Below are 207,472 nucleotides of genomic sequence, written 5' to 3'. Positions count from 1 at the left end.
GCCATCCTCGGCATCGAGAACATCAACAGCTTCCGCGTCCAGCTGTCCCAGTGGTCCCACCAGGGCTACATCAACAAGATCGGACCAGCTCTCTACGGGCCCATGCCCGCCAGCACTTAAGCCTTTGTCAGCAGGCTCTAAGGGGCTCCGGCGACCGCACGGGCACACCCACTCAGCGGGAGTGGTCAGGGAATCGCTCATGGCCTGCCCCTCGGCCAGCCGTTGCACAGTGAACGAGGCGGTCGTGAGGAAGTGGCCACCTCCCGCACCCTCGCTGTGGATCTCGCCGCACCGACGGCAGCGGACGTGACGCGGGTCTTTCCCGCGCACCGTCCAGTTCATCGCGATGTCCAGCAGGGTTCTCAGCATGCGCCCCTCATCAGCACAGCCATGACCACCGTTCGCCGACGAGCCGCCGAGAACGCCATTCACGGCCCTGATACCAGCGGTCGCGCAGCGGGGGGCGTTGCGCCCGGAGGTGCCTGGAGAGAAAGGTGCAACTGATCACGAGCTGTTGGTGCCGCCAGTGTCCCGGCGCCTCTCGGGAACGTCAGACTCGGGGGCCTTGGCCTGCCGAGCCTTGCGCAAGAGCAGGGCGGAGGCCGCTTCGCCCAGTGGGTAGGTGTTCGGTCGTCGACCGGGGATCTCTTTCCCCTTGAGAATCTTGCGAATCTGCTGAGGCTGAAGGGGGCCCTTGGCCAGGTACGCGGCAAGCTCGGCGGCCGTGGCGACGGCTTCGTCGTCCGGCACGCTGTTGCCAGACACCGCCGGCTGCTGCGCGATATCTTCGGCGGTGTCGTCGCCGGGCCGGTCAAGCGCAGGTGCGGCGGACGGCGCTACCGCCTCCAGCAGCTCCCGACGGACCGCCAGGAGCCATTGTTCGATTCGCCTGTCGATCAACGTGTATATCTCGTTGGCCACCCGCGCCTTGACCTCGCTGTCGAGCCGATCCTGCAACTGGGCGACGAAGTTCTCAACGAACCGCTCCTGGAAGTCAGTGCCGTCGGCCCAGGTGTTGGCCCACACCTTGAACAGGTTGTCGAACCAGTGCGCAACCCAGGCGTCAAACCCCTTCTTGAGCTCGACGTCCTTCCATGCCGTGATCCGGGAGTCGAACCCAGCTGTGAACAGGACCTCGAACCTGTCCTGGAACTGACTGTCGGCCCAGGACCCCATGCGTTCGTCGAACCGTACGGCGAACAAGGCCTCGACCCTGTCCTGCAAGTGGCCGTCAGCCCATGCCTTCAGCCGTTCGTCGAACCTCTGGCTGACCTGTTCGTCGATCCACCGGTCGAATCGGGCTTGGAACCATTCCTCGAATCGTTCCTCGCTCCAGCGCCCCCACGACAGTCCCACGCAGGCTCCCCTCGCCAGGAGCAGAAATGGATCAGTTAAGTGGAAGATACGAAGCGTCGCGAATACGGGATAGGTAATGACGAGACAGGATTGGGTCTCTCTGGAGAGACCCAATCCAGCTGTTGACGTCGGCCTGATCGTCGCTTCCGGGAGCCTGTCGACGGCGTCGCCAGCGCGCCCAGAGCCGCACTCACAGCCAGTCCAAGCCCAGCATCGTGCGCGAGCCCCATGGCTGCGACAACCCTGACCAGAGAGCCGGCGAGGCGCCGGTGCTCACAAGCGAGCGTTCCGCCCCCTCGCTCCTGGCCTTCCTACGGTCCACGCCAGGCGTCCAAGCCTGGCTACGAGGGCATATCCGACGCGTTCGGATCGCCAGGGACGGTGGAAGGGCGGATGAGGAGAGGGCGGAGGGGCCGCCGATCGTGTGGGCGATGTCCGGTGGCACGGGATCGGGGCGTTCGGGCAGGGGTAGGCCGTTGACGCCCGCTCCGCAGCGCGGGGCCACGTGCAGGTCGTGGACCCGCTCCGTGACGTCGGTGATGGAGAGAAGCACCAGGACCGATCGAGGGCAGTTGGCGGCCGATGAATGAGTTCTCTAGCGGCTTGCCCCGCGAGGTCTAGCAGCTCTACTAGCGACACAACAGCCCTATGACCTGCAGCCTCGCGCTCTAGCGATCGCGTGCAACGCCCTCGGATGAGGTTCCAGGGGCGTTCGTCAATGTAAGTGGGGCGCTAGAGCTGGCTCTTGCATCTACCGAGTACCTCGGCTACGTCAGCACGGTGGGCTCTCAGCGGTTTAGCAATCAAGCTTGGACGGGACTTAGTTCATCGCCCCTAGTATCCGACATTCCCAGTGTTCCGATTAGCCTCACGGATAAATTCCACTAGAGAGTCAACATGTTTTCCAAGGACCTTTGGGAAATCTGCCTTCGGCCACACCTGGCATACTGCGCGGGCGATGCGAATTTTATCTACTGATCCGTTCCATGCTGGCATGTAATTCCTCAGAGGGTCACTCCAGCTATCCCCCGACCATAGAATTTCACGTCCATGAATCTGCCTTACCGCAGCAGACAATATACCGGGCGGCACGTAGTTCTCGATCGTATAGCCATCAGTGATCCAAGCGTGCCCCGGATAGTCCGCGTTATTGAACTCGTCGCGAACACGCTTCTTGGTATGATTGATCGGCTTCCTGGCAGACACCTTGTCACTGTCGATGAGAATTGCAATATATCGATTAAGCCGCCGCAGCGATATGAAGTCCGAAACCTCCGGATCAAGTGCGCTCAGGTGATTTAGAAGACGCCCACCATAAAACATGATGGAGTAGTGTATGCCCTCCACCAACTCCGGAGCCTTCGACTGAATCCAGTGCTGCACATAGATGCGATCACTCGGACCCTCTACCCATATTACGGCATTGGCCTGCAGGAGATCAGAGGGGCGATATCCAAGGTCAGCGCATATCGACGCGACCTCTGCCGGTGTTTTAGCTCGACTAACAGAAGTTTGTCCATCAATATCGCGCACGTGAAAGACGTGAGACTGATCATAGTCCAATATGTGCGCCGAATGCGTGGCAATGATGTACTGATTCAAGGTCTCTTCTCGGAGATATCGAACCAGTTTCCTCTGCAGAAGCGGGTGCAAGTGCACCTCAGGCTCCTCGATACACACAAGATGATCTGTTAGCACTGTAGCAGCGACAGCCAGAATGATCACCTGGTGAATACCAGTTCCCAGATGGGTTAGCGGCAGGACTCTACCACCCCTGTGAACGTTGATCGTGTTTCTTTCAAAAGGAACTTCCAGACGAGCGCTCGGGTCCTCTAGGACGGTTTGCAAGAACCGATTCACCGCTTCAAACCTGGCCCGATCCTGATGCTGAGAGGCGCTAGGATTCTGCAGCCGAGCAAGGTGGTGGATGATATCGGATCCGTTATGTGGGCCCGCGGCACCCCCACCGATCATTCTAAAGGCATCGATGGATGCTACAGGAGGGAACGTTTCCCAAGCATGAAACGCCCCCAGAACCCTTCTAGCATCTTCGCCCTCTCCCCCTCCGCTTTGGCCAGCTATTTTAGAAGAAAGCTCTCCCAGACCATGCCGAATCAGGTCGGCAGTGACTGCGGAGACTTGCTGTTTGCTCGGCGTCAACGAACTGCTTGCGCCCGCCATGTATTCGTATTGAAACCACAATAGGCCATCCTGTGTAAGCCTCAGCGCGGGATGTTCAAGCAAAAGACCCAGCGCTTTCGAAGCCATAGAATCACTAGGAATAGTCGCAGAAATTCGACTGACGATTGGATCGTCCTCCCGGACTGCAACGGCCAAGACAGCAGGAGCCAGACCCTGAGTTCCATAGGGAGCGTCTAGTTCTTCCGCGCCGGGGTGCGCGTTCTTGAGAAAACGAGTTGCCCGAAGAAGATTTGATTTTCCTGCATTATTCTGCCCTGCAAGCAAATTCACTCTGCCGAGCGGGGCCAGAAGCTGAAGATCATCATGGATGCTCCGATATCCGGAGATGCCGAATCCAGGGAACAGCTCCATCTGCGACCCCGATCTTCTCGATGGCGACTTCGGCTTCGGGCGGGAAGTTACACGAACGCGGCTACAAGATAGCGGGTCTTCCGGGCCGGATGGACCACATCTGCACCACATATCCATGGCACCTGCCGCCCATGTCGCTGTGCAGGGTCTGGCAGCCAGGCTGAGCAGTGACCGCGCCAGTCATCGTGAGACGGATGGCGAGCGGCTGACTGATCGAAGGGGCAATACTCCGATGTGCTGAAGACAACGCGGGTGGCGCACTGGCAGGGGGTCCTGAAGGAGCCCCTGCCAGTGGTGCGAGTACGCACCTCTCACCTTTCCCTAGCAGCTCATGCCGCTATGTCTAGCGACCCTGCTAGCGGAAGAGGCGCAGCGCACCCTGTCATCTAGCACTCCAGATGCCTATGCGCACGGTTCCGACATGAGGTGACAGACGTTGTACAGGCACAGGCTGAGACAGCTAGAGCTGTCGCCTGCTGTATGCCTTGATCACATCGGCCCGATTGAGCCCCTTTCGGTTACGCCCCCTGCCGGCGGCGTCACGCCCCCATGTGTCCTCCGTCCTGATGCTGTACTCCTTTAGGCGTGCAGTCAGCGCGGCAGTCTTGGCGTCCATCTCCAGACCGGCCCACTGGCCATATGCGTCCGGCCGGAATTCGGCCAGTCGATCCACAACTGTGCTGTTCCAGACTTTTTCTTCCTTGGCCGTGGTCACGGTCAGGATGTCGGCCAGCAAGTCGTAGGAGACCCGCTGAGGCGGTTGCTGGCCTATCGCTTGTCCCGACAGCGTTCCGGCCGCTTGGCGGAGCTGGTGAGCACGCTCTGCGATCAGCTCGGAGACGGGGCCATCAAGATAGGCCGACCGGACAATAGCCGGATGCTCGGCGATGCCGACCGCCCAGGAGATGCCCTTGTCGTGCAGGGTAAACATGGTGGCCTTGATCCCCGCTTGGTGCGTGCCAGTGCCAAGAATCATGTCGTTCTCCTGCCAGCCCATCACCCGCAGGCAGATCCGGATGCCTGCGTTCGCTGAGATGGCCTTGGGCAGGCTGTCCTTGTCCGGGCGTTGGGTGGCCAGGATGAGGATGATCCCGAGGGCGGGGCCGCGCTTGATGATGGCGGTGGCGTACTCGGCGGCCTCCTCGCCGTGCTCGTCGTCGGCGAACAGCTCCTGGCACTCGTCGATCGCGACCACCATCGGGTGCAGGCCGAGGTCCCGCCGCGCGGCCAGCTCCGGGGTGACCTTGAACTCGGGTGCCTGGTGGCGTGGCAGGCCATCGATGACCTCCGCGCGGCGATCCAGCTCGGCGTACACCTCGGCCAGCGAGGCGACGCATGCCGCCTTTGCGGAGTCGGTGGCGCCCTTGGCGTAGTGGTGGGCCACTCTCTCCATCGCCGACAGGTCGCCGGTGCCCTTGAGCTCGAACAGGCGTAGCTCGGCCAGCGGGTCGAGCGCGCAGGCCAGCAGCAGCACCCGCAGTGCGAATGTCTTGCCGTAGCGCGGCATGCTGCCGATGAGCACGTTGGCGAACATGAGCAGGATCGACACCGGCCGGCCGCGCTGGTCGTTGCCGTACGGGACGGGCTCGAACAGGCTGACCTGCCCCGACTTGAGCAACGGCCAGGCGGGCTGCCGGGCCTTGCGCATCTCGATGTCACCAACCCACAGCGCCAGGCGGCCGGGGTGCTCCTCCGACACCGGCTCGGGCCACACGCAGCCCAGGGCCCGGCGCAGGCCGGAGGCGAGCTTGTCCCGTTTCTCCAGCACCTCCGCCACGGTCACACCGAGCGGCAGGTCGACCTCGGCTCGCCAGCCAGGGCCATCGCGCATGATGGGAGCGGGGAAGGTGATGCCACGCCCGTTCTTGCCGAGGGCCTGGTTGATGGCCGAGATGCCGAGCGATCCGAGCGCGTCCAGCACCTGATCGCTGGTGAGCTTGCGTACGCGGGTCGGGATGACGGCCCTGTCCAGCAGTGGCTGGTCGGCGGGCGAACCGACCATGCCTAGAGCTGCCACGAGCAGGCCGAGGATCGCCCAGTGGACCCAGGTAGGCGCGGCCACCGCGACGAAGATGCTGACCAGCACAAGCGTGATCGTGCCGATGAGGAGCGTCCACAGGCGTGCCTTGACTCGGGCGTCACGCTGCCGCGACAGCGCGAGGTACTCAGCGGCCTGCTCCCGCGACACCGCCGCCCGGCGGATGGGACGGCCTTCCAGGTCGAACAGCCAGCGCGCCAGCGCTCGCAGCAGCCGCCAGGCGCCTGCCGGGGAGCGGGCCGCGAGTTTGGCGGCGTACTTGGGAGCACGCAGCGAGTGGTAGGCCATCACGTAGCCGGCGTGCTCGGCCTGCCACTTCATCACCTGCAAGGCGTCTGCCTGCGACTTCAACCACACTGGGACCAGTGGTGCCCGCTCCTCGCGCCGGGCCGCCAGCTCGGCCAGCAGGTTTGTCGGTTCAGACGGGTGTGGCTGGTCGACGGGCAGCACCGTGCCCTGAAGGACGTCGCTGTCCTCACCCGAAGCTTCCCGAGCCGCCATCTGAGCAGGTGCGGGGGCGCTGTCGGGAGTGAAGGCTGAGGTCTCCTCCTGGAGGGCGGCAACTTCGCCATCGTGCGTGTCCTCCATGACGGTCACCCCCTCACCCCCGTCCGGGCCACCAGCGCGCCGAGGATGTCGGCGTGCACGGCCAGGAGCACGGCGGCGATCGCCATCGCCTCCACGCCATACCTGGCCAAGCGGCACCAGTCCGCCAGGGGGAGCAGCACGGCGCTCCTGGCCTCCGGAGTTGCCTCGCGGGTAGTGCACAGGAGGAACAGGCACGCGAATGCCACAGGGATCAAGACGCCCTTCATCAGGCCGCCTCTTCCTCGCTCGTGTCGGTCGTCGGCGCATTGTCCAGTGGCTCGGCGTCCTCCGTATCAGGCGGCTGTGTCCCCTTCTGCTCGACAGTGTGCGCCCGCTCTCTGTCCACCTCCGCGATGATCTCCTCGGCCTCGCGCTGCTCCAGTCCCCACCGGTTCATCAGCGGGCGTCGACCAAGACGATGCCTGCCCTCCCCAAGGCTTTCGGTGTACGCCAGCCGCGCCGCCTCGAACCGGTCAGCGGGCAGCACCTGCACCTCACGTTCCACCTCCAAGACGGTCTCGACGGGCTGGCACACGTGCTCCTGCGTCGGGCTCTTGGCGGAGGGGCGTCGGGTGTTGCGGACGATCCACATGAGCAGCTCGTACGCGCCCGCGAAAGCTATCGGTGCCAGGGCGCTGACCAGGCGCGACCCGAGTCCGCCGGACCAGCCGTCCGCGACGTTCGCGGCCAGGGTCACCGCGCCGCCCAAAGTCAGGGCGACCCATGCCAGGACTGGCACGCGGATGCGGCGGCGCGAACTGTAGACCATCACAAGCGAGGCCATGACGATCACGCCGTCGGACATCGCCGGATAAAGGACTGCCATGTCGTGCCGCTCACCAAGGGCGACGGCCAAGGCGTAGAAGTGGTGGTACGAGACATAGGCCGCCGCGCCGGCGACCGCCAGCAGAACGGCCACCGCGAAGCCAAGGATGACTCGGTCTCCGAGAAGGCCCGTACCAGGGTCGGTGGATTCTTCAACGGGTGGCACGGAAGGGGAGTGAGGAACGCGCACGAGCTTGGTGAGGATGCTTCGGAAGCGCTTCGGCAACGCCTCGTCGATGGAGTGCGTTCCTTCTGGAATGGCGGGTGTGGAAGGGTTGAGGGTCATGGCTTGGCTCCTGGTTTGGTCAGGTTGCTGGGTCATAGGCCGGGGTTCGGTGTTGGAGTCACCGGTCCCCGGCCGCCTTACTGCCGCTGTCCTGCGCCAGCAGGGGCGAGCATGTCTCCGCCCGTACTCCCCCAGTCCGTAAGTGCACGGGCGTACTGGACTGCGGGCGCTCGGCGCAGGGAGAAACAAACGATGATCTTGTACTGGCGTCTGGCATGCGCTGCTGTGACGCGGGGTGAGCGGGACACATCGGTGGCAGCCGTCAGCGCGTCAGCAGAAATCAGCACAAATATTTCTGCTGATTCTGCTGACGCGTTGACAGCTGAAGGCATGCCTCTTCGCACTGGTCGGTTGTGACGGTGAGTAAGAGGCGACGAGGTCGTCATGCGAAGGCCTGAGGGTGGAGCTCGTAGATGGCAGAAGCCGGACGGCCCCGTCCGCTTGGCGCGGCGGTAGGCAGGCGGCGTAGCCAGCCGTGGGTTTCTAGCAGGCGCAGTGCCGGTTCGAGACCGCTCATGGTCTTGAAGCGGCGCAGGCCCGAAAGAACGTCGCGGGCAGTGAAGCGACTTGTGGCTGTGCGGCCTGCCCACTCCAACAAGGCTCGGGCATCGGCGACAACCGGATCGGCGCCAATAGCGTCGTAAGCGGCTTGGGCGTGCTGGGTGAAGTAGTCGATGATCTCACAGGCGACAGCGAAGGTATCGGCTGTGATGAGCCGGTCCCGGCCGTCTTTGAGGTGGGTGGCCATGTGGAGCAGGGCAGCGATGCGTACGGTGGCGCCCACGAGTTTGCCGCCCCAGTCGGTCATATGGTGCAGATCTCCGCCGGGGCGGAAACGGGGCTCCGTCTGGGCCAGTAGCCGGGTTATCTCTTCTCGCGCGTCAGGGGTGAAGGTCAGCGTGTGCCGTGGCCGCTCGTCGGCGGCGTTGTGGAGGGAGAGCACCAGCTTGCTCAAGTTGACGCTGTAGATCTCCTCGACCGCAACGGGGATAGGGGCCGGGTTCGCCTTTCGATTGCCGAGCAGGGAGTCCGGTATCGAGTACAAGATTCGTCCAAGCAGACCCTGCTCACGGAACTCCGGAGTGTCGCCGAGCCGCGCCAGAACACCAGGCTGAACGCAGACGCCCAGGGTGAGGGTGGCCGCCTCTATGCGCTCGCTGGTCCGGCCGATGCGGTCGATGCGCATCCCCTCTCCCGCGTGGCCGCACAGGAATGCCTGCAAGTCTGGGGTTTTGGAGTAGCGACCGGCCAGGATGGAGAAGATCTTGCCCTCGGCCGCCAGGACCGCGAAGCGGCCGCCTTGTGCTGCCATGAGGGAGGCGAGCTTCTCAACCGAAGCGTCATCGGTGAACAGCACTGGCTCGGCCGGCACGGTGATGCTCTCCAGGGCGAGGGCGGCGGAGGTGGCTTCGGCCAGCGCGTTGGCCTGCTGCACCGGATCGCCTACGGCAGCAGCCTTGGCAGCGGTCCTCTCCGCCTCCGCCTCGGCGATTCGCCTGGCCAGTTGGGCTTCGATGATGGCCGGCTGGGCACGTTTGACCAGCTCCGCTTCGGCGGCGCGTATGGGGGTGGTCATGTGCGCGAACACTTCGGACTTGCGGCTGCCGGGCGGCAGCGCGACGACGGTGAACACATTGGTGGGTTCGGTCCACGCGGGAGCTCTCACCCAGAGGTGTCCGGCGGAGGCAACCGACAGGACCGCGAGGGCCAGGCAGCCGGGCAGATCGGGAGGTGTCTGCGTGACCTCGGCCAGCGCGGCACAGTAGTCACTTAGCCAGTCAGGGAACGTCCACAAGGGGAAGGTGGGCAGCTCACCGGTGGCCGAGAGTGGCATGGGGTCAGCCCAGCCGCGTACATCGGGGCCAGCGATCGTGGCGCATGCAGCAGACGCCTGAGCCCGCAGATCCTCGGTCATGTCCAGGTCTTGGGCGTTCTGGCCGAGTTGCACGAGACGGTGGCCGGTCTGGATCACACTGCGCGCGAATGCCAGCTCTCGCAGGCGGCGAGCGTGGTAGCCGACATTCACTGTGGTCATCACACCTGCGACGAGTGTGTGCAAGTAGGTTGTGTCATCCAACGTACGCAGGACCTTCCCGAGAACGCTGGAGAGAGCGATCCAGTCGTACGCGGCATTACGGTCGGCCAGGCCGATGATGGTCTGCCAGATCGTGGCGTGCACGGGCCGGAAGAAGACGCTCTCGTCCACAAGCGGCCGCAACTCGGCCAGCGTGTGCGGGTGGCGCATGACAGCTCCGAGCACGGCCTGCTCAGCCTCGATGTCGTGGGGCGGTACCTGATCGAAATCAGGATCTGCCTGTGAGATGGGAACGATGCTCAGAGATGGTCGTGATCGACTGGTCACGCCGGTGTTCCTCTTCTATACGGACGGCCATCATTGGTGGCCGCTGGAATGTCCTCGTGACGAGCGATGAGGCAATGGCCTACGGCAGGGAGGGGGACCTCTGAGGGCTCGGGCTGTACGACAGCGTCGGCGAACTCGATCAGATGGACACGCCAGCCGCGGCGATGGGCCAGGTCCACCCACGACTCGACGTATGTCTGCATGTTGGCCAAGGCTCGATACAGGCCGACGCCGTGATTGCTGCCAGCGCAGATGCAGTGACACCCAGACTCGTGGGCCTGGTAGCATTTGGCGTCGCAACGGCCGACCAAGCCCTCGGAGTTATAGAAGGCGATCAGCGTGCTCATGCTGTCAGCCGCCTGCTACCGACCTCCAGGTGGTTGCCCCGGCAGCACATCGCGCCAACGGTGAACAGCTCCGGCAGAGGTGTACGGGCACGTGTGTGGAGGAACCCGTATCGTGAGCAGAGCTCACTCAAGAACTTTCGAAGCCCACTCGTGGTCACGAGATGTCCAGCCACGGGGCGTCCGAATTACTCAGTAGATGGGCGAACGGTTCAACTCCGGCCTCGGACACTTCACACCAAAGCGGGAGAAGTTGCGACTTCTCCCGCTTTGCTGCGTTGGCGCTGGTAGTGACCTGGAGAGCCGGCGCTGTCCTGGCGGCGTTGATGGCGCTGCCCGGCCCTCGCGACGGCGCCCCCGATGGAGCAGGGCGCCGACCCACCCTGGTCGCCCCCTTCCGCGAGCACCTGCGCAGGCGCCGTGGTGGCAGGCGGTCTACGGGCTGGCATGGTTCCGCAACGGCGGTGACATCGGCAACCTCGGCCGCGGCTTCGGCCTGTCACGCAGGGCGTCCTACCGATACTTGAACGAAGTCATCGATGTCCTGGCAGAACAGGAACCTGACCTCAAGAATGCCCTGGATCGCGCTCAGACCGACGACTGGCCTCACCCGATCTTGGACGGCACCCTACGGGCATCGATCGGGTCGGCGAGAAGAAGATCAGCGTGCAGGGCAAGGACGTCGACGCCTGGTATGGGTATCCGACGGGCTACGAAGGCGCTGGCACCGGTGTCCATGTCCCGGTCAAGCAGCCCGCAGACGGCCGAGAGCTGGATGTTGACACGCGTACCAGAAATGCGCTTCTCCGTTGTCTTCGCTGTCTGGGAGAACGCGGCTTCACGCTTCTTGAGCAACGCCGGCGCACCTTCGGCACGTACACCTCAGCCCAGCCGAGTAGGCGACCTCGCCGAAGCGGCGCTCGTTCTCACCCACGTCGAGCACGGAATGATCACGTGAAGGTCGCTGGGATTACCTCACTGTGCGAAATCCGCAGTTGCCGCTGGTGGAGCCGGGGGTGTTGGCCGAGCGGGCGGCGACACGGTAGCGGTGGCAGTAGGAGTCGTGGCACAGGTAGGAGCCTCCTCTGATCACGCGTCTATCCCCTGTGGAGGGGCCACGGGGACCGGACACGGGAGCGGCGGAGTAGTAAGTCGCGGAAAACCAGTCAGCGCACCATTCCCAGACGTTCCCCGACATCTCGTGGAGCCCGAATTCGTTGGCGGGATAGGAGCGCACAGGGGCGGTCGCCAGCCACCCGTCCTCGCCGGTGTTGTCATGCGGGAAGAGGCCCTGCCAGATGTTGCACATCCACCGGCCGCCAGGCGCCGGCTCGGCGCCCCACGGGAAGCGCTGCCCGTTCAGGCCGCCGCGGGCGGCGTACTCCCATTCCGCCTCTGTGGGCAACCGCCTGCCCGCCCACGCGCAGTACGCCATGGCGTCGTGCCAGGACACGTGGACGACCGGATGGTCGGGCTCGGCCTGTGACAGCGGCCCGAACGGGTGCCGCCAGTCGGCGCCGCGGACGGTCACCCACCACGGGACGGCGGGATCGAAGCCGAGCACGTCGCTCCGGGACGCGGCGAGGGCCAGGCGGAAGACGGCCGAGTTGCCTGCCCGCTCGGCGTCGGTGCGATATCCGGTCTCGCGGACGAACGCGTCGAACATGGCCACGGTGACCGCGGTGGCGTCCATGCGAAAGGGCGACAGCCGTACCTCGTGCACCGGCGTTTCCCCGTCGGCGGGATAGCCCTCGTCGAAGGGGTCACCCATGAAGAAGCTCCCGCCGGGAATCGGCACGTCGCCGTGGATGACAGGGCGGGCTGCCGGGGCGATCGGGGGCGGGGGTTGCGGCGTGTGCCCGGTTACGGGAGCGCAACAGGGCATTGACGGCTTCATGTCATCAGTATATGACTCTTCTCACATAGGTGCATTTGCACATAGGAGTCCGATGAGATTCGATTTCGTGCTGCTAGCGCTACTGGGGATGCGCCCCCTCAGCGGCTACGACCTGCGCAAATGGGTGGAGGTCGAGGGGCAGTTCGTGCGCTCACGCGTCCACCACAGCCAGATCTACCGGCTGCTGAGCCGGATGGTGGCCGACGGCTGGGTGGAGTTCGAGGTTGATCCGCGCGAGGGCAGGCCGGATGCCAAGGTGTACCGGCTCACTCCGCTGGGGCACGAGAAGCTGCTGGAGTGGGTGCGCTCGCCGTACGAGCCGACCAGCCGTTTCCAGGACGCCGACTTCCTGGCCAGGTTCGGCTTCACTGTGGCGTTCGACCGGCAGGCCGCGCTCCGGATGCTCCGGACGGAGCTGGACTACCGGCGGGCCTTGATCGCGCGCAGCCGCGACAGGAACCGGACGTTGCGTTTCGAGGATCCCCTGCCTGAGCTGGACCAGGTGCTGGCGCACGAGGTGTTCGACCGGATGCACGACTACGGCGCGGCCGCGGTGGACCGGTGGGTGGCGTGGCTGGAGGAGACGAAGACGTGGCTGGAGGGCCAATGAGAGCGATCATGGTGATGTTCGACAGCCTGAACAGGCACATGTTGCCGCCCTATGGGGGTGACTGGACGCACGCGCCGAACTTCGCGAGGCTCGCCGAGCGCGCCGCGACGTTCGACAACTGCTACGCCGGGTCGATGCCCTGCATGCCGGCACGCCGGGAGTTGCACACCGGCCGGTACAACTTCCTGCATCGAAGCTGGGGTCCGCTGGAGCCGTTCGACGACTCCATGCCGGAGTTGCTCAGGCACAACGGTGTCTACACCCATCTGGTCAGCGACCACTACCACTACTGGGAGGACGGCGGAGCCACCTACCACGGCCGCTACAGCAGTTGGGAGTTCTTCCGCGGCCAGGAGGGCGACCCGTGGAAGGGCCACGTGGCCGATGTGGAGATGCCCGAGGACCTCAAGCGCATGCGCCGCGAGGGCTACCGCCAGGACTGGATCAACCGGCAGTACATGGACACCGAGGAGCGCCACTCCCAGACGCTCACCTTCGACGCCGGCCTGGAGTTCGTCCGCACCAACCACGAGCAGGACCGCTGGTTCCTGCAGATCGAGACCTTCGACCCGCACGAGCCGTTTTTCAGCCACCAGAAGTACAAGGACCTCTACCCGCACGACTACGACGGCCCGCACTTCGACTGGCCCGACTACAAGCGGGTGACGGAAACGCCCGAGCAGGTACGGCACGCGCGCTTCGAGTACGCCGCGCTGCTGTCGATGTGCGACCGGTCCCTGGGCCGGGTGCTGGACCTCATGGACGAGCTGAACCTGTGGGACGACACCATGCTCATCGTCAACACCGACCACGGCTTCCTGCTCGGCGAGAAGGGCTGGTGGGCCAAGTGGGTCCAGCCCTGGTACAACGAGCTGGTCCGCCTGCCACTCTTCGCCTGGGATCCCCGGGTGAAGATCTCCGGTGAGCGCCGCGAGGCCCTCGTGCAGACCATCGACCTGGCGCCCACACTGCTCGACTTCTTCGGCGTGGACTGTCCCGGCGACATGCAGGGGGCGCCACTGCCGGTCGCCGACGACCGGCCCGTACGTGAGGGCGGCCTGTTCGGCGCGCACGGCGGCCACGTCAACGTCACCGACGGCCGCCATGTCTACATGCGTGCTTCGGCCGCACCGGACAACAGCCCGTTGCACGAGCACACGCTCATGCCCACGCACATGCGTGGCCGCTTCTCTCCGAGCGAGCTGGCCGAGATCGAGCTGGCCGAGCCGTTCGCCTTCACCAAGGGGGTACGCACGGTCCGCGTGCGCGGCCGTGCCTTCATCAACCCCTACAACTTCGGGACTCTCCTGTTCGATCTGAAGGCCGATCCCGAACAGCTCACGCCGATCGTCGATGACGAGGTGGAGCTGCGCATGGCTGGCCTGCTGGTCAAGCTGATGCGGGCCAACGACGCGCCGCCCAGCCAATTCGAGCGCCTGGGCCTGCCCGTCACCGGCGAGGTGACCCGCGAGCACCTGCTGGCGCGCGCCCAGCGCGAGCAGGCGCTCCGGGCGGCCGAAGCGCTGCCGGCGCTGGACGACCTGCCCCCGAGCAGGCTGTCGGTGCACATCCCGGTCAAGACGTTGCTCGCCGACCCCAAGGCGGTGGAGGTGCTCGGCAGGCACCTGCCGGGCATCGCCGACTCCGAGTTGCTCCAGCTCGTCGGCGGCCTGCCGCTGCTCGATCTGGCGGCCACGGCCGCGGGTCTGATCCCGCCCGCGGCGCTCCGTTCGATCGCCGAGGAGCTGGCCAAGCTCTGAGGCGACAGGGCCGGTGGCGGGGCGGCATCCCCGCCACCGGCTGAACGCACCTTCCCCTCCCCTCAACGAAAGAGGTGGCGCGATGTCCCAGACTATCGAGGACGCGCCCGTCATAATCCGCGGACGCTGGCGGCAACTGTCGCTGCTCGGCGGCACGATGCTCGTCGACAACGCCGAATCCAGCCTGGTCGGCGGCCTGTTCCCGGTCATCAGGCAGGCATTGGGGCTCTCACTGGGCGCTCTGGGCATCCTCACCGCGGCCGGCAAGATCGTCGGGGTGTTCACCGGCCCACTCTGGGTGTGGCTGGCCCGGCGCTGGTCGCGTAAGGGTGTGCTGGCGGTCGCGGCCGGTCTGTGGGGCGTCTGGGGCGTCGCCGCCGGCTTCTCCCAGAACTTCACCCAGCTGCTGATCTTCTTCACCATCCTGGCCGCCGGCTACGCGGGAGCTCACCCCATCGTCACCGAGGTCATCGCCGATCTGTTCGACGAGTCCTCCCGTGGCCGGGCCGTCGGCCTGCTGTACGGCGTCCTCGCCCTGACCTCCTCGATCCTCGCCCCCATCAAGGGGCAGCTGGCCAACGTCGACGACGGCTGGCGCTGGGGCCTGTGGGGCATCGGCGCCTTCAACATCCTGCTCGGCCTGGCCATCTGGATCTGGTTCCGAGACCCGGGCAGCGGCGCCTCCGAACGACAGCTGGCCGGTCTCGAACCACCGGCGCGTACGGCTGACGCCAAGCTGACCTGGGGCCGCACGCTGTCACTGCTGCGCATCCCCAGCTTCCTGATCCTTCTCGGCTCCCGCCTGCTGTCAGGGCACCTGCTGGCCGCGACGTTCGCCGTGGTCTTCCTGGTCGACGTCTACGGCTTCACCACCGCCGTGGCCTCGGTCGTGCTCCTGCCGTACGGCATGGGCTACTTCCTCGGCAACCTCGCCGGAGGCTTCCTGTCCGACTGGGCGGTACGGCGCAGCCCCCGCCACGGCCTGGTCGCCGTCCTCCAGGCCGCACAGATCGCCTTCGCCATCGCCGCATTCCTCGGCACCCAGATCGACTACGGCTCCATCCTGCTCTTCGGCCTCTTCTTCGCGCTCATGGGCGCCGCCCAGGGCGTGAACCCCGGCATCAACCGGCCCATGATCATGGCCATCACCCTGCCCGAGCTGCGCGGCGCCGCCTTCGCCATCTACCTGAACATCTTCGAGGCCATCGCCTGGGCCCTGTTCAGCCTCGGCGCCGGTTTCCTCGGCGACGCCTTCGGCCTCAAGTCCGTCCTCCTGTGGGTGTTGGTGTTCCTCATGCTGGTCAACGGCGCCTTCCTCACCCTGCTCTACCGTCCCTACGCGCGCGATGTGGAACGTGTCCAGCGAGAGCTCGACGCGCGCCGCGACAAGGCGGTGCAGGGACAATGATCTTCAAGTCCATCTCGGTAGTCCTGCTCGTCCTGGGCCTGACCACAGCTCCGGCGCAAGCCGCGAGCACCGTCGAAGCACACTACAAAGCCCCAGGTCCATGGGCGGTCACCACCGACCAGGTCGGCACCACCTACCGGCTCTACCATCCGTCCGCCCTCGGCGCGGGCGGCTTCAAGCACCCCATCATCACCTGGGGCAACGGCACCAACACCACACCCGACGACTTCCCCGGCGTACTGAACCAGCTCGCCTCGTGGGGCTTCGCCGTCATCGCCAGCACCGACACCACGACCGGGTCCGGCACGGAGATGCTCGCCGCCGCCGAGTACCTGATCGCCGAGAATTCCAATCCCGCCAGCCCGTTTCACGGCAACCTCGACGTGAGCAGGGTGGGCGCGATCGGGTCCTCACAGGGCGCCATGGGCGCGGTCAACACCGCGACCAGCTCCGGCGGCCTGATCAGGTCGGTCGTCGCCGTCTCCCTGCCCGCCCCCTGGGCGGCCGCGACGATCGGTGAGATGCATGTCGACCAGCTGGCCTGCCCCGTATTCTTCGCCAGCGGCGCTCAGGATCTCCTGGTGTCTCCGTACCAGGCCGTCCGCGACTACTACGACGCCGTCCCTGGGCCGGCCGCCATGGCCATCCGCAAGAACGCCGGGCACACCATGATCAAGGGCGCGGGCAGCGCCCCTCTGGGATACGTGACCGCCTGGCTCATGTACACCCTCCAGGACGACCCCTACGCACGGACCGCCTTCGTCGGCGCCCCACCTGAGATCGCCACGAACACCGATTGGGAAAGGAGCGCCGAGAAGAACCTCCCCTGATCGGGTGGCCGCGGGGCAAGCGCTGAAGACCCAGAGCAGCTCAGCCGCTTCTGCGCCTACGGCCTGGACCACCGCCTTCCCGATGTCCTGCGCCGGTGGCCGGCGTACGCCCTCGACCAGCGCGGTGTCGATCCCCGATAAATCACTCCGGTCGTCAACGCCGTACGACTCGCGCGCCGCCACTTTCGCGGACGGCGTTCTGTCCTTTCCTCCTGGCTGGTACGCGACACCCGTGGGTGAGGCCCGTCCGGCGGCCTTCGTGGCCGGGGATCGCAGGGGGCTGCGCGGTGTGGACGTCGCGACCGGCGCGGATCTGTGGCATTTCCTCGTTCCCGACGGCTGCAAGGCGACCAGGACGACCGCCCGCGCCAGCGCCGCGCTGCTCGTCCTCACCTGCGGCGCGACCGCTCACGTGCTGCGACTGGACGCGCTCACCGGTGCCACGCGCTGGAGCGTGTCCTTCCCCGCCGCGCCGCCGCCGTTCGTCCATTTCGCCGGCGACGCGGTCGCGGTCCGTCAGGATCATGCGATCACGGTGCTCGGCTCCCGGGGCGAGACGGTCTCCAGGCGGACCGGCTGCTGGCCCGATTGCACGGTCGTCGGCAGAGGGGGCGAACTGTACGCCTCCTATCGCAGCGGCGACGCGAACACGCTGGTCGAGGTGGGCGGCCCCGCCTGGCCCAAACCCGCGTACACGTGGCTGCTCAACGCCGGCCCCTATCTCGTGGGCTCCAGGACGCGCGAGCCCGGAAGCCTTCGGATGATCGACGTCATCGCCCCGGACACCGGCCGGTCCCGCTCGTACACGCTTTCCGTGCCCGGTCAGATCGTGGGTGCGGCGGGCGGACGGCTGTACACCTGGACCCGGTTGCACGGGGTCGGGCAGACCGCGCGTGTCCGGTTCACCGCGTTCCGGCGCGTCCGCGCGCCGGCGGGGTCCTCGCCGCTGTCCGGCGTCGATCCGCACCGCTGGCCGGACGCCTGCGCGTTGCCGCCGGGTCCCGCCTTCACCGCCACCTCGGCGCAGAGCACGCTGGGGGACCTTTCGATGCCGCGCCCTGTGGCGTGCACGTACAAGAGGGCGGACGGGACCACGCTGTCCGCGCGGGTCGTGTGGGTGGCTCCGAGTGTCGAGGAGGCCGACGAACTCCTGCGGACGCTGGCGGGGGCCGACGCGCTGGTCGGCGTGCCCGGTATCGGGGATCGGGCGGCGGAGACGTCCGGTCTGGTCGTGTTCAGGGTCGGCACCGCCGTCGTGCGCGTCACGTCGGACCACACCGCCGTGCGTGGACGCCTCACCGAGCTCGCCGGGGCCATGGCCGCCCGTCTGCGCGTTCCCGTCGCCGCTCAGGCTGTCCCCCGTGTTCCGGCCGAAGGCAGCGGGCCGGTCACGCTCGTCCGGCTACCGGGGACGCAGGTCACGGTGGAGCGGGACGTGCTGCCCGCGTACGTGACGAAACGGGACGCCTATGTCGGCGGCGAGCGGGTGGGCGGCAAGGTGGACCTGCTCTCGCCGGACCTCGCGCACACGGCCACCGGGACGGAACAGTGGCCCGGGGCCGGCCATCGCGACCACGTGACGATCACCGATGTCGCCACCGGGGACACGCACGTCGTTCCCACGGTCGCCGCCCCCAGGGGCACGTTGCGCCTGGTCTGGTCGCCGGACGGGCGACGGTTGCTCATGACCGCCTCCAAGGACAACGACTCACTTGACGGGTTCGTCATCGTCGACATGGCGACGATGCGTGCCCGTTTCACCCCTGTCAGGCATCCCGACCGCTACACCGGCCGTTTCGTATGGGGAGACGCCCGGGGCACGAGGGTGGCCGTCCAGAACAGACCGGAGGAGGACGAGCAACCGGCCCTGGACGTCACCTTGTTCACCCTCGACGGCAAGGTCTCAAGGAAACTGCGACACGTCGGGCAGCTCTTCGGCGGCGTGAACTGGCTGTCACCGTCGGGAAACCGGTTCATGACCCACTGTCCGTCGCGCACGGACCAGACATGCGTCTGGGAAGGCGCCGGCGGAGCACTGCTCGCCCGGATCGCGATCGCCCCCAAAGACGTGATCTCCTGGTGGGACGAGGACCGGCTGCTCGGCTGGCGCGATCAGAACGCATACCAGCGGGCGGCCGTCCCCATCGACTTCCACAACGAGACGGGGCCGCAGGTCGCGGCGGCGCCCACCGGCTACTCGGTCGAGAACCTCCGGCTCTTCTTCAACCGCCCCTGATCTGGCCATCGGCGGTTCTCTGTCAGGGAGCCAGATCCGAGATCGGCCGTGGGGGGCTGGTCGATCAGAGCAAGCAGCTCCGTGACGGCGAAACGTCGGTGTGGGGGTGCCGTTTCATCCGTTGTGTGCGCTTTGTGGTGACGGTCTTCGCGGGTGGGGCGATGAGTTTCGTCGGTGGGGGTGGTCAGTATGGGGGTGACGAGGACTGCTGATGAGACCGAGAGCCGCCAGGCCGGCCGTGACGACGCCAGGCCCGAATCCGATAGAGGTGTCGTGTCCAGCCCACAGCTTGAATCATCCACCGCGGGCGTGACCGCCGGATCGCGCCGTACGCCCGCCGTGATCCGGTTGCTGGTGCTGGCGACGTTCGTGGTCGTGCTCAACGAGACGATCATGATCAACGCGATCCCGCGGCTGATGGACGCCATGCACATCACCGAGCAGACCGCGCAGTGGCTCTCCACGGCCTTCATGCTGACCATGGCCGCGGTCATCCCGATCACCGGCTGGTTCCTGCAGCGGGTCACCACCCGGACGGCGTACACCACCGCCATGGGGCTGTTCCTGCTCGGCACGGCGCTGGCGGCCGTCGCGCCGGTGTTCGGGGTGCTGCTGGGGGCCCGGATCGTCCAGGCGTCCGGCACGGCCGTGATGATGCCGCTGCTGATGACCACGCTGATGCAGGTCGTGCCCGAGAAGGACCGGGGGCGGGTGATGGGCAACGTCACCCTGGCGATCTCCGTCGCCCCGGCCATGGGCCCGGCGATCTCCGGCGTGATCCTGCACTTCGGGTCGTGGCGGCTGCTGTTCGCGGTGGTGCTGCCGATCGCGGGGCTGATCACGTGGAGCGGGCTGAGGCAGCTCAGGAACACCGGCGAGCCCGAGGTCAGCACGATCGACTGGTTCAGCGTGGCGACGGCGGCGGCCGGCTTCGGGAGCCTGGTCTACGGGCTGAGCCGGTTCGAGGGCGGGGACGCGCGCGTCGCCGCCGCGATCACGGCAGCCGGGCTGGTCACCATCGGCGTCTTCGTCGTCCGGCAGCTCGTGCTGCAGAGGCGCGGCACGCCGCTGCTGGACCTGCGCACGCTGCTCCACCGCACGTACACGGTCGCGCTCGTCCTGATGTCGGTGGCGTTCATGGCGATGCTCGGCTCGATGATCCTGCTGCCTCTCTACCTGCAGAACGTACGGGCGCTCAGCCCGCTGGAGACCGGGCTCCTGGTGATGCCGGGCGGCCTGGCGATGGGCCTGCTCGGCCCGGTCGTCGGCCGGCTGTTCGACAACCACGGCGGCCGGGTGCTGGTCGTCCCCGGTGCGATCGGGATCATGCTCGCGCTGACCGGGTTCACCCAGGTCACGATGACGATGCCCTACTGGCAGCTCCTCGGCCTGCACGCGCTGCTCATGGTGAGCCTGGCGGCGACGTTCACCCCGGTCTTCACGCTCGGCCTCGGGGCGATCCCGCCGCACCTGTACTCGCACGGCAGCTCGATCCTGAGCACGCTCCAGCAGGTCGCCGCGGCGATCGGCACCGCGCTCGTGATCACCGTGATGAGCGCGCGGGCCGACACCCTGCGGGCCGAGGGCGCCACGCAGGCGCTCGCCGGTCTCGGCGGCATGCGGCTCGCGTTCGTCGTGGGCGCGGTCCTGTCGGTGGCGGTGGTGGTCACCGCGCTGCTCCTGCCCTCGCGGGCCGAGCGCGCCGTCGAGCACTAGGAGCCGGTGGCGCCCAGGTAGGTGAGGACGGCCCGCACCCGGCGGTTGGTGTCGTCGTCGGCGGCGAGGCCGAGCTTGGCGAAGATCGTGGTCGTGTACTTGCTGATGGCGCCCTCGCTGAGGAACAGCCGGGCCGCGATCGCCGTGTTGGACAGGCCCTCGGCCATCAGTTCGAGCACCGAACGCTCGCGTTCGGTGAGGGTGGCGAGGGGGTCGGCGTGCGCGGGGCGGCCGAGCAGCTTCGCCACCACCGTCGGGTCGAGCGCGGTGCCGCCGCCGGCGACGCGGGCGAGCGCGTCCATGAACTCGCCGGCGTCGAGCACGCGGTCCTTGAGCTGGTAGCCGACGCCGCCCTGGCCGTCGGCCAGGAGCTCGCGGGCGTAGAGCTGCTCCACGTGCTGGGAGAGGATCAGCACGGGCAGGCCGGGCACCTCGCGGCGGGCGGCGAGCGCGGCCTGGAGCCCCTCGTCGGAGAACGTCGGCGGCAGCCGTACGTCCACGATGGCCACGTCGGGACGGGTGCCGACCAGCGCTTCGAGCGTGGCGGGGCCGGAGTCGACGGCCGCGACCACGGTGTGCCCGTACGCCTGGACGAGACGGACGAGCCCGTCGCGGAGCAGGAAGAGATCCTCGGCTATGACAACGCGCACGGTACCGCCACTGAGACGCGGGTGGGTCCCCCGAGGGGGCTGTCGATCTCCAGAAGGCCGCCGAAGGCCGCCATCCGGCGTTTGATGCCGTCCAGCCCGGAGCCGGAGGACGCGCTCGCCCCGCCGGAGCCGTCGTCGGCGACGGCCGCGGTGAGGGTCCGCGTCTGCGGCTCGTAGGCGAGCTCGACGGTCACGTGGGTGGCTCGGGCGTGTTTGGCCACGTTCGCCAGCAGCTCGGCGACGGCGAAGTAGACCGCGGACTCCACTGGACGCTCGGGCCGCGCGGGCACGGAACTGCGTACGTCCACCTCGACGGGCGCGTCGAGCGCCAGGGCCCGTACGGCGTCGACCAGGCCGCGCTCGGTGAGCACCGGCGGGTTGATGCCGCGGACCAGCGACCGCAGCTCGGCCAGCGCCGCGACCGACGAGGCGCGGGCGTCGGCCAGGATCTCCCGGGCGGCGGCGGGGTCGGTCTCCAGGAGGTGTTCGGCGGCCTGCATGGACATGCCCATGCCGACCAGCCGCGCCTGAGCCCCGTCGTGCAGGCCGCGCTCGATGCGTTCGAGCTCGGCGGCCTGGGTCTGGGTCAGGTCGGCGCGGATGGCCTCCAGCTCCTCCACCCGGCGGCCGAGCCGCGAGTGCGGGATCGGGCCGAGGAAGCGGCGGCCTAGGGGGCCGAGGATCCGCCACGCGAACGGCGCCGCGGCCAGGCCCGCGACGATCAGGGCGAGGCCGTGGCCGAGGAAGCCCGGCGTGAGCGTCAGGTGGAGGCCACCGGCGATCCCGATCAGCGGCAGGGCCGCGACCGGCAGCACGGTCACCCCGGCGAGCAGGCACCACAACCCGTCCCAGTGCAGCTGGGGGTCGTGGAAGCGGGCGTTGATCCGGGCGCGGCGGCGGGCCTCGCGTTCGGACTTGTGGTACTCCTCGCCGTCCCACCAGTGGCCGGTGGCCATGCGGGTGACGGGCGAGGGGGCGCGGTAGGCGACCTCGACGCGCAGGTCGAGCCAGCGCGCGGCGAGCCGGCGGGCGACCTGGCTGAGGGGGCGGCTGGTCAGCGGGTGCACGCACCACAGGGCGACGGCGATCCACAGGATCACCGCCAGCGTCTCCCCCAGGAGCGCCAGGGCCACGACGAACGGGGGGCCGGTGAGGTTCGCCGACCAGGAGTAGGCCAGCTTGGAGCCGCCGTAGCCGACGGCGACGCCGACGATCGGCATCAGGCAGGTGAGCAGGACCAGGACGGCGGAGCGGCAGAGTCCGAGCACGATCTCGGCGCCCCAGCGCAGGGGTCCGGCCCTCATGGGCGACCGCACCTGCCTGCTTCCCTCAGCACGGCGCCAATTGTGCCAGGCTGCCCTGTTTCGAGATGTTCCGGTACCCCCTCGATCGTCCTGATCGGGGTCCGCGCGGCGCGGCAGGAGGGAGGTCACGTCTGTCTTCTCCGGTTCCCGGGCGGTTCCGCCCGACCTCCGAGAACGTACGATCGGGCGCCGGTCGCCCGGTATCCCGCTACGCCCCCGTACGAAGGGGGTCCAGCCCCACCGAGGCCGCAGGCGGGCCACCGGCGACGGCGACGGCGGCGCGGACGAACGCGGCCACGGCCGGCGAGCGGGAACCCTGCGGCCACCCCACGGCGAGCTCCGACGGCGACAGGTCGGCGACCTCCCGATAGGCGAGGGCCGGCCGGGGATGCCGCCGCGCCACCGAGACCGGGACGAACCAGATGGCGCTGCCCAGCTCCACCAGGTTGCAGACCTGGGCCAGGTCCAGGCCGGTGCGCGGCGGCCGGCGGCCCGGGGGCGGTTCGGCGCCGTCCCACTCGGCCAGGGTGCCGTCGGGCAGCGGCCGGCCGGCCAGGTCGGCCATGGACAGGCGGGGCCGGGCGGCCAGCGGGTCGGCGGCCGACAGCGCGACCAGGCGGGGCTCGGTCAGCAGGACCTCGGTGTCGAGGTTCCGGTCGTCGAAGGGGGTGACCAGCAGCGCGACGTCGGCCCGGCCGTCGCGCAGGGCCGGCGCCTGCTCGTTGCGCCCGCCCAGCAGCAGCTCGACCGGGAGCGCGGCCTCCTCTTCGCGGTAGGCGGCGAGGATCCGGGGCAGCAGCCCTGCGTCGTAGTCGGCCTTGAGCGCCACCCGGAGCCCCCGCTCGGGACGGGCCGCGTGCCGGGCCCGGCGGGCCGCCGCGGTGACCGTGTCGAGGGCGGTCCTGGCGTCGCGCAGGAAGACCTCGCCCGGCGGGGTGAGCGTGACCTGCCGCGTGGTGCGCTCCAGCAGGCGCACGCCCAGCCGGCGTTCCAGCTCGCGGATCGCCCGGGAGAGCGGGGGCTGCGCCATGCCCAGCCGCGCGGCGGCCCGCCCGAAGTGCAGTTCCTCGGCCACGGCCACGAAGTAGCGGAGCTCGCGGACCTCCAGGTCATTCATATCCGCAGGGTATCAATGGTGATCGGATCGGTCCTTCAGGTTCGCCGCCGTGCTCGGTTGACTGGTCGTGCCCCCCAGTACGACACCGTCGATTTCCCCTGGAGTTCTCCGTGATCGTCATCACCACGCCCACCGGCCGGATCGGCCGGCAGGTTCTCGACCTCGTCCTGGCCGCGGACGAGCCGGTCCGCGTCGTCGTACGGGACCCCGCCCGGCTTCCCGCGTCCGTGCGCGAGCGGGTGGAGGTCGTGCCGGGGTCGCACGGCGAGGCCCGCGTCGTCGAGGAGGCGTTCGCCGGCGCCGACGCCGTGTTCTGGGTCGTTCCGCCGAACCCGCGGGCCGCCGGCCTCGACGCCGCCTACCTCGGCTTCACCCGGCCGGCGTGCGAGGCGTTCGTGAGCCGCGGAGTCGGCCGGGTGGTCGGGGTCTCGGCCCTGGGCCGCGGCCTGCCCCTGAACGCCGGTCTCGTGACGGGCTCGCTGGCCATGGACGACCTGATCGCGGGCACGGGCGTGCACTACCGGGCCCTGACGCTGCCTTCGTTCATGGACAACCTGCTCGACCAGGCGGCGGTGATCAGGGACCAGGGCGTGTTCTTCTCCCCGGTGCACGGCGACCTCAAGGCCCCCGCCTGCGCCACCCGCGACATCGCGGCGGTGGCCGCCGGACTGCTGCTCGACCGCGCCTGGACGGGACGGGCCGACGTCCCCGTGCTCGGTCCGGAGGATCTGTCGGTCGAGGACATGGCGCGGATCATGTCCGAGGTGCTGGGACGGCCGGTCCAATCGCGGCGCGTGCCGATGGAGGCGTTCAGGGCCATGATGGTCGAGCAGGGCTGGTCTGAGGCGATGGCCCAGGGGATGGCCGACATGATGGAGGCCAAGAACCGGGGCCTGGACAACGCCGAGCCACGTACCTCCGACGCCACCACGCCCACCGGTTTCCGTCAGTGGTGCGAGGAGGAGCTCAGGCCGGCCGTCCTGGGCTGAGCGTCCCCTTGTAGGCGGCACCGGCGCGGCGTAGCGTGACTCATGACCGGATTTCATATCTAGTCATGAGGTGCAGCGAATGGTGGCCAGGGCGGACCGGATCCTCGACGCCGCGAACGAACTGCTGCTGCGTCACGGGTACCGGAAGGTCACCGTCGAAGACATCGCGAACCGTGCCGGGGTGGGCAAGGGCACCGTCTACCTGCACTGGCGGACCAAGAACGAGCTGTTCGAGGCGCTGCTGCTCCGAGAGTCCATCGAGGTGGTGGAGGAGTTCGCGGCGATGCTGCGGCGCGACCCCGCCCAGGTGCTGCCGCACCGCTTCTCGCGGGCGGCCTTCGTCTCCATGAGCCGCAGGCCGCTGCTCCGGGCACTGTTCACCACCGACATCGAGCTGCTGGGCAAACTGGTCAAGCACCCGCTGCGCAGCCACGAGCTCCTCGCGGCCGAACGGTTCCAGCGGGTGGCCGACCGGCACGGCCTGCTCAGGGCCGACATGCCGCATCCCCGGTACACGCTGGGCGCCGCGTCCGCGGGCTTCTACCTGATCGACGGAATCGACGCCATCGGGTCGGAGCTGAGCGTCGAGGAGCAGGCGGACGCGCTCGCCTTCACCGTGCGCCACGCCTTCGAGCCCGCCGTGGAGCCGTCCGCCGAGGTGCTGGAGGCGGCGGCGGCGGAGTACGTCGCGATTCTGGAGGAGCTGATCCCGCCCTACCGCAAGTGGATCTACGACTAAGGAGAGGCGATGTCCGACATCGTCGAACGGTACAACATCTCCAAACAGCACTTCTGGTTGCACGGGCCCCGATCGGGCCCGTCCGTCGAGTACGACGCCGCCGCCGGGATGTACAACGTCCACGGCTACCAGGAAGTGCACCACGTTCTCGGCGACCCCACCACGTTCTCCTCCGACACCATGCGACTGGTCCCCAAGGGACTGCTGCCGCAGGGGGAGGAACTGTCGCTGGAGGGGTTCATCACCCAGATCGACCCGCCGGAGCACGGCAAACTACGCAAGCTGGTCAGCAGCGCGTTCACCCGCAAGGTCGTCGCCGACCTCGAACCGCGGATCGCCGCGCTCACCCACGAACTGCTCGACGCGGCCGAGGGCCGCGACCGCCTGGAGCTGGTGACCGACCTGGCCTACCCGCTCCCCGTCATCGTCATCGCCGAGCTGCTGGGGGTGCCGAGCAGCGACCGGGCCCTGTTCAGGAAGTGGGCCGACGGACTGTTCCAGCGCGACGCCAAGGTCTCGCTCGCCGAGCCCACGGAGGAGCAGAGCGCGCAGGTGGCGACCACGCTCCAGCCGTGGCGGGAGATGACGCAGTACCTCGCCGGGCACTCGGCGGAGCGCCGGGCCCGGCCACGCGCCGACCTGCTCACCAAGCTGGTCGAGGCCGAGGTGGACGGCGAACGCCTGCCCGACGACCAGGTCGTCAACTTCGCGATGGTCCTGCTGCTCGCCGGGCACATCACCACGACGATGCTGCTCGGCAACACGGTGGTCTGCCTGGACGCCTTCCCCGACCAGCAGGACAAGGTACGGGCCGACCGCTCCACGGTGCCGGCCGTGATCGAGGAGTCGCTGCGGCTCTTCACCCCGTTCGCCGCGCTGGGCCGGTCGACCACCCGCGAGGTCGAGCTGGGCGGGGTGACGATACCGGCCGACAAGATGGTCATGCTCTGGCTCGGATCGGCCAACCGGGACCCCAGGCAGTTCCCCGACCCCGACGTCTTCGACGCCGACCGCGATCCCAACCCGCATCTCGCCTTCGGCCGCGGCATCCACTTCTGCCTGGGCGCTCCCCTGGCCCGGCTGGAGGGGCGGGTGGCGCTGAACATCCTGCTCGACCGGGTCGGCGTCCTGCGCACCGACCCCGACGACCCGGCGGTCTTCATGCCCACGCCGACCATGACGGGGGTGAACCGGCTTCCCCTCGTGCGGTGACCCTGCGGCTGCGGTCGCTCCGGCGGGAGGGACGTTACGGAGGACGTGAGGGATCTTCTGCGGGAAAGCACCCAGCCCGGGTGATCGGCGCCACAGCGCCGGGCGGCCGGTTCCCGTCCTCGGCAAGGGCGGACCCAGGACGCGGCAAAGTGCCGCGCGTTGCCGTGGGCGTCCTGCTCTGTGGGGGCCAAGGTGGCTTGTTCACCTTCGTCGCATCACAAGAGGGGACGATCCTGGCTATGGGCGGCAAGCAGCGGAACCTGGAGCTGAGCGTGCCGCAGATCGTGGGAAGCGCCTTGGCCGCGGTCACCGCCGCTGTCGCGGCCTCGTACCTCGGCACGGCGGGGACGGTGATCGGCGCGGCGATGATGAGCGTGGCCAGCACCGTCATCGCCGACGTCTACACGCACTACCTCAAGCGCACCGGCGACAAGGTGAAGCAACGGACGGTGGTCGCCTTGCGCGGCCACCCGGCCCCGCCCGGCGCGCCCGGCGGGCCCAACGCGATGGGGGCAACCGGCGCTTCGGCGGCGATCGCGACGGGGGCCGTCGGGGCGAGGGCCGTCGGGGCGAGGGCCGTCGGGGCTAAGGGGGGCAGGAGGCCGCGGTGGGCCAGGGTCTGTGGGGCGGCGGCCCTGGTGTTCACCGTCAGCATGGGCAGCATCGTGATCTACGAGCTCATCGCGGACCGCACGGTGGCCGACCAGGTGGCCGGACGGACTCCGGGCGAGGCCGGCAGGGCGCCGGGCAGGAAGGACCGCCGGGACGGGCGGCCGGTCAGCGAGCCGCGGCACGAACGTCCCGCCACCCGGCCGCCGAGCCCGACGCCGTCACCCGGGCCGTCCACGGGCCCGTCCGGGACGCCCACGCCGTCCGCGCCGGCCACGGTCACGCCTACGCCCACGCCCGGTGGTACGGGCTCGGCCGCACCGTCCCCCGCGCCCACGCCCGACGTCACCCCCTCGGACCCCGGCCCCACCACCCTCCCCTCGCCGACCGGCCCCGACCCGACCGACGCCCCCGACCAGAGCTTCCGCGACCTCCTCTTCCGCTGACCGCCGCCGACGGAGGCATGGACGTCCGGGGGTCAGGCCTTGGTGGTCAGGAAGGTGGTGTGGGCGGGGTCGGGGGTCAGGTGGTCGTCCAGGAGGCAGGCGGCCTGGGTGGCCAGCTTCTCGGGGGTGACGGGGAGCACCATGCGCACGTCCGGCTCGGTGGCGGCGACCTCCAGGCCGAGGTGGGTGAGCCAGATGGGCTGCCGGAGCGTGCCGTCCTCCTCGATCACCTCGTTGACGTGCGGCGCGTCAGGCAGTCGATCCCAAGTGGCTTCCAAGTAGGCGCTCCTAGCCTTTGTCGTGACTTGAGCGGAGGGGCAGGTGGGTCATGGGGTGGCGGGTGGAGCCGGCGACGGTCCAGGGCGGAGGGCGTCGGCCATGAGCGACCCGTACGGCACGACGCGCCCGGTCCCGCGCCACGCCGCGCCACCCCCTCGTCACGCGGCCCCCCAGCCACCGCAACCACCGCAACCGGCCAGGCAGGCCCAACAGGCCGGGCAGGCGGTCGGGGTGCCGGGCGGGGGTGGGATCTTCCGGGAGGAGGCGTTGCGGCATCGCGCGATGTCGCGGGTCGTCCGGATGCCGCTGGTGATCAGCACCCCGTCGTTCCTCGCGTTGTGGCTGGTGGTGGCCGTGCTCCTCGTCGTCGGCCTCCTGGTGACCATGGTCGCGGTCGAGGCGGTCGCCTGATGTTCCGCCGCGTCCCCGTACTGCTCCAGAACACCGACACCGAGTGCGGCGCCGCCTGCCTGGCGATGGTGCTGTGCCACCACGGGCAGCGCACCACCCTCCACCAGATCGCCGAACAGCTCCGGGTCGGCAGGGACGGCCTGAGCGCCAAGGCCATCGTGGACGGCGCCCGCGACCACGGCCTCAAGTCCCGCGCCTTCTCCCTGGCCCCCGAGGACCTGGCCCGCGTGCCGCTCCCCGCCGTCGCGCACTGGGAGTTCAACCACTTCATCGTGGTCGAACGCTGGTCCCCCGACCGCGTGGACGTCGTCGACCCCGGGTACGGCCGCCGCAGGCTGACCCCGGAGGAGTTCGGCGCCGGGTTCACCGGCGTGCTGCTGGTGTTCGAGCCGGGCGAGGGCTTCCGGCGCGGCGCGACGTCGGCGGCGGGGGCCTGGCGCAGGGAGTTCGTCCGGACCCTGTTCCGGCGGCGCAGGGGCCTGCTCGCGCAGCTCATCGCGGCCTCGTTGCTGCTGCAACTGCTCGGGCTGGCCCTGCCGATGTTCTCGCAACTCCTCCTGGACTCCATCGTGCCCAGGCGGGCGGTGGAGGTGCTGTCCCTGCTGGGCGTCTCCGTGCTGCTCGCGGGGGCGGCCCAGCTCGTGATCGGGTATCTGCGGGCGTCCCTGCTCGTCGCCGTACGGGCCCGTGCCGACCAGGAGCTCACCGAGAGCCTGGTCACCCACCTGGTGACGCTGCCGTACCGGTACTTCCAGCAGCGCGGCAGGGGCGACCTGGTGACCAGGGCGAGCAGCGTCTCGACGCTCGGCGACATCCTCACCGGGCAGGTCGTGGCGGCGCTGCTGGACGGCCCGCTGGCCGTGGGCTACCTGGTGCTGGTCTACCTCTGGGACCCGGTGTTCGGGCTCGCGCTGACCGGGGTGGCCGTGCTCCAGACGGTCCTGCTGCTGGCCACGACGAGCCGGATCGCCACGCTCACCCGGCAGGAGCTGACGGCGCTGGCGGCGTCCCAGACCAGCCTGATCCAGACGATCAACGGCATCGAGACGCTGAAGGCGTCGGGGGCCGAGAAGCGGGCCGTGGACCAGTGGTCGTCGCACTTCGCCAAGCAGCTCAACGCGGACGTGCGGGCCGGGCTGACCAGGGGGCTGCTGGAGTCGGCGCTGGCCGCGATCCGGGTGACCGCGCCGCTCGGGCTGCTGTGGCTGGGCGCCTGGCGGGTGCTCGACGGGCAGCTCACGGTGGGTGCGCTGGTCGCGCTGAACGCCATCGCGCTCGGCGCGCTGACCCCGCTCGGCTCGCTGATGACCGGGCTGCAGAGCCTCCAGCAGGCGGGCGCGCACTTCGACCGGCTGTCCGACATCCTGGCCTCGGAGCCGGAGCCGAGCAACGGCATCGAGGTGCTGCGGCTGCGCGGCTCGGTCGAGCTGCGCGGGGTGAGCTTCCGCCACGACCCGCGCGCCCCCTGGACCGTGCGCGACGTCTCGGTCTCCATCCACCCGGGCCAGAAGGTCGCCCTGGTGGGCGCGTCCGGCTCGGGCAAGAGCACGCTGGCCCGGCTGCTGCTCGCGCTGCACACCCCCGTGCTCGGCGAGATCCGTTACGACGGCGTCCCGGCCGCCGAGCTGAACCTGCGCACGCTGCGCCGCCAGTTCGGCGTGGTCACCCAGGACCCGTCCCTGTTCAGCGGCTCGATCAGGGAGAACATCGCGCTGAACGAGCCGGGCGCGTCCCTGGAGCGGGTGGTCGCCGCCGCTCGCCTGGCCGCGCTGCACGACGAGATCATGGACATGCCCATGGGGTACGAGACGATGCTCACCGACGGCGGCGGCCTGTCCGGCGGGCAGCGGCAGCGGCTCGCCCTGGCCCGCGCCGTCCTGTCGCGCCCGAAGGTCCTGCTGCTCGACGAGGCCACCAGCAACCTGGACAGCGCCACGGAGGCGACCATCGAGGCGAACCTGAGCCGGCTCGTCCAGACCAGGATCGTGATCGCCCACCGGCTGAGCACGGTCAGGGACGCCGACGTGATCCTCGTGGTCGACGCGGGCCGGGTGGTCCAGCGCGGCACCCACGACGAGCTGACGGCCGTGGGCGGCAAGTACGCCGAGCTGGTCGCCGCCCAGACGGTGCCGTCCTGAGTCTTCACGCGAGCCGCACGATCACCGTGACGGAAGCGCCCTCCAGGCCGGCCGTCGGCCCGAAGGTGAGCGTCAGCCGGTCGCCCGTCGTCGCGGCCGCCGGCGGCGGGTCGCCGCGCAGCACACCGGCGACCGGCCGCTCCCAGGTCACGGTCAGCCCGTGCAGGTCGCGCCGGGGATCCGCCACGGTGACCGTGGCCGTGCCCCCGGCGTGCTCCCTGACCAGGACGGCGCAGGGCCCGGAGGCGGACAGCGGGCCGGCGGCGCCGTCGTTCCAGAAGGCGGCGGCGGTGACGCCCAGCGCGTCCACCCGGACGGCCTGCTGCCGAGCCGTGTTGGCGAGCACACGGGCCCACCCGGGATCGGCGGCCCTGGCCATCGTGCGTTCGCGGCTCGCGCCCGGCAGGAGAAGGTAGACGTAGTCCGCCTGGTCGGGGTCGACGCCGTGGTCGAGCCAGAGCGTGACGTAGTCGCGGTTACCGCGCCGCTCCCGGAGGGTGCGCAGGCCGTCCGGGACCACGTAGCCGCCGTGGCCGTCGAGGTGCGCCCAGCCCGCCCGGAGATCCACGGTCAGCGGGGCGGCGGTCCTGCGGTTGTCCACGATCGTCTCGACCGGCACGCCGTCCGCGCCGCTGATCCCCGCGCCGAGGCAGACCACCGCGTCGTCGAGGAAGAACCACGACTTGAACGCCTCCATCGTGCTGTCGAGGCCGTTGAGGTGCTGGCCGATGACGGCGTACGCGCCGTCCGTGGCGCCGCCGACCCAGCGGCCGGGCGGGCAGGTGTCGCCCCAGGCCGGGCCCGCGCCGTCGGGCAGCCGCCGGGTCGAGACCGTCGTGCCGGGCAGCCGGTAGGGGTCGACGGTGGTCCAGAACGAGTCGGAGTACTGGTCGGCGTGGCCGTCGGCCCACCAGTAGAGCATGCCCGAGCCGGTGTGCCAGCCCCGCAGGTTCTCGCCGTTGCCGTGCTCGTAGTGGCCGATCGTGGACGAGGCCATGCTGAGCGCCGCGCACCAGCCCGGACGGCGGTGCACGGCCCGCGCGCTCATCGGGAACAGCCGGTGACCGACGGGCTCCGGCGCGGCGGGCACGGCGTCGTCGCCCAGGACGGCGGCCAGGCGGGCGTGGAAGGCCGGATCGGCCTCCGCCGGCATGGGACGGCACGTCTCGCGTACCGCCCAGCCCTTGACCATCGCCTGCCAGCGGGCCCGGTCGGCGGCCGGAGCCACCTCGCCGAGCAGCAGGATCGCGGCGGCCAGCTCGCGTCCCCTGTCGTGGTCGCCGAACGGCTTCCTGCCGACCCCTCGGCCGCGCACCAGGTCCATGCAGAACCCGTCGCGGACGAACGGCGCGAACGACCGCTCCACCATGGCGAACACGGTGGGGTCCACGACCTCCCACGGCGTGCCGCGCAGCACCGCGAACAGCGTCGCCAGCCCGGCGAGCAGCGTCACCCCGTAGGCCCCCTGGTAGGGCACGGTCGAGTGCTGGACGAACGACCCGTCCCGGTAGAAGCCGTCGCCCTCGGAGACCGTACGGAACACCGGGGCGAGCGCCGAGACCGCCAGCGCCGCCTTGCCGGGATCGGCCCTGAGCATGGCGCGCAGCAACATCACCACGCACAGGTCCACCCGGTTGGCGGCGGTGCTGGTGCCGCCGTAGTCCCCCAGGCGGCTCTCGGGCACGAAGTGGTCGACGGCGTCCCGCAGCGCGGCGCTCCGCCGCTCGCCCAGGTGTGGCCCGACCAGCACGGCGGCGTCGAGCAGCGCCTTCGGCACGCCGATCTCCCAGTGCCACCAGTTGCCCACCGGGTCGGCGCCGTCGGCGTACACGTGGCGGCGGTAGTGGTCGATCCCGGCGGCGACGGCGGCGGCCAGGCCCGCGTCGCCGGTCAGCCCGGTCCCGGGCAGCGCGTACGCGCGGGCCATGTCCAGCAGCCGCCGCGGCGTCGCGGCGAACGACGGGAACGGCTGGTCCGGCCAGAGCGACGTGCCGGTGTACGCCATGGCCGCGCGGTGACGGGCCGCCCGCCGCCCCGCCTCGGCCAGCCGCGTCCGGTACGGCTCCGCGCCCGCGTCGAACCCCGACCCCGTCGTCACCTCCCGCCACTGGCGGCGCAGCGTGACGAAGGAGTCGTCCGGCGTGTGGGCGGGCTCGGCCCGGGCCAGCGCCCCCGCCACACCGCCCACGGCGACCGCGCCCGCCTGGAGGAAATGTCGCCTGGACGGCCGCTGCACGCCTCGATTATGACCCGCCCCGCACCCCGGCCCGCGCCCCCGAACCGCCGCCCCCGAACCGCCGCCCCGAACCGCCGACCCGCACCGCGCCTCCGAACCGCCGCCCCCCGCCCCCCGGCCGGCGGCGCCCGCGCGGATCAGGCCGCCGGCGGTCAGACCTCCAGCAGCGTCTTGCCGTTCACCGCGCGGGCCTCGATCGCCGCGTGCGCCTCGGCCGCCCGCTCCAGCGGGAACGTGCGCCCCACGACCGCCTTGAGCCGCCCGGCCGCGGCCTCGGCGAGCGCCCGCTCGGTCCGCTCGTTGCCGTCCCCGCCCAGGGCCGCCAGTTGTGCCAGGCCGATCACGGTGACACCCCGGCGGGCGGCCTCCCCCGGATCGACGGTCGTGGTGCTCCCGCTGGACGCGCCGTGCACGGAGAACCGCCCGCCGCGCGCGGTCACCTCGAACGCCTGGCGGCCGAGGTCGCCGCCCACGCCGTCGAAGACCACGTCGGCCCCGCGCCCGCCGGTCGCGGCGAGGACCTCGTCGGTCCAGCCGGGGCGCGAGTAGTCGACGGTGACCTCGGCGCCGAGCCCGGCGACCACCTCGAGCTTGGCCGCGCCGCCGGCCGCCCCGATGACCCGCGCGCCGGCCTCCCGCGCGAGCTGCACGAGCAGGCTGCCGAGCCCTCCGGCGGCGGCCTCGACGAGCACCCATTCGCCGGGCTTGATCCCGGCGTTGGCGAACAGGCCCACGGCCGTGTTGCCGTCGACGAGCAGCGCCGTCGCGTCGGCCAGCCCGAGCTCGTCCGGCACCTCGACCAGGTCGGCGACCCTGGCCACGACCAGTTCGGCGTTCCCGCCGCCGAAGCCCGGCGTACGGGTCACCACCCGCCGCCCCACCAGCCCGGGATCGACGTCCTCGCCCACGGAGAGCACGAGCCCGCCGACGCCGCCACCCGGCACGTACGGGGTCTCGGGCAGCGGCGGCCCTGGCGTGAACCCCCGCCTGAGCTGCGTCTCGATGAAATTGATCTCGGCGAAGCCGACCCGCACCAGGACCTCGCCGGGCCCGGCCACCGGGTCCGGGACGGTCTGCGTCTCCAGCACCTCGGGCCCGCCGAACCTCGTCACCCGCACAACTCTCATGACCACTCCTCATCCGGAACGACTTCCGCGCCCAGACTGCTACCTCAAGACGACTTGAGGTCAACCCGTCAGGCCGGCGCCCGCCCGCTTGATGGTCCTGATGATCGGCGCGGTCTCGATGTGCCTGATGGCGGGGAGCGCGCCCAGCCTGTCGGTGAGGTAGCGGTAGAAGGCGGCGTCGTCGCGGCACACCACGTTGGCCGCGAGGTTGGTCGGGCCCGTGGTCGCCCCGGCGAAGGCGACCTCAGGATGGTCGGCCAGCGCCCGGCCGGTCGCGTCGAGGTCGGCGGGCGGCACCGACATCCACAGCTGGGCCTCGACCCGGCAGTCCAGCAGGCCGGGCAGCACGTCCATGTCGAAGAACAGGGCGCCGGACGCGCAGAGCTGCTCCATCCGCCGCCGGACCGTGGACTCCGACCAGCCGGTCGCCGACGCCAGGTCGGCGTGGCCCGTACGGCCGTCGCGCGACAGCTCGGCCAGCAGCGCGTCGTCGCCGGGGCCGAGCGTCACGTTCTCGCCGGTGTCGCGGGGGCCGTACACGCGGCCGGCCAGCAGGTGGGCGACCTGGTCGGCGGAGAGCGCGGCGAGCCCGGCCCAGCCGATCCGGCCGCCGACGAACATGTGCAGGGTCCGGTGCGCCGACACCGCGAGCACCCGGTTGGTCCTGGCCAGCTTGGTCAGCAGCAGCGGCTCGCGGTCGCGGTCGCGGTCGGCGCGCTGGATGGCGCCGCAGGAGATCTCGGTGCCGCCCGACAGCAGGTGCACCCAGAACGTGTCGGGACGCCGTCCGAGCGCCTCGGCGATCGAGGCCCCGGCGTCGGGCGTGCAGCGCAACCGGATCGACCACGACTGGTGGCCGAGCCGCTGCCGGTCCACCACGCCCACGACCCGGACCATGCCGCTGGCGCGCAGCCGACGGTACCGGCGGGCCACCCGCTGGTCGGACACCCCCAGCACCTCGGCGATCCGGCTGAACGAGGCCCGCCCGTCCACCTGCAACGCGTGCAGCAGCCCGCGGTCGACCTCGTCGAGCGTGACGTTTTCCACCACCACAAGCTACAAGGCGCGGAAATCCTGCAGAACTTCCTCTTCAGCTAGGGGTATCCCCCGCCGGAGCCCGACCCTTGCGGCCATGACCACAACACTGACCCGTACGAGCTGGCGGCCGCTCGCCGCCGCCTGTCTGGGCGCCTTCATGCTCCTGGTGGACGTGACCATCGTCATGGTGGCCCTGCCCGAGATCACCTCCGACCTGAGGATGTCCTTCACCGGCACCCAATGGCTCCTGGACGGCTACGCCCTGGCCCTGGCCGCCCTGCTGCTGGCCGCCGGCTCGGTCGCCGACCACGCCGGGCGGCGCAAGGTGTACCTGATCGCCCTCTGCGTGTTCGCCCTCGCCTCCCTGGCCTGCGGCCTGGCGCCCACCGGCGGCTTCCTGCTGGCCGCCCGCGTGCTCCAGGGGGCGGGCGGCGCCGCCATGATGGCCACGACGCTCGCCGTGATCAGCGCCACCTACCACGGCCGGGAGCGCGGCATCGCGTTCGGCGTGTGGGGCGGCGTCAACGGGGCCGCCGCGGCGCTCGCGCCCGTGCTCGGCGGGCTGCTCACCGAGCACCTGAACTGGCGGGCCATCTTCCTGGTGAACCTGCCCATCAGCCTGGCCGCCGCCTGGATGACCTGGCGCACGGTCGGCGAGTCCCGCCTGCCGGGCGGCAGCCGGCTGGACCGGGCCGGGATGGGCACGTTCACCCTGGCGGCGGGCGCGCTCACGTACGGGCTGATCGAGGCCGGGCCGAACGGCTGGACGTCGGCGCGGACGCTGGTGCCGCTCGCCGTCGCGGCGGTCGCGTTCGCCGCGTTCCTGCTGGTGGAGTCGCGTGGCGCGCATCCCATGGTGGACCTGCGGCTGTTCGCGAACCCGGCGTTCAGCGGGATCATGGCGGGGGCGGCGCTGCTCATGCCGGCCGCGTTCGCCTGCCTGGCCTTCACCTCGCTGTGGTTGCAGGAGGCCGGCGGGCTCGGGCTCGGGCCGGTTCAGGCCGGGCTCGCGCTGACGCCGATGGCCGGCACCTCGCTGGTCGTCTCGGTCGCCGCCGCCCGCCTGCTCCCCCGGCTGACGTCGCGCGTCGCCGTCGGCGGCGGGCTGCTGCTGATCGCCGCGGGCGCACTCCTCCAGGGCATGCTCGACGGGCACTCCACGTGGACGGCGCTGGCGCCCGGCCTGGTGGTGACCGGGATCGGCGTCGGGCTGGCCATCCCCGCCCTCAGCTCGGCCGCCATGGCGCACGTCCCACCGCACCGGGCCGGCATGGCGGCGGGCGCGGTCAACACCGCCAGACAGCTCGGGTACGCCCTCGGCGTCGCCGGGTTCGGCATCCTGTTCCAGGACGGCATGGCCGGGCCGGGCTCGTTCCCCGCGGCGCTGAACGCCGTCTACCTGGCCGCCGCGGTCACCGGGCTGCTGGCGGGCCTGCTGGTGCTGGCCGCCGTCAGGACCCCGCGGTCAGCGTGAGCGGGGCAGCCGCGGCCACCTGCTCGACCTCGGCCGCCCCGCCGACCCAACCCTCTACGTGCCCGCCCTGATCGGCACGACGTTGCCGGGCCCGCCGCGGCGTGGCAGCGCGAACCAGGTGGCCTTGCCGACCAGGTCGGGGTGGGTCAGGTATCGCTGGGGATGGCAGCCGTAGAAGCCGTCGGAGAGCCGGGCGACGATGCGCAGCCCCCGTCCGTGCTCGGCGGCCGGGTCGGGGACCGAGGGGGCGGGCAGGGGCGGGCCGGCGTCCACGACGACGCACATGATCTCCTTGGCGTCCACGTGCAGGAGCAGCTCGTACGGGCCGTCCCCGTACATGAACGCGTTGGTGACCAGTTCGCTCACCATGAGGACGGCGTCGTCCACGACGTCGTCGTGCAGGTCGAGCCCGGACAGCTCGTCACGGATGATCGACCGCGCGTGGCCGACGGTCCGGGCGTCCGCGCGCAACGGCCATACGTACTGCATCCGGCTCCGCCGGGCCGACCGCAGCCTGGACATGGCCTCTCCATCCTGGGAAGGGCGGCGACGAATGCTCGTTTCACTCAACACGAGACCTGCCTCCGAGTTGTCGGACATGCGGCTGTCCAAACGTGTACGCACGGAAGGGCCGTACGGGTCGAACGTTTTCCGAGAAATTCTGACTTTCTTCGCGCCCCGACATGTCTTCCCAGGTCAGCGGGTACGGACAGGGCCATGAGCAGTCCTGACGAGAGCAGCCCCAAGACCGACACCAAGCCCCGCCTCGACGCGGCCAGGCGCCCGGCCAAGGCAGGGAGGACGCCGTCGGAGCACAAGCCGGCCGGGCAGGCGGCCCTGGAACAGGCCCTGTCACAGGCGGGCAAGGACCTGGAGGACCTCACCGGCGAGGCGACCGGCGGCGCCCGCGGCTGAAGCCGCCGACGCCGGCTACGGGCGGACGATACAGGCCACGGGTGGCCGATGCCCGGCTACGGGCGGCCGATGCCGGCGCCCACCTCCTCGATGAGGTCGTCCACCCGCCTGGCCAGCTCCACGTCGAGGGCCGTCACCGCGCCCACGGAGACGGTCCTGACCACGATGGCCAGGCCGTCGGTGGTGTCCTGGAGCTGGGGCTGACGGCCGTAGGTGGCCTTGAGCCGGTCGAGCGCGCGGCGGACGGCCCGCAGGTTCTCCCGCGGCAGGGAGATCTCGCGGCGCAGCGCCGAGCGGTCGCCGCTCCACATGGGGAGGGTGGCCAGCGCCGAGGCGATCTCGGCGTCGGTGAGCATGGCGGTGTGCCCCTTGGGGCCGGTGATGCCCCCGCCGCTGTCCGGCGGGTCGAACAAGGGGCGTACCTGCTCCGGGATGTGCAGCCGGGCGATCAGCTCCGGGTCCTGCTCGGCGACGGCGGCCAGCACGGCCTGGGCCCTGAGCCTGGCCTGCTCGGGCGGACGGCGGCCGAGCAGCGCGGCCTGGCGGACGAAGCCCTCCTCGGTGCCGTCGTTGCGCGGATGGTCCATGGGGAAGTCGTCGGTCAGCTCGGGCGGCAGGGCCTCGATGAGCTCGCGCCGGTCGTCGTCGTCGAGCGTACGGGCCAGCGTGGTCAGTGTGGCCTCCGCCGCCGCTCTGGCCGGGCCCGCCCCCAGGCCCGTCATGCGGCCGATGGAGGCCAAGAGTGCGCGATATTCCATGATTCGTCCCCCGATCCGAACCTTCAGGCTCCTCGTGCCCAGGTCAGGGGTATCGACACCTCCACACGACCTGCGGGGTGAGGGGTACGTCGGTGACGCGTCCGGCCAGCTCGGGCATGGCGGCGGCGACCGCGTTGCCGATGGCGGCGGGCGGGCCGATCGTGCCCGCCTCGCCCACCCCCTTCATGCCCCCCGGGGTGAGCGGCGAGGAGGTCTCCAGCAGCACGACCTCGATGTCGGGCACCTCGCGGGTGGTCGGCAGCAGGTACTCGGCGAGCGGCTGCCCCTCCTCGGTGTGGACGATCTCCTCGGTCAGCGCCATGCCGATGCTCTGCGCGACCCCGCCGCGGATCTGGCCCTCGACCAGGGACGGGTTGACCAGCGTCCCGGCGTCGTTGACCACCCAGTAGCGCTCCACCTCGACCGCGCCGGTCTCGGGGTCCACCGCGACGGCGGCGGCGTGCGCGCCGTAGGCGAAGGTGTAGGCGGCCGGGTCGTAGCTGACCCGCTCCTCCAGGCCCGGCGTGACGCCTTCCGGCAGGTCCCAGGCCCGCCAGGCGGACGTGGCCAGCTCCCGCAGCGACATCGACGCCCGCGGGTCGCCCTTCACGCGTACGGACTCCTCGGCGATCTCCAGGTCACCGGGCGCCGCCTCCAGCCGGTGGGCGGCGATGGCCAGCAGCTTGCCGCGCAGCCGGGCGGCGGCCTGGACGAGCGCCCCGCCGCCGACCGCGAGCGAGCGGCTGGCGATCGACCCGATCGACGAGTACGGCGTCGCCGCCGTGTCCCCCAGCACCACCCGGACCCGCTCGATCGGCACCCCCACCCGGTCGGCCGCGAGCTGGGCGAGCGCGGTCTCGATGCCCTGCCCGATCGAGACCACCCCGGACGACACCACCACCGACGCGTCCGGCTCCATCCGCAGCACCGCCGTCTCGTAGCCGCCCGCCTGGATGCCCGTCGCCTTCATCTCCATCGACGGGCCCAGGCCGGTGGTCTCGACGTGGCAGGAGAAGCCGACGCCGCGCAGGCGCCCGTCGTCCACGCCGGTCACGGGGGTGACCAGGTCGCGCAGGGTGCGCAGGGCCCGTGGGTAGTCGCCGGAGTCGTACGTCTGGTACACCCGGCTCGTGCACGGCAGCTCGTCCGGCTCCAGCATGTTGCGCAGCCGCAGCTCGACCGGGTCGAGGCCGAGCCGCCGGGCCGCCTCGTCGATCAGGCGCTCCCTGGTCCAGGTGCACTCGGGCTGCCCGAAACCGCGGTAGGAGCCGGTCGGGGTGGTGTTGGTGACCACCCCGCGCACACGTACGCCGACCCGCTCGAACCGGTACGGCCCCGGCAGCAGCGTGGCGGAGACCGCGAAGGGCGAGATGCCGACGTTCGAGGGATGGGCGCCGAGGTCGCCGAGGATGTCGGCGTGCAGGGCGACGAACCGGCCGTCGCCGTCGAGCGCCAGCCTGGCCCGGTGGACGGCGGCCCGCGCGGGCAGCGTCGCCGACAGCCGGTCGCCGGGCGACTCGGTCCAGCTCACCGGACGGCCCACGCGCATCGCGGCCAGGCAGACGAGCGCCTCGTCGGGGTAGACGTGCTCCTTGCCGCCGAACCCGCCGCCGGTGTCCCGGCTGATCACGCGTACCCGATCGTGGGTGAGCCCGAACGCGTCGGCCAGGTGCTCGCGGACGTGGTGCGGGGCCTGGGAGGCGATGTGCACGGTCAGCTCGTCGTCGGCGTAGGAGGCCACGACGCCGCGCGGCTCCAGGGGGTACGGCGAGATCCGGCCCATCCTGAAGGTCATCTCGACGACGTGCTCGGCGGACTCGACGAACTCCGCGCAGTCGGCGTCGCCGAGTGGGAAGTCGGTGACCAGGTTCGTGCCCCAGTCGGGGTGGAGCAGCGGCGCGTCCGCCTCCAGGGCGCGTTCCGCGCCGACGACCGCGGGCAGCTGGTCGAGCTCCAGGTCCAGCAGGTCCGCGGCGTCGCGCGCGGCGGCGGGGGTCTCGGCCACGACGACGGCGATCGGCTGGCCGGCGTACCTGATCGTGTCGTCGAGCGCCCGGTAGGAGACGAGCCGCTGGCCGGGGGCGAGGGTGACGCAGGGCAGGATGACCCCGGGCGCGTCGGCGGGGGTGATGACGTCGAGCACGCCCTCGACCGTCCAGGCCGCCTTGGCGTCGCAGCCCAGGAGCCGTCCGTGGGCGACGGGGCTGCGCACCACCACCGCGTACGCCATGCCCGGCAGGCGTACGTTGCCGACGTACCTTCCCCTTCCGGTCAGCAGTCTGGCGTCTTCCCTGCGAGGCGTCCGCGCGCCGACATAGCCCATGGGCCGATTGTGCGCGCCGCGAGACGTCCGGTCTATACGATCGCGCGGGACGGCAGGCGGGAAACACCAGGTCAGCGAGGGTATAGATGCAGACTTTTCTTCCATATCCGGATTTCACGGCAAGTGCGGGGGTTCTGGATGCCCTGCGGCTGGGGAAGCAGCGGGTGGAGGCCCTCCAGGTGTTGCGCGCCCTGATCGTCCCCGGTTACGGCTGGCGCCACCACCCCGCCGTCAAGATGTGGGCCGGCTACGAGGAGGCCCTGGTCCGCTACGGGCTCGACGTGTGCGAACGCTGGTGCTCGACCGGACGGGCCGACACCTGCGCGGCCACGATGTCCGTCGAGCTGGGTCGCGCCTGCGGCACCCCCGTCATCCGCACGCAGCACGAGCTGGCGGCGGCCGGCGAGCTGCCGCCCTGGCTCGGCGACGACGCCTTCCATCTCAGCCACCGCTCCGCCCTCCTGCGCAAGGACCCCGCCCACTACCGCCCGCTCTTCGGCGACGACCCGGACGACCTCGACTACGTCTGGCCCACCTCAGGCCGCCCACCCGCCTGCCTCCCACCCTGACCGACCTGACCCGACCTGACACGATCTGACCCGACCTGGCCCGAGCCGGCCTCACGCGAGCGCGGCCTCACGCGAGCGCGGCCCCGCCCCGCTCGGCGTGTGCCCCCGTGAGGCGGGCTTCCAGGTGGCGTGTCGCCATGGCGGCGCCGAAGGCGACGAGCCGCACCAGATCGCCGTCCGTGCCCCCGTCCCCTTCTGTGCCCCCGTCCGTGCCCCCGTCCGTGCCCCCGTTCGTCGGCGCGGTCGTGCGCCAGGCGGCGACGTCCGGGTCGGTGATCCGGTAGGGCGCCAGGGCGGTGAGCAGGGCGAGCCTGGCTCTCGGCCGTTCCCCTGCGGGCACGCCGGTCAGCGGGCCCGACAGCCGGTCGCCGCCCATCGGCGGGTGCTCGCCGTCCCAGGCCGCGACCGCCTCGGTGACGGCCGTCCGCGCCGCCTCGCCCAGCAGCTCCCCGCCCGCCTCCGCGACGGCCATGAGGGTGGCGTACGCGGCGCCGACCGGCGTGCCGGCCGCCCAGGCGGGCTCGGCCGACGCGGGCAGGCCGTCCAGGACGTCCAGGCCCGCGCCGGGCGGCAGCTCCCGGCGTACCGCGCGGGACATCGCCCGGCCGCCCACGCTGCGCACCAGGCGCGACTTCTGCAGGTTGCCCGGCAGCAGGTTCTCGGTGAGCAGGGCCGAGGCGATCCGGTTGACGAAGTGGAAGGTCAGCGCGGTCCCGACGTACGCGGGCGCCTGGTCGGCGGGGAAGGGCGCGGGCGCGCGCCGGTCCTTGGCCCACCGCAGCAGCGCGGCGTGCCCCGGATCCGCCGGCACGCCCCCGGCCGCGATCGTCTCGGCCAGCCTGTGGTCGCCGGTGGCGTGCAGCAGCGTCGTGTGCGCGGCCACGCAGAACGGGCACCGGTTGGCCAGCGACACCCCCAGCGCCACCACCTCCCTGCCGGTCCTGGACCCCGGCCCGGCCAGCAGCGACTCCCGCAACAGCGCCCAGGTCCCGGCCAGCACGGCGGGGGCGGGCGACAGCGTCAGGAAGACGGCCATGCGGGCCATGCCGAAGTCGTCGGCGAGGCGCGCGTACACCTGGGCCACCCGGCCCGTGGCGTCCTGGGGCCGGACGGGCGTGACGTAGCGGAACTGGCCTCCGGCCATCGGCGTCGTGTTCATGCCCGCCATGGTGGGCCTGGGGAAGGGGCGGAGTCGTCCCGCCCAGGATGACTCCCGCGGCTACGGCACAGGGCGCAGGGGCGGACGGCGTACGACGGCGGGAGTAGTGCTCATTTCCGCCCGGATGAGGACGAACATCGACACATCAGGCTCTACTGTGCTGGGCATGAGCTTGCAGCACCGATGGCGTCCCGCCGCCATGGACGTGGCGCTCGCGGCGGTGGTGGCCGTGCTGCTGACGGCGACCGCGGTGACCACGCCGGGCGCGGGGCCGGTGGACTACGCCGCCGTGCTCGCCGGGGCGCTCACGCTCGTCGCCTGGCGGCGGGCGCCGGTCCCGGCGCTGCTGGTCACCACGCTGTGCATGCTGGTCTACTCCGCGCACGCGCAGCCCGGCCCACCGGCCGCCTTCCCCGTCATGGTGACGGTGTTCGCCACGGTCAGGGCCGGGCACCGGGCGCTCGCGGCGGTGGCGGGCGCGGTGTTCCTGGGCGGCACCCTGGCGGTCAACCTGGCCGCCCCCGCCGGGCAGCCGGCGCAGGAGATCGTGCAGAAGACGACGCTGCTGCTCGGCTGGTTCCTGGCGGCCGGGGTGACCGCGACCGTGACCCGGCACCGGCAGGCGTACCTGGTGCAGGTCGAGCGGCGGGCCGCCGAGGCCGAGCGGACCCGCGAGGAGGCGGCGCTGCGCCGCGCGGGCGAGGAGCGGCTGCGCATCGCCAGGGAGCTGCACGACTCGCTCACCCACACCATCTCGGTCATCAAGGTGCAGGCGGGCGTGGCCGTGCACCTCGCGCGCAAGCGCGGCGAGGAGGTGCCGGCGGCGCTGCTGGCCATCCAGGAGGCCAGCGGCGAGGCCATGCGCGAGCTGCGCGCCACCCTGGAGGTGCTGCGCGAGCCCGACGGCGAGCCCCCGGCCAGCAGCCTCGACCGGCTCCCCCACCTGGTCGAACGGGCCCGCTCGACCGGCGTCCCGGCCACGGTGACGGTCACCGGCGACCGCCGCGACCTGCCCGCCGAGGTCGACCGGGCGGCCTACAGGATCGTCCAGGAGGCGCTGACCAACGTCTCCAAGCACGCCGGGCCCGCCACCGCCGCGGTACGCGTCGACTACGGCGAGGAGGAGCTGATCGTGCAGGTGGACGACGACGGCCGCGCGAACGGCGGCCCCCGCGACCCGGGCGTGGGCCTGCTGGGCATGCGCGAGCGGGTCACGGCGCTCGGCGGGCGGCTGCGCACCGGGCCGCGTCCCGAGGGCGGGTTCACCGTACGAGCCGAGCTGCCGCTGCGGGAGGCCCGATGATCCGCGTGCTGCTGGTGGACGACCAGGCCCTCATCCGCGGCGGCTTCCGAGCCCTGCTGGAGGCCGAGGACGACATCGAGGTCGTCGCCGAGGCCGCCAACGGGGAGCAGGCCGTCGCCCTGGCTCTGGAACACCGTCCCGACGTGGCGCTCGTCGACGTGCAGATGCCCGTCATGGACGGCATCGAGGCCACCAGGCGGATCGCCGCGGACGGACGCCTGTCCGAGGTCCACGTGGTGATCCTGACGAACTACGGCCTGGACGAGTACGTCTTCCACGCCCTGCGCGCCGGCGCGAGCGGCTTCCTGGTCAAGGACACCGAGCCCGCGGACCTGCTCCAGGGCGTCAGGGTGGCCGCCCGCGGCGACGCCCTGCTCTCCCCCGCCATCACCCGCCGCCTGATCGGCGAGTACGTCGCCCGCCGCCCCGAACCCGAACCCCAGGGCCTGGACGTGCTCACCAACCGCGAACGCGAGGTGACCGCCCTGGTCGCCCGCGGCATGTCCAACGACGAGATCGCCGCCCAGATGGTGATCAGCCCGACCACCGCCAAGACGCACGTGAGCCGGGCGATGACCAAGCTCCACGCCCGCGACCGCGCCCAGCTCGTGGTCTTCGCCTACGAGTCCGGCCTGGTCACCCCGCGCGAGCGGTAGCCCGGAGGCCGGCCGGGCGGGGCTTGACCTTCGAGGAACGCGGTCCCTCCGCATACCCGTCCCGGACTGAGTACACTCGGGCACGTTCAACGGCCGAGACTTGTACGACGAGGCTCTTGGCCCGGGGCGGTGGCCCCTCGGCCCCCGTCCCTCTGGAGTCACGTGAGCAGCGGGCTTGTCGACGCTCCGCCCTCCAGCGACCCCGGCGCCCCCAGGCGGCGCCGCAGTCGCTGGCTGCGCTGGGCGATCGTGATCGCGGTCGCCGTGGTCCTCCTGATCGCCGGCGTGGCCGTCGGCGTCACCGCCAAACTCAGCGGCAACCTCAAGCGCTCGACGGTCACCAAGGAGGACCTGGGCGAGAGGCGGCCCCCCAAGGTCGCCACCTCGGCGATGAACGTCCTGATCGTGGGCTCCGACCAGCGCGACGGCAAGAACGCCAGGTACGGCCACCACATCGCGGGCGAGCGCACCGACACGATCATGCTGGCGCACGTGTCGTCCAAGCGGGACAACGCCATGGTGATCAGCTTCCCGCGCGACTCGCTGGTCCAGCTCCCCGCCTGCCGGGCCACGGGCGGCCTGCCCGGCCAGCAGCCGCACCTGGGCATGATCAACGAGTCGTTCAACTCCGGGGGCATCGCCTGCACCTGGAAGACGATCGAGACCCTCACCCGCATCCACATCGACCACTTCGTGAAGGTCGACTTCACCGGCTTCAAGAGCATGGTCAACGCCGTGGGCGGCGTCGAGGTCTGCCTGCCCTCGCCGGTGAACGACAAGAAGGCCCTGCTCCACCTGCCCGCCGGGCGGCAGACGCTCAACGGCGAGCAGGCGCTCGGTTACGTGCGCGCCCGCTACAGCCTCGGCGACGGCTCCGACATCGGGCGCATCCAGCGGCAGCAGATGTTCATCGCCTCGATGCTCAAGAAGGTGATGAGCGGCGAAACGCTCACCGACCCGTCCAAGCTGTTCGGCTTCCTCGACGCCGGCACCAAGTCGGTGACCGTCGACGACGACCTGTCGCTCCCCGTCATGAAGGACCTCGCCACCAGCCTCCAGGGCCTCGACGCCGGGCAGATCCGCTTCATCACCACCCCCTGGCACTACTCGCTGACCCAGCCGGGCCGGGTCGAGTGGGTGCAGCCGCAGGCGGGCCGGCTGTTCCAGATCGCAGCCAGGGACCAGAGCGTCCAGGGCGTCAAGGGCGGACAGGCCAAGGTGGCACGGACGAAGATCCAGATCGAGCTGCGCAACGGCACCTATCGCGGCGGCCTCGGCACGCAGGTGGCCGCCTTCCTCGAACAGCGCGGCTACCACATCAGCAAGATCGGCGACTCGGCGAAGAAGCCCCAGCCGAAGACCACGCTGCTCTACGGCCCCAACGCCGAGACGCGGGTGCCCACGCTCACCAACGACCTCCTCGCCGCCACGCCGAGGCTGGTCCCGGGCGCCCGGACCAACCACCTGGTGCTGGTGATCGGCGACGACTGGAAGGGGCTCAAGCCGCTGCGCGCCGACGACTCCGAGGCGATCAAGGGCTTCGACGCCACCCACGACACCTGCGCGGCCTGACCCCGTTCACAGGGCGTCGGCCAGCCCGCCGCCGTCGATGGCGGTGAACCCGGCGTCCTCGATGAGCGGCACCACGACCTTCTTGGCGGCGTCGTCGTCGCCCCAGTAGGGCATGTCGGCCCGCCGGCCGCCGCGCTGCCCGGCCGTGCCCAGCTCCAGCAGCTCGTTGGGGTATTTGGTGTTGAACGTGCGCACCAGCCGTACCTCCCGGCCCAGCACGTGCTGCTGGTACTGCGGGCTGGTGAGCCCGTCCGGGACGGCCACCACCGCCTCGGCGCCGTCGCGTTCGGTGATCGGGTTGCTGGGATCGATGACGATCTTGCCGGTCAGCACCGCGCCCACCTCCTCGACCACTGTGGGGAAGGCCTCCCACCACACCGCCATGACGACGACCTCGCCGAAGCGCGCCGCCTCGATCGGCGAGCCGCCGCCCGCCTGCCCCTCGGCGGCGACCGCGGCCTCCTCGGCCAGGGTCAGCCGGGCGTCGCTGAAGAGCACGTCGTGACCGGCCGCCGCGAGCAGCCGGCCGAGCGGTGCGCCGAGCCTGCCAGAACCCACGATTCCTACGCGCATGTCTCGATCTCCTTGTCGCGCCCGACCGGCACCTGCCCATCGGGCTTCCCGGCATGCCTGTCTTTGCGCCGGAGCAGGGAGACCTTTGCCGTCGGGTGATCCCTACACTCGTCGTCCATGAGCGATCCCGACGTCCATGAGCTGCGCAGGGGCAGCGCCGGGCGGGCGCACCTGCGTCCGCGGGGGCCCGAGCTGCCGCACGTGACCGACCTGGCCGGGCCGCGCGGGCTGCGGCTGCGGCACTACCGGCCGGCCGAGGAGCGGCGGCCGCTCGTGGTGTACGTGCACGGCGGCGCGTGGGTGTTCTGCGACCTGGACACGCACGACCGGATCTGCCGCCTGCTGGCTCATGGGTGCGGGGTCGAGGTGATGGCCGTGGACTACCGGCTGGCGCCGGAGCACCCGTACCCGGCGGCGGTCGAGGACGTCGTGGAGGTGCTGCGCGTGGCCCGTCCGGTCGCGGTGGCCGGGGACAGCGCGGGCGGTTACCTCGCCACGATGGCCTGCCTGGAGCTGCGGGACGCGGACGACCCGTCGCCCGCCGCCCAGATCCTGATCTGTCCCAACACCGACCTCACGCTGTCCCGGCCGAGCGTGCGGGAGAAGGGCACTGGCCACGGCCTCGACGAGAGCTTCCTCGCCTGGGCCGTCCGGCAGTGGGCGCCCGATCCGGCGCGGCGCGCCGACCCGAGACTGAGCCCGCTGCTCGTGCCCGACCTGCGCGGGATGCCCGCCACGCTCATCGTCACCGCCGAGCACGACGCCCTCAGGGACGAGGGCGAGGCATACGCCCATCGGCTGGCCGAGGCGGGCGTGCCGGTCACGTGCCGCAGGGAACCCGGCCTCGCGCACGGTTTCCAGCAGAACGCCGACCCGGTGTCGGACGCGGCCACCGGCCGCCTGCTCGCCGACGCGCGCCGCCTGCTCGAAGCTGTGACGGGCTGACCCTCCACACCACGGCGGCGTGGCCGCACACCGCGGCACGCCACCGGGCGGGCACAGAAGCACCGCCTGGAACTCGCGGCGACCGGTCAGGCACCGGAGGCCAGGCGGCCCAAGAACGTCGCGGACGCCCCCGCGAAGCCGGCGCGCGTCATTGCGCGCGCTCGGACTCCTGCTCGGACGCCGTAGACGGGTACATCTCCTCGCGCGGCGTGTCCGCGCCCAGCTCCTCGCGCAGCCGGTCGTAGTCGATGTTGTGGTTGGTGTACTTCAGCTGGCGAGCGACCTTCGTCTGCTTCGCCTTGGCTCTTCCTCGGCCCATGGCTACTCCCTAGTCCCCGCTGTCATGCTATCCAACAACGTTACGACTTGAAGAATTATGCAACTGCGCTCGATTAGTCTTGCAATATGCACGTGGAGGTCCACCAGGCCAAGGCCGACTTCTTCAGGACGCTCGGCCACCCCGCTCGCATCAGAGTGTTGGAGCTACTCCAGGAAGGTCCACTGCCCGTCAGGGACCTGCTGGCCCAGATCGACATCGAGGCGTCGAGCCTCTCACAACAGCTGGCGGTCCTGCGAAGGGCCGGGATCGTGAGCGCGATCCGCGAAGGCAGCACGGTGGTCTACACCCTGGCCACTCCCGAGCTGGCCGACCTGCTCGGAGCGGCTCGCCGCATCCTCACCGACATGCTGGCCGACCAGGGGGAGCTTCTGGCCGAGCTGCGGGCGGAGGTCACTTAGCGGCGGCCTCGGCGCGGCGCCTGACGACCTTCGGGTACCGGGCGGTGAAGACGGCGGGGACGACGAACGAGAGCACCTTGATCGCGATGACGACCGTGGTGGCGTGCGGGGCCGCGGCCAGCACGAACGTCAGCGAGACGGCGGTGAGCGTGAACGCCACCGCCCACACCGTCGTGATCACCACGTTGACGCGGTGGAACGCCGGGGTCTCCCAGATCTCCTTCGGCGCCATCGTGCGCGCGATGCCCAGCGTGAACGGCTTGCGGATGGCCATCGAACCCCAGGCGGTGCCGGCCAGCCAGACGTTGACCAGCGCGGGCCCGTACGGCGTGAGCGGCGAGTGCGGAGCCACCAGGGAGAGCACCGTGAGCAGGGCGAAGAAGACGGCGGCGCTCGTCTCGATCACGATCTCGTCCCAGGCCCGCCCGGACCGGCGGTCGATGGCCACGAGGGCGAGGGCGATCACGAGGCCGGTGATGGCGCCCCAGCGCCACTCGTCGCCGGTGGCGATGACCGCATAGACGACCCAGGGGAGGAAACCGAGCAGACCACGCATCGCGCAACTCCTTTGACATTCCTAAGTAGACATGTCGAAGGTAGAACCTCCTGTGGAGATATGTCAATATAGGAATATGAGCTTGAGACATGCCGTGCTGGGTCTGCTCGCCGAGGGGCCGGCCAGCGGCTACGACCTGCTGAAGACCTTCGACGTCTCATTGTCCAACGTCTGGCCCGCGACGCAGAGCCAGCTCTACGCCGAGCTCGGCAAGCTGGCCGACGCCGGTCTGGTGAGCGTGGCGGCCGAGGGCCCCCGGGGGCGCAAGGAGTACGCGATCACCCAGGAGGGCCGGGCCGAGCTGCGCCGCTGGATCACCGAGGTCGAGCCGGTCAGGGTCGGGCGCAGCGACATGCTGCTTCGCGTGTTCTTCCTCGGCCAGGTCGATCCCGAGCAGGCTCGCGCGTACCTGCGTCGCCAGGCCGAGGTGGTGGGCAAGCACCTGGAGCACATGGAGGCCATCAAGGGCTTCGTCGAGAGCGGCCAGGACAACCTGTCGGTCTACGGCCGGCTCGCCCTGGAGTACGGCCTGCGTCTCGGCGCCGTCCAGAAGGCGTGGGCCGAGTGGGCCGAGGGGCAGATCCGTTAGGCTCGCCCCCATGGTCTCCGAGCTGTTCGATCCGAAGATGTGGCAGGTCGTCGAGGGCTTCGACTTCACCGACATCACCTACCACCGGGCCCTCGACCAGGGCACGGTGCGGGTCGCGTTCAACCGGCCCGAAGTGCGCAACGCCTTCCGGCCGCAGACGGTCGACGAGCTCTACCGGGCGCTCGACCACGCCAGGCAGACCACCGACGTCGGCTGCGTGCTGCTCACCGGCAACGGCCCCTCGCCCAAGGACGGCGGGTGGGCCTTCTGCTCCGGCGGCGACCAGCGCATCAGGGGCAAAGACGGCTACCAGTACGCCGACGGCACCCCCGCCACCGGCCGCCTGCACATCCTGGAGGTGCAGCGCCTGATCCGCTTCATGCCCAAGATCGTGATCTGCGTGGTGCCCGGCTGGGCCGCGGGCGGCGGCCACAGCCTCCACGTCGTGGCCGATCTCACACTGGCCAGCGCCGAGCACGCCCGCTTCAAGCAGACCGACGCCGACGTGGCCAGCTTCGACGGCGGCTTCGGCTCGGCCTACCTCGCGCGGCAGGTCGGCCAGAAGTTCGCCCGCGAGATCTTCTTCCTCGGCGACACCTACAGCGCGGCCGACGCCCACCGCATGGGCATGGTCAACGCCGTCGTCCCGCACGCGGAGCTGGAGGCCACGGCGCTGGAGTGGGCGCGCAAGGTCAACGGCAAGTCGCCGACCGCCCAGCGCATGCTGAAGTTCGCCTTCAACATGATCGACGACGGGCTCGTGGGGCAGCAGGTGTTCGCGGGCGAGGCGACGCGGCTGGCGTACATGACGGACGAGGCGGCCGAGGGGCGCGACTCCTTCCTGGAGAAGCGGGCGCCCGACTGGTCGCCCTTCCCCTGGCACTTCTAGCCACGGAATCCCCCGGTGATGGGCAGACTGGGGCGATGAGGATCAAGGTGCCCGAGGCGTTGACCGAGTCACACGTGAAGATCGACGGCGAGCAGGGGCGGGCGTGGTCGGCCGGCCTGCCGGCGCTGGCCGAGCGTTACCTGGAGGAGTGGGGGCTGCGGCTGGACGAGGGGCGGCCCATGCACGGCGTGGTCTCCCTCGTGCTGCCCGTCGTACGGGAGGACGGCACCAAGGCGGCGCTCAAGCTCCAGCCCGTCACCGACGAGAACGCCACCGAGGCGCCCGGCCTGCGCACGTGGGCCGGGAAGGGGTCGGTGCTGCTGCTCGACGACGATCCCGAGACCGGCACCCTGCTGCTGGAACGCCTCGACGCCGACCGCCCGCTGTCGGCCGTGCCGGACGACACCGAGGCGCTGAAGATCCTGACCGAGCTGCTGGGCCGGTTGACCGCCTTCCCCGCCCCGCCGGGCATGCGCCGGTTGGGCGACATCGCCGCGGAGATGCTGGCCGACGTCGACCGGGCGATGGCCGTGCTGCCCCGCGAGCGGGACAGGCACTGGCTGCGGTGGTGCGCCGACGCGGTCGCCGAGCTCGTCGGCGAGCCCGGCGACCGGTTGCTGCACTGGGACCTGCACTACGACAACGTGCTGGCCGCCGAGCGGGAGCCGTGGCTGGCCATCGACCCCAAGCCGCTGGCCGGCGACCCCGGCTTCGACCTGTGGCCCGCCCTGGACAACCGGTGGGAGGCCATCGTCGCCACCGGCGACCCGATCCGGGGCGTGCTGCGGCGGTTCGACCTCATGGTGGACGGGCTGGGCCTCGACCCGGCCAGGGCGGCCGGCTGGACCCTCGGCCGCGTCCTGCAGAACGCGCTCTGGGACGTCGAGGACGGCGAGAGCGAGCTCAACGAGATCGGCCTGGTGATCGCGGAGGCCGTGCGCCACCGGCAGTGACGCGTGGTCCACGGTCACCGCCAGCAGGCGGGTACTTGTGGCCCGGCAGCGCCCCTCCGAGCGCCACGCCTCCGGCGACCACCACCAGGACCGGGTCGAGCAGGTACACCGGGTCGGTGGCTCGGAGGCTCCCGTCAGTCGGAGAGGCGGCGGAGGAAGTCGCGGACCAGGGCGGCGATCTGCCGGCCGCGGGTCTCCAGGGCGAAGTGGCCCGCGTCCAGGAGCTGGATCTCGGCCCGTTCGGCGTCGCGGGCGAAGGCGAGCGCGCCGTCGGGGCCGAAGATCTCGTCGTGCCGCCCCCACACGGCCAGCACCGGCGGCTGGTGCGTGCGCAGGTACTCCTGCCACTGCGGGTAGAGGCCCGGGTTGCGGCCGTAGTCCAGGAAGAGGGCGAGCTGGACGGCGTGGTTGCCGGGCCGGTCGAGCCGGGCCTGGTCGAGGGCCGCCTTGTCCGGGTTGACCAGGGCGGCGTCGCCGACCCCGTGCGTGTACTGCCAGTGGGTGGCCTCGGGCGTGAGCAGGCCGAGCAGCGCGGAGGTGTTCTCCGGCGAGGGGTCGGCCCACGCCTTGCGCAGCGGCTCCCAGAACGGCGTCAGGCCCTCCTCGTACGCGTTGCCGTTCTGGGTGACGATGCCGGTGACGCGTTCGGGGTGCCGTGTGGCGAGGCGGAAGCCGACCGGGGCGCCGTAGTCGTGGACGTAGAGCGCGTACCTGGTGACGCCCAGGGTGTCCAGCAGGCGGTCCACCACGTCGGCCAGGTGGTCGAAGCTGTACTCCCACTCCTCGGCCGCGGGGGCCGAGCTGTGGCCGAAGCCGGGGTAGTCGGGCGCGATCAGATGGAACTCGTCCGCCAGGTCGGCGATCAGCTCCTGGTAGGCCACCGACGAGGTCGGGAACCCGTGCAGCAGCACCAGCGTGGGCGCCGACGGGTCGCCGGCCTCCCGGTAGAACACGTCGAGGCCGTCCACCACAGCGGTGCGGTACCGAACAGTCATGTCAATCCTCCACTTAACCGACTAAATCCGTTTTGCCGGTTAAGTGATAACATGGCGAGTGTTAACCAGTCAAATCGGTTTGAGGGGTTAGAGGCAGTGAGGATACGGCCGCTTCGCGACGAGCCCATGGCGCTCGACCTGGTCGACACCGTCTGGGTGGACCACGGCGCCCTGGTGGACCAGTTCGACGACCTGGAGGGCGTGCGCGCCTGGCTCGGCGACCACGGCCTGCCGGGCGAGAACGATCCGGAACGGGTGCGCGACCGCCTGGTCCTGGCGCGGGACGCGCTGCGCGGGTCGCTCGAAGGCCGGGGGCACGACGGGCTGAACGCGGTGCTCGCCGAGGGCGCGATCAGGCCGCTGGTGGACGACGGCGGCCCGCGCGAGACCGTCGTGGTGAGCGACCCGGCCTGGGAGGCGGCCTGGACGGCGTCCGCCGACTTCGTCCGGCTCCTGCGCGAGCGTCCCGAACGGCTGCGCAAGTGCGCGAACCCGGCCTGCGTCCTGTGGTTCCTCGACGTGAGCAAGAACGGCAGCCGCCGGTGGTGCTCGATGGAGGTGTGCGGCAACCGCGCGAAGGCGGGCCGGTTCAACCAGCGTCACAAGAGCACTGGCTGAACCGGCCCGCCCGGGATCGCGGCGTGCGGACCTCAGTCCGTCACCAGGACGACCTTGCCCCGGCCGTGGCCGGTCTCGATCTCCCTGTGGGCGTCGGCGGCCTCCTCCAGCCGGTACGTCCGCCGCACCGGGAAGGCGAACCGGCCCTCGGCGTACAGGGCGGCGTACCGGCCGAGCCGTTCGGCGGTGCGCTCGCCCTGGACGACCCTGACGCCCAGCTCGGCCGCCTTGCCGTGCTCGACCAGCGTGACGATGCGCCCGCGGTCGGCGACCAGGTCGAGCGAGACCTCCAGGGCGTGACCGCCGGCGCCGTCGAGGGCCGCGTCCACGCCGCCGGGGGCGAGCGCGCGCACCCGGTCGGCGAGCCCGTCGCCGTAGGCCACCGGGATCGCGCCGAGGTCTCGCAGGTGGTCGTGATTGACCTCGCGGGCCGTGCCGATCACCGTGGCGCCGCGCGTGCGGGCGATCTGCACGGCGGCCGTGCCCACGGACCCGGCCGCGCCGTGCACGAGCAGCGTCTCGCCGGCGCCGATGCCCAGGCCGTCGAGGGCCAGCTCGGCCGTCTGGACCCCGGACGTCAGCCCGCCGGCCACCTCCCAGGGCGTCCCGGCGGGCTTGGGGGCCACGTCGGCGGCCGGGACCACGATGTACTCGGCGTAGGCGAACAGCCGCGAGAACCCCAGCACCTCGTCCCCGGCCGACACCCCGGTGACCCCGTCGCCCACCTGGTCGACCACGCCGGCGAACTCGTTGCCCGGGATGCGCGGCCATGCCACGTCCCCCAGGTACGGCGGCAGCCACCCCGCCCGTACGGCCGCGTCGAAGGGCTGCACACCGGCCGCCCGCACACGTACGCGCACCTCTCCCGGGCCCGCGTGCGGCGCGGGGACCTCCATCACCTTCAGCACCTCGGGTCCACCTGGCTCGGCGAACGCCGCCGCCCTCATCACGTCACTCATGCCGCCGAGCTTGCTACCTCAACTGCGCTTGAGGTCAAGTCGGCCAACTTTCGATATGAAGTAGGGAACTTTCCGCTTTAGTCGTGCTTTATATGTATATAGTCCGTCAGGACACACCGGGGGATGGGGCAAACCGAGGGCTGATGACCGAGTTCTTCCACGCCGCTCTGGGCTTTCCGACCGCCATTTTCACTTTCCTCCTCGTGGCCGTCGTGGCTTATTGGCTGGCCGTCATCGTCGGCCTGTTCGACCTCGACCACGACGCGCCATGGCTGGGGTTCGGGGGCGTGCCCGCCGGGATCGCGATCTCCCTGTTGGTCGCGGTCGCCTGGCTGCTGACCCTGATCGGGAGCCAGGTGCTGCCGGACGCCGCGCTGGCCGCCGCGCCCCTCGCCGCGGCGGCGGGCGCCTGGCTCGTCACGCGCGCCCTGCTCGTGCCGCTGCGCAGGGCGTTCCCGGACGGCGGACGCCACTCGCGCGGCGACCTCGTGGGCCGCCCGTGCGTCATTCGCACCGGGGCCGTCACCCCCGACTTCGGCCAGGCCGAGGTCGCCTCCGAGGACGGTTCGACCGCGGTCGTCCAGGTCCGCACGACCGGAGGGGACCGCCTGGCCCGCGGCGACAAAGCACTCATCTTCGAATACGACAAAGACGGCGAATTCTTCTGGGTCATGCCCTACGAAAGCGAGATCTGATGGACGTCATCTCCACGGGCTTCGGCGTATTTCTCGCCGTCGTCCTGGTCATCGTGATTGGCCTGCTCGTCATCATCGGCCGCCTTTTCCGCAAGGTGGAACAGGGCAAGGCGCTGATCGTGTCGAAGGTCAACAAGGTGGACGTGACGTTCACGGGCGCCATCGTGCTCCCCGTCGTCCACAAGGCCGAGACCATGGACATCTCGGTGAAGACCATCGAGATCACGCGTACCGGCCGTGAAGGGCTGATCTGCCGGGACAACATCAGGGCCGACATCAAGATCACGTTCTTCGTCCGGGTGAACAAGACCGCCGAGGACGTCATCAAGGTCGCCCAGGCCATCGGCACCGCGCGGGCCAGCGACGAGAACACGCTCCAGGAGCTGTTCAGCGCCAAGTTCTCCGAGGCGCTGAAGACGGCCGGCAAGCACCTCGACTTCGTCGACCTCTACACTAAGCGGGACGAGTTCCGCGACGAGATCATCCGGCTCATCGGCACCGACCTGAACGGCTACAGCCTCGAAGACGCCGCCATCGACTACCTGGAGCAGACCGCGCTCCTCCAGCTCGACTCCAGCAACATCCTGGACGCCCAGGGCATCAGGAAGATCACCGAGCTGACCGCGCTGGAGCACGTACGGACCAACGAGTTCCAGCGGGCCGAGGAGAAGGAGATCACCCGCCAGAACGTGGACGCCCGCGAGGCCATCCTGGAGCTCCAGCGCCGCCAGGCCGACGCCGAGCTCAAGCAGCGCCGCGAGATCGAGACCGTCAAGGCCCGCGAGGAGGCGGAGATCGCCCGCGTGCAGGCCGAGGAGCGGCTGCGCGCGCAGACGGCCGGCATCAAGACCGACGAGCAGATCGGCGTGCAGCGGGAGAACCAGGCCCGCGAGGTGGCGGTCGCCGAGAAGAACCGCGAGCGGGTGATCGCCATCGAGAGCGAGCGCATCGAGAAGGACCGCCTGCTGGAGGTCATCGCCCGGGAGCGGGAGACCGAGCTGTCGCGCATCGCCAAGGACAAGGAGGTCGAGACCGAGAAGCGGTCGATCGCCGAGGTCATCCGGGAGCGCATCGCGGTCGACAAGACGGTGGCCGAGCAGGAGGAGAGCATCAAGCGGCTGCGCGTGGTCGAGGAGGCCGAGCGCACCCGCCAGCAGGTGATCATCGCCGCCGAGGCAGAGGCCCAGGAGAACCTGGTCAAGGACATCAAGGCGGCCGAGGCCGCGGAGGCAGCGTCGAAGTTCAAGGCCCGCGAGGAGCTGGTGCTCGCCGAGGCCCGGCAGCAGGCCGCCGAGCTGGAGGCGCGGGCCAAGATCCGGCTCGCGGAGGGCGTGCAGGCCGAGTCCGCCGCGGCCGGGCTGGCGCAGGTGCAGGTCAAGGAGCGCGACGCGGACGCCATCGAGAAGGTCGGCCGCGCCGAGGCGCTGTCCCTGGGCGAGAGGCTGCGGGCCGAGGCCGAGGGCGCGCGGGCCATGGCGCTGATCGAGGGCGACCGGCTCAAGGCGCGGGCCGAGGGCGAGCAGGCCATGGCGCTGGCCGGCGCCACCGCGATCGGCGAGAAGCTGAAGGCCGAGGCCGAGGGCCTGACCCAGAAGGCCGCCGCGATGGCGGCCCTGGACGAGGCCAGCCGGGGCCACGAGGAGTACCGCCTGCGCCTGGAGGCCGACAAGGAGATCAGGCTCAAGCACATCGACGTCACCCGCCAAGTGGCCGAGTCGCAGGCCAGCGTGCTGGCGGCGGGCCTGTCCAAGGCCAACATCGACATCGTCGGCGGCGACACGATGTTCTTCGACAAGGTGGTCGGGTCGATCACCGCGGGCAAGGCGGTGGACGGCTTCGTCGGGCACTCGAACGTGGCCGGGGCGCTGGCGGCGCCGTACCTCAACGGGACGGCCAGCCTGGCGGCGGACATCGCGACCGTGGTCAGCGGGGTGCGCACCGAGGACATCAAGAACCTGACCGTCTCGGCCCTGCTCATGCGGCTCATCCAGGACGGCGGCCCGCAGTCGTCGGCGCTCGGCGAGCTGCTGGAGACCGCGCGGCGGCTGGGCGTGGCCGACTCCCCGGTGGCCGCGCTGGCGGCGGCGAAGGGCTGACGTGAGCACCACCGAGCTGGAAGCCGGGACGTACGAGGTTCTCAGGAACCGGCTCCAGGCGCAGGCCAAGGCCCTGGCGGTCGCGGCGGAGGAGATCAACGGGCAGCGGCTGCGCGTCTTCGGCGGCGCGGAGCTGCGCCTGCTCGGCACCGAGCGGATCAGGACCGAGAACAACTGCGTCCCGAGGGACATCGTCTCGCTGGGCGAGGTGATGCTGTTCGGCTACAACGTCTTCATCGGGCTCAAGCCGGAGACGACCGTGGCCGACGTGTTCGCCGTCCACCGCTTCACCAGGGACGGGGACGCGTTCACCTTCGAGACCGGCAAGCTGGAGACGCTGGAGGAGCCGGCGTTCAGGAAGGACTTCGCCGAGCTGTACCGGTACTACAAGGAGACCAGGCTCCAGCAGCTCAGACGGGTAGAGGGCAAGCTGCTGGCGGTGTTCCGGACGGGCCCGGCGGACACGCGGGTGCTCAGGTGGGCGGTCAGCAACGGCGGTGTCCCGAGATATCTGGACAACAGGGGGGAGCGGGACCACGTCTTCCCCCCGTCCCACGACTTCGAGTGGACGCCGACCACCCGCGACGACCACGTGCTCGGCCGTCATCCGCACATCTCCATCGAGGGCGAGGTCTTCGTCGAGACGATCGGCGGCGACCTCACCATCAAGGTCGAGAACAACACGGAGACCGGCGCGGGCGTCTACTCCGAGCCGGTCACCGAACGCCTCCAGTCGCTGGCCGACGCCGACGTCGAGTACGCCAGGGTCGGGCCGCTCGTCCTCATGCGGATCAGGCCGTACAAGGAGCCGGACTGGCGGCATCTGGTCTTCAACACCCGTACCAAGGCGGTGACCAGGCTCGACGGCATCGGCCAGTCCTGCCAGCGGCTGCCCGAGGACCAGGGGCTGATCTTCCCGGGCGGCTACTACCTGGCGACCGGGATCAGCAAGACCTTCGACACGGACGTGACGGACCTGGAGTTCGAGCGGGTCGTGCGCTCGCCCAACGGCGAGGACGTCCTGTACGTCTTCCACGCCCGGGGCGACGGCCGCTCGCTGCTGCTGCCGTACAACGTGATCAGGAAGGAGGTGGCCAACCCCATCGTCTGCCACGGGTACTCCCTGTTCGACGACGGCACGATGGTGGTCTTCCGCGCCCTCTCCGAGGAGCCGACCCGGGTCCACCCGATGCAGGTGTGGCAGACGCCGTACGTGTCCGACACCTACGCCGCCGGCCAGCCCGCCGGGACCGGGCCCCTGGAGCGCATCGGCAACGCCGAGCTGGTGCGCGGCATCTCCGACTGCCTGTCCGTGGCCCGCATGGTCGAGGAGATGGCGGCGTCGGAGGCCACGTTCGAGGCGCTGATCGCCGCCTGCACCCGCGCGGCCGACTCCTACCACTGGCTCGGCGAGCACGGGCTCGCCGCGCCGCTCGCCGACGTGCGCGCCACCGCCGAACAGGTGCTCGACGAGTACGAGAACGTCGAGCAGCTCACCCGCCAGGCCGCCGACACCCTGGCGGCGGCGGCCGAGGAGACCAACCACCTGGTACGCCAGGCCGCCGCCGACACCCCCGCCACCGCCGACGCCTGGGTCACCACGCTGGCCGGCCTGCGCAGACAGCAGGGCCGCCTGGTGACCCTGCGCGACGTCCGCTACCTGGACCTCGCCCGCCTGGACGAGCTGTCCGCCGCCGTGACCGCCGAGCTGGCCGCGACCGGCAGGCGCGCGGTCGCCTTCCTGGAGGGCCCGGAGGCGTTCACCGCCTACCACGCGGCGGTCGACCGGCTGGCCGCCGACGCCGCCGCGATCGCGACCGTGGCCGAGGCCGCGCCCGTCGCCGACCGGCTGGCCGAGCAGGCGGAGGGCCTGGAGGTCGTGACGGAGGTCGTCGGCTCGCTGGAGATCGCCGACGCCACGGTCCGCACGTCGATCCTGGGCCGGATCGCCGAGGTGCTGGCCGGGGTGAACCGGGCGCGGGCCGTGCTCGACTGGCGGCGGCGCGAGCTGCTGGGCTCGGAGGGCCGCGCGGCCTTCGCCGCCGAGTTCGCCCTGTTCGGCCAGGCCGTCTCGGGCGCGCTGGCGATGGCCGACACGCCGGACAAGTGCGACGAGCAGCTCGGCCGCCTGATGCTCCAGGTGGAGAACCTGGAAGCGCGCTTCGGCGAGTTCGACGACTTCGCCGCCCAGCTCGCGGGCAAGCGGGACGAGGTCTACGAGGCGTTCTCGGCCAGGAAACAGACCCAGCTCGACGGCCTGGCGCGGCGGGCCGACCGGGTCTTCGCCTCGGCCGAGCGCATCCTGGGCAGCGTGACCAGGCGGCTGACGTCCCTGGGGTCGATGGACGAGGTCAACACGTACTTCGCCACCGATCCGATGGTCGGCAGGATCCGGACGGCGGCGGCCGAGCTGCGTTCCCTGGGCGACGCCGTACGGGCCGAGGAGCTGGACGGCCGGGTCAAGGCGGCCCAGCAGGAGGCCGGTCGTGCCCTGCGGGACCGCCTGGACCTGTTCACCGACGGCGGCGAGACGCTGCGCCTCGGCCGTCACCACTTCGCCGTCAACACCCAGCCGATCGACCTGACGCTGGTCCCGCACGACGGCGACATGCACTTCGCGATCACGGGGACCGACTACCGCGCGCCCGTACCGGCGTCGTTCGCCGACACGCGGCCGTTCTGGGACCAGCTCCTGGTGTCGGAGACGCCGGAGATGTACCGGGCCGAGCATCTGGCCGCCTCCCTCCTGGAGTCCGTACGGCCCGGGGCTTCCCTGGCCGACCTGGTACGCCAGGCCGCCGAGCAGCGCTACGACGAGGGCTACGAGCGTGGCGTCCACGACCACGACGCGATCCTCGTCCTTGAGAGCCTGGTCCGCCTGCGGGAGGGCGCCGGGCTCCTGCGTTACCCGCCCGAGGCCCGCGCGGCGGCCCAGCTGTTCTGGGCCTTCGGCACGGACGAGGTTTCACGTAAAACATTGACCACCAGGGCCGCCTCCCTGGTCCGGGCCCGCGCGGTCTTCGGCCACACCCCCGCCCTGGAGGCCCTGGCCGCCGAACTCGCCACCCGGATCACCGCCTCCTCCTTCGGCCGGGACGCCGGAGAGGGCACGGCCGCGCTGGCCGGTGAGTACCTGGTCGAGGAGCTGGGCGCGACGCCGTTCGGCTTCGTGACCGGGAAGGCGGCCCGCGACCTCCTCGACGGCTTCAGGCAGACGCTCGGCCCGGCCAGGGTCCGCGAGTTCGAGGAGGAGCTGGCCGCGCTCCCCCTGCCCGAGCGGCTGCAGCTCGCCCACGCCTGGATCGGCGCGTACCGCGAGGGCCCCGAGGTGGCCGAGGCCGTCGCCGTGCACCTGTGCGAGGTGCCCCGCCACGACTCCGGCGCCGCCGTCGAGGAGACCGTCGAGGGCCTGCTCGGCGCGCACCCGCGCGTCCAGGACCGCAGGCTGCGGGTCAGGATCGACGAGCTGCTGACCAGGGCACGCGCCTTCAGGCGGGAACGGGTTCCGGCCTACCGGGCCTACCAGCGCCGCCGCAACGAGCTGATCGAGCAGGAACGCCGCCGGCTGCGCCTGGAGGAGTACCGGCCCAAGGTCATGAGCGCGTTCGTCCGCAACCGGCTGCTGGACGAGGTCTACCTGCCGCTGATCGGCGACAACCTGGCCAAGCAGCTCGGCGCGGCGGGCGCGGGCAAGCGCACCGACCAGATGGGCCTGCTGCTGCTCATCTCACCGCCCGGCTACGGCAAGACCACGCTGATGGAGTACGTCGCCAGCCGCCTCGGCCTGGTCTTCGTCAAGGTGAACGGCCCGGCGCTCGGCCACGGCGTCACCTCGCTCGACCCGGCCGAGGCGCCCGACGCCACGGCCAGGCAGGAGGTCGAGAAGATCTCCTTCGCGCTGGAGACCGGCAACAACACCCTGCTCTACCTGGACGACATCCAGCACACCTCGCCGGAGCTGCTGCAGAAGTTCATCTCGTTGTGCGACGCCCAGCGCCGCATCGAGGGCGTCTGGAACGGCCGGACCCGCACGTACGACCTGCGCGGCAAGCGGTTCGCGGTGTGCATGGCGGGCAACCCGTACACCGAGTCCGGGCAGCGCTTCCGCATCCCGGACATGCTGGCCAACCGCGCCGACGTGTGGAACCTGGGCGACGTGCTCTCCGGCAGGGACGAGCTGTTCGCGCTGAGCTACGTGGACAACGCGCTGACCTCCAACCCGGTGCTGGCCCCCCTCTCGGGCCGTGACGGGGCCGACGTCGAGCTCCTGGTCCGCCTGGCCAAGGGCGACCCGGCCGTCCGCCCGGACCAGCTCAGGCACCCGTACGGCAAGGCGGAGCTGGACCAGATGCTCGGCGTGCTGGGCAAGCTGGTGCGCGTCCAGGAGGTGGTGCTGGCCAACAACGCGGCGTACATCGCGTCGGCGTCGCAGGCGGAGGCGTCCAGGACCGAGCCGCCGTACCGGTTGCAGGGGTCGTACCGGAACATGAACAAACTGGCCGAGCGCATCGTGCCCGCCATGAACGACGACGAGCTGGAGGCGGTGATCGACGACCACTACCTGGGCGAGGCGCAGACCCTCACCCAGGACGCCGAGGCCAACCTGCTCAAGCTGGCCGAGCTGCGCGGCCGCCTGACCCCCGCCCAGGCGGCGCGCTGGGCGGAGATCAAGGCGGCCTTCCTCAGGGCCAGGGCGCTCGGCGGCGACGGCGACGACCCGATGACCAGGGCCGTGGGCGCCCTCGGCCTCCTCGCCGACCGGGTCAGCGAGGTGGGCACAGCCATCAGGGAGTCCGACCGCTGAACGAGACGGGCCCGACCGTCAGGAAGTCCGGCCGCTGAGGGCGGCTGGGCGGAGTTCCAGGTGTGCCGGTGAAGGCGGCGCGCAGGCGGCGGTCGTGGGTGACGACCACCAGCGCGCCCTCGTAGTGGGCCAGCGCGTAGCGCCGGATACGGTAGCCCGTGAACCGGATCATGTACAACCCTCATTCGGCCCGCAGCGCCGCGGTGGCCTCCCGTTGCAGGGCCGTGGACCGCCGGAGGAAGTCGACGACCAGGGCCAGCTCCTCGTCGGTGTAGCGCTCGTACAGGCCGGACAACGCGGCCACGAACGGCTGGAACAGTTCGCCGAAGCCGGCCAGCCGCTCCCAGTTGATCTCCACGATCACCCGGCGCCGGTCCTTGGTGTCGCGCACCCGGCGGACCAGCCATTTGGCCTCCAGCCGGTCGATCAGCCCGCTGACCGAGGCCGGGGCCAGGCCGGTGTGCTGGGACAGCTCCCCCGCGGTCAGCGGCCCGAGGCGTTGGAGCAGGTCGAGCGTCTTCTCCTCGGTCATGCCCAGGCCGAGCCGCTCGCCCATGGCGCTGTGGTACATGACCGCGGCGTCGGCGATGGCGCTTCAGGCGGCCGGCATCGACGCCGAGATCCACGAGGCGTACCCGCGGGTCGCCGAGAACGTCGGCTCGTTCCTCAACCTCGCCTCCAACGGCCTGGCCGCCCTGCGCGCGCTCGGCGTCCACCGCGAGGCGCTGTCGTCGGCCATCCCCACCCCGCGCATGGTCATGTGGAGCGGCACCGGCAAACGCCTCGGAGAGGTGGCCAACGGGCTGCGGCTCGACGACGGCACGGTCAGCCACACCGTGCTCCGCGCCGACCTCTACGGCTCCCTGCGCGACGAGGCCGCCCGGCGCGGGATCCCCATCACGTACGGCAAACGCCTGGTCTCCTACGACGACACCGGCGACGAGGTCGTGGCGACCTTCGAGGACGGCACCTCGGCCACCGGCGACCTGCTGATCGCCTGCGACGGCGTGCACTCACGCACCCGTTCGCTCCTCGACCCCGGCGCGCCCGGCCCGCGCTACAGCGGCCTGTACAGCTTCGGCGGCATCGTCCGGGACGCCGGGGTCGGCGGCGAGCCCGGCGTCTACAACATGATCTTCGGCAGGCGGGCCTTCTTCGGCTACACGGTGGCCGAGTCGGGCGACACGTGGTGGTTCGCGAACCTGCCCAGGCGGCTCGGCGACGTGCCCGCGGACTGGCGGCCCGTCCTGGTGGCGGCGTTCGAGGGGGACGCGAACCTCTCGGCCGACCTCGTCCGCCGCGCCCCGGCCTGCCCGGCGCTGCCGGTGTACGATCTGCCGCCGGTGCCCGTCTGGCACAAGGGCCGCGTCCTGCTCACCGGGGACGCCGCCCACGCCACCTCGCCCAGCTCCGGCCAGGGCGCCTCGCTGGCCGTCGAGGACGCGGTCGTGCTGGCCAGATGCCTGCGGGAGGCGAAGGGCCACCGCGAGGCGTTCGAGCGCTTCGAGGCCGAACGGCGGCCCAGGGTCGAGCGGGTGGTGGCCTACTCCCGGACGATCAGCACCAGCAAGGCCGCGGGCCCGGTCGCCCGGGTCTTCCGCGACCTGATGCTGCCGATGTTCCTGAAGCGGAGCGCGAGCCAGGAGTCACTGGCCTGGATGTACCGCCACCAGGTCGGCCTGTGACACTGCGGCGGCGGAGGCGGGCAGCAGCGGCAGCCGCACGTCCGGCGTCGGGATCAGGCCCCTGGCGTGCAGGACGCCCTTGATCACGGTCGGGTTGGGCTCGGCGAAGAGCGCGCGCGAGACCTGGGCCAGCCGGTGCCCGAGCGGGCGCGCGGTGGCCACGTCACCGGCCTGCCAGGCGTCCACCAGCTCGACGAAGCTCCTGGTCAGCACGTGCGCCGAGGCCAGGATGCCGCCGGAGGCGCCGAGCGCGAGCAGCGGCGAGACGAACGCGTCGTCGCCGCCGAGCACCTCGAACCCGTCGGGCAGGTCCGCGAGCAGGTCGATCGTGTCCTGGTCGATGCCGCCCACGGCGTACTTGACGCCGGCGACGTTCGGATGTGCCCCGATTCGCCGCAGGGTCTCGGCGCCCACGGCCTGTCCCGTCCGGTAGGGGATGTGGTAGATCACCAGCGGCACGGGTGACGCCTCGGCCAGCGCCTCGACGTGCGCGATCACGCCGCGCTCGCCGGGCCGCAGGAAGTACGGCACGGTCACCAGGGCCGCGTCCACCCCTTCGGGCAGCTCACGCAGCGCCGCGGCCGTCGTCCGGGTGTCGTTCCCGGTCACGCCCACGGTCAGCAGCGCCCGGCGCTCGGCGCACACGCGTACGCAGGTCTCGACCACCAGCGCCCGCTCCCCGGGGTCGAGAGCGGCCACCTCGGCCGTCGTCCCCAGCGCCACCAGCCCGGCCGCGCCCTCGTCGAGCATCTGCCGGGCCAGCTTCTCGACCGCGTCGGCGGCCACCTCACCCGACGACGTGAACGGCGTGACCAGCGGTACGTGGATTCCTCTCAGCATGTTCCGAGCCTGCCGCCCGACTACCTGTTAGGTCCAGTTCGGATTTCTTCGTCCGAGTTTAAGATGAACTTATGCTCGATCCTCGCAAGCTCCACCTGCTGCGCGAGCTGGCCAGGCGCGGCACGATCACCGCCGTGGCCGAAGCGGTCACGTTCACGCCTTCGGCGGTCTCCCAGCAGCTCAGTGCGCTGGAGCGGGAGGCGGGCGTGCCGCTGCTCGAACGCACCGGCCGCACGGTCACCCTCACCCCGGCCGGGTTGCTGCTCGTCGAGCACGCGCAGGCCGTGCTCGAACAACTCGAACGCGCCTCGGCCGCGCTCGCCGCCGCCCGGGGCGGGCCGTCGGGCCCCTTGCGGATCGGCGCGTTCCCGACGGCCACCCGCGTGCTCCTGCCGCCCGCGCTCGCCCGCCTGGCCGGCGCGTACCCGGGCCTTGAGCCGATGGTCGCCGAGATCGACCCCGCCGACGTCTCGGCGGCGCTCCGGGCGGGTGAGCTCGACGTCGCCCTCGTACACGAGTACGACTTCGTGCCCCCGGTCACCGACGCCTCCATCGAGACCGTGCCCCTGTTCACCGAGCCGATGTACCTGACCGACCGCGCCTGCGTCCCCGACGCCCGCGACGATGCGTGGATCATGAGCAAGCCGGGCACGCTCTGCCACACCATGGCGATCAGGGCCTGCCAGGCGGCCGGGTTCGAGCCGCGGGTCCGGCACCACATCGACGACTTCGACACCGTGCTCGCCTTCGCCGCCGCCGGCCAGGGCGTCGCGCTCGTGCCCCGGCTGGCGGCGCTCGCCCCGCCGGACGGCGTCTCGCTGACCCGCCTCCCCCTGAGCCGCCGTACGCGGGCCGCCTTCCGCCGCGGCTACGGCGACCATCCGGCGGTCCGCGCGGCCGTCGCCGCCTTCCACGCCGCCGCCACCACCCTCCCCCTGTGACCGGGACCGGCCCGGTCTAAGGGGCGGCCCTGCCGAGCAGCCCTTCGGCGAGGGCGGCGAAGCTGCGGGCCAGCCGCGCGCTGTCCCCGGCGCGCAGCCGGCTCGCGATCGGCTCCATGTGCAGGGCGCCGAGCAGCAGATGCGCGATCTCCTCCGCGTCCACGTCCGGCCGCCCCTCGGTGATCAGCGCGGTGACGTGCCGGTGCCAGCCGACGTAGATCGGGTTGGCCTCCCGGGGCTCGGACCTGCTCGTGGCCACCGCGTGCTCGTGCGCCGCGACCAGGTTGCCGTTGCGCGCGGCCAGCTCGGCCACCGCCCCCAGGAAGGCGACCAGCCGCTCGACGGGCGGCGCTCCGGGGCCGAGCGGCGGCGGCCCCTCGGCCACCGCCTGGTCCAGCTCGTGGGCCCGTTCGCTCATCAGCTCCCGCATCAGCCCGGTACGGCTGCCGAACCGGTGGAACACCGTCCCCTTGCCCACGCCCGCGGCCACCGCCACCCGCTCGACGGAGACCTGCTCGGGCGGGTGCAGGCGCAGCAGCTCCTCGGCCGCCCGCAGGATCGCCCGCCTGTTGCGCGCGGCGTCGGCCCGCTCTCGACGTTCCATCCGGTCATTGTTTCCCATGGACAAACTTGACCGGTGGTCCATATATTAACTGGACCAGTGGTTCAGATATTTGGGAGGAACGACCATGCTCGCCATCCAGCTCGACGCGACCGGCGGCCCCGAGGCCCTGCGTCCGGTGGACCTGCCCCGCCCCCGCCCCTCGGCGGGCCAGGTCGTCGTCCGCGCGCAGGCCATCGGCGTCAGCCAGGCCGAGACGCAGATCCGCTCGGGAGCGCTGCCGTTCCCGCTGCCGCTGCCCGCCGTGCTCGGCGGGGAGGCGGTCGGCGAGGTCGTCGAGGTGGGCGAGGGCGTGGACGGCGACCTGCTCGGCACCGTACGCGTGGGAGTGACCGGCGGCCTCGGCGCCTACGCCGAGTACGTGGCCATGCCCGCCGCCATGACCTGCCCCGTACCCGCGGGCGTGACGCCCCTGGAGGCCCTGGCCGGGGCCGCGCCCGGCGCGATCGCCCTCGCCCTGCTGCACCGGGCCCGGCTCGGCGGCGGGGAGACCGTGCTGGTCGAGGCGGGCACCAGCGCGGTCGGCGGCCACGTGGTGGCGCACGCCAAGGAGTTCGGGGCGGCCCGGGTGATCGCCACCGCCGGCTCGCCGGCCAAGCGGCGGCGGGCCCTCGACCTCGGCGCCGACCAGGCCGTGGACCACGGCGACCCGGCCTGGCCGGACGGGCTGCCGGAGATCGACGTGGTCTTCGAGGCGATCGGCGGCGCGTCGGCCCGGCGGGTGCTCGACCGGCTCGTCCCCGGCACCGGACGGATGTTGTTCTACGGCATGCTCAGCGGCGAGCCCGCCGCCGTCACGGCCGCCGACCTGATGGACCGGGGCGTGACCCTCGTCGGGTGCAGCGGCCCGGGCTGGGCGGGCCAGGTGTTCGGCACGCACTACCCCGAGATGCTCGACCGGCTCGGCTCAGGACGCAGCCGGGCCGTCATCCACGAGACCCTCCCGCTGGCCGAGGCGGCCGAGGCCCACCGCCGCCTGGAGTCGCGCGCGGTCATGGGCCGCGTCCTGCTGGTCCCGTGACCGGCTCACCGGTCCAGGACGGCGTCCAGCACGGCCGTGGCGCTGACCTGCTCCCCGTTGTAGTCGCCGGCCGTCACCGCCACCACCAGTTCCTCGCCGGGCAGCACGAGCAGCCGCTGGCCGCCGTTCCCTATGGCCTCGGTCCACGGCCGGTCACCGGTGCTGACGTACCACTGGTAGCCGTAGCGGAAGGGGCCGTCGATGACGACGCGGGGCCGCGTCACCTCGCGCACCCACTGCCCGGGGACGATGCCGAGCCCGCCGCCGAGCACCAGCCGCCCGAGCGCGGCCAGGTCGAGGGGCCGCAGCCGCAGCCCGGACGCGGCCATCGCCACCCCGTCCGCACCCTTCGCCCACTCGTACCTGGTGATCCCGAGCGGCTCGAACAGCGCCTTCGCGGCGTACTCCTCAAGCGGTTCGCCCGCGCCCCGCGCGATGAGCCCGCCGATCAGGGCCGAGGCGCCGCCGCAGTACCGCCACCGCTGCCCGGCCTCCTCGACCACAGGACGTTCCAGGACGAACCGGTACCGGTCGGGGGCGAGCTCCATCGCGACCTCGCTGTTGGCCGGGCTCGTGTACGGCAGGTCCTCGTTCCAGTCGAGCCCGAGCGTCATGGTGAACGCGTGCTCGACGGTGAGGTGAGCCCGCCCGGGATCAGCCACCAGATCCGGATATTCGGGGAACTGTTCCAGCAGTCCGGCGTCCGGCGGCGGCACCAGCCCGTCGCGCAGGGCGACGCCGTACAGCAGGGCGACCACGCTCTTGGTGACCGACCGCACGTCGTGCGGGGTGTCCCGGTCGAACACGACGTGCCGGGGCTCCTCCGTGATCCGCTGGTCGACGCCCGCGCCGTAGTGCTCGACGACGACCTCGCCGCCCCGCATGACCACGACCGCGTGCAGGTTGGGCGCCGTGCCGGCCTTCAGGACCGCCTCGACCCGCTCCGCCATTCCCATGATGTCCTCCTAAGCCCGGGGGACATCCTGTCGTACCGGCTCACACGATGTCAGGGTCAAACCTCGGGCTGAGAGCGTCCTCAGCGTCTCTCAGGCGCGGCACAGCGGCACGGGAGCAGGCTTGATCCCATGGAGCAACTCGTGAACAGCCCCGCCGTCGCCCAAGGCCTGCTCAAGGTCGAGGCCAGGATCAGGCGGCTCAGCGGTTCGTCCGCGCTGCCCGGGATCAACGCGGGCGCCGGGCGGATCGTCAGCGCCGGGGGCAAGCGGCTGCGTCCGGCGCTGACGCTGGCGACCTCGCTCGCCCTCGGCAAGACCCCCGACCGCCGGGTGATCACGGCCGCCGCGTGCGTCGAGCTCGTCCACGCCGGCTCGCTCGTGCACGACGACCTCATGGACCGGGCGACCGAGCGGCGCGGCACCCGTACGCTCAACGCCGAGCTGGGCGAGGGCAAGGCGCTGGTGATCGGCGACTTCATGCTGGCCAGGGCGGGGCTGGCGGCCATCACCGCGGTGTCCAGGCCGGTCGCCGAGGTGCTCGCGGCCACCGTGGTGGAGCTGGCCGAGGGCCAGTACCTGGAGACGAGCGAGCTGTTCAACCCGGCCAGGACCCGCGAGAGCGCGCTGCGTTCGATCACCGGCAAGACCGCCGCGCTGTTCCGGGCCGGCTGCCTGGTGGCGGCCGTCTGCGCGCGGGCCTCCGCCGAGGACCGGGCGCGCGTGGCGGCGTACGGCGAGAAGTTCGGGCTGATCTTCCAGGTGCTGGACGACCTGCTCGACCTCACCGCCTCCAGCGCCCAGCTCGGCAAGCCGGCCGGCAACGACCTGCGGCAGGGCGTCTACAGCCTGCCGCTGCTGCTGTCGGGCACCGACCTGGGCGACCTGCTCGGCCGCGACATGACCGACGAGCAGGTGGCCGAGGCGCTGCGCAGGCTGCGCGCGGGCGACCTGGTGGCCAACACGGTGGAGTTCTGCCGCGGCCTGGCCTCCGACGCGCTGGCCGCCCTTCCGGTGATCCACGACCGGGAGGTCGCCCCCCTCCTGTACGGCCTCCCGACGGCCTACATCGACCACGTCGCGAGCCTGTCGTCGCAGTTGACGGGCGTCGGTTGAGATTTGTTGGAACAATTGGTAGGAATCGCCTCCACAACCCGGTGAATCGCGCTAATACTGGAGTCACGGACTACAGGAGCGCACATGCGAAAGATCCCCCCTCGCATGATGATCCGGGACGACGGGCTTGAGTCCAGTCACTTCCTCCAGCTCGCCGCCGTGGACTTCACCGGCATCTACGCGGTCCACCTGGCCGCGAAGGAAGAACGGCTGAAGATGACCAGGCTCGCGTTGAGCCTGTTGTCGGGGCCGTTCCTGGCGGCCATCGCCCTGACCAGCGCCAAGGTGGTGGACCCGCAGAGCCTCACAGACTGGCAACGCGTGCCGTGGTACCTGTTCGCCCTGGTCACGGCGTTCGGGGTGCTCAGCGTGCTGCCGTTCCTGCGGCTGATCGAGGCGGTCGACGCGCACGCCAGGACGGCACGCGCGATCAACAACTTCCGCCTGCTCTACGCCTCCAGGCTCAAGGAGCGGCTCGGCTGGAGCCCGAACCTGCCGACCGACCCCCGCTTCCCGGAGACGTACGCGCCGCTGGCCTGGCCCGGGATCAACGTGATGACGCTGGCGCTGGCGAACTCGACGTACCTGACGGTGGGCCTCACGGGCCTCTGCGGGCAGGCGCCCGACCTGCTCCTGCTCACCTTCGGCATCCTCCTGGTCGCGCTGGTCCACTACGCCGTCTACTACGTGCGCTGCAACGTGACCAGGCGACGCCGGCTCCCGCACAACCCCTACGAGTTCCCGAATCAGGAGACCTGAATGCCCGGCCCTGCGTCATGGGCGTCATGTGGGGAGGCGTGGATGTGGATGATGCGACATGTCTGGACGGCGGGCACCCTCGCCGACGACGACCGCGGCCCCGTGATCGAGGCCCCGTCCGTGCTGTTCGAGATCGCCGAGGTGAGGGGCGACGACCCGATCATCGCACGGTACGGCGACACCGAGAGGCTGGCCCTGTACAGCAGGAAGTTCAGCGAGGACGTCATCGTGCCGCCGTTCAGGTACAGCTACGGCGCGCGGATCAGGGGGCAGCTCGCCTGGGCCGCCGACCTGCTGCGGGTCAAGCCGTACAGCAAGAGCGCGTGGATCTCGCTGACCACCCCGGGCGAGCCGTACGACGCGGTGCCGTGCCTGATCGGCGTGGCGTTCCGGATCCGGGACGGCGCGCTCGTCATGACCGCGACCTTCCGTTCCCAGAACGCCTTCACCAGCTACCTCAACTACCTGCCGCTCGCCGAGGTGCACGCGACCATGGCCCGCGGCCTGGAGCTGGACCGGGGGCCGATGCGGGTGTTCGTGGACGTGCCGCACCTGTACCTGGCCGACAGCACCCAGGTGCTGCGCGTCATGCGGCCCGCGCGGCGGTGAGCGGCGCGGCGATCTCCTCCAGGCCCTTGCGCTCGGCCTTGACCCCGAAGACCAGCTCGACCAGCCCCGCGACGATCATCACGATCGCGCCGACGGCGAACGCCAGCGCCGTGTCGCCCGGCGCGCCGCTCTCGACCAGCGAGGCGAACACGAGCGGGCCCGCGATGCCGCCGGCGGCCGTGCCGATCGCGAAGAAGAACGCGATCGCCATCGCCCTGGTCTCCATCGGGAAGATCTCGCTGACCGTCAGGTACGCCGCGCTCGCCCCCGCCGAGGCCACGAAGAGCACCGCCGACCAGCAGAGGGTCAGCGTCATCGCGGTCAGCGCGCCCTGGTTGAACAGCCAGGCGGTGCCGAGCAGCAGCACCCCGGAGCCGATGTAGGTCGCCGTGATCATCGGGACCCGGCCGACGGTGTCGAAGAGCCTGCCGAGCAGCAGCGGGCCGAGGAAGTTGCCGACCGCGATGATGGCGAAGTAGTACCCGGTGTGCGAGTCGACCTTGAAGAACGTGGTCAGGATCTGGGCGTACCCGAAGGTGATCGCGTTGTAGAGGAACGCCTGGCCGATGAAGAGCGACAGCCCGAGCACCGTGCGCTTGGGGTAGAGCGCGACCATCGTGTGCGCGATCTTGAGGAAGCCGATCGACCGGCGCTGGCGGATGGTCATCGACTCCTGCGGCTCGGGCAGGTTCCCGCCGATCCGGTGCTCGATGTCGTCCACGATCTGCTCGGCCTCGCGGTCGCGTCCGTGGATGAACAGCCATCGCGGGCTCTCCGGGACGTTCCTGCGTACCAGCAGGATGGCCAGGCCGAGCACCACGCCGAGGCCGAACGCCACCCGCCAGCCGATGTTGACCGGCAGGTCGTTCAGCAGCGGCACGGTCAGCAGCGCGCCGCCCGCCGCGCCGAGCCAGTAGCTGCCGTTGATGATGATGTCGATGCGTCCCCGGTGGTGGCTCGGGATCAGCTCGTCGATCGCGGAGTTGATGGCCGCGTACTCGCCGCCGATGCCGAACCCGGTCATGAACCGGAACAGGAAGAACCACCAGGCGTCGAAGGACAGAGCGGTCATCAGCGTGGCCGCGAGGTAGACCACGAGCGTCAGCAGGAACAGCTTCTTCCTGCCGAACCTGTCGGTCAGCCAGCCGAAGAACAGCGCCCCCGCGCAGGCCCCGGCGACATAGAGGGCCGCGGCGAGGCCGGCGACCTGCGCCTGGGTGATGTCCAGGCCGCTGCCGGGCTTGGCGAGCTGCCCGGACAGGTTGCCGACGATGGTGACCTCTAACCCGTCGAGGACCCATACGGTGCCAAGACCGATGACGATCATCCAGTGCCAGCGGGACCACGGCAGCCGGTCCAGCCGTGCGGGCACCTTGGTAGTTACCGTGCCGGTTTCCACGTCGCTCATAAGGGCATCTGGGTACCCGGTAAACGAACGGCAAACGTTCCCTACAAGGCAGGTTTTCTGGCCTCGACCAGGGTGGTGCCGAACCAGGGGCCGCCGTACCAGAGGCGCGCGCCGAGGTCGCGCCGGCGGATGTCGATCACGCCCAGCGTGCGCAGGGCGTCCTCGTAGGCGGGCGCGTGACGGAAGTCCGCGACGAGCATGCGCCCGCCGGGCCGCAGCACCCGATGGGCCTCGCGGACGGCCTGCTCGCGACCTTCGGCGGAGGGGATGTTGTGGATCGCCAGGCTCGACACGATGACGTCGAACACACCGTCCTCGAACGGCAGGGCGCGCATGTCGCCCGTGACCAGGTCGACCCGGTCGGCGACGCCTTCGGCCGCGGCGTTGGCCAGGGTGACGGCCGCGGCGTTGCCCGACTGGTCCTTCGTGCTCCACAGGTCGACGCCGGTGGCCCGTCCGGACGTGAGCCGGGCGGCGGCCGCCAGCAGCACCGCGCCGCGCCCGCAGCCGAGGTCGAGCACCCGCTCGCCGCCTTCGAGCGGCTCCAGCAGCTCGGCCCAGACGGCGAACTTGCCCCGGCGGGTGGTGTAGAGGTAGCTGGCCGCGCTGGCCAGCGTGTAGAGCCCGCCGAAGGCGAAGGCGATCCCGGCGGCGGGGATGTCCAGCATGAAGGAGACCGCCGCGAGAGCCAGCAGGACGATCGCCCCGAAGAGCAGTCCGCCGAGGGCCCACGGCGCGTCGAATCCGTAGCTACCGTGTCGAGTGCTCACTCTCACGTTATATCTCAAGATGGTCTTGACCGGGAATTGAGCAAACACTTCCCCTTCACCCTCAATTGGGCCCCAACGCAATAACTATGGTGACTTGGATGGGCTGGCATTGGGGGTTTGACCAGGCATGACAGGGAAACAACGCGAATTCGGTCTAGGAGCGAGCATCGCGCTGACGGTGGCGTCGGCCGCGCTCTGGGGGGTGGCGCACCTGGCCACCCATCGCCATCGGATGGGCATCGCCCTGATGGCGGCCTACGTCCTGATGCTCGCCGGCATCCTCACGGTGTTCACGGCGTTCAGCACGCGGCTGCTGTCCCTGGCGGTCCAGCCGGTCTGGCTCACCGTGCTCACCGCGGCGCTGGTCGTGATCGCGCTCGCCTGGACCGCGGTGATCATCCGTTCGTTCCTGCTCGTCCGTCCCGAGTCCTCCGACACCGCCGGACGCTTCCTGACCACCACGCTCGCGGCCGCCCTCTGTGCGCTCGTCCTGGCCCCCACCGCGTACGCGACCCGTCTGGCCTACCTGTCCCGCGACGTCGTCAGCAGCGTCTTCTCCAACACCACCGACAGCAGCGCCCCCGTCGTCGCCCAGGACCCGTGGAACGGCGCGAAACGCGTCAACTTCCTCCTCATCGGCGCGGACGCCGCCCCCGGCAGGCCCGGCGTGCGCACCGACAGCGTGACCGTGGCCAGCGTGGACACCGAGACCGGCGCCACCACCCTGTTCGGCCTGCCGCGCAACCTGCAGAAGGTCCAGCTCCCGCACGGCCCGGCCAGGAGCCGCTTCCCCTTCGGCTTCACCGGCGACGGCCCCAGCACCCCCGGCCTGCTCAACGAGATCTTCCAGTACGCCGAGGACCACCCGGACATGGTCCCCGGTGTCCCCAAGGGCAAGCGCGGCCCGTCGCTGCTCAAGCGCACCGTCAGCGACATCCTCGGCATCCCGGTCCCCTACTACGCCATGGTCGACATGAAGGGCTTCGCCGAGATCATCGACGCGATGGGCGGCGTCCGGGTCACCGTCAAGGACCCCATCGTGTACGGCAAGTACCGCGAGGGCCTGCTGCCCACGGGCACCCGCAAGCTGTCGGGCCAGGAGGCCCTCTGGTACGGCAGGTCCCGCACCGACAGCGACGACTACGTCCGCATGGGACGCCAGAAGTGCCTGCTCAACGCGGTCGCCAAGCAGGCCGATCCGATGACCGTGCTCAAGAGCTTCGAGAAGCTGGCGGCGGCCACCAAGCGGGCCATCTCCAGCGACGTTCCCCAGGACCTGCTACCCGCCCTGATCGAGCTGTCGGACAAGGTGAAGGACACCAGGATCAGGAGCCTGAGCTTCGTCCCGCCGCTGATCAGCACCGTCACGCCCGACTGGTACCAGATCAGGCGCAAGGTCTCCGAGGCCCTGGACGAGCGCCCCGCCAACCGGTCGGCGAGCGCGCACCACTCCGCCGCCCCGACCCAGGACCCGGAGAGCCCGGTCAACCTCGACGCCGCCTGCGGCTGAACCCTCACCCTTCCGACAGCCATCACCCGTGTACGGAGTGTGGCATGATGGTGCGCGGGCCCAACGGAAACGATTTTCATCGTCATTTCAGGGAGCGCACGTGAGAGTGGCATTCGTCGGCAAAGGCGGCAGCGGGAAGACGACGATCTCGGCGCTGTTCGCGCGGCACGTGGCGAGCCAGGGCGACCCGGTGGTCGTCATGGACGCCGACATCAACCAGCACCTCGCCCTGGTGCTCGGCCTCGACGCCCAGCCCGAGCCGCTCGGGGCCCACCTCACCGAGCTCAAAGACCTGCTGCGCGGCGACAACCCGCGCATCGCCTCGGCCGAGACCATGGTCAAGACCACCCCGCCGGGCCGCGGCTCGCGCCTGCTGAGCTTCGACGACCTCGCCGCGCTCGACTACGCCGTGACCACCCCCCACGGCCTGCGCCTGCTGGCCACGGGCCCGTTCGACGACGACGACCTCGGCGTGGCCTGCTACCACTCGAAGGTCGGCGCGGTGGAGCTGCTGCTCAACCACCTGATCGACGGCCAGGGCGAATACGTCGTGGTCGACATGACCGCCGGGTCCGACTCCTTCGCGTCGGGGCTGTTCACCCGGTTCGACCTGACCTTCCTCGTCGCCGAGCCCACCAAGCAGGGCGTGAGCGTCTACCAGCAGTACCGCGACCACGCCGCCAAGTACGACGTCGCGCTCGCCGTGGTCGGCAACAAGGTCCACGGCCCGTCCGACGTGGAGTTCCTGCGCGAGCACGTCGGCGACGACCTGCTGACCTGGATGGAGCACTCCTCGGCGGTGCGCGCCATGGAGCAGGGCCGCCACTTCACGCTCGACGACCTGGAGCCGGCCAACATCGACGCGCTCGCCGTCCTGTGCAAGACCCTCGACACGCAGGAGAAGGACTGGGCGCGCTTCGGCCGCCAGACCGCGGAGTTCCACCTGCGCAACGCCCGCGCGTGGGCCAACGCCCGCACGGGGGCCGACCTGGCCGAGCAGATCGATCCTGACTTCGTCTACGGCCCCTAAACCACACCTCCAGGCATCTGGAGCGATCCCCTTCTCCCACATAACGTCAGATTCGATCCCCTTCGAGAGGAGACAGCATGTCGCTGACCGTCCCGAACGATCTGCTGGACCAGGCCCGAGCCGGAGACGTGGACGACGCCGCGTTCGTCGCCTGCGTCCGCGACTCGCTCCCCTACGCGTGGTCGCTGATCAGTGAGCTGGTCACCGAGCGCGCGCAGAGCGGAGCCGAGTTCGCCGACAACCAGGTGCCACCGCCGTCCGAGGAGGCCCGCGGCCAGCTCCTGCGGTGTCTGGCGAGCGACGCGATGCGCGGCGCGCTCGAACGCCACTTCGGCGTACGGCTGGCCTTCCAGAACTGCCACCGGGTCGCCGTCTTCGACCCGTCGGCCACCAAGGCCCTCGACGAGTTCGTGACTCCGCGGGCCCAGATCCTCAACCAGAAACCGGAGCTGGTCGACTGCTGAACCCACGGGCGAGCCGGGCCGTCCCGGCTCGCCCGTCAGCCCTTCAGCCCCTCAGCCCCTCAGCCCCTCAGAAGGGGCAGGACCTCCGCGCCGACGCGGCGCACGTCCTCCAGGGCCCGCCGGTGGTCGCCGATTCCCTCCACGGTCAGGATGACGTGCTCGATCCCGGTGCTCTCGGCCGTGCGCAGCAACACCTCGGCGCAGTGGGCGGGCGAGCCCACCGGATGGATGCGCGTCAGCAGGTCGACGTAGGCGGTGACGTCCCGCGAGGGGCGCGGCCGGCCGTCCACCGGCACGTAACCGGCCAGCCCGGGGCCCAGCCACGCGGGCATCGACTCCTTCAGCTCCCTGACGGCCGCCTCGGTGGAGTCGGCCACGTGGGCCACCCCCGCCGCCAGGTGCCCCGCCGGGCTCCCGCCGCGTGCGACGTGCTCGGCGACCAGCAGGGCCTTCTCCCGGTCCCCGATGTGCATGCCGAGCAACATCGGCAGCCCGCGCTCGGCCGCCAGCGCCACCGTCGAGCCCGACGTGCACGCCACCACGGGCCGCAGCCGGGCCCGCGGCACCAGGGCGACCTCCCTGAACCGGAAGAACTCCCCCTCGCCCGCCACCGCCCCCTCGGACAGGGCCTCGACCAGCAGGTCGAGCGACTCGGCGAACCCCCGCTCGAACCGGTCGAGCCCGGTGCCGAACACCTCCAGATCGACCCACGGGCCGCCCCTGCCGACGCCGGGCGTGAACCGCCCGCCCGACAGGTGGTGGAGCATGGCCGCCTGCTCGGCCAGCGCCACGGGATGCTGCGAGGACAACACGCTCACCGCCGTGCCGAGCCCGATCCGGCTGGTACGCCCCGCGGCCACGGCGGCCAGCGTGACGGCCGACGGGCACACGCCGTAGGACATGAAGTGGTGCTCAGCGATCCAGGCGTCGTGGAACCCGGCCGCCTCGGCGGCCTCGATCAGTTCCACCGAGTCCCGCAGGACCCGCCCGGGATCCTGGCCGGGAAAGCCCGCCGCGATGACGAAGATCCCGATCCGCACTCCCCCGATCCTACGGCTCAGCCGAACAGCGCGGCCTGCCCTTCACCCACGAGCGGATCCCTGACCTGCTTCAGATGCCGCCATTGCGGCAGGTCGTCCAGATAGGACCAGGAAAGCCGGTGGTGCGGCGTGGGGCCGAGCCGGGCCAGGGCCTCCTGGTGCGCGGGCGAGGGATATCCGGCGTTCTCCGCGAAGCCGTACTCCTCATGCCCGATCACCCCCATGTACGCGTCCCGCCGCACCTTGGCCAGGACCGAGGCCGCCGCGACCGAGACGCTGGCCGCGTCGCCCTTGATCTCCAGGCGGACCGGCCAGGGAGCGCCGATGTAGTCGTGCTTGCCGTCGAGGATCACGGCGTCGGGACGCACCGGCAGGGCTTCGAGCGCCCGGCGGGCGGCCCTGCGCAGCGCCTCGGTCATGCCGAGCGCGTCGATCTCGGCGTGGCTCGCCTCGCCGAACCCGATGCCGGCCGCCCACGCGGTCAGCTCGCCGGCGAGCGGGCCGCGCTTGGCGGCCGAGACCTGCTTGGAGTCGGTCAGGCCGGGCGGCGGCTCGGACAGGTCGGTCACGACGGCGCAGACCGTCACCGGCCCCGCCCAGGCGCCCCTGCCCACCTCGTCCACGCCCGCGACCGTGCGGGTGCTCGGCATGGACAGCAGGAGCTGCTCGATCTCGTACGTCGGCGCCATGCGCAGACGCTACCGCTCGGCCGGCGTCACCGGCTCCAGATCGCCCGCGATGTACCGGGCGGCCACGTGGATCGCCCGCAACGTCACCGACACCGACGGCCGGTGCACGCTGGACCTGCGGGCCACCGCGTGCACGTCGCGGCCTACCGGGTTGCCGGGGAACTCCCGCACCGACAACCCCCGCACCCCGGCGGCCAGCGCGAGCGCGGGCACCGCGGCGATGCCGATGCCCTTGGCGACGAGCGAGAGGATCGTCCCCAGGCCCTCGAACTCCCAGGGCGTCGGCCGGGTGCCGCCGACGTCCACGAACAGCCGGTCGACGGCCAGGCGCGAGGGCTCGCCGTCGGGGGTGGCCATCCACGGCTCGTCGCGCAGCTCGCGCAGGTCGAGCGGCACGCCGGGGTCGGCCAGCCGGTGCCTGCGCGGCACGACGAGCACGATGGGGTCGCGGAGCAGGGGGAAGACCCGCAGGCTCTCGCTCTCGCGGACCGAGCCGTACCAGTCGTCCACGAGGGCGATGTCCACCTCGCCCGACTGGACCTCCCGCATCCCCCGTCCCGACCTGCTCTGGCCCAGGCGGAGCGTCAGCTCGGTGTGGCGGCGCAGTGAACGCGCGAGCGCCGGCGCGAATGCCACGGCCGCTGTGGGGAAGGCGGTGACGACGACGCGCCCCGAGGGGGTGCCCGCATGGGCGGAGAGGTCGGACTCGGCCTCCTCGACCATTGACAGGATGCGTTCGGCGTGCTGGACGAGCCGACGGCCCGCGTCGGTCAGCTCCGCGCTGCGCGCGGTTCTGTCGATCAGCGCGGTGCCGGTCTCCCGTTCCAGCGCCGCGAGCTGCTGGGAGACGGCCGACGGGCTGTAGCCCAGGGACTCGGCGGCGGCCGCGATGCTGCCCCGGCGAGCGAACTCGCAGATCAACGCCAAACGCCGGAATTCGAGCATCAGACTTCCTTACGCCTACCCACAAAAAGCCTCGCTTGTGCTGATGCCTTCATACAACCACGCTGGGAACGTGACAAACATGACCGTGACCTTGTCCGCCACCTTGGCGGCGAACGAAGACATCGAACGAAGACGGCGCGCCGGGGAACGCGTGCTGCACCTGGCCTTCGGCGAGGCCGGTCTGCCCGTCCACCCGGCGCTGCGCGACAAGCTGGCCGCCGCCTCCGAGCGCAACGGCTACGGGCCGGTCGCGGGGGCGTCCGGGCTCCGGGCCGCGGCAGCGGGCTACTGGACACGACGGGGGCTCCTGACGGACCCCGAGCTGGTCGTCTGCGGACCGGGCAGCAAATCGCTGCTGTACGGCCTGCTCCTGGCGATCGGCGGCGACATCGTCCTGCCCATGCCCAGCTGGGTCAGCTACGCCGCGCAGGCCGATCTGGTGGGCTCACGTCCCATCCTGGTGCCCGCACCGCCAGGAGAGGGCGGGGTCCCCGACCCGGACCTGGTCGTCACGGCGGTCCGCCGGGCGCGGGCAGAGGGCAGGACCGTCAGCTCCCTGCTGGTCACGCTGCCCGACAACCCCACCGGCCGGCTGGCGCGGCCGGAGACCATCGGCCGCCTGGTGGCCGTGGCGCGCGAGCTGGACCTGATCGTGATCTCCGACGAGATCTACCGCGATCTGGTGCACGACGACTCGGCGGTCCTCACCTCGCCGGCCGACCTAGCACCCGAGCGCACGATCATCACCACCGGGCTCAGCAAGAGCCTGGCGCTCGGCGGGTGGCGGATCGGCGTGGCCCGGCTGCCGGAGGGCGCGCACGCGCTGCGTACCCGGCTGCTGGCCGTGGCCAGCGAGATCTGGTCGGCGCCGGCCGCGCCCGTCCAGGAGGCCGCGGCCTACGCCTTCGACGAGCCCCACGAGCTGACCGACCGCGTCGCCGCCAGCCGCCGGTTGCACGGCATCGTGGCGCGGGCCGTCCACGAGCGGTTCACGGAGATCGGCGCCTCGGTGCCGCGACCTCAGGGAGGCTTCTACCTTTATCCCGATCTGAGCCACCTCAGGCTGGGCGGCTCGGCCGACATCACCAGGATCTTGCTGGACGATCACGGCATCGGCGTCCTTCCCGGACACGCCTTCGGCGACGACCCGGCGGCCGCCCGCGTCCGCGTGGCGGTGAGCCTGCTCTACGGCGACACTCCAGAAGAACGCATAACCGCCCTGACCAGCACCGATCCCCTTCAACTCCCGTGGATCGCAGCAAATCTGGACCATCTGTCCATGGGTCTGAAGGAGCTCTCACTGGTCCGTCACGGCGTCGTCGGTGAACGGCACCCGGCGCTGGTGCCGGCGCCATGTCACGGTTAGGCGAATCTTTCCCCAAGAGCTGGTTTACCATCCACCAAATCAGCCCTCTGACCTGCGGAAACACCGCCCATTCAGAAACCCGGGAAAGATGGTATCGAGAGCCTGGTTACACGCGCCCCGCGCGAGCCTCATCATGTGCTCATGCCCGCTCTTGTCACCTTGTCCGGGCGCTCCGTGCGCCTGGAACCTCTCAGCCACGCGGTGATCGACGATCTCGTCGCCGCGGCGAGTGAAGACCGCTCCACTTACGCCTTCACTCGCGTCCCGGACGGCCGGGACGAGATGGTCTCCTATGTGGAGGCCGCCATGGCTGAGCAGGCGGAGGGCCGCACGCTGCCCTTCGCCATCCGGTGGCTGAACACCGACCGCGTGGTCGGTGCCACCCGTCTCATGCACCTGGAGTATTGGCAGGGGCCCATGCCCTGGCCTCCGGGTACACGGGGTGCGGTGGGCGACATCCCGTCCGTGGCGGACATCGGTTACACCTGGCTGGGCGCCTGCGCCCAGGGCACGGGCGTCAACCGGGAGAGCAAGTTCCTCATGCTCTCGCTCGCCTTCGAGACCTGGAACGTCCACCGCATCACACTCAAGGCAGATGTCAGGAACGTTCGATCCCGGGCCGCCATCGAGGCCCTCGGTGCACACTTCGACGGGGTGCGGCGAGCGGAAAGCCGAGGCGCCGACAACACGGTCCGAGATACGGCCTTCTACTCGATCCTGAACTCCGAATGGCCGCTCGTCCGAGAACGGCTGGCCATGCGGCTCGGACTGGTAGAGGCAGCGTAGGAACATCGGCAACGGCCCCGCCCATACTTTCCGGGCGGGGCCTGTATTTTTCGGCGTCCCCATCGGCTCTACATGACACGCCCCCGTGTCGGTGTGTCATGTCCGGCCCACCATCAGCATGCGGAGGCGTGGTCAACACCGGATCAAAGGCGGATCAACGGGTCGTTCGGCGATCAGCCCAGCTCTAGGTGGTGAGTAGTGCTGGATCTATCATTTGGTCACAAATCGTCCCATTGCCCAGGAGACAGACGGCATGGCTGGTCAGAGCATTGAGGGCGGGCTGCGGTTCGCCGTGCTCGGTCCCGTCCGCGCGTGGCGCGAGGGGCAGGAACTCGACCTGGGCACCCCGCTGCAACGCTCCATCCTCGGCATGCTGCTCCTGCGGGAGGGCCGGGCGGTCACGCCCGCCGAGATGATCGACGCCGTGTGGGGCGAGGACGCGCCGCCCCGCGCCCTGGGCGCGCTGCGCACGTACGTCTCCCGCCTGCGCACGGTCCTCGAACCCGGCAGGCCCGCCCGATCCCGTCCCGAGCTCCTGACCTCCATCGGCCGGGGCTACGCGCTCCGCCTGCCGCACGACGCCCTCGACCTGACCCGTTTCGAACGCGGCATCGCCGAGGCCGAGTCCGCGCGCAAGTCCGGCCGGCTCTCCGCCGCCGCCGAGGGCATGCGATCCGCGCTCATCCTGTTCGAGGGCGAGCCGCTGGCCGGCGCCGTCGGCCCGTACGCCGAGCACCAGCGCGACCGCCTGGCCGAGCGCCGCGTCAGCGTCATCGAGACGCTCATGGACCTCGACCTGGAGCTGGGCGCCCACGCCGCGGTCGTGTCCGAGCTGATCGCGCTCACCGCCGAGCACCCGCTGCGCGAACGGCTGCGCGCCCAGCTCATGCTGGCCTACTACCGCTGCGGACGGCAGGGCGACGCCCTCAACGTGTTCACCGAGACGCGCGAGGCGCTGATCGACGAGCTGGGCATCGAACCCGGCAGCGAGCTGGCCACGCTGCACCAGCGCATCCTGGCCGCCGACCCGGCGCTCGCCCTCGCGCCTCCCCCGTCCGCCTCCGCCGAGCAGGCCGCCGACGAGCCCGAGGCCGAGGAGGAGCCGCCCGCGCTCGAACTGCCGCGTCCCGCCCAGCTCCCCGCCGCGGTGAACGACTTCACCGGGCGCAAGGAGGTGGCCGTCCGCGTCCGCACCCTGCTGTCGTCGCAGTCGTCGGCGGAGGGGGTGCCGGTGGTGGCGCTGTGCGGCATCGGCGGCGTCGGCAAGACCACGCTGGCCGTCCACGTGGCGCACGCGGCCGGCGACCTGTTCCCCGACGGCCAGCTCTACGCCGACCTGCGCGGCCACAGCGACGAGGTGACCGCTCCGGAGTCGGCGCTCGGCGGCTTCCTGCGCGCGCTCGGCATCCCGCCGGACGTCATCCCCGACGGCCTGGCCGAACGTTCGGCGCTCTACCGCTCGCTGCTGTCCGACCGGCGCATCCTCGTGCTGCTGGACAACGCCCGCGACGCCGACCAGGTCAGCCCGCTGCTGCCGGGCTCGCCGGGCTGCGCGACGATCGTCACCAGCCGGGCCAAGCTGGCCGACCTGCCCGCGGCCAGGCTGATCGACCTCGACGTCATGGAGCCGGACGAGGCGCTGTCGCTGTTCTCGTCCGTGGCCGGGCCCGAACGGGTGGCGGCCGAGCACGGCGCCGCCATGGACGTGGTCGCGGCCTGCGGCTTCCTGCCGCTGGCCGTACGGATCGTGGCCGCGCGGCTGGCCGCCCGCCCCTCCTGGACGGTCGCCTCGCTGGTGCCCAGGCTGGCCGACGAACAGCGCCGCCTCGACGAGCTGCGCGTGGGCAACCTGGCCGTCGAGGCCACGTTCGCGCTCGGTTACGGCCAGCTCGAACCCGCCCAGGCCCGCGCCTTCCGCCTGCTGTCCCTGCCCAAGGGCCCCGACATCTCGATCGGGGCCGCCGCGGCCGTGCTGGCGATGACCATGTACGAGGCCGAGGAGCTGCTGGAGTCGCTGGTCGACATGAGCCTCCTGGAGGCCACCGCGCCCGGCCGCTATCGCTTCCACGACCTGCTCAGGCTGTTCGCCAGGCGCACCCTGGACAAGACCGAGCGCCCCGAGGACAAGTCGCTGGCGCTGCGCCGGCTGCTCGGCTTCTACCTGGCCTCGTCCCGGTCCGCCCATCAGCTGGCCTACGAGGGCAGCATGATCCCCGACAACCTGGCCGTGGTCGGCAACGGGCTCACCTTCACCTCCGTGGACGAGGCCGTGGCCTGGCTGATCTCCGAGGGCGACTCGTTGTTCGCGGCCATCAACCAGGCCGCCACCACCTCGCCCACCGGCGAGCAACTCCTGCCCGCCGCCGACATGCTGGTGGCCATGGAACCGCTGCTGGAGGCCGGTACCCACACCCGCGAGTTCGACCAGGGCACCCGCGCGGCGCTCGCCGCCGCGCTGAGCCTGGACGACGAGGCGAGCGAGCTGCGCTCGCGTTACGTGCTGGGCCGGGTGCTGTTCGCGAGCAACCGGCTCTCGGAGTCCGAGACGCACTTCCGCCGCGTGTACGAGCTCTCGGAGGCCCGCCACGAGAAGATCGTCACCGGCGAGGTGCTCAACGCGCTGGCCGTCGTCGTCGGCCGGCAGCGCCGCCACACCGAGGCCCTGACCCTGTTCGACGCCGCCTCCCGCTACTACCGCGAGAACGGCGTCCCCGCCGGCGAGGCCCTGGTGCTGAGCTACTCGGCCCGCGACCATCTGGGCCTCGGCCACGCCGACGACGCCATCGCCGCGGCGGAGAAGGGCCTGGCCATCTTCACCGAGATCGGCAGCGGCGCCGGCACCGCCCGCGCCCGCTACCACCTGGGCATCGTGCTCAGCCGGGTCGGCCGGCTCGCCGAGGCGGTGCACCACCACGCCGAGTGCCTGGCCTTCTTCCGCTCCAGCAAGCAGCGGGTCTGGGAGCAGCGCGTGTGCTCCCGGCTGGCCGAGACGTTCATCGCCGCCGGGCGCTACCCCGACGCCGTACGCCACGCCGAGCAGGCCCTCGTGGTCTCGCGCGAGATCGGCCACCCGTACGGCGAGGCGCTCTCGCTCACCGTGCTCGGCCGGGCCCTACGCGGGCTCGGCAGGTCCGCGCGGAGCCTCGACTGCCTCCGGCAGGCCTACGACGTCTTCACCAGGCTCGGCGCCCCCGAGGCCGGCGACCTGAAACTCCTGCTGGACGGCTTCGCCGTCGAACGGTCCGTCGTCGAGTCCTGAGTACAGCTCGTCGTCCAGACGTGTCATCCACACATGGTTGATCAAGGCTGTCCTTCGTCAATGCCGATGGCAGCCCGGCCGGTCGTCCTGACCGCCACGCGTCGCCAGGGGGCCCGGTCATCCGGATGCTTCGCGTGACGGCTAGCCGCCTCACACAGACGACCGGCCGGACTCGACGCGGGGCCTTCGAACCCCCCAGGCCCGCGTCTCGGTCAAGAGCCTCCACCCGGGGGGTCAACGTCGGATCAACGGTGAATCAAAGCAGGAAATAGCCCTCGGCGATGAGGGGCCGGATCGCGTCGGCGTTGGGGATCTCGCCGTCGCCGACCAGCTCGGCGATCACGTTGAGCAGCGGCCCGAGCGCCAGCTCGCCGTCGCACACGCCGGCCAGCGCGGCCTCGACGGTGCCGACCTCCCTGCTGCGCCGCAGCCCCTGCGTCTGGCGCAGCACGATGCGGATCGGGTCCTCGGCGCCGGGCAGGCCGACGCGCTCGTCGAGGACCCCTTCGGCCGTACGCGGCAGCGCCGCGTCGAGGTCGGCGGCCCGGTGGGCGGCGGCGATCGAGTCGAGCACGTCGTCGACGTAGTCGCCGACCGGGAGGGCCACCTGGTGGGGCAGGTGCTCCACGCGCACGACCGGGTCGAACGTGCCCGAGTTGCGCATGGTGATCCAGCCGAAGCCGATGCCCTCGACCTTGCGCTCGTCGAACCAGGCCAGCCACCGGTCGTAGTGGTCGGTGTAGCCCTTGGTGCCCTGCTCGGCGGCGTCCTTGAGCCACAGCTCGACGTATTCGGCCGGGTCCTGGACGTCGCGCTGGACGACCCAGGCGTCGCAGCCGGTCTCGCGCAGCCAGCCGCCGACCCGGTCGTGCCAGTCCTCGCCCTCGACGTGCAGCCAGTTGGCCAGGAAGTGGGCCTGCCCGCCGGGCGCCAGGTGGCGCGGGGTGCGGCGGACGAGGTCGCGGCAGAAGTCGTCGGCGTCGCCGCCGGACTCGCGGTAGGTCAGCGTGCGCTCTGCCCCGGGGGCGATGACGAACGGCGGGTTGCTGACGACCAGGTCGAACAGCTCGTCCTCGACCGGCTCGAACATCGACCCCACGCGGGCGTCGACGCCCGACACACCGGACAGCTCCCAGCTCAGCCGGGCCAGCTCGACGGCGCGCGGGTTGAGGTCGGTCGCCACGACCCGCTCGGCCCGGCCGTCGAGATGGAGCACCTGGACGCCGCAGCCCGTGCCGAGGTCGAGCGCGCGCGGTACGGCGCGCCGGGTGACGAGCTGGGCCAGGTTGGCCGAGGCGCCGCCCGCCCCCACGACGTGGTCGGGCCGCAGCGCCGGGTCGCCGGGCCGGACCTTGCGGTCGGAGACCACGTAGCCGCCGGTCTCCCACGGCTGGAGGTGCACGGTCGCCCTGATCAGGTCGCCGTCGGCCGACACCAGGCCCGACTCCAGGACCGCGGCCGGCACGGACCTGGCCGGCACCGGCACGCCGAGCCACCAGAGCCTGATCAGTGTCGCCAGGGGGTCGCCGTCGGCGGTCGCCCGCAGGGCCGGGACGAGCTCCTCCCGCGCCAGGGCCGAGGCCGCCATGGCGCCGAGCCGGTCGCGGACGCCGTCGATCGTGTAGCCGGTTTCCAGGAGGTGATGGCGCAGTCGTTCCACGGACACCATCCTTTCACCAGCCACCGACAGTGCTCATACTGCTACTTACGTGCCCAAGCGTTCTGCAAGCCATGGACAAGTGGGTGGCGGTATCTCTAAGGGTGCAAGACGCCGCACCGAGGAGCGCGCCCCCATGCTGATCCCCTGCCTGGCCTGCGAATCGCGATTCGGGCCCGACGAGTACTTCAACGCCTGCTCCGACTACAACCGGGGCCTGGACCTGGTCTCGTGGACCTGCCCGCGCTGCGGCAACCGCGACGACCTACGGGTGCTGCCCGGCGAGCTGGGGTTCGGCTATCCCTCGCGCGGCAGGTTCGACGTGCACGATCGGCTGCGCGTGCCCGGCCTGTGCAGGCAGCGCGGCGACCTGCGGCTGGACATCTCCCTCGACCGCTCCCGCTGGCAGGTCAGGACGCGGATCCGGCAACCGGCCTGACCGGCGCGTACGCGTACGCGGGCGGCTCGCCGCGCAGCAACCGCGCGATGTCCTCCACCAGCGCCTCGGCCAGCTCCTCCAGGCTCTCCCCCGTGGCCTCGCCCAGCCTGGGCGTGAGCACCACGTTCGGCAGCCTGGTCAGCGGATGGGCCGGATCGAGCCATTCGCCCTCGAAGTGGTCGAGCCCGGCGCCGCCGACCTGGCCCTGGCGCAGCGCGTCCACCAGGGCGGTCAGGTCGTGCAGGGCTCCGCGTGAGGTGTTGAGGTAGATCGCCCCCTGGCGCATCGCGCCGAACTCGCTGTAGCCGAAGAAGCCCCTCGTGTCCGGGGTCAGCGGCACGTGCAGTGACACCACGTCGGCCTCCGCCAGCAGCGCGGGCAGGCTGTGCGTGGCCTCGGGGACGTACGGATCGCAGGTGACCACCCGCATGCCCAGCCCCTGGCAGCGCCAGCGCATGGCCCGGCCGATCCGGCCGAGGCCCACGATGCCCAGCGTGCGGCCGGTGAGCCGTCTGCCTCGGTGGCGTTGGGCGGGAGGCACCCTGCCGCGGTGCGCCCGGCCCCTGCGCACCTCACGGTCGGCCGTGACGATGTTCCTGCTGACCGCGAACAGCAGCGCGAGCGTCAGCTCGGCCACCGCCTCCGGGTCGCGGTCGGGGGCGTGCAGGACGGTGACCCCGCGCTCGGCGGCCAGGCGCAGGTCCACGCCCGTGGGGGCGCCCAGACTGGCCACGATGTCGATGTGCAGTCCGAGAACCGAGGTGCGAACCTGGTCGCCGTCGGTGATGAGCACGTTCGCGCCGGTCTCGATGACCAGGTCGGCGAGCTGCTCGTCGGTGAAGCCGACGCTGGGCCGCGGAGGAGCCTCGGCCACGTCGGCGACCTCGCCCAGACGGGCGAGCGCGCTCTGCGGCAGGTCGGGCAGTACCAGAGCCCGAGGTCTTCTCACATTTGGACAATAACACCACAGACGGTACTCAGATCATTGCTCCCCGCGCTGGCGGAGACTCTGCCAGGCCGCCTCGCCCAGGCCCTTGATCTCTTCCTCGGTCGGGGTGTGCGCCCCGGCGAACCACAGGCGGCACATCTCCTGCGCCGGCCCGAGCCACAGGACGTAGCACATGGTGGCGTGGACGGGCTGGAGCCGCCCGTTCTTCATGTGCGGCTTCCACCAGTCGGAGACCTGGCGGAAGAAGGCCCGCCTGGCCTCGGCGACCTCGGCGCCGCCCGGCTCGTGCTTGCGCGGCGGACGCTCGCTGACCAGGAGCCTGGCCCGCTCGGGGTGCTCGCCGGCCCAGCGCATGTGGAAGGCGACCACGGCCTCGATGCCGGCGCGGGCGTCGTCGTGCTCGACGAGTTCGGCGAGGAACGCCTGCTGGTAGGAGTCGAGGATCTCGGCGTAGAGGACGCCGTAGACATGTTCCTTGCTGGCGAAGTGGTGGTAGAAGCTGCCGACGCTTACACCGCTCTCCTCGCGCAGACTGGCCAGCGTGGTGGCCGAGACACCGTCCTGGCTGAAGCGGCGGAGGGCACCCTCGATGATGCGGGTGCGGCCGTCGCGTCCGTTCTTGACACTCTTCACGCTGTCAATGGTGTGCTACCAGAACCTTGTTCCGCAAATACTCCGGCCAGATCGATCATAGCGGTCACCTCGACCGTCCCGGACGCGACCCTCATCCGGGCGTCCGGCCACAGCCTGCGGACGAGCCTGAGCACCCGCCGGTTCTCGCCCAGCACGTCCATCCCCACGGTACGCGCACCCCGCACGGCGGCCCTGAGCAACAAGGTGTCGACGAGCCGCGGGCCGAGCCCGTACCCCTGCCAGCGGTCGGCCACGACGACGGCGATCTCGACGTCGGCGCAGCCGCCCCGGTAGCTCATGGCGTGCCCGACGATCTCGTCCTCGGCGGTGACCACGAGCGCGTCGCGGCGCTCGTCCAGGGTCAGCAGGGTGCGTACGAGGTGGGCGGCCGGGACGGTCACGCCGGTGAAGAACCGCAGCGTCCGCGTGTGCAGCGACAACCCCGCCAGGAAGCGTCTGATCCGTTCCTCGTCGTCCGGGCGGACCGGGCGGATCTGGGTTCCGTGCATAGACTCAGCCTGCCCGTCAGAGCTGAGTCTGTCAATTGAACTCAGATATGATGTGGAGATGAACGTGCCGTTCCGATTGGGCTTCCGGGTGGACAACTGCTCGATCGAGCGCACCCTGGACATCGTCGGCGAGAAGTGGACCTTCCTGGTGCTGCGCGAGGCGTTCAGCGGCGTGCGGCGCTTCGCCGACATGCAGGCGATCACCGGCGCCCCCCGCCAGGTGCTCAGCGCGCGCCTGGCCCGGCTGGTCGACGAGGGCCTGCTGCGCAAGGAGCCCTACCGCGAGCCCGGCCAGCGCCAGCGCGACGAATACCGGCTGACCGACAAGGGCCGCGACCTCTATCCGCTGCTCGTCGCGCTCATGCACTGGGGTGACAGATACCTGGCCGACGAGGAGGGCCCGCCGGTGCTGCTCACCCACCGCGACTGCGGCGCCCCCGTGGAGCTGCGCTTCCGCTGCGCCGAGGGCCACGAGGTGGCCGGTCCGCGCGAGGTGACGCCGGTGCCCGGCTCGGGCCCCGGGCTCCGGAGCGTCTGAGCGGGCCGGCCGCGTGAGGGAGCACCCGCCCCGGTGCCTAACCTTGAAGGCGTGTACCGGTTCCTGCTGACGCCCCGGTGGCTGGCGCTCCACGTCGTGGTGCTCCTTGTCATCCCCGCCTTCGTGTTCCTGGGCAGGTGGCAGTTCGGGCGATTCGAGGAGCGGTCCGACAACAAGGACAGGGTGACCTCCAACATCGAGGCCGCCGCCGTCCCGCTCGACCGGCTCACGGCTCCCGGCCGCCAGGTCGGCGAGGGCGACCGCTACCGCACGGTCGTCGCCTCCGGCACGTACGACGCCGCCCACGGCCTGCTCGTACGCCGCCGCCCGCAGGAGGGCCACAACGGCTTCTACGTCCTGACCCCCCTGGTCACCGGCGACGGCACCGCCGTGATCGTCAACCGCGGCTGGATCCCGGCCGCCGCCAGCGCCGACGCGACTCCCCCGGTGCCCGCCCCGCCCAGCGGACAGGTAACTGTCACCGGACGGCTACGTCAGAGCGAGACCGAAGACTCCACCGGCATCCGCGAGCGGTCCGGGCTGCCGGACGGCCAGGTGCTGCTGATCGACCCGGGCAAGATCGGGCAGAGGTGGCCGTACCGGCTGGTGGGCGGCTATGTCGAGCTCACCGGGCAGCAGCCGGAGCCCGCGTCCGCGCCCGCCCCGGTGCCCGCGCCCGACGTCGGCTCCGGCGGCGGGCTCAACCTGGCCTACGGGGTCCAGTGGTGGCTGTTCATCGGCATCGCCATCGGCGGCTGGATCATGCTGATCCGGCGCGAGGTGGCCGAACGGAGGTCCGGAAAACCCTCCGGCGAACCCGTGGCGTCCCAGGAGGCGGAAACCGCCGCCAATTAAGGTGTGAAGGGTGATCCGCCACATTGAGTTCACCAATCTCCGCAACTTTCGTGACGTAGGTGGATATGCCACCGAGGACGGGCGCACCGTCCGGTGGCAGCGGCTCTACCGGGCCGACTCCCTGGGCTGGCTGGCCGGCGACGACCTGCACGCCTTCCACGCGCTGCGCGTGCGCACCGTCATCGACCTGAGGGATCCCTCCGAGATCGAGAAGGCCGGCCGGGTGCCGGACACCGAGGGGCTGCGCTACCGGAACCTGCCGGTCGAGGGCCGCCGCTGGAACATCGCCGAGTTCAGCGAGGAGATCGGCGTCGAACGCTACCTCGCCGACCGGTACCTGGAGGTGACCGAGGACGGCGTGGAGAACCTGCGCGCCGCCGTGGAGACGGTCGCCGCCGAGGACAACGCGCCGGTCGTCATCCACTGCGCGGCGGGCAAGGACCGTACCGGTCTGCTGACCGCGCTGATCCTCTCGCTCGTCGGCGTGGCCGAGGACGACATCGTCGCCGACTACGCCCTGACCGGCCTGGCGACCGAGCACTTCGTCGCCGACTGGCGCGCGAGGCACCCGGACGCCCCGATGTGGCCGGGGTTCGGCCGGGCCCCCGCCCGGGCCATGCGCCTGTTCCTGGACGACCTGATCGAGCGGCACGGCTCCGTCGAGCGCTACGTCACCGGCGTCCTCCAGGTCGACCGGCCCACCATCGCCGAACTCCGCGAAAATCTCCTGACTGACTCGATCTCCCGCGGGTAGAAGGCGCCGGGGTCCGCAAGGGGCAGCATCCTCAAGGACCCCACGGCCCGGGATCGCCGCATCCCCCTCCAGGCGGTCCCGGGTACGAATGCATGGATACCCAACGGATACGTCGCAGCTTGTTCGACGTTATGCCGTCGTCGTACGGTTACCTGCGTGACTACGCCGCTGCTCCCCGACCCTGACCCCCGGCGGCGCGACTATGTGATCATCTCTGCCGACGATCACCTGATCGAGCCTCCTGACCTCTTCGAGGACAGGCTCCCGGAGAAATACGCCGACGTCGCCCCCAAGGTCGTGGAGACGGAAGCCGGTCACCAGGTCTGGCGCTACGGCGGGGCCACGTACCCGTGCGCGGGCATCGACGTGGGCGCCGGGCTGCCGCGCGAGCAGTGGACGCTCGACCCGGTCAGGTTCGAGCAGATGCGTCCCGGCTGCCACGACATCGAGGCCCGCGTCCAGGACATGGACGTCGCGGGCATCTGGGCCGCGCTCTGCTTCCCCGGCATGCTGGCCGGCCAGGCGGGCATGCCGTTCGCCAGGACCCGCGACCAGGAGCTCGGCCTCGCCCTGGTCAAGGCGTGGAACGACTGGCACATCGACGTCTGGGCCGGCACCTACCCCGAGCGGATCATCGGCCTGCAACTGCCCTGGCTGCCCGATCCTGACATCGCCGCCAAGGAGATCAGGGCCAACGCCGCCCGCGGCTTCAAGGCCGTGGTCTTCCCCGAGTTCCCGACCAGGCTCAGGCTGCCGTCGATCCACACCGGCCACTGGGACCCGTTCTTCGCCGCCTGCGAGGAGACCGGCACGGTCGTGGCCCTGCACACCGGCGACTCCTCCTGGTCGCCCGTGCCCTCGCCCGACACGCCCATCGAGGCGATCACCACGCTGATGCCCACCAGCGCCATGTTCGCCTGCGCCGACTGGCTCTGGTCGGGCCTGCCGCTGCGCTTCCCCGGGCTGCGCATCCTCATCGTCGAGGGCGGGGTCGGCTGGCTGCCGATGCTGGCCGAGCGCGCCGACTACGCGCTCGACCACCCGGTCGCGGGCGAGGCCGCCTGGGACGGCGGCCTCAAGCCCAGCGAGGTGCTGCGCCGCAACTTCTTCTTCGGCACGCTCGACGACCACGCGCTCTCAGGCGTGCGCCTCGCGGTCGGCCTCGACCACGTGCTGCAGGAGAGCGGCTATCCGCACTCCGACTCGACCTGGCCCGACACCCAGAAGGCCGTGGCCGGCAACCTCGGCGCGCTTCCGCCCGCCGACATCGCCAGGGTCGCCTACGGCAACGCGGCCCGCCTGTTCGGGCACCCGCTGCCCTCGCGCGCCTGGTTGCGGATGGAGGAGATCTAGCCGGATCCGCCCGGTTCTAGTCCTCCAGCCGCCCCTGGATGGTCCTGCGCTCGTGCTCGACGTAGCGACCGCTCTCGCCCAGCAGCGAGGCGATCAGCCACAGGAACACGCCGAAGTCGTCGGCCACCCCGATGAGCACCAGGAAGTCGGGGATGACGTCGATCGGCGACAGGATGTAGACCACGCCGAGCGCCATCAGGGCGAGCTTGCCCTTGCCCATGCCGTCGTAGCGGCCGCGCGTGACCGCGCCGATCATGCGCGGGATCGCCCGTACCCTGGTCATCATCCCCGGCGTGCCAGGCTTGGTCACCTCGCGGTACGTCCGCCACGCCGCCGCTGCCCGTGCTGCCTTCGCCATCATGCGGATCCTCCTACCCCCGGCTTCTCACGACATAACGCGTCGCCCGGGTGAGGGGTTCCTGACGATCACCGCATGGCGGCGTGCTCGAACGGCCTGACCTGCTCGATCCGCGCGGCCACCCGGATCAGCAGATCCTCCCGGCCGGCCGCCGCCACGAGCTGCACGCCGACCGGCAGCCCCGCCGCGTTCCTGTGCAGCGGCAGCGAGATCGCGGGCTGGCCGGTCGCGTTGATCGGCGAGGTGTAGGCCACCACCTGCGCGGTCCTGCCGAAGGCGGTGCTGAGGTCGGCCGGCGGGATCCAGCCGAGCGGGAACGGCGCCGCCCCCGACGACGGCATCAGCAGCAGGTCGTTGCCCTCGGCCCACCAGGAGGCCATGCGGCGGCGGAAGCCGTCCACCCATTGGGTGGCCAGGATGTGGTCGGCCGCGCTGTTGACGCGGGCCGCCTCGACCATGGCCGCGTTGCGCGGTTCGAGCTCCTCCAGCTCCACCGGCCTGCCGCGGGCCGCGCCCAGGCTCGCCACGTGCGCGGCAAGGTTGTTGGCGACGATGGCACCGAAATGTCGGGCGAATTCGGGTTCGGCGAGCGCCCTCGGGCCGCCGGGGGCCACGTCGTGGCCGAGGCTCTCCAGCAGCGCGGCCGCCCGGGTGACGGCTTCGGCCAGGTCGGGATCGGCGGGCACGTCCTGCCTCGGGTGGGCGGTCAGGAAGCCGACGCGCAGCCGTCCGGGGTCGGCGTGCAGTTCGGCGGTCAGCGGGCCGGGCAGCGCGGGGGCGTCGTAGGGGTCGCCCGGCTCGTAGCCGGAGACCGCGTCCAGCCCGGCCGCCGTGTCGCGGACGGTCCTGCTCACGAACCCGGGACAGGAGAAGCCGCTCCAGCCCTCGCCCGCGGACGGGCCCATGCTCAGCCGGCCGCGCGTCGGCTTGAGCCCCACCAGGCCGCACAGCGAGGCCGGGACGCGGATCGAGCCGCCGCCGTCGCTCGCCGTGGCCAGCGCGACCATGCCCGCGGCCACCGCCGCCGCCGAGCCGCCGCTCGACCCGCCCGCCGAGTACGCCGGGTCGTAGGGGTTGCGGGTGGGGCCGAACGCCGCCGGCTCGGTCGTGACCGTGCTGCCGAACTCGGGGGTGTTCGTCCGGCCCAGCACCACGAAACCGGCCCGGCGCAGGCGGACGACGCCATGGCCGTCCTGGGCGTCGTCCAGGCCGTCGCGCACCCGCGAGCCCGCGCCGTACGGCTCGCCCGCCTGCCGCCAGCCCAGGTCCTTGAGCAGGATCGGCACGCCGCGGAAGGGCGCGTCCGCCGGCAGGGCGTCGATCTCGGCCAGCGCCCGCTCGAACCGCCGGTGGACGACGGCGTTGAGCTCGCCGTCGTGGGCCTCGATGGCGGCGACGGCGGCCTCGGCCAGCTCGCGGGCCGACACCTGCCCGTCCCTGACCACCTGGGCCTGCCCTACGGCGTCGAGCCGCAGCACGTCGTCCATCAACCCTCCCGGACCGGGGCCAGGTCGCGTACGGCCTGCTCGATCGGCACCTCGCCGCCGGGGATGGGCGCGAGCACCGGCGTGTCGAGGCCGTTGGCGACGTACTGGCGGATCCTGGCCCGGCAGGTGGCGGCGTCGCCGTGCACGACGAGGGCGTCGACCACCTCGTCCGGGATGGCCTTGAGCGCGGCCTGACGGTCGCCCGCCGCCCACGCCTCGTGCATGGGACGCAGCACCTCTCCCCGGCCCAGCCAGTCGTGGAAGGCGGCGTACGCGGGGACGGTCAGGTAACTGGCCAGCATCCACCGGGCCATCTCGCGCACCTTGTCGGCGTCCTCGCTCACGCAGACGAACAGGCGGGCGATCAGCTCGGTGTCCGGGCCGATCTCGGCACGCACCTTGGGCACGTCCTCGGGGGCGAGCCAGTTGGTGATCGCGCCGTCGGCCTCCTCGGCGGCCAGGCGCAACATCCGGGGCCGCAGCGCGGCCAGCACGATCCTGGGGGCGGTCTTCGGCGCCCGTTCCAGCTTGAAGCCCTTGATCTCGAACGTCTCGTACCGTTCGGAGACCTTCTCCCCCGCCAGCGCCTTCCTCAGGAAACGCAGCGTGTCGCGGGTCCGCGCGTACGGCTTGGCGAACTCCCCGGCGTTCCACCGCTCGACGATCGCCGACGAGGACGAGCCGATGCCGAGCACGAACCGGCCGGGCGCCAGGTCGGCCAGGGTGGCCGCGGACATGGCCAGCAGCCCCGGCCCCCGCGTGGAGACCGGGACGATCGCGCTCCCGAGCCTCATCCCCGGAGCCCACTGCGTGGCCAGCGCCAGCGGGACGAACCCGTCGGTCCCGTTGACCTCGGCCGACCAGGCGTCGGTGTAGCCGAGGCCCGGCAGCTCCGCGATCAGCTCTTGCGACTTCGCCAGGGAACGGTCGTAGAAGGGGATGGTCATGCCCCAGTTCGGCGTCATTCAGGGCCTCCGGTTCGGCGACGGTGAGCCGACCATACCAAGCGGTATGTCACTACAAGGAGCCCCTAGGCCCGCAATTCGTGCACCGCCGCGATGAAGTCCTTCGCGATCCCCTGCAACCCGGGCAGATGCGACAACCCCACCAGCCGGTCCACCAGCGGCACCGTCACCTCGATCAGCCGGTACGTCCGCACGCACCCCGGCGAGGTGTCGTGCACCCAGAACAGCACCATGCCCATCGACAACAACCACAACAACTCGGGCAGCTCCGCCCGCAGCTCGGCGTTCATCCGGTCCTTCGACCCCTCGACCACCTCGCGGTAGATCCCGATGGACGCCTCCCGCGCCGGCGACGACTGGGCGCTGAACGGGCTCAGCGGGTTCGTCGGCTCGGCCGCGTGCTTGAAGAACTTCACCGCGAACTCGTGGTACGGCTCCGACACCCGCACCCACTCGCACAACACCCCGCTCAGCCGCGCGGCGAACGACCTCTCCGTGGCCAGGAACTCCCGGCAGGCCTGCTCGTGCTCGGCCTGCGCGCGGTCGTAATAGGCCTGGATCAGCGCCTCCTTGCTCTCGAAGTAGTAGTAGGCGTTGCCCACTGACACCCCTGCCTCGGCGGCGATGGCGCGCATGGTCGTCGCGTCGAAGCCCCGCTCACGAAACAGTCGCAAGGCCGTCTCGACGATGACCTCTCGGGTGCTCTCCGATCCTCTGTTTCGGGCTTCGGACACGTTCGTCACTTTACGTCTTGAAAGCGTGGTGGGTCATGGAGTGGCACGGTGATCGCCGCCACAGGGCAAAGATGACTATGAGACATGAGTTATCTCCTGGGAATGGTGGGATTGTCGTTTCAGGCGGAAGGGCTCTTTTCCGCGAAAAGGCATCGACATGTGGATACGTGGAACAGCGCGCACCTTCGTGGTGGCGCTCCTCGGCATTCAGATCACCATAATCGCGCTGGCGTCGGCTGCTTCCGCCGCCTCCCACCCATCAGGTGGAGAGCGGGCTCAGGCGCCAACACCGTTCAACCGTCCTGACGAGACCGGAGGGATCGACCTGTCCCTGTGGTTCCCGGAGGGGATCGACGGACCGTGGACGAACATCCGGCAGGCCGCCGTGGAGGCGGCCCTGGCGGAGACATACCAGGTCGAGCAGCACCAGACGCCCCCCGCGACCGCCAAGTCGCAACTGTGGAAGGAGGACTCCGAGGAGACGGAGGACGCCTGGGCCGAGGCCGAGGAGGCGTTCGTCGAGCAGACGAGCACCCAGGACCGCGCCGAGCGCTCAGAAGCCGCCACGAGGCCCGCGAGCGTCGAGGAGGCCATGGCGCCCCAGAGCCGTCCGCAGAGGGCTCAGAAGCGATCTCAGCTTGATCTGGCACGCGTGCTGCCCAGGCAGGCGGCGATGCACATGACCCACGCCCTGGCCGCCCGCTGGCTGAAGAGCTCGGGCCTGCGGACGAAGTCGTCCGGCAACTGTACGAGCCGCTACATGCACCACTGCACCTCGCTCGACTCCGTAAGGGCCGGCACGATCGCCCGGATCATCGACCTCAAGCATGACAGCGGCTGCCCGGTCATGGTGACCGGCGGCACGGAGGCGGGCCACGCGGCCGGCCAGTACAGCCACGGGAACGGCTACAAGCTCGACATCACGCACAACGCGTGCATCGACCGCTACATCACCAGGCACCACCGCAAGGCGGGCGTCCGCGGCGACGGCTCCGCGCTCTACCGCTCCGCCACCGGAACCGTCTTCGCCAACGAGAGCAGCCACTGGGACATCCTGTTCCGGTGACAGGCCCCGCCCGCCGTTCCCGCGGGCGCGACTCTCCATGAAAAGGCGAAGGACGCCGCACACTCGTACGGCGTCCCCACGGAGTCGGCCGGGCTACAGCTCGGAGGCCACCAGTTCGGCGATCTCCGCCGCGTTCAGCGCTGCGCCCTTGCGCAGGTTGTCGCCGCAGACGAACAGGTCGAGCGTGTTCGGGAAGTCGATCGCCTGGCGGACGCGGCCCACGTAGGTCGGGTCGTTGCCGACCACGTCGAGCGGCGTCGGGAAGACGCCGTTGGCCGGGTCGTCCATCAGCACCACCGTCGGCGCGGCCGACAACACGCGGTGCGCGTCCTCGACCGTGATCTCCCGCTCGAAGCGGGCGTGCACGGCCAGCGAGTGCGTGGTGACCACCGGCACGCGGACGCAGGTCGCGGAGACCTTCAGGCCGGGGATGCCGAGGATCTTGCGTGACTCGTTGCGGAGCTTGAGCTCCTCGGACGCCCAGCCGCCGTCCTTGTACGAGCCCGCCCACGGCACCACGTTGAACGCGATGGGCGCCGGGAACGGCGACTCCCCGGGCAGCTTGTCGGCCAGGACGTTGCGCACGTCGCCGGCCGTCTGGCCGATCGAACGGTCGCCGGCCAGCGCCTCGACCTCGTCGTAGAGCCGCGCCGAGCCCGCCACGCCCGCGCCCGACACCGCCTGGTAGGAGGCGACGACGAGCTCCTTGAGCACGTATTCGGCGTGCAGCGCGCCCATGGCCGCCATCATCGACAACGTGGTGCAGTTGGGGGTCGAGATGATGTTCCTGGGCCGCTGCCGCGCGTCGAGCGGGTTGACCTCGGGCACCACCAGCGGCACGTCGGGCTCCATGCGGAACGTGCCGGACTTGTCGATCGCGATCGCGCCGCGCTCGGCCGCGATCGGCACCCACACGGCCGACACCTCGTCGGGCACGTCGAAGATGGCGATGTCGATGCCGTCGAAGACCTCGGGCGCCAGCGCCTGGACCACGACGTCCTCGCCGCGCACGCTCAGCACCTTGCCCGCCGAGCGCGGGGAGGCGACGAGACGGATCTCGCCCCAGATGTCCTCCCGGGTGGACACGATGTCCCGCATCACGGTGCCCACGGCGCCGGTGGCGCCGATCAGTGCGAGATTGGGCCTGCTCATCGTCCGCTACCTCCGTACACCACGGCTTCGACCTGGTCGGCGTCGAGATCGAAGGCACGGTGGGCGGCCGCCACGGCCGCGTCGACACCGTCCTGCTCGACGATCACCGAGATGCGGATCTCCGAGGTGGAGATCATCTCGATGTTGACCCCCGCGTCCGCGAGGGCCGCGAAGAACGTCGCCGTGACGCCGGGGTGCGAGCGCATGCCCGCGCCGATCAGCGACACCTTCCCGATCTGGTCGTCGAAGAGCAGCGACTCGTAGCCGATGCGGCCCTGGATCTTCTTCAGCGCCGTCAGCGCCACCTGGCTGTCGGCCGTGGGCAGCGTGAAGGAGATGTCGGTACGGCCCGTGGCCGCGGCCGAGACGTTCTGGACGATCATGTCGATGTTGATCTCGGCGTCGGCCAGCGTTTTGAAGATCGAGGCAGCCTCGCCGACCTTGTCGGGGACCCCGACAACAGTGATCTTGGCCTCGCTCCGGTCGTGCGCGACGCCGGAGATGATCGGCTGCTCCATCTCGGTTCCTTCGGTGTAAGGGTCGGAGACGACCCACGTGCCTTCCCTGGTGCTGAACGAGCTGCGTACGTGGATCGGCAGGTCGAACCGCCGAGCGTACTCGACGCAGCGCAGATGCAGGATCTTCGCGCCGCAGGCCGCCATCTCCATCATCTCGTCGTACGAGATCCTGGGGATCTTGCGGGCCACGGGGACGATGCGCGGGTCGGCCGTGAAGATGCCGTCGACATCGGTGTAGATCTCGCAGACGTCGGCCTCCAGGGCCGCCGCGAGCGCGACGGCCGTGGTGTCGGAGCCGCCGCGGCCCAGCGTGGTGATGTCCTTGGTGTCCTGCGAGACGCCCTGGAACCCGGCCACGATCGCGATGTGCCCCTGGTCGAGCGCCTCACGGATGCGGCCCGGCGTCACGTCGATGATGCGGGCCTTGCCGTGGGTGGAGTCGGTGATCACGCCGGCCTGCGAGCCGGTGAACGAACGGGCCTCGTGACCGAGATTGGCGATCGCCATGGCCAGCAGGGCCATCGAGATGCGCTCTCCGGAGGTCAGCAGCATGTCGAGCTCGCGGCCCGGAGGCAGCGGCGACACCTGCTCGGCCAGGTCGAGCAGCTCGTCCGTCGTGTCGCCCATCGCGGAGACGATCACGACCACGTCGTTGCCGGTTTTTTTCGTCGCGACGATCCGCTGCGCGACCCGCTTGATGCAGGACGCGTCGGCGACGGACGAACCACCGTACTTTTGCACAACGAGCGCCACGAGAGTCTCCCGGTCTGGACTGTGAACTGCCAGTCTACTGGGGGCCTCTCATGAGCCTGATGGTTCATACCACTATGTGGATGATCATCACACGGTGGTGGCTTCCTCCGCCACGTCGAGCCGCGAGTGCGCGGCGAGGGCCTGCAGCGCGCGCATCGCGGCGCCCGCGTGGTTGCCCCAGGTGTTGAAGTAGGAGTACTGCCACCACCACAGCGCCTCGTGCGGACGGCCCGCGTGGAAGTGGCGCAGCCCGTGGATGAGATCGGCGGCCACCGCGGTCAGATCGTCCGACAGCCGGTACGGCGTGACCGACGTGTCCTTGTACGGGTCGAACACCTCGGCGTAGTCGTCGACCGCCTCCAGCCGCTCGGCCAGCGCCGTGCGCACGCCGTCGATGTCGGGGTCCTCGCTCATCGGCGGCTCGTAGTTGCCCGAGAGGATCACGTCGCGGTTGGCGCCGAGCTTGGCCCCGGCCAGGCTCACCTGTGCGACCTCCACCAGGAGCAACGACCAGATCGCGTCGCCGCCCTCACCGCCGGCGACCCTGGTCAGACCGTCGACGTAGTTCTGCGCGTGCGCGGCGATCTCTTCGGCGAGCACATCCCACATATCAGACATCCAGGAGCCTCCGTCCTTCGAAAGCACGGCCCAGGGTCACCTCGTCGGCGTATTCGAGGTCACCGCCCACCGGCAGGCCGCTGGCGAGTCGTGTCACTTTGATGCCCATCGGCTTGACCAGACGGGCGAGGTAGGTAGCGGTCGCCTCGCCTTCGAGATTGGGGTCGGTGGCGAGGATGAGCTCGGTGACCCGCCCGTCGGCCAGGCGCGTCATGAGCTCGCGGATGCGCAGGTCGTCGGGGCCGACACCGTCGATCGGGCTGATCGCGCCGCCGAGCACGTGGTACGTGCCGCGGTATTCGCGCGTCTTCTCGATCGCGACGACGTCCTTCGACTCCTCGACCACGCAGATGACGTGCGTGTCGCGCCGCGGGTCGCGGCAGATGCGGCACTCCTCCTCGGAGGCCACGTTGCCGCACACCCGGCAGAAGCGCACCTTGTCCTTGACTTCGAGCAGCGCGTGCGCCAGCCGCCTGACGTCGGCCGGATCGGCCGCCAGCAGGTGGAACGCGATGCGCTGCGCGCTCTTGGGACCGACGCCGGGCAGCATGCCGAGCTCGTCGATCAGGTTCTGGACGACCCCCTCGTACATGCCTAGAACCCTGGCAACTGTCCGAGTCCGCCGCCGCCCAGACCTTGGGCGAGCGGGCCGAGCTTCTCCTGCTGCAGGTCGGCGGCGGCGCGCACCGCGTCGCGGACGGCCGCGATCACCAGGTCGGCGATCGTGTCGGCGGTGTCCTGCGGGTCGGCCGCGTCGATCACGCTCGGGTCGATCTTGAGTTCGAGCAGCTCACCTGAGCCGTTGACGACGGCCGTGACCATGCCGCCGCCTGACGAGCCCTCGATCTGCGCGTCGTTGAGCTCCTGCTGGGCGCTCACAAGCTGCTGCTGCATGAGCTGAGCCTGCTCCAGCAGCTGCTGCAGGTTGACATCCCCTGGGTTCACCGTCGTGCGCTCCTCGTGGCTCCGGTTCTTGACTGCCACGAGCCTACGGTGTTTGGGCGGCGTCATGTACTGGGAGGGCTCCCCATGTTTCCCTCCAGACATTCGTCACGGACCTTTGTCATGGCCGGATCTCGGCCCCCCTCCAGTGTCCGAGACCCGGCCATCACGTCGGACGGAGCGGCCGCACCACGCCGACGCGTGTTTCGGAACGCTAGTGCGCCCAACGTTGCACACACGTTGCGTTCATTCAATCACCCTTCGCAATCCCCCTGAACGGCTTGCGCATATCGCCGCCAGGGCGGATGCTCTTCTTGACTACTTGGAGTGACCGATGAGTTACGGCCATCTCGATGCGTACTCCCGCCTTCTACGCGGAGCACACGAAGCGGCAGCTACAGGACAGAGCTCGCCTGATTCGCCCCGCACTCTGATCACGGCGTCCTGGCGGAGATCGCTCGCGGCGGGGATCGACCCGGAAGGCCGGAGTGCCCCTTTGGTCTGCGAGTCCGCCGACGTCGTCGAGATCCGTGAGGCTCATCCGCTGCAGCCGCTGCTGCCGCTGCTCGCCCAGACACTCTCCGGCCTGGCGGACGAGACCGACCACGTCATGATCGTCACAGACCGTGACGGACGCGTGCTCTGGCGGGAGGGCAAAGGCGGCATCCTGCGCGATGCCGACCAGGTGGGCCTGGCCGACGGCCACCACTGGGGCGAGTACATGGCCGGCACCAACGGCATCGGCACCGCGCTCGCCACCGGCCGGCCGGTCCACGTCTACTCCGAGGAACACCTGATGCGGGTGCTGCACGTCTGGTCGTGCAGCGCGGCGCCGATCAGCGATCCTGAGTCGGGCAGCGTCATCGGCTGCGTCGACGTCAGCGGCATCGCGCGTTCCCTGCATCCCGCGACGGTCGCCCTGGTCAGCGCGACGGCCAAGCTGGCGGAGTCGCAGCTCGCCGTACGGATGCACGAGCGCGACGAACGCCTGCGCCGCCGCTACGAGTCCCTGCGCAACCGGGGAGGCATCCTGCTGTCCCCCACGGGCCGGGTCATCTCGGGCGATCCCATGGGCCGGCTCGGCGCCCGCCTCCCCCTGTCCGGCCGGCGCATGATCCTGCGCGACGGGAGCGTCGCCTTCCTCGAACCCTTCTGCGACGGCTACCTCCTGCGCGACACCCCGTCCGCGACGCCGCCCACCCTCCGCCTGACCTGCCTCGGCGAGGGCACCCCGACGGCCGACCTCGGCGACCGCGCATGCCCGCTCTCACTGCGCCACGCAGAGATCCTCGCCCTCCTCGCCCTGCATCCCCAGGGCCTGTCGGCCGACCAGCTCTCGTTCCACCTGTACGGCGACGACGGCAACCCGGTGACGATCCGGGCCGAGATCCATCGGCTGCGCAGCCAGCTCGGTGAGGTGCTGGCGGCCAAGCCGTACCGGCTGGTGTGCCCGGTCGAGGCCGACTTCCTCGGCCTTCGCCGGCTCCTGGAGTCGGGCGACACCGCCGCCCTGGCCCGCGCCTATCCCGGCCCGCTCCTGCCGCGCTCGGAGTCGCCGGACATCCGGCGCGAACGCGAAGAACTGGAAGCCCAGGTACGCGCGTGCCTCTTGCGCCACGGCTCACCCGACGACCTGTGGACCTACGCCCAGACCCCCAACGGCCGCGACGACTACCAGGTACTCGAACGCCTGTCGGCCCTTCCGCCGACGGACCCGCGCTCGGCCGCCGCCCGCGCCCGTCTCTTCCCCTGACCGCGTCGCGGGCGGGGAGAGCCTTCTGTCAGGTGTGGTCGATCTCGCCGATGACCTGGGCGCCGAGTTCGCGTTGCAGCAGGGCCATGCCGGAGACGGCGTCCACGTCGGCGTCGGCGTCGTTCAGCGGGTCGACTTCGTCGGCGTCGGCGGCCTTGTCACGGCCCGGGATCGCGCTCGGCCACGCCGCGGCGCCGCCCGCGCGCGAGCCGGGGGCACGCGGTCCCGCCTGAGCGGCCGCCTTGGCGGCCGACCGCGCGGCGGCCAGACCCGCTCCGACCGGCGCGCCGGCGGGCTGCCTGGCCGTCACGGTCTGGGTGGGGTCGGGGCTCGGCGGGGAACCGGGGCCGAGGTCGTCGGGCGCGTCGGGCCAGGACTCGTCGGTGGTCGGGGGCGCGGACGCGGCGGCCGGAGGTTGGCCCGGGTCCGGGGATGCCTGGTCGTCCTGGGAGCCGCCGTGGGAGGCGGACCGTCCCTGGGAGGTCGCGTGGACGCCCGCCCCGCCCTGCGGGCTGGTCGTCGCCTGGCCGGCGGCGGGGGCCACCTGTGGCGCGGGGTTGCCGTGGCCGCCCGACGGCGGCTGCTGGCGTACGGGGCCGCGGGCGGTCTGGGGCGCCGGAGAGCCGCCGACCACCGCCTCGACCCGCCAGGTGCCGCCGAGCACGTCGCCGAGCGCGGTCGCCACGACGGCGTCCTTGCCGCCGCCCGTGAAGTTCTTCATCGCGCCGACCTGGCTGAACCCGAGCGTGACCAGGTTGCCTTCGACGCCCAGGACCTGGGCGTTCGTACTGACGTTGGCCCAGACCACGATGCTGCGCTGCTTGAGCGCGGCCAGCACGGCGGGCCACTGCTGCTGCATGCCGCCCGCCCCGCCCGCGACCGGGCCGGACGCCGCCGCGGGGGCCGGAGCGGCGGAGGCCGGCGCGGGCGCGCCGGAGACCGCGGCCGCCGCCGAGCCGGGACGTACGGGCTCGGGCCAGTCGTCGGCCCCTCCGCCCGCCGGCCTCTGACCGTCGGCGGACGTCGCAGGCTCCTGAGCCGCCGCCTCGCGAACGGCCGTCACGGGCGTACCGACCGCGACAACCGGAGGGGCGGCGGCGGGAACGTGCACGTCGTCGCCGCCCGAAGCCGCCGGACGCGGGATCGTCACCGCGCCCGCCCTGGAGGCCATCTGGGCGACCGTGCCGCCGCGCTCCAGGCGTTCGAGCCGGGCGAGCAGGGACGCCTCGCCCTGCGAGGCGCCCGGCAGCAGGACGCGCGCGCACATCAGTTCGAGCAGCAGCCGCGGCGAGGTGGCGCCCCGCATCTCGGTGAGCCCCGCGTTGAAGATCTCGGCCGCACGGGTGAGCTCGGCGGGCCCCATCGAGGACGCCTGTTGCACCAGCCGCTCCAGCTCGTCGGCGGGACGGTCGAGCAGCCCGCTCGACGCCGCCTCGGGCACGTTGGCCAGGATCACCAGGTCGCGGAAGCGCTCCAGCAGGTCGGAGGCGAAGCGGCGCGGGTCGTGGCCGCCCTCGATCACCCGGTTGACCGCCTGGAACACCTCGCCCCCGGCGCGCGCGGCGAACGCGTTGACGACCTCGTCGAGCAGGTCACCGTCGGTGTAGCCGAGCAGGGAGACGGCCTTGGCGTAGGTGATGCCGTCCTCCTCGGCCCCGGCGAGGAGCTGGTCGAGGATGGAGAGCGAGTCACGCGCCGAGCCGGCGCCCGCGCGTACGACCAGCGGCAGGGCGGGCGGCTCGAAGGGCACGCTCTCGGAGGTGAGGATCTCCTCCATCAGCGCCTTGAGCGTCGCCGGCGGCATCAGCCTGAACGGATAGTGGTGCGTACGCGACTTGATGGTGCCGATGACCTTTTCCGGCTCGGTCGTCGCGAAGATGAACTTCAGGTGCGGCGGAGGCTCCTCGACGAGTTTGAGCAGCGCGTTGAAACCCTCGCGGGTCACCATGTGCGCCTCGTCGATGATGTAGATCTTGTACCGTGCCGACACGGGCGCGAAGAAGGCGCGTTCGCGCAGGTCGCGGGCGTCGTCGACGCCACCGTGGGAGGCCGCGTCGATCTCGATGACGTCGAGGTGGCCGGGGCCGGTCGGGGCGAGCGCGATGCACGAGTCGCAGGTGCCGCAGGGGTCGGGCGTCGGGCCCTGCTCGCAGTTGAGAGAGCGGGCGAGAATCCGCGCGCTGGAGGTCTTGCCGCATCCACGGGGGCCGCTGAACAGGTAAGCGTGGTTGATGCGGCCCGTACGCAACGCCTGTCGCAGCGGATCTGTGACGTGTTCCTGACCCTTGACCTCGGCGAAGGTCCCGGGTCGGTACTTGCGGTAAAGCGCAAGGCTCATGCGACCATCCCGCCTGCGAGGGGGCTCTCAACGAAGAGACCCCCCGCACACCCGCCAGAGCCCGCTTATCCTTGCTGCCTTCCGGCCCTGGGGAGGTTCACAGGATGACGCCGCGCGAGGGGTCCCTGGACAGTCTAACCGGCCTCAGCAGTGCTCGCTCCACGGTTCGGGCCAAGCTCGTCCCGGAAAAAATCGCGGTCACCACAGTGCTGGAAGTCCGGTAAGCTCGTCGGCGGAGGATTCGCCTAGTGGCCGAGGGCGCACGCTTGGAAAGCGTGTAAAGGGCAACCTTTCAGGGGTTCAAATCCCCTATCCTCCGCCAGTTCGGAAGGGGTGTGCCGGGATCACGGCACACCCCTTCCGGCTTTCCCGCCCCGGTTTCCGTCGGGCGGGCCGGCACGCACGTTCGGTGAACCAGGGGCGGGCGGACGGCGTCATCAGCGTGTGAAACCCGCCCATTGGGCCGGCGTCGTCGTGGCGGCGGTCCTGCTTCTCACCGCGGTCGTCCTGGTTCCGGGTACGGTCGGCGGTCCTGCGCCGCCGGTGCCGGCTTCATGTCCACAGCGGTGGGACAGCGACGAGATCGGCCATTGGGTGCCGGTCGCCGCCGATTTCGACGGTGTCGAGGACTCGCTCGTGCCCGACACGCCGGCAAGCGCGTTGATCTGCGCCTACCCCGGGCGCAACTCGAATCCGGGCGGGGAGTCACTCGCCGGCTCACGGATCTTGACCGACCAGGCCAGGCTGATGGCCCACGACCTGGGCTATCTTCCCGTCGCCGCCGATCGCGTCGAGAGGATGTGCACGTTGACGGGCGGGCGGATGACCAACTACCTCGTCCGGTTCGCCTACCCCGACGGCCGGGCACTGTGGGTGGGCAGCGCCGAAGAGGTCAACTCCTGCGTCACCACGACCAACGGCACGGTCAACAGCAGTTCGTACGTCGGCCCCAGCATCACCGCCGCCTACCGCACCGGGACCTGGGCGCTCCTCCAACCGAAGGACCCTTGCACTCCGGCGACCGGACGACGGGGTCAGAATGAGCAGATGGTCCCCGACGGGCCGATCAAGGTGCTGGTCTGCCGGAACGACCAAGGCGGGATCCCCACACCCCGCCCGTCTCACGGGCCGGCGCACGGGGAGCGGCAGGCGCGCGAGCTGGCGGCCGAGCTGAACGCACTGGACGCCGAACCGGGCGGCAACACGTGCGGGGAGGTCGGTGACGGACAGGAGATGTTCCTCCTGCACTTCGGTTATGCGGAGGGACCGCCGGCCTGGGTACGGATCATTCCCCGTTGCCGCCCCTCGGTGAGCAACGGGATGCTGGTGGGGGATCTGGACGACGTGCTTCTCGATCGGGTGGGTCGGCTGGCGCCGCCTGGCTGAGGTACTGCCCCTGCCGACTCTGACAAGTCGCATTCCTGCGGGTTCGGTGTTCTTCTATGGTCCTGTTCATGGAGGACCTGTTCGGAAGCGCTGCGCCGTACTACGCCAGATACCGCCCGGGCTACGGCCCGGCGACGACAGAGCACCTGGCGACGACGCTCGGGGCGGACGGGCGCGTACTGGATCTCGGCTGTGGCCCCGGGACGATCGCGATCCCACTGGCCCGCCGGACGAAGGCGGTCCTCGCCGTGGACCCGGCGAGGGAGATGCTCGCGGAGGGCGGGCGGCTGGCCGAGGGGGTCGCCAACATCACCTGGCTACAGGGCGATTCGACCGTTCTGCGGGCGTTGCCGCCGTTCGACCACGTGGTGATGGGTCGGTCGTTCCATTGGATGGACCGCAGGTCCGTACTGGTGGACCTGGACGAGTTGCTACCGCCCGGCGGCGCGGTGGCCCTTGTCGGCCCGGCGCGGCAACCGGGAGAGCCGTGGCAGCCGGACGCGCAACCGTGGCAGCCGATCGAGAGGCGGGTGTGCGAGGAGTTCGGCCTCGACATCCACAGCGCCGCCAACTCCTTCCACGCCACCGGCGAGCACCACGACGACGTCCTGGCCGCCTCGCCCTTCTGCGGCCTGGAATCCCGGGTGTTCACCCGAAGCCTGACCTGGGACGTGGACGGACTGATCGGCCTCCAGCTCTCCTACTCCTACAGCTCGCCCGCCAGGCTCGGCGACCGGCTGCCCGCCTTCGTCATGGCGCTGCGACGAGCGCTCCTCGACGACAATCCCGCGGGCCGGTGGGAGCAGCGACTGGCCACCGAAGTGCTGGTCGCCAGGCGGCCCGGGCGCTGACTCGCTCTTGGACCGACAGGTCGTCAGGGCGTTGTGCAGGGCGTCGAGGCCGTCGTGGAAGATGGTGGTGAACCGGCCGACCGCCTCGCTCTCGCTCACTCCCGTCGGCGTGAAGCATCCGGGCCACTGCACCTCGCGTCCTCGCGGCCGGGGACCGGGTGGACGCGCAGCGTCGAGAGGTAGCCGGTCACGGGGAAGGGCGCTTCGATGACGGCGTAGGTGTAGTGACGCGGCCGCCCTGATGCTGACGCCGTACCACTCGCGAGTCACCACGTCCGGGGACGCCCGAACCGCATGTGGCCGCCCGGGTCCTCTACGCCGAGGAGACCTGGACGGGCCGACGCAAGGACGGCGGAGGAAAACCCTGGAACGGATGGCGAGAACGAGATTCGTCAGGATATCTTGACGGCTATGACTTTGAGCATTGCCGATCTTCCCGGCCATGAGGGGTTCGCCGCGCCCGTTCTGCCCGACGGGGAGCTGGCTTCGACGTCCAGCGCCTTCACCAGGACGTACGTCGGATACCAGGCCGCGTGTTCGTGCGGGTGGGCTGATCGGCGGCGGTATCCGGCGACGCCGGAGGGGGCCAAGGAGGCGGAGTACCGGTGGTGGAGCAGGCACACGCCTCCGCTGCTCGCCGCCGCCCCGCCCAGCTGGCTGGTGACCAAGTCGAACCTGCTGTGCGAGCAGGTCGTGAAGCTCTCGGCCGATCGTCCGCTGGCCGCGCTCACCCTGCTGTCCCAGGTGGAGAGCTGGCAGCGGACGCTGCTCGACCAGGCCGTCGCCGGAGCGCGGGAGAACGGCGCCTCCTGGGCGGACATCGGGGAGGCCATGGGGATCTCCAAGCAGGCGGCCCACGAGCGCTTCAGGACCCAGGTGCCCCAATAGGGCCCATGCGCCTCCGAAAGCCTCTGTCAGGCCGGCACGAGGGCCTTCGAACGGTCGGCGACCATGCGTACGGCGAAGATGCCGAGCACCGTGCCCATCGCGTACCGCTGCACCCGCAGCCACCCCGGACGCCGGGCGAGGAAGGCGGCGAGGCCGCCGGCCGAGACCGCGATCAGCGCGTTGACGAGCGTGCCGATCGCGATCTGCACCGAGCCGAGCGCGAGGCTCTGCAGCAGCACGTGTCCCATGGCCGGGTCGATGAACTGCGGGAGCAGCGACAGGTACAGGATCGCGATCTTGGGGTTCAGCAGGCAGGTGAACAGCCCCATGGCGAACAGCTTCCGCGGCCGCTCGGCCTCCAGTTCCCGGGGCTGGAAGACCGACGCGCCGCCCGGCCTGACCGCGTTCCAGGCCATCCAGAGCAGGTACGCGGCCCCGGCCAGCTTGAGCACCGTGTAGGCCACCGGCACGTACGCGAACACGGCCGTCAGCCCGAGGCACGTCGCCGTCAGGTACACCATGAACCCCAGCGCGACGCCGATGAGCGAGATCAGTCCGGCGCGACGCCCCTGACTGATCGAGCGGGACACCAGATAGATCATGTTCGGCCCTGGCGTCAGAACCATGCCCAGGGACACCAGCGCGATCCCGATCAACCCACCCGTCATGGCGGCAGATTAACCGACAAATACCCGAAAATCCTACTCCCGTACATTGCTCTGCGTAATCGCCCGACTGCGGGGGATGATTCAGGGTATGCAGTTCGACGATGACGCCCCACTCGACCCCTCACAGGTCGAGGACGTCCGCGCCTCCGGCCCCCAGCCCGGCCGCGGCGGCGGCGGTTGGGGCGGGATGCCGGGCGGCGGCTGCATGTTGCCCATCGGCGGACGCGGCGGCGGCTGCCTGCTGCTGGTCCTGGCGGTGGCCGGGCTGTTCCTGTTCAAGCTCGCCCCCACGCCCTTCCGCGGCGACGAAGGCGGCGAGCAGGGCGGCGGACGCTACCCGAGCGCCCCCGGCCAGCTCTCCCCCAGCGGCAACCTCGCCGAACGCTGCCGTACGGGCGCCGACGCCGACCAGTCGGAGGACTGCCGGATCGTCGGCACGGTGAACAGCATCCAGTCCTACTGGCGGCAGGCGTTCAAGGAACGTGACAAGGAGTACACACCGGCCAAGACCGTGCTCTTCTCGCGGGCCGTGAACACCGGCTGCGGCCCCGCCGACTCGGCCGTGGGCCCGTTCTACTGTCCGAGCGACCGCAAGGTCTACCTGGACCTGGCCTTCTTCGACACGCTCCAGCGCGACTTCGGCGCCGAGGGCGGCCCGTTCGCCCAGGCGTACGTCGTCGCCCACGAGTACGGCCACCACGTCCAGAACCTGCTCGGCACCATGGACAAGGTCGGCAACAACAGCAGGCCGGGCGCCACCAGCGCGTCCGTACGCCTGGAGCTGCAGGCCGACTGCTACGCCGGCGTCTGGGCGCACAACGCGGTCAAGACGGGCTTCTACCGCGAGCCGTTCACCCAGGCCGACATCAACCAGGCCCTCGACGCCGCCGCGGCGGTCGGCGACGACAGCATCCAGCGCCGCTCCCAGGGCCGCGTCACCCCCGACGCCTTCACCCACGGCACCTCGCAACAACGCGAGAAGTGGTTCGGCGTCGGCTACGACACCGGCGTGCCCGAGAGATGTGACACCTTCTCGGATGGCATCTAGGCGGCCCGTCGGGGAAGCTCTCTAGCGGGCAGCACCCAGAAGGGACGTCAGATATGGATTTCAAGGACGACGTCAACCTCGACTCGTCGCAGGTCGAGGACGTCGGCGGTCGCGGTGGCGGCGGGTTCTCGGGCGGCGGCTTCCCCGGCGGCATGGTCCTCGGGGGCGGCGGCATCGTCGGCCTGATCGCCTTAGTGCTGGTGTTCGTGCTCAACAACCTGGGCGGCGGCGGTGGCGGCGGCGGCGAGCCCGCGCAGAAGCAGCCTCCGGCCAAGCTCTCCGAGGAGTGCAAGACGGGCAAGGACGCCGACCAGTCGGAGAAGTGCCGCGTCGTGGGCGTGGTCAACAGCATCCAGGACTACTGGAAGCAGGAAATTTCGGGCTATCGGACGTCGAAGACGGTCCTGTACTCCGGCAGCCTCCGTACCGGGTGCGGCGCGGCCAGTTCCGCCGTCGGCCCGTTCTACTGTCCCGGCGACCAGCGCGTCTACCTCGACCTGAGCTTCTTCGACCAGCTCCACAGCCAGTTCGGCGCCAAGGGCGGCCCCTTCGCCCAGGCGTACGTGATCGCCCACGAATACGGCCATCACGTCCAGGACCTGCGCGGCGCCCTCCAGTCGGACACCGGCAGTTCGGTCCCCGTCGAGCTCCAGGCCGACTGCTACGCCGGCGTCTGGGCGCAGAACGCCGTCAAGACGGGCTTCTACGAAAAGCCCTTCACGCAGACGGAAATCGCCGAGGCCCTGGACGCCGCGGCCGCCGTGGGCGACGACAGAATCCAGCAACGCACGAGCGGCAGAATCGACCCCGAATCGTTTACGCACGGCTCGTCCGAGCAACGCGTCAACGCCTTCCAGCGCGGCTACCAAAACGGCCGTCCCGGCGACTGTGAACAGTCTGAGCTGGGCCGATAGTCCCAGACAACGCACGAGGTCGAATTCTCTCCTAAAATGAGGTGGGTGATCTTCAAGCTCGTCGGCGACGGACGCCCTTATCCCGAACACGGTCTGACGAACCGAGAGTGGGCGCAGATCCCTCCCAGGCAGGTCCGGCTCGACTCGTTGATCACCACGAAGGCCATGCTGGACCTGCATTCCCTGCTCGCCGCCGACTCCACTTTCTACGGCGACCTGTTCCCGCACGTGGTGCAGTGGAAGGGCGAGCTCTACCTCGAGGACGGCCTCCACCGGGCCCTGCGCGCGGCCCTGCACCAACGATCGATCCTGCACGCCAGGGTCCTGGATCTGCCCAGCTGAAACGCACCGGAAAAGGGAGCCGCCATTCGCGGCTCCCTTTTTCATGTGTCAACCTGATCGATGTGCCGTGCGTCACGCCCGCGTCTTTCAACATCATTTGGAGAATGCCGTGTCGTATCCACCGCCACATGGGCCGTGGCCGCCACCCGGATACGGCCCGCCGCACTACTCCTACCAACCGGTCCAGGAGTACTTCGAGGAGCCCGGACCGCTCGACAATCGCAACCTGATCGTGTTGCTGGCGATCGGGCTGCCGCTGCTGCTCCTCAGCGCCTGCGGCGCCCTGTTCTTCGTCCTGACCGACGACGGCCGCCCGGAGACCCGCGGCGGCCAGACGGTCCAGACGCAGGTCGTCGAGGACAGCCCGCCGGACATCCAGCTCAACCTCAACCCGCCGGCCGACGGGCCGACCCAGCAGCCCTGAGGGCAAAAGAAAAGGGCCTCCGAGGTCGTCGGAGGCCCGCTGGCGGTGGTGGTGGGATTTGAACCCACGGATGAGTTGCCCCATCACACGCTTTCGAGGCGTGCGCCCTCGGCCACTAGGCGACACCACCGCGGACGAGCTTACCGGATTCTCCGAGTAGCGAAGAACTCCTTGAGGACAACGGAGCATTCTTCGGCCAAGACACCCATGACGACCTCGGGCCGATGGTTGAGTCTCCGGTCGCGTACGACGTCCCAGAGCGAGCCCACGGCGCCGCCCTTCTCGTCCACGGCGCCGTACACGATCCGGTCGACCCGGGCGAGCACGGCCGCGCCCGCGCACATCGTGCACGGCTCCAGGGTGACCACCAGCGTGCAGCCGCCCAGCCGCCACTGCCCGCGCAGCGCGGCGGCCCGCCTGAGTGCGAGCACCTCGGCGTGCGCGGTGGGATCGGCGGCGGACTCGCGGTCGTTGCCCGCCGCGGCCAGCACCTCGCCGAGCGGGCCGAGCACGACGGCGCCGACGGGGATCTCGCCCCTGCCGCCGGCCGCGACGGCCTCGGCCAGGGCCAGGCGCATCGCTTCCTCGTGGGTCAACGCAACCGGTCGAGCTCGTCGGCGAACGACAGCCGTTCGGCGATCACCGAGAGGATGTCGGCGGGCAGCAGGCCCTCCTCCATGCTCAGCTCCAGCAGCTCCTCCGAGCTCACGCCGAGGTCGCTGAGCAGCTCGAAGTCACCGGCGGGACGGACGCCGAGCCCGTTGCCCTCCTTGTCGGGGACCACGCCGGCGAACTCGGCGAACAGCTCCCCCATGCTGTTGGAGGTGATCGCGTGCACGTCCGAGAGGAACACCCGGGGCTCGTCCTCGCCGCGGTAGCGGGCGATGGCGAACCATTCGTCCTCGACCTCAACGCAGAGCAGGGCCAGTTCGTCGCCCGTCAGGCCCAGAGTCTCGATGACGGCGTCAGCGAAATCGTCGACGATCTCCGCGTCGCGCAGGTCCACCTCTGCACCGGACCAGCCATCGGAAGTCCTGACAAAAGCCGCAGAGAAGGTGTTGGACGCCATGCCCGCACTCCAGGGGGTTCAGCCGAAGACCGATTCGATGGCACGCTCGAACGGCTCGGAGAAGCCGAGCCGCGCGGCGATGCTGGACAGCACATCTTCGGGGAGGAGATCGATGTCGCCGGAGAGGATGCCCAGCTCCATCTCGTCCAATCCGAGATCGGCGAAGATCGACAGATCTCCCGCCGGCAGCACGGTCTCCTCGTCCTGGAGGATCTCGTCGAGCTCCTCCTCGTCGGGAACCGGCACGTCGAGGTAGTGCAGCACCTGGCGGGCGAGCGGGAAGTCCCAGGAGGCGGCGATGTCGGACAGGAAGACGTCGACGCGGTCACCGAGCACGCGCAGCGCCACGAAGAACTCGTCGCCGACCGCGACCAGGGCGATCGTGCCGCTCTCGCTCGGCTGCTGCCTGAGGGCCTGGATCAGGCCCTGGAGGTCGGACGTGAGCGTGGCGGGCAGCAACTCCGCGTGCCACCGCTCGTCCTCGCGATAGATCACTATGGCGAAGTCGAGCGCATCTTCGTCTGTCATCGCCATCCCCACCCGAGCCTCTGACACGACAGGTTCGCACCAGACCCCAATCGTTCCAGAACAGGCCACGCGGCGTGTGCTTCTCCGACCAAATTGTGATCAAAACCAAAGGCCCGAGGTGCCACCACTCCGACCACCGGATACCGTTGGCCTCTATGGAAACCCTCGTCGTCGACCATCCGCTCGTGGCCCACAAGCTCACCACGCTGCGCGATGTCCGCACCGACTCGCCGACCTTCCGCAGGCTCGCGGACGAGTTGGTGACGCTGCTGGCGTACGAGGCGACGCGCGACGTACGGGTCACCGACGTGACCGTCCAGACCCCGGTCTCCCAAGCCCACGGTGTGCGCCTGGCCAAGCCCCAGCCGCTGGTCGTGCCCATCCTGCGCGCCGGGCTCGGCATGCTCGACGGCATGACGCGGCTGCTGCCCACCGCCGAGGTCGGCTTCCTCGGCATGATCCGCAACGAGTCCACCCTCCAGGCCGAGACGTACGCCACCCGCCTGCCCGACGACCTGTCCGGGCGTCAGTGCTTCGTCGTCGACCCGATGCTCGCCACCGGCGGCACACTCGCCGCGGCCGTGCAGTTCCTGTTCGACCGGGGCGCGGTCGACGTCACCGCCATCTGCCTGCTGGCCGCCCCCGAGGGCCTGGCGTACATGGACAAGGTGTTCGCGGGCTCCGGCAAGCCCATCCGCGTGGTCACCGCCGCCCTCGACGAGCGGCTCAACGAGAACGGCTACATCGTCCCCGGCCTCGGCGACGCCGGCGACCGCCTCTACGGCGTGGTCTGACCCTTCCATCGGCTCCCCTTCTCCTTACGCTGGGTCGTCACTTCGTTACATACTGTGGTTGGGTGGGTACGAAGAGACAGGAAGGGAACTTCCGCATGCGCGTGGGGGAAGCACGATGAGCGACATGCCCGGTGCCAGGGGTCCTCGTGAATGAGCGAGCGACCGGCAACAGCAGCGCCCCGTCTCATGCGACCGGCACAGGAGGGCGCATGAGCGAGCACACCGAGGCGGACCCGACCCCGTACGCGGAGGTGGAGGCCGCACTACGCGACGAGTTCGCCGGAGTGCATTCCTCCACCACCGTAACGCGCTGTGTGGAAGCAGCGCACTACGGCGCGCTGGAGGTCACTGGCTATGCGCATCCAAGCCTTGTGGAACGCATCGCCCGGAAGCACCTTCACGTCCTGGCGCTGGTCGCCAGCGAGCGTGGCTAAGCAAGATCAAAACTAACCCGCCAAGTTACCTTTACCCCCGCTACGGGGTGGGTAATGTATACGGCGGGTGGAGTGGGTTAGTGGCACGGAGGCGACAGTGCAGGTCAAAAGAGTCCTCACATACAGTGGTATCGCATTTGTGGCGTACTACCTGTTCGCACGACCAGCTGATGCCGCAGACGCGGTGAAGGGAGCGTTCGACACGGTGTTCAACGCGGCCGACTCTCTGGCCCAATTTGTGAACAACCTCGCATGAGACTGGTGACCCACGGGGACTCTGCTCCGTCGTCGGTCAACCGCTACCTCCTCCCCAATGAACAACAGGTCATCATGGTGCGGCGTCATCCCGCCGTGCTGCTGCGTCCGGTCGCCGAGGTCTTCGGCGGCCTGATCATCGCCGGGCTCCTCAGCAAGTTCTTCGGTGGCGGGGAGTCCGGCGGTACGGCGCTCGTCGTGGTGTGGTGGCTGTGGCTTCTGCTGCTCGTCCGCTTCGTATGGAAAGTCGCGGAGTGGTCGGTCGATTACTTTGTGGTGACGTCCAAGCGGATGTTGCTCACCACAGGGTTGATCACGCGCAAGGTCGCGATGATGCCGCTCGGCAAGGTCACCGACATGAGCTTCCAGCGATCTCTCCTGGGACGCATGCTCGGTTACGGCGAGTTCATCCTCGAGTCCGCTGGTCAGGACCAGGCTCTGTCAACGGTCGAGTACATTCCGTATCCGGAGACGCTCTACCTTGAGGTCTGCCAGATGCTTTTCCCCAGCAAGGACGAGAGCGACGATTAATCTCGGCGCGGCAAATTCTTCACGCGGGGATACCAGATTCGGCTACTTCATGCAATCATTGCGTGTTGTTGACCCTTCCCCGCCTTGAGAGATGAGATGCCGAGTCAGGGAACCATCGGTGACCGCGTCCGTGGACTGCGGCTGAACAGGCGGATGTCCCAGGCCCAGTTGGCCGGACCCGACCTGTCTGACAGTTATGTCTCGCTCATCGAGTCGGGCAAGCGTACGCCGACTCCTGTCGTGGCCCGCCTCCTCGCCGAGCGGCTGGGATGCACCACCGAGTTCCTCCTGCACGGCATCGAGCCCAGGCAGCGCATCGACACCGAGCTGGGTCTTCGCCATGCCGAGCTGGAGCTGCAGCACGGCGACCCCGCGGTGGCGGCCGACCGCTTCACGGAGATCGTGAAGGCGGCCGACGAGGAGAACGCCATGCTCACCGCGCACGCCCGCTTCGGCCGGGCCCGTGCGCTGGAGGTGCAGGGGCGTCTCGGCCAGGCCGTCGAGGCGTTCGAACGGCTGCGCAGGGAGGCCGCCGCGCATCCCGAGCGCCTGGCCGACCTGCCGCTCACGATCGCGCTGAGCCGCTGCTACCAGCGGGCCGGCGACCGGTTGAGGGCCCGCGACCTGGCCGCGTCCGCGCTGGAGCAGGCCGAGCGGCTGTCCATCTCGCAGGGCGAGATCGCGGTCGACCTGGCCACCGCTCTGGTCGAGGCGCGCAGCGAGCGTCAGGGCGACTCCCCCGAGCTCGAGTACGTCAAGCGGGTGCTGGACAACAGCGGCGTTCCTAAAGTTATGGACCGTTCCGAGGAGATCCACGCGCTGTGGCGGGCGAGCTCCGCCGCCGCCGCCGGGGAGGACTCCGCGCTGGCCGTGCGCCTGGCCGACGACGCCATCATGGCCGGCCGTCAGACCCGGCTGGCGCTGCAGCTCGCGCGGGCGGCCATGCACTGGTCCAGGCTGGTCACCGCGCCCCTCGACGAGGCCGAGCGGCTGGCCGCCGCCGCGTCGCGCGCCTTCGCCACCTCCCCCGGCAGTGTCCGCGAGCACGGCGAGAGCCTCGTCACGCACGCGCGGGTGCGGCTGCGGGCGGGCGACCAGGCGGGCGCCGCCGAGCTGGCCACCACGGCGCTGGGGCTGGCCCACGACGGTTCGGGCACCACGCCGGCCGAGGCCAACCTCGTGCTCGCCACCGTCGCGCTCGATCTCGACGGCAGTGCCACGACGCAGCTCCGTACCACGCACGAGATGCTCGACTCGCTCGACCGTCCGGTGTTCGGGTCCGACAGGCAGGCCGCCCGCTGCTGGCGCGAGCTGGGTGACCTCTATGGCCGGGTCGGGGCGAGAGCACAGCAGACCGCCGCATATCGTAAGGCCCTTGAAGCTGCCGGAGTTCGCTCGGCATTGGCAGGGGTGACGGTGGACGCCACGGTCGCGCACTGAACCTCCGGGAGCTCCAGATTTGGACTTTTGAGTCTGGAATAATTAGGGTCGACCAGTCATTGACTCATAGGATGATTGGTTTCCCCGGAGGAGGCGGACTGTGAGTCTGCGTACGGCGCAGCGGGCTTCGCTCGTCGACCAGGTGATCGATCAGCTCAAGGAGCAGATCACCTCAGGGTCGTGGCAGATGAACGGCAAGATCCCCACCGAGACGGTGCTCGCCGAACAACTCGGCGTGGGACGCAACACCGTTCGCGAGGCCGTGCGCGCGTTGACGCACGCCGGGCTGCTGGAGTGCCGTCAGGGGGACGGCACCTACGTCCGGGCGACCAGTGAGCTGTCGGGGGCGATGCTGCGCCGGCTGCGCCAGGCCGAGCAGCTGGAGATCCTCGAGGTGCGACGCGCGCTGGAGGTCGAGTCCGCGCGGCTGGCCGCGACCCGCCGCACCGACGAGGACATCCGCCGCATCGAGGCCGCGCTGGCCGAACGTGACCGCGCCTGGGAGCTGGACGACCCCGACTTCTTCGTCGAGGCCGACCTCGCCTTCCACATGGCGGTCGCGCACGCCACCCACAACCTCGTGCTCATCGACCTCTACGAGGACTTCTCGGCGGCTCTGCGGGCCAGCATCACGGCCGCGGGCACGTCGTTCAACAAGAGCTACATCCCGCACGACGCCATCGCCCGTGCCATCGCCGCCGGTGACGCGACCGCGGCCGAGCGGGCCGGGCACGCGTGCATGGAGCACATCCTCATCGCCCTCACCGACTCCTGACCGGCTGTCAGGCGGCGGGGCGCAGCTCGGTCGCATGGTCCTTCGCGAACTCGGTGAAGGACCGGCCCGGGCGGCCCGTCACGTCGGTGAAGGCCGTCGTCGTACGGTCGCCCCAGCCCTCGGCGTACGCCTTGAGGTATTCCTTGGTGACGGCCGCGTCCCACTCGCGCATGCCGGCGTCGAGCATCGAGCGGTAGGCGTCGTCGGGCGCCACGGGGTGGTAGGCGATCGGCGTGCCGTAGACCTCGGTCAGGGCGGCGGCCGCCTCCCCCAGCGAGATGCTGGCCGGGCCCGTGAGCGTGTAGGCGCGGCCCTTGTGGGGCGCCGGGGCGCGCAGCACCGCGGCGGCGAAGTCGCCGATGTCGCGGACGTCGATCAGCCCGATCCTGCCCTGGCCCGTGCCGCCGTAGAGGGTGTCGCCGTTGACCGAGCCCAGCAGGTTCTGCATGAAGAAGGCCGGGCGGATGACGGTCCAGTCGAGGCCCGAGGCGGCCAGCTCGGCGTCCGACAGGGCGTGCAGGCGGCCGTTGCGTGTGGGGGCGTCGTGGGCGGCCCCGATGGCCGACAGGCGCACGACGTGACGCACCCCTGCCTTCCTGGCCGCCCAGAGGGCGTTCATGCTCGCGTGGGGCGCCTGGGGGCCCATGGCGGTCAGCAGCCACAAGGTGTCCACGCCCGCGAAGGCGGCGTCGAGCGTGGCCGGCTCGTCGAGGTCGCCGACGGCCACTTCGACGCCCTCGGGGGCCTTGGCCGCGTCGCGCACCAGGACGCGCACGTCGGTCAGGTCGCCCAGCGACCTCAGCACGGCGCCGGAAACGGTGCCGGTGGCGCCGGTGATCAGGATGGTCATCGCGATGTCCCCTCTTCTGCAGAGATCAACTCGTCGATCAGGTCGAAGAACTTCCGGATGCCGGGACGGGCCGCCAGGAACTGGTCGGCGCGTCCCGGGGACACTCTGAACCTGGTGAGTTCCACCGTCGTCATGCCACGACGATATAGTAAGAATCAGTGACAGTCAAAATTAGTGACTAATTGGAGGGCCGACACGTGCGCAGGAGTCATCGCAAGCAGGACGAACCAGATCTCGGCGTCCTGGCGGGGCGGACGCTCTTCGCCCTGCAGCGCGATCTCTTCGCCAAGCTGGCCGAGCAGGGGCATCCGGGGCTGCGTCCGCGGCACGGAGCGGTGCTGGCGTACCTGGACAAGGAGGGCAGCAGGGCGACCGACCTGGCCGTGCAGTCGGGGCAGCACAAGCAGGTGATCGGCACGCTGGTGGACGAGCTGGTGGCGCTCGGCTACGTGGAACGGCAGCCCGACCCGGCGGACCGGCGGGCCAAACTGATCGTGCCGACGGACAAGGCGCTGGACCACATGACGAAGTCGGACGCCATCATCGCCGAGATGGAGGCCGCGCACGCCCGAGCCGTGGGCGAAGAGGCGTACGCGGAGTTCAAGAGGGTCTTCAAGCTGGTCGCCGAGCGGCAGACGGGCGCGGCGGGGTGACGGCTCAGGTCAGGCGCAACGACATGACCAGGTAGCGGAAGGCGGGCTGGGCGTCGCCCGTGACGTCCTGGATGAGGGCGGGCCTGGTCGGGGACTCCATGTTTATCCTGGCCAGCTCGGTCTCGATGCCGGTCAGGCCGTCGAGCAGGAACTGCGACTGGAAGGCGATCTGGATGTCGTCGCCACGAAGCTCGCACGCGACCACCTCGGCGCCGCGCCCGATGTCGCCGCCGCCCGCCTGGATCAGCACCTGGCCCTGCGAGAACGACAACCGGATCGCGGTGTTGCGCTCGGCCACCAGGGCCACCCGCTTGATCGCGTTGACGAACGGCGTCACCGCGACGTCGGCCCTGATCGACCAGTCGGAGGTCAGCCGGGCCCGGTAGTCGATGAACTGCTCGTCGAGCAGGCGCACGGTGGTGCTGCGGCCGACGCTCTCGAACCCGGCCACGCCGTCGCCCATCGCGACCGACACCTCGCCGCCGCGCAGCGACTTGGCCACCTCGACCAGCACCTTCGCCGGCACCATGGCCGAGACGGCGACGCCCGGCGCGGCCGGACGCCAGGTGAAGTCGTGGGCGGCGATGCGGTAGCGGTCGGTGGCGGCCATCGCCACGGACTCGCCCTCGATGTCGACCCGGATGCCGGTCAGCATCGGCAGCGTGTCGTCGCGGCTGGCCGCGGGCGCTACCTGGCTGACCGCGGAGGCGAACACGCCGCCGCCGACCGCGCCGATGCTCGGGGGCATCGCCGGCAGGGCCGGGAAGTCTTCGACCGGCATCGTGATCAGCCCGAACTCGGCGCTCCCGCAGGTCAGCACGGCCTCGGCGCCCTCGGTGACGAGCTCGACGTCTTCGGCCGGCAGGCTGCGGCTGATCTCGGCGAGCAGCTTGCCGGGGATGAGCACGCTCCCGGGCTCGGCCACGTCGGCGTCGACCAGGGCGCGCGCGGAGACGTCGTAGTCGAAGGCGGACAGGCTCAGCTCGTCGCCCGCCTCCAGCAGCAACCCGGAAAGTACGGGCACCACCGGGCGGCTGGGCAGGACTCTGGCGGCCCATGCCACCGCATCTGCCAGTACATCGCGGTTAACCCGGATCTTCACGAGGATCCACCCTTTCGTCGCACCGTGCCTCTATGAAAATAGCCGCTCCCACCGACAACTCCGGCTGCGCGCGGGCACGGCTGGGCGGCCTGTTAACGATGAGCCTGGTGGGGACGGAAAGGCGTCAGACGCGGCTGTTCAGGTAGGCGAGCACGGCCAGGACGCGGCGGTTGTCGTCGTCGGAGGGGGCCAGGCCGAGCTTGGCGAAGATGCCGGCCGTGTGCTTGGCGACGGCGCTCTCGCTCAGGAAGAGCCGCTGGGAGATCGCGGCGTTGGACCGGCCCTCGGCCATGGCCTCCAGCACCTCGCGCTCGCGGGGCGTGAGCGCGGCCAGCGGCTCGTTCCTGGCGTTGCTGGCCAGCAGCTTGGCGATCACCTCGGGGTCCATCGCGGTGCCGCCCTCGGCCACCCTGCGCACGGCGTCGACGAACTGCTCCGCGTTGAACACCCGGTCCTTCAGCAGGTAGCCGATGCCGCCCGAGCCGTCGGCCAGCAGTTCGCGGGCGTAGAGCTGCTCGACGTGCTGCGACAGGACGAGGACGGGCAGCCCCGGCACCTGCGCGCGGGCGGTCAGCGCGGCCTGAAGGCCCTCGTCGGTGAACGTGGGCGGCAGCCGTACGTCGACGACCGAGACGTCGGGACGCAGCTCCAGCAGGGCCTTCAGTAGCTCGGGGCCGCTCTCGACCGCGGCGACGACCGTGAAGCCGTGCGCCTGCAGCAGGTGGACCAGGCCGTCTCTGAGCAGGTAGAGGTCTTCGGCGACCAGCACCCGCTTCATCAGCAGGACCCCAGACCGCCGCCACGGCCGAGTACGAGGCTTCTGTTGTGGACGAGCCGGATGCGCATGGCCGCAATGTACATGATGGTCCCGAGAGTGACGTTGAACACGATCACGGGCCATTGCAGGGGTTCGGGCAGGTAGAGGGCGAGGAACCAGCTCCGATCGTCGGTGTGGGCCGCCTTGAAGACGGCCGTGACGAGGCCCTGGGGGAACAGCGGGCACCAGGCCGTGGCGTACAGGACGGCTATCGTGGCGGCCTTCTTGGGGGGCAGCTTGGCCTGCTGGGCCTGGTCGGGGAGCACGTGCGGGATGTCCAGGGTGACGACGGTGGGGCCGCCGGGCGGGCTGTGCAGGGCCAGCACGCCGTCGAAGGCGGCCAGGCGGCGTTCGATGCCGGTCAGGCCGCTGCCCTGGGCCGGGTCGGCGCCGCCCATGCCGTCGTCGCGGACGGTGACGCGCAGGGCCGCGCCGTTGACGCTGATGTCGATGGCCGCCGACTCGGCCCCGCTGTGCCGGGCGGCGTTGGCGAGCAGCTCGCTGATCGCGAAGTAGGTCGCCGCCTCCACCGGGGGTTCCAGGCGGTGGGGCAGCTCGACGTCCACGTGGACGCGCAGCGGGCTGTCCATGGCCAGGGCGCGTACGGCGTCGGCCAGGCCGCGCTCGGCCAGCACCGGCGGGTGGATGCCGCGGATGACGGTACGCAGCTCGGTCAGGGTCTCGGCCGAGGCGTCCCTGGTCTTGGCCAGCAGGGCCTTGGCGGCGGCCGGGTTGTCGTCGATGAGCTGCTCGACCGCGCCCAGTGTCATGCCGATGGCCACCAGCCGGGCTTGGGTGCCGTCGTGCAGGTCGCGTTCGATCCTGCGCATCTCGGCGGCCTGGGAGTCGGCGGCGAGGTTGCGTACCTGCCTGAGGTGGGTGATCTGGAAGGCCAGGCGGCTGGCGGAGGTGGCGCCGAGCAGGAGGCGGACCATGAGGGCGTACAGACGCAGGCCACGCGCCGGGAGCAGGACGAACAGCGGCAGCAGGCCGATCTTGACGATCGGGTCGAGCACCAGCCAGAGCGTGTCCCGCCAGGTCGCCGGGTCGGTGAGCAGCCACTTGAACCGGTCGTTCCAGGCCGGCATGCGCGGCGACTTGTACAGCGTCCGGTCGACGCGGTAGAGGCCGTCGGCCATGGGGACCGGCGGCGGTGGCTCGGGGAGGTAGGGCGGCTCGATCTCGACGCCGGTCCACGCGCGCAGCAGACGGCGGTGCTGCTGGGCCGCCCGCCTGACCATCCTGGCCTGCCACGGGAAGAAGAAGACCATCCCCAGCGCGAACGACAAGGTGATCATGGCGCCGGCCACCGGGATCAGCGCCACCTCGACCAGCAGCAGCGCGAACAAGACCGCGACCTGCCCGAACCTCTGAAGCATGCTCCCCAGTCTGCGCCACCATCGCCAGTGGGGACATTGCACCTAGATACACCCTTGCTCGGCATCTACCGAGATTCCGCGGAAAACCCCGGACTTCTAGCGTCGATGCCATGAAGGTGATCGAAGTGCGGAACCTGCGCAAGCAGTATCCGAACCACCTCGCGGTGGACGACGTGTCTTTCGAGGTCGCCGAGGGCGAGATCTTCGGCATCCTCGGCCCCAACGGCGCCGGCAAGACCACGACCGTGGAGTGCGTGGCGGGCATGCGCGCGGTGGACGGCGGCACCGTCCGCGTGGCGGGCCTGGACCCGCGACGCGACCGGGACGAGCTGCGCCAGGTGCTCGGCATGCAACTCCAGAGCGCCGCCCTGCCGGAGAAGATCAAGGTGTGGGAGGCCATGGACCTGTACGCCTCCTTCTATCCCGACCCCGCCGACTGGAACGAACTGCTCGAACACGTCGGACTCGCGGACAAGCGCGACGCCGCGTTCAAGAACCTGTCCGGCGGCCAGCGGCAGCGGCTGTCGGTCGCGCTGGCGCTGGTGGGCCGGCCGCGCGTGGCGGTGCTCGACGAGCTGACCACCGGCCTCGACCCGCAGGCCCGCAGGGACACCTGGGAGCTGATCGAGCAGGTACGCGACTCGGGCGTGACGATCGTGCTGGTCACGCACTTCATGGAGGAGGCCGAGCGGCTCTGCGACCGGCTCGCGCTCATCGACGCGGGCAAGGTGGTGGCCACCGACACGCCCACGGGACTGATCGCCCAGGTGGGGGCCGAGCAGCACGTACGGTTCCGCCCGTCGGGCCCGCTGGACGACGCCGTGCTGCTGGCGCTGCCCGAGGTGCGCGAGGTCGTCAGGCACGGCGGGCAGGTCTCGGTGTCCGGCACCGGCAACCTCGCCCACGTGGTCACGCTGGCCCTGGCCCAGCACCAGATCATCCCCGCCGACCTGCGCATCGAGCAGGCGACCCTGGACGACGCGTTCCTCGCGCTCACCGGAAGGAAGTTGTCATGACGAAGATCCTGCTCATGGAGGCCAAGCTGCACCTGCGCGACTGGCCGTTCATGATCTTCACCATCGGGTTGCCGGTCGGCCTGCTGCTGGTGCTGGGGCTCAGCGTGCCGGACATGACCAAGCCCGACGCCTCCGGGCTGCGGTCGGTGGACGCGCACATGCCGGCCATGATGACCCTGCTCGCGCTGTTGACGCTGGCCTGCAGCGTGCTGCCCACCGTGCTGGCCGGCTACCGGGAGCAGGGCGTGCTCAGGCGCATGTCCACCACGCCGGTGCATCCGGGACGGCTGCTGACCGTCCAGCTCCTGGTCAACCTGACCGTCGGGGCCGTGTCCACGGTCGTGCTGATCGTGGCCGGGATGGCGGCGTTCGGGGCGTCGGCGCCCAGGCAGTGGCTCGGGTTCGTGCTGGTCTTCCTGCTCGGCACGGCCGCGCTGATGGCCATCGGCCTGGTGATCGCGGCGCTGGCGCCCAACGGGAAGGCGGCCTCGGGGATCGGGTCGGCGGTGATGTTCCCGCTGATGTTCGTCGGGGGCATGTGGCTGCCGCGCGAGATGATGCCGGACGCGCTGCGCAAGGTCAGCGACTTCTCCGTGGCCGGGCCCTTCGCCCAGGCGCTCAAGGACACCTGGGCGGGGCAGAGCCCCCAGCTCCTGCACCTGGTGGTGATGGCCGCGGGGCTGGTGGTGTTCGGGGGCCTGGCCGTGCGGCTGTTCCGGTGGGAGTAGGGACGTCAGCGTCGGGCCCAGACCGGGCGGGCGCCGGTGACGTTGGTCATCAGGGAGTAGAGCGAAGAGGAGGCGGCGATGAACAGCCGGTTCCTCTTCGGGCCGCCGAACACCAGGTTCGCCGTGAACTCCGGCAGCTTGAGCCGGCCGATCAGGGTGCCGTCGGGGTCGTGGCAGAGCAGCGCCTTGCCCGCCGCGGCCCAGACGCGACCGGTGTCGTCGAGGCGCAGTCCGTCGAAGTTGTCGGCCTCGGTGCCCTCGGCGAAGACCTCGCCGCCCGACAGTGTGCCGTCCTCGCCGACCTCGAAGACGCGCAGGTGTCTGGCCCGGGTGTCGGCTACGTACAGGAGTTTCTCGTCGAGGGAGAAGGCCAGGCCGTTGGGACGGACGAAGTCGCCGGCCACCCTGCGCACCTCGCCGGTCACCGGGTCGGCGCGGTAGACGTGGCAGCCGTCGATCTCCTGCTCGGCCACGACGCCCTCGTAGTTGCTGGTGATGCCGTACGGGGGGTCGGTGAACCAGACCGAGCCGTCGGAGCGCACGACGGCGTCGTTGGGGCTGTTGAGGCGCTTGCCCCGCCAGCGGTCGGCGATGACGGTGATCGAGCCGTCGTGCTCGGTGCGGGTGACGCGGCGGTTGCCCTGCTCGCAGGAGATCAGCCGGCCCTCCCGGTCGATGGTGTTGCCGTTGGTGTAGCCGGACGGCTGCCGGAACGGGCCGACGGCGCCGGTCGTCTCGTCCCAGCGGAGCATGCGCTCGTTGGGGATGTCGCTCCAGACCAGGAAGCGGCCGGCCGGGAAGTAGACCGGGCCCTCTGCCCATCGGGTGCCCGTGTGGAGGCGTTCGATCCGGTCGTCGCCGCCGATCGCGGCGAAACGCTCGTCGAGGGCTTCGAACTCGGTGGGGATCGTGTCCATGACGCCCACCATACGGCATTCGGTCATCACGATATTTGGCCGTATAGTATTCGGTAATGGACGAGATCGACAGGACATTGGTCGGCCTGCTGCTGGAGGACGCGACGCAGTCGTACGCGGCACTCGGCAAGGCGGTGGGGCTGTCCAGCGGGGCCGCGCACGAACGCGTACGGAAGCTGCGCGAGCGCGGCGTGATCAGGCGGACGACGATCGAGGTGGACCAGGACGCCCTGGGCCGCACGGTGACCGCCTACGTCATGGTGGACGGCGCGACCTGGATGGGCGACAGCGCCGGCCCACTGGCCGCGATCCCCGCCGTTGAGGAGGCCCACGTCATCGCGGGGCCCGCGTCGCTGCTGCTCAAGGTGCGCACGTCCAGCACCAAGGAGCTCCAGGACGTCCTGCGCCAGATCTTCGAGGTGAACGGGGTGACCGGCACCCAGACGGTCGTCGTGCTGGAGACGTTCTTCGAGCGAACCCTCAAGTAAGCTTCAGGTATGATCTCCTGGAACAGCAAAGAACTGACGGTCGGACAACTCGCCGAACGCAGCGGCGTGGCCGTATCAGCGCTGCACTTCTACGAGACCAAGGGCCTCATCGCCAGCCGCCGCACCGCCGGCAACCAGCGCCGCTACCACCGCGACACCCTGCGCAGGGTCGCCTTCATCCGGCTCTCGCAACGGCTCGGCATCCCCCTCGCGACCATCAAGGACGCGCTGTCCGAGCTGCCCGACGGGCGTACCCCCAACCGGGAGGACTGGGCCAGGCTGTCGGCCGCCTGGCGCGGCGAGCTGGACGACCGAATCGAGCAGCTTCAGCGGCTGCGCGACGACCTGACCGACTGCATCGGCTGCGGCTGCCTGTCGCTCGACCGGTGCCCGGTGGCCAACCCCCGCGACCGGCTCGGCGACGAGGGACCGGGCGCCCGTCGCATGGACACCCAGCTCTCCCCGCCCACGTTCTGCTGCGTCACGCCTTCGGCTGCGCAACCGGCGGCACGATGAGCGTGGGCCGGCGGGCGTGGTGCAGCACATGGTTGGACACGCTGCCGAGCAGCACCGACCTGACCCCCGCCAGGCCCCGCGAACCGGTCACGATGAGCGCGGCGTCGACCTCGTCGGCCACGTCGACGATCGTCCTCCAGATGGACTCGTTGTCGGCGACCGCGCGGTAGGTCACCTCGGGCAGCCCGGCGGCGACAGCCAGCTCGGCGCCCTCCTTGGCGTAGTACTCGGCCTGGCCCTGCGCCTCGGTCTCGGTCTCCGGGGAGATCGCCCCCGCCGCCAGCGGGTACTTCCTGAGCTGCACGAGCAGTGGCTCCCACACGGTGACGACGATGGTCGGCTGGGCGGCCAGGTGCTTGGCGGCGAACTCGATGGCGCTGCGCGAGTCTGCCGAGCCGTCGTAGGCGATCAGGATGGTCATGGCGTTCTCCCCTTTGCTTCAGTCATCGGGTAAAGCGCCCTGATGATCGATCGCCATCCCGTCCAAGCTGTCTGGTTTGTCACACCTTGACCGTCGCTTGGGGCTAATGCTGGGCCATGTCCACGAAGCGGCTGTAGTGGCCCTGGAAGGCCACGGTCACCGTGGCGGTGGGGCCGTTTCGGTGCTTGGCCACGATCAGGTCGGCCTCACCGGCCCGGGGGGACTCCCGCTCGTACGCGTCCTCGCGGTGCAACAGGATGACCATGTCGGCGTCCTGCTCGATAGATCCCGATTCGCGAAGGTCGCTGACCGCGGGGCGTTTGTCCGTACGCTGCTCGGGCCCTCGGTTGAGCTGGGAGATGGCGATGACCGGCACCTCAAGCTCCTTGGCCAGCAGCTTGATCGCACGGGAGATCTCCGAGACCTCGTTCTGGCGGCTCTCGGTCTTCTTCGGCGAGCTCATGAGCTGGAGGTAGTCGATGACCACGAACCGCAGGTCGTTGCGTTGTTTGAGCCGCCGGCACTTGGCCCGGATCTCCATCATGGACATGTTGGGAGAGTCGTCGATGAACAGCGGCGCCTCGGCCACCTCGCTCATCCTGCGCGCGAGGCGGGTCCAGTCGTCGTCGCCCATCATGCCCGAGCGCATCGCGTGCAGGGCGACCCTGGCCTCGGCCGACAGCAGACGCATGGTGATCTCGTTGCGGGACATCTCCAGCGAGAAGATGACAGTGGTCATCCCATGCTTGATCGCCGCAGAACGTGCGAAATCCAGACCCAACGTGCTGTTGTGTGTGGGAATGCAGGCCCGGCCCGCCAGGTACATGTGATCCGCGTTGTCGACCTCGACGCAGCGCACCGGACGACTCTCGATCTTCCGCACATCGACGATGTCACGGACCAGAGTCTTGGGATGCGTGGCATCGGCCTGCCTGGCCGCCTTCCTCGGCAGCCGGAAGAGCTTGTCGGAGGTCGTGAAATTGATCATGTAGCAGGTCGAGCTCTCCTCGGACCTGCCTCTGACCGGCTTGGTACGCATGGTTGCCCTGTAGCCGAGGCTCAGCACCAGCTCGTGCACATCGGCGGCGAGTCTGCGGCTGGTGACGGCGAACTGGATCTGCCCCGCGGCGCTGACATGGCCGTCGGAGTCGAGCAGCCCGGCCAGCAGGGCTCGCCGCTGCCTCTCAGAGGCCCGCAGGTAGCTCACCGGGATGTGCTTGTCACCGAGAACGCCCAGAGTACGAAGGAGGCCCTGGACGGTGCCGTGTTCGAGGTGGCATGCCTGACACCGCCGCAGCCCGCTTGAGCGGCCGCCGCAGTCGGGACACGTGGGCGCGGCCACCGGCGCGGAGACCGAACGGGCCTTCGCCCCGCAGCTCCGTCCACAGGTGCGGACCTGCGAGGTCTTGGGGACGAACCCGGCGCCGCACACCACGCACGTACGCCGGGACGACGGCGCCGGCTCCGGAAGGGTCATCTGGTAGGAGATCGACGAGCCCTCTCGGGTGACGCGGACGCCCTCGGCCTCGATGTTCTCGATGATCTCCGGGTCGACGGTCGAGAACCGCGCACCCGCGCTGTGGCCGTCGCCCAGCCACACGCCGAGCACGTACGGGGACAGCGGGAGCTCCCGCTCCTCCAGCGCGAAAGGCGCCGCCACCGCCACCGCGTGGTTGGGCCGCCCGTCGGCCGTCGCGCAGCGAAGGGTGGCCGCGATCTCCTCCGTCGTCACGACATGCCGGTGTTCCGCGGTTGTGACGGCGTTCCTCGGTGTGGTGACCCGCGTGTACAGAGCGCTGTAGAGGTCGGCCGCCCGGTAGGCGGGGGCATGCCAGGAGTAGCTCCTCATGGGGCCGCCGACGGCGGTGGGGACCTTACCCGCAGGGCCCACCTGCCCTTGGCCGGTGTGGAGGAGGTTACGGAACTCCTCCCCCACAGCCTCAAGGGCCTCGCGACGCGTCACCAGCCTGTCCGGATGTTCGGACGCCGCGTCGCGGGCCTCTTCGACCCGCCGGACCGCCGTTGCCGTCCAGTGGAGGGACGGCAGCGTCCTGCCCGCTCTCCTGGCCGCGCGCGTGGACGTACGCCACTGGTGCTGGGCGTCCGCGACGATCACCGTGCCGTCACTGAACTCCACCTCGTAGCACGGCCTGTCGTACATCACGTCGGTCGCCGCGACCACCCGGGTCGGCTTGCCGTCGGCTCCGATCAGCTCATCGCCGACCTCGACCTCCCCCATCGTCGTCCAGCCGGTCGGCGTGGGCAGCGCGGTGTCCAGGGCCAGCGCCTTGCCGATGGCCGGGCGGGCGGCCACGACGATCATCTGGCCCGGGTGGAGGCCGTTGGTGAGCTGGTCGAGGTCCTGGAAGCCGGTCGGGACGCCGACCATCTGGCCGCCGCGGCTGCCGATGGCCTCCAGCTCGTCGAGGGCGCCCGGCATGATGTCGGCCAGCGGCGCGTAGTCTTCCGACGTGCGGCGTTCGGTGACCTTGTAGATCTCCGCCTGGGCGCGGTCGACGAGGTCGTCGACCTCCTCGTTCTGGCCGCCGTAGCCGAAGGAGACGATGCGGGTGCCGGCCTCGATGAGGCGGCGCAGGATCGCCTGCTCGCGCACGATCTTGGCGTAGTAGCCGGCGTTGGCGGCCGTGGGGACGACCGCCGTGAGCGTGTGGAGGTAGGCGGCGCCGCCCACCCGGGCCATCTCGCCGCGCTTCTGCAGCTCGTCGAAGACGGTGACGGCGTCGGCGGGCTCGCCGCGGCCGTAGAGGTCGGTGATGACCTCGTAGACCATCTGGTGGGCGGGCCGGTAGAAGTCGTCGGACCGCAGGATCTCCACGACGTCGGCGATGGCGTCCTTCGACAGCAGCATGCCGCCGAGCACCGACTGCTCCGCGTCGATGTTGTGCGGCGGGGTGCGCTCGAAACCGGGGCCTCCGCCGCCCTCTTCGTCAATGCTCACCGCGCCCCCTCGAACAACCTTGCAGGCGGTCGCACCACCCCCACTTGTAGTCGACCGGTGTGACAGTTTCGCTGGTTCGGCGCGCGAGGGCAACGCGGCCTGTGGACAACGCTGTGGGTGAGCTGTGCACTAGCGCGCCCAGGGTGTGAAAGCTCTGTGGACGAGCCTGGGGATAACTCTTTCGGATATCCACCGATCGACCCCTGACCTGGGCAAACAGTGTCCACCGGCTGTGGAGGAAAGAAAGTTGGCTCGACACGCCGTGTAATGGCCATAATAGACAAATGCCCATTACACCCCGAGACCGGGAGATTCTGCGGCTCGCGCTGCCCGCGTTCGGCGCGCTGGTCGCCGAGCCGCTCTTCCTCCTCGCCGACTACGCCATCGTCGGGCACGGCCTCGGCACCACGGCCGTGGGGGCCCTGGGCGTGGCGGGGGCGGTCCTGGCGACGCTGGTGAACCTCTGCGTCTTCCTGGCGTACGGCACGACGGCGTCCGTGGCGCGGCAGAGCGGCGCCGGCAACCACACGCGGGCCATGCGCAACGGCGTGGACGGCATCTGGCTCGCCCTGTCCATCGGCGTCGTGCTCATCGCCCTGGGCTGGCCGCTCGCGCCGGCCATGGTCGACCTGTTCGGAGCCGGTCCCGACCAGGCCGCGCTGGCCGTGACGTACCTGCGGATCAGCCTGCTCGGCGCGCCCGGCATGCTGGTCGTGCTGGCGGGCACCGGGGTGCTGCGCGGCCTGCAGGACACGGTCACGCCGCTGGTGGTGGCCGTGGGCTCGTTCGCGCTCAACGCGGCGCTGAACGCCTGGTTCGTGCTCGGGCTGCATTGGGGCATCGCCGGGTCGGCCTGGGGCACCACGCTGGCCCAGACGCTGGGAGCCGCCGTCTACCTGGTCGTGGTGGTCAGGGGCGCCCGGCGGCTCGGCACGCCGCTCACGCCCGACCTCGCGGGCGTCCGGCAGGCCGGTACGGCCGGTTTCGCCCTGCTCATCCGTACGGTGTGCCTGCGGATCGTGCTGATCGTGGGCACGGTGGTCGCCACCAGGATGGGCCAGGCCGAACTGGCCGCGTACGCCATCGCCGGCCAGGTGTGGAACCTGACGGCCTTCGCCCTCGACGCGATCGCGATCGCCGGCCAGGCCATCACCGGACGCTCGCTCGGCGCCGGGGACACGGTCGCCGCCAGGGCCGCGACCAGACGGATGATGCAGTGGGGCCTGTGGTCGGGCCTGGCGCTCGGCGTGGCGGTCCTGGCGGCCAGGCCGCTGCTGCCCGGCCTGTTCGGCGCCGACCCGGCCGTGACCGGCGAGCTCCTGGCCGTGTTGTGGCCGGTCGCGCTGTTCCAGCCGATCTGCGGGGTGGTGTTCGTGCTCGACGGCGTGCTGATCGGCGCGGGCGACCAGCGTTACCTGGCCTGGGCCGGGGTGTGGACGACGCTGGCTTACCTGCCCGCGGCGTTCCTGGCCGCCGAGTTCGGCGTGGTCGCGCTCTGGTGCGCGCTCGGGGTGTGGATGATCGCCCGGCTGATCACCCTCACGCGGCGCGCGGCCGGCACGGCATGGCTGGTGACCGGCGCGTAGCCGATCCGACCTGCCGGGTTCCCCCTCCGGACGACTGGGATACGGGCCACCGTAATCGTCTCGTGCTTGCCGTTGTCCAAGTGGTGAGACAGCATGGGCGAGTTCCCTGAGCGGGGTGTTCCGTGTCCACGATTCTGCGACGACTGCCACCGTCAGAGGCGACCGGGTTACGCACCGGCGCCCGCCACAGCCTGTCCGAGGTCTACCGCCCGGCCGACCTCGTGGTGCTCGGGCTCGGAGTGATCATCGGCGCCGGCATCTTCAGCGTCGCCGGCGAGCAGGCCCACACCACGGCCGGGCCCGGCGTGATCCTCTCGTTCATGATCGCCGGCATCGCGTGCCTGCTGGCGTGCCTGTGCTACGCCGAGCTGTCGTCCACGATGCCGACCTCGGGCAGCGCCTACACCTTCACGTACGTCATCTTCGGCGAGGTCTGGGCGTGGATCATCGGCTGGGCGCTGATCCTGGAGCTGCAGTTCGCCGCCGCGGTGGTGGCCAGGGCGTGGGCGTCCATCGCGGTCAAGGCGGTCGCCGACTTCGGCCTACGGGTGCCGCAATCCGTGGACGACGTGCTCGTCCTGGTCATCCTGGTGCTGCTCACGGGCATCGTGGCCCTCGGCGCGCGGGTCGGGCTGCGGGCTCTGTGGATCATGGTGTCGGCCAAGCTGCTGGCCATCGGGGCGGTCATCGTCGTGGGCCTGGCCCACATCGACGTGGCCAACTACGGCGACTTCTACGTCGAGCCCAAGGCCCTGCCCGTACGTCCGCAGACCGTCATGGAGCTCTTCACCGGGCACGGCATGGCCTTCGGCTGGTTCGGCATCTTCGCGGCGGCCTCGGCGATCGCGTTCGCCTACATCGGCTTCGACATCGTCGCGACCTCGGCCGAGGAGAGCGTCAACGCGCCGAAGGCCGTGCCCAAGAGCATGATCCGCAGTCTGGTGATCGCCACGGTCATCTACCTCGCGGTCGCGCTGGTCATGGTGGGCATGGTCTCGTACACGAGGATCAGCGGGAACGCGCCGCTGTCGAGCGCGTTCCGGGCCGTGGGCGTGGACTGGATGGTGCACGTCATCGACGCGGGGGCGGTGCTCGGGCTGACGACCGTGATCCTGGTGCTGATCGTGGGGCAGACACGGGTGCTGTTCTCGATGGCCCGCGACGGACTGATCCCGCGCGGGCTGGCCACGGTCAGCCGCAGGTACCACACGCCGTCGCGGGTGACGCTGGTGATCGGGGTCATCGCGATCGTGCTGGCCGAGTTCGTGCCGGTGCTCACCATGCAGGAGCTGGTGGTGATCGGGACGCTGTTCGCGTTCCTGTTCGTGGCGGCGGGGGTGATCGTGATGCGGCGGCGCATGCCGCACCTGGAGCGCGGCTTCCGCGTGCCGCTCTCGCCGCTGCTGCCCGCGCTCTCGCTGGTCGCCACGCTCTGGCTGATGCTCAACCTGCGCGTGCTCACCTGGGCGTGGTTCGTCCTGTGGATGGCCTTCGGGCTGCTGGTCTATTTGCTGTACGGCCGCCGCCACAGCCTGCTCGCCGCCCCGCGCGACGCCCCGGCCGAACCCGGCCGGGGCCGCCACCGCCGCTAGAACCGTCCGGATTCGAGCACGCTGCGCAGGAACTCCCTGGTCCGGGGCTGCTCCGGCGAGGCGAAGATCTTCTCCGGCGGGCCCTTCTCCACCAGCACCCCGCCGTCGAGGAAGCACACGGTGTCGGAGATGTCGCGGCAGAAGCTCATCTCGTGGGTCGTGAGGATCATGGTCATCCCCGACTCCTTGAGCTCCCTGACGATGCCCAGCACCTCCACCACCAGCTCGGGGTCGAGCGCCGAGGTGACCTCGTCGAGCAGCATCAGCCTGGGCTGCATGGCCAGCGCCCTGATGACCGCCACCCGCTGCTGCTGACCGCCCGAGAGCTGGTCGGGGTACGCGCCGGCCTTGGCCGCCAGCCCGAACCTGGCCAGCAGCTCACGCGCCTCCTCCTCGGCCTGCTTCCTGGGCGTCTTGAGCACCTGACGGGGCGCGAGCGTGACGTTGTCGAGCACGCTCATGTGCGGGAACAGGTTGAACGCCTGGAACACGATGCCGAGCCGCTTGCGCACGTCGTCGACATCCACGCGGGGATCGGTGATCTCCTGGCCGTCGAGGTGGATGGCGCCGTCGTCCACGGTCTCCAGCAGGTTCACGCAGCGCAGGAGGGTGGACTTGCCCGAACCGGACGCGCCGATCAGGCTGACGACCTCGTGCGGGCGCACCTCCAGGTCGATGCCGCGCAGCACGCTGTGACCGTGGAAGTTCTTCCACACCCCTTCGATGGTCAGCAGGCTCATGCGCCACGCCTCCTGCGCGTACGGGCGGCCAGGTGGTCGGTGAGCCTGGCCATCGGGATCGTGAGCAGGATGAACAGCAGCGAGGCCACCAGGTAGGGGGTGTAGTTGAACTTGCTGGAGGCGATGATCTGGGCCTGCCTGAGCGCCTCCAGCGGCCCGATGGTGGCCACCAGCGCGGTGTCCTTCTGCAGCGAGACGAAGTCGTTGAGCAGCGGCGGCACGACCCGGCGGGTGGCCTGCGGGAGCACGACGAACCGCATGGTCTTGACGTGGCTCAGGCCCAGCGAGCGGGCGGCCGCGACCTGGCTCGGGTGCACCGACTCGATGCCGGAGCGGAACACCTCGGCCACGTACGCGCCGTACGACAGCGTCAGCCCGATCACGCCCAGCGTGGCCAGGTCCGTGGGGATGCCCTGCAACCGCAGCGCCGGCAGCCCGAACCCGACGAGGTAGATGACCAGGATCGTCGGCACGCCGCGGAAGACGTCGGTGTAGAGCGTGGCCAGGGCCCTGATCGGGAAGAACGCGGGCGCGGTGATGCCCCTGGCCAGCGCCACCAGCAGCCCGACGATCAGGATCAGCGGCTCGGCGATCAGGAACATCTTGATGTTGAGCAGGAACCCGTCCAGCACGTGGGGCAGCGCCTTGACGAACCACTCGGGCGCGAAGAACGCCTCCTGGACCCGGGGCCAGCCGGGCGAGTTCGTGACCAGGACGCCGGCCAGGACGATGAAGACGATCGTCGAGGCCGTGGCGATCGAGCCCGAGCGGCGCGCCCGCGACCTGCGGACGCGCTCGCGCTCAAGCTGCCGCTGCGAGGGGACGTGCTCGCCCACGGGCTTGTCTGTCGGGCTCACGACAACTCGGGCGCGCCGGCCGCCGAGCCCAGCCACTCCTGCTCGATCTTCGCCAGATCGCCCCTCGACTTCAGGGAGTCGACGGCCTTGTCCAGGCAGGGCTTGAGCGCGCTGCCCTTCTCCGTGACCAGCCCGAACTCCTCCGGCGTGCCGCCGGTCGAGCTGAACTGACCGACGATCTTGGAGTTCTCCACCTGGGCGGACGTCACGTAGAACGCGGTGGGCACGTCGACGACGATCGCGTCCACCTGCTTGTTCTTCAGCGCGTTCACGGCGTCGACCTGGTCGTTGTACACGTTGGGCTCGGCGGACGGCTTGATGACCTCCTTGACGCCGGCCAGCGACGTGGTGCCCACCTGGACGCCGAACTTGGCGTCCTTGAGCTCGGCCACGCTCTTGGCCTCGGCGAACTTGCTGCCCTTGATCGCCACGACGGCCTGCTTGACCGTGTAGTAGCCCTTGCTGAAGTCGACCGCCTTGGCGCGGTCGGGGTTGATCGAGACCTGGTTGACGTCGAAGTCGAACTGCTTGGCCCCCGGCGCGAACGCGGAGTCGAACTTGACCGTGCTCCACTGCACCTCGGTCCGGTCGAAGCCGAGCTCACCGGCCACCGCGAACGCCACCGCGCTCTCGAACCCCTGGCCGTTGCTCGGGTCGTCGTCCTTGAACCACGGCTCGTAGGCCGGCTTGTCGGTGCCGATGGTCAGCTTGCCGCCGTTGACGAGCTTGAGCTGGTCCTTGGTGCACGTGTCGGCCGCCGCGGAGCCGGTCGCCGTGGCCGCGGGGGCCGGTTGGTCCGCCGGGGCACATGCGACGGCCCCTACCGCTAGCACACCGATCGCGAGCAGCATCGAGGAACGGGCCATGGCAGAGCCTCCAGGGGGAAACACACACAAAGAACGCAGGCATTCTACGCGGCCACCGCGGGAACCAAGTGCGCAGGTCACCACGGCAGCCGGTCACGCGTGGGCGCGCGTCACGGCGGCCCGCCGGTGAAGGGTCAGCGGCCGTTCCCCTGGAAGGCCCTCAGTCGGAGTACGGCGGGTGGCCGAACCAGGCGCAGCCGTAAGGACCGGAAGGGGGACACCGGCCACGGACGGCGGGCACGGGCACGCGAAAAGCCCCCCTCCTTGCGGAGAGGGGCCTGATCAGCGCTCGTCAGCCGGCCACGACGTCGACGTCGACGGACGCCGACACCTCGGGGTGGAGCTTGACGGTGATCTTGTGCGACCCGACGCTCTTGATCGGGTTGCGGATCTCGATGCGACGGCGGTCGAGGATCGGGCCACCGGCCGCCTTGACGGCGTCGGCGATGTCGCCCGTGGTGATCGAGCCGAACAGCCGGCCCGAGTCGCCCGCGCGGGTGGACAGCCGCACGCGCAGGGCGCCGAGCTGGCCGGCGACCTCCTTGGCGGTGCCGATGTCGCGGATCTCGCGAGCGTCGCGAGCCTTCTTGATGGTCTCGATCTGGCGCTCGGCGCCACGCGTCCAGCGCATGGCGTAGCCGCGCGGGATGAGGTAGTTACGGCCGTAGCCGTCCTTGACCTCGACGACGTCGCCAGGGGCGCCGAGGCCGGAGACCTCGTTGGTGAGGATGAGCTTCATGTCGACAGACCTCCTTAGCGCGCGGTGCTCGTGTAAGGCAGCAGAGCCACCTCACGGGCGTTCTTGATCGCGGTCGCCACGTCGCGCTGGTGCTGGGTGCAGTTGCCCGTCACCCGGCGCGCACGGATCTTGCCGCGGTCGGAGATGAACTTCCGCAGCAGCGCCGTGTCCTTGTAGTCGACGTATGAGATCTTGTCGTGGCAGAACAGGCAAACCTTCTTCTTGGGCTTGCGCAGTGCCGGCTTAGCCATCGTGGTGCTCCTCTCAGAGCCCCGCCTTTCGGGCGGGAATGGACTCGGGCTTGTGGACAGGTGTTAGAAAGGCGGTTCGTCGCTGAAGTCGTTGCCGCCGCCGAAGCCGCCGCCCTGGTTGCCGCCGCCGCCGAAGCCGCCGCCGCCGCCACCGCCACCGCCACCGCCCTGGAAGCCGCCGCCCTGGGGCGGGGCGGGCGAGGCAGAGGCCCACGGGTCGTCGGCCGGGCCGCCGCCGAAGCCGCCGCCACCGCCGCCACCCTGGCGGGTGGTGCGGTTGACCTTGGCCGTGGCGTTGCGCAGGGACGGGCCGACCTCGTCGACCTCGACCTCATAGACCGTGCGCTTCTCGCCTTCCTTGGTCTCGTAAGACCGTTGCTTGAGCCGCCCCTGCACGATGACCCGCATGCCGCGCTGGAGGCTCTCGGCGGCGTTCTCCGCCGCCTGCCGCCACACGTTGCAGGTCAGGAAGAGGCTTTCGCCATCCTTCCACTCGTTGGTCTGGCGATCCATGAACCGCGGAGTGGACGCGATGCGGAATCGAGCCACCGCTTGACCCGTCGGGGTGAAGCGCAGCTCCGGGTCGTCGACAAGGTTGCCGACGATGGTGATTACGGTGTCGCCTGCTGCCATGGCTAGCGCTCGCCTTCCTGCACGCCTTCGCTTGGGTTTTGGCTCAGAGTACGGGTGCTCTCCGACAAAAAGCCGGTGGTCGTCAACAAGAAACCCGCTCGTCGGCCCGCTCCCGGAGGGGCGGCCCGCTTCGCGGCCTTCCTGCTGCTAGTGCACGTCCGGGCGCAGGACCTTGGTGCGCAGAATGCCCTCGTTGAGGTTCATCTGCCGGTCGAGCTCCTTGACCGTCGCGGGCTCCGCGGACAGGTCGATGACGGCGTAGATGCCTTCCGACTTCTTGTCGATGTCGTAGGCGAGGCGGCGACGGCCCCAGACGTCGACCTTCTCCACGGTGCCGCCGTCGTTGCGGACCACGGTGAGGAACTGGTCGAGGGACGGCGCGACAGTGCGCTCATCGAGCGAAGGGTCCAGAATGACCATTACTTCGTAACGACGCATGCGGGACTCCAACCTCCTCTGGACTCTTGCGGTCACGACACTCTGCCGTGACAGGAGGACGCTGACGTCAGACCGCGGCGCCCCATTTCGGCGCCCCGGGTCGATGGGTCACCCATCACAACGCAGCGCTGCCCAGGTTACCAGCCACGAGTAGGTGGGAAGGCATGTAAGAAAGCAAGGGGGTGGTGGCTGTGCCACATGTGCTTCATCCCTCCGAAAGGGAGCGGTTCAGGCTCACGCTCAACACCGACGGACGCTCTCACCCGGTGGAGAACGGCCTGGCGGTCGCGACACTGGCGTGCGGTCTCGTGGCGTTCGTCGCCGCGTTCTTCCCCGCCGCCCACATGATCTCGTCCTGGATCGGCACGCTCGGTTTCGGGACCGGTCTCTACTCGCAGTACATCTCGGTGACCACGCCTCAGCGCTCGGTCAACATCGTCGGTCTCGTGGCCTCGTTCGTGGGTGCCGTGCTCGGCATCGCCCACGGCGGCTTCCTGCCGCATCCCTGACGAACCCCCGCACGGCGAACGGCCCCGGTGACGCCGGGGCCGTCGTGTATGTGCGACTCACCTGCCGATGTGCAGGTCGATGCCGAGCAGGACCAGGAACCAGAGGAACACCGCGAGCAGAGCCTCGGCGACGTCCCGGAGGAGGCCCGGGGTGATGTAGTCGTAGACCCAGGCGACGTAGAGTCCGACGATGACATAGACCAATAAGATCAGCGCCCGCAGCCGCCAGCGTGTCATATGCGTTCTCCTCGGGGGTAGGGGGTGCCCGGGCGTCTTCCCTGGGGCGGTCCCGCCAAACGGATAAGCTCCTTGACATGGTGCGTATCGGAGCTCACGTCGACCAGGACGACCCCGCCGCCCACGCCGAACGGGTCGGCGCGGAGATCGTGCAGTTCTTCCTCGGCGATCCCCAGGGCTATGCCAAGCCGGTGCTGCCGGACAAGCCGATCGAGGGCGTCGACGTCTACATCCACGCGCCCTATCTGATCAACGTCGCCACGACGAACAACCGCATCAGGATCCCCAGCCGCAAGCTGCTCGAACAACATCTGAAGGCGGCCGCGGGGCTCGGCGCCAAGGGCCTGGTCGTGCACGGCGGCCACGTCAACAAGAGCGACGACCCGCAGGTGGGCTTCGACAACTGGCGCAAGGTGTTCGAGCGCATGGAGTGCCCGATCCCCGTCCTCATCGAGAACACCGCGGGCGGCGGCAACGCCATGGCCCGCAAGCTGGAGCGCATCGCCCGCCTGTGGGACGCGCTCGACGGCTTCGACGTGGGCTTCTGCCTCGACACCTGTCACGCGCACGCGGGCGGCGAGGAACTGGTCGACCTGGTCGAGCGGGTCAGGGCGATCACCGGCCGGATCGACCTCGTCCACTGCAACGACTCGCGCGACGACTTCGACTCCGGCGCCGACCGGCACGCCAACCTGGGCCAGGGGAAGATCGACCCCGAGCTGATCCTGGCGGTCTGCCGCGCGGCCGGCGCCCCGGTCGTGGTGGAGACGCCGGGCGAGGGCCAGGCCGACGACATCGCGTTCCTGCGCAAGAACCTCTGAACCGAAAACACACAGCCTGTGGATAACTTCCCTGGATTACCGAGGCGAAGAAACGGGTAGAGACTTCAGCCCGCCCAGGCGCCCGTGAGGAAGCGGGCCGTGTTGAGATACATGAGCGGCCCGCAGATCACCGCGTACAGCACGATCACCCACGGCTTCCTGGTCGCCACCTTCGCGACCAGGACCCACAGCGGGAACCACAGCAGCAGCGAACGCGGGATCGACAGGTAGTACGCCGAGGTCATCAGCGCCGCCGCCTGCAACCCGCAGTAGACGGCCTCGCTCCACCTGCGCAGCGCCAGCAGCCACACCAGCACGCCCACCGCCAGCGCGGCCCCGGCGATCTCCATGCGGAAGGCCACCGCGAAGTCGTCGGTGCCCATGGCCGATCGCCACGTCGTGCGCCACGCCTGCCAGGGCCACTCGAAGTCGCGTCCCCAACCGGCCTCCTGCGCGTGCTTCCACGCCAGCCAGTCCCCCGAGCGCCGGTAGTGGTAGAACGAGTACGCCGCCAGCGGAAGGAACGGCACCGCCAGCCAGCCAGCCCGCCGCCACGACTCCCTGCTCCTGACGAACTCCACCACCAGCGCGACCGCCAGGAACAGCCCGGTGATCCGCACGCACGACGCGCCCGCCGCCAGCAGGACGGCCTCCGGCCAGCGCCCGAGCCGGGCGGCCAGCCACGCGGGGATCGCGAAGGTCAGGAACAGCGACTCGCTGTAGCCCGCCGACAGGAACACGGCCATCGGGAACAGCAGCAGCGCCAGCACCGCCATCCAGCCGGTCGCGCCCTCGAACTCGGCCAGCCGGGCCAGTGCGACCATGGCCACCGCCCCGGCGACCAGCGAGATCAGCAACCCGCAGGTCGCCCAGTCGGGCACCACGAGATGCACCGCCCGCAGCGCGACCGGCAGGCCGGGGAAGAACGCGGGCAGGCCGTCGTCGTGCGGTTTGCCCGGTTCTCCGTCGTACCCGTACTGGGCGATCGTGACGAACAGGCCGGCGTCCCATTGGCGCCACTTGCCGGCGTACTCGGCGAGGGTCACGCCGAGCAGCGTCGACACCACGAGCCCGGCCCGCGACCCGAGCCACAGCAGCAGCGCGTCCCGGGCGGCCGAGCGGGTGATCATCGTGTCTTCAGCACGAACCGGTCTGGAGCGTCGTCGAACACCCCGCCTGCCTGGTCGTCGATGTCGGCCTGGCGCACCACGTCCCCTTCGGGGCGCAGAATGTCACGGACGACGAACGCCATCATGATGCCGATGGTGATGACCCGTCCCCAGACCGCGGTGAAGTACGTGTCGTCCCCGATGCCCAGGTCGTTGCGGCTGAGCGGCACCTGGGCGAGCAGGTAGAGCCAGATCGCCGCGAAGTACCAGACCTCGGCGAGCTGCCACAACGCCAGCGGCTTCCACCTGGGCCTGGCCAGCACCGCGAACGGCACCAGCCACAACACGAACTGCGGCGACCACACCTTGTTCGTCATCATGAACGCGGCCAGCGCGAGGAAGCAGATCTGCGCCAGCCGGGGCCGGCGCGGCGCGGCGAGCGCGAGCACGGCGATGCCCAGGCACAGCACGGCCAGCGCCACCATGCCGAGCGTGCTGACGTCGGCCTCGCCGAGGATCCCCCAGCCCTTGCGCTGGAAGAACAGCCACGGCGATCCCCAGTCGATCCCGCGTTCCTGGGAGAAGACGTAGAACCGGCGCCAGCCGTCCCAGGCGAAGAGCATGAAGGGCACGTTGACCACGAGCCAGGCCCCCGCGGTCGAGCCCAGCGTCACCAGGAACGGCCGCCAGCGGGCGGTCCGCAGCGTGAGCAGGAACAGCGCGCCGAGGAACATCAGCGGGTAGAACTTGGTCGCGATCGCCAGCCCGAGCAGCACGCCCGCGAGCACCTGCCGCTTGCGCGCCCAGGCCAGCAGCATGCCCATCGACAACGCGCCGGCGACCAGGTCCCAGTTGATGTACGCGGCCAGGATCACGGCGGGCGAGATCGCGTACCACAACGCGTCCCACCGGCGGGTGGGCCCGGCCACCGCCGCCATCAGCAGGACGCCGACCACCAGGCAGATGCCGAGCAGGAGGACCGTGATGTCGTAGAACCTGACGGCCTGCGCGACCTGGTCGAGCTCCAGCTTCCGCGAGATCCAGGCGATGACCTGCATCACCTCGCCCAGCACCACCGGGTACTCGACCTGCTTGTCGAACGGCACGTCCGCGAAGTACGGGTTCTGGGTCGCGAGCTGCCGGTCGAAGTACAGCGGGTAGATGTCGGTGTAACAGAAATTCGTGTACGTCTGAACCTGGTCGTTCCATCCGCCGGTCCGGCACGGCAGCCGCACCACGTAGGCGAGGACGGCCCCCAGGGCGGCGATCAGCCCCAGGGGGAGGAACGGCACGGCACGCGCCGCCAGAGGGGCGCGTGCCTCGGTCGTGGTCACCACTCCTCGTGTCTGGCGTTCGTCTGAGAGGTGCCGATCGGCCGGGAGTCGGGCGCCTTGCCGCCTCCGCCGCCGCTCAGGATGCCGTGGTCGTCGGCCTCGGGGATCCCGGTGTCCTGCTGGGAGTCGTCGGTGACGTCACCGCTGTCGTCGTTGCAGGGCGCGACCAGGCAGTTCTGCTGGTTGCCGTCGTCGAAGGGGTTGTCCGAGCCGTCGTCGAACGGGTTCGTGGCGGTCGGCGTCGGCGTCGGCACCGGGCGCGGCACGATGTTCTCCGGCAGGCCGATGTCGGCCTTCTGCGGGAACTGCTCGATCTGCTTGCCCTCGTGCGCGGCGAGCATGAACCGCCGCCAGGTCGCGGTGGGCGGGCCGGCGCCCTCGAACCCGAGCGGGGCCTCCACGGCCCTGGTGTACGGGTTGTTCGGGCCGTACTTCTTGCTCGGCTTCTTCTCGTTCGGGGTGTCGGGACAGTTCGAGTGGCGAGGCTGGACGGTCTTGCCCGTCTTGGTCACGCACTTCTCGCGGTAGAACCCCACAGCAGTGGAGATCTGCGGCGTGTAACCGACGAACCAGGCTTCCTTCTCGTTGTTGTTGGTGCCGGTCTTGCCGGCCGCGGGCCGGTTGCCGAGCCCCTGGCCCGCGGCGGTGCCGCTCCTCAGCACCTCCTGCATGGCGACCGTCGCGTCGGCGGCCACGTCGGGGTCGATGACCCTGGTCGAGGTGCGCTGCTCGGGGTAGACGACTTGGCCGTTGAGCTTGACGTCCTGCACCACGTGGTACTTGGTGTACTTGCCGCCGTTGGCGAAGATCGAGTAGCCAGCGGCCTGCTCGACCGGCGTCACCAGGGCGCTGCCGATGGCGAACTGGAACTGATGTTCCTTGACGTCCTGGTCCATGCGCCCCTGGTTGAACCCGGCGCTCTCCACGAGTTCCTTCACGTCGTCGAGCTGCCTGGGCAGCTTGAACGCCATCGACACGTACGCGGTGTTGACGGACTGCGCCGTGGCCTTGACCACGTCGACGGCCTGGCCGACGTTGTGGCTGTTACGGAAACCGCCCTTCTGCTCGCCCGGGATGACCTTCGGGACGGTCTGGTTGCCCGGCACGTAGCTCTTGAGCGAGTAACCGGCCTGCAGCCAGGCCGCCAGCACGTACGGCTTGAACGCCGACGCGGCCTGCTTCTGGGCGTCGAAGGGCTCGTTGAACGGGTCGTTGAGGAAGTTCGAGCCGCCGTAGAAGGCCAGGACGCGGCCGTTCCTCGGGTCGACGGCGGCCAGGCCGGCGTGGTACTCCTTCGACATGTTCGCCGTCGTGGCCTCGACCGCCGTCTTGGCGGCCTTCATGAGGTTCTCGTCGAAGGTCGAGGTGATCTGGTAGCCGCCGCTCCTGACCATGTCAGGGGTGAGCTTGCGCTGCTTCAGCTCCTCCAGCACCTGCGTGATCATGTAGCCGCGCAGGCCCGCGTAGACCTCCTTGGGGTCGCCCTTGTAGACCTTCGGGAACTTCGCCTTCGCCGGCAGGCCGCCGTACTTCTGGGGCCACTGCTCGGCCATGTACTTGATGGTCGTGCTCCACCGTTCGCGCAGGCCGGGGTCGTCGGGGCCCCAGCTCGGGCGCTGGATGCGCGCGGCCAGGTAGGCGCCCTGCTCGGGGGTCAGGTTCTTGGCGTGCACGCTCTTGCCGAAGTACGCCTGCGAGGCGGCCTCGACACCGTAGGCGAGGCCGAAGTTCACGGTGTTGAGGTAGCGGGCGAGGATGTCCTCCTTGGACAGCTCCTGGTTGAGCTTGACCGCGACGAAGATCTCCTTGAGCTTGCGCTTGACGGAGACCTCCTGGCTGAGACCGTCGTAGTAGCCGCGGGCCATCTGCTGGGTGATGGTCGAGGCGCCCTGGAGCTGCTGGCCGGTCGCGGTCATCCACACCGAACGGGCCATGCCCGAGAGGGAGACGCCGGAGTCGTCGTAGAACGTCTTGTTCTCGATGGCGACCGTGGCGTCCTTGACGGTGTCGGCCATGTCCTTGAATTCGATGGTCTGCCGGGGCACGCCGAGCTTGGCCAGGACCTTGCCGTTGCGGTAGTAGAGCGTGCTCTGCTGCGCGACCGCCGAAGCCTGGGGGGCCTTGGGCACCGGCGTGAGGTTGTACGCGACCATGATCATGCCGAAGATGCCGGCCGCCAGCACGACCACGCTGGCCACGACGATCTTCCAACTCGGCACGAACCGGCGCCAGCCGCTGCGCCTCTTGTCCGGCGGTCCGGGCGGCCCGGGGGGCTCGTCCTGCCCGCTCGACCGGCGCGAGCGCCTGGGCGGCGCGTCGCTGACCATCGTCTCCTGGTTGCTCGTCGAACGCGTTTCCTGCCGCGCCCGGGAGCGAGCGCGCGGCGGCAGTTCCTCACGGCCCTGGGGCGCCCCGCGCTGGGGCTGCGGCCCGGAGGCGGGGTCACTGTACGGCTGCGCGGACATCGCGCCGGTCTGCTCATAGGCGGCTTCAGGACGACGCGGCGACTGCGCCGCACCCCAATCGGAATCACCGGTTTGGGGAGGAGAACCTGGGGGCACAGAACGGGATGAGCTGGAGCGACGGCGCCTTCCCGGGCGGGCCGTCCCCTCATTCATGCTGTTACTCACACGTCCTCGCATCGTCGTCGGATAAAAACGGCGTATGGGCGTGAGGTGACTCGCCGCCCTCGGTGTTCACGGTTGGCCGACGAGGTCTGGCGGTCCGTTGCCGAGGACGAACGAGACCGTCAGGTGGTTCCAGGAACAACCTTGGCAGACCTCGACGACGTACACCCGGAACTCATCGTAATCATGGGCCATTTCGACAAGCTCTGACGTGGCCTTTGCCTGACCGGCATGCCGCCCGAGCGAATCGCCGTAGACATAGGTCACGTTGGTGACGTTCTCCCTCTCGCACACCGGGCAGAGACGTTCGGTCGGCTCGCCGAACACGCGGGCCGCGCGAAGGAGGTACGGCTGTGCGTCACAGAGGTCTCCGCGCGAGGCACGGCCCACCTGCAGGGAGCGGACCGCTGCCCGCTTGGCGAGGCCGTAGTCCACCACCCTTCGCTGTGACCACATGAGCGCCAGACTACGGCGTTTTACCGAATCATCCCAACGGCTTGGCAAATCCTTTGATTGCGGCCTTATAGCGAATCGACGTATCCTCTGGATGTATCGACTCGATACATCGGCGCGAGAGGAGGCGGTTCCAGTGGCCAGCGGACAAGGCAGAGTTCTGGAGCTTGCCGTGCTCGGGTCGCTGCACGAACAGCCGCTACACGGCTATGAGCTGCGCAAACGGCTCAACGCCCTGTTGGGCATGTTCCGTGCGTTCTCCTATGGATCGCTGTACCCCTGTTTGCGATCACTACTGGCTCAGGGCCTCATCGTGGAGGAGCAGCCCGCTCCCGCCACGATCGTCGGCGGCCGGTCGAAAATCGTCTACAAGCTGACCGCCGAGGGCAAGGAACGCCTCCAGGAGCTGCTGACCCAGGCCGGCCCGTCAGCCTGGGAGGACGAGAGCTTCGGTGTGCACTTCGCCTTCTTCAGGCACACGGAGGCCGAGGTGCGCCTGCGCATCCTCGAAGGCCGCCGCAGCCGCCTGGAGGAGCGCCTCGACAGCGTGCGCACGGCGCTGGCCCGTACCAGGGAAAGGCTCGACAGCTACACGCTTGAGCTGCAGCGCCATGGGCTTGAGTCGGTCGAACGCGAGGTGCGTTGGCTGAACGAGCTGATCGCCACGGAGCGGCGGGCCTCGGAAGGGCCCGAGAGAGATACCACGTCAACTGATGAGTAAGGGAGCGAGTGCGATGGGTTCGGTTCGCGTGGCCATTGTCGGTGTCGGCAACTGCGCGTCTTCGCTGGTCCAGGGCGTCCACTACTACAAGGATGCGGACCCGGCCGCGCGAGTGCCGGGCCTGATGCACGTGAAGTTCGGTGATTACCACGTGGGCGACGTCGAGTTCGTCGCCGCCTTCGACGTGGACGCCAAGAAGGTCGGGCGCGACCTGTCCGAGGCGATCGTCGCCAGCGAGAACAACACCGTGAAGATCACGGATGTGCCGCCGACGGGGGTGACCGTGCTGCGCGGCCACACCTTCGACGGTCTGGGCGAGTTCTACCGTGAGATCATCGAGGAGTCCGACGAGGAACCCGTCGACGTGGTCAAGGTGCTCCGCGACAACCAGGTCGACGTCCTGGTGTCCTACCTGCCGGTGGGCTCGGAGGAGGCCGACCGCTTCTACGCGCAGTGCGCCATCGACGCCAAGGTGGCGTTCGTCAACGCGCTGCCGGTCTTCATCGCCTCCGACCCCGAGTGGGCCGAGAAGTTCACCGAGGCCGGGGTGCCGATCGTCGGCGACGACATCAAGTCGCAGGTAGGCGCCACGATCACGCACCGCGTGCTGGCCAAGCTGTTCGAGGACCGCGGGGTCGAGCTGCTGCGCACGTACCAGCTCAACTTCGGCGGCAACATGGACTTCATGAACATGCTGGAGCGCAGCCGGCTCCAGTCGAAGAAGATCTCCAAGACGCAGTCGGTCACCTCGCAGATCCCGCACGAGATGGGCAAGGCCGACGTGCACATCGGCCCGTCGGACCACGTGCCGTGGCTCGACGACCGCAAGTGGGCGTACGTGCGCCTGGAGGGCCGCTCGTTCGGCGACACCCCGCTGAACCTGGAGTACAAGCTGGAGGTCTGGGACTCCCCCAACTCCGCCGGCATCATCATCGACGCCGTGCGCGCCGCCAAGATCGCGCTCGACCGGGGCGTCGGCGGCCCGATCCTGTCGGCGTCGTCGTACTTCATGAAGTCGCCGCCGAAGCAGTACTCCGACGACGAGGCCCGCGAGTACGTCGAGAAGTTCATCAGGGGCGAGGTCGAGCGCTAGCCGCTGAGCCCCTCGCGGCCGCGGCTCAGCCGCGCGCGGCGGGGGGCAGTTCGTCGTCGGGGGCGGGCCGCCAGGCCATCGGGTCGGCGCCCAGCTCGCTGAGCAGCGGCACCTGCTCCCTGCACCACGGCGAGATCGCCAGCAGGCCGCTCCCCACGCCCTCGGCGAACTCCTTCCACGGCATCCAGCGCACCTCGCCCACCTCGTCGGGGTTGGGCGCCACCGGGGTGTCGACCGTGACGCGGTAGACCGGGCACAGCTCGTGCTCGACGATGCCGTTGCCCATGACGGCGCGGTAGGAGAAGCCGGGCAGCATGAGGTCGGCGCCGCCGGCGTGAAGGCCCAGCTCGTAGGAGAGCCTGCGGATGACCGCCTGGTCGAGCTTCTCGCCGGGCAGCGGATGGCCGCAGCAGCTGTTGGTCCAGACGCCGGGCCAGGTGATCTTGTGGCCGGCCCGCCTGGTGAGCAGCACGCGGCCTTCGGGGTCGAAGACGTAGCTGGAGAAGGCTAGATGGAGTGGGGTCTCCCGGCCGTGCACCGACGTCTTGGGCGCGGTGCCGAGCGCGTGCCCCTCGCGGTCGACCAGCACAACGTGTTCCTCAGTGGTCACGCTGTGAAGCGTACGAGATCCCGGCGCACGTTCGTAACCCGCCGGGCACCTGCCGTACCAACCTCCGGCGCATCCTAGTGGAGGCGCTCGGGGCTAGGCTGACGGGGTGTCATTCGTCGCCGATCTCCGCGTCGTCCTCCAAGGCCGTGACTTCCGACGGCTGTTCGGCACGCGGCTGGTCTCCCAGTTCTCCGACGGGATCTTCCAGTTCGGCGTCACGAACTTCGCGTTCTTCAGTCCCGAGAAGCAGACGACGGCCCTGGCCGTGGCCGCGGGCCTGGCCGTGCTGTTCCTGCCGTACAGCGTGCTCGGGCCGTTCGTCGGGGTGTTCATCGACCGGTGGTCGCGGCGGCAGATCCTCGTCATCGCGCCCTTCGTGCGCGGCGGGCTGCTGCTGGTCGCCGCCGGGCTGGTCGCCGCCGACGCGCCCGACCCCGTCTTCTACGCGGCCGCGCTCGGCGTGCTCGGCGTCAACCGGTTCTTCCTGGCCGCGCTCGGCGCCTCGCTGCCGCACGTGGTGCCGTCCGACCGGCTGATGGCGGCCAACGCGGTGACGCCGACGTGCGGCACCGTGGTCACGTTCGTCGGCGCGGGCGTCGGGTTCCTGCTGCGCGAGGTGTTCGGCGACAGCGACGCGGCCATCGGGCTGCTGCTGGTCGTGTCGGGCGTGATGTTCGGGCTGAGCGCCCTGGTCGCCCGCACGATGGACCGCGCGCTGCTCGGCCCCTCCTACGACCCCGGCCAGCCCCAGGCCCGCGAGGCCCTGCGCAACGTGGTCGTGGGCCTGGTCGACGGCGCCAAGCACCTGGCGAGCCACCGCGACGCCGCCGCGACCATGGGCGCGATGGCCGCCCACCGTTTCCTGTACGGCATGGCCACCGCCCTCGGCATCATCCTCTACCGCTACTACTTCACCGACGGCGATCCCGACGCCGCACTGCGCGGGATCAGCCTGGTGGTGGCCACCTCCGGCTTCGGCTACTTCCTCGCCGTGATCATCACCCCGTACGCGACCGAGCGGTTCGGGATCAGCCGCTGGGTGGTCATCGCGCTGTCCTCGGCCGGCGTGCTGGCGGGCGCGCTCGTCCTGCCGTTCCAGACGTGGGGGCTGCCGGTGGCCGGCTTCGTGCTGGGCGTCGCCGGGCAGAGCGTCAAGATCTGCGCCGACACGACCGTCCAGCGCGACGTCGAGGACGCCTATCTCGGCCGCGCCTTCTCCATCTACGACATGCTCTTCAACGGCATGTACGTGCTGGCCGCCGCGCTCTCGGCGGCGATCCTGCCGCCCAACGGCAAGTCGTACCTGGCCGTCGTGATCATCACGGTCGGCTACCCCGTGGCGGCGCTGGTCTACCGGATGGTCACGACGTCGTCGTCACGCTCCCAGGTCGTGTGACCTCGCCCAGTCGATCAGCGCCTGGGTGGCCGCCTCCTTGCCGAGCACGCCCTTGTCCAGCCTGAGGTCGAGCAGGAACTTGTACGCCCGGCCCACCACGGGCCCGGGGCCGACCCCGAGGACGGCCTGGATCTCGTTGCCGTCGAGCTCGGGCCGGATCTTGGCCAGCTCCTCCTGCTCGGCCAGCCGGGCGATGCGCTCTTCGAGCTGGTCGTAGGTGCGCGACAGCGCCGCCGCCTTGCGCTTGTTGCGCGTGGTGCAGTCGGCCCTGGTCAGCTTGTGCAGGCGGCCGAGCAGCGGGCCGGCGTCGCGGACGTAGCGGCGCACGGCGCTGTCGGTCCACTCCCCCGTGCCGTAGCCGTGGAAGCGCAGGTGGAGCTCGACCAGGTGGGAGACGTCGGCCACGACGTCCTTGGGGAACCTCAGCTCGGCCATGCGCTTCTTGGTCATCTGCGCGCCGACGACCTCGTGGTGGTGGAACGACACCCGCCCGGCGGCCTCGTGGCGCCGGGTCTTGGGCTTGCCGATGTCGTGCATGATCGCGGCCCAGCGCAGGATCCGGTCGGGCTTGCCGTCCTCCTCCTGGGCGATGGCCTGGTCGAGGACGGTCAGCGTGTGCTCGTAGACGTCTTTGTGCCGGTGGTGCTCGTCGATCTCCAGGCGCAGCTTGGGCAGCTCGGGCAGCACGTGCGCGGCCAGGCCGGTCTCCACCAGCAGGCGCAGGCCCTCGCGCGGGTCGGCGCCGCAGATCAGCTTGTCGAGCTCGTCGCGGATGCGCTCGGCCGAGACGATCTCGATGCGCTCGGCCATCGCGGTCATCGCCGCCAGGGCGGCCCGGTCGACGCCGAAGCCGAGCTGCGAGGCGAACCGCGCGGCCCTGAGCATGCGCAGCGGGTCGTCGGCGAACGAACGCTCGGGGGTGCCCGGCGTGCGCAGCAGCTTGGCGCGCAGGTCGTTCAGACCGCCGTAGGGGTCGACGAACTCGTGGCCGGGCAGGCGCACCGCCATCGCGTTGACCGCGAAGTCGCGCCGCTCCAGGTCGGCCTCCAGCGTCTCGCCGTAGGCGACCTCGGGCTTGCGCGACTTGGGGTCGTAGGACTCGCTCCGGTACGTGGTGATCTCGATCAGCCAGTTGCCCTTGCGCAGGCCGACGGTGCCGAAGTCGATGCCGATCGTCCACACGGAGTCGGCCCAGCCCCTGACGACGTCGAGCACCCTGTGGGGGTTGGCGTCGGTGGTCAGGTCGAGGTCGTTGCCGACGCGGCCCAGCAGGATGTCGCGTACGGGGCCGCCGACGAGGGCCAGCTCGTGCCCGTGGTCGGCGAACAGGCGGCCGAGCTCGTCGGCCACCGGTGCGATCTTGCGGAACAGGTCGTGCATCGCCCGCTGCTGGCTTTCGGTCATTGTTGAGTCGGACAAACCCTGTCGGTCCTTCGATTCCGGAACATATCCCCCGAGCCACATCAGGTCCGGGTTACCGTCGGTCTGGGGACCGTCGGGGGCCATGGAACAGGGCGAGACGGAGGAGGACTTCATGAAGGACGCCCTCGCGATCCACCGCTGGCTCCTCGCACACCAGGTCCATCATGAGATCGTACGCCTTCCGCGCCCCATGACTTGCGCGGAGGAACTGCCGGAGACGGTCTCCGCAGCACCCGGGCGGTGCGTCGTGGTCACCGTGTTCGACGTCGCCACCAGGATCGGCAGCGAGGTCGTCGTCGCCGTCGTCTCCACGGCGGCGGCCCCGCCCCAGCCCGGCGTCGTCGGGGGCCTGCTGGGGGCCCGCCAGGTGCGGCCCGCCCCCGCCTTCCTGGTCAACTCGGCCACCGACTACACCGGCGGGCTCGTCTGCCCGCTGCTGCTGCCGGAGACGTTGCCGGTGCTCATCGACGACCGGCTCGTCGCCGACGACGCGGTCGTCTTCACCGCCACCGGGGAACGGCACACCGCGGTCTGTCTTCGTGCGCTCGACCTGCTGAATCTTCTCACCGGCAAGACGGTCGACCTGCGTGCAGCGCGACCGCGGGGAACACGCGAGGCGGTCGCGCCGCGGCACTGAACCCGTACCATTGCGGGCGTGCGCCGTCGTACCCCAGCCCTGGCATGCGCGTGATCCGTAAGGTCGCGCTGCTCGCCGTGATGTCCGTCGCGTCGCTCGCCCCCATGGTGGCGGCGGCGCCGAGCTCTGCTGCCACGGTGGCGGTGGCGCGCGAGACGCTCTCCGTCTCCATCACGTCGATCACGCCACAGATGACGACCAGCCCGACCGACGTGATCAAGTTCACCGGCACGGTCCGCAACGACACCGGAACCGCGCTCGGCCCCCTCCGCGTACGCCTGCGCTACACGAGCGAACGCTTCTTCGACCGCGCCTCCATGGCCGCCTATCAGAGCGACCAGAACAACGTCACCCTGCCCGGCAACGTGTCCCGCACCTCGGCCATGGACATCCCGGCCCTGGCCGTGGGCGGGCAGGCCACCTGGACGTTCACGGCGACCCCGGTCCAGCTCGGCTACCGCGAGTTCGGCGTCTACCGGATCGCCGTCGACGTCTCCCAGAACGAAGTGCCGATCACGGCGCAGCGCACGTTCCTCACCTATGCCCCGCCGACCACGCCGAAGCTGCCGCGCAACAAGCTCGCCGTCGCCCTGCCCGTCATCGACCAGCCCCACCGGGGCTCCGACGAGACGTTGTTCGTCGACGACAAGCTGAGCCAGTCGCTCAGCGGCAAGGGCCGCCTGGCCGACCTGGCCCGCATCGCGCAGACGGCGCCGAAGAGCGTCACCTGGTTCGTCGAGCCGTCGCTGCTCGACGACCTGAAGGCGATGACCAAGGGCTACCACGTCAAGACCAAGGACGGCACCGAAGGCAAACCGGCCAACGACACCGCCGGCACCTGGCTGACCACCATGAGCACGGCGCTGGCCGCCTCCCCCGTCATCGCCACCCCGTACGGCGACCCCGACGTGACGGCCCTGGCCCATCAGGGGCTCGACGCGCAGCCCGGCCGGGCCATCGAGCTCGGCGGCCAGACCGCCAGGGCGCTGCTCAACCGCAACGCGCAGACCTCGATCAACTGGCCGCCCGCGGGCGTGCTCGACGCCGACGCGCTCGACCTGCTCTCGGTCAGCCCCGGCAAGGTCACCACCGTCCTGCTCAACTCGACCAACCTGCCGCCGCAGCCGCCCGTCACCCACACGCCCGACGCCGCCGCCATGCTCGACAGCGTCGCCGGCCCGGTCAAGGCGCTGGTCGCCGACGCCGAGCTGAGCCGGCTGTTCGAGCCGACCGCGCCCACGACGGTCCTGCTCAGCACGCAGCGTTTCATCGCCGAGACCGCGATGATCGCCGCCGAGACCGGGCAGGTCGAGCCGCGGTCGCTGGTCGTCGCGCCGTCGCGCCGCTGGGACCCCAACCCGATGCTGGTCACCAGCCTGCTGAAGACCGCCCGCAAGCTGCCGTGGCTGTCGATGACCACGCTCGACTCGATCAAGCCGAGCAAGACGGCGACGCCGCGGGCCGGGCTCACGTACACCGATCAGGACCGCAAGGAGGAGCTGAGCGCCAAATACCTGGCCCCCGTCAAGGAGATCGCGTCGCAGGCGCAGCTCACCGCGTCGATCACCGGGGCCAAGGCGCCCTCGGCCTTCGACGCCGCGGTGCTCAGGCTCACCTCGTCGGCCTGGCGCAACAACACCCGCGCGGGCCGGGTGGTGACCAAGCTGGTCGGCACGGCGGTCGACGGCCAGATCGACAAGATCCAGATCACCGACGCGCCGCGCACGCTCGCCGGCAGCAACGGCGTGGTGCCCATCAGCGTGAAGAACTCGCTGGACAAACCCGTCACCCTCTACATCGACGTCAAGTCCAACGACCGCGGACGGCTGCAGATCCTCCCGCCGCCACCGCCGATCGAGCCGCTGCTGATCGGCGGCAACCAGAGCGGCACGCTCCAGGTGAGCATGAACGCCACCACCAGCGGCGACGCCACCGTCACCGTGCAACTGCGCACGGTCGACAACCTGCCCTACGGCAAGCCCCAGCGACTGACCATCCGCACCACCGGCTACACCGGCATCGCCCTGGTCATCGTGGGCGCCGCGTTGACGGTGATGCTCGCCGCCGTCGTGACGCGCATCCTGCGCCGCCGGTCGGAGCGACGGCTCGCGCGAGCGGGCAGATCCCGGGAGAGTGAGACCGTATGAGCCGCATGCTGCGGGCCAGCGCCGTCATGGCGGCGGGCACGATGGTGTCCAGGGTCACGGGGTTCGCGCGCACGATGGTGCTGGCCTACGCCATCGGCACCGCGGCGCTGGGCGACTCCTACAACGCGGCCTACGCGATCCCGTACAGCATCCTCGACCTGCTGCTGCTGGGCGTGCTGAGCAGCGTCGTGGTGCCGATGATCGTCCGGGCGCAGCAGCACGACGCCGACGGCGGGCGCGCCTACGAGCAGCGCCTGCTGACGCTGGCCACGGCCGTACTGGTCGTCGTGGCCGTGCTCGCCGTGCTGGGCGCGCCGCTGCTCATCGACCTCTACACCGACTGGGACCACGGCACCCCCAAGTTCGAGACCGCGGTCACGCTGGCCCGGTTCATCCTGCCGCAGCTCGCCTTCTTCGGGATCGGCGCGGTCGCGGGCGCCATCCTCAACACGCGCGACCGCTACGGCGCCCCCATGTGGGCGCCGGTGCTCAACAACCTGGTCGTCATCTGCGTGTTCCTGGTCTACGCCGTGGTCGGCAGCGGGTCCGACATCGAGGGGGTCACCACCGGCGACCTCGCGCTGCTCGGTCTCGGCACCACGGCGGGCATCGTCGCCCAGGCGGTGGTGCTGATCATCGCGCTCAAGCGCGTGGGCCTCTCGTTCGTGCCGCGCTTCGACGTGCGCAACGCCCGGCTGGGCGAGATGGGCAGGGCCGGGATCTGGACCATCGGCTACGTCGTGGTCACCCAGCTCGGGTTCATGCTGACGACCAACCTGGCCAGCTCGGCGGGCAACGAGGTGGCCGGGCACGGCATCAGCCCGTACACGCTGGCCTTCCAGCTCTTCCAGTTGCCGTACGGGATCATCGGCGTGTCGGTGATCACGGCGATGCTGCCCCGGATGAGCCGGGCGGTGGGCGAGGGGCGGCTCGACGACGTGCGCACCGAGTTCGGGTCGAGCGTGCGGCTCATCTGCTCGCTCATGGTGCCGGTCTCGCTGCTGCTGATGGTGCTCGGGCCGGCGATCACCGTGCCGATCTACGGCCACGGCGCCAACAGCGTCGCCGACGCCGTCTACATCGGGAACGTGCTGCAGGTCTACGGCCTGGCGCTGGTGCCGTTCGCGGTGTTCCAGCTCCTGCTGCGGGTGTTCTACAGCTTCGGCGACACGCGTACGCCGGTGTTCGTGGGGGCCGGCACGACCGCGGTCAACGCGCTGCTCATGATCGTCTTCTTCATGCTGCTGCCCGCCCGCTACGCGGTGATGGGGCTGGCGCTCGCGTACGCCATCGCCTACGGGATGGGCGCGGTCCTCGCCTGGACGCTGGCCAGCCGCCGCGTGCAGGGCCTGGGCGGCTGGACCATCGGCACGGCGCTGACCAGGATGTACCTGGCGTCCCTGCCCACGGCCGTGCTGGGGCTGCTCACGGTCTGGGTGGTCACCCAGGTGTTCGGCGGCCTGGGTTTCGTCAACTCGCTGATCGTCCTGGCGGTGGGCGGCGGCCTGGGCCTGTTGCTCTATCTCGCCGTCGCCCACAGGATGCGCATAGCGGAGGTCAACTCACTCGTTGGTATGGTCGCCAGACGCGTAGGTCGGTAGTAATTGGGAAATCCGCCATATGGACGGACTTGACCACGACGGCTGACGAGTTTCCGGTTGGCAAAGAACGCGGGCGGAATCGACTCGGCACTACCATGGTGCCCTACGCGCGCGAATGGAAGCAGGAGGGGCGTGGGCGGATCCACCCGGCATAGCGTGCCTACGTGGGACACCACCACGCAGGTGAGTCGAGTCATGAGCACGCCCGATCGGCCTAGCGGAGAGAGCCTGTGAGCACGTCGGCCGTGGAACCCGGCACCCGACTGGCCGAACGCTTCCGGCTGGAGGACCGCGTCAGCGAGTCCGACGGCGCGACCCTGTGGAAGGCGATCGACGAGATCCTCGCGCGCCCGGTGGCGGTGCACACCTTCGGCCCCGACTTCCCGCGCGTGCACGAGGTCGTCACCGCCGCCCGCGCCGCCAGCCGGCTCACCGACCCGCGCCTGACCCAGGTGTTCGACGCCGGCGAGGACGACAAGCACTCCTACGTGGTCAGCGAGTGGGTCACCGGCGAGACGCTGACCGACCTGCTCGCCGCCGGCCCGCTGGAACCCGAACGCGCGGCCGGCCTGGTGGCCGAGGCCGCCGAGGCGCTGGCGCACGCCCACGAGGCCAAGCTCTACCACCTGTGCCTGCGCCCGTCCCACCTGGTGTGGACGACGGGCAACACGGTCAAGGTGCTCGGCGTGGCCGTCGACGCCGCCCTGTCCGGGCTCACCACCGACCAGCCCGCCCTCGACGACGCCGAAGGGCTGGGCAGGCTGCTGTACGCCGGCCTGACCGGTCACTGGCCCGGCGACGAGGAGGAGGGCGGCCTGCCCGCCGCCCCCATGAGCGACGGCCACTTCTGCTCGCCACGACAGGTCACCGCCGGTGTCCCGTCTTATCTGGACACGGTCACCGTCCGCGCCTGCCTGCCCGAGTCGCGCAAGGGCCAGGGCGCGCTGTCGAGCCCGTCCGAGGTCGCCGAGGCGCTGGCCGACGTGGCCAGGCCCATGCCGATCGCGATCTCCTACCCCTCGACGCCGGCGGTCGCCTCCGCCTCGCACACCGAGGGCCTCGACGTCGCCCACCGGCAGCAGCGCACCATGCCGCCCCCGCCGTCCGTGCCGCGCCGTCCCCCCAACCAGGGTGGCGGCAGCGTGCTCAACCGGGTGCTGATGACGCTGGTGGTGCTGCTGGTCATCGCCGCCGTGGGCGTCGGGGCCTGGACGATCGGCCGCAGCCTCGGCAGCCCCGCCACGCCGGAGGCGTCGGTCAGCCCGACCACCGGCAAGTCCTCCGCCTCGGCCTCGGCGCAGGCCGTCAAGCCGGACAAGGCCAAGGGCTTCGACCCGCTCGGCGACGACGGCGACGAGAAGTCGGACATCGCCGGCCTGGCCATCGACGGCAAGCCCAGCACGGCCTGGACGACCCAGAGTTACGGCAGCGCCGAGCTGGGCAACCTCAAGAAGGGCGTCGGCCTGCTGCTCGACATGGGCAAGTCCGTGCAGATCAGCGACGTGGTGGCTACGCTGGCCAAGACCGAGGGGTCGAGCGTCGAGCTGAAGGTCGGCGACTCCGCCGACCTCGGCTCGCTCAAGACCGTGGCGACCCAGAAGAGCGCCTCGGGCAAGACCACCCTGACTCCCGAGGAACCGGCAAGCGGTCGGTACGTTTTGATCTGGTTTACGCGCGTTCCGGCGGATGCAGGCCAGTTTCGTGGCACCATCTATGAAGTAGTGGTGCATTCTCCCGGATCGGCATAAATCAGGAATCTCTCTTGTGAACTCCCCACCCGAGACACCCTCACCAGCGGAGCGGCCGGCGATCACAGACGCCGAGCTGCTGACCGCGCACATCAACGGGGATCCACACGCGTTCAGCGAGATCGTCAAAAGGCATCGTGACCGCATGTGGGCGGTTGCGCTGCGTACTCTCGGTGACCCTGACGAGGCGGCTGACGCCGTTCAGGACGCGTTCGTCTCCGCATATCGCAAGGCCGCCTCGTTCCGAGGTGAGGCGGCCGTCACCACCTGGCTCCACCGCATCGTCGTCAACGCCTGCCTCGACCGGATGCGGCGCAAGTCCGTCCGGCCGGTGGCCGACGACGAACTGATAGAGGCCGCCGAGCGGGACAGCCCGCTCCCCGACCAGACCGTCGAGCGCGAGGTCTCGATGGAGGTTTCGGCGGCTCTGAAAATGTTGCCCACCGACCAGCGGGCGGCTCTCGTGCTTGTGGACATGATGGGATATTCAGTCGAAGACGCAGCTCAGGTGCTTGGGGTGCCAAGCGGCACCGTGAAGAGCAGATGCGCGAGGGGCCGCGCGAAACTTGCCCCAATTCTTTCGCATCTGCGGAACCGTTCGGACCTCAACCGCGTCTCATCCGCGAAGGGAGCAGAACTTCGTGACGGGTGATACGCACTACGATCTTGAGGTCCTGGCCGAGCTGGCAGAGGATCTCTTGGACGCCGCGACGGCACGCCGGGTCCGCGAGCATCTCGCGGTCTGCGACCCCTGCGGGGAGCTGCTGGCAGACCTGGCGGCGGTTCGTGAGGTGCTCGCGGCGACTCCTACACCGGCCATGCCGATGGGCGTCGCACTGCGCATCGACAAGGCGCTGGCCGCCGAGGCGGAGTCCCGCCGCGGGGGTGTCGACCTCGTGGAGGCACCTGACTGGGACAGGCTCATGCGGGACTCCCCGTGGGAGCAGCCGGCGGCGGAGATCCCCGAGCCGGCGCGTCTCGGCGTGGTCTCCGACGACGGCACCATCGTCCCGGCCCGGACCAGGTCGTCCAGGCGACGCAGGTGGGCCATGCCCGCCGTGGCGGCGTCGGCGGCGGCCGCGGTGGTGGTCGGCACGCTGGCGCTCTCGGGCGGGTTGCTGGCCGGCGGGAGCGGACCGGGCGGTTCGTCCGGGCCCACGGTGGCGCAGCCGGCGACGCCGTCGAAGCCCCACCAGCGGGCGAGGGCCTACGCACTGACCGACAGCAACTACAACTACAGCGACCGGGAGCTGCGCCAGCCGCTACTCGGGTACTTCGGCGCCGCTCCGGCCGCCCTCGAAGGCTCCCCGGACACCGCCAGGGTCGACCGATGCGTCGGCAAGGTGGCCGCCCGTTCGAAGCTGCAGACGTTCGCGGTCGACCAGGGCCAGTACAACGGCCAGGAGGCGCTGATCGTGGCCTCCTGGAAGGACCGGGCCGACAAGAAGCTGCGCATCGACATCGTCGATCCGTTCAACTGCAAGAACCTGCGGAAGCCCACATTGGGCCGCTGGTAATCGAAAGCCCACGTCAGAGCCCGCTTCGGCGGGCTCTTTCGTTTCGCGGGCAAGGCCGGGAATCAGCTCGGCCTAGGATCTGTTGAGCCCGAAGCAAACAGCAGACGAGGAAGGCGTGGGAGCGTTGAGCGACGTTCGTAACGTGATCATCATTGGGTCGGGCCCTGCGGGCTACACCGCGGCCGTCTACTCCGCGCGCGCCGAACTCAAGCCGCTGGTCTTCGAGGGCTCCGTGACGGCGGGCGGTGCGCTCATGAACACCACCGACGTGGAGAACTTCCCCGGGTTCCCCGACGGCATCATGGGCCCCGATCTGATGGACAACCTGCGCAAGCAGGCCGAGCGCTTCGGCGCCGAGCTGGTGGCCGACGACGTGGTCGAGGTCGACCTGGAGGCCAACCCCAAGGTCGTCAAGACCCACACCGACACCTACTACGCCAAGTCGGTGATCCTGTCCATGGGCTCCGGCTACCGCGAGCTCGGCCTGGAGAACGAGAAGCGCCTGTCCGGCCACGGCGTGTCCTGGTGCGCCACCTGCGACGGCTTCTTCTTCCGCAACAAGGACATCGTGGTCGTGGGCGGCGGCGACACCGCCATGGAGGAGGCGACGTTCCTGACCCGGTTCGGGCGCATGGTGACGGTCGTCCACCGCCGTGGCGAGCTGCGCGCCAGCAAGATCATGCAGGAGCGCGCGTTCGCCAACGAGAAGATCCGTTTCGTCTGGGACTCCGAGGTCGTCGACGTGCTCGGCGACACCAAGGTCGAGGCGGTCAAGCTGCGCAACGTCGAGACCGGCGAGGAGTGCGAGCTGGCGACCGACGCGCTGTTCCTGGCCATCGGTCACGATCCCCGTACCGAGCTGGTCAAGGGCCAGATCGAGCTCGACGAGAACGGGTACATCAAGGTCGCCTCGCCGTCGACCGCCACCAACATCGACGGCGTGTTCGCGGCCGGCGACGTCGTCGACCACACCTACCGTCAGGCCATCACCGCGGCCGGCACCGGCTGTGCCGCCTCGCTCGACTCCGAGCGCTGGCTGGCCAACAACGAGAAGTAAGGAGCGCACCGTGAAGGCAGTTACCGACGCCACGTTCGAGACCGAGGTCCTCAAGAGCGACAAGCCCGTGCTGGTCGACTTCTGGGCCGAGTGGTGCGGCCCGTGCCGTCAGGTCGCGCCCATTCTCCAGGAGATCGCGAACGAGCACGGCGACAAGCTTGAGATCGTCAAGCTGAACATCGACGAGAACCCCGAGGTTCCGCGCGAGTACGGCGTGCTCCAGATCCCCACGATGAACGTCTACAAGGGGGGCGAGGTCGTGAAGCAGATCATCGGCGCCAAGCCGAAGGCCATGCTGCTCCGCGAGCTCGAAGGCATCATCTAGTCGCCCCCATGTCGAAGCCCCCGTGGCGGTGCCCGCGGGGGCTTTCGCTTGCCCTTCTCAGGCTCTCAAGAGGCGTCAGACGGGACGAAGGGCGCGCTCCGGGCTCATGGACCCCAGAAGGCGTTCAAGGGCCACCTCGACGTCCTCGCGCCACGAGACGGCGCTCTTCAGCTCCAAACGCAACCGCGGAAATCGCAAATGCGGTCGAACCGTCTTAAAACCCACAGAAAGCAAGTATTCAGCAGGAACTACACAACTAGGCTCTTCCCACTTGAGGTCGCCGAACGCCTCAATGGCCTTCACCCCGCGCCTGGTCAGATCCTTGGCCACTCCCTGAATGAGCATCCGGCCCAGCCCGCCGCCCGAGAACTCGGGGATGATGTGGGCCGTCATCAGCAGCACCGCGTCGGCGCTCACCGGCGAGGTGGGGAAGGCCAGCGAACGCGGGGTGTAGAGCGGCGGGCTGTAGAGGACGAACCCGGCCGGAACCCCGTCGACATAGGCGATTTTCCCGCAGCTCCCCCATTCCAGCAGCGTGCCCGAGATCCAGGCCTCCTTCTCCAGCCCGGAATCGCCCGAGTGCACGGCGCGCTCGCCACTGAGGGGATCCAGCTCCCAGAACACGCACCGCCGGCAGCGGCGCGGCAGATCTTCGAGATTGTCCAGGGTTATGTTGACCAGCCGGCGCGACAACTACGGCCCCTATCGTCGACCCAGAAAAAGCGCGCGAAAACCGCGTCCGTTGGTGGCATGGTAGCTCAGTGAAGATGCAGCCAGCGGATACCACGACGGTCGAGCCCGGTCACGAAGGACATGTCCGACTGGCGTAATCTGGTATTTCGGTCCGATATGACACCTAGGAGGTGGGCCGTGACGGAAGAGCTTGATCACGGTCAGACACCCGCGACCCAAGGGTCGCGCATCGACGCCTACGTCGACCGGTATGCCGCACGAGCTACCGGGATGGTCGCCTCCGAGATCCGAGCTCTCTTCGCCGTCGCGTCGAGACCCGAGGTGGTCTCGCTCGCCGGCGGCATGCCGTACGTCACGGCGCTCCCCCTCGACATGGTCGGCGAGCTGGTCTCCGACCTGGTCACCACGCGCGGCACGGTCGCGCTGCAATACGGTTCCGGCCAGGGTGACCCGGATCTGCGCGAGCAGATCTGCGAGGTCATGCGGCTGGAGGGGATCGAGGCCGGGGCGAACGACGTCGTCGTCACCGTCGGTTCACAGCAGGCGCTCGACCTGATCACCCGGATCTTCATCGACCCGGGCGACGTCGTGCTCGCCGAAGGCCCCTCGTACGTCGGGGCCCTGGGGACGTTCTCCGCCTACCAGGCCAAAGTGGTCCACATCGCCATGGACGATCAGGGCATCGTGCCCGAATCGCTGGCGCAGACCATCTACGCGCTGGAGACCGCCGGAGCGCCCGTCAAGTTCCTCTACACGATCCCGACCTTCCAGAACCCGGCCGGTGTCACGCTCAACCTGGCCAGGCGGCAGCAGGTGCTCGACATCTGCCAGCGCGCCGGGATCCTCATCATCGAGGACAACCCGTACGGGCTGCTCGGCTTCGACGGCGAGCCCATGCGCGCCCTGCGGGCCGACAACCCCGACGGCGTGGTCTACCTGGGGTCGTTCTCCAAGACGCTCGCCCCGGGCTTCCGCGTCGGCTGGGCGCTCGCGCCGCACGCCATCCGCGACAAGCTGATCCTGGCCATGGAGTCGGCCGTGTTGTCGCACTCGGTGTTCACGCAGCTCGCCGTGGGCCAATACCTGACCACGCAGCCGTGGCGGGAGCAGATCAAGTCCTTCAAGGAGCTCTACCGCGAGCGGCGCGACTCCATGCTGGACTCCCTGGAGGCCCTGATGCCGCCCGAGGTCACCTGGACCCGTCCGGCCGGTGGCTTCTTCGTCTGGGCGACGCTGCCCGAAGGGCTCGACTCCAAGGCGATCCTGCCGCGGGCCGTGGCCGAGCGGGTGGCGTTCGTACCCGGCACCGGGTTCTTCTCCGACGGCAGCGGCGCCCGGCACATGCGGCTGTCCTACTGCTTCCCCGAGCCCGATCGCATCCGCGAGGGCGTGCGGCGCCTGTCCGGGGTGATCGAGCAGGAGATGCAGCTCCGGGACATGTTCGGCACCGGCTCCGGTCCCGACCGGGTCGGCGTTGACACGCCGGGGCCCGAACTGGCCTAGCTTTCCTCGGTACGGCCGGCGCTCCCCGAGGACGGGGACGCCGGCCGTACTCGTGTGCGGGCCTCACCTACACCATTCGCCGCCAGCCGCCGGTACGGTTGGACGCGTACGATCAGCGGAGGAGATGTGATGAGCGATCTGGGCCACGTGCTCGTGCTGGCCGGGGGCCTCTCCTATGAGCGGGAGGTGTCCCTGCGCTCGGGCCGCCGGGTCAGCGAGGTGCTGCGCGCCACGGGCATCGACGTGGAGGCCCGCGACACCGACGCCTCCCTCGTGCCCGCCATCCTCGCCGACCCGCCCGAGGCGGTGTTCGTCACCCTCCACGGCGGCGCGGGCGAGGACGGCGCCATCCGTTCCGTGCTCGAACTCCTCGACGTTCCCTACGTCGGCGCCGGTCCCGACGCCTGCCGGGTGGCCTTCGACAAGCCCACCGCCAAGGCCGTCGTACGCTCGGTCGGGCTGCGCACCCCCGAGTCCGTCACCCTCCCCCGCGAGACCTTCCACGACCTCGGCGCCACCGTCGTGCTCGGCCGCATCATCGACCGGCTCGGCCTCCCGCTGTTCGTCAAGCCCGCCCGCGGCGGCTCGGCCCTCGGGGCCTCCATCGTCCGTACGGCCGAAGACCTTCCCGCCGCCATGGTCGGCTGCTTCGCCTACGGCGACACCGCCCTCATCGAGCGGTACGTCGAGGGGGTCGAGGTGTCGGTCTCGGTCGTCGACCTCGGCGAGGGGCCCGTGGCGCTGCCCGCCGTGGAGATCGTCCCCGACGCCGGCGTCTACGACTACGCGGCTCGTTACACGGCCGGGCACACCGAGTTCTTCGCCCCCGCCCGCCTCTCCCCGGCCGCCGCCGAGGCGTGCGCCCAGATGGCCGTGACGGCGCACACGGCGTTGGGGCTGCGGGACATCTCCCGTACCGACCTGATCGTGGACGCGGCCGGCGACCCGCATTTCCTGGAGGTCAACGTGGCGCCGGGGATGACGGAGACGTCGCTGCTGCCGATGGCGGCGGAGGCGGCGGGCCGCGACCTCGGCGACCTCTGCCGCACCCTCCTCCAGAACGCCGCCGACCGCCACCGACCCTGAGCCCGGTCCTCCTCGGGGGCGACGAGCGGTGGATCGTCGGCTCCCACCGCTTCTCACGGCTGAACGGGTCAACGCTGCCGACGCATTCGCGGCCTGATCCTCCCGAGAGGTCACCAGCGAAACACGCCGTCGAGGCTCAACACCGGATCACCCCTCTCCCGGCAGCAGGCCACCACCTCTCCACCGGCGCCGTTGAACCAGCCCCCGCCCGCCCCAGCCGTGCCTGCTCAGCACACCTCCCCCGCAGACCGCCCACCCCGACTCCTTCAGCACAGCTCCCGTAGCCCCCCGACTCCTCCAGCACGCCTCCCCTGTAGACCGCTCGCCACGACTTCTTCAGCGCGCCTCCCCTACAGACCACCCCCGACTTCTTCAGCGCGCCTCCCCTGAACACCACCGCCCCAGCCCCTCCCCGCCCCCCTCTGCGCGCCACCGCGTCCGCCCTGAACCCCGCCGCTTCCCAGCGCGCTCTCCGGCCGTGCCCACCCCCGAGCGCCACGTCATCGCCTCCGCCAACTCCTCTCCCAGTGGCGCGCCTTCCAAGCCGCCGGGCCATCCGTCGCCGAAACGCTCGAACAACCGGCGTATCCGCACCGTCCCGCACCCTCGACAACGCCACGGGGAGACATCCCCCGGTCCGGGAGCCACCCCGCCCAAGGACCTTGCATAGCCTTACGGTGTGCCGATCAATCCCACCCACCCCAAGAGCTTCGCCAGCGACAACCACGCAGGCGTGCATCCCGACATCCTCCACGCCATGACCACCGCCAACCACGGAGACGCCCCCGCCTACGGCGACGACACCTGGACCTCAACCTTCGAGCGCAAGATCAAGGAAGCGTTCGGCCCCACAGCAGAAGGCTTCGCCGTACTCAACGGAGCCGGCGCCAACATGGTCGGCCTGGCCCTCATGCTCGGCCGCTACGACGCCATCCTCTGCGCCGACACCGCCCACATCGCCACCCACGAAACCGGCGCCACGGAACGCCTGCTGGGCGTGAAGCTCCGCACCATCCCCACCCCTCAGGGCAAGCTTCACCCGGACGACATCAAGGCCCACCTGAACCTCATTGGCCAGCACCACGAGCCCCAACCAACGGTCGTCTCCATCTCCCAGGTGACCGAGCTGGGCACCTGCTACTCCCCCGCCGAGATCGCCGCCCTGGCCGAGACAGCCCACGCCTCCGGCCTACGCCTCCACGTTGACGGCGCCCGCCTCGCCAACGCCGCCGCCCACCTCGACTGCTCCCTGAAAGCCATCACCACGGACGCAGGCGTAGACGTCTTCAGCTTCGGTGGCACCAAGAACGGCGCCATGGCCGCCGAAGCGGTGGTCGTCCTGGATCCGTCCTTGACCGATGCGGTGCCCTACCTCCGGCGGCAGTCACTGCAACTGGCCTCGAAGATGCGCTTCGTCTCGGCCCAGCTCTCCGCGCTCCTGACCGACGACCTCTGGCACCGCAACGCCTCGCACGCCAACCAGATGGCCCTCCGTCTGGCGAACGGCCTCGCAGACGTACCCGGCGTCACCCTCACCCACCCCGTGGAGTCCAACGCCGTCTTCGCCACGCTCCCCCACGCCGTCAGCGAATCCCTCCGCCGGCACTACCTCTTCCACTACTGGGACGAGGCGGCAGGCACCGTCCGCTGGATGACCGCCTTCGACACCACCGAAGAACACGTGGACGACTTCCTGGCCACCCTCCACAAGACAGCCACCCCCTAACCCGTCGCCCCCGTTTCACGTGAAACACCGCCTCCCCACCGCGCCGAGCCACGCAGGGTTTCACGTGAAACACCGCCTCCCAGCGACGACGAGAGAGCGTCGGCGCACGCTCTGAGGGCGTGAACCGGGACACGAAGGCCGAGGAAATCGAGACCATCCGATGCTCAGCACCATGAAGACCACCGCTGGCGGGCGTAGTCAGCGGACACGCTGGTTCAAGAAGAACGACGCCACTCAGCGATCGTGATGACGCGGCAGCAAGAGAGACGGCGAGCCGGAGAGAAGAGAAGACCGCCAGAAGAGGAGAGCCGAGGAGAGAAGGTGAGGCCGGGCGAGGAGAGGAGAGAAGGGCCACGGAGTGGTTTCACGTGAAAGAGCGAGGGGTTTCACGTGAAACACGTCAAGCCAGCCCGTGAAACACCTCGGGTCAGTGAAACGCCTCGGGTCAGTGAAACACCTCGGGTCAGTGAAACACCTCGGGTCAGTGAAACACCTCGGGTCAGTGAAACACCTCGGGTCAGTGAAACACCTCGGGTCAGTGAAACACCTCAGGTCAGTCTTCGCGCTCTCGCATCGCCCGAGCCGCCTCCGGCGCCATCGTCCCGATGATGCGCTCAAGGTCGTCGATCGTCGCGAACTCCACCACGATCCGCCCCTTGCGCCGCCCCAAGTCCACCTTGACCTTCGTCTCGAAGTGGTCGGAGAGCCGGTCCGCCAGATGCGTCAGCCCAGGAGCCGTGGGCTTGGCCACCTGCCGCTCACGCGGCGCCTTCTGAGCGGCCTTCGCGCTGCCCATCGCGACGATCTCCTCCACCGCCCTCACGGACAGAAGCTCCGCCACGATGCGCTTGGCCAACTGAACCTGCTCCTCCGCACTGTTGAGGCCGAGCAGGGCGCGGGCGTGCCCGGCGCTGATGGTGCCGGCGGCCACGCGGAGCTGGACCTCCGGAGGGAGGTTGAGAAGCCGGAGCGTGTTGGTGATGTGGGAACGAGAGCGGCCCACCTTGCTGGCCAGCTGCTCGTGCGTGGCCTGGAAGTCGTCCAGCAACTGCTGGTAGGCGGCCGCCTCTTCCAGAGCGTTCAGCTGCTCGCGCTGGAGGTTCTCGATGAGGGCGTCCCGGAGGAGGTCGGTGTCCTGCGTGTTCCGCACGATCGCGGGAACCGGGTCCAGACCGACCTGCTGGCACGCCCGCCAGCGCCGCTCCCCCATGATCAGCTCGTACTGGCCGCCGCCCACAGAGCGCACCACGATCGGCTGCAGCAGGCCGACCTCGCGGATCGAGTCGGCGAGCTCCTGGAGGCGCTCCCCGTCGAACACCTCACGCGGCTGGCGCGGGTTGGGGACGATCGCGGCCAGGGCGACCTCTTTGAAGTACGCTCCAGCGATCGGCTTCGGGCCCACCTCGACCGTGGAACCGTTCGAGGGAGCGGGCGCCGTACCCGGGCCGTCAACAATGGGTCCGGTCGGGATGAGCGCCCCGAGTCCCTTGCCCAATCCCCGCCGCTGCTGACTCACTGCGTCTCCTCATCCAGCCGGTCGAATCCAGCCGGTCGATTCCGGTCACTCCAGGAGAGGTTACCGTTGCAGGCCCAACGGGGTGCCCCCACGCCACACACAGTCCTGTGGGATTTACGCCGACACGGCCACAAATCTGCTCAACCCGCGACTTGCGACGAACGAGCCCACCCACCCGGCCGCCGGCCCCGGCCAACGACAGCAGACCGGTGATTCCACACAGGCCACCCGGAACACAGGCATGACGAGCCTCACAGCCGACACGACATCACCAGGGGCCCTCTCGCCCAGTACGCGAAAGACCCGCGACCAGCTCAGGCCACAGCAGCCTGATGGGCGATCTCGCGAGCCGCGTCCATGTACGCCATCGCCCCGCTCGACCCCGGGTCGTACGTCATGACCGACTGCCCGTAGCTGGGCGCCTCCGACAACCGGACGCTGCGCGGGATGACCGTCTTCAGCACCGTGTCCCCGAAGTGCGACCGCACCTCGTCGGCGACCTGCGAAGCCAGCCGGGTACGCCCGTCGTACATCGTCAGGACGATCGTGGAGAGCCGCAGGGTCGGGTTGAGGTGTGCCTTGATGAGGTCGACGTTCCTGAGGAGCTGCCCCAGGCCCTCCAGCGCGTAGTACTCGCACTGGATCGGGATCATGACCTCCTCCGCGGCGACCAGGGCGTTGACCGTCAGCAGGCCGAGGGACGGCGGGCAGTCGATGACGATGTAGTCGAACTCCTCCTCGTACGCCGCCAGCGCCCGCCGGAGCCGCGCCTCCCGCGCCACCAGCGAGACGAGCTCGATCTCCGCGCCGGCCAGATCGATCGTGGCGGGGGCGCAGTAGAGGTTCGGCATCTCGGGGACCTGCTTGACGATGTCCGCCATGGGCAGATCGTCGACGAGCACCTGGTAGACATCCGGTACGTCACCGCGATGCTCGGTCGCCAAAGCCGTGGAGGCGTTGCCCTGAGGGTCGAGGTCCACCACGAGGACTCGCTGGCCATGCATCGACAGGGCCGCCGCGATGTTCACCGAGGTGGTGGTCTTGCCGACGCCGCCCTTCTGGTTGGCCACCGCGACCACCCTGCACTTCGCCGGACGCGGCCAGGAGCCGTCGCCCTCACTGCTGGTGCCGCCACGCTGGGCGGCGGCGGGCTGCGCAGCGGGTGGCTGCGCGACGGGTGCCTGGGTGGCGGCCGGCTGGGTGGCAGGCGTTTCACGTGAAACCACTGAACTGAGCGCCTCTCGTACCAACGGCGAATCACCGGGGTTCAGGGGGGTCTGGGTCACGTTGGCCATCCTTTCAACCAGTGGTGTGCCGGTGCCGGGAATTTGCTGTTGCGACACGCCCATTTCGGGCCATCCAACCCCGGCTGGGCTCTCGGACCGACGGCTGTCCGGCCAGCCAAGACCGCAAGACGCGACTGGCACAGCCGTCACCTCCTTCGTCGCCGCCTGGCTTGCTCCGGCGCGCGACCCGCTACCACCCGAACCAATGTTGCAGGCGGCTCGACCTTACCGTGCCCGACGGTCACAAGCTCGGCCGTTCGGGCCCCGATGGCCCGCAATTGGGACTCCGCCTCGGCGAGCTCGCCGGCGGCCCGCTCCCCCTTCATGGCTATCAGCTCGCCGCCCTCCCGCAGAAGAGGCATGGCCCATTTCAGCAGCCGGTCGAGCGGCGCGACCGCCCGAGCGCTGGCGACGTCGAACTCCCGCTTACCCGCCAGCTCCTCAGCCCGCCCGCGCAGCACCTCGACGTTGTCCAGCTTGAGCGTCTCGACGCACTCCTCCAGGAACACCGTACGGCGAAGCAGCGGCTCCAGCAGCGTGACCTCGATGTCCTGACGGACGATGGCCAGGACGAGCCCCGGCAGCCCCGCCCCGGAGCCGATGTCCACCAGGCTCACCTCCGGCGGCACGGCCTCGGCGACGACGGCGCAGTTGAGCAGGTGACGATCCCAGATACGCGGCACCTCACGCGGCCCCAGCAGTCCCCGGACGACACCCGGGCCCGCCAGCAGCTCGGCGAACGCGTTCGCGCGGTCCCATGCCTCCCCGGCGAAGACGTCCCGCGCTATGTCCGGCGGCGCCGGAAGCTCTTCGCTCACTGGATGCTGGCCCTTTCTCGGTCTCAGATGGTGTTCGTACTCAGGTTGCCTGCTCGGCGATGGCGCCGGAGGGCGTTCGACGGTGGGTGTCTCGACGTTCTAGGGGCGCTGTCCACCCAAGGCTAGATGTGAGATCACACAGGAAGACTAGCGGGCTGGCATGTAGGTGACCGTCGAGCACGCGCCGCGCCCGCCTCTCGATCCCACCACCGACGCCAACTCCCCCATAAACGACATAAGCGCAAGGCGCCCTTAAGAGTGCTCTTCCGGACGAACATCAAGGTCAACTCACAAAAGCGCACACACTCCCGCTGACCACTCTGAACACGCACGCCAGCGCACGAAAGCCCCGTAGAACGCTCCGACCACCAGGAATCAGCGGCAATCCGCACAGGTCTGGATGCCCATCAGCAAACGCCCTAACAGGCCACGCAAGCCCACACCCCCGCACATACAGCCATAAATACGGAAACGGCCGCCCATCAGCGCACCCAAGCGCCGACAGACGGCCGAACCGGCTGACAATGCACGTTTCAGGCGGGAAGGACCACCACGTACCGCTGCGGCTCCTCACCCTCGGACTCGCTGCGCAGCCCGGCGGCCGCCACCGCGTCGTGGACGATCTTCCGCTCGAACGGCGTCATCGGGTGCAGCGCCTTGGGCTCACCCTTCTCCTTGACCTGGGTGGCGACCTCGGTGCCGAGCTTGCTCAGCTCGGCCCGGCGCCGCTCGCGGTAGCCGGCGACGTCGAGCATGAGCCGCGACCGCTCCCCGGTCTGCCGGTGGACGGCCAGCCGGGTCAGCTCCTGCAGCGCCTCCAGGACCTCGCCCGCGGGACCCACCAGCTCGTTGCCCTTGAGCCCCACGACGGAGACCATGGCTCGGTCGCCCTCGACGTCCATGTCGATGTCACCGTCGATGTCGGCGATGTCGAGAAGGCCCTCGACGTAGTCGGCAGCGATCTCGCCTTCCTGCTCAAGCGCGTTGAGATCAGGAGCCTTCTCCTGCTCGGCCTCGGTCATGGCCGGCCTCTCCTTCGTGTTCAAGACTTCTTGCTGCCGGTGCGCTTGCTGCGGGACTGGCGGCTGGGCTGCTGCCTAATGATCTTAGGCTCCGGCGGTGCGGGAGGTGCCTCCTCTTCCGGAGTGGTCTTCCGCATCTTTGCCACCAGGCCGGGCTTGGGCGTCACGGGAACAGCGTTGCCCTTGGCGTCGAACTGCGGCATCGGGTGCCGGCTGTAGAACCAGTGCTGCTGGCCCAGCGTCCACAGGTTGGTGGTGACCCAGTAGAGGATCAGGCCCAGCGGGAAGTTGAGGCTGAAGAAGGCGAACAGCGGCGAGATGTACATCAGGATCTTCTGCTGCTGCGCCATGGGGTTGTCCGGCATCTGGGCCATCGAGCGGGTCACGCTCTGCCGGACGGTGAGGAACGTGGTCAGCGAGCTGATCGCCACGAAGAAGCCGATGACGACCTTCTGGGCGATGTCAGGAGCCTCGAAGAACGTGGCCGGCAGGGGGGCGTTGATGATCAGCGCGTGCTTGGCGCTGTCGACCAGCTCCTGCGACATGCCGAACTTGGCCTGGTCGGCGGCGATGGCCCGCAGCACGGTGAACATCGAGATGAAGATCGGGAACTGCGCCACGACGGGGAGGCAGCCACCGAGGGGGTTGGCGCCCGCACCCTGGTACAGCGCCATGACCTCCTGGTTCATGCGCTGCTTGTCGTTCTTGTAGCGCTTGCGGAGCTCCTGGACCTTCGGTGCCAGCTCCTGCATCTTCCGCGACGACCGCATCTGCTTGAGGAACAGCGGGAAGATGAGGATCCGCATGCAGACAGTCAGCGTGACGATGGTCAGCGCCCAGGTCAACCCGCTGTTGGGGTCGAGGAAAGTGCTGTAGACCTGGTGGATCCAGGTGATGACTTGGGCGACGGCCGTGTACAGCCAATTGAGCCAGGACAGCTCCACCGAGCTAGCTCCCTTGCGTTTCGTGGGACCGGACCGGGCGTGGGGGCACCGGGTCTATACCTCCGGGATGGAATGGGTGGCACCGCCCGATGCGCCGGACAGTCAGCCAAGTGCCGCGCAATGCCCCATGTACGGCAATCGCCTCGAGCCCATACGCGCTGCACGACGGGTAGAACCGGCAGCGTGGACCGAGCATCGGGCTGATGAACGCCCGGTAGAACCGAATGGGGATGATCAGCGCCCGGGCGGCGAGGCCCGGCACCCCTTGCGGCTGCTCCGTCATCTGTGTCCACCCGTCGAGGACTCACGCCGCCTGAGCAAACGATCCAGCGCGGCGTCGAGCTCGGCGGCCAGTTGCTCGACGCACGCGGACGCGGCCGGTGGGTTGGCGCGTACCACCAGCAGGCTACCTCGCGGCAGCCGGTCGAGACGGTCGCGCATCAGGTGTCGGAGCCGTCGTTTGACCTTGTTCCGGGTCACCGCGCCACCAACGGCCTTGCTCACCACGAAACCAACCAGAGGTGTCTCTTCCCCAGAAAAGTTGAGATGCACCACCAGAGTGGGACGGCCGGCGCGTTTTCCGCGCCGGACCGCCGCTTCGAATTCGTCCCCGCGCCGCATGCGGGATTTACGGGACAGCACCGTATACGCCTAACGCCCGTCGGCGAGGTACACCGACGGGCCGGACTTCGGGCGCGGGTCGATCAGGCCGACAGCTTCTCGCGGCCCTTACGGCGACGGGCAGCGAGGATGGCGCGACCGGCCCGGGTGCGCATCCGCAGCCGGAAGCCGTGGGTCTTCGCGCGGCGACGGTTGTTCGGCTGGAAAGTACGCTTGCTCACGAGTGGGCTCCAGGCTTGAAGGTGCGCCCAGGGGCGCTTATACACACATGGCCGGCCTGCCGTGGGAGCGAGGGCACGCGAAATAGCCGTCGCGTGGCAAGCCGACCGTCGTACGTTACGGGCCAACGGCGTCCCAGGTCAAACCGAACGGGTTATCCACTGATCCACAGGCGACTTTTCCACCGCCGGGCCCACGTCCACAGTTTGTGCATCCGGGTGCCACTAGGCTGTGGACAACGTCTTGAACACAGCTGTGCACATGGATACTGTCGGCCCTTCTGGACCACCTGAAACACCGTGCACAGCCTGTGGATCTCCTGTGGAGGACCTGGGTACGAAGCCCTGCCGCCACGCTGTGGACGAAGGGGTCGCCGACCGCTCGGGGCGGCCACGGTCATGTGGATAAACGATCGCGGGGGGCCGCGAGAGGAAGGAGGGGAGCCGCACCATGAGTGGTGTCGACCTCGGCACGGTATGGGCGAGGGCCCTGGGCAACTTCCTCAACGAGAACGTGCCCATCCAGCAGCGCACCTGGCTGTCGATGGTCCGGCCGATCGCCCTCGCGGACGACACGATCGTGCTCGGCGTCCCCAACGACTTCCTCAAGGACCTCATCGAGGGCAAGTTGCGCCCGCTGGTGGCCCACGCGCTGTCGCAGGAACTCGGGATGACGATGCGGCTGGCCGTGATGATCGACACCACGGCCCCCGAACAGCCTTTGCCAGACACCCATCAACAGCCTGTGAATATGCCCTATCCCCAGAGTGTGGATAGCCAGCCGCGTTACACACAGGCGGTGCAACCCCAGCACTACCAGGTATCCGAGCCCCCGCAGTTCTATTCTCCACAGCCTGAGCAGCCACCGGCGTCCACCGAATATCCACAGCCTTCGTTCTCTTTTGAACAGGTGCAGCCGTACACGCCGCCTGTGGAGAAAGCGCCGGAGCCGGCGCCGAATCGCTGGGAAGCCAAGAGCAACAAGCCCAGCGAGCCGGCCAGACTCAACCAGAAGTACACATTTGAGACATTCGTCATCGGCGCCAGCAACCGGTTCGCGCACGCCGCGGCCGTGGCGGTGGCCGAATCCCCCGCGAAGGCGTACAACCCGCTCTTCATTTACGGCGACTCCGGCCTGGGGAAGACGCACCTGCTGCACGCGATCGGGCATTACGCGCAGAGCCTGTACGACGGCGCCCGGGTGAGGTACGTGAGCTCGGAGGAGTTCACCAACGACTTCATCAACAGCATCCGCGACCACAAGGCCGACGGCTTCCGCGGCCGCTACCGGGCGATCGACATCCTGCTCGTGGACGACATCCAGTTCCTGGAGGGCAAGGAGCAGACGCAGGAGGAGTTCTTCCACACCTTCAACACCCTCCACAACGCGAACAAGCAGATCGTCATCTCCAGCGACCGCGCGCCCAAGCAGCTCATCACGCTGGAGGACCGGCTGCGCAACCGGTTCGAGTGGGGTCTGATCACCGACGTCCAGCCGCCCGAGCTGGAGACCCGCATCGCGATCCTGCGGAAGAAGGCCATCCAGGAGGGCCTGGCCGCACCGCCCGAGGTGCTGGAGTACATCGCGAGCCGGATCTCCACCAACATCCGCGAGCTGGAGGGCGCCCTGATCAGGGTGACCGCGTTCGCCAGCCTCAACAGGCAGGGTGTGGACCTGCAGCTCGCCGAGGTCGTGCTGAAGGACCTGATCACCTCGGAGTCCGACACCGAGATCACGATCGCGGCCATCATGACCGAGACCGCCAACTACTTCGGCATCAGCATCGAGGACCTGTGCGGCACCTCGCGCAGCCGCGCGCTCGTCAACGCCCGGCAGATCGCCATGTACCTGGCGCGCGAGCTGACCGAGCTGTCGCTGCCGAAGATCGGCCAGCAGTTCGGCGGCCGCGACCACACCACCGTGATGCACGCCGAGCGCAAGATCCGGTCGCTCATCGCCGAGCGCAGGTCGATGTACAACCAGGTCAACGAGCTGACAATGCGTATCAAACAGAGCAAGCGTGGATCTTGATGGTCATGCACAGCCTGTGGAAAACACTGTGGACCAGCGGAAACGCAAAATCGCCGCGTCGGTACGACCACCAATGCCGGGAAAAATCCGCCCACAAGGGCTGGGGACGAATCTGGGGACATCCTGAGGAGAACCTGGGGATGACTCGTGGATAACGTGTGGACAGCCTGTGAACAGTCGATCTGGGGCTCCAGAAGGCACCCTCGTACCCCGTGGACAACCTGTGGAAACCTCGTGGATAACCGGTGGATGAACACACCATGATCTGGGGACGGCCTGTGGGCAACGATTCTTCATCCCCAGGCGGCGAAGTTACCCCCAGGCGTCACCCACACCCTCGGTGGATGAAAATACGGGTGCTGACCTGCAAGGACTTCAGTTGTCCACAGTTCCCACAGCCCCTAGTGTGATGACCTCTTATCTCTCTTACTAAGAAAATCAAAGACCCATAGAGGGGTTCTCCCCGAACCGAGGTGCGGGAGAGTGAACACTTGAATCAACGACGAACCCAGGAGGCTGATCACCGTGATGTTCCGAATCGAGCGAGACGTCCTCGCTGAGGCGGTGGCATGGACGGCACGCAGCCTCCCGGCGCGCCCGTCGGTGCCCGTACTCGCCGGCATGCGCCTGGAGGTGACGGAGGGACAGCAGCTCAAGCTGTCGGGGTTCGACTACGAGGTCTCCGCCGAGGTCACGCTCGAACTCCAGACCGGTGAGGCGGGCGTCGTCCTGGTCTCGGGCAAGCTGCTCGCCGAGATCACCCGCGCGCTTCCCGCACAGCCTGTGGACTTCGTGGTGGAAGGCGCCAAGGCCGTCGTCACGTGCGGCAGCGCGCGCTTCACCCTGCTGACCATGCCTGTGGAGGACTACCCGTCGCTCCCGGCCATGCCGCCGGCCGCCGGAAAGGTGGGCAGCGACGTGTTCGCCGCCGCCGTCGGCCAGGTCGCCGTCGCGGCGGGCAGGGACGACACGCTGCCGATGCTCACGGGCGTGCGCATGGAGATCGAGGGCGAGACCGTCACCCTCGCCGCCACCGACCGCTACCGGCTGGCCGTGCGCGAGCTCAAGTGGCAGCCGGGCCAGCCCGACTTCGCCGCCATCGCGATGATCCCCGGCAAGACGCTGGCCGACACCGCCAAGGCCCTCGGCACCACCGGCGCCGAGGTGGAGATCGCGCTCAGCTCGGCCGGCGGCACCGGCGAGGGCATGATCGGCTTCTCCAGCGCGGGCCGGCGCACGACGACGCGGCTGCTCGACCCCGAGTTCCCCAAGTACCGCTCGCTGCTGCCGACGGAGTTCTCAGCGCGCGCGGACCTGTCCACAGGCCCGTTCGTCGAGGCGGTCAAGCGCGTGGCCCTGGTCGCCGAGCGCAACACCCCCGTACGCCTGGCGTTCAGGAGCGGCGAGGTCGTGCTGGAGGCCGGCAGCGGCGACGAGGCGCAGGCCGTCGAGGCGCTGCCTGTGGATTACGAGGGCGAGGAGATGAACATCGCCTTCAACCACCAGTTCCTGCTGGAGGGGCTCGGCGCGATCGACTCCGACGTGGCGCGACTGCAGATGACGACCTCGACCAAACCCGCCATCCTCACCGGGGGCAAGCCTGTGGACGAAGGCGCAGGTACGGACTACCGTTACCTGATCATGCCCATCCGCCTGTCGGGCTGATCCCGTCATCGGGGATGATGGAAGCCTGACAAGGGGGTAGAGGAGCGTCATGCAGATCGGCATGGTGGGACTGGGCAAGATGGGCGGCAACATGGCCGAGCGGCTGCGCCGCGGCGGCCATGAGGTGGTCGGTTACGACCATGATCCCGGCGTCAGCGACGTGGGAAGTCTGAAAGACCTGGTCGGACGGCTGTCGGCGCCGCGCGCGGTCTGGGTCATGGTTCCCGCGGGCAAGCCCACCCAGCAGACGATCGACGAGCTCGGCGAGCTGCTCGACGAGGGCGACATCGTCGTCGACGGCGGTAATTCACACTATGTGGACGACCAGAAGCACGCCGCCGAGCTGCGCGAGAAGGGCATCGGCTTCGTCGACTGCGGCGTGAGCGGCGGCGTGTGGGGGCTGCAGAACGGCTATGCCCTCATGTGCGGCGGCGAGCAGGCCGACGTCGACCGCCTCATGCCGATCTTCGAGACGCTCAAGCCCGAGGGCGAGGACGGCTTCGTCCACGCCGGTGACGTCGGTGCCGGCCACTTCGCGAAGATGGTCCACAACGGCATCGAGTACGGCATGATGCAGGCGTTCGCCGAGGGTTGGGAGCTTCTGGAGGCGTCCGACGTCGTCAAGGACGTCAGGGGCTCCTTCAGCAGCTGGCGCACCGGCACCGTCATCCGTTCGTGGCTGCTCGACCTGATGGTCCGGGCGCTCGACGACGACGAGCACCTCGACGAGCTCCGCGGTTACGCACAGGACTCCGGCGAGGGCCGGTGGACGGTCCAGGCGGCCGTCGACCACGCCGTGCCGCTGCCGGTGATCACCGCCGCCCTCTACGCGCGGTTCGCCTCGCGCCAGGACGACTCCCCCGCGATGAAGGTCGTCGCCGCGCTGCGCAACCAGTTCGGCGGCCACGCGATCACCTCGACCGAGGGCAGCACCGGCAAGGGTGCCGACTCGCCCGGCGCCGACGTGACCCCGCCGCGCGAAGCCGAGTAGTCCACAGGCGACAAGGGCGGGCCCGAGGTTTTCCACAGGACGGCACGCCGGTGACGCGGGCGGCCCCCGCGGCGCACTAACCTTCGTGGGGTGCATGTCGCCCACCTCTCGCTGACCGACTTCAGGTCCTACGCGTCCGTGGAGCTCGGTCTGGAACCGGGCGTCACGGCTCTCGTCGGGCCCAACGGCCAGGGCAAGACCAACCTGGTCGAGGCCCTCGGCTACGTCGCGACGCACTCCAGCCACCGGGTGGCCAACGACGCGCCGCTGGTGCGTCAGGGGGCCGCGCGGGCCATCGTGCGCTGCGCCGTCCACAGGGACGACCGGCGGGCGCTGGTGGAGCTGGAGATCAACCCGGGCAAGGCCAACCGGGCGCGGCTCAACCGCTCCCCCGTGTCCAGGCCGCGCGACGTCATCGGCCTGCTGCGCACGGTGCTGTTCGCGCCGGAGGACCTCGCGCTGTCCAAGGGCGACCCGTCCGAGCGCCGCCGCTTCCTCGACGACCTGCTGGTGGCCAGGGCCCCCAGGTTCGCCGGGGTCCGGGCCGACTACGACCGGGTGCTGAAGCAGCGCGGCGCCCTGCTGCGTACGGCCGCGCAGGCCCGGAGAGGCAGCAGGAGCGCCCGGCGGGCCGAGAGCGACACCGCGTTCACCGCCGCGGGCGCCGGCGACGTGCTGAGCACGCTGGAGGTCTGGGACGCCCACCTCGCCAGGCACGGCGCGGAGCTGTTGCAGGCGCGGCTCGATCTGATCGAGGCGCTGCGCCCGCTGGTGGCCGGGGCCTACTCCGCGCTGGCCCCCACGAGCGCCCCCGCGACGCTGGCCTACCGCAGCACGTTGTCCACAGGTGGGGACGCCGCGGAGGACGAAGTCGCCGGTGAGCGGGGATCTCCCGATGCGCAGACGTTATCCACAGACTTGGGGAAAACCCTTGAACAGCAGCTCCGCGACCGGCTGTTGGAGGTTCGCCAGTCCGAGCTGGAACGGGGTGTCACACTCGTCGGCCCACACCGCGACGACCTGATCCTGGGCCTCGGCGACCTGCCCGCCCGCGGCTACGCCAGCCACGGCGAGTCGTGGTCGTTCGCGCTGGCGCTGCGCCTGGCCGCCTACGACCTGCTGCGGGCCGACGGCGGCGACCCGGTGCTGATCCTCGACGACGTGTTCGCCGAGCTGGACAGCCAGCGCAGGCGCAGGTTGGCTGAGATCGTCGCGCCGGCCGAACAGGTGCTGATCACCGCCGCCGTGCCCGACGACGTGCCGAAGGAGCTGTCCGGAGCCCGTTTCGACGTCGCTGAGGGGAGCGTGACCCGTGTCCGATGAGCAGCACAACGCGGCGGCCAGGGGGGCCGCCATGGCGAGGGAGAAGCTCGCGCAGGCCAAGGCCGACGCGGCCAAGCGCGGCCAGCTCCCGCGCCGCGAGCCCAGGCGCAAGGCCGGCCCGCGCAGGGAGGTCGGCGATCCCCAGCTCTTCGGCCGGGCCATCGCCGACCTGCTGGCCGACCGCGGCTGGGAGCGGTCGGCGGCCGTCGGCGCGGTGTTCGGCCGGTGGAAGGAGATCGTCGGTCCCGACCTGGCCGCCCACACCCGGCCGGAGTCGTTCGACGAGGGCGAGGTGCTCATCGCGGCCGATTCCACGGCCTGGGCGACGCAGGTCAGGCTGCTCGCGCGCACCCTCATACGCAGGCTCAACGAGGAGCTGGGTGACGGGGCCGTGACAAAGGTCAAGGTCAGGGGGCCGCAGAACGCGCCCCGGCCCACAGGGGGATTGCGGGTGACCGGAAGCAGGGGGCCCGGCGACACCTATGGTTAGGGCGCCGGGGGCGATCAGACCGCCGCAGACGCGATAAGCCCCCTTTCCGAAGGGGGGATGCTTGAGTGGGGGGCAAAACGAGCTAGGGCGCATCACAGGCGCGTGTATTGCCACCACGGGCTCCGGGAAGCGGTAGAATGAAAAAGGATTCCGGACACGTCCGCTTGCGTGTCACCCCGGCAGCAAGCCGACTCCCCCGGGTGACCGCGCATCGGGGCACTCACGACGGTGACGGGCACGGCAGGGGCAGCATCAGGTTGATGGCCTCCCCCGCCGCGTGTCCGCGGCAGGAGGATTTCGCAGTTGTCCTACGACGCTAGCTCAATCACCGTACTCGAAGGACTTGAGGCGGTTCGCAAACGCCCGGGTATGTATATCGGCTCGACCGGTGAGCGCGGCCTGCACCACCTCGTCTACGAGATCGTGGACAACGCGGTGGACGAGGCCCTGGCCGGTTTCGCCAACAGGATCGACATCACGCTGCTGGCCGACGGCGGCGTGCGCGTGATCGACAACGGCCGCGGCATCCCCACGGGCATCCACCCCGTGGAGAAGCGCTCGGCCGTCGAGGTCGTGCTGACCACGCTCCACGCGGGCGGCAAGTTCGACAGCCAGTCCTACGCGGTCTCCGGCGGCCTGCACGGCGTCGGCTCGGCCGTCGTCAACGCGCTGTCCACCGCCATGGACGTCGAGGTCAAGCAGAACGGCCACTTCTGGCGGCAGCGCTACGAGCACTCCAAGCCCACCGCGCCGCTGGCCCAGGGCGAGGAGACCGACGAGACCGGCACGACGATCACGTTCTGGCCCGATCCCGACGTCTTCGAGACCACCACCTGGAACTACGAGACGCTCTCGCGCCGGTTCCAGGAGACGGCCTTCCTCAACAAGGGCCTGACGATCACGTTCACCGACGAGCGGCCCGACCACGTCAACGGCGAGCCCCTCACGGTCGAATACCACTACGAGGGCGGCCTGGCCGACTTCGTCAAGCACCTCAACGCCAAGAAGGAGGCGGCGCACGCGTCGATCGTCTCCTTCGAGGAGGAGGGCGACGGCATCGCGGTCGACATCGCCATGCAGTGGAACAACTCCTACTCGGAGTCGGTCTACACGTTCGCCAACATGATCAACACGGCTGAGGGCGGCACCCACGAGGAAGGCTTCCGCGCGGCGCTGACGACCATCGTCAACCGCTACGCGCGCGAGCAGAAGTTCCTCAAGGAGGGCAAGGACGACAACCTCTCCGGCGAGGACGTCCGCGAGGGCCTGACGGCGATCATCTCGGTCAAGCTGTCCGACCCGCAGTTCGAGGGCCAGACCAAGACCAAGCTGGGCAACACCGAGGCCAAGTCGTTCGTGCAGAAGGCGTGCAACGACCATCTGCGCGACTGGTTCGAGCGCAACCCCGGCGAGGCCAAGGACATCATCAACAAGTCGCTGCAGGCCAGCCGCGCCCGCATAGCGGCCCGCCAGGCCCGCGACCTGACCAGGCGCAAGTCGCTGCTGGAGTCCGGCAGCGGCCTTCCCGGCAAGCTGGCCGACTGCCAGTGGAACGACCCGGAGAAGTGCGAGCTGTTCATCGTCGAGGGCGACTCGGCCGGCGGCTCCGCCAAGGGCGGCCGCGACTCGCGCTTCCAGGCGATCCTGCCCATCCGCGGCAAGATCCTCAACGTGGAGAAGGCGCGGATCGACAAGGTCCTGAAGAACAACGAGGTCCAGGCGCTCATCACCGCCCTGGGCACCGGCGTGCACGACGAGTTCGACATCGCCAAGCTGCGTTACCACAAGGTGATCCTGATGGCCGACGCCGACGTCGACGGCCAGCACATCAACACCCTGCTGCTGACGCTGCTGTTCAGGTTCATGCGGCCGCTGATCGAGGCCGGGCACGTCTACCTGTCGTGCCCGCCGCTCTACAAGATCAAGTGGGACCGGAAGGGCGATGACGCCTCCTACGCCTACTCCGACTCCGAGCGCGACGCCGTCATCAACGACGGCATCGCCCAGGGCAAGGCCGACCCGCGGCCGCGCGACAACGTCCAGCGCTTCAAGGGCCTCGGCGAGATGAACGCCGGCCAGCTCTGGGAGACCACCATGAACCCGGCGACCCGGCTGCTGCGCCTGGTCACGCTCGACGACGCGGCCCAGGCCGACGACCTGTTCAGCGTGCTCATGGGCGAGGACGTCGAGGCGCGGCGTGACTTCATCATCCGCAACGCGCGCGACGTTCGCTTCCTCGACGTTTAAGAAGGACCTGAACCTGTGACGGACGTGAACACCACTCCCCCGGCTGAGCGCATCGAGCCGGTGGACATCCAGTCGGAGATGCAGCGCAGCTACATGGACTACGCGATGTCCGTCATCGTGTCCAGGGCGCTGCCTGACGTGCGCGACGGTCTCAAGCCGGTGCACCGGCGGGTGCTCTACGCGATGTACGACGGTGGCTACCGTCCCGACCGCGGCTACTTCAAGTGCGCCCGCGTCGTCGGTGACGTGATGGGCACCTACCACCCGCACGGCGACACCTCGATCTACGACGCGCTGGTCCGCCTGGCCCAGCCGTGGTCGCTGCGCTATCCCCTGGTCGACGGGCAGGGCAACTTCGGCTCGCCGGGCAACGACCCGGCGGCCGCGATGCGGTACACCGAGTGCAAGCTCGCGCCCATCGCCATGGAGATGCTGCGCGACATCGACAAGGACACCGTCGACTTCCGTCCCAACTACGACGGCAAGTCGCAGGAGCCCGACGTCCTGCCGGCGCGGTTCCCGCAGCTGCTGGTCAACGGCTCGGGCGGCATCGCGGTCGGCATGGCGACCAACATCCCGCCGCACAACCTGCGCGAGGTCTCGGCCGCCGTCAGGTGGTACCTGGAGAACCCGGAGGCCGACGACGAGGAGCTGCTGGAAGCCTCGATCAAACTGGTCAAGGGGCCCGACTTCCCGACCAAGGCGCTGATCGTCGGACGCCGGGGCATCGAGGACGCGTACCGCACCGGGCGCGGGTCGATCACCATGCGCGCGGTGGTCGAGGTCGAGGAGGACAAGGGGCGGCAGGCGCTCGTCGTCACCGAGCTGCCGTACCAGGTCAACCCGGACAACCTGGCGCTGAAGATCGCGGAGCTCGTGCGCGAGGGCAAGCTCACGGGCATCGCCGACGTACGCGACGAGAGCTCCTCGCGGGTCGGGCAGCGCCTGGTGATCGTGCTCAAGCGCGACGCGGTCGCCAAGGTCGTCCTCAACAACCTGTACAAGCACACCCAGCTCCAGGACACCTTCGGCGCCAACATGCTGGCGCTGGTCGACGGCGTGCCGCGCACGCTGCGGCTCGACCAGTTCGTCCGCCACTACGTGGCCCACCAGGTCGAGGTCATCGTCCGCAGGACGCGCTACCTGCTGCGCAAGGCCGAGGAGCGCGCGCACATCCTGCGCGGGCTGCTGAAGGCCCTTGAGCGGCTCGACGACGTCATCGCCCTCATCCGGGCCTCGGAGTCGGCCTCGCACGCCCAGCAGGGCCTCATGGGGCTCCTGGAGATCGACGAGGTCCAGGCGCAGGCCATCCTGGACATGCAGCTGCGCAAGCTGGCCGCCCTGGAGCGGCAGGCCATCCAGGACGAGTACGACTCCCTGATGACCCAGATCGCCGAGTACAACTCGATCCTGGCCAGCGAGGCCCGCCAGCGCGAGATCATCGGCGACGAGCTGGCCGAGGTCGTCAACCGCTACGGCGACGAGCGCAAGACCGAGATCATCGCCTACGACGGCGACATGTCGATCGAAGACCTCATCGCCGAGGAGGAGATCGTCGTCACGATCACCCGCGGCGGTTACGCCAAGCGGACCCGTACCGATCTCTACCGGGCGCAGAAGCGGGGCGGCAAGGGCGTACGCGGCGCCCAGCTGCGCCAGGACGACATCGTCGACCACTTCTTCGTCACCACGACGCACCACTGGCTGCTGTTCTTCACGAACAAGGGCCGGGTGTACCGGGTCAAGGCGTACGAGCTGCCTGATGCCGGGCGTGACGCCCGTGGCATGCATCTCGCGAACCTTTTGGCCATGCAGCCCGACGAAACAGTCATGGAAGTTCTCGACCTCCGCGACTACGACGTCGCCCCCTACCTGGTGCTCGCCACGCGCAGCGGCCTGGTCAAGAAGACGCGCCTGTCCGAGTACGACTCCCCCAGATCGGGCGGTCTGATCGCGATCAACCTGCGCGAGGACGACGAGGTCATCGGCGCCCGCATGGTCTCCGAGACCGACGATCTGCTGCTCGTCTCCAAGGGCGCGCAGTCGATCAGGTTCACCGCCTCCGACGAGGCGCTACGGCCCATGGGCCGCGCGACCAGCGGTGTCATCGGCATGAGGTTCCTCGAAGGGGACGAACTTCTCGCCATGAATCGGATTGCCGACGGTCAAGACGTGCTTATCGCCACGAAGGCTGGGTACGCAAAACGGACGCCAGTGGAGCAGTATCCAGTTCAAGGACGTGGCGGTAGAGGCGTGCTGACTGCGAAAATCGTGAGTGCCCGTGGCAAGCTGGTCGGAGCCGTCATGGTCAACCCAGAGGACGAGGTCTTCGCGATCACGTCCGCCGGCGGGGTGATCCGGACGAGTGCCGGCGAGATCAAGCAGTCCGGCCGCCAGACCATGGGAGTGCGATTGATGAACCTCGCCGAAGGCGACAGCGTGGTTGCCCTCGCCCGGAACGCGGAGTCAATGGAGACTCCGGTGGAGAATGAGGAAGACGGGGGAGGAGAGTAAATCATGAGCGCCCAGGGTGGCACCGCCAGAGCCCAGGCGGCGTCGGGTAACGGACAGCAGCCGAAGAAGTCCACTGAGCCGGAGATCTTCAACTCGGTCGACGGCGAGCAGGACAAGACGCCCAGGCAGGGCGCCGCTGCTCAGCCTCGTTCCAAGGACGAGCCGCAGGCGGAGGGCAACGAGACGGTGCGCATCCGTCCGTCGCTCACCTCCGAGGCACCTCCGCCCGTCGAGAGGCCCAAGAAGAAGTCGTCGAACAACGCGGGGTCCAGGCTTCCCCGCAAGGCACACCTGGTGCTGCGCCGCATCGAGCCGTGGTCGGCCATGAAGTTCAGCTTCGTGGTCTCCCTGGTCTGCTTCGTGGTGCTCTTCGTGGCAGTCGCCGTCCTTTACGGCGTGCTGTCCGCCCTGGGGGTGTTCGACTCGCTCGTCGACCTGGTCAACCAGCTCGGCAAGGGTGAGCAGGGGCAGAGCTCGATCCCGATCGACATCGCCTCGTGGTTCGAGCCGGTGCGGATCCTCGGGTACACCGCGCTGATCGGCGCCGTGAACGTGGTGCTGATCACCGCTCTGTCCACGCTGGGCGCGGTCATCTACAACATCGCCTCCGACCTGGTCGGTGGCGTTGAGGTGACGTTCAGCGAGGCCGAATAGCAGGTTCGGGCGGGGGCTCGTGCCGTACCGGGGTGGCTGGTGCGGCACGAGCAGCCCGTCGGACACGGTAAGCTTTTCTCGTCCGAACAACCGGTTCGCCTCCAACAGGCGAATGCGATAAGGTTCGGTGTGCGCGGGGCTATAGCTCAGACGGTTAGAGCGCTTCCCTGATAAGGAAGAGGTCCCAGGTTCAAGTCCTGGTAGCCCCACATAGTTTGAAGGCCATTTCCGTCAATCGGAAGTGGCCTTTTTTGTTGTCCGGGTGACTGGCGCTTTTCGGCCGGGCGTGGGGTGTCGCCGACGACCGTACGTAGGATTGTCCGGATGGGGATGTACGTCTCAGTGCGTGGCTGGCTTGAGCTGGACTTCGCCCATAGGCCGGACGCCGAACGCGTCATCGGGGACGACCACTACTCCGGCGGCTGGGCGTGGCCGGTGAAGCCGTTCAACTGGACGCTCTACCTGTTCTACGGGGGCGACGTCAGAGAGGGCGCGCTCCACGAGATCCGGGCCCGGGTCGAACGACTGGCGGCCCTGCCACCGGTCGACGAGGACGGCGATCGGCCGCGGGGAGTGTTCGTGGTCACCGACGAGCGGGGCCGGGCCTGGTGCTGGCACGTTCGGGAAGGTGCGGTTCTCGACGTCGCGGCACCGGATATCGCATGGTTGGCGAGTTAGCGCCGGAAACAGGCTTTCGGCACAGCGGGGGTTCTGCGACTAACGGCCGATGTCCGAGAAATCGGAGATTCTCGGGGACGTCGGAGTTCGAGCGGTGGCAGAATCTCGCGGATGTCGAGGGCGGGGTCGTTGTGGCGGCAGCGGGATTTCGTGCTCCTGTGGAGCAGTCAGACCACCAGCTCGCTCGGGAACGAGATCTCCTATTTGGCATTACCCCTGGTCGCGGGGCTTTTGTTGAATGCCTCTCCGATGGAGCTCGGGCTGTTGACGGCGGCCCGGCGGTTGCCCGTGTTGTTCGCGTCGTTGCCGGCGGGATCGGCATACGGGGCACCCCTCTGGTGTTCTCCGCCGGGATGCTGGCCGGTCCGGTGGTGATGTGGTTCTCGCCGTTGCGCACGTCCCGGCGGGAGATCGAGCGGGACGTACGGACGGCGGCGGCGGGATGGCGCGGGAGCCGGATCACACGGCGAAGAGCAGGGCGGCGTTGACGAGGAGGGCGACGGCGGTCGCGAAGTGCACGCCGAAGGCGACCGCCTTGGTGCCGCCGTTGCGCAGCACGATCAGGGTGTCGCCCAGGGGGAGCAGCGCGACGATCAGCATGAACCAGGCTTCGGCCTGGGCGCCGACGAAGGCCAGCAGAGCCAGGCCGAGCAGCCCGTACGTGCCGTCGCGCAGCCCCTTGATGGTCAGGTAGGCGCGGTCCTGCCCGGCGGGGACGCCGTAGCCGGTGGCCGCGGCAACGGGGACGAACAGGAAGCGGGCGCCGATGAACACGACCAGCAGGTTGAGGGCGATGGCGAGGCCGTAGGCAAGGGTGGTGAGCATGTCCGTCTCCAGAAATCTAGCGCTGCTAGGAACGAGGATGACGCTAGCAGAACGATGGCAGAAGCGCTAGCGGTGCTAGGGTTGGGAGCATGTCAATCCAGGCGCGCCGGGAGCGCGAACGTGCGGAACGCGAGAAGCTGATCATCACGGCCGCCTGCGAGCTGGCCGAGGCCGAGGGCTGGGAGGCGGTGACGACGCGGCGGCTGGCCGAGCGCATCGAGTACAGCCAGCCGGTGCTCTACAGCCACTTCAAGGGCAAGGGTGCGATCATGGCGGCCGTCGCCGTGGAGGGCTGCGTCATCCTCGCGGAGGAGCTGCGCGCGGCCCGGATGGCGGCGCCGGACGCGGCCAGTGTCCTCGCGGGCGTCGGCGCCGCCTACACGGCCTTCGCCGAGCGGCGTCCGGCGCTCTACGACGTCATCTTCAACCAGAACGTCGACCTGCCGTTCGCCACGCAGGAGGCTCCGGCGGCCCTTCACGCGGCGTTCGGTGAGCTGGTCGAAGGGCTGCGCCCGCATGCCGGGAAGGAGGAGGACCTGTCCCTGCTCACCGAGACCTACTGGGCCGCCCTGCACGGGCTCGTCACGCTCACGAGAGGCAAGCGGCTGCCGCCCGAGCATCATGACCGCAGGCTGGAGCTGCTCCTGAAGCGGTTCGCGACCTGACGGTTTGACCTTGTCACCGGCGTCAACGTCTACCCTCGTGGCCCGCCCACCGAAGAGAACGGACCACGCCCGTGACCACGCATCGCACGACCCTTGTCGAGCTCGACCAGAGCTTCTTCGACGCCCTGGTGGCCAACGACCACGACCGCCTGAAGGACCTGCTGACGGACGACTTCGTCCTGGTGGGGGTCGAGGACGGGACGGTCGCCGACAAGGGCGTCCTGCTCGATCTGGTGGCTTCGGGGAGCCTCCGGTTCCCGAAGATCGACTCGTTCCCGGACGAGGCGATCGTGCGGGTCATCGGGGACGTGGGCATCGTCGTGGGGCGTACGGGGATGAACTTCACGAACGCCGACGGCAGCACGTTCAGCGCGGGGAGCCGGTACACGCACGTGTACACGTCCGGCCCCGACGGGAGCTGGCGGCTCGTCTCGGCGCAGGGTACGGCAATCAAGGGATGACCCGGCGGACCGGCCCGCTCGCGCCAGAGGCGCGGGTGGCCCGGCTTCACGCGGAGGCGTAGGGCCCGGCTTTATGCGGAGGTGTGAGCGGGTCAGCCGCCTTCCGGTTTCCGCCATTCCGCGGTGACCTTGAGGTGCGCCTCGCCCGTCGACTCGGCGACGACCACGCCGGCCTTGGCGGTCAGCTTCATCCCGAACTCCACCGTGACCACGTCCGGCGGCTCCGGGCACGACCGCATGCGGCGCAGGACGTCGTTGGCGAAGGCCTGGACGCGCTCAAGGCCCGCGCCCAGCGCCTCGGGCATGCGTTCGACGGCCGCCCGCGCCCGTCCGGCGGGGAGCGGTTCGTCGCCGGGCCGCTCGTTGACCTCCACGAGCACGGTGCCGCCGTCGTCGAGGGGGACCTCAAGGAAGTAGCGCACGGTCGGCCTCCTGTCCTGGGACAGGAGCAAGCATGATGGACGGGTCCGCCCGGCGGAGGCTCTTTCGCGTCCGCAGGCTCTCCGGCGCAAAGTTATCCACAGGATGGGGATAGTTGTCCACAGCGGTGGAGAAGTCTGAAATCATTGACATGATGTCTGTATTGTTTTACCTTCCCTGCTTGTGATGTCGTACGAGGAAAAGGGCGCCTGGGTCTATCTCGTGGCGACGGTGGGCACCTATGCGGCCTACGTCATCGTCATCCTGGGCCGGGCCGGCGGCGGTCCGCTCAGCGCCGTCCCCTACGTCGCGCCGATGTCGTGGGCGATCGGGATCAGCGTCGGCCTGTCGATCGCGGGCCGTATCGTGGTCGAGATCGTGAAGCCCAGCGAGAGTCACCAGAGCGACGTGCGAGACCGGGAAATCAACCGTTCCGCCCAACATGTCGGGGGCGTTGTCCTGGGGGTCTCCATGATGGTCCCCCTTGGTCTGACCATGGCGGAAGCCGACCACTTCTGGATCGCCAACGCCATCTACGCGGCACTCGTCCTGTCCGCACTGGTAGCCACCCCGTTGAGGCTCATCGCCTATCGGAGGGGCCTGTAGGGATGGGCAAGCCGACCAAGGTCACCAACTCCATCAGGGCTCTGCGGTTCGCGCACGGGGAGATGACGCAGGCCGAACTGGCCCAGCGGATCGGCGTCACGCGGCAGACCGTCATCGCCATCGAGCAGGGCCGCTATTCACCCACTCTTGAGGTGGCCTTTCAGATCGCCAGGGTGTTCCGGGTGCCTCTGGACGACGTCTTCCAGTATCCGGAGCCCGAGGGCTAGTTATCCACAGGCGCGTCGGTTTTCCACAGGCTGTCGAGGGCGGTGGCGACGGCCGCGATGGACTCGTGCGCGGAGCGGATGCGGGCGGTCTGATCGTCGTCCGTCCAGCCGAGCCGCAGGCCCTCCTCGGCCAGCGCGTCGAACGCCGTGAACGCGGCCAGCTTCTGGCGCAGGACCTTCGACCAGGCGTCGTCCTCGATCCGGTAGAAGACGTTGCGCTCCCCCGGTCTGCGGAGCTTGTGGACGAGCCGGATCGACGTCAGGAGCTGCATGGTCGTCGTCAGCGACGCGCGGCTCGCGCCGATGGCGTCGGCGATGTCGGACGCGGTCTGCGCGGGCGGCTGGCAGACCATGAGCCAGCCCAGGACGCGGCCGGTGATCGGAGCCAGGCCCCACTCCTCGGAGACGAAGTCCGCCACCCTCTCCACCCAGTCGAGCACCTGCTCCCGGCCCGGACCGTCCGGCGACTGCATGTGGGACCCTCTCCATCGACATCGCCATGTGTGAGGCGTCAAATACTAAGAGTAACGAAGGGCGGGCTGCTGACGCTGGATCCATGATCGTCGTCATGTGGCCGCTGCCGCTCCTCCCTCTGGTCCCCTGCGCACCTGCTTCACCGCCCTGCCATCCGTCTGAGCTGCTGCTCCCTGGCTCCGGCGTCGCCCGGCAGGCCGCGCTCGGCCAGCAGGCCGGCCACGCGCTCGCGGGCCTCGGCGGGGTAGTGGCCGTCGTACTTGAACTTGGCGCGCGCCTCCACCACCGCCAGCCGCAGCCCGCGCAGGCCGGGCAGGTGCCGGTGGTACGGCCCCTCGCCGGCCGCCACGACGCCGTGCGCGCCGTCGGGCTGGAAGTGGGCGAGCTGGCGGCGCAGGATCTCCGCCTTGTCCTCGGGGTCGTCCACCACCTCGGCCCGGCAGGTGAGCTGGACGGAGGCGTAATAGCTGGTGGGCACGCCGGTCTCGGGGTCGCCCTTGCGCCATCCGCCGGGGATGTAGGCGTAGTCGTCGTGCACGCTCAGCAGGACCAGCGGATCGCGCTCGATCGCCGCCCACACGGGGTTGGGTCTGGCCAGGTGGAGCAGCACCTCGGCGGCGCCGTCGAAGAGGAAGTGGGTGGGGACGACGACGGGCGGGCCGCCGTCGACGCCGTTCGCGGCGAGCTGGCCGAAGTCGCGGGTGGCCAGCCAGGCGCGCCACTCGTCGTCGTCCCGTGCCGCGTCCCAGGGGTGAATGAGCACGCGAAACCCTCCCGTCGGAGTTTGTATTAGTACATAATGGTTTTTGTGTCAGGAACATACACGATCGTTGGGGGGACGGCCAGCGAGATCGCGGCGGGCGTCGAGGCCGCCGTGTCCGCCGGGCTGCTCCTTCCCGGGACGCACCTGCCGCCCGTGCGCGAGGTGGCCGCCATGGCCGAGGTCAGCCCTAATACCGCCGCGGCCGCGTACCGGCTGCTGCGGGAGCGCGGGATCGTCGAGACGGCCGGTCGGCGCGGCACCCGGGTCAGGCCGCGGCCGGCCACCACCACCCGCGAGGAGATCCGGATCGAGGTGCCGCCGGGTGTGCGCGACCTGTCGCACGGCAATCCCGACCCGGCTCTGCTGCCGCCGCTGCACGACGCGCTCGCCGCCGCGGCCAGGGCGCACGAGCAACGCCCGGCCATGTACGGCACGGGCGACGACGACGACCTCCTCTCGCTGGCCGCCGCCCGCCTGCGTGCCGACGGCGTGCCCGCCGCGCCGCTCGCGATCACCTCGGGCACCCTCGACGCGGTGGAGCGAGTCCTGATCGCCCACCTTCGTCCCGGCGACCCGATCGGCGTCGAGGACCCGGGCTGGACGGCCCTGCTCGACCTGGTCGCCGCCCTGGGGCTGCGGCCGGTCCCGATGCGGCTGGACGACGAGGGCCCGCTGCCGGACGAGCTCGACCGGGCGTTGCGGGCGGGCGTACGAGCGGTGGTGATCACCGCCCGCGCCCAGAACCCCACCGGCGCGGCCGTCACCGCGGCACGGGCCGCGGACCTGCGTGCCCTGCTGGCCACCCGGCCAGACGTGGTGCTGATCGAGGACGACCACGGCGCGAGCCTGGTGGACCTCCCCCTCCATCCCCTGGCCGGCGTGACGACCCGCTGGCTGCTCACCCGCTCGACGGCCAAGGCGTTCGGCCCTGACCTGCGGCTGGCGCTCGTCACGGGCGACCCCGTCACGCTCGACCGGCTGCGCGGCCGGCAGCGGCTGGCCGCGGGCTGGGTCAGCCATCTGCTGCAGCGCGCGGTCGCCCACCTGTGGCGCGCACAGGCTGTGGACACCGCGGCCGTCGCCGCCGCGTACGCCGGGCGCCGGGACGGCCTGATCGAGGCGCTGGCCGCGTGTGGCGTACGGGCGCACGGCCGCAGCGGGCTCAACGTCTGGGTCCCGGTCGCCGACGAGACCACCGCGGTCACCCGGCTGCTGGCCCTCGGCTGGGCCGCCGCGCCCGGCGCCCGCAACCGCGTCCGGACGCCGCCCGCGCTGCGCCTGACGGTCTCCACGCTCACGCCCGACGAGCTGCCGCGCCTCGCCGACGACCTGGCCGCCGCCCTGCGCCCGCCCACGACCGGCCGGTACGGCTGACCGTACGCGCCCCGCGATCAGCGGTGCGGCTCCAGGGACATCGCCGGGGCCGGCTCGGCGCACCGCGTCCGGCGCAGGGAGTGGACCAGCACGCCCAGCGCGCCCACGATGAGCACGAGCAGGGCCGCCCTGGTGGCCGCGGGCCAGCCGGCGTCCAGGGAGCCGAGGAACACCGTGCCGGTGATCGTGCCGCCGAGCACGCCGCCGGTCTCCTGCACCGTCCCCAGCACCCCGGCCGCCGCGCCCGCGCGCTCCCGGCGTACGGACGCGAGGACCGAGGAGAGCAGCGGCGACATGAGCAGGCCCATCCCCGCGCCCGCCACCAGCAGCGCGCCCGCCACCAGGTACGGCGACTCCCCCGCCTGGTACAGCAGCCCGAGCCCCAGCAGCAGCGCCAACGGGCCGACCGGGCGCGGCGCCCGTGCCGAGCGCGGCGAGGCCAGGAAGAAGCCGGCGTTCAGCGCGGTGCACACCGCCCCGGCGGCCAGGGGGCCGAGGCGGAGCCCGTCCTGGAGGTGGAGGGCGAGCACGAACGACAGGCCCGCCGAGGTGCCGAACAGCAGCGCGACCGCCGCCAGCCCGGCCGCGAACCCCTTCTCGCGGAACACCGCCAGGTCCAGCAGCGGCGCACGGCCGGTCGCCGCCAGCCGCCGCTGCCGCCGGACGAACGCCGCCAGCGTGAGTGCCGCGCCGCCCAGGCACGGCCACGTCCACTGCGGCCAGCCCTCCTCCCGGCCCTGGACCAGCGGCAGCACGACGCCCACCAGTCCCGCCGCGACCAGCGCCGCCCCCGCCAGGTCCAGCCCCGTACGCGCCCCGGCCCCGGCGACGCGGGGGACCAGCCGCCCGGTCAGCGCCAGCGCCGCCAGGCCGATCGGCACGTTGACCAGGAAGCACGCCCGCCAGCCGAGCCCGAGGGGATCGGCCGCCACCAGCAGCCCGCCCACGACCTGGCCGCTCATCCCGGCCAGGCCCACCACCGTGCCGTACCAGCCGAACGCCCTGGCCCGGTCCGTGCCCGGGAACAACGCCCCGACCAGCGTGAGGACCTGCGGCGCGAGCAGCGCCGCCGCGACGCCCTGCGCCACCCGGGCGAGCACGAGCGCGGCGGTGTCCGGCGCGCCACCGCAGGCCGCCGAGGCGAGCGTGAACAGGGCCAGCCCGGCGGCGAAGAGGCGGCGCGGCCCGTAGAGGTCGCCGAGCCGTCCCGAGACGATCAGGCCCGCCGCGTACGCCAGCCCGTACCCGGCGATCACGAACTGGATCGCCGCGTCGCCCGCCCGTAGGTCGGCGCGGATCGAGGGCACGGCCACGTTCGCGACGAAGAAGTCGAGCGTGGTCATGAACACCGCGACCAGCAGCACGGGCAGGGCCGCCCAGCGAGGACGGAGGGACATCAGGGACTCCAGGGGAGGGAGGAACCGGGCGGTGGGAGAACACCGGCGGGCGCCGGACGGTTGACCTCACCCTGGAGTCAGGCGATTACGGTTTCCTGCTGATGGGCTACGGAATCAGCGTCATAATGACGCTCAATGCCGAAATTTCAGGGGTTAGGGGAGTTTGCGGCGGCGATCGCCCCCGTCATCGACGCGGCCCACGTCAACGTGCACGCCGCCGCCGGCAGAGCCCTCCTGGACCTGGGCGAACGCTCCGGCCTGACCTGCGGCCTGCTCAACGACCTGCGCTTCGTGCTTCCGCTGCGCCCGGTGACCACGGCCGCGCTCGCCGCCGTCCACCGGTACGGCGACGTGACCGAAAGCGTCGACGTCCACCTGCGCGAAGGCGCGCTCGAACGGGACGCCGACGGGGCGCTGCGGCTCACGTCCGAGGGCCGGGCGTTCGTGGACGGCCTGTACGCCGCGCACGCCGAGGCGGCCGGCCGCGTCTGGGCGGGCCATGACGTGACCGGACTCGCCGCGTCCGCGGGCGGCGTGCTCGACCGGGCCGTACGCGTGCCGGGCGGCGCCCTGGAGATGATGGCGCCGCCGTACGAGCCGGACGGCGCCCCCGCCGGGCTGCTGCTGTTCAACCGGCTCGCCGTGCTGCGCTACCACCGGGCGGACGCGCACGCCGAGTCCTGGCGCGCGGCCGGGCTGACCGCGGCCGGGATCGTCGCCCTGAGAGGCGGCCCGCTGCGGGACGCGATCGAGGCGGACACGAACCGGCGGGCCGCCGACCCGTACAGGGCCATGACGGACGGCGCCCGCCAGACCCTGTACGACGGCCTCCTCGGTCTCGTCTAGAGTGCCGCGAGCAGCCGTCCGACCTGCGTGCGGTCGTTGACGCCCAGCTTCTCGTAGGCCGCCTGCAGATGGTTGGCCGCCGTCCGGGTGGACAGCGTCAGCCGGTCGGCGATCTGCCGGTTCGTCAGCCCGGCCGCCGCCAGCTTGACGATCTCCCGCTGCCGCGGCGTGAGCCCCGGCGTGGCCAGCTCGACCAGCGCGGGCGTCGAGACCCCCGGACACCGCTTGGCCAGCGCCCACGCCCTGGTCTGCGCCCCCCTGGCCAGCGTGCCCCGGCCGGCCCGGCGATGGGCCGCCGACTCCTGGGCGAGGGCCTCGGCGGCGTACAGGATCAGGCCGAGCCGTTCGAACTCGGCGGCGACGTCCCGCAGCTCGGCGGGGTCGCCGTCGGCCCGCGCGTGCCGGGCGAACAGCCCCGCCAGCGGCCCGTCCACCCGTTCGGCGAGCGTGCCCAGCCGCCGGGCCGCCAGGGCGGGCACGCCGAGCCGCACCAGGTCGTGCAGCGCGAACATCAGCTGCCCGAACTGCTCGTGCTGCTCGGCCAGCCCGGCGGCCGACAGGCACAGGCTCACCGCCTCCTCCAGGTCACCCGCCGAGGCTGCCACCCAGACCGCGGCCTGGAGCACCGGCTGCCGGGTGAACGCCCACCGCGAGGCCGACTCCTCGGCCTCGGCCAGCACGGCCCGAGCCGCCGCCGTCTCCCCCAGCAACGCCCGCGCGTGGGCCAGCTCGGCCAGGCACCGCCCCCGGTACGGCGTGCGCGCGGGCAGCCGGGCCGCGTCCTCCCTGGCCCAGCGGGCCGCCCCGGACGCGTCGCCGCGCAGCCTGCCGACCATCGCCCGGTACGCCCCGAACCCCGACACCGACAGCTCGGCCGCCGCCGGCTCCATGCCCTCCGCGGCCGTGCGCGCCGCCGCGTCCAGCCGGCCGGAGAACACCTGGGCGGCGCAGCGCGCGTCCAGCAGGGTCGGCAGCGCGTGCGGGGCGTCGTCGTCCCAGTCGTCCATGTCCGCGAGCGCCCGCCCGGCCACGGCGAGCGCGCGTTCCGTACGGCCCGCGTAGGCGTCGGTCCACGCCTCCAGCCCGGCCGCGTGCGCCGCGCCTCGCACGGTCATCGGCGCGCCCGCGCGCGCCCGCGCCAGCGACCCGGCGGCCCCGGTCAGCCGCCCGGCGAAGAAGTCGGCGACGCCCCGGTAGATGTGCGCCTCCTGCCGCCAGGCCGGGTCGGCCAGCGCCTCGGCCGCCAGGTCGAGCACCCGGCACGCCTCGGCGTCCGCGCCCGCCCAGGCGAGGTTCATGCCCAGGCTGAAGGCGTGCTGCGCGCGCTCGCCCTCGGTGACGGCGTTCCTGGCCGCCTGCCGCAGCGCCGTCAGGGCGGCGTCCGGGTCGCCCAGCACCATCAGCACCTGGCCGAGCAGCGCGACCGCCGCCACGCCCGCGCCCGCCTCGATCGCGGCCCTGGCCAGCCGGGCGGCCAGCCGCGGCTCACGCCTGGCCCAGGCCAGTTCCGCGGCCGACAGCAACATCTCCGGCGCCGCGGCCGACCCGCTGTCCAGCCGCCAGACGGCCGCTCGCAGCTCGTCCTCGCGCCGCCGCAGGCCGCTGGCCTCCAGGGCCTCGGCCAGCGTCCGCAGCCGCCGCCTGGCCCGCAAGGTGCCGCAGTCGCCGCGGACCACCTCGCCGTACAGGGGGTGGCCGAGGCGTACCTGCTCGCGCCTGCCGTCGCCGGTGACGGTGACCAGGCCGCGGGCCTCGACCCGCTCGACCGCGCGCGGCGAGGTCAGCGCGACCAGCAGCTCGGCGCCCACCGGCTCGCCGAAGGCCACCAGCTCCAGCACCTCGCGCTCGTCCTGGTCCAGGTGGCCGATGCGGGCGCCGACCAGCTCGCGCAGCCGGGTCGTCATCGACAGCTCGCCCCGCCAGCGCCACTCGCCGCCGCTCTCGGCCAGGCAGCCGGACGTGCGTCCGGCGTGCACGACCTCGCGCAGGTAGAGCACGTTCCCGCCGGTGACGGCCGCCAGATGCCGTACGGTCCCCGCCGCCACCTCGCCGCCGAGCGCGCCCGCCAGCATCTGGCCGACCTCGTCGCGGCCGAGCGGCGGCAGCTCGATCCTGGTCAGCAGCTCGTCCTTCCACAGCGCGGCCACCGGCGCGGGCAGCGGGCCGCCCGTACGCACCGTGACCAGCACCCTGGCCTCCCCACCCGCCGCCAGGTAGTGCACCAGCGCCGCCGACGCGGCGTCGAGCCGGTGGGCGTCGTCCACGCTCACCAGCAGTTCTCCCTCTCCCCTGCGCAGGTGCCGCGCGGCCCAGCGCAGCAGGTTCTCGCCACCGTGCGGCGGACCCGTCAGTACGTGGGCGAACGCCCCGAACGGGATCATCGACGCGGTCTCCGTGCCCAGCGCGCGCACGACGTCGTACCCGTCGAGCCCGGCCAGCGCCTGCGCGGCCAGCCTGCTCTTGCCGACGCCCGCCTCACCGGCGATCATCGCGCCGGCTCCCGACCGCAGCGCCTCTCGCACGGTCGCGATCGATCCCCCTCGCCCGACGAACGGCCATCCGCTCCCCAGCTGCTCGCTCATCGCGCCTCCTCTCACCACAGATGGTGGCGAGCCGAGGTTCGCGCGAGGTTCAGGCGGGATCGCGGTTCAGGCCGGCCGCGTTCAGCAACAGGGTGATCACGGCATCGGCCCCGCTGAACGGCACCGGCTCGCCCCCCACCTCTTCGAGCAGCCCGCGGAGCTGGCCGCCGGATTGCTCGGGCTCGACCAGCCGTACGATGACCGTCCTCATCGGAGCACCATCTCCCCGGACGGTTCAGGTCTGGTTCAGGTGGGGTAGGGCGCGGGCTCGACCTCCAGCTCGCGCATGCGCTCGGCGTAGAGGTGGTAGCGCCTGCGGGCGTCGCCGCGCCGTCCCGCCAGGTCGAGCACGCGTACCAGGCCCAGGTGGGCGCGTTCGTCGTAGCCGTCGCGCTCCAGCAGGCGCAGCCAGTAGCGGGCGGCCTCGTCGTGGCGCCGCTCGCGGGTGCGCGCCGCGGCCAGCCGGGCGGCGGCCTGGACGTAGGCCAGCCTCGCCTGTTCGCGCAGGCCCACGGCCCAGTCGGCGTAGGGGTCCTCCTCGCAGAACTCGCCGCCGTACGCGCTCTCGGCCGCCGTCCACAGCTCCAGCGCCTCGGCGGCACGGCCCGCCTGCTCCAGCCGTACGGCCCCGGCGGCCAGGTCGAGGAAGCGCTCCACGTCGACGTCGGCGTGGGCCAGGTCCAGGCGCAGCGCGCCCTCCTCGGAGACCACGAGGTCGTCGGCGGGCCGTTCGTGGGCCGGGTCGAGCACCGCGCGCAACGTGGACACCATGACGTTGAGCCGCCGCAGCCCGACCGTGTCGTCCCGCTGCTCGGGCCACAGGATCTCCACGAGCCGTTCCCTGCTGATCGCGCCGCCCCGGCGGCTGACCAGGATCTTCAGCAGGTCGCGGGCCTTGCGCGACTGCCAGGCCGTACGCGGGACCGGCGTCGCGCCGCGCAGCACCCGGAACGTTCCCATGGTCTCGATCACCACCGCCGCCCCCGGTACGGGCGCCGCGCGGGCGATCAGCTCGTCGATCCGGTCGTCGAGCGCCCGGCAGCCGATCGCGTGCATCCGCTCGCGCACGCGTACGGCCACCTCACCCCCGCTCACCGGGTCGGCCAGGGCCGCCCGCACCAGCTCGGCCCTGGCCCGTCCGATCGGGTCGCCGAGCGCCGCCCACCTGCGCACCGCCTCGTCGGCCTGCGCGGGATCGCCGTCGAGCCTGGCGCGCAGCTCGCAGATCACCGCCTGGGCCGCGTGGTCCCTGCGCTCCACGGCGACCGGCTCGGTCTCGTCGAGCAGCCGGACGGCCTCCTCGCGGCGCCCGGCGGCCAGGGCCACGGACGCCGCCGCCACCCGCGCGGTGACCCCGGCGATGCCACCGGCGTGCACGAGCGCCTGCTCGGCCACCTTGGCGGCCTCCTCGGGATCCTCCTCGGCGAGCAGCTCGGCCAGCGCGTTGAGCGCGTTGGAGCGGGTCTGCACCTCGCCCAGCGGGCCCGTCTCGGCGATCACCCGGCGGTAGACGGCCGCCGCCTGGCCGCGGTCGCCGCGCAGCGCGTGGATCTCGGCCAGCCTGACCAGCCCGACGCTGACCAGCCGCGAACCCATCGCCTCCCACCTGGCCACCGCGTCGGCGGCGTCGATCGCCGACTCCTCCAGCCGGCCGAGCCCGACCAGCGCCTTGGCCCGGTTCGCCACGTTGAGCGCGGCGTACGGCGCGAACGACACCAGGTCGCACAACCGGCCGGCGGCCTCCGTCTCGGCCAGCGCCTCGGCGTAGGCGCCCTCGTCGAGATGGCGGGAGGCCCGGTTGGCCCGGATCCTGATGAGCTGGACGATGTCGCCGGCGCGTTCGGCGTACTCCAGGGCGCGCAGGTAGTAGGCGTCGTTGGCGCGGCGGTCGCCGTCGAGCGCGGCCAGCATGGCCAGCACCGTGTTGGCCATCGCCAGCGCGCCGGGGTCGCCGAGGCCGCCGGCCTGCTCCAGAGCCTGGTCGGCCAGCTCGGCGCAGCCCGTCTGGTCGCCCTTCAGCCACAACACCGAGGCCATGGAGGCGGTGCACATGGCGGCGTCGGCGGGCGGCGAGCCGTATTCGTGGCCCTTGGCGTACATCGCCATGGCCGCGTCGAGGTCGCCGCGCAGGTGGTCGATGAAGCCGAGCCGCCTGGCCACGAACGCGTCGAAGGCGGGGCTGCCCGCGACCCGGGCCAGCAGGTCGTGGGCACGGGTCCAGTGGCCGCGGTTCTGCTCGGCGATGCCGGCCAGCCGGAGCATCGGCGGCGAGCCCCTGGCCTGCTCGGGCAGCAGGTCGAGCGCCGCGATCACGTCGCCGCGTTCGGCCAGGCGGGGGCCGTGGGAGTTGAGCAGCGACGCGGCGAGCTCGGGATGGGCGGTCGCGACGGCGGCGCGCAGGGCCAGCTCGGGCTGGTCGTGCTCGACGTACCACCGGGCGGCGACCGCGGCCACGTCGTGGGCCTCGTGCCGGTCGAGCGGGGCGTGCCTGGTCAGGACGTGCCTGCTGGTCGAGGTCAGCCGGTGGCCGTCCTGGTCGGCCTCGACGAACAGGCCGCGGCTGGTCAGGGCCGCGAGCGCGTCGGGCGGCGCGCCGAGCGTGGCGGACAGACCGGACGTCAGCACCGGCAGGACGGTCGCCGCGCGCAGCAGCTCGCGCATGCCCTGCGGCAGGTCATTGAACGCGGCGAGCGTCAGGTGTTCGAGCGTGGCCGAGCCGGCGGTCAGGCTCGCCGCGGTGCGCGGCCAGCTCGCCGGCTCCTCGCGGGCCAGCGTGTCGAGGGCGGCCTGGACGGCGGCCGGCCAGCCCGCGCACGCCTCGTGCAGCCTGGCGGCGATGCCCGCGCCCTGCTCGCCCAGCCGCTCGCGGGCCCAGGCGGCGGTCTCGGACGGGGTGAGCGCGAGGTCGGTGGCGTCGAGGTCGAGCACCTCGTGGTCCTGGCGCAGCCGGGCCGTCGGGAACGGCAGCGGCGACCGCGAGGCGGTGACCAGGTGGAGGTGCCGGGGCGCGGCGCGGACCAGCGTCTCGACGTAGCGCACCGAGCCGGGTGCGCCGATGATCGCGTCCACGCCGTCGAAGACCAGCGCCAGCCCCCTGGACAGCCGCCGGGCCAGCGCCTCGGCCAGCGCGCCCGCCAGCGCGGCGGCCCTGGACAGCTCGTCGGCGCCGGGGCCGAGCGGCGCGCCGGCCGCCGCCAGCAGGTCGGCGGGCAGCCCCGGGACGGCCTCGGCCAGCGCCGACGCCACCGAGCCCGCCAGTGTCGGCAGGTCGCGGTCGGCGGGCCCGAGCAGGTGCAGCACCGCGCCGACGGCGTGGCTCCAACCGGCGAGCGCGATCGACTTCCCGTAGCCTGTAGAGGCCACGAGCGTGGTGAGCCTGTGCGTAAGCGCCCCGTCGAGCCGCCGGTCGAGGGCGGGACGGGGTTGCACCCACCCTCGTTCCACCCCCGCATGCTACGCCCGGGCTCGCGGGGGACTCCAGAGTTCGCAAAGTGCCACCTCCCGGTAACTGGCCGGTTGGCGCACTATGGTCGTACTTCATTTCCAGGAGGCACCGTGGAACAGGATCTGCCTGGCGGTGTGAGGCTGATCGTGGGGGTGGACGAGTCCCCGGCCTCGCGTTGGGCACTCGCCTGGGCCATCGGCGCGGCCAGGCTGCACCGGATGGCTCTGGTGGCCGTTCACGTCAGTCGCGCGCCCGTCCATCCCTTTCCCGAGGCGCTGCCCGTGCAGCACGCGATCCGGCAGGGCGAGGAGACCCGCTGCGCGGAGGTGATCACGGGCGTGTTCGAGGACGTCGCCGGCGGCATGCCCGACGACCTGCGCGTGGCGACGGTCAGCAAGGTCGGCGACCCCGGCTACCATCTCGTCGACCTGGCCCGCGAGGGCGACCTGCTGGTGCTCGGCCGGGGCAGGCGCAGGTTGCTCAGCCGGGTCCTGCTGCCCTCCACCAGCATGTACTGCGCCCGTCACGCCAAGACGACCGTCGTCATCGTGCAGCAACCCTCGCCGCCGGACGATCCGGAGCTGTCGGGGGATCGGGCGCGGCGGTTCTGGAGCCGGCGACACTACTGACGCGCCGCCGGCACTACTGAGCAGGCCGCCGGCACTACTGACGGGCCGTCGCCCGGCCTCACGGGCCGGTCAGGCTGCCGGTGAGCAGGCGCAGGCCCGGCCCGATGTCGTGCGGCCCGATCGCGCCGTAGCCCAGGACCAGACCCCGCTGCGCCGGGGCCTCGCCGCAGTAGGCGTCGAGCTGCTCGACGGCCAGGTCCGGCGCGGGACGCAGCGACACCCCGGGGGCCAGGCGGGCGCACACGTGCAGCCCCGCCGCGGACGGGATCAGCCGCAGCCGGTCCTCCCCGGCCAGCGTCGTGGTGACCAGGTCGTGCCGGGCGGCGTACTCCCGGGTCGCCTTCCTGATGTGCCTGGCCAGCAGGCCCTCGTCGATGAAGCGGGCCAGGGCGGCCTGCGTGGGCACGTCGCCGTGCCAGTCGGAGAGCTGCCGCGCGGCGCGCAGGGCCGGGCCGAGGGAGGCGGGGGCGACGAGGAAGCCGAGCCTGAGCATGGGGAGCAGGGTCTTGGAGAACGAGCCCACGTAGATCACGCGACCCGCCCGGTCCAGGCTCTGGAGGGGTTCCAGCGGGCGTTCGCCGAAGCGGAACTCGCTGTCGTAGTCGTCCTCGATCACCACGGCGGCGCGGCGTTCCGCCCAGGCGAGCAGGGCGGCGCGGCGGGCCAGCGACATGGGCGTGCCCAGCGGGAACTGGTGCGAGGGCGTGACGTAGACCAGGCTCGCCGAGCGGGGGATGGCCGCCACGTCCAGGCCCTCGGCGTCCACGGGGACGCCGACCACGCGGGCGCCGAGCGAGCTGAACAGGCGGCGGGCGGGCGGGTAGCCGGGCTCCTCGACGGCGACGGTCGTGCCGGGCTCGATCAGGACGCGTCCGACGAGGTCGAGGGCCTGCTGCGCGCCGTTGGTGATCAGTACGTCGTCCGGCCCCGCATGAACCGACCGACTGATCCCGATATGACGCGAAATAGCCTCACGTAGAGGTTCATATCCGGACGGATCGTCGTACGTCGCCAGGCCCACCCGCAGCTCCCCGGCCACCAGCCTGCGCCAGGTCTCCATCGGGAACAGCCGCGCGTCCGGCACGCCGACGCGGAAGTCGTACCGGGCGGACGGCACCCAGAGGGGCGTCCCGAACTCCCGCCAGAACGCCCGCGGCCTGACCACCCCCTTGGGCGCGGCCCGGCCGCGCACCGGCTCGGCCGACACGAACGTGCCCGCCCCCGCCCGGCCGACCAGGAAGCCGTCGGCCACCAGCCGGTCGTAGGCCACCGCCACCGTGTTCCTGGAGATCTCCAGCCGGCGGGCCAGCTCCCTGGTCGGCGGCAGCCGTTCGCCCGAGCGCAGCCGCCCGTCGAGTATGGCGTCGAGCAGTTGCCGGTAGACCTGTGCGGCCAGGTCACCGCGCCCTTGAAGGCTGATGTGCACGTCCAACTTGGCCCAATCAACTTGGCGGAAATTGGAGCTTATATCGGGACAAGGGGGCGGCCAAAATGGGCGCATGACCGAACGCATGGAACTCGGAAAGTTCGCCGGCGAGGCGTACAGGGCGATGGCCGGCCTGGACCGGTTCGTGGCCCAGAGCACCCTCCCCAAGCCCCTCCTCGAACTCGTACGGCTGCGCGCCAGCCAGATCAACGGCTGCGTCTACTGCGTGGACATGCACAGCTCCGACGCCAAGCAGGCGGGGGAGAGCGACGCCAGGCTGCACGCCGTGGCCGTCTGGCGCGAGGCCCCCTTCTTCACCCCGGAGGAACGCGCCGCCCTGGCCTTCACCGAGGCCGCCACCCGCCTGTCCACCGACGACGTCACCGACGAGGTCTGGGCGCGGGCCGCCGCGCACTTCGACGAGCAGCAGATGGCCGCGCTGACCGTGGCCGTGGCCACCATCAACGCCTGGAACCGGATGGGCGTCGCCACTCGCATGACCCCGGAGTCGTACAAGTCATGAGGAACCAGCGCGTCCTCGCCGCCGCGCAACTCGCCAACTCCATCGGCGACGGCGCCTACCTGGTCACCTCGGCGCTCTACTTCGCCGATGTCGTGGGCCTGTCGGCGACCGAGATCGGCCTCGGCCTCACGCTGGGCTGGGCGGTCGGCTCGGTGGCGGGGGTGCCGCTCGGGCACCTGGCCGACCGGCGCGGGCCGCGCGGCGTGGCGGTGCTGCTGGCGCTCACGACCGCGGTGGCGGCCGGCTCGTTCGTGTTCGTCCACTCGTTCGCGCTGTTCGTGCTGGCCGCCTGCCTCTACGGGACCGCGCAGACCGGCCTGTCGGCGGCCCGGCAGGCGCTGCTGGCCGGGCTGATCGAGCCGGCGCGCCGCACGGTCGTGCGGGCGGTGCTGCAGTCCACGCTCAACGGCGGCATGGCCGTCGGGGCCGCGCTGGGCGGCGTCGCGCTGACCGTCGGCACCCGTGCCGGATACGTCGCGGTGTTCGCGCTGGACGCGCTGAGTTTCCTGGTGGCCGCGCTGGTACTGCTCGCGCTGCCCGCCGTACGGCCCGCGCCCGCCGCGCCGGGGCCGCAGCTGGCCGTGCTCAGGGACCGGCCGTACGCGCTGGTCACGCTGATCAACGCGGTCATGCTGTTCTACATGCCGTTGCTCAGCCTCGTGGTGCCGCTGTGGATCGCGCAGCGCACGTCCGCGCCCACGTGGATGGTCTCGGTGCTGCTCGTGCTCAACACCGGCAGCGTGCTGCTCTTCCAGGTACGCGTGGCCCGCCGGGTACGCGACCTGCGGGACGCCGCCTCGGCCGTCCGCAGGGCCGGGTTCGTGATGTTCGCCGCGTGCGCGGTGTTCGCCCTCAGCCCGTACGGCTGGGTCTTCCTGATCGCGGCGGGCTGCCTGCAGGTCGCGGGGGAGATGCTCCTGGCCGCGGGCGCCTGGGAGATCGGCTTCGGACTGGCCCCCGACGACAGGCAGGGCCAGTACCAGGGCTTCTTCGGCACCGGCACGGCCGTGGCGAGGATGCTCGGCCCGGCCGTGCTCACCGCGCTCGTCCTCGACGGCGGGACCGTGGGCTGGCTGCTGCTGGGCCTGGCGTTCACGACGGCCGGCGCCGCGATGGCACCGGCCGTCCGATGGGCTCAGCGGTCACTCGAACCGGCGTAGGGCTCCGGCGATCACTTGAACCGGCGTAGCCGCAGGCTGTTGCTCACCACGAACACGCTGGAGAAGGCCATCGCGGCCCCCGCGATCATCGGGTTGAGCAGGCCGAGCGCGGCCAGCGGCAGGGCGGCTACGTTGTAGGCGAAGGCCCAGAACAGGTTGCCCTTGATGGTGCCGAGCGTCCGGCGGGACAGCCTGATCGCGTCGGCGGCCACCCTCAGGTCCCCGCGCACCAGGGTCAGATCGGAGGCCTCGATGGCGGCGTCCGTGCCGGTGCCCATGGCCAGCCCCAGGTCGGCCTGGGCGAGCGAGGCCGCGTCGTTGACGCCGTCGCCGACCATCGCCACGACCTTGCCCTCGCCCTGCAACCGCTTGACGACGTCCACCTTGTCGGCGGGCAGCACCTCGGCGATCACCTCGTCGATGCCGACCTCGTCCGCGACCTGCCGGGCGACGGCCTCGTTGTCGCCGGTCAGCAGGACCGGGGTGAGGCCCAGCGTCCGCAGCCTGGCGATGGCCTCCGCGCTCGTCTCCTTGACCACGTCGGACACCACCAGCAGCGCCCTGGCCCTGCCGTCCCAGCCGGCCGCGACCACCGTGCGGCCCTTGGCCTGCTCCTCCTCAAGGGTGGCGGCCAGGCCGACGGGCAGGTGCTGCGACCATTCGGCCAGCAGCCTCGGCCGGCCCACCAGGATCGCGTGGCCGTCCACGATGCCCTGCACGCCGAGGCCCTCGACGTTGGCGAAGTCCTCGACGGTCGCGTCGGAGTTCGCCTCCCTGGCGATGGCCTGGGCGATCGGGTGCTCGGAGGCGTGCTCGATCGCGCCGGCCAGCCGCAGCACCTCCTCGCGGCTCTCGCCCTCGGCCAGGTGCACGTCGACCAGCGTCATCCTGCCCTCGGTGACCGTGCCGGTCTTGTCCAGGACGATGGTGTCGATGCGGCGGGTGGACTCCAGCACCTCGGGACCCTTGATCAGGATGCCGAGCTGCGCGCCCCTGCCGGTGCCGACCAGCAGCGCCGTGGGCGTGGCCAGGCCGAGCGCGCACGGGCAGGCGATGATCAGCACGGCCACCGCCGCGGTGAACGCGGCCCCCGCGCCGTTGCCGGTGCCGAGCCAGAAGCCCAGCGTGCCCACTGCCAGCGCGATCACGATCGGGACGAAGATGCCCGAGACGCGGTCGGCCAGCCGCTGCACCTGCGCCTTGCCCGTCTGGGCCTCCTCCACCAGCTTGGCCATCTGGGCGAGCTGGGTGTCCGCGCCGACCCGGGTGGCCCGCACGACCAGCCGGCCCCCCGCGTTGACGGTCGCGCCGGTGACCGCGTCGCCCGGCCGCACCTCGACGGGCACGGACTCGCCGGTCAGCATCGAGGCGTCCACCGCGGAGGTGCCCTCCTCGATCACGCCGTCCGTCGCGATCTTCTCGCCCGGCCGCACGACGAACGTGTCGCCCGCCTTGAGCTGCTCGACCGGCACCCGCCGCCCATCGGCCAGCTCGACGTCCTTGGCGCCCAGTTCCATCAGGGCGCGCAGCGCGGCCCCCGCCCGCCGCTTGGAACGCGACTCGAAGTAACGACCGGCCAGGATGAACGCCGTCACCCCCGCCGCGGCCTCCAGGTAGATGTTGCCCGAGCCGTCGGTGCGCTCGATGGTCAGCTCGAACGGGTGCGTCATGCCCGGCGTGCCGGCCGTGCCGAAGAACAGCGCCCACAGCGACCAGCCGAGCGCGGCCAGTGTGCCGATGGAGATCAGCGTGTCCATCGTCGCGGCGCCGTGGCGGAGGTTGGTCCAGGCAGCCTTGTGGAAGGGCCAGCCGGCGTACACCACGACCGGCGCCGCCAGCACCAGCGACAACCACTGCCAGTTCGTGAACTGCAACGCCGGGACCATCGCCATCGCGATCACCGGCACGCTCAGCGCGACCGCGGCGATCAGCCGGTCGCGCAGCGGCCGCAGCTCGTCGGCGGGTTCGGCCTGCTCCTCCTGCCCCTCCTGCCCCTCCCGCTCCTTGGCGGCCGGGAGCGCGGCGGTGTAGCCGGCCTTCTCGACCTCGCTGATCAGCGCCTGGGGGTCGAGCCCGTCGGGAAAGGTGACCTTCGCCTTCTCCGTCGCGTAGTTGACCGTCGCGGTCACGCCGTCAAGCTTGTTCAGCTTGCGCTCGATGCGGTTGGCGCAGGACGCGCACGTCATTCCGCCGATCGTGAGTTCGACGGCCTTTGCCTCGGTGAGGGAAGACATCATCTCTCCTTTCTCAGCGTCTCAGCGTCTCAGCGTCTCAGTGGCCGTGGGGGGCCGACGGTTCCGCGGCGTCCGCGTCGCCCTGTGTGGCGCGGACGGTGAAGTCCGCGGTACGGACCTCGTCCCCGTGCTTGAAGTCGAGGAACAGGCGGTAGTCGCCGACGCTCGGCACCTCGGCGTAGAAGGTGATCCGCGGCCCGGCCTTCTCGCTCTGCTCGGGGTGCACGTGCAGGTAGGCCAGGTCACCGGCGCGGAGGGCGACCAGGTGGCCGTACGCGCCCAGGTAGGGCTGCAGGTCGGTGACGGGCTCGCCGTCCTTGCTCACCGTGAGGGTGAGCTTGCTCGCCCGCCCGGGGACCAGGTCTCCGTCGAGGCTCACAGTGTAGTCGCCGACCTTCGAGGAGCGGCTCGACTCGGGCAGCGGCTTCGGACGGTAGTCGCCGGCGGCCTGGAGGTCGGCGCCGAGCGTCAGCTTCTCGCCGCCCGTCGGGGCGAAGTCGGCGAAGGCCCGGTACGCTCCCGCCTCGGGCAGCGTCAGCCCGACCGACCAGATGCCGTCGGGGGTCATCTCCGGATGAACGTGGAGGAACGTCGTCAGGTCACGGGAAACCACGATGAAGTGGAGCTTCTTGTCGTGCTCGACCTGGTAGTCGGTCACCGGCCGGCCGTTCGGCCCGGTCACCGTGAAGCGGAAGTCGGTGGCCTTGCCGGTCTCGATCGGGGTCAGCGGATTGAGTGTGTATCCGTTCTCCGACACTTGCAGCCCCCCGGGGGTGTCGCTGGACGCCTGCTTCGGCGTGTCGTGCTCCTGTCTCTCCTGGCTTTCGTGGCTCTTCTGGTTCTCCTGGCTTTCCTGGCTTTCCTGGCTCTCCGCCATGGCGGCGTGGCTCTCCTTCGGCGGCTTCTGGGCCACCGGGCCGACCGCCCGGCCCACGCCCAGGGCCCCGCCGAAGACGACGGCGAGCCCCAGGGCGTAGGAGCCGAGTTTGGCGGCGGTGTTCATGACTGGCCGACCAGCTCGTATCCGGCCTCTTCCACCGCGGCGGCGATCGAGGAGGCCTCGACCTGGCTCTCGCTGGTCACGGTGAGCAGGCCGCTGGCCAGGTCGACCTCGACACCGGTGACGCCGGCCACGCCACCGACCTCCTCCTTCACCGAGCTCACGCAGTGGCCGCAGGTCATGCCCTTGACGGTGTAGGTGGCGGTGCTCATTACGGTCTCCTTCAGCGTTGTTCCGGTTCCTGCCGAATACTCTAACACGGTACCCCCCTAGGGTATTTCGGAGGGGTGTGAGATTCAGCTCACGGTTTCGCATACGGGCGGGTTGCGGCATGAGCGCGGCGGCGAGCCCCGCGCCGATGACGGCCACCACCGCGGCTACCAGCGCGGTCATCAGCGCGGTCACCGGCGCGGTCACCGGCGCGGCCCCCAGGAAGGCGGCCTGGAACGGTCGGTGAGCTGGTCCTTTGAGGTGGTCACGGTCGTCATGACGGTCAGGCCGAGTGCCAGGTGGTGTTGACGATGCCCGAGGCCGGACCGGCCCCCTCCGGACGCGGGCCGGACATGGCGACATCATCGCCGGGATGTAGGCCGGCGGCATGCCAACCGCGGCGACCAGGCTGGGCGGCAGCCCGTCCGTGGTGAAGCTGCCGGTGAACTGCGGCCCCGCCACGTCCGAGGCCAGGACGGCGAGCCCGATCGCGATCAGCGGCTTGGCCCCGAACCTGCCCAGCAGCATCGCCGTGACGCCGACCATGAAGATCATGATGGCCACGGTCGTGGGCAGCAGCGCCGCGCCATTGGGAAACGCGCCTTGGCCGCGGAGCTGCTGGAGGTAGAGGTTGAGGAAGTCCCACATCGGGATCCAGGCCGCGCCGAGCAGGCCCATCGCCAGATTGGCGGTGCCCAGGCCCGAGGTGCCGCCAGATGGCCGGTGGCATGAGCGGCCGCCTGTCGGTCCGCTGGACGACCAGGAACAGCGCGACCCGGACGATCCTCCTGAGTCTGGCGTTCCAGTTTCCGGCGACGGTGGCATAGACGACCAGCGCAACGCCGGCCGTGACCGAAACGGCTCCCACGAGGCCGACGCCGCCGCGCCTGCCGCCGACGGCCGGGAGCAGGCCGATCGGGATCTAGATGATGAACACCCAGGGCCGGCCCAGGTACTCGGCGATGACGCCGCGCAGGAACACACCGGCGGTGCCGAGGAACAGCCGGCGGTGTCAAGGATCACGTCGGCGGTGCTGCCCGCGGGGGCCGCGGCGCCGTACAGGGCCATGGCCTTGCTCGGCTCGCGAGGGTTGTACCCGAAGAGCATCATGGGCAGGGTCATCGCGGCGGGGGCGATGAGCGCGCCGCGGACGCCCTGCACCGCGCGTCCGGCTCTCTCTCCCCGGGGCCGTGCCGGCCGCGGCGATGATCAAGGACCCGCCGATCAGCACCGACCCTCCGGTGACGAACACTCCGCGCGTCCCGAACAGGTCGGACGGCCGCCCGCCCAGCAGCGGCAACCCGCCGAAGGCCGCGACGTAGGCGTTGCACACCCATTGCAGCCCGCCGACCCAGCGACCCGGATAACGGACGTGTCGGTGATCACCATGAACTGGACGGCGGTCAGCACCATCACCGTTTGTTGTCGGTCATGACGCCCCCTCCTCCGAATCACCCCGGGGGTATCGCCGAGAGCGGCGGGAACGTAACGTACCCCCTGGGGGGCGGTCGAGCGCGCGGGACGTCCGGATATTTGGCATGATCGGGATGTTGTCCGAAGTGATTGGCAGGTTGCCCAGGACGGGATGGGTATAGGCCGGGGTCGAAGGGATGATCCAGGCCGGGCTGAAGGCTCGTTCTACGCACAAGCCGCACATCAGGTTCGTGCGCAACACAAGGAGCGCAGCCATCCCTTGCTAGGCTGCATGTCAACCGTTGGGTCTCACCCCGGCAGGTGAGACCGTCGAAGAAGTGGGGTCACACCGTGAAGAAGCTGCTCGTTCTTGCGCTGATCGCCCTTGGGGGGCTGCTGATCTGGCGTAAGGTGCAGGCCGACCGCGCCGAGCTCGATCTCTGGACCGAGGCGACCGGCAGCGAGAACTAACCGACCGGCGAGGCGATGAGTGACGTCGTCCCCATCGAGCTGGTGTGCCTGGACCTGGCAGGCACCACAGTCGGTGACATCGCCATGGTCGAGCGCGCCTTCGCCGAGGCGATCGCCACCCAGGGCATAGTGCCCGGGACCGGAGCGTACGCGCGTGCCATGGTTCACGTGCACCGGTCCCGGGGCTGTCCCAAGATCGATGTCTTCCGGGGCATCTTCCCCGGCAACGAGGCCCAGGCCCAGGCGGCGAACCTGACGTTCGAGCGCTCCTACGAGGATGCGCTGGAACGTGCCGGACTGGTGCCCATGCCCGGGGTCCTGGAAGTGCTCGACAAGCTCCGCGGCACCGGGATCAAGCTCGCCCTGATCACCGGGTTCAGCCGTACGACGTTGAGCCGCGTGCTCGGCGTCCTCGGCTGGCACGACAAGGTCGACCTGGCCATCTCCCCTGAGGACGCCGGTGGCCGCGGGCGTCCCTGGCCGGACATGGTCCTGCACGCCGTGCTGCGACTCGGCGTGGAGGACGTACGGCACGTGGCGGTCGTCGGCGACTCGGAGAGCGACATGCTCTGCGGGCGCCGGGCCGGGGCGTCCGTGGTGGCCGGGGTGATGACCGGCGTGCACAGCAGGGAACGGTTGCTCAAGGGCGGAGCCACGCACATCCTGGACTCCGTCGCGGACTTCCCGGGCTTGGTGCTGAGCGAGGACCTTGGGACGACGCGGGTGGCTTCGTCGGCCCGGTAAGCTATCTTCGTCGAAGGGGCCTTAGCTCAGTTGGCAGAGCGCCTGCTTTGCAAGCAGGATGTCAGGAGTTCGAATCTCCTAGGCTCCACCAGGGAGAACACCCCGCCACTGATCTTGTGACGGGGTGTTCGGGCCATTAACGGGCCATTAACCATCATGGCGGCGATCTCTTATGTCCGCCTCCACTCGCGCGCTGAGAGCGTCCGCGATCCGTTGGTCGGCGTCCTTGGTCGCGTGCTGGTAGATGAGCGCGGCCCGATCGCTGTCGTGGCCCATCCGCGCTTTGACGTCGGCCAGGCTCGCCCCTGACTGTGCGGCCAGCGTGTTGCCCGTGTGGTGAAGATCGTGGAAGTGCAGGCCCATGAGCCCCATCTCCTTGAGTGCATCTGCCGGCCGACGTTGATGCATAGATCCCTTTCACGCGCACAGGGGGCCCCGGCGCCTGTTGCGCCGGGGCCCCGAAGAGTTCAACACCATCTACCGGCCACCTGGCCGGCTTACTGTCGTCCGCATCCGCCGTACTGAGCGGCGGTGATGCGAGGATCGCGAATGCGTGACCGGAGACCACCTGCCTATCTGTGGGACTGCGGTACCCGAGCGGCGAAACATCAGCCAGCAACGGGCGATCCCGATGGCGTTCAACACTCCCTTCGTCTCTATCTTCCGGACCTACTTACTTCAGCTGCAGCGCGTCCACGATCAGGGCCCCAACCACTGCGCTGGCCCGTCACGTCCGACCTTCTGCCATCAACCAACTGCAACTTCCTCTTCGGCAGCGCGTCCACGATCAGGGCCCCAACCACTGCGCTGGCCCGTCACGTCCGACCTTCTGCCATCAACCAACTGCAACTTCCTCTTCGGCAGCGCGTCCACGATCAGGGCCCTAACCACTGCACTGGCCCGTCACGTCCGACCTTCTGCCATCAACTTCCACTTCATCTAGCCCCGGGCAGGTCATCGTGGTGCTAGTACTTCCGCTGCCCGGCCGATCCGTTCCTTGCGATGTGAGAAACACTAGCCCCAGCAGTCAGGAATGTCTACTGTGGCGAACATAGATTTCCGGTGTCGGGCGTGGCAGTCTTCCGGCATCGCAGTTGACCAGCGGGAGCGCAGCTAACGCCGTATCTCTGCTGGGCAGCCAGTACTGCCCCCCGACGCCGGAGTTGCGCGGAATGCAGTGACCAGCCAGGCATGGAAGGATTCCTCCACCAGCCACCGGATGCCGGCGATCTTCACCAGGGCTGTCAGGGGCATCGGCGTGGGCTCGTAGCAGCGGTAGAAGGCCAGCTCGCCGCTGGTCAGGGGTCGCGGCGGATCGGCAGCCACCGATAGCCCTCGCACTCGGGGTCGGCTTCGTCGATGCGGGTTCAGGCTCAGGCGTGCCAGCGCTGGCCCTTGGCTCCCTGACCAGCGCGGTAGTGGTGCTGGTGCCGATCGGGCACGCCGGCGGCGATGTCGGCCGCGCTGCGGTCGAGCCCAGCCAGGTTGACCCGCAGGTTGCTCGCGAACGCCAGCACGTAGCCGACCCGGCGTCGCTTCAGCAGGCTGCGCAGGCGCGGGTCTTGTCCGTAGACCTCATCGCCGCTCACCCAGCGTGCCGACAGTCCGGCGTCCAGCGCGGCGATCATCGCGGCGGCCAGAGCGGGCTTGGTGGCGAAGGCGGCTTCCTCGGGCACCCCGGCCGGGGCGCACCGGTCGGGATCGGCCAGTCAGGAGTGCTCGGGCAGGCAGAGCCGCCGGTCCACCAGCGCCCGTCCCCGTCCTGGCCGAGCTGCTCGACGACATGACCGTGCGCGTCATCGCGTACCGCATCGGCGTCCCAGCGAGCGGTGCGCAGCAGGCGTTGCATGGCCTGAGGGCCGCTCAATCCGGTCTGCTCGGCCAATTCCAGCAGATCTTACGTTCGAGCTCGGACAGTGGCCCACGAACGTAGGAGGTAGCGGTGCGACGCGGCTCAACACGGCAAACACGGCCCGCGATCCGTTGAAGGCGACCATCGTCTCATTTGGAAAGGCGTGCGGTAGCAGATGAGGGCGGCGGCGATGGCGACGAAGATGCGAAGTGGTCGGCTCGGCGCTCGTAGCGGCGGTGTCGGGGAGCGCGAGGGGCGGCGCCCCTCGCGCGGGTTCGGGGGCCTGCGCCCGAGAAGCACAGCCCGGGCCGTAGGCGCGAAGCGCCCCTCGCCTTCAATTGTTGCTCCCGCGACAAAGGTCCCGCCCTGCCATCTGCGGCGGCCAAGCCCTGCCCGCCGGACCCAGGAACTGGGCTTTCCACTCGCTGATCGACGTCTTCGAGGTCCTGTTCCTCCGGGCGGTCATCCATTGCTACCGGAATCGTCGGCCGTTCCGTCCCGACCGGCGACTGACAACCGGTGTGGTGATGGTCACGGGGATGCCTGAGGGAGCCTGGGCGCCCGTGATACGCGCCAGTTCGGCCTCGCCCGAATGGACCTGGCTGGTCTGCGGGACGATACCGGCGTCGGCCATCAGGCGGGTCATGTCACGGCGCTGGTTGGGCAGCACCAGGGTGACGACGCTGCCGGACTCGCCGGCGCGGGCGGTGCGGCCGCCGCGGTGCAGGTAGTCCTTGTGGTCGCTCGGCGGGTCGACGTTGACGACGAGGTCGAGGTTGTCGACGTGGATGCCGCGGGCCGCGACGTTGGTCGCCACCAGCGCCGTGACGTGGCCGCTCTTGAACTCGGCGAGGGTGCGGGTGCGCTGGGGCTGGGACTTGCCTCCGTGCAGCGCGGCGGCGCGCACTCCGCTGTTCAGCAACTGTTCGGTGAGCCGGTCCACGGCGTGCTTGGTGTCCAGGAACATGATCACCCGGCCGTCGCGAGCAGCGATCTCCACAGTGGTGGCCTG

General features: G+C 70.3%; 204 protein-coding genes, 4 tRNA genes and 1 other RNA gene. 107 read left to right on the top strand and 102 right to left on the bottom strand.

Going from position 1 to position 207,472, the window contains the following annotated elements:
* The 10 genes from ACIHAD_RS35995 to ACIHAD_RS35950 form a co-directional block, all read right to left on the bottom strand.
* Window positions 1–369, bottom strand: a 369-nt coding sequence (locus tag ACIHAD_RS35995) for a hypothetical protein (RefSeq protein WP_397359182.1), incomplete at its 3' end; no start/stop codon positions are given.
* 135 nt (window positions 370–504) lie between these two features.
* Window positions 505–1,356 carry a hypothetical protein gene (locus tag ACIHAD_RS35990; protein WP_397359181.1) on the bottom strand — a complete coding sequence of 284 codons (852 nt, stop codon included), beginning with the start codon at window positions 1,354–1,356 and terminating at the stop codon, window positions 505–507.
* A gap of 834 nt (window positions 1,357–2,190) precedes the next feature.
* Window positions 2,191–3,909, bottom strand: a complete 1,719-nt coding sequence (locus ACIHAD_RS35985; RefSeq protein WP_397359180.1) for an AAA family ATPase — start codon at window positions 3,907–3,909, stop codon at window positions 2,191–2,193.
* Between the two features lie 460 nt (window positions 3,910–4,369).
* Window positions 4,370–6,535: an FtsK/SpoIIIE domain-containing protein gene (locus tag ACIHAD_RS35980; protein ID WP_397359189.1), complete on the bottom strand. Its 2,166-nt coding sequence runs from the start codon at window positions 6,533–6,535 to the stop codon at window positions 4,370–4,372.
* A 5-nt stretch (window positions 6,536–6,540) separates the two neighbouring features.
* Window positions 6,541–6,750, bottom strand: coding sequence for a hypothetical protein (locus ACIHAD_RS35975; RefSeq protein ID WP_397359179.1), 210 nt, complete (start codon window positions 6,748–6,750; stop codon window positions 6,541–6,543).
* Between the two features lie 11 nt (window positions 6,751–6,761).
* Entirely contained in the window at window positions 6,762–7,646 is an 885-nt protein-coding gene (locus tag ACIHAD_RS35970) for a DUF2637 domain-containing protein (protein WP_397359178.1), read from the bottom strand.
* 382 nt (window positions 7,647–8,028) lie between these two features.
* Complete coding sequence (locus ACIHAD_RS35965) at window positions 8,029–10,008, bottom strand: DUF3987 domain-containing protein (protein WP_397359177.1); 1,980 nt, start codon at window positions 10,006–10,008, stop codon at window positions 8,029–8,031.
* Entirely contained in the window at window positions 10,005–10,355 is a 351-nt protein-coding gene (locus ACIHAD_RS35960) for a hypothetical protein (RefSeq protein WP_397359176.1), read from the bottom strand. Before ACIHAD_RS35960 ends, ACIHAD_RS35965 begins: the two co-directional genes overlap by 4 nt.
* A gap of 603 nt (window positions 10,356–10,958) precedes the next feature.
* The gene (locus tag ACIHAD_RS35955) at window positions 10,959–11,207 is read right to left on the bottom strand and encodes a hypothetical protein (RefSeq protein WP_397359175.1); all 249 of its coding nucleotides are present in this window, start codon (window positions 11,205–11,207) and stop codon (window positions 10,959–10,961) included.
* 115 nt (window positions 11,208–11,322) lie between these two features.
* Window positions 11,323–12,237: a formylglycine-generating enzyme family protein gene (locus ACIHAD_RS35950; RefSeq protein WP_397359188.1), complete on the bottom strand. Its 915-nt coding sequence runs from the start codon at window positions 12,235–12,237 to the stop codon at window positions 11,323–11,325.
* Window positions 12,238–12,301: 64 nt separating this feature from the next.
* Here ACIHAD_RS35950 and ACIHAD_RS35945 point away from each other — a divergent pair, with 64 nt between their 5' ends.
* From ACIHAD_RS35945 to ACIHAD_RS35920, 6 genes are all read left to right on the top strand, one after another.
* On the top strand, window positions 12,302–12,859 hold the full coding sequence (locus ACIHAD_RS35945; protein ID WP_397359174.1) for a PadR family transcriptional regulator: 558 nt from the start codon (window positions 12,302–12,304) through the stop codon (window positions 12,857–12,859).
* On the top strand, window positions 12,856–14,619 hold the full coding sequence (locus ACIHAD_RS35940; protein ID WP_397359173.1) for a sulfatase-like hydrolase/transferase: 1,764 nt from the start codon (window positions 12,856–12,858) through the stop codon (window positions 14,617–14,619). Before ACIHAD_RS35945 ends, ACIHAD_RS35940 begins: the two co-directional genes overlap by 4 nt.
* Window positions 14,620–14,701: 82 nt before the next feature.
* A complete protein-coding gene (locus tag ACIHAD_RS35935) occupies window positions 14,702–16,027 on the top strand; it encodes an MFS transporter (protein ID WP_397359172.1) in 1,326 nt (441 codons plus the stop codon).
* The gene (locus tag ACIHAD_RS35930) at window positions 16,024–16,857 is read left to right on the top strand and encodes an alpha/beta hydrolase family protein (RefSeq protein WP_397359171.1); all 834 of its coding nucleotides are present in this window, start codon (window positions 16,024–16,026) and stop codon (window positions 16,855–16,857) included. The genes ACIHAD_RS35935 and ACIHAD_RS35930 overlap by 4 nt, the downstream gene beginning before the upstream one ends.
* Window positions 16,858–17,089: 232 nt before the next feature.
* Window positions 17,090–19,093 (top strand): hypothetical protein, encoded by a 2,004-nt coding sequence (locus tag ACIHAD_RS35925; protein WP_397359170.1) that lies wholly within the window; start codon window positions 17,090–17,092, stop codon window positions 19,091–19,093.
* Between the two features lie 309 nt (window positions 19,094–19,402).
* Window positions 19,403–20,809: an MDR family MFS transporter gene (locus tag ACIHAD_RS35920; protein ID WP_397359169.1), complete on the top strand. Its 1,407-nt coding sequence runs from the start codon at window positions 19,403–19,405 to the stop codon at window positions 20,807–20,809.
* Here ACIHAD_RS35920 and ACIHAD_RS35915 read toward each other — a convergent pair.
* The 3 genes from ACIHAD_RS35915 to ACIHAD_RS35905 all read right to left on the bottom strand — a co-directional run bounded on the left by ACIHAD_RS35915 (window position 20,806) and on the right by ACIHAD_RS35905 (window position 23,880).
* A complete protein-coding gene (locus ACIHAD_RS35915; RefSeq protein ID WP_397359168.1) occupies window positions 20,806–21,459 on the bottom strand; it encodes a LuxR C-terminal-related transcriptional regulator in 654 nt (217 codons plus the stop codon). The genes ACIHAD_RS35920 and ACIHAD_RS35915 overlap by 4 nt on opposite strands.
* Entirely contained in the window at window positions 21,444–22,763 is a 1,320-nt protein-coding gene (locus ACIHAD_RS35910) for a sensor histidine kinase (protein ID WP_397359167.1), read from the bottom strand. Before ACIHAD_RS35910 ends, ACIHAD_RS35915 begins: the two co-directional genes overlap by 16 nt.
* Before the next feature lie 208 nt (window positions 22,764–22,971).
* Complete coding sequence (locus tag ACIHAD_RS35905) at window positions 22,972–23,880, bottom strand: LysR family transcriptional regulator (RefSeq protein ID WP_397359166.1); 909 nt, start codon at window positions 23,878–23,880, stop codon at window positions 22,972–22,974.
* Between the two features lie 110 nt (window positions 23,881–23,990).
* On the opposite strand from ACIHAD_RS35905, the gene ACIHAD_RS35900 reads away from it, so the two are divergent.
* From ACIHAD_RS35900 to ACIHAD_RS35885, 4 genes are all read left to right on the top strand, one after another.
* Window positions 23,991–24,869: an NAD(P)H-binding protein gene (locus ACIHAD_RS35900; RefSeq protein ID WP_397359165.1), complete on the top strand. Its 879-nt coding sequence runs from the start codon at window positions 23,991–23,993 to the stop codon at window positions 24,867–24,869.
* Window positions 24,870–24,948: 79 nt separating this feature from the next.
* Window positions 24,949–25,608 carry a TetR/AcrR family transcriptional regulator gene (locus ACIHAD_RS35895; RefSeq protein ID WP_397359164.1) on the top strand — a complete coding sequence of 220 codons (660 nt, stop codon included), beginning with the start codon at window positions 24,949–24,951 and terminating at the stop codon, window positions 25,606–25,608.
* 9 nt (window positions 25,609–25,617) lie between these two features.
* Window positions 25,618–26,820, top strand: a complete 1,203-nt coding sequence (locus tag ACIHAD_RS35890) for a cytochrome P450 (protein WP_397359163.1) — start codon at window positions 25,618–25,620, stop codon at window positions 26,818–26,820.
* Between the two features lie 239 nt (window positions 26,821–27,059).
* The gene (locus tag ACIHAD_RS35885) at window positions 27,060–27,875 is read left to right on the top strand and encodes a hypothetical protein (RefSeq protein WP_397359162.1); all 816 of its coding nucleotides are present in this window, start codon (window positions 27,060–27,062) and stop codon (window positions 27,873–27,875) included.
* Between the two features lie 32 nt (window positions 27,876–27,907).
* Here the strand turns inward: ACIHAD_RS35885 and ACIHAD_RS35880 are convergent, their stop codons facing one another.
* A complete protein-coding gene (locus tag ACIHAD_RS35880; RefSeq protein ID WP_397359161.1) occupies window positions 27,908–28,153 on the bottom strand; it encodes a hypothetical protein in 246 nt (81 codons plus the stop codon).
* Window positions 28,154–28,253: 100 nt separating this feature from the next.
* Here ACIHAD_RS35880 and ACIHAD_RS35875 point away from each other — a divergent pair, with 100 nt between their 5' ends.
* Both ACIHAD_RS35875 and ACIHAD_RS35870 read left to right on the top strand, forming a co-directional pair.
* A complete protein-coding gene (locus tag ACIHAD_RS35875) occupies window positions 28,254–28,565 on the top strand; it encodes a hypothetical protein (protein ID WP_397359160.1) in 312 nt (103 codons plus the stop codon).
* Entirely contained in the window at window positions 28,565–30,703 is a 2,139-nt protein-coding gene (locus tag ACIHAD_RS35870) for a peptidase domain-containing ABC transporter (RefSeq protein ID WP_397359159.1), read from the top strand. The genes ACIHAD_RS35875 and ACIHAD_RS35870 overlap by 1 nt, the downstream gene beginning before the upstream one ends.
* 4 nt (window positions 30,704–30,707) lie before the next feature.
* Here ACIHAD_RS35870 and ACIHAD_RS35865 read toward each other — a convergent pair whose 3' ends face one another.
* From ACIHAD_RS35865 to ACIHAD_RS35855, 3 genes are all read right to left on the bottom strand, one after another.
* Window positions 30,708–32,939, bottom strand: a complete 2,232-nt coding sequence (locus ACIHAD_RS35865; protein ID WP_397359158.1) for a polysaccharide lyase 8 family protein — start codon at window positions 32,937–32,939, stop codon at window positions 30,708–30,710.
* Window positions 32,940–33,091: 152 nt separating this feature from the next.
* A complete protein-coding gene (locus tag ACIHAD_RS35860) occupies window positions 33,092–34,066 on the bottom strand; it encodes a zinc-binding dehydrogenase (RefSeq protein WP_397359157.1) in 975 nt (324 codons plus the stop codon).
* 60 nt (window positions 34,067–34,126) lie between these two features.
* Window positions 34,127–35,113, bottom strand: a complete 987-nt coding sequence (locus tag ACIHAD_RS35855) for an Lrp/AsnC family transcriptional regulator (RefSeq protein WP_397359156.1) — start codon at window positions 35,111–35,113, stop codon at window positions 34,127–34,129.
* 85 nt (window positions 35,114–35,198) lie between these two features.
* Between ACIHAD_RS35855 and ACIHAD_RS35850 the strand changes: the two genes are divergently transcribed.
* Window positions 35,199–36,578 (top strand): MFS transporter, encoded by a 1,380-nt coding sequence (locus tag ACIHAD_RS35850; protein ID WP_397359155.1) that lies wholly within the window; start codon window positions 35,199–35,201, stop codon window positions 36,576–36,578.
* 54 nt (window positions 36,579–36,632) lie between these two features.
* Here the strand turns inward: ACIHAD_RS35850 and ACIHAD_RS35845 are convergent, their stop codons facing one another.
* Window positions 36,633–37,100 (bottom strand): ATP-binding protein, encoded by a 468-nt coding sequence (locus tag ACIHAD_RS35845; protein ID WP_397359154.1) that lies wholly within the window; start codon window positions 37,098–37,100, stop codon window positions 36,633–36,635.
* A gap of 195 nt (window positions 37,101–37,295) precedes the next feature.
* Between ACIHAD_RS35845 and ACIHAD_RS35840 the strand changes: the two genes are divergently transcribed.
* Window positions 37,296–37,493, top strand: a complete 198-nt coding sequence (locus ACIHAD_RS35840; RefSeq protein WP_397359153.1) for a hypothetical protein — start codon at window positions 37,296–37,298, stop codon at window positions 37,491–37,493.
* A 56-nt stretch (window positions 37,494–37,549) separates the two neighbouring features.
* Here the strand turns inward: ACIHAD_RS35840 and ACIHAD_RS35835 are convergent, their stop codons facing one another.
* Both ACIHAD_RS35835 and ACIHAD_RS35830 read right to left on the bottom strand, forming a co-directional pair.
* On the bottom strand, window positions 37,550–38,251 hold the full coding sequence (locus ACIHAD_RS35835) for a DUF2267 domain-containing protein (protein WP_397359152.1): 702 nt from the start codon (window positions 38,249–38,251) through the stop codon (window positions 37,550–37,552).
* Between the two features lie 43 nt (window positions 38,252–38,294).
* Window positions 38,295–40,574 (bottom strand): xanthine dehydrogenase family protein molybdopterin-binding subunit, encoded by a 2,280-nt coding sequence (locus ACIHAD_RS35830; protein WP_397359151.1) that lies wholly within the window; start codon window positions 40,572–40,574, stop codon window positions 38,295–38,297.
* A gap of 86 nt (window positions 40,575–40,660) precedes the next feature.
* Here ACIHAD_RS35830 and ACIHAD_RS35825 point away from each other — a divergent pair, with 86 nt between their 5' ends.
* Entirely contained in the window at window positions 40,661–41,143 is a 483-nt protein-coding gene (locus ACIHAD_RS35825; protein WP_397359150.1) for an MSMEG_6728 family protein, read from the top strand.
* A 67-nt stretch (window positions 41,144–41,210) separates the two neighbouring features.
* Here the strand turns inward: ACIHAD_RS35825 and ACIHAD_RS35820 are convergent, their stop codons facing one another.
* The gene (locus ACIHAD_RS35820) at window positions 41,211–42,302 is read right to left on the bottom strand and encodes a carboxymuconolactone decarboxylase family protein (protein WP_397359149.1); all 1,092 of its coding nucleotides are present in this window, start codon (window positions 42,300–42,302) and stop codon (window positions 41,211–41,213) included.
* A gap of 166 nt (window positions 42,303–42,468) precedes the next feature.
* Here ACIHAD_RS35820 and ACIHAD_RS35815 point away from each other — a divergent pair, with 166 nt between their 5' ends.
* The 3 genes from ACIHAD_RS35815 (at window position 42,469) to ACIHAD_RS35805 (ending at window position 45,833) form a co-directional block, all read left to right on the top strand.
* Window positions 42,469–43,605, top strand: coding sequence for a sensor histidine kinase (locus ACIHAD_RS35815; RefSeq protein WP_397359148.1), 1,137 nt, complete (start codon window positions 42,469–42,471; stop codon window positions 43,603–43,605).
* Window positions 43,602–44,261 (top strand): response regulator, encoded by a 660-nt coding sequence (locus ACIHAD_RS35810; RefSeq protein WP_397359147.1) that lies wholly within the window; start codon window positions 43,602–43,604, stop codon window positions 44,259–44,261. The genes ACIHAD_RS35815 and ACIHAD_RS35810 overlap by 4 nt, the downstream gene beginning before the upstream one ends.
* 162 nt (window positions 44,262–44,423) lie before the next feature.
* The gene (locus ACIHAD_RS35805; protein ID WP_397359146.1) at window positions 44,424–45,833 is read left to right on the top strand and encodes an LCP family protein; all 1,410 of its coding nucleotides are present in this window, start codon (window positions 44,424–44,426) and stop codon (window positions 45,831–45,833) included.
* Window positions 45,834–45,839: 6 nt separating this feature from the next.
* On the opposite strand, the gene ACIHAD_RS35800 is transcribed toward ACIHAD_RS35805, so the two are convergent.
* The gene (locus ACIHAD_RS35800; RefSeq protein ID WP_397359145.1) at window positions 45,840–46,406 is read right to left on the bottom strand and encodes an NADPH-dependent F420 reductase; all 567 of its coding nucleotides are present in this window, start codon (window positions 46,404–46,406) and stop codon (window positions 45,840–45,842) included.
* 117 nt (window positions 46,407–46,523) lie between these two features.
* On the opposite strand from ACIHAD_RS35800, the gene ACIHAD_RS35795 reads away from it, so the two are divergent.
* Complete coding sequence (locus ACIHAD_RS35795) at window positions 46,524–47,351, top strand: alpha/beta hydrolase (protein WP_397359144.1); 828 nt, start codon at window positions 46,524–46,526, stop codon at window positions 47,349–47,351.
* Window positions 47,352–47,499: 148 nt separating this feature from the next.
* Here the strand turns inward: ACIHAD_RS35795 and ACIHAD_RS35790 are convergent, their stop codons facing one another.
* Window positions 47,500–47,670: a DUF3073 domain-containing protein gene (locus ACIHAD_RS35790; protein ID WP_397359143.1), complete on the bottom strand. Its 171-nt coding sequence runs from the start codon at window positions 47,668–47,670 to the stop codon at window positions 47,500–47,502.
* Between the two features lie 86 nt (window positions 47,671–47,756).
* Between ACIHAD_RS35790 and ACIHAD_RS35785 the strand changes: the two genes are divergently transcribed.
* Window positions 47,757–48,089 carry a helix-turn-helix transcriptional regulator gene (locus tag ACIHAD_RS35785; RefSeq protein WP_090938046.1) on the top strand — a complete coding sequence of 111 codons (333 nt, stop codon included), beginning with the start codon at window positions 47,757–47,759 and terminating at the stop codon, window positions 48,087–48,089.
* On the opposite strand, the gene ACIHAD_RS35780 is transcribed toward ACIHAD_RS35785, so the two are convergent.
* On the bottom strand, window positions 48,082–48,645 hold the full coding sequence (locus ACIHAD_RS35780) for a hypothetical protein (protein ID WP_397359142.1): 564 nt from the start codon (window positions 48,643–48,645) through the stop codon (window positions 48,082–48,084). The genes ACIHAD_RS35785 and ACIHAD_RS35780 overlap by 8 nt on opposite strands.
* A gap of 76 nt (window positions 48,646–48,721) precedes the next feature.
* Between ACIHAD_RS35780 and ACIHAD_RS35775 the strand changes: the two genes are divergently transcribed.
* The 3 genes from ACIHAD_RS35775 to ACIHAD_RS35765 are packed head-to-tail and all read left to right on the top strand — an operon-like array spanning window position 48,722 to window position 51,076.
* Window positions 48,722–49,234, top strand: coding sequence for a PadR family transcriptional regulator (locus ACIHAD_RS35775; RefSeq protein WP_397359141.1), 513 nt, complete (start codon window positions 48,722–48,724; stop codon window positions 49,232–49,234).
* Between the two features lie 10 nt (window positions 49,235–49,244).
* Window positions 49,245–50,123: a 1,4-dihydroxy-2-naphthoyl-CoA synthase gene (locus ACIHAD_RS35770; protein WP_397359140.1), complete on the top strand. Its 879-nt coding sequence runs from the start codon at window positions 49,245–49,247 to the stop codon at window positions 50,121–50,123.
* 35 nt (window positions 50,124–50,158) lie between these two features.
* Window positions 50,159–51,076 carry an aminoglycoside phosphotransferase family protein gene (locus ACIHAD_RS35765; RefSeq protein WP_397359139.1) on the top strand — a complete coding sequence of 306 codons (918 nt, stop codon included), beginning with the start codon at window positions 50,159–50,161 and terminating at the stop codon, window positions 51,074–51,076.
* Between the two features lie 134 nt (window positions 51,077–51,210).
* On the opposite strand, the gene ACIHAD_RS35760 is transcribed toward ACIHAD_RS35765, so the two are convergent.
* Window positions 51,211–52,071, bottom strand: a complete 861-nt coding sequence (locus tag ACIHAD_RS35760) for an alpha/beta fold hydrolase (RefSeq protein WP_397359138.1) — start codon at window positions 52,069–52,071, stop codon at window positions 51,211–51,213.
* 96 nt (window positions 52,072–52,167) lie between these two features.
* Here ACIHAD_RS35760 and ACIHAD_RS35755 point away from each other — a divergent pair, with 96 nt between their 5' ends.
* Window positions 52,168–52,689, top strand: coding sequence for a CGNR zinc finger domain-containing protein (locus tag ACIHAD_RS35755; protein ID WP_397359137.1), 522 nt, complete (start codon window positions 52,168–52,170; stop codon window positions 52,687–52,689).
* A 32-nt stretch (window positions 52,690–52,721) separates the two neighbouring features.
* Here ACIHAD_RS35755 and ACIHAD_RS35750 read toward each other — a convergent pair whose 3' ends face one another.
* On the bottom strand, window positions 52,722–53,636 hold the full coding sequence (locus ACIHAD_RS35750) for an NADP-dependent oxidoreductase (protein WP_397359187.1): 915 nt from the start codon (window positions 53,634–53,636) through the stop codon (window positions 52,722–52,724).
* 155 nt (window positions 53,637–53,791) lie between these two features.
* Between ACIHAD_RS35750 and ACIHAD_RS35745 the strand changes: the two genes are divergently transcribed.
* From ACIHAD_RS35745 to ACIHAD_RS35735, 3 genes are read left to right on the top strand one after another with little or no spacing between them, the layout of a single operon-like run.
* Window positions 53,792–54,343 carry a hypothetical protein gene (locus tag ACIHAD_RS35745; protein ID WP_397359136.1) on the top strand — a complete coding sequence of 184 codons (552 nt, stop codon included), beginning with the start codon at window positions 53,792–53,794 and terminating at the stop codon, window positions 54,341–54,343.
* Window positions 54,343–56,439 carry a flotillin family protein gene (locus tag ACIHAD_RS35740; RefSeq protein WP_397359135.1) on the top strand — a complete coding sequence of 699 codons (2,097 nt, stop codon included), beginning with the start codon at window positions 54,343–54,345 and terminating at the stop codon, window positions 56,437–56,439. The genes ACIHAD_RS35745 and ACIHAD_RS35740 overlap by 1 nt, the downstream gene beginning before the upstream one ends.
* A gap of 1 nt (window position 56,440) precedes the next feature.
* Complete coding sequence (locus ACIHAD_RS35735; RefSeq protein WP_397359134.1) at window positions 56,441–61,243, top strand: DNA repair ATPase; 4,803 nt, start codon at window positions 56,441–56,443, stop codon at window positions 61,241–61,243.
* Here ACIHAD_RS35735 and ACIHAD_RS35730 read toward each other — a convergent pair.
* Complete coding sequence (locus tag ACIHAD_RS35730) at window positions 61,224–61,415, bottom strand: hypothetical protein (protein ID WP_397359133.1); 192 nt, start codon at window positions 61,413–61,415, stop codon at window positions 61,224–61,226. The genes ACIHAD_RS35735 and ACIHAD_RS35730 overlap by 20 nt on opposite strands.
* Window positions 61,416–61,424: 9 nt before the next feature.
* Window positions 61,425–61,799, bottom strand: a complete 375-nt coding sequence (locus tag ACIHAD_RS35725) for a MarR family winged helix-turn-helix transcriptional regulator (RefSeq protein WP_397359132.1) — start codon at window positions 61,797–61,799, stop codon at window positions 61,425–61,427.
* Between ACIHAD_RS35725 and ACIHAD_RS35720 the strand changes: the two genes are divergently transcribed.
* Window positions 61,798–62,928, top strand: a complete 1,131-nt coding sequence (locus ACIHAD_RS35720) for an FAD-dependent oxidoreductase (RefSeq protein WP_397359131.1) — start codon at window positions 61,798–61,800, stop codon at window positions 62,926–62,928. The two genes, ACIHAD_RS35725 and ACIHAD_RS35720, sit on opposite strands and share 2 nt — an antisense overlap.
* Here ACIHAD_RS35720 and ACIHAD_RS35715 read toward each other — a convergent pair.
* Window positions 62,890–63,768 (bottom strand): 4-hydroxy-tetrahydrodipicolinate synthase family protein, encoded by an 879-nt coding sequence (locus ACIHAD_RS35715; protein ID WP_397359130.1) that lies wholly within the window; start codon window positions 63,766–63,768, stop codon window positions 62,890–62,892. The two genes, ACIHAD_RS35720 and ACIHAD_RS35715, sit on opposite strands and share 39 nt — an antisense overlap.
* Window positions 63,769–63,839: 71 nt before the next feature.
* On the opposite strand from ACIHAD_RS35715, the gene ACIHAD_RS35710 reads away from it, so the two are divergent.
* Window positions 63,840–64,709, top strand: coding sequence for a LysR family transcriptional regulator (locus ACIHAD_RS35710; protein WP_397359129.1), 870 nt, complete (start codon window positions 63,840–63,842; stop codon window positions 64,707–64,709).
* Window positions 64,710–64,725: 16 nt separating this feature from the next.
* Here the strand turns inward: ACIHAD_RS35710 and ACIHAD_RS35705 are convergent, their stop codons facing one another.
* Window positions 64,726–65,313 (bottom strand): TetR/AcrR family transcriptional regulator, encoded by a 588-nt coding sequence (locus ACIHAD_RS35705; RefSeq protein ID WP_397359128.1) that lies wholly within the window; start codon window positions 65,311–65,313, stop codon window positions 64,726–64,728.
* Between the two features lie 85 nt (window positions 65,314–65,398).
* Here ACIHAD_RS35705 and ACIHAD_RS35700 point away from each other — a divergent pair, with 85 nt between their 5' ends.
* Window positions 65,399–66,352: a zinc-binding alcohol dehydrogenase family protein gene (locus ACIHAD_RS35700; RefSeq protein WP_397359127.1), complete on the top strand. Its 954-nt coding sequence runs from the start codon at window positions 65,399–65,401 to the stop codon at window positions 66,350–66,352.
* A 5-nt stretch (window positions 66,353–66,357) separates the two neighbouring features.
* On the opposite strand, the gene ACIHAD_RS35695 is transcribed toward ACIHAD_RS35700, so the two are convergent.
* The gene (locus tag ACIHAD_RS35695; RefSeq protein ID WP_397359126.1) at window positions 66,358–67,308 is read right to left on the bottom strand and encodes a serine hydrolase domain-containing protein; all 951 of its coding nucleotides are present in this window, start codon (window positions 67,306–67,308) and stop codon (window positions 66,358–66,360) included.
* 129 nt (window positions 67,309–67,437) lie between these two features.
* On the opposite strand from ACIHAD_RS35695, the gene ACIHAD_RS35690 reads away from it, so the two are divergent.
* The 3 genes from ACIHAD_RS35690 (at window position 67,438) to ACIHAD_RS35680 (ending at window position 69,789) form a co-directional block, all read left to right on the top strand.
* A complete protein-coding gene (locus ACIHAD_RS35690) occupies window positions 67,438–68,421 on the top strand; it encodes a polyprenyl synthetase family protein (RefSeq protein ID WP_397359125.1) in 984 nt (327 codons plus the stop codon).
* An 84-nt stretch (window positions 68,422–68,505) separates the two neighbouring features.
* Window positions 68,506–69,180: a hypothetical protein gene (locus tag ACIHAD_RS35685; RefSeq protein WP_397359124.1), complete on the top strand. Its 675-nt coding sequence runs from the start codon at window positions 68,506–68,508 to the stop codon at window positions 69,178–69,180.
* 48 nt (window positions 69,181–69,228) lie between these two features.
* Window positions 69,229–69,789: a hypothetical protein gene (locus tag ACIHAD_RS35680; protein WP_397359123.1), complete on the top strand. Its 561-nt coding sequence runs from the start codon at window positions 69,229–69,231 to the stop codon at window positions 69,787–69,789.
* On the opposite strand, the gene ACIHAD_RS35675 is transcribed toward ACIHAD_RS35680, so the two are convergent.
* Entirely contained in the window at window positions 69,767–71,197 is a 1,431-nt protein-coding gene (locus tag ACIHAD_RS35675) for an MFS transporter (protein ID WP_397359122.1), read from the bottom strand. The genes ACIHAD_RS35680 and ACIHAD_RS35675 overlap by 23 nt on opposite strands.
* Before the next feature lie 41 nt (window positions 71,198–71,238).
* The gene (locus ACIHAD_RS35670; RefSeq protein WP_397359121.1) at window positions 71,239–71,967 is read right to left on the bottom strand and encodes a class I SAM-dependent methyltransferase; all 729 of its coding nucleotides are present in this window, start codon (window positions 71,965–71,967) and stop codon (window positions 71,239–71,241) included.
* Window positions 71,968–72,094: 127 nt separating this feature from the next.
* Between ACIHAD_RS35670 and ACIHAD_RS35665 the strand changes: the two genes are divergently transcribed.
* The 3 genes from ACIHAD_RS35665 to ACIHAD_RS35655 all read left to right on the top strand — a co-directional run bounded on the left by ACIHAD_RS35665 (window position 72,095) and on the right by ACIHAD_RS35655 (window position 74,971).
* Window positions 72,095–73,477: an LCP family protein gene (locus ACIHAD_RS35665; RefSeq protein ID WP_397359120.1), complete on the top strand. Its 1,383-nt coding sequence runs from the start codon at window positions 72,095–72,097 to the stop codon at window positions 73,475–73,477.
* Between the two features lie 100 nt (window positions 73,478–73,577).
* The gene (locus tag ACIHAD_RS35660) at window positions 73,578–74,507 is read left to right on the top strand and encodes an ATP-binding protein (protein ID WP_397359119.1); all 930 of its coding nucleotides are present in this window, start codon (window positions 73,578–73,580) and stop codon (window positions 74,505–74,507) included.
* A 77-nt stretch (window positions 74,508–74,584) separates the two neighbouring features.
* The gene (locus tag ACIHAD_RS35655) at window positions 74,585–74,971 is read left to right on the top strand and encodes an SCO5389 family protein (protein ID WP_125640462.1); all 387 of its coding nucleotides are present in this window, start codon (window positions 74,585–74,587) and stop codon (window positions 74,969–74,971) included.
* 59 nt (window positions 74,972–75,030) lie between these two features.
* Here ACIHAD_RS35655 and ACIHAD_RS35650 read toward each other — a convergent pair whose 3' ends face one another.
* Genes ACIHAD_RS35650 through ACIHAD_RS35640 form a run of 3 tightly spaced genes read right to left on the bottom strand, consistent with a single transcriptional unit; the run spans window position 75,031 to window position 77,645 of the window.
* Window positions 75,031–76,011, bottom strand: coding sequence for an LLM class flavin-dependent oxidoreductase (locus ACIHAD_RS35650; RefSeq protein WP_397359118.1), 981 nt, complete (start codon window positions 76,009–76,011; stop codon window positions 75,031–75,033).
* Window positions 76,012–76,028: 17 nt separating this feature from the next.
* Complete coding sequence (locus ACIHAD_RS35645; RefSeq protein WP_397359117.1) at window positions 76,029–76,700, bottom strand: ribonuclease HII; 672 nt, start codon at window positions 76,698–76,700, stop codon at window positions 76,029–76,031.
* A gap of 9 nt (window positions 76,701–76,709) precedes the next feature.
* On the bottom strand, window positions 76,710–77,645 hold the full coding sequence (locus tag ACIHAD_RS35640) for a LysR family transcriptional regulator (protein ID WP_357973829.1): 936 nt from the start codon (window positions 77,643–77,645) through the stop codon (window positions 76,710–76,712).
* Between the two features lie 79 nt (window positions 77,646–77,724).
* Here ACIHAD_RS35640 and ACIHAD_RS35635 point away from each other — a divergent pair, with 79 nt between their 5' ends.
* The 3 genes from ACIHAD_RS35635 (at window position 77,725) to ACIHAD_RS35625 (ending at window position 83,056) form a co-directional block, all read left to right on the top strand.
* Window positions 77,725–79,011 carry a pyridoxal phosphate-dependent aminotransferase gene (locus ACIHAD_RS35635; RefSeq protein ID WP_397359116.1) on the top strand — a complete coding sequence of 429 codons (1,287 nt, stop codon included), beginning with the start codon at window positions 77,725–77,727 and terminating at the stop codon, window positions 79,009–79,011.
* Window positions 79,012–79,152: 141 nt separating this feature from the next.
* The gene (locus ACIHAD_RS35630; protein WP_397359115.1) at window positions 79,153–79,797 is read left to right on the top strand and encodes a GNAT family N-acetyltransferase; all 645 of its coding nucleotides are present in this window, start codon (window positions 79,153–79,155) and stop codon (window positions 79,795–79,797) included.
* A gap of 253 nt (window positions 79,798–80,050) precedes the next feature.
* On the top strand, window positions 80,051–83,056 hold the full coding sequence (locus tag ACIHAD_RS35625; RefSeq protein ID WP_397359114.1) for an AfsR/SARP family transcriptional regulator: 3,006 nt from the start codon (window positions 80,051–80,053) through the stop codon (window positions 83,054–83,056).
* 256 nt (window positions 83,057–83,312) lie between these two features.
* On the opposite strand, the gene ACIHAD_RS35620 is transcribed toward ACIHAD_RS35625, so the two are convergent.
* Window positions 83,313–84,725, bottom strand: a complete 1,413-nt coding sequence (locus ACIHAD_RS35620) for a methyltransferase (protein ID WP_397359113.1) — start codon at window positions 84,723–84,725, stop codon at window positions 83,313–83,315.
* A 124-nt stretch (window positions 84,726–84,849) separates the two neighbouring features.
* Between ACIHAD_RS35620 and ACIHAD_RS35615 the strand changes: the two genes are divergently transcribed.
* Window positions 84,850–85,152: a hypothetical protein gene (locus tag ACIHAD_RS35615; RefSeq protein WP_397359112.1), complete on the top strand. Its 303-nt coding sequence runs from the start codon at window positions 84,850–84,852 to the stop codon at window positions 85,150–85,152.
* Here the strand turns inward: ACIHAD_RS35615 and ACIHAD_RS35610 are convergent.
* Genes ACIHAD_RS35610 through ACIHAD_RS35600 form a run of 3 tightly spaced genes read right to left on the bottom strand, consistent with a single transcriptional unit; the run spans window position 85,124 to window position 87,243 of the window.
* On the bottom strand, window positions 85,124–86,101 hold the full coding sequence (locus ACIHAD_RS35610) for an NAD(P)-dependent oxidoreductase (protein ID WP_397359111.1): 978 nt from the start codon (window positions 86,099–86,101) through the stop codon (window positions 85,124–85,126). The genes ACIHAD_RS35615 and ACIHAD_RS35610 overlap by 29 nt on opposite strands.
* Before the next feature lie 33 nt (window positions 86,102–86,134).
* On the bottom strand, window positions 86,135–86,734 hold the full coding sequence (locus tag ACIHAD_RS35605; RefSeq protein ID WP_397359110.1) for a TetR/AcrR family transcriptional regulator: 600 nt from the start codon (window positions 86,732–86,734) through the stop codon (window positions 86,135–86,137).
* Complete coding sequence (locus ACIHAD_RS35600) at window positions 86,731–87,243, bottom strand: GNAT family N-acetyltransferase (RefSeq protein ID WP_397359109.1); 513 nt, start codon at window positions 87,241–87,243, stop codon at window positions 86,731–86,733. The genes ACIHAD_RS35605 and ACIHAD_RS35600 overlap by 4 nt, the downstream gene beginning before the upstream one ends.
* 58 nt (window positions 87,244–87,301) lie before the next feature.
* Between ACIHAD_RS35600 and ACIHAD_RS35595 the strand changes: the two genes are divergently transcribed.
* The 4 genes from ACIHAD_RS35595 (at window position 87,302) to ACIHAD_RS35580 (ending at window position 90,743) form a co-directional block, all read left to right on the top strand.
* Entirely contained in the window at window positions 87,302–87,781 is a 480-nt protein-coding gene (locus ACIHAD_RS35595) for a winged helix-turn-helix transcriptional regulator (protein ID WP_397359108.1), read from the top strand.
* Window positions 87,782–87,814: 33 nt separating this feature from the next.
* Window positions 87,815–88,636: an SURF1 family protein gene (locus ACIHAD_RS35590; RefSeq protein WP_397359107.1), complete on the top strand. Its 822-nt coding sequence runs from the start codon at window positions 87,815–87,817 to the stop codon at window positions 88,634–88,636.
* Window positions 88,637–88,646: 10 nt separating this feature from the next.
* Complete coding sequence (locus tag ACIHAD_RS35585; RefSeq protein ID WP_397359106.1) at window positions 88,647–89,390, top strand: tyrosine-protein phosphatase; 744 nt, start codon at window positions 88,647–88,649, stop codon at window positions 89,388–89,390.
* Window positions 89,391–89,546: 156 nt separating this feature from the next.
* Window positions 89,547–90,743 carry an amidohydrolase family protein gene (locus ACIHAD_RS35580; protein ID WP_397359105.1) on the top strand — a complete coding sequence of 399 codons (1,197 nt, stop codon included), beginning with the start codon at window positions 89,547–89,549 and terminating at the stop codon, window positions 90,741–90,743.
* A gap of 16 nt (window positions 90,744–90,759) precedes the next feature.
* Here the strand turns inward: ACIHAD_RS35580 and ACIHAD_RS35575 are convergent, their stop codons facing one another.
* The 4 genes from ACIHAD_RS35575 to ACIHAD_RS35560 all read right to left on the bottom strand — a co-directional run bounded on the left by ACIHAD_RS35575 (window position 90,760) and on the right by ACIHAD_RS35560 (window position 94,287).
* The gene (locus ACIHAD_RS35575) at window positions 90,760–91,104 is read right to left on the bottom strand and encodes a YkvA family protein (RefSeq protein WP_397359104.1); all 345 of its coding nucleotides are present in this window, start codon (window positions 91,102–91,104) and stop codon (window positions 90,760–90,762) included.
* A gap of 65 nt (window positions 91,105–91,169) precedes the next feature.
* Window positions 91,170–92,588, bottom strand: a complete 1,419-nt coding sequence (locus ACIHAD_RS35570; protein WP_397359103.1) for an amidase — start codon at window positions 92,586–92,588, stop codon at window positions 91,170–91,172.
* Entirely contained in the window at window positions 92,588–93,553 is a 966-nt protein-coding gene (locus tag ACIHAD_RS35565) for an LLM class F420-dependent oxidoreductase (RefSeq protein ID WP_397359102.1), read from the bottom strand. Before ACIHAD_RS35565 ends, ACIHAD_RS35570 begins: the two co-directional genes overlap by 1 nt.
* 65 nt (window positions 93,554–93,618) lie before the next feature.
* On the bottom strand, window positions 93,619–94,287 hold the full coding sequence (locus ACIHAD_RS35560) for a TetR/AcrR family transcriptional regulator (protein WP_397359101.1): 669 nt from the start codon (window positions 94,285–94,287) through the stop codon (window positions 93,619–93,621).
* Between the two features lie 157 nt (window positions 94,288–94,444).
* Between ACIHAD_RS35560 and ACIHAD_RS35555 the strand changes: the two genes are divergently transcribed.
* Window positions 94,445–95,353: a hypothetical protein gene (locus ACIHAD_RS35555; RefSeq protein ID WP_397359100.1), complete on the top strand. Its 909-nt coding sequence runs from the start codon at window positions 94,445–94,447 to the stop codon at window positions 95,351–95,353.
* A gap of 93 nt (window positions 95,354–95,446) precedes the next feature.
* Here ACIHAD_RS35555 and ACIHAD_RS35550 read toward each other — a convergent pair whose 3' ends face one another.
* The 5 genes from ACIHAD_RS35550 to ACIHAD_RS35530 form a co-directional block, all read right to left on the bottom strand.
* The gene (locus ACIHAD_RS35550) at window positions 95,447–96,505 is read right to left on the bottom strand and encodes an aspartate-semialdehyde dehydrogenase (RefSeq protein ID WP_397359099.1); all 1,059 of its coding nucleotides are present in this window, start codon (window positions 96,503–96,505) and stop codon (window positions 95,447–95,449) included.
* The gene (locus tag ACIHAD_RS35545; protein WP_397359098.1) at window positions 96,502–97,776 is read right to left on the bottom strand and encodes an aspartate kinase; all 1,275 of its coding nucleotides are present in this window, start codon (window positions 97,774–97,776) and stop codon (window positions 96,502–96,504) included. The genes ACIHAD_RS35550 and ACIHAD_RS35545 overlap by 4 nt, the downstream gene beginning before the upstream one ends.
* A gap of 87 nt (window positions 97,777–97,863) precedes the next feature.
* Window positions 97,864–98,394, bottom strand: a complete 531-nt coding sequence (locus ACIHAD_RS35540) for a DUF5063 domain-containing protein (protein WP_352362187.1) — start codon at window positions 98,392–98,394, stop codon at window positions 97,864–97,866.
* Window positions 98,387–98,986 (bottom strand): recombination mediator RecR, encoded by a 600-nt coding sequence (recR, locus tag ACIHAD_RS35535; RefSeq protein ID WP_397359097.1) that lies wholly within the window; start codon window positions 98,984–98,986, stop codon window positions 98,387–98,389. Before recR ends, ACIHAD_RS35540 begins: the two co-directional genes overlap by 8 nt.
* Window positions 98,987–98,988: 2 nt before the next feature.
* Complete coding sequence (locus tag ACIHAD_RS35530) at window positions 98,989–99,339, bottom strand: YbaB/EbfC family nucleoid-associated protein (RefSeq protein ID WP_125640519.1); 351 nt, start codon at window positions 99,337–99,339, stop codon at window positions 98,989–98,991.
* 493 nt (window positions 99,340–99,832) lie between these two features.
* On the opposite strand from ACIHAD_RS35530, the gene ACIHAD_RS35525 reads away from it, so the two are divergent.
* A complete protein-coding gene (locus tag ACIHAD_RS35525) occupies window positions 99,833–101,089 on the top strand; it encodes a GAF domain-containing protein (RefSeq protein WP_397359096.1) in 1,257 nt (418 codons plus the stop codon).
* Between the two features lie 28 nt (window positions 101,090–101,117).
* Here ACIHAD_RS35525 and ACIHAD_RS35520 read toward each other — a convergent pair whose 3' ends face one another.
* A complete protein-coding gene (locus ACIHAD_RS35520) occupies window positions 101,118–103,427 on the bottom strand; it encodes a DNA polymerase III subunit gamma and tau (protein WP_397359095.1) in 2,310 nt (769 codons plus the stop codon).
* 31 nt (window positions 103,428–103,458) lie between these two features.
* Window positions 103,459–103,554: signal recognition particle sRNA small type (gene ffs, locus ACIHAD_RS35515), an RNA gene on the bottom strand.
* A 107-nt stretch (window positions 103,555–103,661) separates the two neighbouring features.
* On the opposite strand from ffs, the gene ACIHAD_RS35510 reads away from it, so the two are divergent.
* The 4 genes from ACIHAD_RS35510 (at window position 103,662) to ACIHAD_RS35495 (ending at window position 106,552) form a co-directional block, all read left to right on the top strand.
* Window positions 103,662–103,749 (top strand) — tRNA-Ser (locus ACIHAD_RS35510).
* A 122-nt stretch (window positions 103,750–103,871) separates the two neighbouring features.
* The gene (locus ACIHAD_RS35505; protein ID WP_397359094.1) at window positions 103,872–104,813 is read left to right on the top strand and encodes a hypothetical protein; all 942 of its coding nucleotides are present in this window, start codon (window positions 103,872–103,874) and stop codon (window positions 104,811–104,813) included.
* Between the two features lie 68 nt (window positions 104,814–104,881).
* On the top strand, window positions 104,882–105,664 hold the full coding sequence (locus ACIHAD_RS35500) for a class I SAM-dependent methyltransferase (RefSeq protein ID WP_397359093.1): 783 nt from the start codon (window positions 104,882–104,884) through the stop codon (window positions 105,662–105,664).
* Window positions 105,665–106,075: 411 nt separating this feature from the next.
* Window positions 106,076–106,552: a hypothetical protein gene (locus ACIHAD_RS35495; protein ID WP_397359092.1), complete on the top strand. Its 477-nt coding sequence runs from the start codon at window positions 106,076–106,078 to the stop codon at window positions 106,550–106,552.
* Between the two features lie 26 nt (window positions 106,553–106,578).
* Here the strand turns inward: ACIHAD_RS35495 and ACIHAD_RS35490 are convergent, their stop codons facing one another.
* Window positions 106,579–107,220 carry a LysE family translocator gene (locus ACIHAD_RS35490; RefSeq protein WP_397359091.1) on the bottom strand — a complete coding sequence of 214 codons (642 nt, stop codon included), beginning with the start codon at window positions 107,218–107,220 and terminating at the stop codon, window positions 106,579–106,581.
* Window positions 107,221–107,308: 88 nt separating this feature from the next.
* On the opposite strand from ACIHAD_RS35490, the gene ACIHAD_RS35485 reads away from it, so the two are divergent.
* From ACIHAD_RS35485 to ACIHAD_RS35470, 4 genes are all read left to right on the top strand, one after another.
* Window positions 107,309–108,268 carry a neutral zinc metallopeptidase gene (locus tag ACIHAD_RS35485; RefSeq protein WP_397359090.1) on the top strand — a complete coding sequence of 320 codons (960 nt, stop codon included), beginning with the start codon at window positions 107,309–107,311 and terminating at the stop codon, window positions 108,266–108,268.
* Between the two features lie 53 nt (window positions 108,269–108,321).
* On the top strand, window positions 108,322–109,182 hold the full coding sequence (locus ACIHAD_RS35480; protein WP_397359089.1) for a neutral zinc metallopeptidase: 861 nt from the start codon (window positions 108,322–108,324) through the stop codon (window positions 109,180–109,182).
* A gap of 45 nt (window positions 109,183–109,227) precedes the next feature.
* A complete protein-coding gene (locus ACIHAD_RS35475) occupies window positions 109,228–109,524 on the top strand; it encodes a type II toxin-antitoxin system VapB family antitoxin (protein WP_357693414.1) in 297 nt (98 codons plus the stop codon).
* Window positions 109,525–109,633: 109 nt separating this feature from the next.
* Window positions 109,634–109,948 (top strand): hypothetical protein, encoded by a 315-nt coding sequence (locus ACIHAD_RS35470; RefSeq protein WP_397359088.1) that lies wholly within the window; start codon window positions 109,634–109,636, stop codon window positions 109,946–109,948.
* A 40-nt stretch (window positions 109,949–109,988) separates the two neighbouring features.
* On the opposite strand, the gene ACIHAD_RS35465 is transcribed toward ACIHAD_RS35470, so the two are convergent.
* From ACIHAD_RS35465 to ACIHAD_RS35450, 4 genes are all read right to left on the bottom strand, one after another.
* Window positions 109,989–110,078: transfer RNA gene (locus ACIHAD_RS35465), tRNA-Ser, on the bottom strand.
* Between the two features lie 10 nt (window positions 110,079–110,088).
* The gene (locus ACIHAD_RS35460) at window positions 110,089–110,526 is read right to left on the bottom strand and encodes a nucleoside deaminase (RefSeq protein ID WP_397359186.1); all 438 of its coding nucleotides are present in this window, start codon (window positions 110,524–110,526) and stop codon (window positions 110,089–110,091) included.
* 14 nt (window positions 110,527–110,540) lie between these two features.
* On the bottom strand, window positions 110,541–110,954 hold the full coding sequence (locus ACIHAD_RS35455) for a tRNA adenosine deaminase-associated protein (RefSeq protein ID WP_397359087.1): 414 nt from the start codon (window positions 110,952–110,954) through the stop codon (window positions 110,541–110,543).
* An 81-nt stretch (window positions 110,955–111,035) separates the two neighbouring features.
* Window positions 111,036–111,551: a tRNA adenosine deaminase-associated protein gene (locus ACIHAD_RS35450; RefSeq protein WP_397359086.1), complete on the bottom strand. Its 516-nt coding sequence runs from the start codon at window positions 111,549–111,551 to the stop codon at window positions 111,036–111,038.
* Window positions 111,552–111,700: 149 nt separating this feature from the next.
* Between ACIHAD_RS35450 and upp the strand changes: the two genes are divergently transcribed.
* From upp to ACIHAD_RS35425, 5 genes are all read left to right on the top strand, one after another.
* Complete coding sequence (gene upp / locus ACIHAD_RS35445; protein ID WP_397359085.1) at window positions 111,701–112,339, top strand: uracil phosphoribosyltransferase; 639 nt, start codon at window positions 111,701–111,703, stop codon at window positions 112,337–112,339.
* A 209-nt stretch (window positions 112,340–112,548) separates the two neighbouring features.
* Window positions 112,549–112,773 carry a hypothetical protein gene (locus ACIHAD_RS35440; RefSeq protein ID WP_352318442.1) on the top strand — a complete coding sequence of 75 codons (225 nt, stop codon included), beginning with the start codon at window positions 112,549–112,551 and terminating at the stop codon, window positions 112,771–112,773.
* 252 nt (window positions 112,774–113,025) lie between these two features.
* The gene (locus ACIHAD_RS35435; RefSeq protein WP_357973922.1) at window positions 113,026–113,559 is read left to right on the top strand and encodes a PH domain-containing protein; all 534 of its coding nucleotides are present in this window, start codon (window positions 113,026–113,028) and stop codon (window positions 113,557–113,559) included.
* A gap of 96 nt (window positions 113,560–113,655) precedes the next feature.
* Complete coding sequence (locus ACIHAD_RS35430; protein WP_397359084.1) at window positions 113,656–114,999, top strand: helix-turn-helix domain-containing protein; 1,344 nt, start codon at window positions 113,656–113,658, stop codon at window positions 114,997–114,999.
* Window positions 115,000–115,099: 100 nt separating this feature from the next.
* Window positions 115,100–115,774 carry a FadR/GntR family transcriptional regulator gene (locus ACIHAD_RS35425; RefSeq protein ID WP_352318450.1) on the top strand — a complete coding sequence of 225 codons (675 nt, stop codon included), beginning with the start codon at window positions 115,100–115,102 and terminating at the stop codon, window positions 115,772–115,774.
* Window positions 115,775–115,781: 7 nt separating this feature from the next.
* Here the strand turns inward: ACIHAD_RS35425 and ACIHAD_RS35420 are convergent, their stop codons facing one another.
* Window positions 115,782–116,624 (bottom strand): SDR family oxidoreductase, encoded by an 843-nt coding sequence (locus ACIHAD_RS35420; protein WP_397359083.1) that lies wholly within the window; start codon window positions 116,622–116,624, stop codon window positions 115,782–115,784.
* Entirely contained in the window at window positions 116,621–116,758 is a 138-nt protein-coding gene (locus ACIHAD_RS35415) for a hypothetical protein (protein WP_397359082.1), read from the bottom strand. The genes ACIHAD_RS35420 and ACIHAD_RS35415 overlap by 4 nt, the downstream gene beginning before the upstream one ends.
* A 63-nt stretch (window positions 116,759–116,821) precedes the next feature.
* Between ACIHAD_RS35415 and ACIHAD_RS35410 the strand changes: the two genes are divergently transcribed.
* Complete coding sequence (locus ACIHAD_RS35410; protein ID WP_397359081.1) at window positions 116,822–117,277, top strand: MarR family winged helix-turn-helix transcriptional regulator; 456 nt, start codon at window positions 116,822–116,824, stop codon at window positions 117,275–117,277.
* A 4-nt stretch (window positions 117,278–117,281) separates the two neighbouring features.
* Here ACIHAD_RS35410 and dnaN (ACIHAD_RS35405) read toward each other — a convergent pair whose 3' ends face one another.
* The 3 genes from dnaN (ACIHAD_RS35405) to ACIHAD_RS35395 form a co-directional block, all read right to left on the bottom strand.
* Complete coding sequence (dnaN, locus tag ACIHAD_RS35405; RefSeq protein WP_397359080.1) at window positions 117,282–118,379, bottom strand: DNA polymerase III subunit beta; 1,098 nt, start codon at window positions 118,377–118,379, stop codon at window positions 117,282–117,284.
* A 124-nt stretch (window positions 118,380–118,503) separates the two neighbouring features.
* Window positions 118,504–119,157, bottom strand: coding sequence for a LuxR C-terminal-related transcriptional regulator (locus tag ACIHAD_RS35400; RefSeq protein WP_397359079.1), 654 nt, complete (start codon window positions 119,155–119,157; stop codon window positions 118,504–118,506).
* Window positions 119,157–120,575: a sensor histidine kinase gene (locus ACIHAD_RS35395; RefSeq protein WP_397359078.1), complete on the bottom strand. Its 1,419-nt coding sequence runs from the start codon at window positions 120,573–120,575 to the stop codon at window positions 119,157–119,159. Before ACIHAD_RS35395 ends, ACIHAD_RS35400 begins: the two co-directional genes overlap by 1 nt.
* Window positions 120,576–120,685: 110 nt before the next feature.
* Here ACIHAD_RS35395 and ACIHAD_RS35390 point away from each other — a divergent pair, with 110 nt between their 5' ends.
* Both ACIHAD_RS35390 and ACIHAD_RS35385 read left to right on the top strand, forming a co-directional pair.
* Complete coding sequence (locus ACIHAD_RS35390; RefSeq protein WP_397359077.1) at window positions 120,686–121,591, top strand: ABC transporter ATP-binding protein; 906 nt, start codon at window positions 120,686–120,688, stop codon at window positions 121,589–121,591.
* Window positions 121,588–122,319 (top strand): ABC transporter permease, encoded by a 732-nt coding sequence (locus ACIHAD_RS35385; RefSeq protein ID WP_397359076.1) that lies wholly within the window; start codon window positions 121,588–121,590, stop codon window positions 122,317–122,319. Before ACIHAD_RS35390 ends, ACIHAD_RS35385 begins: the two co-directional genes overlap by 4 nt.
* Before the next feature lie 5 nt (window positions 122,320–122,324).
* Here the strand turns inward: ACIHAD_RS35385 and ACIHAD_RS35380 are convergent, their stop codons facing one another.
* Window positions 122,325–123,236: an SMP-30/gluconolactonase/LRE family protein gene (locus ACIHAD_RS35380; RefSeq protein WP_397359075.1), complete on the bottom strand. Its 912-nt coding sequence runs from the start codon at window positions 123,234–123,236 to the stop codon at window positions 122,325–122,327.
* A gap of 56 nt (window positions 123,237–123,292) precedes the next feature.
* Between ACIHAD_RS35380 and ACIHAD_RS35375 the strand changes: the two genes are divergently transcribed.
* Together ACIHAD_RS35375 and soxR are read left to right on the top strand one after the other, a co-directional pair.
* Window positions 123,293–123,724: an Lrp/AsnC family transcriptional regulator gene (locus ACIHAD_RS35375; RefSeq protein WP_397359074.1), complete on the top strand. Its 432-nt coding sequence runs from the start codon at window positions 123,293–123,295 to the stop codon at window positions 123,722–123,724.
* A gap of 9 nt (window positions 123,725–123,733) precedes the next feature.
* Window positions 123,734–124,240, top strand: a complete 507-nt coding sequence (gene soxR / locus ACIHAD_RS35370) for a redox-sensitive transcriptional activator SoxR (RefSeq protein WP_397359073.1) — start codon at window positions 123,734–123,736, stop codon at window positions 124,238–124,240.
* Here the strand turns inward: soxR and ACIHAD_RS35365 are convergent.
* Entirely contained in the window at window positions 124,206–124,661 is a 456-nt protein-coding gene (locus ACIHAD_RS35365) for a universal stress protein (protein WP_397359072.1), read from the bottom strand. The two genes, soxR and ACIHAD_RS35365, sit on opposite strands and share 35 nt — an antisense overlap.
* A 103-nt stretch (window positions 124,662–124,764) precedes the next feature.
* Window positions 124,765–127,620 carry a replicative DNA helicase gene (gene dnaB / locus ACIHAD_RS35360; RefSeq protein ID WP_397359071.1) on the bottom strand — a complete coding sequence of 952 codons (2,856 nt, stop codon included), beginning with the start codon at window positions 127,618–127,620 and terminating at the stop codon, window positions 124,765–124,767.
* 284 nt (window positions 127,621–127,904) lie between these two features.
* Here dnaB and ACIHAD_RS35355 point away from each other — a divergent pair, with 284 nt between their 5' ends.
* Together ACIHAD_RS35355 and ACIHAD_RS35350 are read left to right on the top strand one after the other, a co-directional pair.
* On the top strand, window positions 127,905–129,206 hold the full coding sequence (locus ACIHAD_RS35355) for an MATE family efflux transporter (protein WP_397359070.1): 1,302 nt from the start codon (window positions 127,905–127,907) through the stop codon (window positions 129,204–129,206).
* A 122-nt stretch (window positions 129,207–129,328) separates the two neighbouring features.
* A complete protein-coding gene (locus tag ACIHAD_RS35350; protein ID WP_397359069.1) occupies window positions 129,329–130,798 on the top strand; it encodes an APC family permease in 1,470 nt (489 codons plus the stop codon).
* Here ACIHAD_RS35350 and ACIHAD_RS35345 read toward each other — a convergent pair.
* From ACIHAD_RS35345 to rpsF, 7 genes are all read right to left on the bottom strand, one after another.
* Window positions 130,795–131,538, bottom strand: coding sequence for an amino acid ABC transporter ATP-binding protein (locus ACIHAD_RS35345; protein WP_397359068.1), 744 nt, complete (start codon window positions 131,536–131,538; stop codon window positions 130,795–130,797). The genes ACIHAD_RS35350 and ACIHAD_RS35345 overlap by 4 nt on opposite strands.
* The gene (locus ACIHAD_RS35340; protein ID WP_397359067.1) at window positions 131,535–132,395 is read right to left on the bottom strand and encodes an amino acid ABC transporter permease; all 861 of its coding nucleotides are present in this window, start codon (window positions 132,393–132,395) and stop codon (window positions 131,535–131,537) included. The genes ACIHAD_RS35345 and ACIHAD_RS35340 overlap by 4 nt, the downstream gene beginning before the upstream one ends.
* Window positions 132,392–133,261: an ABC transporter substrate-binding protein gene (locus ACIHAD_RS35335; protein WP_397359066.1), complete on the bottom strand. Its 870-nt coding sequence runs from the start codon at window positions 133,259–133,261 to the stop codon at window positions 132,392–132,394. The genes ACIHAD_RS35340 and ACIHAD_RS35335 overlap by 4 nt, the downstream gene beginning before the upstream one ends.
* Before the next feature lie 292 nt (window positions 133,262–133,553).
* Window positions 133,554–134,000: a 50S ribosomal protein L9 gene (gene rplI / locus ACIHAD_RS35330; protein WP_397359065.1), complete on the bottom strand. Its 447-nt coding sequence runs from the start codon at window positions 133,998–134,000 to the stop codon at window positions 133,554–133,556.
* Window positions 134,001–134,014: 14 nt separating this feature from the next.
* Window positions 134,015–134,251, bottom strand: coding sequence for a 30S ribosomal protein S18 (gene rpsR / locus ACIHAD_RS35325; RefSeq protein ID WP_020543048.1), 237 nt, complete (start codon window positions 134,249–134,251; stop codon window positions 134,015–134,017).
* A 63-nt stretch (window positions 134,252–134,314) separates the two neighbouring features.
* Complete coding sequence (locus tag ACIHAD_RS35320) at window positions 134,315–134,884, bottom strand: single-stranded DNA-binding protein (protein WP_397359064.1); 570 nt, start codon at window positions 134,882–134,884, stop codon at window positions 134,315–134,317.
* Between the two features lie 147 nt (window positions 134,885–135,031).
* Entirely contained in the window at window positions 135,032–135,322 is a 291-nt protein-coding gene (gene rpsF, locus ACIHAD_RS35315; RefSeq protein ID WP_026214314.1) for a 30S ribosomal protein S6, read from the bottom strand.
* A gap of 191 nt (window positions 135,323–135,513) precedes the next feature.
* Between rpsF and ACIHAD_RS35310 the strand changes: the two genes are divergently transcribed.
* Complete coding sequence (locus tag ACIHAD_RS35310) at window positions 135,514–135,831, top strand: hypothetical protein (RefSeq protein ID WP_397359063.1); 318 nt, start codon at window positions 135,514–135,516, stop codon at window positions 135,829–135,831.
* 57 nt (window positions 135,832–135,888) lie between these two features.
* On the opposite strand, the gene ACIHAD_RS35305 is transcribed toward ACIHAD_RS35310, so the two are convergent.
* The gene (locus tag ACIHAD_RS35305; protein ID WP_397359062.1) at window positions 135,889–136,068 is read right to left on the bottom strand and encodes a hypothetical protein; all 180 of its coding nucleotides are present in this window, start codon (window positions 136,066–136,068) and stop codon (window positions 135,889–135,891) included.
* 77 nt (window positions 136,069–136,145) lie between these two features.
* Here ACIHAD_RS35305 and ACIHAD_RS35300 point away from each other — a divergent pair, with 77 nt between their 5' ends.
* Window positions 136,146–136,889 (top strand): deoxyribonuclease IV, encoded by a 744-nt coding sequence (locus tag ACIHAD_RS35300; protein ID WP_397359061.1) that lies wholly within the window; start codon window positions 136,146–136,148, stop codon window positions 136,887–136,889.
* A gap of 65 nt (window positions 136,890–136,954) precedes the next feature.
* Here the strand turns inward: ACIHAD_RS35300 and ACIHAD_RS35295 are convergent, their stop codons facing one another.
* The 4 genes from ACIHAD_RS35295 to ACIHAD_RS35280 all read right to left on the bottom strand — a co-directional run bounded on the left by ACIHAD_RS35295 (window position 136,955) and on the right by ACIHAD_RS35280 (window position 142,415).
* On the bottom strand, window positions 136,955–138,019 hold the full coding sequence (locus tag ACIHAD_RS35295) for a mannosyltransferase family protein (protein ID WP_397359060.1): 1,065 nt from the start codon (window positions 138,017–138,019) through the stop codon (window positions 136,955–136,957).
* On the bottom strand, window positions 138,016–139,332 hold the full coding sequence (locus tag ACIHAD_RS35290; protein WP_397359059.1) for a glycosyltransferase family 87 protein: 1,317 nt from the start codon (window positions 139,330–139,332) through the stop codon (window positions 138,016–138,018). Before ACIHAD_RS35290 ends, ACIHAD_RS35295 begins: the two co-directional genes overlap by 4 nt.
* Window positions 139,329–141,659 carry a transglycosylase domain-containing protein gene (locus ACIHAD_RS35285; RefSeq protein WP_397359058.1) on the bottom strand — a complete coding sequence of 777 codons (2,331 nt, stop codon included), beginning with the start codon at window positions 141,657–141,659 and terminating at the stop codon, window positions 139,329–139,331. The genes ACIHAD_RS35290 and ACIHAD_RS35285 overlap by 4 nt, the downstream gene beginning before the upstream one ends.
* A gap of 369 nt (window positions 141,660–142,028) precedes the next feature.
* On the bottom strand, window positions 142,029–142,415 hold the full coding sequence (locus ACIHAD_RS35280) for a DUF5318 family protein (protein ID WP_397359057.1): 387 nt from the start codon (window positions 142,413–142,415) through the stop codon (window positions 142,029–142,031).
* 133 nt (window positions 142,416–142,548) lie between these two features.
* On the opposite strand from ACIHAD_RS35280, the gene ACIHAD_RS35275 reads away from it, so the two are divergent.
* The gene (locus tag ACIHAD_RS35275; RefSeq protein ID WP_352322949.1) at window positions 142,549–143,133 is read left to right on the top strand and encodes a PadR family transcriptional regulator; all 585 of its coding nucleotides are present in this window, start codon (window positions 142,549–142,551) and stop codon (window positions 143,131–143,133) included.
* A 13-nt stretch (window positions 143,134–143,146) separates the two neighbouring features.
* Window positions 143,147–144,226: an inositol-3-phosphate synthase gene (locus ACIHAD_RS35270; protein ID WP_397359056.1), complete on the top strand. Its 1,080-nt coding sequence runs from the start codon at window positions 143,147–143,149 to the stop codon at window positions 144,224–144,226.
* Between the two features lie 25 nt (window positions 144,227–144,251).
* Here ACIHAD_RS35270 and idi read toward each other — a convergent pair whose 3' ends face one another.
* Window positions 144,252–144,836: an isopentenyl-diphosphate Delta-isomerase gene (gene idi / locus ACIHAD_RS35265; protein WP_397359055.1), complete on the bottom strand. Its 585-nt coding sequence runs from the start codon at window positions 144,834–144,836 to the stop codon at window positions 144,252–144,254.
* A 106-nt stretch (window positions 144,837–144,942) separates the two neighbouring features.
* On the opposite strand from idi, the gene ACIHAD_RS35260 reads away from it, so the two are divergent.
* Window positions 144,943–146,232 (top strand): MFS transporter, encoded by a 1,290-nt coding sequence (locus ACIHAD_RS35260; RefSeq protein ID WP_397359054.1) that lies wholly within the window; start codon window positions 144,943–144,945, stop codon window positions 146,230–146,232.
* On the opposite strand, the gene ACIHAD_RS35255 is transcribed toward ACIHAD_RS35260, so the two are convergent.
* Window positions 146,212–147,636 carry a CCA tRNA nucleotidyltransferase gene (locus ACIHAD_RS35255; protein WP_397359053.1) on the bottom strand — a complete coding sequence of 475 codons (1,425 nt, stop codon included), beginning with the start codon at window positions 147,634–147,636 and terminating at the stop codon, window positions 146,212–146,214. The two genes, ACIHAD_RS35260 and ACIHAD_RS35255, sit on opposite strands and share 21 nt — an antisense overlap.
* Window positions 147,637–147,766: 130 nt before the next feature.
* Here ACIHAD_RS35255 and ACIHAD_RS35250 point away from each other — a divergent pair, with 130 nt between their 5' ends.
* The 8 genes from ACIHAD_RS35250 (at window position 147,767) to trxA (ending at window position 156,686) form a co-directional block, all read left to right on the top strand.
* On the top strand, window positions 147,767–148,291 hold the full coding sequence (locus tag ACIHAD_RS35250) for a YbaK/EbsC family protein (protein ID WP_397359052.1): 525 nt from the start codon (window positions 147,767–147,769) through the stop codon (window positions 148,289–148,291).
* A 44-nt stretch (window positions 148,292–148,335) separates the two neighbouring features.
* Complete coding sequence (locus ACIHAD_RS35245) at window positions 148,336–150,438, top strand: DUF6049 family protein (RefSeq protein ID WP_397359051.1); 2,103 nt, start codon at window positions 148,336–148,338, stop codon at window positions 150,436–150,438.
* Window positions 150,435–152,039 carry a murein biosynthesis integral membrane protein MurJ gene (gene murJ / locus ACIHAD_RS35240; protein WP_397359050.1) on the top strand — a complete coding sequence of 535 codons (1,605 nt, stop codon included), beginning with the start codon at window positions 150,435–150,437 and terminating at the stop codon, window positions 152,037–152,039. Before ACIHAD_RS35245 ends, murJ begins: the two co-directional genes overlap by 4 nt.
* Window positions 152,040–152,269: 230 nt before the next feature.
* On the top strand, window positions 152,270–153,787 hold the full coding sequence (locus ACIHAD_RS35235) for a protein kinase family protein (RefSeq protein WP_397359049.1): 1,518 nt from the start codon (window positions 152,270–152,272) through the stop codon (window positions 153,785–153,787).
* Window positions 153,788–153,803: 16 nt separating this feature from the next.
* Window positions 153,804–154,439 carry an RNA polymerase sigma factor SigM gene (gene sigM, locus ACIHAD_RS35230; RefSeq protein WP_397359048.1) on the top strand — a complete coding sequence of 212 codons (636 nt, stop codon included), beginning with the start codon at window positions 153,804–153,806 and terminating at the stop codon, window positions 154,437–154,439.
* The gene (locus tag ACIHAD_RS35225) at window positions 154,429–155,304 is read left to right on the top strand and encodes an anti-sigma factor family protein (protein WP_397359047.1); all 876 of its coding nucleotides are present in this window, start codon (window positions 154,429–154,431) and stop codon (window positions 155,302–155,304) included. Before sigM ends, ACIHAD_RS35225 begins: the two co-directional genes overlap by 11 nt.
* 124 nt (window positions 155,305–155,428) lie before the next feature.
* Complete coding sequence (gene trxB / locus ACIHAD_RS35220) at window positions 155,429–156,361, top strand: thioredoxin-disulfide reductase (protein WP_397359046.1); 933 nt, start codon at window positions 155,429–155,431, stop codon at window positions 156,359–156,361.
* A gap of 10 nt (window positions 156,362–156,371) precedes the next feature.
* On the top strand, window positions 156,372–156,686 hold the full coding sequence (gene trxA, locus ACIHAD_RS35215) for a thioredoxin (protein ID WP_397359045.1): 315 nt from the start codon (window positions 156,372–156,374) through the stop codon (window positions 156,684–156,686).
* A 75-nt stretch (window positions 156,687–156,761) separates the two neighbouring features.
* Here the strand turns inward: trxA and ACIHAD_RS35210 are convergent, their stop codons facing one another.
* Window positions 156,762–157,379, bottom strand: coding sequence for a GNAT family N-acetyltransferase (locus ACIHAD_RS35210; RefSeq protein ID WP_397359044.1), 618 nt, complete (start codon window positions 157,377–157,379; stop codon window positions 156,762–156,764).
* Between the two features lie 177 nt (window positions 157,380–157,556).
* On the opposite strand from ACIHAD_RS35210, the gene ACIHAD_RS35205 reads away from it, so the two are divergent.
* From ACIHAD_RS35205 to ACIHAD_RS35195, 3 genes are all read left to right on the top strand, one after another.
* Window positions 157,557–158,882 carry a PLP-dependent aminotransferase family protein gene (locus ACIHAD_RS35205; RefSeq protein ID WP_397359043.1) on the top strand — a complete coding sequence of 442 codons (1,326 nt, stop codon included), beginning with the start codon at window positions 157,557–157,559 and terminating at the stop codon, window positions 158,880–158,882.
* Window positions 158,883–159,011: 129 nt separating this feature from the next.
* Window positions 159,012–159,968 carry a D-alanine--D-alanine ligase gene (locus ACIHAD_RS35200; RefSeq protein WP_397359042.1) on the top strand — a complete coding sequence of 319 codons (957 nt, stop codon included), beginning with the start codon at window positions 159,012–159,014 and terminating at the stop codon, window positions 159,966–159,968.
* Between the two features lie 679 nt (window positions 159,969–160,647).
* The gene (locus tag ACIHAD_RS35195; RefSeq protein ID WP_397359041.1) at window positions 160,648–161,694 is read left to right on the top strand and encodes a threonine aldolase family protein; all 1,047 of its coding nucleotides are present in this window, start codon (window positions 160,648–160,650) and stop codon (window positions 161,692–161,694) included.
* 553 nt (window positions 161,695–162,247) lie between these two features.
* On the opposite strand, the gene ACIHAD_RS35190 is transcribed toward ACIHAD_RS35195, so the two are convergent.
* The 8 genes from ACIHAD_RS35190 to rpmH all read right to left on the bottom strand — a co-directional run bounded on the left by ACIHAD_RS35190 (window position 162,248) and on the right by rpmH (window position 168,122).
* Window positions 162,248–163,210 carry a ParB/RepB/Spo0J family partition protein gene (locus tag ACIHAD_RS35190; protein ID WP_397359040.1) on the bottom strand — a complete coding sequence of 321 codons (963 nt, stop codon included), beginning with the start codon at window positions 163,208–163,210 and terminating at the stop codon, window positions 162,248–162,250.
* A gap of 314 nt (window positions 163,211–163,524) precedes the next feature.
* Window positions 163,525–164,505, bottom strand: a complete 981-nt coding sequence (locus tag ACIHAD_RS35185) for a ParA family protein (RefSeq protein ID WP_397359039.1) — start codon at window positions 164,503–164,505, stop codon at window positions 163,525–163,527.
* A 137-nt stretch (window positions 164,506–164,642) separates the two neighbouring features.
* Window positions 164,643–165,314: a 16S rRNA (guanine(527)-N(7))-methyltransferase RsmG gene (gene rsmG, locus ACIHAD_RS35180; RefSeq protein WP_397359038.1), complete on the bottom strand. Its 672-nt coding sequence runs from the start codon at window positions 165,312–165,314 to the stop codon at window positions 164,643–164,645.
* A 533-nt stretch (window positions 165,315–165,847) separates the two neighbouring features.
* The gene (locus ACIHAD_RS35175; RefSeq protein ID WP_397359037.1) at window positions 165,848–166,336 is read right to left on the bottom strand and encodes a protein jag; all 489 of its coding nucleotides are present in this window, start codon (window positions 166,334–166,336) and stop codon (window positions 165,848–165,850) included.
* 20 nt (window positions 166,337–166,356) lie between these two features.
* Complete coding sequence (gene yidC / locus ACIHAD_RS35170) at window positions 166,357–167,280, bottom strand: membrane protein insertase YidC (RefSeq protein ID WP_397359036.1); 924 nt, start codon at window positions 167,278–167,280, stop codon at window positions 166,357–166,359.
* A gap of 4 nt (window positions 167,281–167,284) precedes the next feature.
* Complete coding sequence (yidD, locus tag ACIHAD_RS35165) at window positions 167,285–167,563, bottom strand: membrane protein insertion efficiency factor YidD (protein ID WP_397359035.1); 279 nt, start codon at window positions 167,561–167,563, stop codon at window positions 167,285–167,287.
* A complete protein-coding gene (rnpA, locus tag ACIHAD_RS35160; RefSeq protein WP_397359034.1) occupies window positions 167,560–167,922 on the bottom strand; it encodes a ribonuclease P protein component in 363 nt (120 codons plus the stop codon). The genes yidD and rnpA overlap by 4 nt, the downstream gene beginning before the upstream one ends.
* Window positions 167,923–167,984: 62 nt before the next feature.
* A complete protein-coding gene (gene rpmH / locus ACIHAD_RS35155; protein WP_043614899.1) occupies window positions 167,985–168,122 on the bottom strand; it encodes a 50S ribosomal protein L34 in 138 nt (45 codons plus the stop codon).
* A gap of 448 nt (window positions 168,123–168,570) precedes the next feature.
* On the opposite strand from rpmH, the gene dnaA reads away from it, so the two are divergent.
* The 10 genes from dnaA (at window position 168,571) to ACIHAD_RS35105 (ending at window position 180,713) form a co-directional block, all read left to right on the top strand.
* The gene (gene dnaA / locus ACIHAD_RS35150; RefSeq protein WP_397359033.1) at window positions 168,571–170,151 is read left to right on the top strand and encodes a chromosomal replication initiator protein DnaA; all 1,581 of its coding nucleotides are present in this window, start codon (window positions 168,571–168,573) and stop codon (window positions 170,149–170,151) included.
* Window positions 170,152–170,676: 525 nt separating this feature from the next.
* Window positions 170,677–171,816, top strand: a complete 1,140-nt coding sequence (gene dnaN, locus ACIHAD_RS35145; protein ID WP_397359032.1) for a DNA polymerase III subunit beta — start codon at window positions 170,677–170,679, stop codon at window positions 171,814–171,816.
* Window positions 171,817–171,865: 49 nt separating this feature from the next.
* A complete protein-coding gene (gene gnd, locus ACIHAD_RS35140; RefSeq protein ID WP_397359030.1) occupies window positions 171,866–172,807 on the top strand; it encodes a phosphogluconate dehydrogenase (NAD(+)-dependent, decarboxylating) in 942 nt (313 codons plus the stop codon).
* A 90-nt stretch (window positions 172,808–172,897) separates the two neighbouring features.
* Complete coding sequence (gene recF, locus ACIHAD_RS35135) at window positions 172,898–174,130, top strand: DNA replication/repair protein RecF (RefSeq protein ID WP_397359029.1); 1,233 nt, start codon at window positions 172,898–172,900, stop codon at window positions 174,128–174,130.
* A complete protein-coding gene (locus ACIHAD_RS35130) occupies window positions 174,120–174,620 on the top strand; it encodes a DUF721 domain-containing protein (protein WP_397359027.1) in 501 nt (166 codons plus the stop codon). The genes recF and ACIHAD_RS35130 overlap by 11 nt, the downstream gene beginning before the upstream one ends.
* 303 nt (window positions 174,621–174,923) lie before the next feature.
* Window positions 174,924–176,867 (top strand): DNA topoisomerase (ATP-hydrolyzing) subunit B, encoded by a 1,944-nt coding sequence (gene gyrB / locus ACIHAD_RS35125; protein ID WP_397359026.1) that lies wholly within the window; start codon window positions 174,924–174,926, stop codon window positions 176,865–176,867.
* Window positions 176,868–176,882: 15 nt separating this feature from the next.
* A complete protein-coding gene (gene gyrA, locus ACIHAD_RS35120; RefSeq protein ID WP_397359025.1) occupies window positions 176,883–179,381 on the top strand; it encodes a DNA gyrase subunit A in 2,499 nt (832 codons plus the stop codon).
* A 3-nt stretch (window positions 179,382–179,384) separates the two neighbouring features.
* Window positions 179,385–180,035, top strand: a complete 651-nt coding sequence (locus tag ACIHAD_RS35115; protein WP_397359024.1) for a DUF3566 domain-containing protein — start codon at window positions 179,385–179,387, stop codon at window positions 180,033–180,035.
* Window positions 180,036–180,170: 135 nt separating this feature from the next.
* Window positions 180,171–180,244 (top strand) — tRNA-Ile (locus ACIHAD_RS35110).
* Window positions 180,245–180,359: 115 nt separating this feature from the next.
* Window positions 180,360–180,713 carry a hypothetical protein gene (locus tag ACIHAD_RS35105; RefSeq protein ID WP_397359023.1) on the top strand — a complete coding sequence of 118 codons (354 nt, stop codon included), beginning with the start codon at window positions 180,360–180,362 and terminating at the stop codon, window positions 180,711–180,713.
* Window positions 180,714–181,172: 459 nt separating this feature from the next.
* Here the strand turns inward: ACIHAD_RS35105 and ACIHAD_RS35100 are convergent, their stop codons facing one another.
* The gene (locus tag ACIHAD_RS35100; RefSeq protein ID WP_397359022.1) at window positions 181,173–181,538 is read right to left on the bottom strand and encodes a DUF4267 domain-containing protein; all 366 of its coding nucleotides are present in this window, start codon (window positions 181,536–181,538) and stop codon (window positions 181,173–181,175) included.
* Window positions 181,539–181,627: 89 nt separating this feature from the next.
* Between ACIHAD_RS35100 and ACIHAD_RS35095 the strand changes: the two genes are divergently transcribed.
* Window positions 181,628–182,203, top strand: a complete 576-nt coding sequence (locus ACIHAD_RS35095) for a TetR/AcrR family transcriptional regulator (protein ID WP_397359021.1) — start codon at window positions 181,628–181,630, stop codon at window positions 182,201–182,203.
* 71 nt (window positions 182,204–182,274) lie between these two features.
* Complete coding sequence (locus tag ACIHAD_RS35090) at window positions 182,275–182,664, top strand: YybH family protein (RefSeq protein WP_397359020.1); 390 nt, start codon at window positions 182,275–182,277, stop codon at window positions 182,662–182,664.
* A gap of 92 nt (window positions 182,665–182,756) precedes the next feature.
* Here the strand turns inward: ACIHAD_RS35090 and ACIHAD_RS35085 are convergent, their stop codons facing one another.
* Complete coding sequence (locus ACIHAD_RS35085) at window positions 182,757–183,086, bottom strand: CU044_2847 family protein (RefSeq protein WP_397359018.1); 330 nt, start codon at window positions 183,084–183,086, stop codon at window positions 182,757–182,759.
* Window positions 183,087–183,270: 184 nt separating this feature from the next.
* Here ACIHAD_RS35085 and ACIHAD_RS35080 point away from each other — a divergent pair, with 184 nt between their 5' ends.
* Both ACIHAD_RS35080 and ACIHAD_RS35075 read left to right on the top strand, forming a co-directional pair.
* The gene (locus tag ACIHAD_RS35080) at window positions 183,271–183,690 is read left to right on the top strand and encodes a hypothetical protein (protein WP_397359017.1); all 420 of its coding nucleotides are present in this window, start codon (window positions 183,271–183,273) and stop codon (window positions 183,688–183,690) included.
* Between the two features lie 2 nt (window positions 183,691–183,692).
* Window positions 183,693–183,917: a helix-turn-helix transcriptional regulator gene (locus ACIHAD_RS35075; protein ID WP_397359015.1), complete on the top strand. Its 225-nt coding sequence runs from the start codon at window positions 183,693–183,695 to the stop codon at window positions 183,915–183,917.
* On the opposite strand, the gene ACIHAD_RS35070 is transcribed toward ACIHAD_RS35075, so the two are convergent.
* Together ACIHAD_RS35070 and ACIHAD_RS35065 are read right to left on the bottom strand one after the other, a co-directional pair.
* Window positions 183,914–184,390, bottom strand: a complete 477-nt coding sequence (locus ACIHAD_RS35070) for a GbsR/MarR family transcriptional regulator (RefSeq protein WP_397359014.1) — start codon at window positions 184,388–184,390, stop codon at window positions 183,914–183,916. The two genes, ACIHAD_RS35075 and ACIHAD_RS35070, sit on opposite strands and share 4 nt — an antisense overlap.
* Before the next feature lie 140 nt (window positions 184,391–184,530).
* A complete protein-coding gene (locus ACIHAD_RS35065; RefSeq protein WP_397359013.1) occupies window positions 184,531–185,154 on the bottom strand; it encodes an FMN-binding negative transcriptional regulator in 624 nt (207 codons plus the stop codon).
* A 45-nt stretch (window positions 185,155–185,199) separates the two neighbouring features.
* Between ACIHAD_RS35065 and ACIHAD_RS35060 the strand changes: the two genes are divergently transcribed.
* Window positions 185,200–186,528, top strand: a complete 1,329-nt coding sequence (locus tag ACIHAD_RS35060; RefSeq protein ID WP_397359012.1) for an aminotransferase class I/II-fold pyridoxal phosphate-dependent enzyme — start codon at window positions 185,200–185,202, stop codon at window positions 186,526–186,528.
* Window positions 186,529–186,545: 17 nt separating this feature from the next.
* Here the strand turns inward: ACIHAD_RS35060 and ACIHAD_RS35055 are convergent, their stop codons facing one another.
* Window positions 186,546–187,925 carry an MFS transporter gene (locus tag ACIHAD_RS35055; RefSeq protein ID WP_397359011.1) on the bottom strand — a complete coding sequence of 460 codons (1,380 nt, stop codon included), beginning with the start codon at window positions 187,923–187,925 and terminating at the stop codon, window positions 186,546–186,548.
* Between the two features lie 135 nt (window positions 187,926–188,060).
* Here ACIHAD_RS35055 and ACIHAD_RS35050 point away from each other — a divergent pair, with 135 nt between their 5' ends.
* Entirely contained in the window at window positions 188,061–188,771 is a 711-nt protein-coding gene (locus tag ACIHAD_RS35050) for a hypothetical protein (RefSeq protein ID WP_397359010.1), read from the top strand.
* Here ACIHAD_RS35050 and ACIHAD_RS35045 read toward each other — a convergent pair.
* The 3 genes from ACIHAD_RS35045 to ACIHAD_RS35035 are packed head-to-tail and all read right to left on the bottom strand — an operon-like array spanning window position 188,768 to window position 194,797.
* Complete coding sequence (locus ACIHAD_RS35045) at window positions 188,768–191,353, bottom strand: LuxR C-terminal-related transcriptional regulator (RefSeq protein WP_397359009.1); 2,586 nt, start codon at window positions 191,351–191,353, stop codon at window positions 188,768–188,770. The genes ACIHAD_RS35050 and ACIHAD_RS35045 overlap by 4 nt on opposite strands.
* Window positions 191,354–191,402: 49 nt before the next feature.
* Entirely contained in the window at window positions 191,403–191,564 is a 162-nt protein-coding gene (locus tag ACIHAD_RS35040) for a hypothetical protein (protein ID WP_185844989.1), read from the bottom strand.
* A 35-nt stretch (window positions 191,565–191,599) separates the two neighbouring features.
* Window positions 191,600–194,797, bottom strand: coding sequence for a BTAD domain-containing putative transcriptional regulator (locus ACIHAD_RS35035; protein WP_397359007.1), 3,198 nt, complete (start codon window positions 194,795–194,797; stop codon window positions 191,600–191,602).
* Window positions 194,798–194,908: 111 nt separating this feature from the next.
* Here ACIHAD_RS35035 and ACIHAD_RS35030 point away from each other — a divergent pair, with 111 nt between their 5' ends.
* Window positions 194,909–195,427 carry a universal stress protein gene (locus tag ACIHAD_RS35030; protein WP_397359006.1) on the top strand — a complete coding sequence of 173 codons (519 nt, stop codon included), beginning with the start codon at window positions 194,909–194,911 and terminating at the stop codon, window positions 195,425–195,427.
* Between the two features lie 58 nt (window positions 195,428–195,485).
* On the opposite strand, the gene ACIHAD_RS35025 is transcribed toward ACIHAD_RS35030, so the two are convergent.
* The gene (locus ACIHAD_RS35025) at window positions 195,486–196,853 is read right to left on the bottom strand and encodes a PLP-dependent aminotransferase family protein (protein WP_397359185.1); all 1,368 of its coding nucleotides are present in this window, start codon (window positions 196,851–196,853) and stop codon (window positions 195,486–195,488) included.
* Between the two features lie 73 nt (window positions 196,854–196,926).
* Between ACIHAD_RS35025 and ACIHAD_RS35020 the strand changes: the two genes are divergently transcribed.
* A complete protein-coding gene (locus ACIHAD_RS35020; protein WP_397359005.1) occupies window positions 196,927–197,376 on the top strand; it encodes a carboxymuconolactone decarboxylase family protein in 450 nt (149 codons plus the stop codon).
* A complete protein-coding gene (locus tag ACIHAD_RS35015; RefSeq protein WP_397359004.1) occupies window positions 197,373–198,536 on the top strand; it encodes an MFS transporter in 1,164 nt (387 codons plus the stop codon). Before ACIHAD_RS35020 ends, ACIHAD_RS35015 begins: the two co-directional genes overlap by 4 nt.
* Window positions 198,537–198,547: 11 nt before the next feature.
* Here the strand turns inward: ACIHAD_RS35015 and ACIHAD_RS35010 are convergent, their stop codons facing one another.
* The 3 genes from ACIHAD_RS35010 to ACIHAD_RS35000 are packed head-to-tail and all read right to left on the bottom strand — an operon-like array spanning window position 198,548 to window position 201,982.
* The gene (locus ACIHAD_RS35010; protein WP_397359184.1) at window positions 198,548–200,770 is read right to left on the bottom strand and encodes a heavy metal translocating P-type ATPase; all 2,223 of its coding nucleotides are present in this window, start codon (window positions 200,768–200,770) and stop codon (window positions 198,548–198,550) included.
* A gap of 37 nt (window positions 200,771–200,807) precedes the next feature.
* Entirely contained in the window at window positions 200,808–201,773 is a 966-nt protein-coding gene (locus ACIHAD_RS35005; protein WP_397359003.1) for a hypothetical protein, read from the bottom strand.
* On the bottom strand, window positions 201,770–201,982 hold the full coding sequence (locus tag ACIHAD_RS35000; RefSeq protein ID WP_397359002.1) for a heavy-metal-associated domain-containing protein: 213 nt from the start codon (window positions 201,980–201,982) through the stop codon (window positions 201,770–201,772). The genes ACIHAD_RS35005 and ACIHAD_RS35000 overlap by 4 nt, the downstream gene beginning before the upstream one ends.
* A 119-nt stretch (window positions 201,983–202,101) precedes the next feature.
* Here ACIHAD_RS35000 and ACIHAD_RS34995 point away from each other — a divergent pair, with 119 nt between their 5' ends.
* From ACIHAD_RS34995 to ACIHAD_RS34970, 6 genes are all read left to right on the top strand, one after another.
* The gene (locus ACIHAD_RS34995) at window positions 202,102–202,227 is read left to right on the top strand and encodes a hypothetical protein (protein ID WP_397359001.1); all 126 of its coding nucleotides are present in this window, start codon (window positions 202,102–202,104) and stop codon (window positions 202,225–202,227) included.
* Window positions 202,228–202,368: 141 nt separating this feature from the next.
* Window positions 202,369–202,608 (top strand): hypothetical protein, encoded by a 240-nt coding sequence (locus ACIHAD_RS34990; protein WP_397358999.1) that lies wholly within the window; start codon window positions 202,369–202,371, stop codon window positions 202,606–202,608.
* 3 nt (window positions 202,609–202,611) lie between these two features.
* Window positions 202,612–203,415 (top strand): hypothetical protein, encoded by an 804-nt coding sequence (locus tag ACIHAD_RS34985; RefSeq protein ID WP_397358997.1) that lies wholly within the window; start codon window positions 202,612–202,614, stop codon window positions 203,413–203,415.
* Window positions 203,416–203,744: 329 nt separating this feature from the next.
* Entirely contained in the window at window positions 203,745–203,864 is a 120-nt protein-coding gene (locus tag ACIHAD_RS34980; RefSeq protein ID WP_020542320.1) for a DLW-39 family protein, read from the top strand.
* 15 nt (window positions 203,865–203,879) lie between these two features.
* Complete coding sequence (locus ACIHAD_RS34975) at window positions 203,880–204,608, top strand: HAD-IA family hydrolase (RefSeq protein WP_397358996.1); 729 nt, start codon at window positions 203,880–203,882, stop codon at window positions 204,606–204,608.
* 15 nt (window positions 204,609–204,623) lie between these two features.
* Window positions 204,624–204,699 (top strand) — tRNA-Ala (locus ACIHAD_RS34970).
* 56 nt (window positions 204,700–204,755) lie between these two features.
* Here ACIHAD_RS34970 and ACIHAD_RS34965 read toward each other — a convergent pair.
* The 3 genes from ACIHAD_RS34965 to ACIHAD_RS34955 all read right to left on the bottom strand — a co-directional run.
* Window positions 204,756–204,971: a hypothetical protein gene (locus ACIHAD_RS34965; RefSeq protein ID WP_397358995.1), complete on the bottom strand. Its 216-nt coding sequence runs from the start codon at window positions 204,969–204,971 to the stop codon at window positions 204,756–204,758.
* Window positions 204,972–205,981: 1,010 nt separating this feature from the next.
* Window positions 205,982–206,317 carry a transposase gene (locus ACIHAD_RS34960; protein WP_397359183.1) on the bottom strand — a complete coding sequence of 112 codons (336 nt, stop codon included), beginning with the start codon at window positions 206,315–206,317 and terminating at the stop codon, window positions 205,982–205,984.
* Window positions 206,318–206,932: 615 nt separating this feature from the next.
* A partial coding sequence (locus ACIHAD_RS34955) for a helicase-related protein (protein ID WP_397358994.1) occupies window positions 206,933–207,472 on the bottom strand: 540 nt, incomplete at its 5' end.

The organism is Nonomuraea sp. NPDC052265, from assembly GCF_044547985.1.
GTDB lineage: Bacteria > Actinomycetota > Actinomycetes > Streptosporangiales > Streptosporangiaceae > Nonomuraea.
Note: the sequence above shows the minus strand (reverse complement) of the source record. Positions and strands in the feature narration are given on the sequence as shown.

Bases quoted from the DNA above. Each gene is read 5' to 3' on its own strand.
- ACIHAD_RS35985 (WP_397359180.1), bottom strand. From the start codon at position 3,909: ATGGAGCTGTTCCCTGGATTCGGCATCTCCGGATATCGGAGCATCCAT.
- ACIHAD_RS35980 (WP_397359189.1), bottom strand. From the start codon at position 6,535: ATGGAGGACACGCACGATGGCGAAGTTGCCGCCCTCCAGGAGGAGACC.
- ACIHAD_RS35970 (WP_397359178.1), bottom strand. From the start codon at position 7,646: ATGACCCTCAACCCTTCCACACCCGCCATTCCAGAAGGAACGCACTCC.
- ACIHAD_RS35960 (WP_397359176.1), bottom strand. From the start codon at position 10,355: ATGAGCACGCTGATCGCCTTCTATAACTCCGAGGGCTTGGTCGGCCGT.
- ACIHAD_RS35950 (WP_397359188.1), bottom strand. From the start codon at position 12,237: ATGCCCTGTTGCGCTCCCGTAACCGGGCACACGCCGCAACCCCCGCCC.
- ACIHAD_RS35945 (WP_397359174.1), top strand. From the start codon at position 12,302: ATGAGATTCGATTTCGTGCTGCTAGCGCTACTGGGGATGCGCCCCCTC.
- ACIHAD_RS35940 (WP_397359173.1), top strand. From the start codon at position 12,856: ATGAGAGCGATCATGGTGATGTTCGACAGCCTGAACAGGCACATGTTG.
- ACIHAD_RS35935 (WP_397359172.1), top strand. From the start codon at position 14,702: ATGTCCCAGACTATCGAGGACGCGCCCGTCATAATCCGCGGACGCTGG.
- ACIHAD_RS35930 (WP_397359171.1), top strand. From the start codon at position 16,024: ATGATCTTCAAGTCCATCTCGGTAGTCCTGCTCGTCCTGGGCCTGACC.
- ACIHAD_RS35910 (WP_397359167.1), bottom strand. From the start codon at position 22,763: ATGAGGGCCGGACCCCTGCGCTGGGGCGCCGAGATCGTGCTCGGACTC.
- ACIHAD_RS35905 (WP_397359166.1), bottom strand. From the start codon at position 23,880: ATGAATGACCTGGAGGTCCGCGAGCTCCGCTACTTCGTGGCCGTGGCC.
- ACIHAD_RS35895 (WP_397359164.1), top strand. From the start codon at position 24,949: ATGGTGGCCAGGGCGGACCGGATCCTCGACGCCGCGAACGAACTGCTG.
- ACIHAD_RS35890 (WP_397359163.1), top strand. From the start codon at position 25,618: ATGTCCGACATCGTCGAACGGTACAACATCTCCAAACAGCACTTCTGG.
- ACIHAD_RS35885 (WP_397359162.1), top strand. From the start codon at position 27,060: ATGGGCGGCAAGCAGCGGAACCTGGAGCTGAGCGTGCCGCAGATCGTG.
- ACIHAD_RS35875 (WP_397359160.1), top strand. From the start codon at position 28,254: ATGAGCGACCCGTACGGCACGACGCGCCCGGTCCCGCGCCACGCCGCG.
- ACIHAD_RS35870 (WP_397359159.1), top strand. From the start codon at position 28,565: ATGTTCCGCCGCGTCCCCGTACTGCTCCAGAACACCGACACCGAGTGC.
- ACIHAD_RS35860 (WP_397359157.1), bottom strand. From the start codon at position 34,066: ATGAGAGTTGTGCGGGTGACGAGGTTCGGCGGGCCCGAGGTGCTGGAG.
- ACIHAD_RS35850 (WP_397359155.1), top strand. From the start codon at position 35,199: ATGACCACAACACTGACCCGTACGAGCTGGCGGCCGCTCGCCGCCGCC.
- ACIHAD_RS35845 (WP_397359154.1), bottom strand. From the start codon at position 37,100: ATGTCCAGGCTGCGGTCGGCCCGGCGGAGCCGGATGCAGTACGTATGG.
- ACIHAD_RS35840 (WP_397359153.1), top strand. From the start codon at position 37,296: ATGAGCAGTCCTGACGAGAGCAGCCCCAAGACCGACACCAAGCCCCGC.
- ACIHAD_RS35835 (WP_397359152.1), bottom strand. From the start codon at position 38,251: ATGGAATATCGCGCACTCTTGGCCTCCATCGGCCGCATGACGGGCCTG.
- ACIHAD_RS35830 (WP_397359151.1), bottom strand. From the start codon at position 40,574: ATGGGCTATGTCGGCGCGCGGACGCCTCGCAGGGAAGACGCCAGACTG.
- ACIHAD_RS35825 (WP_397359150.1), top strand. From the start codon at position 40,661: ATGCAGACTTTTCTTCCATATCCGGATTTCACGGCAAGTGCGGGGGTT.
- ACIHAD_RS35820 (WP_397359149.1), bottom strand. From the start codon at position 42,302: ATGAACACGACGCCGATGGCCGGAGGCCAGTTCCGCTACGTCACGCCC.
- ACIHAD_RS35815 (WP_397359148.1), top strand. From the start codon at position 42,469: ATGAGCTTGCAGCACCGATGGCGTCCCGCCGCCATGGACGTGGCGCTC.
- ACIHAD_RS35810 (WP_397359147.1), top strand. From the start codon at position 43,602: ATGATCCGCGTGCTGCTGGTGGACGACCAGGCCCTCATCCGCGGCGGC.
- ACIHAD_RS35800 (WP_397359145.1), bottom strand. From the start codon at position 46,406: ATGCGCGTAGGAATCGTGGGTTCTGGCAGGCTCGGCGCACCGCTCGGC.
- ACIHAD_RS35795 (WP_397359144.1), top strand. From the start codon at position 46,524: ATGAGCGATCCCGACGTCCATGAGCTGCGCAGGGGCAGCGCCGGGCGG.
- ACIHAD_RS35790 (WP_397359143.1), bottom strand. From the start codon at position 47,670: ATGGGCCGAGGAAGAGCCAAGGCGAAGCAGACGAAGGTCGCTCGCCAG.
- ACIHAD_RS35785 (WP_090938046.1), top strand. From the start codon at position 47,757: ATGCACGTGGAGGTCCACCAGGCCAAGGCCGACTTCTTCAGGACGCTC.
- ACIHAD_RS35780 (WP_397359142.1), bottom strand. From the start codon at position 48,645: ATGCGTGGTCTGCTCGGTTTCCTCCCCTGGGTCGTCTATGCGGTCATC.
- ACIHAD_RS35775 (WP_397359141.1), top strand. From the start codon at position 48,722: ATGAGCTTGAGACATGCCGTGCTGGGTCTGCTCGCCGAGGGGCCGGCC.
- ACIHAD_RS35770 (WP_397359140.1), top strand. From the start codon at position 49,245: ATGGTCTCCGAGCTGTTCGATCCGAAGATGTGGCAGGTCGTCGAGGGC.
- ACIHAD_RS35765 (WP_397359139.1), top strand. From the start codon at position 50,159: ATGAGGATCAAGGTGCCCGAGGCGTTGACCGAGTCACACGTGAAGATC.
- ACIHAD_RS35760 (WP_397359138.1), bottom strand. From the start codon at position 52,071: ATGACTGTTCGGTACCGCACCGCTGTGGTGGACGGCCTCGACGTGTTC.
- ACIHAD_RS35750 (WP_397359187.1), bottom strand. From the start codon at position 53,636: ATGAGGGCGGCGGCGTTCGCCGAGCCAGGTGGACCCGAGGTGCTGAAG.
- ACIHAD_RS35745 (WP_397359136.1), top strand. From the start codon at position 53,792: ATGACCGAGTTCTTCCACGCCGCTCTGGGCTTTCCGACCGCCATTTTC.
- ACIHAD_RS35740 (WP_397359135.1), top strand. From the start codon at position 54,343: ATGGACGTCATCTCCACGGGCTTCGGCGTATTTCTCGCCGTCGTCCTG.
- ACIHAD_RS35730 (WP_397359133.1), bottom strand. From the start codon at position 61,415: ATGATCCGGTTCACGGGCTACCGTATCCGGCGCTACGCGCTGGCCCAC.
- ACIHAD_RS35720 (WP_397359131.1), top strand. From the start codon at position 61,798: ATGGCGCTGTGGTACATGACCGCGGCGTCGGCGATGGCGCTTCAGGCG.
- ACIHAD_RS35725 (WP_397359132.1), bottom strand. From the start codon at position 61,799: ATGGGCGAGCGGCTCGGCCTGGGCATGACCGAGGAGAAGACGCTCGAC.
- ACIHAD_RS35715 (WP_397359130.1), bottom strand. From the start codon at position 63,768: ATGCTGAGAGGAATCCACGTACCGCTGGTCACGCCGTTCACGTCGTCG.
- ACIHAD_RS35710 (WP_397359129.1), top strand. From the start codon at position 63,840: ATGCTCGATCCTCGCAAGCTCCACCTGCTGCGCGAGCTGGCCAGGCGC.
- ACIHAD_RS35705 (WP_397359128.1), bottom strand. From the start codon at position 65,313: ATGGAACGTCGAGAGCGGGCCGACGCCGCGCGCAACAGGCGGGCGATC.
- ACIHAD_RS35700 (WP_397359127.1), top strand. From the start codon at position 65,399: ATGCTCGCCATCCAGCTCGACGCGACCGGCGGCCCCGAGGCCCTGCGT.
- ACIHAD_RS35695 (WP_397359126.1), bottom strand. From the start codon at position 67,308: ATGGGAATGGCGGAGCGGGTCGAGGCGGTCCTGAAGGCCGGCACGGCG.
- ACIHAD_RS35690 (WP_397359125.1), top strand. From the start codon at position 67,438: ATGGAGCAACTCGTGAACAGCCCCGCCGTCGCCCAAGGCCTGCTCAAG.
- ACIHAD_RS35685 (WP_397359124.1), top strand. From the start codon at position 68,506: ATGCGAAAGATCCCCCCTCGCATGATGATCCGGGACGACGGGCTTGAG.
- ACIHAD_RS35680 (WP_397359123.1), top strand. From the start codon at position 69,229: ATGATGCGACATGTCTGGACGGCGGGCACCCTCGCCGACGACGACCGC.
- ACIHAD_RS35675 (WP_397359122.1), bottom strand. From the start codon at position 71,197: ATGAGCGACGTGGAAACCGGCACGGTAACTACCAAGGTGCCCGCACGG.
- ACIHAD_RS35665 (WP_397359120.1), top strand. From the start codon at position 72,095: ATGACAGGGAAACAACGCGAATTCGGTCTAGGAGCGAGCATCGCGCTG.
- ACIHAD_RS35655 (WP_125640462.1), top strand. From the start codon at position 74,585: ATGTCGCTGACCGTCCCGAACGATCTGCTGGACCAGGCCCGAGCCGGA.
- ACIHAD_RS35645 (WP_397359117.1), bottom strand. From the start codon at position 76,700: ATGGCGCCGACGTACGAGATCGAGCAGCTCCTGCTGTCCATGCCGAGC.
- ACIHAD_RS35640 (WP_357973829.1), bottom strand. From the start codon at position 77,645: ATGCTCGAATTCCGGCGTTTGGCGTTGATCTGCGAGTTCGCTCGCCGG.
- ACIHAD_RS35635 (WP_397359116.1), top strand. From the start codon at position 77,725: ATGACCGTGACCTTGTCCGCCACCTTGGCGGCGAACGAAGACATCGAA.
- ACIHAD_RS35630 (WP_397359115.1), top strand. From the start codon at position 79,153: ATGCCCGCTCTTGTCACCTTGTCCGGGCGCTCCGTGCGCCTGGAACCT.
- ACIHAD_RS35625 (WP_397359114.1), top strand. From the start codon at position 80,051: ATGGCTGGTCAGAGCATTGAGGGCGGGCTGCGGTTCGCCGTGCTCGGT.
- ACIHAD_RS35620 (WP_397359113.1), bottom strand. From the start codon at position 84,725: ATGGTGTCCGTGGAACGACTGCGCCATCACCTCCTGGAAACCGGCTAC.
- ACIHAD_RS35615 (WP_397359112.1), top strand. From the start codon at position 84,850: ATGCTGATCCCCTGCCTGGCCTGCGAATCGCGATTCGGGCCCGACGAG.
- ACIHAD_RS35600 (WP_397359109.1), bottom strand. From the start codon at position 87,243: ATGCACGGAACCCAGATCCGCCCGGTCCGCCCGGACGACGAGGAACGG.
- ACIHAD_RS35595 (WP_397359108.1), top strand. From the start codon at position 87,302: ATGAACGTGCCGTTCCGATTGGGCTTCCGGGTGGACAACTGCTCGATC.
- ACIHAD_RS35575 (WP_397359104.1), bottom strand. From the start codon at position 91,104: ATGATGGCGAAGGCAGCACGGGCAGCGGCGGCGTGGCGGACGTACCGC.
- ACIHAD_RS35570 (WP_397359103.1), bottom strand. From the start codon at position 92,588: ATGGACGACGTGCTGCGGCTCGACGCCGTAGGGCAGGCCCAGGTGGTC.
- ACIHAD_RS35565 (WP_397359102.1), bottom strand. From the start codon at position 93,553: ATGACGCCGAACTGGGGCATGACCATCCCCTTCTACGACCGTTCCCTG.
- ACIHAD_RS35555 (WP_397359100.1), top strand. From the start codon at position 94,445: ATGTGGATACGTGGAACAGCGCGCACCTTCGTGGTGGCGCTCCTCGGC.
- ACIHAD_RS35550 (WP_397359099.1), bottom strand. From the start codon at position 96,505: ATGAGCAGGCCCAATCTCGCACTGATCGGCGCCACCGGCGCCGTGGGC.
- ACIHAD_RS35540 (WP_352362187.1), bottom strand. From the start codon at position 98,394: ATGTCTGATATGTGGGATGTGCTCGCCGAAGAGATCGCCGCGCACGCG.
- recR (WP_397359097.1), bottom strand. From the start codon at position 98,986: ATGTACGAGGGGGTCGTCCAGAACCTGATCGACGAGCTCGGCATGCTG.
- ACIHAD_RS35520 (WP_397359095.1), bottom strand. From the start codon at position 103,427: ATGAGCCTTGCGCTTTACCGCAAGTACCGACCCGGGACCTTCGCCGAG.
- ACIHAD_RS35500 (WP_397359093.1), top strand. From the start codon at position 104,882: ATGGAGGACCTGTTCGGAAGCGCTGCGCCGTACTACGCCAGATACCGC.
- ACIHAD_RS35495 (WP_397359092.1), top strand. From the start codon at position 106,076: ATGACTTTGAGCATTGCCGATCTTCCCGGCCATGAGGGGTTCGCCGCG.
- ACIHAD_RS35490 (WP_397359091.1), bottom strand. From the start codon at position 107,220: ATGACGGGTGGGTTGATCGGGATCGCGCTGGTGTCCCTGGGCATGGTT.
- ACIHAD_RS35485 (WP_397359090.1), top strand. From the start codon at position 107,309: ATGCAGTTCGACGATGACGCCCCACTCGACCCCTCACAGGTCGAGGAC.
- ACIHAD_RS35480 (WP_397359089.1), top strand. From the start codon at position 108,322: ATGGATTTCAAGGACGACGTCAACCTCGACTCGTCGCAGGTCGAGGAC.
- ACIHAD_RS35460 (WP_397359186.1), bottom strand. From the start codon at position 110,526: ATGCGCCTGGCCCTGGCCGAGGCCGTCGCGGCCGGCGGCAGGGGCGAG.
- ACIHAD_RS35450 (WP_397359086.1), bottom strand. From the start codon at position 111,551: ATGGCGATGACAGACGAAGATGCGCTCGACTTCGCCATAGTGATCTAT.
- upp (WP_397359085.1), top strand. From the start codon at position 111,701: ATGGAAACCCTCGTCGTCGACCATCCGCTCGTGGCCCACAAGCTCACC.
- ACIHAD_RS35440 (WP_352318442.1), top strand. From the start codon at position 112,549: ATGAGCGAGCACACCGAGGCGGACCCGACCCCGTACGCGGAGGTGGAG.
- ACIHAD_RS35435 (WP_357973922.1), top strand. From the start codon at position 113,026: ATGAGACTGGTGACCCACGGGGACTCTGCTCCGTCGTCGGTCAACCGC.
- ACIHAD_RS35430 (WP_397359084.1), top strand. From the start codon at position 113,656: ATGCCGAGTCAGGGAACCATCGGTGACCGCGTCCGTGGACTGCGGCTG.
- ACIHAD_RS35420 (WP_397359083.1), bottom strand. From the start codon at position 116,624: ATGACCATCCTGATCACCGGCGCCACCGGCACCGTTTCCGGCGCCGTG.
- ACIHAD_RS35415 (WP_397359082.1), bottom strand. From the start codon at position 116,758: ATGACGACGGTGGAACTCACCAGGTTCAGAGTGTCCCCGGGACGCGCC.
- ACIHAD_RS35400 (WP_397359079.1), bottom strand. From the start codon at position 119,157: ATGAAGCGGGTGCTGGTCGCCGAAGACCTCTACCTGCTCAGAGACGGC.
- ACIHAD_RS35395 (WP_397359078.1), bottom strand. From the start codon at position 120,575: ATGCTTCAGAGGTTCGGGCAGGTCGCGGTCTTGTTCGCGCTGCTGCTG.
- ACIHAD_RS35390 (WP_397359077.1), top strand. From the start codon at position 120,686: ATGAAGGTGATCGAAGTGCGGAACCTGCGCAAGCAGTATCCGAACCAC.
- ACIHAD_RS35385 (WP_397359076.1), top strand. From the start codon at position 121,588: ATGACGAAGATCCTGCTCATGGAGGCCAAGCTGCACCTGCGCGACTGG.
- ACIHAD_RS35380 (WP_397359075.1), bottom strand. From the start codon at position 123,236: ATGGACACGATCCCCACCGAGTTCGAAGCCCTCGACGAGCGTTTCGCC.
- ACIHAD_RS35375 (WP_397359074.1), top strand. From the start codon at position 123,293: ATGGACGAGATCGACAGGACATTGGTCGGCCTGCTGCTGGAGGACGCG.
- soxR (WP_397359073.1), top strand. From the start codon at position 123,734: ATGATCTCCTGGAACAGCAAAGAACTGACGGTCGGACAACTCGCCGAA.
- ACIHAD_RS35365 (WP_397359072.1), bottom strand. From the start codon at position 124,661: ATGACCATCCTGATCGCCTACGACGGCTCGGCAGACTCGCGCAGCGCC.
- ACIHAD_RS35355 (WP_397359070.1), top strand. From the start codon at position 127,905: ATGCCCATTACACCCCGAGACCGGGAGATTCTGCGGCTCGCGCTGCCC.
- ACIHAD_RS35345 (WP_397359068.1), bottom strand. From the start codon at position 131,538: ATGAGCCTGCTGACCATCGAAGGGGTGTGGAAGAACTTCCACGGTCAC.
- ACIHAD_RS35335 (WP_397359066.1), bottom strand. From the start codon at position 133,261: ATGGCCCGTTCCTCGATGCTGCTCGCGATCGGTGTGCTAGCGGTAGGG.
- rplI (WP_397359065.1), bottom strand. From the start codon at position 134,000: ATGAAGCTCATCCTCACCAACGAGGTCTCCGGCCTCGGCGCCCCTGGC.
- rpsR (WP_020543048.1), bottom strand. From the start codon at position 134,251: ATGGCTAAGCCGGCACTGCGCAAGCCCAAGAAGAAGGTTTGCCTGTTC.
- ACIHAD_RS35320 (WP_397359064.1), bottom strand. From the start codon at position 134,884: ATGGCAGCAGGCGACACCGTAATCACCATCGTCGGCAACCTTGTCGAC.
- rpsF (WP_026214314.1), bottom strand. From the start codon at position 135,322: ATGCGTCGTTACGAAGTAATGGTCATTCTGGACCCTTCGCTCGATGAG.
- ACIHAD_RS35305 (WP_397359062.1), bottom strand. From the start codon at position 136,068: ATGACACGCTGGCGGCTGCGGGCGCTGATCTTATTGGTCTATGTCATC.
- ACIHAD_RS35300 (WP_397359061.1), top strand. From the start codon at position 136,146: ATGGTGCGTATCGGAGCTCACGTCGACCAGGACGACCCCGCCGCCCAC.
- ACIHAD_RS35295 (WP_397359060.1), bottom strand. From the start codon at position 138,019: ATGATCACCCGCTCGGCCGCCCGGGACGCGCTGCTGCTGTGGCTCGGG.
- ACIHAD_RS35285 (WP_397359058.1), bottom strand. From the start codon at position 141,659: ATGGTCAGCGACGCGCCGCCCAGGCGCTCGCGCCGGTCGAGCGGGCAG.
- ACIHAD_RS35280 (WP_397359057.1), bottom strand. From the start codon at position 142,415: ATGTGGTCACAGCGAAGGGTGGTGGACTACGGCCTCGCCAAGCGGGCA.
- ACIHAD_RS35270 (WP_397359056.1), top strand. From the start codon at position 143,147: ATGGGTTCGGTTCGCGTGGCCATTGTCGGTGTCGGCAACTGCGCGTCT.
- ACIHAD_RS35255 (WP_397359053.1), bottom strand. From the start codon at position 147,636: ATGACCGAAAGCCAGCAGCGGGCGATGCACGACCTGTTCCGCAAGATC.
- ACIHAD_RS35250 (WP_397359052.1), top strand. From the start codon at position 147,767: ATGAAGGACGCCCTCGCGATCCACCGCTGGCTCCTCGCACACCAGGTC.
- ACIHAD_RS35245 (WP_397359051.1), top strand. From the start codon at position 148,336: ATGCGCGTGATCCGTAAGGTCGCGCTGCTCGCCGTGATGTCCGTCGCG.
- murJ (WP_397359050.1), top strand. From the start codon at position 150,435: ATGAGCCGCATGCTGCGGGCCAGCGCCGTCATGGCGGCGGGCACGATG.
- ACIHAD_RS35200 (WP_397359042.1), top strand. From the start codon at position 159,012: ATGAGCGATCTGGGCCACGTGCTCGTGCTGGCCGGGGGCCTCTCCTAT.
- ACIHAD_RS35185 (WP_397359039.1), bottom strand. From the start codon at position 164,505: ATGGCCAACGTGACCCAGACCCCCCTGAACCCCGGTGATTCGCCGTTG.
- ACIHAD_RS35175 (WP_397359037.1), bottom strand. From the start codon at position 166,336: ATGACCGAGGCCGAGCAGGAGAAGGCTCCTGATCTCAACGCGCTTGAG.
- yidD (WP_397359035.1), bottom strand. From the start codon at position 167,563: ATGACGGAGCAGCCGCAAGGGGTGCCGGGCCTCGCCGCCCGGGCGCTG.
- dnaA (WP_397359033.1), top strand. From the start codon at position 168,571: ATGAGTGGTGTCGACCTCGGCACGGTATGGGCGAGGGCCCTGGGCAAC.
- gnd (WP_397359030.1), top strand. From the start codon at position 171,866: ATGCAGATCGGCATGGTGGGACTGGGCAAGATGGGCGGCAACATGGCC.
- ACIHAD_RS35115 (WP_397359024.1), top strand. From the start codon at position 179,385: ATGAGCGCCCAGGGTGGCACCGCCAGAGCCCAGGCGGCGTCGGGTAAC.
- ACIHAD_RS35105 (WP_397359023.1), top strand. From the start codon at position 180,360: ATGGGGATGTACGTCTCAGTGCGTGGCTGGCTTGAGCTGGACTTCGCC.
- ACIHAD_RS35100 (WP_397359022.1), bottom strand. From the start codon at position 181,538: ATGCTCACCACCCTTGCCTACGGCCTCGCCATCGCCCTCAACCTGCTG.
- ACIHAD_RS35095 (WP_397359021.1), top strand. From the start codon at position 181,628: ATGTCAATCCAGGCGCGCCGGGAGCGCGAACGTGCGGAACGCGAGAAG.
- ACIHAD_RS35080 (WP_397359017.1), top strand. From the start codon at position 183,271: ATGTCGTACGAGGAAAAGGGCGCCTGGGTCTATCTCGTGGCGACGGTG.
- ACIHAD_RS35075 (WP_397359015.1), top strand. From the start codon at position 183,693: ATGGGCAAGCCGACCAAGGTCACCAACTCCATCAGGGCTCTGCGGTTC.
- ACIHAD_RS35070 (WP_397359014.1), bottom strand. From the start codon at position 184,390: ATGCAGTCGCCGGACGGTCCGGGCCGGGAGCAGGTGCTCGACTGGGTG.
- ACIHAD_RS35055 (WP_397359011.1), bottom strand. From the start codon at position 187,925: ATGTCCCTCCGTCCTCGCTGGGCGGCCCTGCCCGTGCTGCTGGTCGCG.
- ACIHAD_RS35050 (WP_397359010.1), top strand. From the start codon at position 188,061: ATGCCGAAATTTCAGGGGTTAGGGGAGTTTGCGGCGGCGATCGCCCCC.
- ACIHAD_RS35045 (WP_397359009.1), bottom strand. From the start codon at position 191,353: ATGAGCGAGCAGCTGGGGAGCGGATGGCCGTTCGTCGGGCGAGGGGGA.
- ACIHAD_RS35040 (WP_185844989.1), bottom strand. From the start codon at position 191,564: ATGAGGACGGTCATCGTACGGCTGGTCGAGCCCGAGCAATCCGGCGGC.
- ACIHAD_RS35020 (WP_397359005.1), top strand. From the start codon at position 196,927: ATGACCGAACGCATGGAACTCGGAAAGTTCGCCGGCGAGGCGTACAGG.
- ACIHAD_RS35015 (WP_397359004.1), top strand. From the start codon at position 197,373: ATGAGGAACCAGCGCGTCCTCGCCGCCGCGCAACTCGCCAACTCCATC.
- ACIHAD_RS35010 (WP_397359184.1), bottom strand. From the start codon at position 200,770: ATGTCTTCCCTCACCGAGGCAAAGGCCGTCGAACTCACGATCGGCGGA.
- ACIHAD_RS35005 (WP_397359003.1), bottom strand. From the start codon at position 201,773: ATGAACACCGCCGCCAAACTCGGCTCCTACGCCCTGGGGCTCGCCGTC.
- ACIHAD_RS35000 (WP_397359002.1), bottom strand. From the start codon at position 201,982: ATGAGCACCGCCACCTACACCGTCAAGGGCATGACCTGCGGCCACTGC.
- ACIHAD_RS34995 (WP_397359001.1), top strand. From the start codon at position 202,102: ATGAGCGCGGCGGCGAGCCCCGCGCCGATGACGGCCACCACCGCGGCT.
- ACIHAD_RS34990 (WP_397358999.1), top strand. From the start codon at position 202,369: ATGCCAACCGCGGCGACCAGGCTGGGCGGCAGCCCGTCCGTGGTGAAG.
- ACIHAD_RS34975 (WP_397358996.1), top strand. From the start codon at position 203,880: ATGAGTGACGTCGTCCCCATCGAGCTGGTGTGCCTGGACCTGGCAGGC.
- ACIHAD_RS34965 (WP_397358995.1), bottom strand. From the start codon at position 204,971: ATGGGCCTGCACTTCCACGATCTTCACCACACGGGCAACACGCTGGCC.